The organism is Streptomyces tamarix, assembly GCF_032423885.1.
Classification (GTDB): domain Bacteria; phylum Actinomycetota; class Actinomycetes; order Streptomycetales; family Streptomycetaceae; genus Streptomyces; species Streptomyces tamarix.
In genome coordinates this window covers 57,672-288,357 of the sequence record NZ_JAWCTQ010000001.1, presented here as the reverse complement: position 1 = coordinate 288,357, position 230,686 = coordinate 57,672, and the positions used below count along the sequence as shown (strand labels likewise).

The window sequence follows — 230,686 nt, the reverse complement described above, 5'->3', positions numbered from 1 at the left end:
GATGCCGCTGCGGGGCGTGACCGCCGCCAGAGCGGCCCGCTCGACGCGCCGCAGCAGCACGTGGACCCGGGCCACCAGCTCCCGCATCGAGAACGGCTTGGTCATGTAGTCGTCGGCGCCGACGCCGAGCCCGACGAGCATGTCCGTCTCGTCGTCCCGCGCGGTGAGCATCAGGACCGGCACCGGCCGCTGCGCCTGGACGCGGCGGCAGACCTCCAGCCCGTCGAAGCCCGGCAGCATGACGTCCAGGACCATCAGGTCCGGCTGCCACGCCTCCGCGGCGTCGACCGCCGCGGGTCCGTCCGACGCGGTCTGCACGAGGAACCCCTCGGCCCGCAGGCGCGCGGAGACGGCCTCCACGATGGTCGTGTCGTCCTCGACGACCAGGACCCGGCGCTGGGTACCCGGCGTGACCGCGTTGCCGGTGTGGCTGGTGTGTGCGTGCTCCATGCCCCGCCCCTGTCGCGTCCTGCGCGAGCTGTAGTTCCGTGCGTTTCCGCCAACAACATAAAGGCAGGAACGGGGTCGCGGCTACGCGGGGCGAACCCCGAGGTGGACCACGTCCGGTACGCCCCGGGCAACGGGGACCTCTTCCGACCGTACCCCGCTGAATCCGGCATTCCGCAAGGTCTCTTCGAAATCGGCGGACGGCCGGGCCGACCAAACGGCCAGTACGCCACCGGGGTTGAGGCGGCGCGCGCAGGCCGCCAGGCCGGACGGCGAGTACAGGCCGTCGTTGCCTTCCGTGACCGTCCAGTCCGGTCCGTTGTCGATGTCGAGGCAGAGCGCGTCGTACGTGTCGGTGACGTCCGGGTCGTGGACGTACGCGACGAGGTCGGCGTGGACCAGGGCGGTGCGCGGGTCGGCGAGGGCGGGGCCGGAGAGGGCGGCGAGGGGGCCCTCGCGGTGCCAGTCGATGATGGCCCGCTCGCGTTCGACGACGGCGATGCGGCCCCAGGCGGGGTCGGCCGCGGCGTGGGCGAGCGAGAAGCCGACGCCGAGCCCGCCGATGAGGACGGAGGGGCGGGCGGGCCGGGTGTCCCCGAGGGCGCGCAGGGCGGCGTCGACGAGGAGCCGCTCGGAGCGGCCGTCGGAGGTGTCCATGAGGAAGGTGCCGTTGGCGATGATCTCGAAGTGGTCGTCGCGCCGCCGCAGCACGACTTCACCGTACGGGCCTTCACGTCGGTCGAGCGTCACGGGCATGCGCCCCACCTTATGCAAGGCGGGTGCGGGGCGGCGCCGTTCGGGACCTGACGGTCAGTCGGCGCCGTCCGTTCCGCCGTCGCGCACGACCCCGGTGAGCGGGCCCTGGTACCGCCACCCCAGCGACGTGTAGAGGGCGCGTCCCTGGACGGTGGCGCCCAGGACGCCGGTGGTGGCCCCGGCCTCGGCGGCGGCGTTGTGGAGGAGGCGCATGACGGTGCCGCCGAGGCCGCGCCGCCGGTGGGCCTCGTACGTCTCGATCTGGTCGAACACGGCCGTGCGGCCCGTGGGGGCCACCTGGCCGCGCGCGGCGAGCGAGCCGTCCCCGGCGAGGACGCGCAGGAGGTGGACGCCCTCGTGGACCTCGGTGTGCAGGGCGTACCCGGCGGGCAGCGCCGGGGCGGGGGCGGGGCGCAGGTCGGTGTACATCATGAAGCCCGGGTCGTCGGGGACGGTCCAGCCGGGGGTGATCCAGCCCTCGACGTCCTCGGGCTCGGCGAGGACCTTCAGCCAGGCGTACGGCTGCGTCACGGTCTCGCAGAGCTTGCGGACGGTCGGCTCGTCGGGCTCGGGCACGACGTGCCGGAAGACGTGGCGGCCCAGGCCCACGTCGATGCGGTAGCCCCACGGCTCCTCGGCGGGCGGCGGGGTGCCGCGGGAGACGGCCCAGCCCCGGACCCACGCCGCTGTAATATCTGCATTGCGCATGGGGCCATTACACACGAACGGGTGGGGCGACGCCACGGTGTAACAAATGGTGCGACTCGGGTGACTCTCTGTTTCGGTGGCGAGGGGGGCGTACGAAGGGAGAACCCGATCATGAGAAACCCCACAACCGGTGGCGGCCCGTCGCGCCGCGTGGCCGCGTCCGCGGCGGTCGGCGCGCTGGGCCTCGGCCTGGCCGTGCCCCTCGCCCTGGCCGCACCGGCCGCCGCCGCGGCCAAGGGCGGCACGGCCGCCCGCCTCGGCGGCATCGTCGTCTACGACGCGAACCCCGGGGTCGAGAACGACGTGACCGTCGGCGTCCTCCTCGGCGAGCTGGCGATCCAGGACGAGACCGGGGTCGCGGCGGGGCCCGGGTGCCTCCGGCGCAGCGACGTCCTCGTCACCTGCGGGCCGGCCGCCGGGGTCGCCCGGGTCGTCGTCCAGACGCGGGACCTGGACGACCGGGTGTACGTCGCGGCGCCGTTCGACGCGGCCGTCGACCCCGGGGCCGGCGCCGACGACGTCACCACGCACGGCGGCGGCGACCGGATCACCCTCAGCGACGGCGCGCCCGGCGACCGCGTCGCCTCCTGCGGTACGGGCGCGGACGCCGTCGAGGCGGACGCGGGCGACACGGTCCCGGCGAGCTGCGAGGAGCGGCTCAGTCCAGCCACATGAGCACGGCGTCCCCGTCGCGGGCGGCGGCGCCGAAGAACGGGACCAGCGCCTCGTAGTAGGCCGTCACGTACTCCAGGGACTCCCCCCGCTCCCAGACGACCACCGGGTACACGTCCGCCCGCGCCAGGTCCTCGGGCCCGACCCCCTCGACGAGTCGCTCGACGGGGGTGCCCCGCAGCGCCTCGGCGGCGGCCCGGACCCGCTCGGGCGTCAGGTAGCGCGGCGGGGTGTACCCCCAGTCCTCGGCGTCCGGTATCGCGTCCTCCCCGAAGACGACGTCGACGGGGAAGCCGATCCGCGACAGCAGGAAGTCCAGCGCGTGCCACGCCTTGTCGGTGTCGAGGCACCGGGCCTCCGCGTCACCGCCCCCGCCGCCCAGCTCGGCCTCGACCAGCTCGTCCACCCGCTCCTGCGCCCACTGCGGATCCCCCAGCGCCCGCTCGAACTCGTCGGCGGTCAGCCTCACGTACTCTCCGATCATGCTCATGAGCGGATCGTAGGCGCCGCCACTGACAGCGCCGCCGGGTGCGAAGGGCCCCGGCCGCCCGGCGATCACTCCGGGCGGAGCCGTTTCCCCGGAGGACCCGGCGGGGGCCGGGCGCCGGGCGGGTCGGCGCCGGGGGCCCGGCGCACGGGCCGCCGCGGGGGTCAGGGCCGCGCGCGGTCCATCAACCGGGCGAGGGGAGTCGCAGGAGCCGCTCCAGGCGCGAGCCGCCGCCGGTCGCCGGGCACGTGCCGCGCGCCCGCGGGGGCGCGCGGACCGGCCACGGCTCCACGGTGGGGGTGACCAGGACCCCCGCTCCGGCCAGGTGGTGCCCGCCGCGGCGGCGAAGGGCGTCGACGTCACGGAGAACGGGTACGCGGCCGGGGCGGCGGGGGAGGCAGGTCGGCGGTGCCGGCAGCCCGCCGAGGACCCGCCCCGGGACGGTCCCGGCCGACAGGGTGACCGCGCACCTGCCGAGGGCGCGGGCCCGGGCCGCCCCGGTGAAGCCGAGCCGGATGCCGGTGAGTACCTGAGGCACCATCAGCGCGGCGCCCGCGTCCCGCACCGCGCGGGCCAGGATCGGCACCGGCGCGTTCGGCGCGCGCCCGCACGCCGGGGAGGGGGCGGTGAACGTCAGGACGCCCAGGAGGTGGGCGCTGCGGTAGCCGCGTACGCCGCCCGGGCGCGCCCCGCGGGCAGCAGGGCGTAGTACGGGATGCGGGCGCCGACGGCCGGCTCCGTCCGCGCGTCGTCGGTGCGCAGGTCCGCCCGCAGGGCGGGGATGCCGACGTACACGGTCGCGCTGCCGACGTTCGCCGTGAGCCCGCCGGTCGGCAGCGTCAGCGGCAGGTCGCGCCGCCCGCGCGAGGACGCCCGGCCGCCCGGGGAGCGGCGTCCCCGTCCGGCCCGGCGGGCGCGCCGGTCCGGCGGACGCGCCCCGCGCGCGACGACCTCCACAGGACCGGGTTTCGCAGCAGCTCGCTCCGGGCGCGCCGCACGCGTGAGGCCACCCGCTGGACGGTGTCCTCACAGAGGTCGCGGAGCCGCGCGCCCCGCGCGCGTGAGGCCACCCGCCCGGACGTACCCGCACTTGGGGCAGTCGGGGAGGGCGTCCCGCGCGTGAGGCCGTCCGTCCGGCGCTGCTCTGGAACGTGCACGCGAACGCCACCGTGCTCCGCGTACCACCGCGACCGGCCTCGTCGACACCGCCGTTGGGGCCGTTCGCACCGGCCGTGGCGAACGCCGTGCGAGAGCACGGTACGGCGCCGCCCGCGGTCCCGCCGGTGGACGGCCGAGCGGTCGGCGGATCGTCCGGAGCCCCGCTCCCCCTGGCCGTTTCCGACCCGGAACCGCCTGCGCGCGGGCGGGCCTTCACCGCCCCGCCGCGAACTCCCGCGCGGGCGAGGGCGGTGCTCCGCGACCCGCGGGAGCCGGCCGGCGACCGGGTGTCGCTCCCGTACGGACCAGCGGGCCGGCGGGTTGACGGCCGGGTGACGGCCTGCCGGGTGACGGCCCGACAGGCCGGTGGGCCGACGGACCGGTGGGGTGGATGTGGTGGGGGCCGGTGATCGCTCAGAGCGAACAGGCGTGGGGAACACCAGAGGGCTCAGGAGCATTGAGTCGGTGTAGCTCAACTTGACTGCCGAAGGGGAGATCATGGCTTCGACGTCCGAATCGCTCACCCTGCCCGTGCTGCCGCTCGACGGCGAGGTCGTGCTGCCGGGCATGGTGGTGCCGCTGGATCTGTCCGACAACGAGGTGCGCGCCGCCGTCGAGGCCGCCCAGGCCGCCGCGCGGGACGGGAGCGGCAAGCCGCGGGTGCTGCTGGTGCCGCGGGTGGACGGGACGTACGCGGGGATCGGCGTCCTCGGCACGGTCGAGCAGGTCGGGCGGCTGTCCGACGGCGATCCCGGAGCCCTCATCCGGGGCCGGGCACGCGTGCGGATCGGGGCCGGGACGACCGGGCCGGGCGCCGCCCTGTGGGTGGAGGGCACCGTCGTCGACGAGACCGCGCCCGACCCGCTGCCCGGCGCCGTCACCGAGCTGGTCAAGGAGTACAAGGCCCTCGCCACGAGCTGGCTGCGCAAGCGCGGCGCCTGGCAGGTCGTCGACCGCGTCCAGCAGATCGACGACGTCTCCGCCCTGGCGGACAACTCCGGGTACTCCCCCTTCCTCACCACCGCCCAGAAGGTCGCCCTGCTGGAGACCGTCGAGCCCGTCGCGCGGCTGAGGCTCGCCACCGAGCAGCTCCGCGACCACCTGGCCGAGCAGGACGTGGCGGAGTCCATCGCCAAGGACGTCCAGGAGGGCGTCGACAAGCAGCAGCGCGAGTTCCTGCTGCGCCGTCAGCTCGAAGCCGTGCGCAAGGAGCTCCGCGAGCTGAACGGCGACGACCCCGACGGCGGCACGGACGACTACCGGTCCCGCGTCGAGGGCGCGGACCTGCCGGAGAAGGTCCGCGAGGCCGCCCTGAAGGAGGTCGACAAGCTGGAGCGCGCCAGCGACCAGTCCCCCGAGGGCTCCTGGATCCGCACCTGGCTGGACACGGTCCTGGAGATGCCGTGGAACGAGCGGACCGAGGACCGGTACGACATCCGCGGCGCCAAGGAGGTCCTCGACGCCGAGCACGCCGGGCTGGAGGACGTGAAGGAGCGCATCACCGAGTACCTCGCCGTCCGCAAGCGCCGCGCCGACCGGGGCCTCGGCGTCGTCGGCGGGCGGCGCGGCGGCGCCGTGCTCGCGCTGGTGGGGCCGCCCGGCGTGGGCAAGACGAGCCTCGGGGAGTCCGTCGCCCACGCGATGGGCCGCAAGTTCGTGCGCGTCGCGCTCGGCGGCGTACGGGACGAGGCGGAGATCCGCGGCCACCGGCGGACGTACGTCGGCGCCCTGCCCGGCCGGATCGTCCGCGCCGTCAAGGAGGCCGGGTCCATGAACCCCGTCGTCCTCCTCGACGAGATCGACAAGGTGGGCTCCGACTTCCGGGGCGACCCGGCCGCGGCCCTGCTGGAGGTCCTCGACCCGGCGCAGAACCACACGTTCCGCGACCATTACCTCGAAGTCGAACTCGACCTCAGCGACGTCGTCTTCCTCGCCACGGCGAACGTGCTGGAAGCCATCCCCGAGGCGCTCCGCGACCGCATGGAGCTGGTCCGGCTCGACGGCTACACGGAGGACGAGAAGATCGTCATCGCGCGCGACCACCTGCTGCCCCGCCAACTGGAGCGGGCCGGGCTCGACCGGGACGAGGTGGTGATCGAGGAGGCCGCGCTGCGCAGGCTCGCCGGCGAGTACACCCGCGAGGCCGGTGTGCGCAACCTGGAGCGGTCCGTCGCCCGGCTCCTGCGGAAGGTCGCCGCCCAGGCCGAACTGGGCGACCGGGAGCTGCCGTTCACCGTCCGCGAGGACGACCTGCGCGACCTCATCGGGCGGCCGCACCACGTGCCCGAGTCCGCCCAGGACCCGGCCGAGCGCCGTACGTCCGTCCCCGGCGTCGCGACCGGCCTGGCCGTCACCGGCGCGGGCGGCGACGTGCTGTTCGTCGAGGCGTCCCTCGCCGACGCGGAGACCGGCGCGGTGGGGCTCACCCTCACCGGGCAGCTCGGCGACGTGATGAAGGAGTCCGCGCAGATCGCGCTCTCCTTCCTCCGCTCCCACGGCGCGGAGCTCGAACTGCCCGTCACCGGCCTCAAGGACCGCGGCGTCCACATCCACTTCCCCGCGGGGGCCGTGCCGAAGGACGGGCCGAGCGCCGGGATCACCATGACGACCGCCCTCGCCTCCCTGCTCAGCGGCCGGCTGGTGCGGACGGACGTGGCCATGACCGGTGAGGTGTCGCTGACCGGGCGCGTGCTGCCGATCGGCGGCGTCAAGCAGAAGCTGCTCGCCGCCCACCGGGCGGGGATCACCACGGTCGTCATCCCGAAGCGGAACGAGGCCGACCTCGACGACGTGCCCGCCGAGGTCCTCGACAAGCTGGAGGTCCACACGGTGACGGACGTCCGGCAGGTCCTGGACATCGCCCTGGCCCCCGCGACCGCCGGCGCCGGGTCGGAAGCCGGGTCCGACGAGGCGGCTCCGGCGGCGCCCGTGGCCGCCTGATCCCCGCGTGCCGACCCGTACGGGCCCGGAGGAACCCGTACGGGTCGGCGCGGCCGGTCTGTGACGGGCCGGCCGCTCCGCCACGGGCACCGGCCGACCGCCCGGGCAACCGCCCGACGCGGGCCGGCCGCACGGGTGCGGACCTGCCGGTCGACCGGCCGCGGACTTGCCGTTCGGCCCGACGCGGGCCGGCCGCACGGGCGTGGACCTGCCGGTCGGACCGGATACGGGCCGGCCAACCGGATGCGGACCGTCCGTCCAGGCGAAGATCGGCCGCCCGGGCGCGGACCTGCCGTCCGGCCGGACGCGGACCGGTCGGCCCCGGGGCGTCGGCGCGCCGGGGCTTTTCCCGCGCCGCTGCGGCTCCGTGCCGCCGCCGCGCACGGATTCCGTCGGGGCGCGCAGCGCCTATGCTGAGGGCGCTCCAGAACGCCTGAGTGGGGTCCGGCCGTATGAACCGTTCAGCAGTGCACGTGATGATCGTCGATGACGAGGACCTGATCAGAGAGGGCCTCCGGCGGATCGTCGACGGGTTCGACGGCACGCGCGCCGTCGCGGCGTGCACGGGTTCTGAGGCGGCGGTCGCGGCGCGCGAGCACCGGCCGGACGTGGTCCTGCTCGACGTCCGCATGCCCGACCGGGACGGTCTGAGCGTCCTCGCGGACCTGCGGGCCCTGCCCGATCCGCCCGTCGTGGCGATGCTGACCACGTTCGACGCGGACGAGCACCTGTCGGCGGCGCTGCGCGGCGGGGCGGCCGGGTTCCTGCTGAAGGACACCGCGCCCGAGCAGCTCGAATACCTGATCAAGGAGCTGGCGGCGGGTGGCCGCGTCATCGCGCCGAAGGTCGCCCGGACGGTCGTCGACGGCTATCTGCGCGCGCAGGGCGGGGAGCCGGAGCACCGGCGGGCCGCGCCCGGCGACGGCCCGCGGGCCGACGAGCTGACGCCCCGGGAGCGGGAGGTCCTCGTCCTCCTCGCGGAGGGCCTGTCCAACTCCGAGATAGCGCGGCGGCTGCTCATCGGGACGACCACGGTGAAGGACCACGTCAGCACGGTGCTCGGCAAGCTGGGCGTGACGAACAGGGTGCAGGCGGCGGTACGGGCGCACCAACTGCGGCTCGTGCGGTGAGGTGGCGCCGCTCGACCGCCGAGCGGGTCCTCGTGGCCGCCGCGGTGGCCGAACTCCTCACGGTCGCCGGGGCCTTCACCGCCCTGTCCCTCGCCGTGTGCGCGGCGGCGCTGCTCTCCCTGCCGCTGCGGCGGCGCCTGCCGGTGGCCACGCTGTGCGCGACCCTGCCGTCGATGTTGACCGGGCACCTGTGGCTGCCGCCCATGGTGGCGATGTTCGAGGTGGCGTCCGGCCGGTCCCGGCGCCGGACCGCGGTGGCCTGCGCCCTGCTCTTCGCGGCGGCGGCCTGCCCCTGGCCCCTGCGCGACTTCACCGCGATGACCCGCCAGGAGATCCTCACCTCCGTCGAGGCCGCCGCCCTGATGAGCATGGGCCCCACCGCGCTGGGCCTGCTCGCCGCGACCCGCGTCGAGCTGCGCGCCCGCCTCGCGGACCTCACGGCCACCCGCGAGCGGGAGCAGCGCCTGGAGTCGGAGCGCGCCGTCGCCCGCGAACGGGCCCGGCTCGCCCGCGAGATGCACGACACGGTCGCCCACCACGTCGGCATCATCGCCGTCCAGTCGGGCGCCCTGCGGGCCGCCGAGACCGCCGACGCCTGGAAGCGGGACACCGCCGAGAACATCCGCCGCCACAGCGTGCAGGCACTGGAGGAGCTGCGCGACATGGTCGGCGTGCTGCGCGCCTCCGACCCGGACGCCGCCCGGTCCGCCGGCCGTACCGGCCTCGACGGGCTGCGGGACCTCACCGACGACAGCCTCCTGGACGTCACGGTCGACGTGACCGGCCCCCGGACGGCACCCGCCCCGGACGTGGAGTGCGCGGTGTTCCGCATCGTCCAGGAGTCCCTGAACAACGTCCGCAAGCACGCCCCCGGCGCCCGGGTGGCGGTCCGCGTCGCCCCCGCCCCGGACGGGCGCTCGCTGACGGTGGAGGTCCGCAACTCCCCGCCGCCCGATCCCGTACGGCTCCCGGCCCGGCGCCCCGCCCCGCACGCGGCCCCCGCCCCGGACACGGCCCCCGCCCCGGACACGGCCTCCCACCTGGGCGCGGCCCCCGGCCCGCACGCGGCCCCCGGCCCGCACGCGGCCCCCGCCCCGGACGCGGCCCCCGACACCGCCCCGCCCGGCGCCGGTCTGCCCGGGGGCGGGCACGGGCTCGTCGGGTTGCGGGAGCGGGCGGAACTGCTCGGCGGGTCGCTGTCGGCGGCGCGCTGCCCGGAGGGCGGGTTCACCGTACGGGCCGTCCTGCCGCTGTGACCGGCCCCCGGTCGGAGGGGGCCGGCCGGCGGTTCCGCTTCCGCGGCGTGCCCGGCAGGATGGGGCCGCCGGGCTCCGGCGGCGCGCGACCAGGCCCGCCGGACTCGAAGGGGGAGCTTCCACGGCCGTGTTCCGACGCGCCCGTGGAACGGCACCGGTCGACGAGGTTCCGGTGTCCCCGGGCACCGGGGCACCGCTGCCCGGGGACGCCGGAACCGAGGCGTAGGAGACTGGGCGGATGCGCATCCCGAGGAAAGCCGCCCGGGTCGCCGTACTCGACCGCGACGGCGCCGTGTTCATGTTCCGCTACGACAACGAGGAAGTCGGCGTCCACTGGGCGATGCCCGGCGGCGGTACCGAGCCGGGCGAGACGCCCGCCGAGGGCGCCCTGCGCGAGCTGCGCGAGGAGACCGGCTGGACCGACATCGCGGTCGGTTCCCTGCTGTGCCTGTGGGAACACGACTTCACCCGCGCCGGCGTCCCCGTCCGCCAGCACGAGCACGTCTTCCTCGCCGCCGCCCCGGCCCCCCGCCGCGACCCGTCCGGCGACCTCGCCGCCGCCCGTGCCGAGGACCGGATCCTGCGCTGGCGGTGGTGGACGCCGGACGAGCTGGCCGCCGCCGACGAGCCGCTGTGGCCGCCGCGGCTCCCGGAGCTCCTCGCCGCCGTCCGCCGGGACGGCCCGCCGGCCCACCCCGCCGACCTGCGCTGACGGTTCGCCCCCTGCGGAATACTTGCCGTGCCGCGGGACACGCCGCGGTGCGGTGGTCAGGGTGCGCGAGGGGTGCGGACATGCGGGAAAGCGGTACGGACGGCGAACCGGGGCGCGACGGACACAGCGGACACAGCGGACACGGCGGGCGCGGCACCGACAGCGGGCGCGACGGACGCGGAACCGACGGCGGACAGGGCGGGCGCGGCACCGACGGCGGCGCGGACCAGGCGTACCTCGCCCTCGAACGCGAACTCGCCGTCTTCCTGCGCCGCGCCCGCGCCTCCTCCGGCGAGATGGCCCGCGAGGTCCACCCCGAGCTGGAACCCGCCGCGTACGGACTGCTCGTCCGGCTCGACGAGGCGGGCGGCCAGCGGGCCACCGAACTCGCCGGGTACTTCGGCGTCGGCAAGGCCACGATGAGCCGCCAGCTACGGGCCCTGGAGGAGCTGGGCCTCATCGTCCGCGAGCCCGACCCGGCGGACGGCCGCGCCTCGCTCGTCCGCCTCACCGAGGAGGGCCGGGACCGCTTCCGCCGCGTCCGCGACGCCCGCCGCGCCCGGTACGTGCGCAAGCTCGCCGGCTGGGACCGCGCCGAGGTGGCGGAACTGGCCCGGCTGCTCCACCAGCTCAACACTCGCGCCGAGGGCCGCGACCCCGCCGGCCCGCGGCCCTAGGGGCTCACAGCTCGGCGTACACCGCCGTCGCGTCGTCGTGGCGCTTCCAGCGGCGCACCCCGCCGGCCTCCGCGTCCCGCGCCTCCAGCGCCCGGACCCGGCCGAGGAGGCCCCGCGCGCCCTCCTCCCGCAGCACGCCCAGGCAGTCCGCCCAGTCGCCCTCGCCGAACAGCTCCACCCACCGCGCCGCCCCGTCCGTCAGCGCCGCCACCGCCCGTACGGCGGACCGCGGCGTCACCCCCGTCACCGCCCGCGCCGACACCGCCGGGTCCGCGGCCGCCGTGAAGAAGCCGCCCTCCGCGTTGCGCAGCCGGTCCGTCGCCGCCAGGGAGCGCAGCACCTCGGGCGGCACGAGGTCCAGCCGGTCGTCCCGCACCGCGCGGACCTCCCCGTCGGACGACTCCAGCAGCAGCACCGAGTCGGACAGCACCAGGTGCTCCACGACCTCCGCGTCCCAACGCGCCAGGACCACCGTCGCCTGAGGCGTGCGGACGTGAGAAAGGTCACACGAGCCGGAGTGTGCGTCCGCGGTGCGCCGGATTGCCTCCGCCAGGACCTCTCCCAGGGAGAGGTCCCGTCGCGAAGCGGACAGTTCGGTCAGTGCTCCCCCGAGGCGCGCGGTGAACCAGGGCACCGGGTGCACACAACCCACGTCCACGGACGGCGGCGTCACCCCGTCCAGGACCACCAGGGCGCCACCCCGGCCGGATGCCGGGACCGCCGTGGCGGCCCAGTCCTCGTTGGGGCGTTCGGGATCACCGGGCAGGGAGGCGGTTTCCGTGTACACGCCCCTCAGTCTGCATGACTCCTTCACCCGTGCACAGACTCAGTGAAGGAACCGTACCAGCAGGTCAGCGGCGTACGGGCGGTCTCGCGTGAGGCGCCTTCGGGTGCCTGCCGCGATGTGCGGGCGCGCATATTGCCAAAGCCCGGGCGGAAGGTCCAACCCGGGGGGCCCGCTCCTCCTCCGCGCGCGGGGCCGGAAGTTGTGAGCCAACTCCGGAGTGTTGTTCACTCGTTCGGGTGGCGGAGCGGCCGAGGGGTGCCCGCTCCCCAAAAGGGCTGGAATGGTCGGAAGCCGTGCCAGGGGTGGGAGCGCTCTCCATGTGTGACCGGTCGTCACCTCTGCTTCATGGGCGAACGAGTTCAAGAATGTGAGCACCGGTGCAGAAGCGCAGTGACACTCCCGGCGATCCCCATGTTCCGGGCGGCCGCAGCGTACGGGTACGGAGCCGGCTCGTGGCCGGCGTCGCCCTCGTCGGCATCACCGTCATCGGCGCCGGAGCGCCCGGCGTGCTCACCACCTCCGCCGACCTGACGGAGTCGCAGGGACTCGTCACCTTCGCCGAGCTGAACCGGCAGGCGGTCACCCTCGCCCACTCCCTCGCCGACGAACGCGACGAGGTCACCGCGTACATCGCAGCCGGCCGCGGCACCGCCACGGAGGACGGCGCGGGCACGGAGAACGGCACGGGCGGCGCCGGCCAGGAGGGCGGCCGTGCGAAGCCCGCCCCGTCGAACACCCACAGCGCCCGCGTCGACCGCCAGATCGAGGAGATCCGCGCCGCCGCCCCGGACGACGTGCGCCGCGCCCTCGCCGACGTGCCCTCCCTCCGCCGCACCGCCCTCACCGGAGACGGCACCGCGCTGACCGCCCACCGCGCGTACACCGAGGTCATCGACAAGCTGCGGGCCCTCGCCGCCCAGCTCGCCGACCGCACCCCCGCCCGCGCCGCCGACGGCCCCGGCCGCGCCCCCGCCGAGCTCGGCCAGGCCGTCGAACAGGCTTCCGCCACGCGTGGTCTGCTCCTCGCCGCCCTCGCCGTGCCCAGCCCCGGCGGCACCGGGCGCACCGTGTACGACCCCGTCAGCGGTCGCTACGTCACCGAGGAGGACCCGGGCGCCGAGGCCGCCGCGCGGGCCCGCGACGAGCTGAGCGCCGCCGCCCACCGGGCCCGCGTGCGCGAGCAGGTCTCCCTCGCGGACTTCGAGAGCACCGCCGACGCGGCCACCCGCGATTCGCTCGCCGCGACCGTCACCGGACCCGAGGTCAAGGCCGCCGAGGACCACCTCGGCAAGCTCGCCGACGGCCCCCAGCTGTCCCGCGCCGAGCGGAGGACCGACCCCGAGCGGCTGTCCGACGCGCTCACCGCCCGGATCGAGCGGATGCGCGGGGTCGAGTCGGCCCTCGCCACCCGCCAGGTCGAGCGCATGGAGCGGCTCCGCGACGACGACGTCACCGCCCTGGAGCTGCGGATCGCCCTGCTGGGCGGCTGCCTGCTCGTCGCGATCGGCGTCTCCACGGCCGTCGCCCGTACGGTCACCCGCCCGCTCGCCGTGCTGCGCCTCGGCGCCGCCCGGGTCGCCGCCGCGCCGGAGAGCGAGGAGCCGGTCCGGTTCACCGGGCGCAACGACGAGTTCGCCCAGGTCGTCCGGTCCCTCAACACGCTGCACGGCAAGCTCCTGGAGCTCGGCGCCCGCGCCGCGCGGGGCGAGGAGCGGGAGGCCGCCGCCGCCGAGCTGGCCGCCCGCCACGCCGAGCTGCGCGAGGAGACCGAACGGCTGACCGCCGAGCTGGAGCGGCTGCGGCACAGCGTCCACCACACGTTCGTCAACCTGTCCCTGCGCACGCTCGGCCTCGTCGAACGGCAGCTGACCGTCATCGAGAAGCTGGAGGAGCGCGAGCAGGACCCGGAGCGGCTGTCCACGCTGTTCAAGCTGGACCACATGGCCACGGTCATGCGCCGCCACAGCGAGAACCTGCTGATCCTCGCCGGCCACGAGCACAGCCACGCCCACCAGGGGCCGGTCCCGCTGGTCGACGTGCTGCGCGCCGCGGTCAGCGAGATCGAGCGGTACGAGCGGGTCGCCATCCAGTCCCTGCCGCAGCACGCGTACGTGGCCGGGTTCGCCGCCGACGACATCAGCCACCTGCTGGCCGAGCTGCTGGAGAACGCCACGTCGTTCTCGCCGCCGGACGCGCGGGTGCAGCTCTCCGGCTGGCTGCTGGACGGCGGCGACGTGATGCTGTCCGTGCGGGACAAGGGCATCGGGATCGCCCCGGCGCGGCTCGCGGACCTCAACGCCCGTCTCGCGGACCCGGCGCTCGCCGAGGCCGCGGCGGCTCCGTCGCGGGGCGGGGCCGGGGACGGGGAGGGTGCCGCCGAGGGCGCGGGCCTCGGGCTGCGGGTGGCCGCGCTGCTGGCGGCGCGCCACGGCGTACGGGTCGAGCTGAGGGCGGAGCAGGACGGCGGGGTGGCGGCCGTGGCCGTCCTCCCGCAGGCCCTCCTGCCGGACGCGCCGCCGACGGCGGTACCCCCGGCGGTGGCCCTCGCGGAGGGGTTGCCGACGGTGTCCCTGCCGGGGTCGGTGGCGGAGGCCAACTCCAACGCGCTGCCGGCACGCAGGACGGCGGACGCGGAGGCCCCGGCCGAGGCGGCGGCCCCACCGGAGGCCGGGACCGAGGCGGGCACCGCGCCCGAGGACACCCCGTCCGAGGACATCCCGTCCGAGGGCGTTGGCCCCCAGGGCGCCGGGCCGGACGCGGACGCCGCCCCGGCGGACCCGCCGGCCGGGCAGGACGAGTCGGCCGAACGGGACGGGTCGGCCGAGCAGGCCGAGCGGAACAAGCAAACTGAGCAGGCCGAACAGAACGAGCAGGCCGGAGCGGCCGGGCAGCACGAGCCGGCCGAGCACCACGCCACCGCCGGCGACGACGCGGACGCTGCCGCCGACGCCGCCGGACCCGCCGCGCACGAGGCCACCCTCCAGGTGCGGTTGCCCGCGCCCGGCGGGGCGGGGGAGCACGCGCGGACCGCGGACGACGGGCCCGTGTGGGAGCGGGTCACCGACAAGGGCCTGCCGAAGCGGACGCCCCGGATCGTGGACGCCGGGGCCCCCCGCGCCGAGCGCACCGGCGGGGTGAACGCCGAGGAGCTGCGCCGCCGGCTCGGCGGCTTCCACCGGGGCGCCCAGGAAGGCCGGCGCGACGCTGAGGCCGAGGTCGCGGGGGTAGAAGAAGCGTCACCAGGAACGGGGGACACAGTCGAGGAGGCACACAGTTGAGTCCGACGACCGGCACCGGCACCCAAGGACTGAGCAGCGAGGCGCGCAACCTGCACTGGCTGCTGGGCAATCTCGTGGAGGAGGTGCCTGGCGTCCGGTCGGTCGCCGTGGTCTCGTCGGACGGCCTGCTCCTGCTGTCGTCCGACCCCGACGCGACGCACGCGGACACCGGCGGTGACGCCGCCGGCCGCGCGGACCGGCCGCGCGGCCCCCGCGGCTCCAGCGCCGACCTCGCCACCATCGTCTCCGGCATCGCCAGCCTCACCGTGGGCGCCGCCCGCCTCATGGACGGCGGCGCCGTCAAGCAGACGATGGTCGCCATGGAGGAGGGCAGCGTCTTCGTCATGTCGATCAGCGACGGCTCGCTCCTCGGCGTGCACGCCGCGCCCGACTGCGACATGAGCGTCGTCGCGTACCACATGGCCCTCTTCGTGGGCCGCGCCGGGCACGTGCTCACCCCCGAGCTCCGCAGCGAGCTGCGCAAGACGATGGAGGGCGGCCGATGACGGCGCTCTCCGCCAAGCTGCCCGTGCGCGGCGAGGACCGCCGGCCCGCCCGCGTCCGCCCGTACTCGCTGACCGGCGGGCGGACCCGCTTCGGGCACGTCCTGCTCGTCGAGACGTTCGTGGCCGCGCCCGAGGCGCCCGAGGCCGCCGAGGGGCGGCCCGCCAGGCCCGGCGGGCGGCTCATGCCGGAGATGCGGGCCATCGTCCAGGTGTGCCGCCGGATGCGGACGGTCGCCGAGGTCTCCGCGCTGCTGCGGATGCCGCTGGGGGTCGTACGGGTGCTGATCAGCGACCTGGCCGACCAGGGAAAGATCCGTGTGTACGGGACCGGGCACGGCTCCGGTCAGCCCGACCGCGCGCTGCTGGAAAGGGTGCTGAGTGGACTTCGCCGTCTCTGACCTGCCGGACGAGGAGGTACCGGCACCCTGGCAGCTCGACCCGGAACGGGCCCCGATCGCGACGAAGGTCGTCGTCGCGGGCGGTTTCGGCGTGGGGAAGACGACGTTCGTCGGGTCGGTCTCCGAGATCACCCCGCTGCGCACCGAGGCCCTGATGACCCAGGCCAGCGCGGACACCGACGACCTCTCCGCGACGCCCGACAAGGTCACCACCACCGTCGCGATGGACTTCGGGCGGGTCACCCTCGACGACGACCTCGTCCTGTACCTCTTCGGCACGCCGGGCCAGCAGCGCTTCTGGTTCATGTGGGACGACCTGGTGCGGGGCGCGATCGGCGCCGTCGTCATGGCCGACACGAGGCGGCTCACCGACTGCTTCGCCGCGCTCGACTACTTCGAGAGCTGCGGCCTGCCCTACGTGGTGGCCGTCAACCACTTCGAGGGCACGCGGCGGTTCGAGGTGGAGGACGTGCGCGACGCGCTGACCGTCCCGGACGACGTACCGATCGTGATCATGGATGCGCGGGAACGTTTCACCGTCGTCGAGTCGCTGCTCGCGCTCGTCGTGCGCGCGTTGGAGAAGACCCCCGTCTAGCGCACCCCGCGCCGCCCCCGCCCACCACGCCGACCACGGCCCACCACAAGGAAAGAGACCCCCTCCCGATGCGGAAGATACTCATCGTCGGAGCCGGCCAGTCCGGGCTCCAGCTCGCCCTCGGTCTCCAGGCGCAGGGGTACGAGGTCACCCTGATGTCGAACCGCACGGCCGACGAGATCCGCTACGGGCGCGTCATGTCCACCCAGTGCATGTTCCACACGGCCCTCCAGCACGAGCGGGACCTCGGCCTCAACTTCTGGGAGCCCCAGGCCCCGCGCATCGAGGGCCTCGGCATCTCGGTCGCCGGCCCCGACGGCACCCGCGCCGTCGACTGGGTGGGCCGGCTCGACGGCCACGCCCAGTCCGTCGACCAGCGCGTGAAGATGGCCGGCTGGATGGACACGTTCGCCCAGCGCGGCGGCCAGCTCGTCATCCACGGCGCGGCCGTGTCCGACCTGGACTACTTCTCCCGCACGTACGACCTCGTCCTCGTCGCCGCCGGCAAGGGCGAACTGGTGTCGATGTTCGAACGGGACGCCGCCCGCTCCCCGTTCACCGAGCCGCAGCGCGCGCTCGCCGTGGCGTACGTCCACGGCCTCGGCCCGCGCCCCGAGCACCCCGAGTTCGACGCGGTCCGCTGCAACCTCGTCCCGGGGGTCGGCGAGCTGTTCGTGATGCCGACCCTCACCACCGGCGGACGCGCGGACATCCTCTTCTGGGAGGGCATCCCCGGCGGCCCGCTCGACGTGTTCCGGGGCGTCAAGGACCCGGCCGAGCACCTGGCGCTCACCCTGGAGCTGATGGAGCGCTTCACGCCCTGGGAGTACGCCCGCGCCACCAAGGTCGAGCTGACCGACGGGGGCGGCACCCTCGCCGGCCGGTACGCGCCGACCGTCCGCAAGCCCGTCGGGCGCCTCCCCGGCGGCGGCCTCGTCCTGGGCGTCGCGGACGTCGTCGTCGCCAACGACCCCATCACCGGGCAGGGCTCCAACTCCGCCGCCAAGTGCGCCGCCAGCTACCTCGCGTCGATCGTCGAGCACGGCGACCGGCCGTTCGACGAGGCGTGGATGCAGGCCGCGTTCGACCGCTACTGGGAGACCGCCCAGCACGTCACCAAGTGGACCAACGCGATGCTGGGCGTCCCGCCGGAGCACGTGCTCCAGCTGATCGGCGCGGGCGAGAAGCTCCCCGCGGTCGCCCACCGCTTCGCGAACGGCTTCAACGACCCGGCCGACTTCGAGAACTTCCTGTACGAGCCGGAGAAGACCGCCGCCTTCCTGGAGTCCGCCGCCTCGGCGTGACCCTCACGCCCCGCCGCCCCCCAGGGCCGGCGGGGCGTACGTCCTCAGGGACGGGGCGCCGGCGTCGGGCCGCACGGCGCCCAGCACCGGGTGCGCGGCGAGCGGCGACACGGCGACGGCGGCACCGGGCCGGGGCGCGTGCACGACCCGGCCGCCGCCCACGTACAGCGCCACGTGCGTGGCCTCCGGGAAGTAGACGACCAGGTCGCCGGGGCGCAGCGACCGCAGCGGGACCTTCGGCAGCGTCCGCCACTGCTCCGGGCCGGTGCGCGGCAGCGGCCGGCCCGCCGCCGCCCACGCCCGCGCGGTCAGCCCCGAGTCGTCGAAGGCCGCGGGGCCCGTCGCGCCCGCCGCGTACGGCTTGCCGAGCTGGTCGGCCGCGTACGCGACGGCCTCGGCGCCCTGCGCGGAGGGGGCGCCCTCCTCGTCCAGCGCCCCGGCGTCCAGCAGTTCGCGCTGCGCCCGGGCCGTCCGCTCGCGCTCCAGCGCGGCCAGCTCCGCGAGCCGCTCCGGCTCCAGCCCGACCAGCGCCTCCTCCACCTCCCGCAGCTTCGCCAGCGCGCCGTCCCGGGCCCGCTGCCGCGCGGCGGCCAGCGCCCGCGTGCGGTCCAGCGCCCGGCGCGCCGCCGCGGCGGCCGAGGCCACCCGCTCCTCGCCGCCCTCCAGCCGGTTCACCGTCGCCGCCTGCTCCCGGGCCAGGCGCCGCAGCACGAGAGCCTGGTCCAGGATGTGGTCCGGGTCGCCGGCGAACAGCAGCCGTAGCGCCGGGGAGAGGTCGCCGCGGCCCTGGTACTGGGCGCGGGCCAGCCGCCCGGCCGCGTCCCGCGCCTTCGCCAGCGCGTCACGGGCACGCGTCAGGTCCCCGCCGAGCCGGCGCGCCTCGGCGGTCTGCGCGGCCAGCTCCTCACCGGCGGCGTTGTACGTCTCCCCGGCCGCCTCGGCGTCCCGGTAGAGCCGCTGGAGGCGGGTCAGCAACTCGGACACGGACTCGCTCTCGGCACCCGCCGGCGGCGGCACGGGCGCGCCGAGCACCAGCGACGAGGCGAGCGCGAGCACGGCCGCGCCCCTGCGGAACGTCATGCCACCACCTCCGGTCGACGGGGTGATGATGGATCATCAGACAAGGGGAAGAAACGACGAAGGGGCGAATCGGCCCAACACGGTCACCGAATCGGGGGACCGGGGCCGGGGGAGGGAGCCGGGGGCGCGGACCCGGACCGGGGGAGCAGGGCCGCGAGACGGGAACGGGATCGGGATCGGGGAGGAGCTGGGGGACCGGGGCCGGGCCCGGGCCGGGGAGCAGGAGCGGGGTGGCGGGGCCGGGGGACGGGTCCGGGAGGTCGGGTCCGGAGGACGAGGCCGGGAGACGGGACCGGGGGCAAGGGGCGGGGCATCGGGACCGGAGGGCGGGGCGGGACCGGGGGAGCAGGGGCGCCCGGCGGGTCCCGGACCGGCTACGCGGGCCGGGCCACACGGACCGGCCACGCGGGCCGGCTACGCGGGCCGGTCCGGCGCGTCCCGCCCCCTGTCCGGCCTGGACCAGGGCCACTTGAGCGCGCGCCGGTCGCGGCCGGCCGGCTCGTACGCGTACTTCCAGCCGCGCTGCAGCCCGAGCCGCCTCGTGTACCCGGCGGGCACGCGGCGGTACGCGTAGACCGTGGGCGGGCCGCCGTCCTCGGCGGGGACGGGGACCTCGTACCACTTCGGCGGATGCCCCGTGGGCCCGGTCAGCACCGGCAGGACGCGGCCGTCGAGGGGGCCGCCGGAGAAGGGGGTGTTCTCGGTTCGCACCCCGCCAGTCTCACAGCAGGTGCGCGGCCCCGCCCACCACGGGCGCCACCCGGCGCACCAGCGTCCCCACGGGGCCGTCCGCCTCCTCCAGCGCCAACATGCCCTCCACCACCCGCGCGGTCTGCGGGTCCGTCGCGGCGGTGGCGGCCAGCAGGGCCACGAGGTGGTCGACGAGCCAGCCGCGCAGCTCCTCCAGGGGCGGGCGCTTGTCCTCGTCGAGCCAGATCAGCGACGCCGCCTCGACGGACGCGATCCAGGTCCGCACCATCAGCCGGAGCCGGGGCCCGGGCTCCGGCACGCCGAGGTGGAGGAGGATCTGCTCGGCGGCGGCCCGCCGCACCTCGTCCACGATCGCCGTCGTCCGGGACGTCTCCGCGACGCTGCCGCCCTGGAGCAGGGCGGCGAACCCGGCGTCGTGCCCGTCGACGAACGCCAGGTACCGGTCCAGGACCCGGGTGAGCCGCTCGGTGGGCGGCCCCTCGGGCGGCTCGGCGAAGCACAGCTCCAGCCGGTCGGCGGCCGACCGCAGCGCGGCCTCGTACAACTGCTGCTTGCCGCCGGGGAAGTACCGGTACACGAGCGGCCGGGAGACCCCCGCCGCCTCCGCGACGTCGTCCAGCGACACGTCCTCGGGCGCCCGGTGCGCGAACAGCGACAGCGCGGCGGCGAGGAGCTGGGCCCGCCGCTCCTCGACACTGAGCCGGCGGTACGCGGGCGTGGCGGCACTGGTCATGTCCGCAGGGTAACCCCGTCGGGCGTACGGGGATCAGCGCCCCCCGTCGCGACCGCCGCCCCGCCGCCGGGTCCTGTGCCCCGTCGCGACCCGCGCGGCCCCGTCTCCCGGGGCCGTGCGCCTACGCCAGCAGGCCCGAGCTCCTCCACAGGCGGCGGCCCGCGCCCCGCAGCACGCCGATGTCGTCGAGGAAGTCCGTCAGGCGCTTGGCCCCCGTCTGCATGACCTCCCTGCGGTGGCCGCTCGCCCGCACCTGGGCGACGGCCTCGCGGCGGTCGAGGCCGACGTTCTCGTACACCCGCGGGTTGACGAAGCAGACCGAGAAGACGCGGGCCGCCTCGCCGCAGCTCAGCCGGGTCAGCTCCTGCTCCCAGCGCGGCGCCGTGACCATCTGGCGGCGCAGCTCCTCGCGCGCGTAGCGGACGTGCCGGGCCTCCTCCACCACGTGGATGCGGGTCACGCCGCGCACCAGGGTCTGGATGCGCTCGTCCGGGAAGGTGAGCCGCTGCATCCAGTCGAGGATCTCCTCGCCCAGCAGCGTCGCCGCGAACGAACCCGGCGTCGTGGACACGGTCTTCAGGACCCGCGCCATGTTGTGGTAGACGCGGGGCACCGGGTAGGCCGGGGCGCCGCCCTTCTCGATGAGCCGGGCGAACATCATGGAGTGGCGGCACTCGTCGGCTATCTCCGTGAGCGCGTACCGGACGTGATTGCTGGTCACCGACTTGTCGAAGATGTGCCGGACCAGGAGCTGCATCAGGATGATCTCGAACCAGATGCCCAGCGACGCGAGCGACGCCGCCTCGTGCCGGGCGAGGTCCATCCGCTGCTCCTCGGACATCTTCCGCCACAGCGGCGTGTCGTAGAGGGAGACCAGCTCCGGCGGCCAGAACCACTTGCCGTCCTCGAACGGCGCGTCCCAGTCGAGCTCAGTATCGGGGTCGAAGGAGTGCTTGGCGGAGGATTCCAGCAGCCGCGCGGCGACCTGCTCGCGGTCCCGGAGCGGGCCCAGCGCGTCGCGCAGCAGGCGCAGATCGGGTTCGGACACGGTCGTCATGGTCTCGGCCACCTCGCAGTCGGCTTCGGGGTCTGCGGTCGCACCCTTATGAGACTGCCTGTCAGTAAACCCGTCAATCCCTTCGGCGCGACTTGTTGACCCGGCGTCTAGCAGGATGGAACCTGCCCCTCGAAGGACCCCTACCCGCAACGACGCGAAGGAGCCCGTCCGTGTCGACGCTCGACCTGTACGCCAGCGATCCGGGAGCCGCGCGCTGGCAGGTCCCCGCCTCGGGAGCCGCCCGCTTCTCCTGGGAGTACGACGAGGGGCGCGACCGCCTCCTCGCCCTCTACCAGAAGGGCAAGGACAAGCAGTGGGACGGTGCCCGGCGCATCGACTGGGACCTGGAGGTCGACCCGTACGACCCCCTCGGCACCCCCGACGAGGCCATGACCGTCCACGGCACCCGCCACTGGGCGAAGATGACGGAGAAGGACCGGGGCGACCTGCGCCGCCACTACGCGGCCTGGCAGTTCAGCCAGTTCCTCCACGGCGAGCAGGGCGCCATGATCTGCGCGGCCCGCATCATCGAGGCCGTCCCCGACATGGACGCCAAGTTCTACTCCGCCACCCAGGCGATGGACGAGGCCCGGCACGCCGAGATCTACACCCGCTTCCTCCACGAGAAGATCGGGATGCTCTACCCGATCAACGACGACCTCCGGTCGCTGCTCGGCGACACCCTCCGCGACTCCCGCTGGGACATGCCGTACCTCGGCATGCAGGTCCTCATCGAGGGCCTGGCCCTCGCCGCCTTCGGCATGATCCGCGACACGACGGACAAGCCGCTGCCCCGGCAGATCCTCGCGTACGTGATGCAGGACGAGGCGCGGCACGTGGCGTTCGGCCGGATGGCCCTGCGCGACTACTACCGGCAGTTGACCGACGCCGAACTGCGCGAGCGCGAGGAGTTCGTCATCGAGGGCTGCCACCTGATGCGCGACCGGCTGCGGGGCGTCGAGGTGCTGGAGAACTTCGGCATCCCCAAGCGGGAGGCCGAGGAGATGTCGGAGCGCTCGGAGTTCCTCCAGCTCTTCCGCAAGCTGCTGTTCAGCCGGATCGTGCCGTGCGTCAAGGACATCGGCCTGTGGGGCGAACGGTTGCAGAGGGCCTACCTCGACATGGGCGTCTTCGACCTGGGCGACTCCAACCTCGACCTGCTGATGGCCCAGGACGAGGAGGTCGCCGAGCGGCTGGACGCCGAGCGGTTCGCCGCGGAGGAGGCACGGCGCGTCGCCGAGGTCGCGGACGCCGTCGCGGAGGGCGCGGCGGAGGGGTGAGCGCCGGGGCGGCCCGCGCCGGCGTCAGCCCGCCCGCTCCAGCGCCAGCGCCGACTCCATCACGGCGCGGGCGATCGGGGCCGCGCTCCCGCCGCCGCTGATCTCCTCGCGCCGCGCCGCCGCGTCCTCCACGACCACCGCCACCGCGACGGCCGGGCGGGCCGCGTCGGCCGCGCGGGCCCAGCCGATGAACCACGCGTACGGCGTGCCCCCGTTGCCCACGCCGTGCTGCGCGGTGCCGGTCTTGCCGCCGACCTCCGCGCCCTCGATGCCCGCGTTGCCGCCCGAGCCCCGCTCGACCACGTCGACCATCAGCTCCCGCAGCGTCCGTGCCGTCGACGGCGTCATCGCCCGGGAGTACGTGTGCCGGGGCGTCCGCTCGACGAGTCCGCCGGAGGCCGTGGTCGTCGACTCGACCAGGTGGGGGCGGGCCAGCTCCCCGCCGTTCGCGACCGCCGCCGCGACCATCGCCATCTGCAGCGGCGTCGCCCGCGTGTCGTACTGGCCGATCGCCGACAGCGCCAGCCGGTCCGGGGACATGTCCGTGTCGATGTTGGACCGCGCCACGCGCGACGGGATGCGCAGGTCCGGGTCGTTGAAGCCGAACGCGCGGGCCGTCTCCACCATCCGGGACGGGCCGACCTCGACGCCGAGCCGGGCCAGCACCGTGTTGCACGACCAGCGGATCGCGTACGCCAGGGAGGCGTCGGCGCAGCCGTTCGCCCCGTTCGGCAGCAGCGTGCGCGTGCCGGGCAGCGGGTACGGGTCGGGGGTGCCGGTCGGCGCGTGCACGTCCGTGACGACACGGGCGTCCAGCGCCGCCGCCGCGGTCACGATCTTGAAGGTGGAGCCGGGCGGGTACGTCTCCCGCAGCGCCCGGTTCAGCATCGGCCGGTCCGGCGCCGTGTTGAGCCGCGCCCACGCCGTGGCCGCCTCGCTGCCCGTGCCGGACAGCACGCCGGGGTCGTACGACGGGCTGGACACCAGGGCCAGGACGCGTCCGCTGGACGGCTCCAGCGCGACGACCGCGCCGCGCCGCCCCGCCAGGCCCCGGTACGCGGCCTGCTGGAGGGCGGACCTGACGGTCGTGGCGACGTGGCCGCCGGGCCGGCGGCCGGGGCCGAGGCCGCTCCACGGGGGGAGCGGGGAGAGGCGCGGGCTGGTGCCGGCCAGGACGGCGTCCTCGGCGTCCTCCAGGAACGTCGTGCCGTACGTCTGCGAGGCGTGGCCGGTGACCGGCGCGTACAGGGGGCCGTCGGTGTACGTGCGCTCGTACCGCAGGAACTGGCCGGTGTCCTTCGAGCCGGTGACCGGACGGCCCTCGACGAGGATGTCGCCGCGCGGCTCGGCGTACCGGGACAGCACGGTGCGGCGGTTGGCCGGGTTGCCGTCGAGCCGGTCCGCCTGGAAGACCTGGACGCGCGCCGCGTTGACCAGCAGGGCCACGAGGAGGACCAGACACAGGGCCGCGGCGCGGCGGATGTACGTCGTCACCGGGCGCCCTCCCGCGCGGGCCGCGCCGGCGCGGCGGCCGCGCCCGGTCCGCCGTCGGGGTCGGGGTCGCCGCCGGGGTCGGGGGCGCGGGCGGAGTCGCTGACGCGGACCAGCAGCGCCACCATGATCCAGTTGGTGACGACGGACGAGCCGCCCTGCGCGAGGAACGGCATCGCCATCCCGGTCAGCGGGATCAGCCCCATCACCCCGCCCGCGATGACGAAGACCTGGAGCGCCAGGATCGACGCCAGCCCGGTCGCCAGCAGCCGGCCGAACGGGTCGCGCAGCGCGAGCCCGGAGCGGTAGCCGCGCGCGACGAGCAGCGCGTACAGCAGGAACAGCGCGGTCAGGCCGGTGAGGCCCAGCTCCTCACCGGCCGTGGCGAGGATGAAGTCCGACTTGGCGGCGAAGCCGATGAGCACCGAGTGGCCGAGGCCCAGGCCGACGCCGAACAGCCCGCCCGCCGCGAACGCGAACAGCGACTGCGCCAACTGCCCCGGCCCCCGGCCCGCCTCGATCGACGCGAACGGGCGCAGCCAGTCCTCCACCCGCCCGTGGACGTGCGGTTCGAACGCGCCCACGGCGAAGGCCCCCACCCCGGCCAGCAGCAGCCCGACCACGATCCAGCCGGTCCGCCCCGTCGCCACGTACAGCAGGATCACGAACAGGCCGAAGAACAGCAGCGACGTGCCGAGGTCCCGCTCCAGGACCAGTACGCCCACGCTGATCAGCCACACCGCGGCGATCGGCCCCAGCACCCGGCCGGCCGGCAGCCGCACGCGCCACAGCGTGCGGCCCGTGTGCGCGAGCGCGGCGCGGTTCGCCGCCAGGTACGCGGCGAAGAACACCGCGAGCAGGATCTTGGCGAACTCGCCCGGTTGGAAGGACAGCCCGCCGGCCCGGATCCAGATCCGCGCCCCGTTCACGGCGGGGAAGAAGATCGGCACGATCAGCAGGACGAGCGCGACGGCCACCGACAGGTACGCGTACCGCTGGAGCAGCCGGTGGTCGCGCAGGGACACGACCACGGCCGCGAACAGCGCCACGCCGAGCGCCGACCACACGAGCTGCGTGGGGGCCGCCCGGTCGGCGGGGGTCTCCAGGTCGAGGCGGTAGATGAGGACGAGGCCGAGGCCGTTCAGCAGGACCGCGATGGGCAGCAGCAGCGGATCGGCGCACGGGGCGCAGAACCGCACCGCCAGGTGGCCCGTCAGCGCCAGCAGGCCGAGACCGGCCCCGTACCCGGCGACGTCGTGCGGCACGGCGCCGCTGTGGCCGAGGCCCACGCCGGCGTAGCCGTACACGGAGCACAGCACGGCGCAGCACAGCAGCGAGAACTCCACCCCGCGCCGCCGGGGGAGACGCACCCGGGGCGGCAGGGGGTCCGTCATCGCTGCGGTCATGCCCCGCAACGTAGCAAGCCATGAGTGATATGTCCCTTATGTCACACTGCGCGCGCCGTCACGCGGGTTCCTCGCCGCCCTCCGCCGTGAGGTCCGCGTACTCCGGGAGCGTGAGCCGGGCCTCCGCGCCGCCGTCCGGCGCGTTCGCGAAGACCAGCTCGGCGCCGACCGCCGACGCCTGGCCGCGCGCGATGGTCAGCCCCAGCCCGTGCCCCTTGCTCCCGCCCTCCGTGCGGAACCGCTGCGGCCCGTGCTCCAGCAGGTACGCCGGATACCCCTCGCCGTGGTCGCGGACCGTCACCACCGGCCCGTCGACGGTCAGTTCGACCGGCGGCCGGCCGTGCCCGTGCGCGTTGGCCAGGAGGTTGCCGAGGACCCGCTCCAGACGCCGCCTGTCGGTCTCGACCCGCGCGTCGCGGACGATCCGCACCCGGGCGGGGGCACCCGACGCGAGCACCACCCGCTCGGCCAGCGGCCCCAGCGCGTACACGTCCAGGTCCACCCGCTCGCCGCCCGTGTCGAGGCGCGAGATCTCCAGCAGGTCCTCCGTCAGCGCCCGCAGGGCCCGCACCCGGTCCCGCACCAGCTCCGACGGCCGGCCCGGCGGCAGCAGGTCGGCCGCCGCCGACAGCCCCGTCAGCGGCGTCCGCAGCTCGTGCGCCACGTCCGCCGTGAACCGCCGCTCGCTCAGCAGCTTGCCCTGGAGCGAGGACGCCATCGTGTCCAGCGCGCCCGACACCGCGGCGACCTCGTCCTGCGGCCGCGAGGGGTCCTTCGTACGGGGGTCGTCGACCCGCGCGTCCAGGTCGCCCGCGCTGATCCGCCGCGCCACCCGCGCCGTCAGGTGCAGCCGCCGCGTCACCCGCGTCACCGCGAACGACCCGACCAGCAGCGTCGCCCCGATCGCCAGCACCGACGACCCGAGGATCGCCCGGTCCAGGCCGCTGATGGTGCGCGCGCCCAGCGAGTAGTCCACGCGGACGGCCAGCGCCCGCCCGTCCGCCGGGCCCGCCGCCCACATCGTCGGCCGCCCCTCGTGGTCGGCGACCACCGTGCCCCGGCTGCCGCGCGCCGCCAGGTCCCGCAGCGGGGGCGGCAGGCCGACCGGGTCGACACCGGCGGACGGCGGCAGCGGCTCCCCCGCCTCGTACGCGCGCGTCACGTCCGCCAGCCGGGCCAGCGCCTTCTCCCGGGACGCGTCCACGGTCTGCCGCGTCACCGACACGTGCACCAGCACGCCCAGCAGCGCCGCCAGCGCACAGCACATGAGCGTGATGAAGACGGCCGCCTTCCACGTCAGCGTCGCCGTCCACGCGGGGCGGCGCGGCACGCCCCGCGCCCGCCGCCGGCCCGGGCGCGCGCGGACGGCGCTCACCGGGCCGCCGTCCCCGGCGCCGTCCCGGCACCCGCCCCGGGACCGGCGCCCGCGTCCGGCTCGGCGCCCGCGTCCGTCCCGGTGTCCGCCTCCGGCCCGGCATCGGCGCCCGCGTCCGACCTCCGTCCCGTCTCCGGCGCCGGCGCCGGGAGCGGTCCCGGGCGGGGCGGCGTCGGCTTGACCCGTACGATCTCGTCCCGCGCCGGCAGCATCGTCCGCTGCTGCGCGTCCCACGACCACGCCGTGCGGTACTCGTAGCCCGGAATGCCCGCCGAGACCGCCCGCAGGACCAGGTCCCGGCCCGCCAGCTCCACGCTGACCAACTGCTCGACCGTCGACATGACCCGGGTCAGCCCGCCGTTCTCCGGCAGGTAGCAGCGCACCGCCACCCGCCCGTCCGCCGTCCGGATCCCGACGATCAGCTCCTCCTCGCCGTCCCCCGTCAGATCCCGGTGGTACGGGGTGAGGACCGGGCACGCCTCCGGCTCCGCACCGCACCGCTCCACGGCCCGCGCGGTCGCGTCGTCCACGCCGTCCGCACCGCCGTACCGGTCGGGGCCCGCCGCCAGCTCGGCGCGCACCACCGCCACCGGGTCGACCCGGCGCACGCCGCCGGCCGGCACCCGGACACCCGGCACCCGCCGCGTCTCGCCCTCCCCGTGGTCGGCCGGCGGCGCCGTCACCGGCGGCAGGTCCGGCCACAGCCGGACCGGGCCCACGGCGGTCGGGGTGGCGCCCGCGCTCCGCAGTTCCCCCGCGTTCCCGCACGCCGCCAGCGGGAGGAGCAGCGCGGCGGCCGCGACGGGCGGCACCAGGCGGGCCGCGCGGCGCACGGCGAGGCGGTGGCGGTGCGGGGACACGGTCTTCGGTGCTCCTGGGGTCGGTGGCGCTGCGCAGGCCCTACGACGTCCAGGACGCCCGCCCCGGACGGGCCGCCGCCACCCTAGGAGGCGCGCGTTGCGGCGACCCCTCGATGGTGTAACAGCCGGCCCACACCCGGCACGCGGCGGGCCCGCGGCACCGGAACCCGGGTCACTCCGCCGGGACGCCCAGGGCGCGGCGGCAGAGGGAGAGCAGCCGCTCGTCCTCGTGGACGTCGTGGTCGCCGGTCACCCCGGCCGACACGTTGTGCCGCCGCGTACGGGCGAGTTCGCCGCGCAGTAACGGCGCGGCCTCCGGCGCCAGCCGGCCCACCGGGCCCAGTTCGGCGAGGCACTCCGCGATCTCCACGCGCGTGTGCCGGTTCTCCCGCCACGCCGCCAGCAGCACCGGCAGTGCCTCCCCGGGGTCGCCGGACACCCGGCACAGCGCCGTCCCCGCGTCGACGCGCAGCCACACGTCCGGCGCCGTCAGGCACGCCCGCAGCTCCGGCGCCGCCGCCCCGGCCGACCCGCCGAACGCGCCGACCGCCCACGCCGCCGACCGCCGCCCGTGCGCGTCGGGCGCCCGCAGCAGCGCCCGCAGCCTCGGCAGGACCGCTCCGGCGTCGCCCTCCACCGCCCACAGCGCCCGCGCCGCCGCCGTCACCGTCCCGGCGGAGGCGTCGTCCAGCAGGACCCGCACGTCCGCCGCCGCCTCCCGCGCGGCCGGGCCGAACGCCGCGACCGCCCGCAGCGCCGACTCCAGCACCCACTCGCGGCGGAACGCCGGCGCCCCGCGCAGCACCCGCAGCACCTCCGGCAGCGCCTCCACCGCCCGCAGCTTCGCCAGCGCCAGCAGCAGCGGCCCCGCCTGCTCGCCCAGCTCGTCGTCGAGCGGCAGCGCGCCCAACCGGCGGCGCAGCAGCGGCACCAGCGGACCGCCCGCCTCCGCCAGGCACGGGATCGCGTACAGCAGCCTGCCGTCCGGCTCCGGCTGTTCCAGCGCCCGGGCCAGCGCCGGCACCGCCCGCGCGTCCCCCGCCCGGGTCAGCGCCAGCAGCGCGCTCGCCGTGCCGGGCCGGCCGCCCACCCACTCGGGCGCCCACGGCGCCGGGTCCGCGGCCACCCGCGCCGCCAGGTCGTCCGCGGCGGGCGCCGCCAGTGAGAACAGCCCCTCCAGCCAGCTCGCGGCAGCCGCCCGCAGCCTCGGCTCCGGGTCGCGCAGCTGTGCCCCGACGAGCCGCACCACTCCCTCGTACGCACCGCGCCACGTGCGCACGAGGCTGCCGCACATCCACACCGCGTCGGTCCGCTGGGCGCTGTCGGGGCTGCGCAACTGGGCGGTGATCAGGGCGATGCGGTCGTCGACCCGGTCGTCGAGGGCGCCGTGCAGCGTGCGGAGCAGGTCGTCCGCCCACGCCGCGCCGCACCCCGCCCGCTGCTCCTCGCGCGCCTCCCGCACCGGGCCGACGAGCGTCGGGGCGGCGGGCCGCGACTCGGCCGGCTCCACCGGTGGCACGGAGTGCACGGGATTCGCCGGCGCCTGCGCCTCCCGCATCCCCGGCCCGGTCCAGGAGTTGGCCGAATCCCACAGGGTCGAAGGGGCGTTGGAGCCCCCGGGCCCCGCGCCGCCACCCGTTCCCGACCCCCCGCCGGGGCCGCCGCCGGGCGCGCGGCCGGGCCGGCGCAGCTCCGCCAGCAGACCGGTCACGGTCGGCACGACGTCACGGGGCAGCCGTCCCGGCGCGCACCGGGCGAGCTGCGCCAGCGCGGCCAGCCGCAGCGCGGGGTCCTGGGCGGCGCCGGACAGCCAGGACAGCCAGGCCGCGGTCTCCTCGCGCAGGGACTCGTACCGCAGGGCGATCCTGCCGACCGCCTCGACCAGCGCGAGCCGCACCTCCGTGTCCTGCTCGACGGTGAGCCGCTCCCGCAGCAGGTCCAGCACGCGCACCGGGTCGCCGTGCAGGGAGGCCAGTGCCCCGGGGACCGCGAGCCGCACCTCCCGGTCCTCGTCGCCGACCAGCGCCAGGAACACGTCCGCGCCGGCGGCCACGGCCGCGGCGGCCATGGCGTAGTTGGCGGCGTCCTCGAACTCCTCGTCCTCCGGGTCGAGCTCCTGCAGCTCGTCGTCGCCGGACAGGTCGATGCCGCCGATGCTGGCGAGCAGCTCCACGACGCAGCCCCGGTCCTGGACGTCCGGGCGGGCCACGAGCTCCAGCAGGAACGGGATGCACGCCAGCGTCGAGTCGTAGACGTCGCCCTGGTGGTGCACCGTTCCGTACATCCCGTCCAGCGCCCGCTCGCGCTCCGCCGGGTCGTCGGACGCCAGCCCGTGCAGCAGCGCGGGCACGTCGTCGGCCGGGCCGTAGGCATGACCCAGCGAGGCCCAGTCGACCTCGTCGATCCCCGTGAACATGCCTTCCCTCCCCGTGAACCCTGCACTTGGGGGCAATAGTGCACCACACCGTGGACGCCGATGCCCCGGCAATCGGACACACCACGGACACGCCTCGGACATGTCTTCGCGCCCCCGTTCCCCGTTCCCCGCCCGGTTCCCGCCCGCCCGGCCCCCGGCCGTTCCCGCGGGTTTCGGGGCGGGCGGCGCGCGTGGCGCGGGCCGTGCGGACCGGCCCGCCGAGGAGCACGGGGGCACGGGCCGTAGGGGTGGTACGGGCGTACGGGCGTACGGGGATCGAGTCCCGGGTCGCGCCGCGGGCGGGGCGGCGCGCCGGACGGCCGGACCACCGGGCCGCCGGGCCGCCGGACCGGCGCGGGGCGGGACGGGGCGGCGGAACCTGCACGCCGTGCCACTCCCGGACCGGGAGGCGGCGGACCCGGGCCGCCGGTCCGGCGGCGACCCCGGGGAGCGGCGCCCGAGCGGCCCGGGCCGCCCCGCGGGGCCCGCACCGACGCGGGCGGCGGCCGTCAGCGCGCGGCGGGAGGCGGTGGCGTGCCCCGGCCGACCCGGACGCGTCCGCCCTCGTACTCGGGAACCAGCTCCACCTGCACCTGATGGGTGGTCTGACGGTCCACCTGGCCGCCCAGTTCGGCCGTCACCACGCCGATGCGCACCCCGCCGCGGCCCGAACCGGAGCGGTGCACCTGCACCGTGAACTCCAGGTTCACCTTCTCCACGGTGAATCCCAGAGCGCGGCCCTCCGCGTCGTCCCGGGCCTTCTCCAACTCCCCGCGGATCTGCCGCACCACCTCGGCCAGCCCCACGAAGCCCTGTTCGTCCGCCATCGCGCAACCCCCGCGGTCGTCGGTTCGCCGATCGCCAAGTATGGGGCAGAAGGGGCCTCGCGCGTATAGTTCCGGACCATGGTGGCCGACGGGGGTATCAGCGCCGATCCTTCTTCGAAGACCCCGCCGTGGGCGGTCCGCGTCCGGTGGGGGAACGGCGAGATCGCGGGCGCCGGCGTCCTGCTGAGCCCCGACCGGGTCCTCACCTGCGCCCACGTGGTCACCCCCGGCGCGCACGTCACCGCCGAGTTCGTCGGCGCGCCCGGCCTCCACGTCCCCGCCGTCACCGCCTGGGTCGACGAGGACGCGTACGTCCCCGAGACCCGCGACGCGGACGGCGACCCCAGCGGCGACGTGGCCCTCCTCCGGCTCGAACACCCCAGGCCCGCCCACGAGCCGGTCTTCCTCCACCGGCTCTCCGCGCCGAACCGCGCGGTCCGCATGTACGGCTTCCCGTACGAGCACAACGGCGGCATCTGGTTCCGCGCCACCATCATCGGCGGCTGCGGACGCGACGGGCAGGTCCAGCTCGGCCCGCAGACCCCCGGCGAACTGGCCAGCCCCGGCTGCAGCGGCGCCGGCGTCGTCGACGACCTGACCGGCGAGGTCATCGGCATCGTCCTCACCGGCATGCGCGACCGGCACGGCAACTCGTTCTCGTTCATGAGCCCCGCCGAGACCATCGTCCGGCACCTGCCGCAGGTCGCCGCGTGGACCCGCGGCCGCACCGCCGTCGACGACCGGCTCCGCTCCCGCACCGGCGGCGAGCCGCCCGTACCGGCCCTCGACGAGCCGTTCGCGCAGCGCCTCGCCGCCTGGCTCCGGGGCGACGGGGAGCAGGTGAAGATCAGCCTCGTACGCCCCGGGGACCACGCCCGCGCCGCGACCCTGCGCCGCGCCATCACCCTCGCCGACCGCGAGTTACGCACCACCGCGTCCGTCGACCGGGCCTCCCTGGACCCGCCCGGCACCGTCCCGTCCGCGGGCGGCCACGACCTGGCCCTCGACGCCACCGGCAGCACCGCCGCCGAGACGGCCGAGCGCGTCGCGGAGCGCATGGGCCTCTGGCAGCACCCCGCCGACCCCGCCGTCGAGCGGATCAGGGCCGGCGGCGTCGCCCTCACCCTCGTCGTCGTCGGCGTCGACCGGGCCGTCGACCCGCCCGCCCTCCTCGACCTCCTCGCCGTCCTCCGGGAGCGCGGCAGCCGCCTCCTCCTCGTCTTCCGGGAGGCCGGCGCCTGCTACGAACGGGCCCGGGCCGACCTGGTCGTCCGGCCCGCCCAGGAGCGCCGCGCCCACCTCGTCGCCCGGCTCCGGGAGATCACCGGGCCGCTCGCCGCGTCCCTCGGCGACGCCATGGCCACCGTGCGGGCCGACGACCCCGAAGCCGTCCACGACGCCCTCTACCGGGCCGGCGGCGCCCTGCACATCCTCACCGGCGCCGAGCGGCCCGCCGCGCTCGACGGGGCACCCGACCTGGCCGTGTTCGAACGGCTCACCGACCGGCTGAGCGCCCGCCTCCACGCCGCCGCCCGCCGCCTCGACGCCCTGTGCCGCCGCCGCGGCGAACTCGCCGGCCGCCTCGACGGCTACCACGCCCTCCACCAGAGCCTCACCGAAGGCGCCGAGGACCTGGAGGCCGACACCCTCCGCCGGCGCGCCCACCAACTGCTGCGCGCCCGGCCCTGCGACGTGCGCGCCGCCGAGGAGGCCGTCGACGCGTACGTCCGCCTCGTCGAGCGCGCCGACCGCGCCGGACACGAGCGGAACCGGCGGGAGCGGGGAGGTGCCGCGCCGTCATGACGCCACCCGCCCCCACCCCCTGCGCCCGGGCCGGCTGCACCGGCACGCTCATGGCCACCGGCTTCTGCGACACCTGCCACCGTCTGCCCCCGGCCCCGGCCCCTTCCCCGACCGTCCTGACCGTCCCCGACCCGGCCGTCCCGGGGCCCACCGATCCCGCCCCCGCCGCCCCGGGGCCCGCAGCCCCGCGCCCGGCGGCCACCGGGCCGGCCCCGCTCGACCGGGACGGCCTCGTCCTCCTCCCGCACATCGAGGCCCCCGACCCCGGCGTCGCCGCCACCACCACCGCCCGCCCGCCCACCGGCGGCCGCCGCTGCGGCTTCGAGAACTGCGCCGGCACCATCGGCATCGGCTACGACGGCGGCCCCGCCCCCGACCACGGCTTCTGCCCCGAGTGCGGCCGGCCGTACTCGTTCGAGCCCCGCCTGCGCCCCGGTGACACCGTCGGCGGCCACTACCGCGTCCTGGGCTACCTCGCGGCCGGCGGCCTCGGCTGGGTCTACCTCGCCGAGGACACCGAGGTCCCCGACCACCTCGTCGTCCTCAAGGGCCTCATCAACACCAGGGACGCCGTCGCCCGCCGCTCCGCCGTCGAGGAGCGCCGCTCCCTCACCACGCTCCACCACCGGGACATCGTCCGGATCATCACGTACGTCCAGCACCAGGCGCCCGGCGACGACGAGCCGACCGGCTACATCGTCATGGAGTACATCGCCGGCCGCTCCCTCGCCTGGATCCGCTACGCCTCCGACGAGGAGCTGACGGAGGTCTTCGGCCGGCCCTTCGGGATCGACCACGTCCTCACGTACGGCTGCAAGATCCTCGGGGCGCTGGAGTACCTCCACGAGCAGGGCCTGCTGTACTGCGACATGAAGCCCGACAACGTCATCCACTACGGCCGCGACATCAAGGTCATCGACCTCGGCGCCATCCGCCGCGTCGACGACCGCGCCTCCGGCCTCGTCTACACCCGTGACTACGCGCCGCCGAAGCGGGAGCGCGACCGGCGCGGCTTCCACGTCGACACCGACCTGTACACCGTCGGCCGCACCCTCCAGGCGCTCGCCACCCGCGCCGCCCCCGCCTCCGGGCTCGCCGCCCGCTCCTTCGAGGCGCTCGTCCGCCGCGCCACCCACCCCGAGCCGGCCGCCCGGTTCGCCTCGGCCGCCGAGATGTCCCGCCAGCTCTGGGAGGTGCTGCGCGAACACCAGGCCCTGACCTGGCACGAGCCGTACCCCGAGCGCTCCACCCGGTTCGCGCCCACCGGGGCGCTGTTCGGCGCCGCCCTCGGCACGGTCCCGGACCTCGGCCACTGGGCCGGCGCTGCCCCGGACGGCCCCCGCCCCCTCCCCGTACGGGCGCCGGACCCGCAGGAGGCCGCGCGGGGCCTGCCCGTCCCGATCCCCGACCCGGACGACCCGGCCGCCGTCCTCCTCGGCGGGCTCGCCGCCCGCAGCCCCGGGCGCGTCGCCGAACAGGCCGCGCACGACCCGGCGTTCGGCACCGTCGAGACCGCGCTGTGGCTGTGCCGCGCGTACGCGGACCGGGGCGCGCACGGCGAGGCCGAGCGGTGGCTGGGCGCCGCCGGGCGGTTGGGCGCGGGCGAGTACGACTGGCGGCTCTCCTGGCACCGCGGGCTGCTGCGCCTGGCGGAGGGCCAGGTGCGGGCGGCGGAGGAGGAGTTCGCCGCCGTGTACGCGTCGCTGCCCGGCGAGTGGGCGCCCAAGCTGGCGCTCGGCTACTGCGCCGAGTACCTCGACGCCGACGAGCGGCGGACGCGGGACTACTACGAGGCGGTCTGGCAGCGCGACCGCACACAGGGCAGCGCGGCGTTCGGGCTGGTACGGGTCCACCTGCGGCGCGGCGACCGGCGGGGGGCCGTCGCCGTCCTGGACGGGGTGCCCACCACCTCCCGCCACCACGACGCGGCCCGCGTCGCCGCCGTCCGCGTGCTCGCCGGCCGGCTGCCGGGCGGCGGCCCCACCGCGGCGGACCTGCGCGAGGCCGCCGCGCGGCTCGCGGACCCGGCCCGTACCGGCGAGGACGGCGCGGCCCGGGACCGCCTCGTCACCGAGGTGCGGGAGGCCGCGCTCGCCTGCAGGCCGCCCGGCGGGTGGGGGGACGGCTTCCCCGCGGGAGAGGTGCTCGGCCCGGAGGACAGCGTCCCGGCGCTGAGCGGCCTGCTCTCCCGCTCCCTGCGGGCCCTGGCCGACCAGGCGCGCGACGGCGACCTGCGCGGCGACCTGCTGGACCGGTCGTACGCGGTCCTCCCGCCGCCGCGCCTGCGGCTCGTACCGGCGGGGCGGCGGGAGGAGCGGAGGAGGGGACGGGGCTGAGGGACGGGTCCGGGAGCACGACGCGACGGGGGAGACGGGCACGGGGAGCCGGCGGGCCCGGGACGCGCACGGGCGCGAGGAGCCGGCGAGCGCGGCGGGGACGGACGGCCGCGAGAGGCGAACGCACGCGACGAGGGGGACGCGAGGGACATGACGCCGACAAGCACCGCGGGCGGCGCGGCGGGGACGACGGCCGGCCTGGAGATCAGCCAGTGGAAGTACCTGTCCGCGGAGGCCCGTGACCAGGAGATGCACGTCGTGCTGACCGTCCGGGTCGACGGCACGGGCGGCGCGGCGGGAGGCGCGGGAGACGGGCCGGGGGGCGGTGCGGCGGGCGGGCCGGGCGGCGGCCCGCTCCTCGCCGAAGTGCTGGTCGTCGACTGCTCCAGCTCGATGACCTGGCCGCAGGAGAAGTTCCGCGCCGCCCGCCAGGCCGCCGCCGCCGCGATCCGGATGCTGCCGGCCGGCACCCCGTTCGCCGTCGTCCAGGGCACCGAGGGCGCCGCCATGGCCTACCCGGCGGCGGAGCGCATGGCCGCCGCGTCCCCCGGGCACCGCCGCGGCGCCGAGTCCGCCGTCCACGGACTGGTGGCCGGCGGCGGCACCTGCATCGGCGCCTGGCTCGACCTGGCCGGCCGCCTCCTCACCGAGCAGGACGCGCCCATCGGGCACGTCCTGCTCCTGACGGACGGCAAGAACCAGCACGACAGCGAGATGCCGCTCGACGCCGTGCTCGACACGTGGGAAGGCCGGTTCGTCTGCGACGCCTGGGGCATCGGCGACGGCTGGGACGCCCGCGAGCTGCTGCGGATCGCCCGCCGCCTGCACGGCAGCGTCGGCGCCGTACGCGAGGAGTCCGAGCTCCCCGGCGCGTACGAGAAGCTGACCGCCCGGCTGCTCACCAAGACCGTCCCCGAGCTGACCATCGAGGTCGCGCCCGTGCCGGGCACCACGGTCCGCTACCTCAAGCAGGTGTTCCCCACGGAGGTCGACCTGGAGCCCGCCGGCCGGCCGGACCCCGGCGCCCCGCACCGCTTCACCACCCGCGCCTGGGGCGACGAGACCCGCCGGTACCACCTGTGCCTCTCCGCCGACCCCACCGGGCGCCCCCGCCGCGAGGACCTGCAACTGGCCGTCGTCTCGCTCGTGCCGCCCGCCGTCGCCGGCGGCCTGCGCCCGCCGCCCCCGCGCCCCTGCGTCGTCCACTGGACGGAGGACCCGGCGCTCTCCCGGCACACCGACACCCAGGTCGCCCACTTCCAGTTGTACGGGCAGCTCGGCCAGGCCGTCGCCGCCGCGGCCGACGCCTACCGCAGGGGCGACCGCGAGGGCGCCGAGCACCACCTCGGCCGTGGCGTCCGGCTCGCCCACACCGTCGGCGCGGCCCGGCCGCTCGCCGACTTCGCACGGCTGGTGGAGATCGTGGACGCCGCCACCGGCCGGGTCCGGATCCGCCCCGACCTGGCCCCCGTCGACTTCGAACACCTGATCACCGCCAGCAGCCACAGCACGTACGGCCCCGAGGGGGACGGGGACGCGCCCGAAGGCCCCGGCGCCCCGGGCACCGGCACCGGCCCGGGCGCCGCCACCGTCCCGTGCCCGGCGTGCGGCGGGCGGGCACCGGTCGACGCCCGGTTCTGCCCCCGCTGCGGCCACCGCCTCCGGGAGCGGCCGTGAGCACCACCGCGCGGGACCTCCGCGCCCGGCTGTCGCTGCTGCTCGTCCTCGGCCTGACCACGACGCTCGTCCTGTTCGGCGCCTTCCGCGCCGTCCACGACGACGCCGACCGGCTCGCCTCGTCCAGCGCGCCCGGCGTCCTCGCCGTCGACACCGCGAGGTCCGCCCTGGCCTCGGCCCGCGACGCGGCGGCCGAGGCCGGTCTGGAGGGCGCGGGGACGAGCGCGTTCCACACCCGCGTCTCCGTCGCCCACCAGGCCCTCGCCCTGGCCGCCTCCGAGAACGTCACCGGCCTGGACGGCCGCCGCACCCTGCAGACCGTCACCGGGCTGATCGCCGTCTACTCCGGCTGGGTCGAGCAGGCGGGCCGCGAACCCGGCGGCTCCCCGCTGCGCACCGCCTACCTGCACTACGCGGGCCGCGTCCTCGACGCGCCCGACACGGAGGAGGACATCATGGGCCGCCTCGCCCAACTGCGCGAGCAGCAGCTCGACGTGGCCGAGGAGCAGGCCGCGTTCGGGTGGCCGCTGGTCCTCGCCTGGGGGGCCGCCGCCGTGCTGTTCACCGCCCTGTGCGCGGCCCTGGGGGAGGCCCAGCGGTTCGTCCGGCGCCGCTTCCGCCGCCTGGCCGACCCGCCGCTGCTGGCCGCGACGGCGCTGTGGGCGGCCGGCGCGGCGACCCTGGCGTGGCTCACCCTCCGCACGCGCACCGGCGCGGCGGACGCGCTGCGCGAGCTGAGGGGCGCGCCGACCGGCGACGGCATCGCGACGGCCGGGGCGCGCGTCGCGCGGCACCTGGCCGAAGCGGACGCACGGGCGGCGGCGTCCGACTGGATCCTGGTGGGAGGGGTGGCCCTGGTGGCACTGACCGCGAGCGGCCTGCTGCCGCGCATCGCCGAGTACCGCGTCGGGAAGCGCCGATGACCGGCCGCCGGAGCACGTACGCCGTCGTGGCGCTCTGCCTGGCGCTGCTCGTCACCGGCGCGGTGGCGGGCGCGGAGTGGTGGGCGGGGCGCTGGAAGGGCTCCGTCACGGTGCTGGGCAACTGGACCGGCGAGGACGAGGAACGCTTCCGCCGCGACGTGCTGGGCCCGTTCGAGCGGAAGCACCGCATCCGGGTCGTGTACCAGGGCAGCTCCGCCGAGAGCCAGGTGCTCGCCGCCGACGTGGCGTCCGGCACGCCCCCCGACGTGGTCATCATGCCGGGCCCGGGCGAGCTCGCGGCGTACGCGGCCCAGGGCCGGCTCAAGCCCCTGGACGGCCTGTTCGACCCGGACCACTACGACCCGGTGTGGGCGCCCGCGCTGAAGGGCGGCGTCCACTGGGTGCCGGTGAAGGTCGACCTGAAGAGCATGGTGTGGCACCCGGGCGCCCTCACCGAGGCGGAGGCCGCCCGCATCGCCCGGGACCCGGGGGAGTGGTGCCTCGCCATGGAGTCCGGCGCCACGTCCGGCTGGCCGGGCACCGACTGGGTGGAGGACGTCCTGCTCCAGCAGGCCGGCTGGGAGACGTACCAGAAGTGGGCGACGGGCCGGTTGCCCTGGACGGACCCGGCCGTGCGCAGGGCGTGGACGACGTGGGGCGACCTCGTCGGCGCGGGCGACCGGCGGCGCGTCGAGCGGGCGCTCCTCGCCCCCTACCAGGACCCGTGGGGCGGCGGGCGCCCCGCCTGCGTGAACGAGCGGCTGGAGCACCAGGCGGCGTTCGTCCGCGCCGGCGCGCACTGGACGGAGGCCCGCGGCCGGTACGTCCACTCCAAGGCCGTGATCCCCGGTGCCCGCCCGGACCTGACGGCGTGGGAGGTCTCCGGCGACCTCGCGGCCATGCTGCGCGACACCCCCGGGGCGCGGGCGCTGATCCGCCACCTCGCCGACCCCGGCACGGCCCGACTGGGCTTCACCGCCAACCGGTCGGTCCCGTCGGGCGTGTACGACGCGGACCCGATGGCCGCCCGCATCGACGCGACCCTGCGCGGCCGGGGCACGATGCGCTGCTGGGACGCCTCCGACGCGATGCCCCCGGCGATGCGCGACGCCTTCCACCAGGCGGTGCTGCGGTTCCTGGCCGACCCGCGGGAGCTGCCGGCGCGGCTGGCGGTGCTGGAGGAGGTCCGCGAGCGGCACGGGAAGGCGGAGTGGCTGCCGTCGGCGTGCGGCAGCGGCTGAGCCCGGCCCGCCTCGGCCGTCCCGGCTGCCCCGTCTGCCCGCCCCGGCCGCTCCGGTCACCTTGGCCGTCCCGCTCGTCCCGCTCGTCCCGGCCGCCCTGGTTGTCGTGGCCGTCCCGGCTGTCCCGGTCGACCCTTCCGGCCCTTCCGGCCCCTTCGGGCCGTCCGGCCTCAGCGCATCCCGAGGGCCCGCCGCAGCGCCGCCCCCGCGAGGTCGACGGCCGCGTCGTGCGTGGCCCGGGCGAGCATGGCCGTGTGGATGGGCCCGCCCTGCGCGAGGTGTCGGTCGTACGGCAGCGTCAGCACGGTCACGCCCGGCTCCCGCAGGTGCGCGACGGCCGTCTTCTGGTCGAGGGTCATGTCGGGGGCGCCCGACGTCAGGACGACGACGGTGCTGTCGATCGCCCGGCGGTGCGGCAGCCCGCCCAGCCAGTCCAGCACGACGCGCGTGCCGTTGACGCCCTCCGCGGTGCGCGGCGCGACGATCACCCGGGCGTGCGCGGTGTCCATCGCCGTACGGGCGACCTCGCCGGGCAGCGTCTCGCAGTCGACGACGGTCACCGCGAAGTGGCGACGCAGCGCCAGCGACACCGTCCGGTACGTCGGCACGTCCAGCGGCGGCCCGACGCGGCCCTGGCTCGCCGGGAGCAGCCAGCCGCCACCGGGGACGGGGACGAGGTACCCGGTGATGTCGTTCAGGTCCATGCGGGGGGTCAGGATCCGCGCCAGCTCGGGACAGGACCACCGTACGGACGGGGCGCCCATCCGCACGGCGAGCGTGCCCAGCGCGGCGTCGGCCTCCAGGGTCAGCACCGGGTCGGGCCGGTGCCGGGTGAACGTGCGCCCCAGGAGCGCGGCGACCGTCGACTTGCCGACCCCGCCGCGGATGGACGTCACGGCGATGACCCGCCCGCTGGGGACGGGCAGCCGCACCTCCCGCCCGCCGCGATCGTGTTCCGCGCCCTCCTTGGCGACGGAGGCGGCCAGCCCGCGCAGCGACTGTCCGACGCGCCGCACCGCCGAGTCGCCGTGCTGGGGCCGTCCGAGGGCGGAGGCGAGCCGCTGGTCGACGGCGGGCACGGGTTCGGGCGCGGGCAGGGGCACGTACGGCCTGCGCATCAGGTGGTCGCCGTGAGTCATGCCGTACTCCTAAGCGGGGGTGCCGGGGACACCGGTGGCGAGCGGGAACAGCGCGGGGGAGCCCGCCGCTTCGAGCGGTTCGCCGGCCTTCCGCGACCGCGCGCGCGACCCGGCGCCCGGGGCGCGGAGGAGCACGGCCGGCGGCGCGGCGGCCGGGACGCCCCCCACGGGCGGCGGCGGGACGGGCCCGCCGTGCGCGGCGCGCACGTCCGGGATCCGCGGCGGAGCGGTCCCGGCGGCAGCCGGCCCGGCGGCCTCCCGCGTACGCAGCCCCCGCCCGGCTTCCGTCTCCGCGCACGCCGCGGTGGCCCCCACTGCACTCACGCGTTCGAACCTACCATCGGCCCGGGCCCTCCAACGGGCCGGAAAACCGTGGGTCCGGGCCCTCCAACGGGCCGGGAAACCATCGGTCCGGGCCCTCCAGCGGGCCGGAGAACCGTAGGCATCGGGCCCTCCCACGGACCGGAAAAAGCCGCCGCCGGACGACTCCGGCGGCGGCGAAAACACCCGGGGGAGGGGGCCGGGCGCCCCCGCGCACGGCGGCGCCCGGCCCCCCGTCCCGGGTGTCAGGCACCCGCGGCGCCGGCCTCCGCCTCCCGCACCTGCCGCTCCAACTCGTCCTTGTTCATCGTCGACCGCCCCTCGATGCCCAGCTTCCGGGCCTTCGCGTACAACTCGTCCCGCGTCGGCCCGCCTTCGCTCCGGCCTCCGCCGGAGGCGCCACCGCCTCCGTCACCGTCCCCGCCGCCCCCGCGGACGGCCTTCCCGGCCAGCTCTTCGGACCGCTGCCCGGCGAACTCCAGCCCGAGGCGGTGCAGTTGCTCGGCGTCCAGGGCCTCACCGAGCGCGGTGAGCAGCTCCTGCTCCTCCTCCTCGACGTGGTGGCGCACGGCGCCGATCCACTTCTCCAGGCCCTCCTCGAACTCGGTGCTCTCCCAGTCGAGTTCCAGCAGCCGCCTGCCCAGGTCCTCGGCCTCGTGGTGCTCCTCGGTCGCGTGCTGGACCTCTTCCCCCTCCCCGACCTTCTCGGTGAGCACCGGGTAGACGTACTCCTCCTCGGCCCGGCTGTGTGCCTCCAGCATCGCCACGGCCAGAGGCAGCGCCAGCGGCCGCGAACCCTTGTCCTTCCTCATCATCTCGAAGAGGCGATCCAGCTCACGGTGGTCATTCCTGATCATCGCGATGACGTCATCGGCCATGGCGGAACCTTTCGCGTTCGACGACCCAACGTGCCGACCCGCGTGTTTCCCCGGAACGCGAAAAGATGCCCGGCTTCCGGCCGACCGCCGGTGCGCGGGAGGAGCCCGTCCGGCGCCGGAACGGTTCCTCCCCGCTCCACGGCACGGTCCCCGAGGGAAGGCGCCGCGCCGGCCGGGTCCGCGCCGCGTGCCGGGGATCGGTGCCCGAAGGAGGCTCCGTAGGGCCTTTCGGTGCCCTGGCGGCCGTCTCCTCGGCTGTTTCGGTGTTCTCCGTGGTTCTCCGTGCGGGCGTTCCGCCGGGGCCCGCCGTGCCATTCCGGTATTCGCGGACGGGGGGGAGGTGGCGCCCGCGAAGACCCCCGGCGGAACCGCCGCGGATGTCGCGACGAGCCGCGCGAGCCGAAATGCGGGAGGGGCGATGGACGGCGGTGGATAAGGAACAGGAAATTCCACCGCTCCGGTTCAGCGATCCGCTTTCCCGAGGGGTGACGGGGCTCGGCGGACGGCGTGCGGTCTCGGCAACCGCACGGGCGAGGTGAACGCGCCGTCCGGCCCCGGCGGCGTCCCGGGGCTCGCCGGAGCCGGTGACGAGGCGGTGCGCGAACACCACGGCCTCGGGCCGCCCCGGCGGGGCCGACGGCCTGGCCCGCCTGAGCCGCGTCGGTCGGTGCCGGGCCGCGTCCGGCCGGGCCGGGGGCGCCTCCGCCGCGTCCGGGCCGTCCGCGCGGCGGTTCGCGCCTGCGTCCGCGCGACGGCCCACGGCGCGGCGGGCCTCGCCCGCGTCCGCACCGCGTGTGTGGAGCGGCGACGCCCCGGGTGGCCGTGTGACCGTGGCCTCGCCCGTGTCCGCACCGCCGGAGCCGCCCGTCCGCGCGACGGCCACGGCCCGGCCGTGACGGATGGGGTGAGGAGCGTGCCATCCCCTTCCGAGCCCCGGGCCACGGCCCCCTCGTACCCCGGGCCACGGCCCCCTCGTACCCCGGGTCACGTCCTCTTCGCGCCCCGGGCACGTCCCCTTCCGCGTCCCGGGCCCCTCGGCGGCGGGGTGACCGCCGCCCCTCTCCGCGCCCGCGCCCCCTCCGGCCCCGGCCCCCGGTCCCCGGTAGGTTCTCGCACGCCCGCACGCCCGCACGCCCGCACGCCCGCACGCCCGCACGCCCGCACGCCCGCACGCCCGCACGCCCGCACGCCCGCACGCCCGCACGCCCGCACGCCCGTGCGCCCTCTGGCCCCCGGCAGGCTCTCGCCCATCGGCAGGCCCCGTCCGGGCCCCGCCCGCAGGGGCATGGCCGATGCTCTCACCCTCACCCGTCCCATTCGAGCCATCCCCGCCCCCACCGGGCCCTCACCCCGGCCGTCCGCCCGGGCGACCTCGCAGTCGGCACTCTGCGTAACCGACCCGTCGGTATGTGACATGACATCCGGCTTGGAACCGGACGCGCCCGTGGTGCTCCAGAGCCCCGCTCCGGTGGTTTCCGGCCGAGAAATGCCGACGAATGCGCACTTCGTGGACCGTGGGTTGCCGATTTCCAGCCAATCGATCCTTGATATCGATTCTGCAACGTCAATCGCGTAGGTTTTACGCCGAAAATGTTCAAGTAGTGCGCAGCCTGTCATGTTCAAGGGGGAACCATGCACGTCGGCCAGCGATACAGGGCGGCCCCGGGTGGCGAGAACCCGTCCATCGGACCCGGTGAATTGGAGGCGTGGGTGGCCGAACTCGGCGACTCCGTCTTCGCCCCCCTGGGCAGACGTGACCAGCGCCTCCAGGCCGAGCGGTACACGCGCGGGCTGCTGACCGCCACGGGGCGCAAGACGCTGCGGAACATCGCGGACCAGGTCGGCGGGGAGGCCGCGCGGCAGAGCACCCACCACTTCATCAGCGGGTCGCCGTGGGAGTGGACGGAGGTGCGGCGCGCCCTCGCCGCCGCGGTCGAGCGGCTGACCGGGCCGCGGACCCTGGTGGTGCTGCCGACCGTGGTCCCGCGGGTCGGCACGCTCTCGGTGGGGGTGGAGAAGCAGTTCGTCCCGCACCTGGGGCAGACCGTCGTCGGCCAGCAGGCGTACGGGGCGTGGCTGGCGTCGGCCGACGCGGCGGTGCCGGTGAACTGGCGGCTGGTGCTGCCCCCGAGCTGGTCGAAGGACACGTTGCGCCGGCGGATGGCGAGCATCCCCGAGGAGATCGGACCGGAGACCCCGGAGGAGTGCGCGAGCGCGGTCGCCCTGGAGCCGGTCCGCGACTGGGGCGTGTCCTGCGGGCTCGTGGTCCTCGACAGCGAGGGGCTGGACATCGGGGGGTGCCTCCGGCACTTCGACCGGGCCGGGATGCCGCTGGTGATGAGGGTGAGCCCCTCGACCCCGTTGCGGATCGACTGCAAGACCCTCCAGGGCTACGGCGACCGCGAGATACAGGCCGAGCAGCTCGTCGAGTCGATGAAGCGGATGCGCAGGCCCCTCGAATGCCAGGACCCGTGGGGCAGGCCGGTACAGGACGCCGTGGCGGCGGTCATCCCGGTCGTACCGGCGCAGACGCCCGTGCCCCGGCGCGACCCCGACCGGCCGCTGCTGCTGGTGGCGCACTGGCCGGGCCGCGAGCGCCGGCCCGCCAAGCTGTGGCTCACCACCGCGAGCGACCTCCCGCTGGCCACGGTGGTGGAGCTGACCGAGCTCGCGGACGTGGTCACCCGCGACTTCCTGCCGATCGCCGAGAACGTGGGCCTGCGGGACTTCGGGGGCCGCTCGTTCCAGGGCTGGCACCGGCACATCACGATGGCGTCCGTGGCCCACCTCGCGGCCGTGCTGGCCGGCCCCGAGAACTTCCCGGCGACCCGCACCGCCGGGCCCGCCGCGGCGCGGACCGGCTGACCCCGGAGGGTTCCGGCGCGTCGCCGGCCGGTGGCGCGCCGGACCTCACCGGGTCGGGGCCCCACCGGGCTGGGCCCCCACCGGGGCCGGCCCGGGCCGGCCGCGCGTACCGCTGGATCCCCCCTCGACCACCCGTCGAGCCCCGGCGCCGACTCTAGTCACCGTCAAACTCGCTTCGAGTAAACGGTGTTACGGAGGAACGATGGCCGAGCGTCAGCAGCGGGTGGCAGTGGTGACCGGGGCGACCAGCGGGATCGGCCTGGCCGTGGCCGCGCACCTGGCCCGCGGCGGTGCCCGCGTCTTCGTGTGCGGACGGGACGCGGACCGGCTCGCCGGGACCGTCAAGTCCCTGCGCGACGAGGGCCTGGAGGTCGACGGCGTCCCGTGCGATGTCACCGACAAGGAGGACGTCCAGCGCTTCGTCCGCGCCGCGGTGGAGCGCTACGGCGCCATCGACGTCCTGGTCAACAACGCCGGGCGCAACGGCGGCGGGGCCATCGCGGAGATGACCGACGAGCTCTGGTACGACGTCATCAACACCAACCTCAACAGCGTCTTCCTGGTGACCCGCGAGGTCCTGTCCGCCGGCGGCATGCTCGGCAAGGACTGGGGCCGGATCATCAACATCGCCTCCACGGCCGGCAAGCAGGGCGCGGTCACCGCGGCCCCGTACTCCGCGTCGAAGCACGGCGTGGTCGGCTTCACCAAGGCGCTGGGCCTGGACCTGGCCAAGACCGGCATCACCGTCAACGCGGTCTGCCCCGGCTTCGTCGAGACCCCGATGGCCGAGCGGGTCCGCCGCCACTACGCGGACATGTGGGACATCACCGAGGAAGAGGCCGCCGAGAAGGTCACCACCCGCGTGCCGATCGGCCGCTACGTGGACGTCGAGGAGGTCGCGGCGATGGTGGACTACCTCGTCGCCGACGCCGCCGGGGCCGTCACCGCGCAGGCCATGAACGTCTGCGGCGCCCTCGGCACCTACTGATCCGCGCCCCTCCCCGTACCCCAGGAGCACCCGTGAGTGAGACGACGGCAGGCACGGCCGCGGCGGCGGGCGGAGCCGGGCCCGCGCGTACGGCCGCGGTGATCGGCACCGGCACCATCGGCCTCGGCTGGATCGCCCTGTTCGCCGCGGCGGGCATGGCGGTCCGCGTCAACAGCCGCCGCCCCGACGCGGAACGCCACGTGCGCGCGGCCCTCGGCCGGTACGCGGCCACCCTCCCCGGCGGCCCGAGGGACCCGGAGGAGCTGGCGGAGCGGCTGCGGTTCGAGCCGGACGTCGCCCGCGTGGTCGAGGGCGCGGACATCGTGCAGGAGAACGCCCCCGAGGACCTGGCGCTCAAGCGGGACCTCTTCGCGCGCGCCGGCGCCGCGGCCGGTCCCCGCACCCTGCTGCTGTCCTCGACGTCCACGCTGCTGCCCGACGACCTCGGCTCGGCGATGGACGACCCGTCCCGGCTGCTCGTGGCCCACCCCTTCAACCCGCCGCACATCGTGCCGCTGGTCGAGGTGGTCGCGGGGGAGCGGACCGACCCGGCGGCCGTGGACGACGCGGTCGCGTTCTACCGGGGCCTGGGGAAGACGCCGACCGTGCTGCGCAGGCCCGTCCCCGGGTTCGTCGCCAACCGGCTCCAGTCGGCCCTGCTCCGGGAGAGCATCCACCTGGTCCGCGAGGGGGTCGTGTCGGTCGCGGAGCTGGACGAGATCGTGACCGCGTCCATCGGGCCGCGCTGGGCGGCCGTCGGCCCCTTCCGGGCCTTCCACCTCGGCGGCGGGCCGGGCGGACTGCGCCACTGGTTCCAGCACCTCGGCGTCGGCCTGGAGCGCAGTTGGGCGGGGCTGGGCGAACCGCCGGTCGACGAGGCCACGGTCGGCACGGTGATCGCCCAGGCCGACGAGGCGTTCGGCGCCCACTCCTACGAGCGGCTCGCGGCGGACCGCGACACGGTCCAGAACGCCGTCATCGCCGCCGTCGCCCGCGCCCGGGCCACCGGGCCGGGCGCCGCCGGGCCGGACACCGCCGGGCCGGACGCCATCGGGCCGGGCGCCGCCGGGCCGGGCGCCACCGAGGACTGAGCGGACGCCACGGCGCCGGGGCCGCTCGAAGTCTGCTCGAAGACCGCTCGAAGGCCACTCGAAGATCACTTGAAAGTCGCTCGAAGACCGCTCGAAGACCGCTTGGGCCCAACTCCGGCCTCCACGAGCCCGGTTGACCTCAACTGTGGCTGAGGTTGCACGATGGGGTCACGGGCTCGCCGGGGAACCCCGGCGGACCCGTGACCCATACGTGCGAGGAAGGAATCGCCCATGCTGGCAGCAGCCATCCGTACCTTCGGCGGCCCCGAGGTGCTCGAGGTGACGGAGCTCGACACGCCCCGTCCGTCCCCCGGCGAGGTGCGGGTGAGGGTGAAGGCGGCCGGAGCCCAGGCGTACGACTGCGCCGTCCGCGCCGGCTGGAACCCGCCCGGCATGACCCTGGCCTTCCCCCAGGTCCTCGGCAACGACTTCGCCGGCGTCGTCGACGAACTCGGTGAAGGCGTCACCGGGTTCTCCGTGGGCGACGAGGTCCTCGGCTGGGCCGTGCTCTCCTGCTACGCCCAGTACCTCGTGGTCCCGGCCGACCAGGTCGTGCCCAAGCCCGCGAACATGCCGTGGGAGGAGGCCGGCGCGTTCTCCGCCTCCGCGCAGACCGCCCACACCGCCCTCAAGGCCCTGGAGGTCGGCCCCGGCGACACCCTGCTCGTGCACGCCGCCGCCGGCGGCGTCGGCACGATCACCGCCCAGCTCGCCAAGGAGTGGGGCGCCACGGTCATCGGCACCGCCAGCGAGCGCAACCACGACTACCTCCGCTCCCTCGGCGCGATCCCCGTCACCTACGGCGAGGGGCTCGCCGACCGGGTCCGCGCCCTGGCCCCCGAGGGGGTGACCGCCGCCCTCGACTGCATCGGCGGCGAGGCCCTCGACGTCTCCGTCGAACTCGTCAAGGACCGCGCCCGCATCGGCACCCTCGTCGACTTCGCCCGCGTCGAGGAGCTCGGCGTCCGGGCCATCTTCAGCCAGCGGTCCGCCGAGCGCCTGCGCGAACTCACCGAGCTGTACGACCGGAACCGGCTGCGCGTCGAGATCTCCCGGGTCTTCCCCCTGGAAGCCGCCGCCGACGCCCACCGCGAGGTCGAGACCGGGCACGTGCGCGGCAAGGTCGTCCTGTCGATCGACTGACCACCGCGAGCGCCCCCGCCCAACGGCCACCGAGGAGACCCCTGTGAAGATCGAGATTTTCTCCGACATCCTCTGCCCCTGGTGCTACATCGGCAAGCGCCGCATCCACGACGCCCTGGAGCGGTTCGGCCACCGGGACGGGGTCGAGGTCGTCTGGCGCAGCTACGAACTCGGCCCCGAGGCCGAGCGCGAGCCCGGGCCGACGGCCGCGAAGGTCATGGAACAGTGGATGGACCCGGCCGCCGTCCCGGCCCGCGTCGCCCTGATCAAGGGGCACGGCCGCAGGGAGGGCCTGGAGATCAACATGCACCTCTCCACCCCGGTCAACTCCTTCGACGCCCATCGGCTCACCCACCTGGCGGCCGCGCGCGGCGTCACCGGGGAGCTGATGGAACGGCTCTTCCGCGCGTACCACACCGAGGCGCTGAACATCGCCGACCACGACGTGCTGGTGCGCCTGGCCGAGGAGGCGGGCCTCGACGCCGCCGAGGCGCGCGAGGTGCTCGCCGGGGACGCGTACGCCGCCCCCGTCCGCGCCGACGAGCAGCGGGCCCGTGACCTCGGCGTCACCGGTGTGCCGTCCGTCGTGGTCGACGGGCTGCCCCCGGTCTCCGGGGTGATGGACCCCGCCGCACTCGTGGACCACCTCGAACGCGCCAGTTCCCGCGCCGCCGCGCGCGCCGCGACCTCCGCCGGGTAGGGGCGCCGGGCCTGGATGAACTCTCGATCGCGACTCCAGCCGGGGCGGCCAGATTAGGCCAGGCGCGCCCGGAGCGTCCAGGCGCGAAGAACAGGGGAACACAGTGCAGACGAACTGGAAGAAGGCCGCCTCCCTCCTCGCCTCGGTGGGTGTGGCCGTCACGGGGGTCCTGGTGACGAGCGGCTCCGCCACGGCGGCGACGAACGGCACCAAGACCACGACCACGCAGCCGTACGTGTGTCAGACCCGGGTGTCGGGCGGGTGGATCCCGGTCGAGTACTCCCGCGACTTCACCGTGACGGCGCCGGCCACCGTCGCCCCGTACAAGGCGTTCAAGGTCACGTTCGACTCGACGCCGATCAACGCGGTCGCCGCGTACAACAAGACGCTGACCGACGTGAAGATCGCGTACCAGGTGCCGGCGGGCGCCACGGTGGTGGGCTACTGGCTGAGCGGCGGCAGCGCCAACCTCAACGGCAGCCAGTGGGTCGAGCGGAACGGCAACACCCTGGTCGTGCGGGCCGACGGCATGTTCGAGGGCGGGGTGGCGTACGACCTGCCGAACCTGGAGGTCGTCCTGCGCGCCCCCGGATCCGGCACGCTGACCACCACCGCCGGCGGCACCAGCTTCGACGACCCGTCCTTCTACTGGTACCGCCTCCAGCCCACCACCAACGAGTGGGACCCCTTCCAGTGCTACGCCGACCCGGCCAAGCCGGTGGTCTTCTCCACCACCAAGGTCCAGCCCTGACGGGCAGGAACGGACGGTTCCGCACGGCCGCCGGAGCACCGCTCCGGCGGCCGTTGCCGGATGTCCGGACACCCACCGGCGACACCGACCACACCGACCACCCCGACCACGGCAGGTAGGACATGGGCACCGCGACGGAACCCGCCGCCCCGCGCACGATCGCCGTCATCGGGGCCGGCACCATCGGACTGGCCTGGACCACCCTCTTCCTGGCCCACGGACTGCGCGTCCGCGTCCACAGCCGGCGCGCCGGGGCGGACCGGATCGTCGCCGAGGCCCTGGAGGTCCTCGCCCCCGGACTGCCGGGCGGCGGACGCGACCCGCGGGAGCTCGCCCGCCGGCTGGAGGTCGAGCCCGTCCTCGAACGGGCCGTACGGGACGTCGACGTGGTCCAGGAGAACCTGCCCGACGACCTGGAACTCAAGCAGGACCTCTTCCGCCGCGTCGGCGCGGCCGCGCCCCCGACGGCCCTGCTGCTCTCCTCCACCTCCCGGCTGCTGCCCGACGCCATGGGCGCCACGATGGCCGACCCCGGGCGGCTGCTCGTCGGGCACCCCCTCAACCCGCCCCACCTCATCCCCCTCGTGGAGGTCGTCGGCGGCAGCCGGACCGATCCGGCGGCGGTCGAGGCGTGCGTCGCCTTCTACCGGTCGGTGGGCCGGGTCCCGGTCGTGCTGCGCAAGCCGGTGCGGCGGTTCGTCGCCAACCGGCTCCAGGCCGCGATCCTCCGGGAGGGCGTCCACCTCGTCCAGGAGGGCGTCGTCACCATGGCCGAGCTCGACACGGTGGTGACCCAGGGCCTCGGGGTGCGCTGGGCGGCGGTCGGCCTCTTCCAGGCGTTCCACCTCGGCGGCGGCGAGGGTGGCCTGCGCCGCTGGCTGGCGGCGGCCGGGCCCGGCATGGACGACGCCTGGCGGGACCTCGGCCGCCCCCGGATGACGGCGGAGACCATCGACCGGCTCGCCGACCTCGCCGAGGAGACCTACGGGCGGGACGGTTACGCGCGCCGCGTGGCGGACCGCGACGCCCGGCAGAACGCCGTCCTGGAGGCGCTGGCCCGCGTCGGCGCCCCCGACGGGACCGGCGGGGCCGACGGGGCCGGCGTCTCCCACGGGACCGGCGGGGCCGACGGCAGCGAGGACGCGCACGGCGGCGGTGACGACGTACACGACGAGGCCGAAGACGCGCACGCCGGCGGCGAAGACGTACACGACGGCACCGACGGCGTGCGCGACGGACACGACGGCCACAACGGATAGACGGAAACAGGAACAGAGGGAGCCCATGAACACCACCGAGACCGGCGGAACCCGCCACGCGCCCGACACCGGCACCGACACCGTCGACTTCTGGTTCGACCCGCTCTGCCCCTGGGCGTGGATCACCTCGCGCTGGATCACCGAGGTCGCCGAGCACCGCCCGCTCACCGTGCGCTGGCACGAGATGAGCCTCGCCCTGCTCAACAGCGGCTCGGAGATGTCCGAGCAGCGGCGCAGGATGCTGGACGCGTACTGGGGTCCCGTACGCGTGGTGGCGGCGGCGCGGCACGCGCACGGCGACGACGTCGTCGGCCCCCTCTACACCGCCCTGGGCAGCCGCCTGCACGCCCCGGACGGCATCTTCGCCCCCGTGCGCGACGCCACCGAGGACACCTGGCAGCAGGTGATGACCGAGGCGATGAGCGGAACCGGAGCCGTCGTCGAGGCCGCGCTCCGCGACGTCGGCCTCCCCGCCGACCTGGCCGGGGAGGCGGGCTCCGAGCGGTGGGACGAGGCGCTGCGGGCCTCCCACGCCCGGGTGCCGTCCGACGGCCTCGGGCAGGAGCTCATCGGCGTCCCCACCCTCTCCGTCAACGGCCGCGCCGCGCAGTTCGGGCCGGTCCTCAGCGAGATCCCGACCGGCGAGCGCGCCCTGCGCCTGTGGGACGCGCTGCGCACCCTGGCGACCGACCCCGGTTTCTTCGAACTCAAGCAGTGCACGGGCCGCCCGGAGCCCCGCACCGTGCGCTGACCGGACCTCCGGGCCCCGGGTCTTCGGGCCCGGGGTCTTCGAGCCTCCGGGTCTTCGGGCCCCCGGCCCCCGGCCCCCGGGCCCCCCGACCTCTCGGGTATCCGGGTCTTCGGCTCCCCGACCTCTCCGGGCCTCCGCGCGCCCCTCGATCCGTCCCCGAGCTGTCTCCGAGCCGTGCTCAAGCCCGGCTCGCGAGGCTGGTCCCGGCGACGACGACCGGAGGAAATGATGCGCACCATCCGTATCCACGCGTTCGGGGCCCCGGAGGTCATGCGGGTCGAGGAGACACCTGTGCCGAGCCCCGGCCCGGGACAGGTGCTCATCGCCGTGGAGGCGGTGAGCGTGGGGTTCGCCCAGACCCAGATGCGGCGCGACATCTTCCCCGCCCCCATGTGGAAGCCGACGTTCCCCATCGTGCTGGGCGGCGATGTCGTCGGCACGGTCGCCGCCCTGGGCGAGGGGGTGACCGGGATCCGCGAAGGCGACCGCGTGGGCGCCTTCACCCTGCACGGCGCGTACGCCGAATACGTCGCGGTGGACGCGGACACCGTCCTGCCGGTCCCGGCCGACATGGACGCGGCACAGGCCACCGCCCTGCCCGGCTCCGGGCCCATCGCCATGGGCACCCTGGCCACCGCGTCGCTGCGGCAGGGCGAGACCGTCCTGGTGCACGCCGCCTCCGGCGGCATCGGCCACCTCGCCGTCCAGGCGGCCAGGGCGGCCGGCGCCGGCCGGATCATCGCCACCGCCGGCTCCGCCCGCAAGCTCGACTTCGTACGGGAACTGGGCGCCGACGTCCTCGTGGACTACTCCCGCGACGACTGGCCGGACCGGGTGCGGGAGGCCACCGGCGGCCAGGGCGTCGACGTCATCCTCGACAGCGTCGGCGGAGAGGTGCTGCGCACCGGAGTGGGGCTCCTCGCCCCGTTCGGCCGGCTCGTGTTCTACGGCTCCTCCGCCGGCGGCCGTGCCGTCCCCGGCATCTCGCCCATGGAGCTCATCGGCATGCGGTCCCTCACCTGCTTCGCCCTGGGGCAGTGGCGGACGAGCCGCCGCCAGGAGTACCTGGACCACCACGAGAAGCTGGTCCGGTACCTCACCGACGGGACGGTCCGGCACGCGATCCACAGCGCGCTGCCCCTCGAAGAGGCCGCCAAGGCCCACGGGCTCGTCGAGACCCGCGCCCACACCGGCCGCGTGGTCCTGCTGACGGGGCGGGCCGGCTGAGCGGCTCCGCCCGCCGCCCCGCGCCCCTCCCCGCCCCGCACCCCCGCACCCCCGCACGCCCGCGCCCCTCGCCCCCTCGCCTCCGGGACCGGTTCCCCACCTCACGCTAGGAGCACCCATGCCGACCGCCACGCCCACCCGCCTGGCCGTCATCGTCGGCAGCACCCGCGAGGGCCGCTTCGGCCCCGTGGTCGCCGACTGGTTCGTCCGCCGGGCCCGCGCCCGCGGCGATCTCGACGTCGACGTCGTCGACATCGCCGGGGCCCGGCTCCCCGCGGTCCTGGGGGAGGTCGGCGAGGACGGCCGGTACGCCTCGCCCGAAGTGCGCGCCTACGCCGAGCGCATCGCCGGGGCCGACGTCTTCGTCGTCGTCACCCCCGAGTACAACCGCGGCTACCCCGCCGCCCTCAAGCACGCCGTCGACTGCCTCTACGCCGAGTGGCAGGCCAAGCCGGTGGGCTTCGTCGGATACGCCGGCGGCATGTCCGGCGGCATCCGCGCCATCGAGCAGCTCCGGCCGGTCTTCACCGAACTGCACGCGGTGCCGCTGCGCGACAGCGTGAACTTCCCGCACGTGCACACCCGGTTCGGCGACGACGGCGAGCCGCTGGACGCCCAGGAGGTCAACGCGGCGGCGAAGAAGCTGCTCGACCAGCTCATGTGGTGGGCGCAGGCGCTCCGCGAGGCCCGGGCACGGCGGCCGTACGTCGCCTGACCGCGCCACCCGCACCGGCCCCGGGCGCGGTGATCCGGTTTCGAGTCGTGTTCGAGCCCCTGTCCGCAGGGTGAGGAGAGCCGGCGGCGGTGCCCCCACGGGAGTGGCCGGGCGGACCCGCCGGGCAAGACGAAAGGAAAGAGACGCGATGTTCTGCTGCAAGCACGGTGGTCCCCGGGCGGCCGGCAGCGCGGGGAGCCCCCGATGAGCCGCCGCGTGGTGATCACCGGAATCGGGATCCGCGCTCCCGGGGGGTCCGGCGCGAAGGCGTTCTGGGACCTGCTCACCGCCGGGCGCACCGCCACCCGGCGCATCTCCTTCTTCGACGCGGCCCCGTTCCGGTCCCAGGTCGCCGGCGAGGTCGACTTCCGCCCCGAGGACGAGGGACTGACCCCGCGCGAGATCCGCCGCATGGACCGGGCCACCCAGTTCGCGGTCGCCTGCGCCCGGGAGGCGGTCGCCGACAGCGGACTGGAGTTCGGCGGCGTGGATCCGCACCGGATCGGCGTCAGCCTCGGCAGTGCGGTCGCCTCCGCGACCAGCCTGGAGAACGAGTACCTGGTGATGTCCGACCGGGGGCGCGAGTGGCGGGTCGACCCCGGCTACCTGTCGCCGCACATGTTCGACTACCTCAGCCCCGGGGTCATGCCCGCCGAAATCGCGTGGGTGGCCGGCGCCGAGGGCCCGGTGACCATGGTGTCCGACGGCTGCACCTCCGGCCTCGACGCCGTCGGCCACGCGGTGCAGCTCATCCGCGAGGGCGGCGCCGACGTCATGGTCGCCGGTGCCGCCGACACCCCCATCTCCCCGATCGTGGTGGCCTGCTTCGACGCCATCAAGGCCACCACCACCCGCAACGACGACCCCGAGCACGCCTCCCGCCCGTTCGACGCCTCCCGCGACGGCTTCGTCCTCGCCGAGGGCGCCGCCGTGTTCGTCCTGGAGGAGTACGCGACCGCCCGGGCCCGGGGCGCGCAGATCTACGCCGAGATCACCGGTTACGCCACGCGCTGCAACGCGTACCACATGACCGGCCTGAAGCGGGACGGCCGCGAGATGGCCGAGGCGATCCGGGCCGCCCTCGACGAGTCCCGCATCGACCCGACGGTCGTCGACTACGTCAACGCCCACGGCTCCGGCACCAAGCAGAACGACCGGCACGAGACCGCCGCGTTCAAGCGCAGCCTCGGCGACCACGCGTACCGCGTGCCGATCAGCTCCATCAAGTCGATGGTCGGGCACTCCCTCGGCGCGATCGGCTCCCTGGAGATCGCGGCCTGCGCCCTCGCCATCCGGCACAACGTCGTGCCCCCCACGGCCAACCTGCACGTCCCCGACGCCGAGTGCGACCTGGACTACGTGCCGCTGACCGCGCGCGAACAGCGGGTGGACACCGTCCTGACCGTCGGCAGCGGCTTCGGCGGCTTCCAGAGCGCGATGGTCCTGCGCACCCCGGAAGGAGCCGCCGCATGACCGCCAGGACGGTGATCACCGGAATCGGCGTCACGGCCCCCAACGGCCTGGGCACCGAGACCTACTGGAAGTCGGTCCTGTCCGGCCACAGCGGCATCGGCAGGGTCACCCGCTTCGACGTCTCCGGCTACCCGGCCACCCTCGCCGGGCAGATCGACGACTTCGACCCCGCCGAGCACCTGCCGAGCCGACTGCTCCCGCAGACCGACCACTCCACCCAGCTCGCGCTCACCGCCGCGGCCTGGGCCCTCACCGACGCCGCCGTCTCCCCCGGCGACCTGCCCGACTACGACATGGGCGTCATCACCTCCAACGCCCTCGGCGGCTTCGACTTCACCCACCGGGAGTTCGCCAAGCTCTGGAGCAAGGGACCCGAGTTCGTCAGCGTCTACGAGTCCTTCGCCTGGTTCTACGCCGTCAACACCGGCCAGATCTCCATCCGGCACGGCATGCGCGGCCCCAGCGCCGCCCTCGTCGGCGAGCAGGCCGGCGGACTCGACGCCCTCGGCTACGCCCGCCGCGGCATCCGCCGCGGCACCCCCCTGATGATCGCCGGAGGCGTCGACTCCGCCCTCGACCCGTGGGGGTACGTCTCCCAGCTCGCCGACGGCCGCGTCACCCGCGAGACCGACCCCGCCCGGGCCTACCTGCCCTTCGACAGCCTCGCCTCCGGCCACGTGCCCGGCGAGGGCGGCGCGATGCTCGTCCTGGAGGACGAGGACCGCGCCCGCGCCCGCGGAGCCGAGCGGCTGCACGCCGCGCTGACCGGGTACAGCGCCACGTTCGACCCCGCGCCCGGCTCGGGCCGCCCGCCGGGGCTGCGGCGCGCCGCCGAGAACGCGATCGCCGACGCCGGGCTGGGCCCCGCCGACATCGACGCGGTCTTCGCCGACGGCGCCGGGATCCCCGAGCTCGACGCCGCCGAGGCCCGGGCCCTCAGCGGCCTGTTCGGCGCGGGCGGCGTCCCCGTCACCGCGCCCAAGGCGCTCACCGGGCGCCTGTACGCGGGCGGCGGCCCGCTCGACGTGGTCACCGCGGCCCTGTCCATCCGCGACGGCGTCGTACCGCCCACCCCCGGGCTCGGCGGCGTACCCGACGCCTACGGCATCGACGTCGTCCGCGGCGAGCCCCGGGAGCGGCGCGTCCGTCACGTCCTCGTCCTCGCCCGGGGGCGCTGGGGCTTCAACGCGGCCGTGGTGGTCAGCGCCGTCGACGAGCCGTAGACGGCACCGCACCCCCGGCCCCCCTCACCGCACGAACCAAGGAGAGAGAACCCATGGCACAGATCACCGTCGACGACGTCCGCCGCATTCTCGTCGCGTGCGCGGGCGACATGGAAGGCGTCGGCCCCGACACCGACATCACCCACCTCACCTTCGAGGACCTCGGGTACGACTCCCTCGCCCTCATGGAGAGCGCCGCGCAGATCAAGCAGGAGTTCGGCGTGGTCGTGCCGGACGACGAGATCACGAAGGTCACGACGCCCCAGGAACTCGCCAACCTGGTCAACGGCCTCGTGGCCCGCGCCGCCTGACCCGCCCATCCGCCCATCCGCCCGCCCGTCCCTGCCCCGCCCGCCCCGCACGAGGAGCACGCCCGCATGACACCGCGACGGCACCGCACCGAGCACACCCTGGACGTGTCCGCCCGCCCCGAGGTGCTGTACGACCTGGTGGCCGACGTGGCCGCCTGGCCGGCCGTCTTCGGGCCGACCGTGCACGTACAGCACCTGGAGCGCGGCGAGCGCGCCGAACGGTTCCGGATCTGGGCGACCGTGAACGGCGGGGTCTCCGACTGGACCTCGCGGCGCACTCTGGACCCGGAGGGCCTGCGCATCACCTTCCGGCAGGAGCGCAGCCGCCCCCCGATCGCCTCCATGGGCGGCGAGTGGCGCTTCGAGGCCCTGCCCCACGGCGGCACCCGCCTCGTGCTGCTGCACGACTTCGCCGCCGAGGGCGACGACCCGGAGACGGTGAAGTGGATCAACGAGGCGCTGGACCGCAACAGCGCCGAGGAACTGCGGGCCCTGGCACGGGTGGCCGAACTCGGCCACCCCGTGCGGGACATGGTCCTCACCTTCACCGACACCCTCGAATTCCGGGGGGCGGCCCTCGACGCGTACGCCTTCGTGCACCGCGCGGACCTGTGGGCGCAGCGCCTGCCGCACGTCAGCCGCGTCCGCCTGGTCGAGGAGCCGCCCGGCATCCAGGACCTGGAGATGGACACCGTCACGGCGGACGGCTCCGCGCACACGACCCGCTCGGTGCGCGTGTGCGAGGAGCCGTCGTGGATCGCCTACAAGCAGCGGGTCACCCCGCGGCTGTTGCTCGGCCACAGCGGCCTGTGGGAGTTCGCGTCCGGCGAGGGCGGCACCACCGTCGCCACCGCCCGGCACACCGTGGTGCTCGACCCGGCCGCGGTGCCGGAGGTCCTCGGCGCGGACCGCACCCTCGCCGACGCCCGCGCCCACGTCCGTGACGCGCTCGGCCGCAACAGCCTTGCCACCATGCGGCACGCCGCCGCGTTCGCCGAGGCCGGGACCGGCGCCTCGGCCTGACGGCCCCCTACCCGAGGAGACCCCCTTGAGCGTCACCGCCGACCTTTCCTCCCTCACCGAACTCCACTCCCTGGTGCAGCACTTCTACGCCCACCAGATGCACCACCTGGACAACCGCAGGTTCGAGGAGTACGCCGCCACGTTCACCGAGGACGGCGAGTTCCAGCACTCCCCGGGGGTCGAGCCCGCCCGGGGCCGGGCCGGGATCGTCCGCGAACTCGTCGACTTCCACAAGAAGTTCGACGGCGACCCGGTGCGCCGTCGGCACTGGTTCAACCAGATCGCCCTGGACCCGCGCCCCGACGGCACCGTCCACTCCACCGTGTACGCCCTGGTCGTGACCGTACGGCCGGGCGGCAAGCCGGAGATCAGCCCCAGCTGCACGGTCCACGACGTGCTGGTCATCGACGGGGGGAGGCCGGCGCTCAAGTCCCGGACCATCAGCCATGACCAGGTCTTCTGACGCGTCCGGGACGGAGCCGGCCGGTCGGGCGGCCCGGGGGCCCGGGTCGGCCGCCCCCGGCGGGCCGCGCGACGGCGGCCGGTACGGGGCCTAGCCCGCCGGCGCGGCGGCGCGGGCCCACGGGCCGCCGCACCACGGGCCCGGGTCGGCCGCCCCCCGGTGGCACAGGCCGCCCCCGGCGGTACCGGCCGCCCTCGGCGGTACCGGCCGCCCTCGGCGGTACCGGCCGCCCCCGGCCCGGCCGGACGACCCGCCCGACGCGGCGGCCCCGCCACCGCGCGGGCTGCTTGCCGGGCCTCGCCCCTCCGGCCCGGGTCTGCGGGTCCGCACCGGCCGTCCCGACGGCCGGTCGGCCCGCCGGGGCGCGGTGGCCGTGCTGCCGTGCGGGGCAGCCTGCCGGGCCCCATCCCTCGGGCCCGGGCCCACGGGCCGGGGCGGTGGTCGTGCCGGTGTGCGCGGCCGTCCGCCGGGCCCTCTCCCCGGCCCCGCGCCCGCGCCCCCGGCTCACGGCCCCCGGCCCACGGCGCCTGTGCCCCCCCGCGCCCCCGGCCCCGCGCCCCGACCCCCGTACCCGAACGACCCGCACCCCAGGGAGCTGCCCGTGACCCCCCGCCACCCCGCCACCCCGACCCCCCGGCTGCAGGAGGTCGCGGAGGACGTCTTCGCCTACGTGCAGCCCGACGGCGGATGGTGCCTCAACAACGCCGGACTCGTCGTCTCGGACGGCTGCTCGGCGCTGGTCGACACCGCCGCCACCCAAGCCCGGGCGCAGGCCCTCAAGGAGGCCGTCGCCCGGGTGTCGCCGCAGCCGCCGCGCCTGGTGGTCAACACCCACTCGCACGGCGACCACACCTTCGGCAACCACCTGTTCGCCGACGACGCCGTGATCGTCGCCCACGAGGGCGCCCGCGCCGAGATGGAGGCGACCGGCCTCCACCTGACCGGGCTGTGGCCCGACGTCCCGTGGGGCGAGATCACCGTGACCCTCCCGGACCTCACCTTCCGGGACCGGCTCACCCTGCACGTCGGCCGGGTCCGCGCCGAGCTCGTCCACCTGGGCCCGGCGCACACCGCGAGCGACACCGTCGTGTGGCTCCCCGACCGGCGCGTGCTGTACGCCGGGGACCTCGTCATGTCCGGGGCCACCCCGTTCTGCCTGATGGGCTCCGTCGCGGGCACCATCGAGGTGATGGAGCGGCTCCGGGCGTTCGGCGCCGAGACCATCGTGCCCGGGCACGGGCCCGTGGGCGGCCCCGAGCTGCTCGACGTCACCGAGGGCTACCTGCGCCGGGTCCAGGAACTGGCGGCCGAGGGCATCGCGGCCGGGGTCACCCCGCTGGAGGCGGCGCGCGACGCCGACCTCGGAGCGTACGCCGACCTGCTCGACTCCGAGCGGCTCGTCCCCAACCTGCACCGGGCCTACGCCGAGGCGCGGGGCGCGGCACCGGGCGAACCGATGGACGTCGGCCTGCTGTTCTCCGAGATGGTCGCGCACCACGGCGGGCTTCCCGCCTGCCGTGCCTGACCGCGTGGACCGCCGTTCGAGCCCCCTTTTAGCGGCACTCTTCAGCCTTCAGGGGACGGGGCCCGGCATCGCTCCGGTGCGGCAGGGGCCGAACTCCTCTCGGAAAGGGCACGCGTGAGCATCGTCGACGACACCCCACAGACCGACCGGACGGAGCCGGCACCGCCCCGCAGGGCCGCCGCCCGCCCGCCGCGGCCCGCGCCGCCGGAGCCCGGCCCGGCGGGTGACCTGCGGTCGCGCGTGGAGGAGCTGCGGGAGCTGCGCGACCGCGTCCTGGCCGGACCGGGCGACAAGGCCACCGCGGCCCAGCACGCCCGGGGCAAGCTGACGGTCCGCGAGCGCCTGGAGCTCCTCTTCGACAAGGGCACCTTCGTGGAGACCGAGGCGCTGCGCCGCCACCGCGCCACCGGCTTCGGCCTGGAGGACCGCCGGCCGCACACGGACGGCGTCGTCACCGGGTGGGGCGAGGTCGACGGGCGCACGGTCTTCGTGTACGCGCACGACTTCCGGATCTTCGGCGGCGCCCTCGGCGAGGCCCACGCCCAGAAGATCCACAAGATCATGGACCTGGCGCTGGCCGCGGGCGCGCCCGTCGTCGGACTGTGCGACGGGGCGGGCGCCCGCATCCAGGAGGGCGTCACCGCGCTGGCCGGCTACGGCGGCATCTTCCAGCGCAACGTGCGCGGGTCGGGGGTCATCCCCCAGATCAGCGTCATCATGGGCCCGTGCGCGGGCGGCGCGGCGTACTCCCCGGCCCTGACCGACTTCGTCTTCATGGTGCGCGGCACCTCGCAGATGTTCATCACGGGCCCCGACGTCGTCCAGGCCGTCACCGGCGAGCAGATCGGCCACGACGCGCTGGGCGGCGCCGACGTGCACGCGCGGACCTCGGGCGTCGCGGCGTTCGCGTACGACGACGAGGAGAGCTGCCTGGAGGACGTACGGCACCTGCTGGCGTACCTGCCCGCCAACAACCGGGAACTGCCGCCCGCCGAACCCGTCCACGACCCCGTGGACCGGCGCTGCGAAGCGCTGGCGGACCTGGTGCCCGCCGATCCCCAGCGCGCCTACGACATGCGCCACGTCATCGCCGAAATCGCCGACGACGGCGAGTACTTCGAGGTCCACGAGCTGTGGGCGGCCAACGTGGTCTGCGCCCTGGCACGGTTGGGCGGCCAGACCGTGGGCTTCGTGGCCAACCAGCCGCTGGTGACGGCCGGGGTCCTGGACATCGAGGCGTCCGAGAAGGCGGCGCGCTTCGTCCAGTTCTGCGACGCCTTCAACATCCCCCTGGTCACCCTGGTCGACGTGCCCGGCTTCCTGCCCGGCGTCGACCAGGAGCACGGGGGCGTCATCCGGCACGGCGCCAAGCTGCTGTACGCGTACTGCAACGCGACGGTGCCGAGGGTGCAGGTGATCCTGCGCAAGGCGTACGGCGGCGCGTACATCGTCATGGACTCGCGCTCCATCGGCTGCGACGTCTCGCTCGCCTGGCCGACCAACGAGATCGCCGTCATGGGCGCGGAGGGCGCCGCCAACGTCGTCTTCCGCCGCGAGATCGCCGCCTCGCCGGACCCCGAGGAGACCCGGCGCGCCCGCATCGAGGAGTACCGCAGGGAGCTGATGCACCCGTACTACGCGGCCGAGCGCGGGCTCGTCGACGACGTCATCGATCCGGCCGACACGAGGACGGAACTGATCCGCGCCCTGGACATGCTGCGGCACAAGCACGCGCAGCTGCCCGGCCGCAAGCACGGGAACCAGCCCCAGTGAGCGGGACGTGGCGCATCACGCGCGGGTCCCCGGCCCCGGAGGAGACGGCCGCGGTGACCGTGGTGCTGGCAGCGGTCCTGGCCTCCGCCGCGGCGGCGGAGGAGGAGGCGGCGGCGCGGGTACGGCGGACGGGGCGCGCCGGGCGGGCGGGGTGGCCGTCCGCCGCGTCCGCGCACGGGGCGGCGCGCTCCTGGACCACCGCCCCCGGCCCCGGCTGGAAGAATGCGGGATAGGCCGGAGAACGGCCGGATTTCGCACCCCCTGACTCTTTTCACACCCCTTGCCGGAGGGACATGACATTTCCCTCCTGTGAAACCTCGGCTTCGCGCCCGTTGATCTACTGTGGAGTTGTTGGCCAGATAGCTGAAGGGCAAGTCGACTGAACGACACCATGGGGGTGCTCCAATGCGATTCAATCTGATCGGGCCATTCGAAATCATCACGGAAGACGGCCGTTCCCGCCTACCGAGCACGCCGAAAGTGTGCCAGTCGCTGGCACTGCTCCTCACCAGGCCCAACGAGACCGTGAGCTCGGATTCACTGATCCGGGAACTCTGGGGCGAAGCCCCGCCGAAGAGCGCGCTGACGACCCTTCAGACCTACATTTATCACGCGCGTAAACTTTTTGTAAGCGAAGGGATCGTGGCACCCGAACGTACCCTTCTCGTAACCCGCGCGCCTGGATATGTTATTCAGGTGGAGGACGACGAGGTCGACGTCAAGATATTCGAGAACCTCATCGCACGCGGCCAGAAAGCGCTTCAGGACGACGAGCCGGAACGCGCCCTCGGCCTCCTGCGCCGGGCCCTCGCCCTGTGGCGGGGCCCCGCCCTGTCCAACATCCCCGCCGGGGACGTGCTCACCGGCCGCATCGTCCACCTGGAGGAGCTGCGCATCCGGGGCCTCCAACTGCGCATCGAGGCGGAGATCCGGCTCGGCCGGCAGCGCGACGCCATCCCGGAGCTGTCCGAGCTGGTCAACGAGTACCCGCTCAACGAGTGGTTCCACGGCCAGTTGATCTCCGCCCTCAACCACTCGGGCCGCCGCGCCGAGGCGCTCCAGGCCTACCGCACCCTGCACCGCATCCTCGACCGGGAACTGGGCCTGGAACCCTCGCCGGAACTCCAGCGGCTCCAACTGGCGGTGCTGAACCCGCCGTCGTCCCCCCACTCCCCGGTGCGCCGGTTCCCCGTCCAGCGGGACCACCGCACCGCCACCGCCGTGTGAGGAACACCACCGACCCGGCCCCGTGCGCACCGACGGCCACGGCCGGCCCCACACGGGGCCGGCCGTGGCCGTCGGCACGGGGCCGGACCCCTCAGCGGCCCGGCGCCCCGACCAGCCGCGCGTAGGCGCTCGCCGCCGGTGCCCACTGGAGCCCGCTGTGCCCCGCGCCGCAGTTCACGTCGCGCCAGTGCCGCTGCAGCGCCTCCGCCTCGGCCTGGCCCCGGGTGCCGGCGGTGCGCAGCAGCCCGTCCACCACCGCGGCCAGCCGCTCCGCCGCCAGCGCGCAGTCGCGGGCGTTCCTGGCCGTCTCCACCGCGGTGACCCCGCCCCGGTCGACGACCCGGGCCGCCCGGCCGAGCAACAGCTCCACCGCGTCGAGCTCTCCCTCCGCCCGCGCGAGCACCTGCTCGTACGGGCCGGGGTCGGGCCCGCCGGAGATCGCCCCGCCCGGAGCCGCCAGCTTCGCCCCGGTCAGCTCCCGCCACCGCCGCAGCGCGCCGCGGGCCGCGCCCAGGAGGGGCGCCGCCAGCGTCAGCCCGTTGCCGGCCTTCAGCGGCACCCGGTGGCAGGGCGCGGACCCCTCGGACGCCTCGCCCCGGAGCACCACTTCCAGCGGCACCGACCGCTCGTCCGGCACGACGACGTCGTCCAGCACCACCGTGTGGCTGCCGGTGCCCCGCATACCGATCACGAACCACGAATCGACGACGGCGTGGTCGGCGCGGGGCACCGCGAGCACCCGTACGGCCGTCCGCCCCGCCTCCTCCGTCCGTGCCGCGACCAGCGTCCAGTCGGCGAAGTCGACCCCGCTGACGTACGCCCACTCGCCCCGGACCCGCCAGCCGCCCGGGACCCGCTGTGCCGTCCCCGCCGGCATCAGCCCGGCGACCACCACCGTGCCGGCGCCCTTCTCCCAGACGGCCGCCCGGCCCTCCGCGGGCAGGTGCGCCGTCATCCGGCCCGCGCTCGCGGTGACCGAGGCGACCCACGCCGCCGACGCGCACTCCTCGCCGAGCACGGCGACGGCCTCCAGCAGCCCGGTGAACGTGCCGGGGGAGCGGCCCGGCAGGTCCGGGGCGAAGTGGTGCGGGAAGCCGGCGGCGATCAACGCCTCCGCCACCGCGGGGTGCAGCCGGCGCCGCTCCTCGGCGGTCGCGGCGTGCGCGGCGGCGAGCGGCGCCACGTCGCGGGCCGCCGAGGCCAGGGACGACTGGTGTGCGTGGGGCATGGTGAACCTTCCTGCCGCGTCGCCGCGGCCCGGCACGGACGTCAGGAGTTCTTCACCGCGTAGTCGCGGACGGACTCGGCGATGTAGCGGACCATCTCCTCGGTCAGGCCCGGGTAGACCCCGACCCAGAAGGTGTGCCCGGCGACGATGTCGCTGTTGGCGAGCGAACCGCTGATGCGGTGCGGCCGGTCGAGGTACGCCGGGTGACGGGTGAGGTTCCCGGCGAAGAAACGACGGGTGCCGATCTTCCGGCCCTCCAGGAAGGCCACGAGCCCCTCGCGGGTGTAGCCGGCGTCGGGCTTGACGGTCAGCGCGAAGCCGAACCAGCTCGGATCGCTGTCCTCGGTGGCGCGCGGCAGGATCAGCCCCGGCACGCCGTCCAGCGCCTCCCGCAGGAACCGCCAGTTGGCGCGGCGGGCCGCCCCGAACGCGTCGAGCTTGCCGAGCTGGCTCAGCCCCAGGGCGGCCTGGAGGTCGGTGGACTTCAGGTTGTAACCGACGTGCGAGAAGATGTACTTGTGGTCGTAGCCGTGCGGCAGCGTGCCCATCTGGTAGTCGAACCGCTTGAAGCAGCGGTTGTCCTCGCCCGGCTCGCACCAGCAGTCCCGGCCCCAGTCGCGCATCGACTCCACGATCCGCGCCAGGACCAGGTTGTCCGTCAGCACGCAGCCGCCCTCGCCCATCGCGATGTGGTGGGCCGGGTAGAAGCTCGTGGTCGCGATGTCGCCGAAGGTGCCGGTGAGCCGGCCGCGGTAGGTCGAGCCCACCGCGTCGCAGTTGTCCTCGATGAGGAACAGGTCGTGCTCCTCGGCGATCCGGGCGACCTCCTCGACGGCGAACGGATTGCCGAGCGCGTGCGCGACCATGATCGCCCTGGTGCGGGGCCCGACGGCCTCCGCGATCCGTTCGGCCGTGGCGTTGTAGGTGCCCAGCTCCACGTCGACGAAGACCGGCACCAGGCCGTTCTGGATGATGGGGTTGACGGTGGTCGGGAAGCCGGCCGCGACCGTGATCACCTCGTCGCCGGGCCGCAGCCTGCGGTCCTCCAACTGCGGCGAGGTGAACGCCGACAGCGCCAACAGGTTGGCCGAGGAACCGGAGTTGGCCAGGTGCGCCTTGCGCAGCCGGAAGTAGCGGGCGAACTCCCGCTCGAACCGCCGCGAACTGACGCCGGCCGCGATCCGCATGTCCAGCGCGGCCTCCACCAGCGCGACCCGGTCCTCCGCGTCGAACACCGCGCCCGAGGGCCACACCGCGGTCCGGCCCGGCTCGAACTCCTTCTCGTCCGAGCCGTGGTACTCGCGCACCTGCTCCAGGATGCGGGCCTTGGCGTCCTTCATCGGTCCTCGCCTTCCACGGCGTCTCGCGCCGGTCGTGGAGCCGGCCGCACGCCGCGGGTCCCGCTCCGATGGACATCTGCGATCAGCTCCGCCTGCCGGACGATCGCCTCACCGGCCGTGCCGGCTCCCGCCGCGACGGCCCGTACGAAGGCGTCGAGGGTGCCCGCGCACTGGTCGAACGGCTCCAGCTCCAGCCGCTCCGTGCCGTCGCTCCGCTCCACCACCAGCACGGGCCGGTGGTCCGCCGGCGGGGTGAAGGCCCGGTCCACGGTGAGCCGCCCGGCGCTGCCCACCACCTCGTACCGGGACGTGTAGTGGTGCTCCATGCCGAAGTACACCTGTGCGGTCACCCCGCCGGGCCCGGCCAGCAGGGCGGTGCCGGACACGTCCACCCCCCGGTCCCCGTCGGTCCGCAGGGTCGCGCCGACGACCTCCAGCCCGTCCCCGAGCAGGAACCGGGCGGCGTGCAGCGGGTACGACCCGACGTCGAAGAGGGCGCCGCCCCCGAGCTCCGGCCGGTAGCGGATGTCGTGTGCCGGCCGGGGCGGGATCGCGAACGCCGCGACCACGGTCCGGACCTCCCCGATGGCGCCCTCCCGGAGCAGCCGCCGCGCGTGGTGGTGCTGGGGGTGGTGGACGAACATGACGTTCTCCCTCAGCACCAGCCCCGCCGCGCGGGCCGCGCCGACGAGCCGCGCCGTGTCCGCCACGCACGTCGTCAGCGGCTTCTCCGCCAGCACGTGCTTGCCGGCCGCCAGTGCCTTCTCCACCCACGGGGCGTGCAGCGCGGCCGGCAGCGGGACGTACACGGCGTCGACGTCCGGGCGGGCGAGCAGCGCGTCGTACCCCTCCAGGGGGTCACCGCCGAACCGGTCGGTGACCTGCGCTGCCCGGGCACCGCTCCGGCTGGCCACCGCCGCCAGGGTCACCCCCGGCACGGTGGCCAGGGCCGGCAGCACCCGCCGGACCGCGATGTCGGCGCACCCCAGCACCCCCAGGCGCACCGGCCGGCCGGCCACGGGTGTCGCGCTCACCGCAGGTACCTCAGGCACGTCAGCAGGTTCCGGGCCTCGACGTTCACGTAGCCGCTGTGCCGCACCAGGGCGCCGAGCTGCTCGGGCGTCATCCAGACGAAGTCGTCGCCCGGGTCGAGGGGGACGTCGTCCCCCGCCTCCACGACCAGGTAGCGGTTCTCGGCGTGGTGGAACCGGCCGCCCTCCTCGGAGTGGACGACGTCCAGCGTGACGCGGGACGGCGCGGCCCCCAGCACCTCGTCGAGGAAGCGCGGCCGCAGCTCGGCGGGGAGGTGCCGGTAGTTCTCCGGGGCGCACTGCACGGTCGGGCCGATCTCCAGCACGTCGCGGGAGCCGGCTTCCGTCCGGGCCTGGACCAGCACGTGCGGCACGCCGTCCACGGCGCGGGTGAGGAACGCGACCACGCCGCGGGAGGCGGGGGCGAGCATCGGCTGCGACCAGCGGCTCACCTCGCGCCCCTCCGCCTCCACGTCCACGCCGACCACCGAGAAGTAGAGGCCCTCCTCGTGCTCCACGCGCTCGCCGCCCACGGACCAGCCCTCGACCTTGGACAGGGGCACGCGGCGCCGCTCCAGTCGGCGCCCGACCTTCGCCTCGGTGAACCAACTGAGCAGCTCCGCCATCCGGTGCAGCCCGCGGTCCTCGGCCCCGCCGCCGCCGAACCTCCCCCCGTACGTCCCGGGGAGGCCGGACAGCACGGTCCGGGTGTCCATGTTGACCAGGTTCTCCACGCTCAGCAGGTCGCCGATCTGCTCCAGCGTCAGCCAGCAGAAGTCGTCCCGGAGCGGTACGTCCTCCGTCGTCTCGACGACCATGTTGCGGTTCCGCTTCCCCAGGAACCACGAGCCCTGCTCGGACTGGAGGGAGTCGAAGACGACACGGCCGCGGCGCGGTGCGAGGAAGTGGTCCAGGTACGGGACGGCGCCGCCGCGGTGCACCCGGGTGAAGTTGCTCCGGGTCGCCTGCACGGTCGGCGAGAGCTGGAGCAGGTTGATGTTCCCCGGCTCCATCTTGGCCTGGAGCAGGAAGTGGGGGACGCCCCCGAACTCCTTGACCAGGATGCCCAGGATGCCGGACTCCGGCTGCACGATGATCGGCTGCTGCCAGGAGTCGACCTCCCGGTGGTCGGTGTCCACCTGGAGCCCCTCGACGGTGAAGAACCGTCCGCTGGCGTGCCGGAGGTCGCCCGTGGCCGGGTCGAAGGACCAGCCGTCGAGCCGGTCCAGCGGCGTGAGGGTGACCACGTGCCGCTGGGCCCGCCGGCGTTCGGCGTACCAGCCGTGGACTTCGGACGTGTGCCGGAACACGGCGGCCTCCTCGTAGGTGGGGTGCGTTCTCGTGGAGGGGAGGCCGGACGGCGGCTCGCGGTGGTCCCCTCGGTCCCGCCCAGCGTTCGCCACGCCCTTCGAGAACCGCTCGAAGGTCCGTGAGTCCGGACCGCGCGCCCCCGTGGGGGAGCGCCTTCGAGCGAGGCTCGAAGGGCGGACCCGACGATGCGGCCATGAAGATTCTTTTCGTGGGGGGAAACGGTGCCGGGACGATCTTCCCGGACATCCCGCTGGCCCAGGCGGCCCGGAACGCGGGCCATGAAGTGATCATGACGGGCCCCGAGGTGACCATGTCGGCCATCCTCGGCTCGGGCATTCCCGCGGTCTCCGTCACCGAGCGCACGATCCAGGACTGCCGGGTGAACCGGGAGGGCGTCCTCGTGCCGACACCGGCCCGCGGCCCGGAGCGCAACATCGCCATCGGGCGCATGTTCGGGCGGCTCGCGGCGCACTCGTTCGACGCCCTGATCGACCTGGTGGAGCAGTGGCGCCCCGACCTGGTGGTCAGCAACGTCCTCGCGTACGCCGGTCCGCTCGTCGCCCACCACGCCGGCGTCCCCTGGGTGCGGTTCGCCACCGACATCGCCGAGCCCCTCGACATCGACCTCGCGGCCGCCGCCGAACTGGCTCCCGAGATGGAGCGCCTCGGCCTGCACGGGACGCCGCCGCCCGCGTTCTCCGTCACCCTCATGCCGGAGAGCGTGCGTCCCCCCACCGCCCCCGTGGCCCTGCCGCTGCGCCACATCCCGTGCAGCACGCAGAGCGCCCTCGAACCCTGGATGTACACCAAGGGGGACCGGCCCCGCGTCCTGGTGAGCGCGGGCAGCAGGGTCACCCCCGACGACGACTTCGACCTGCTCAACGGCCTGGTCGAGAAGGTGGCGCCGCTCGACATCGAGCTGCTGATCGCCACCCCCGACGACGTCGCGGCCCGGCTGGAGCTCCCCGAGGGCGCGCGGGCCGGCTGGCTGCCCGTGGACGTCCTCGCCCCCACCTGCGACGTGATGGTCCACCACGCGGGCGGCAACATCACCCTCACCTGCCTGGCCAACGGAGTGCCGCAGGTGTTCGTCCCGTACCTGCCGGGCCTGGAGGAGCACAGCGCGCGCATCGCCGACCAGGGCGCCGCGCGGCTGATCGACCCCGACGACGACAGCGCGGCCAACATCGCCGGCGCCGTCCGCGACCTGCTGGAGGACCCGTCGTACCGGACCGCGGCCCTGCGGCTGCGCGACGAGGTGGAGCGGATGCCCGTCCCCGCCCAGGTGGTGCGCGACCTGGAGCGGGTGGTCGCCGCCCACCGGGAATCCACGGCCGCGAAGTGAGGTGGCCCCATCGTGCGAGTTGCGGAGACGGCCGTTCCGGGAGCCTACGTCATCACCCCGGAGCAACTGGCCGACGACCGGGGGACGTTCTACGAGTCGCTGCGGACCGACCTGCTGGAAGAGGCGATCGGCCGGCCGTTCCGGCCCCGGCAGATCAACTTCTCGGTCTCGCGCCGGAACGTCCTGCGCGGACTGCACGGGGTCGCCGTCCCGCCCGGCCAGGCCAAGTACGTCTCCTGCGTGCGCGGCGCGCTGCGGGACGTCATCGTCGACCTGCGGACCGGCTCGCCCACCTTCGGCACCCACGCGGTCACGGAGCTGGACGCCGACTCCGGCCGCTGCCTCTTCATCCCCGAGGGCGTGGCCCACGGCTTCCTCAGCCTCGCGGACGACACCTGCATCTGCTACGTCGTGTCCACCACGTACGTCCCGGGGACGCAGATCAACATCGATCCCCTCGATCCCGACCTGGACCTGCCGTGGGGCTTCACCGAGCCGCCGCTGATCTCCGACCGGGACGCCGGCGCGGCGTCCCTGAAGGAGACGCTCGCCGCGGGCGTCCTGGCCGAGTGGCGGGGGTGAGCCGATGACGGGCACCTCGGTCGTCGTCCTGGGGGCCACCGGCTTCCTCGGACGCCACCTCTGCGACGCGTTCCGGTCCGCGGGGGCGCGGGTGACGGGGGTCTCCCGGGGCCACCCCGGCAGCTTTGCCCCGCCGTCCGTACGGCGCTGGGAACATCTCGACCCCCTGCGGGAACCGCCGGCCCGGCTCGCCCGGCTCCTCGACGAGGTGGCGGCCGACACCGTCGTGAACGCCGCCGGGCAGGTCTGGGGCGTCACCCCCGAGCAGCAGGAGGCCGCCAACGCGGACCTCGTGGGCCGGCTCCTGGACGCTGTCGCCGCCGCACCGCGGCGCCCGCGGCTCGTCCAGCTCGGCACGGTCCACGAGTACGGGCCGGGGACCGCCGGCCGGCCGTTCGCGGAGGACCACCCGACGGCCCCCGACACCGCGTACGGGCGGACCAAGCTGCGCGCCACCCGGGCCGTGCTGGACGCCGCCGGCACGTCCGGCGTGGACGGGGTGGTCCTGCGGATCTCCAACGTCTGCGGCGCCGGCGCGCCCACCGGGAGCCTGCTCGGCTCCCTCGCCGCCCGGCTCGCCGCGCACCGCGGGCCCGGCCCGATGGAGTGGGACCTGGCACCGGCGACCGCCCGGCGGGACTTCGTCGACGCCGGGGACGTCGCCGACGCGGTCGTCGCCTGCGCCCGGGCCCCCCGCGCGCGCGTGGCCGGACGCGTCGTCAACGTGGGCAGCGGGCGGGCCGTCGTCGTGCAGGACGTGGTGGACCGCCTGGTGGAGCTGAGCGGCGTCCCGGTCCGCAGGTCGGCCGCCGCGCGGCCGGAGCCGGGCGCGGGGCCCGGCGGCTCCGCCAGTTCCGCGGCGGCCTGGCAGGCCCTGGACATCACCCTCGCCCGCCGGGCCCTGGAGTGGCGGCCCCGCCGCGACCTGGACGACTCGCTGCGCGCCCTGCTCGCCGCGGTCTGAGCGGCGCGGTCCGGGCGATGCCGGTCCGGGCGGCGCGGCTTCGAGTGGCGCGGTCTGAGCGTCACGGTCCGAGTACGCGGTTGAGCGCCGCGGTCCGCCCGGCGCCGTCCGAGTGGCGCGGAAAGGCCCGGGACGGCACCAGCCGTCCCGGGCCTCCCCGCGTCCGGACCCCGCGCCTGTGCCCGTGTCCGGACCCCGCCGTCAGACGGTCACGCCGCACCGGCGGGCCGCCGTCAGGAACACCTCGGCGGTCTCCGGCAGCTTCGCGATCGCGTCACGGTAGTCGGCCCGGGCCGCGGCGAGCCGGTCCCGCGTACCGGGGTCGTACAGCACGGCCTCCAACCCGGTCACCACCGACTCCTCGTCGAACAGCTCGGTGCGCAGTGCGGTCGTGGTCAGCGGGTTGTCCTCCAGCAGGCGGCTCACGACCGCGTTCCACTGGAGCGGCCACATGTGGAACGGCGGCACCGGCCCGGGGAACCCGGCCAGCCAGGAGCGGACGGCGGGGGAGAGACCGCCGAAGGCGTCGGCCAGCCGCTGCAGCCCCGGCCCGCCGTCGATGTCGAAGGTGTTGACGGTGAACAGGCCCGGCACGTCGACCAGGACCGCCCGCTCCAGCGCGAAGGAGGGGAGGAACAGGCCGAGCACCGCGTCGGACGCGGCGAGCAGCGAGGCGTACCGCCCCGCGGTGTACGACTCCTCGACGTGCAGTCGGTCCTCCGGCAGCGCGAAGCCGTCGAGGTACGGCCCGACCGCCAGGAACCGCGTGCGCGACGGCAGCCGCCGCAGGTACTGCCCGACCAGGCGCGGCACCCGGACGGCCAGTTCGCGGGTGCGCGGCCCGGCCTGGGTCTGCATGATCCGCTGCCACGGCAGGGTGGGGAGCATCAGCAACCGCTCCCCGTCGCGGACCCCCAGCGACCGGCGCAGCTCCTTCCGGGCGGTGGGGGTGGGCGGCGCCGGCGTCCGGTCGGCGCGGTACGGGAGCCCCCGCCCGCCGGTGGCGTCCGGCCGGTTCGCGGGCACCGGCAGCAGGTGGGCGGGCGCGGTCAGGATGCGGTCGCTGACCTGGGTGGGCCGGCCGAGGAGTTCCAGTTCGAGGTTGGTGTTCTCCAGGTTCACCGAGTCGATGGGGATGACGGGCAGCCCGAAGTCGTCGACGAACCACGGGTCGATCCCGTAGTTGACGACGTGCGTGAGCCAGTGGGCCATGTAGTCGCTGAGGACGATCGCGTCCGGCCGCGACTCCCGCACGGCGCGGGCGACGACGTCGCGCACGCCCGCCCCCATGGAGGTGTCCACGAGGGTGTACGGGTGGCCGGCGGCGGCCAACTGGCCCTCGTTGTACCGGTCGACGACGAAGTGGGCGCCGATCCCGGCGTCCTTCAACTGCGCGGCCAGGTCGAGCCCGAGGGTGACCTCGTGCAGGGTCTGTCCGAGCGTGGCCATGAACAGCAGGCGCATGTCCCTCTCCCGTTCCCTTCTTCCCGGGCCGCTCAGAGGGCGCCGGCGGCCCGGCCGCGGTCCGCCACGGCCTCGCGCAGCCGCCGGGCGACCGTACGGACGTCGTCGTCGCTCAGCCCGTGGTGCAGGGGCAGGCACAGGGTCTCGCCCGCCGCCCGGTCGGTGGCGGGCAGCACCCGGTCGGAGCCGTAGGTGGGGACCTTGTGCAGCGGTGCGTACCGGAACGTGGTGTAGATGTCGGCGGCGAGCAGGTCGGCGGCGACGCCGTCGCGGATCGCGGCGTCCATCTGCACCCAGTAGAAGTAGTGCGAGGACGTGTGGTGGTCCGGCAGCGGCGGGGGCAGTCGCAGCCCCGCCACGTCGGCCAGCTCGTGGTCGTACCGCTTGACGATCTCCCGGCGGCGGGCGACGAACTCCGGCAGCCGGCGCAACTGCACCGTGCCGATCGCGGCGGTCAGGTCGTTGCCGATGACGCGGCGCCCGATCTCCGGCACCTCCAGCTCCCACCACCGGTGGGACACCTTGGCGTAGCCGAAGCCGGTGGCCTGCGTCAGGCCGTGGTAGGCCAGGCGCCGCATCCGGGCGGCCTGTTCGGCGTCGCGGACGTACAGCAGGCCCCCGTCGCCCGTGGTCAGGATCTTCGCCGCGTCCAGGGACCACATGGCCAGGTCCCCGAAGGTGCCCACGGCCCGGCCGTCCACCGTCGAGGCGATCGAGCAGGCCGAGTCCTCGATCAGGGTCAGGCCGCGCTCGCGGCAGCGCTCGGCGATCTCGGCCACGTGCCCGGGCTGGCCGCCGTAGTGCAGCAGCAGCACGGCCCGGGTGCGGGGCGTGAGGGCCGCCTCGACGTCCTCCCAGCGCGGGTTCATCGTCCGCGGGTCGACGTCGCAGAAGACGGGCCGGGCGCCGGACGCCAGGACGGCGTTGGCCGCGGCGAGGAAACTCATCGACGGCATGACCACCTCGTCGCCCTCGGCGAGGCCCAGGGACTCGACGATGAGGAAGAGACCGGCCGTGCCGGAGGCCAGGAAGACGACCCGGTCCGGTTCGACGCCGAGGTGCTCGGCGAACGCCGCCTCGAACGCCTTGGTCCGCGGGCCGTGGCCGAGCCACTTGTCGCGGAACACGTCGGCGACGGCGGAGAGCTCCTCGTCACCGACCGCGGGCTGGAACAGATTGATCACGTGAATACCCTTCTCGCCCCTCTTGCGCCTTGAAGTCGTGGCTCCGGCCCGGCCGGAACGTCAGTGCCCGCGGGCCGCCAGCCGTTCGATCGCCGTCACGGCCTCGGCCGCCCCGGGCAGCCCGGCCACCTCGTCGGCCAGCGCCCGCGCCCGCTCCCGGTAGGAGGGCGTGGCGAGCATCTCCGCACAGACGCGTGCGACGGTCTCGGCGGAGTCGTCCGCGGGGTCGATCATCCGCGCCGCGCCGTAGTCGCTCAGCCGCCGGCTGTAGTCGACGCAGTAGGGCAGGTACGGGATGAGGACCTGCGGCACGCCGTAGGAGACGTAACCCATGGTGGTGTTGCCGCCCGCGTGGTGGACCACGAGGTCACAGGTGGGGGCCGCCAGGTGCAGCGGGATCCACCCGGCCCGCACGTGCCCGGGCAGCGGGCGCAGCTTCTCCGCCACGGACTCGGGGGTCGCGATGAGCAGCTCCACGTCCAGCTTCCCGACCTTGTCCACCAGCCCGCTCAGGATGTCGAAGTCCGACTCGGGGGTCACGCGGCTGCCGGCCGACACCAGGACGCGGGGCCGGTCCCCCTTGGCGTACATCCACGGCTCGACCCGCTTCTGCGTGGCGTAGGGCACGTAGCGCATCATCTGCGCGGGCGGCGCGTCCCCCGGGCGGAGGCTGGGCGGGCAGATGTCGACGAACAGGTCGGCGCGCGGCATGTCGTACAGGCCGAGCCGCTCCAGCTCGGGGCCGAGTTCGGCGGCCGCCCCCAGGTCGATGGTGCGCGGCTCGCCCATGTCGATGGCCTGCTTGACGTAGGGCACGCCGGCGTGGGCGGCGACGAGCGGCGCGGCGAAGGCCAGCGCCCCGCCCACCACCACGTCGGGCCGCCACCGGTCGGCCAGGTCCAGCAGCCCGTCCAGGCAGGAGGCCGCGTACCGGCCGAAGGTGCGGCCGTTGAAGATGTACCGCTCGTGCAGGTCCTCCGGGATGGGGACCCGGACGCCCCGGCGGTCGACGAGCGCGTCGTGCATGACCTTCGACGAGACGGCGACGCCGGGGACGCCCGCCTGGGTGATGGTGGGCATCACGTTCTCCGGGGCGGCCATGAAGACCTCGTGTCCGGCGTTGCGGGCGGCCTGGGCCAGCGGGACGATGCCGAAGATGACCCCGGAGGTGCCGCCCGCCACAAAGAGAATCCTCATGCGCAGATCGTCCGGAACGGGCCTCGAACCCCGCTCGACACCCACTGGACGCCGCTTCCCCCCGGCCGGAGCCGGTTCAGGAGACCGGCTTGCGCGCGGTCGTGATGACGTACCCGAGGAGGTCGCGTTCGAGCTCCGAGATCTTGCCGATCATGGCCTTGAACTCCTCCGCGAACTCCCGCCCGCCCTTCTCCACGACCTTCGGGTAGTTGTCGGCGACGAGCTGGTCGATGCGGGCGGCCGACCGGCGCAGGTGCGGCGTGGCGTCCTCGTGGCGCACGATCTCCAGACCCGCGGCGCCGATCATCCCGGTGTACGCGTCGGCCGTCGGCAGCGAGTCGACGGTGAAGCCCTCGGTGAGGACGGCCCGCCACTCCTCGGTCAGGGGCCCGCTCTCGGTGTAGTCGGCGAGGACGAACACCCCGCCCGGGACCAGGACGCGGGCGATCTCCCGCAGCGCGGCCTGCCGGTCGGACAGGTACATCAGCGTCTCGACCGCCCACACGGCGTCGAACGACCCGTCCTCGTAGGGGAGCTTCATGGCGTCGACCCGCTCGAACCGGACCCGGTCGGCGACGCCGGCCTCCCGCGCGAGCCGGGTGCCCGTCTCGACCTGGTCCGCGCTCACGGTGATGCCGAGCGCGTCGCAGCCGGTGGCCTGCGCGAGCCGGATCGCCGGCCGCCCCTGGCCGCAGCCGACGTCCAGCAGCCGCTGCCCCGGGCCGAGCGCCACCTGCTCCACGAGCACGTCGGTCAGCCGGTCCTTGGGGTCGACGTCCGGATCGACGCCGTCCCAGTAACCGATGTGCAGGTTCTGCCCCATGAAGATTTCCCAGAGCCACCCCCGGTCGTCGTAGAACTCGCCGACCTCGTCGGGGGTCAGGGCACTCTCCGCCATCGACTCAGCTCCTTGTCGTCCGATGCGTGACGCCCCGGACGGTGTCAGGCGGAGTTCGACGGTGGCTCGAACCGGAGTCGAGCGTGGGACCGGAGGTTGTCCCTGACCGTATCTCCGTTCGAGAACCGCTGGGAAGCCCATGAAAGCGCTCGTACTGTCCGGAGGAGAGGGGACGCGTTTGCGTCCCTTCACGTACTCGATGGCGAAACAACTGGTCCCCGTGGCCAACAAGCCCGTTCTGGTGCACTGCCTGGAGAACCTGCGGAACATCGGTGTGAAGGAGACCGGCATCGTCGTCGGGGGCCACGGCGCGCAGATCGAGGAGGCGATCGGCGACGGCTCCCGCTTCGGCATGCGGATCACCTACCTCCGGCAGGAGGCGCCGCTGGGCCTGGCGCACTGCGTGACGCTCGCCGCCGAATTCCTCGGCGACGACGAGTTCGTCATGTACCTGGGCGACAACATCCTCGCCGAGGGCATCGCGGACGCGGCGGCGGAGTTCCGCCGGCGGCGCCCCGCCGCGCAGCTCCTCGTCACCAAGGTCGCCGACCCCCGGCAGTACGGTGTGGCGGAGGTGGACGCGGACGGCGTGGTGCGCGCCCTGGTGGAGAAGCCGACCGAACCGCGGGGCGACCTGGCGGTCATCGGCGCGTACTTCTTCACGTCGGCGGTCCACGAGGCCACCCGGGCCATCAGGCCCAGCGCCCGCGGCGAACTGGAGATCACCGACGCCCTCCAGTACCTGATCGAGGGCGGCTGGGCGGTCACCGCCCAGGAGTACGACGGCTACTGGAAGGACACCGGGAAGATCGACGACCTGCTGGAGTGCAACCGGGTGCTCCTGGAGCGGCTGGGCACCGACGGCGCCGGCACCGCCGACCCGATGGCCGCCGGCGAGATCGACGCCACGACGGTGGTGGAGGGCCGGGTGGTCGTCGAGCCCGGCGCCCGCGTCACCGGATCGCACCTCACCGGCCCCGTGGTGATCGGGGCGGGCAGCGTCGTCCGGGACTGCCGGATCGGCCCGAACGTGGCCGTCGGACGGGACTGCGTCCTGGAGTCGGCGGGCATCGAGAACTCCATCGTCCTGGAGGGCGCCTCCATCACCGACGTCCCCGAGCTGAGCGGCTGCGTGATCGGCCGCTGGGCCCGGGTCAGCGCCCAGGACGGCGGCTCGCACAACCGATTGATCATCGGAGACCACACACAAGCGGAGGTGCCGGTATGAGGATCCTCGTCACGGGCGGTGCCGGATTCATCGGCTCCCACTACGTGCGCACCCTGCTCGCGGGCGGGTACGCGGGCTACGAGGACGCCCGGGTCACGGTCGTCGACAAGCTCACCTACGCGGGCAACACCGAGAACCTGCCGATGGACCACGACCGGCTGACCTTCGTCCGCGGCGACGTGTGCGACCACGAGCTGATGCGGCGCGTGCTGCCCGGCCACGACGCCGTCGTGCACTTCGCCGCCGAGTCCCACGTGGACCGGTCCGTCGACGGCTCGATCGCCTTCGTCCACAGCAACGTGCTGGGCACGCAGAGCGTCCTCGACGCGTGCCTGCACACCGGGGTGCCCACCGTCGTCCACGTCTCCACCGACGAGGTGTACGGGTCGATCACCGAGGGCGCCTGGACCGAGGAGTCGCCCCTGCTGCCCAACTCGCCGTACTCCGCCTCCAAGGCGGGCAGCGACCTGCTGGCCCGCGCCTACCACCGCACGCACGGCCTCGACGTGCGCGTCACCCGCTGCTCAAACAACTACGGCACCCACCAGCACGTGGAGAAACTGATCCCGCTGTTCGTCACGAACCTCCTGCGCGGCATCCCCGTCCCGCTGTACGGCGACGGCGGCAACGTGCGGGAGTGGCTGCACGTCGACGACCACTGCCGGGCGATCCAGCTCGTCCTGGACGCGGGCCGGGCCGGCGAGACGTACAACATCGGCGGCGCCACCAGCCTCACCAACCGCGAGATGACGGACCGGCTGCTCGAACTGTGCGGCGCGGACTGGTCGATGGTCCGCCACGTCGAGGACCGCAAGGGCCACGACCTGCGGTACGCCATCGACGACGGCAAGATCCGCGCCGAGCTGGGCTACGCCCCGCGCCGGACGCTGGACGAGGGGCTGAGGAGCGTCGTCGCCTGGTACCGCGACAACCCGGGCTGGTGGAAGCCCCTGCTGGACGCCTGAGCGGACCGGACGAGGGCCGCTGGAGCGCTGCTCGAACCCCCTGCGCGACCACCACCCGCGCGGTTGACCTGAACCGTGCTCGAGGTTGCACGATGCGATCACGACGACGCCGAGTCGCCCCAGCACCTTCGTTCCGAGGAGCCCCGCCATGGCCTTACCCGACCCCACCGCCCGACCCGCCCCGCGCGCTCCCCACCGGGCCATGCTGCTCGTCCTGCTGCTCGCCTCCACCCTCACGCTGATGGCCGGCGCCGTCATCGCCCCCGTCGTCGGCGTCATCCGCGGCGAACTCGGGGTCAGCGGGACCGGCGCCGGCCTCATCCTCACCGCGCACGGCCTCTCACTCGCCCTCGTCAGCCCCTTCGTGGGCTGGGCCATCGACCGCTTCGGCCTGCGCACCCCGCTCGTCGGCGGACTCCTGCTGTACGGCGTCGCCGGCGGCACCGGCCTGGTCACGGAGTCGTACACCGCCCTGATCATCAGCCGGTTCGTCTTCGGCGTCGGCGCGGCGGCGGTGTTCGTCGGGACCACCGTCGCCCTCCTCGCGCTCTTCCAGGGCGAGCAGCGCGACCGGGTCGCCGGCTGGCGCTCCACCGCCCTCAGCCTCGGCGGCATCATCTGGCCGCTGATCGGCGGCGCGCTCGGCGGCCTGTCCTGGCACGCCCCGTTCGCGGTCTACCTCCTCGGCATCCCGGTCGGCCTCCTGACGCTCCTCGTGATGCCCGCCCTCCCCGCGGAGGGCCGCGCCAAGGGCGGCGGCGTCGTGACCCTGCTGCGCCGCCGGCCCGGCCTCCTGGTCTTCTACGCCTTCTCCTTCTTCGCCTCGTTCCTCCTCTACGTGCTGGCGGTCTTCCTGCCGCAGCGCCTCACCGAGGTCGACGTCGAGGAACCGTTCCTGATCGCGCTCATCACCACCAGCACCTCCGTCGGCGGCAGCCTCATCGGCCTGGTCTACGCCCGGATGAAGGCCCGCCTCGGCTACGTGAACCTGCTCCGCGTCGCCACCGTGGCCTGGGCGCTGTCGTTCCTGCTGATCGGCCTGAACGGCCAGTGGGTCTTCCTCACCCTGGCCGCCTTCGTCTTCGGCCTCGGCAGCGGCGTCGTCGTACCGGCCCTCGCGATGATGATCGGCGAATCCGCGCCCGCGGCCCAGCGCGGCCAGGCGATGTCCCTGTCCGGGACGGCCAACTTCACGGGCCAGTTCGTCGCCCCCCTCATCCTGGGCCCGGTCATCGGCGCCACCTCCATCGGCACCGGCTTCCTCGTCGGCTCCGCCCTGGCCGCCCTGGTCCTCCTGGCCCTCCTGACCTTCCCCGTCCCGTCCCCGAAACCCCCCGAGGCAACCCCCGACCCCGACAAGCCCTCCCCCGACACGGCCCCCGTGTGAAACCCCCCACCCACCCCAAGGCCCAGGCCTCCCGGCCTGGGCCTCCGTGCTTCCCCACCCCATGCGGACGCACCGCGCCCCAGCCCCGACCAGACACCTGCCCCGCGGCACCGCCGACAGGACCCAAACCCGCACAAGGCTCCGGAGGTCGTATGCAGGTTACGGATCCTTACTGGTCAGATGCTTATGACCGCTCTTAGGTCATGCGCCCGTCCACGCATAGGCCGCAGCGCCTCGTCTGAGTCTGGATGGGCAACACAAGCCTCTTGAGCGCCACCCGCCCAGTCACCCTGTGAGGCATCGGCAGTGAGTTAGATTAGTCCTCATCGTCTACCGCGTCAGGCTCCTCAGGGATCTCGCCTGCTTCGCCAATCTCAGGTTCGACGTCGATAACCTGCTCCCCGCGATAGTATCGCCACGCACTCGGATAGGTTCGTCGATTATCGGGGTACATGATAACCCGGCCTGGAAGTACAGTGATCTGCCATTCTTCCGGCAAATTCCCCGAGATAAGACCGAACAGTTGATCAACCGTCAGTTCCGTTTCAGGAATCTGTATCTCTCTCTTATAAGCTGAGCCCATCTTCTTCTTCTCATAGCGGAAGATGTAGGGTGCCACCTTGCTCACGTGGGCCAACAGCTTGGCGAGCGCAGTCGTTCCGGGCTTTATTCTGGGGATCGTCCGGTCCAAGTCGATGGGGAAAAGCGCATCGAAGTGATTTTCTTTTACAACAGTCTCGTCTCGGCGTTTCCCCGGATCGTTATTGCCGAAGCCATTGCTGTTCCAAGGGATTTCCCCTCGCTTCTTATAATTCTTGATCAGTAGTTTCTCGGGCGCGAGTGCTGAGAAATCTTCGGCGACGTAGAGGCAGGTAAAAGTCATCTCGGAGAGGGAGATACCCTGGCGTCCCGATACCTTCCTCAGGTGCTTCAGGATCCGAGTCGGTAGCGATTTATCCGCCTTGCCTACATAGACGAACTCCTCATTTCGGTACAGCTGGTAGACGCCGGGGCGATCTTCCAGTTCGGCCAAGTTGGGCTCTGTCAGGGGGGCAGGGGTCAGACCGTCCAGGGCATCGGCCAGTTGATCACCGAGCGCCTGTGTGATGCTGAGTCTGAAGTCACCATGATTCGCGCCGCCCTGTCCCGCCGTGTCCGGCATCGCCGTCTCCCCTCCTGGCTTGATGATCAAGGGAACTCTAGAGCGTGACATGGTTCGCCGCAGGCATGTTCGGACTAACGCGTCTCAAGATCGCCAACTCCGCGGTATGGTTTGCTCATGGTTGACCTGCCAGGAGACATGAAGAAGCCCCGCACCAGCGTCGAACTGTTCGCCGGCGGGGGTGGCCTCGCCATGGCGGTGCACCGTGCTGGCTTCCGGCCTCTCCTGCTGAACGAGTTCAACGCGCGGGCGTGCGAGACCCTTGAGGCTAACGCGAGCAGGACGCTCGGCGTCGACGGGGTCAAGCGTATGGAGTCGCGGAGCCCCGTACCGCCGGCCGAGGGTGAGCCTGCGCCCCTCTTCCCGTTGGACGTCAGTCATCTGGACCTGAGCGCCTTCGAGGGACAGGTGGATGTGTTGGCTGGCGGGCCTCCATGTCAGCCCTTCAGCGCTGGAGGCGTGGCGAAGGGGGATGAGGACAAGCGAAATATGTTCCCCGCCATGTTCAAGGCCATTCGCGAGATGCGTCCGAAGGCTGTTATTTGTGAGAATGTTCGGGGTCTTCTGAGGCCTTCCTTCCGGGAGTACTTCACTTATATTCAGCGCGAACTTGCTTTGCCGTTTGAGTCCCGGAACCCCGATGACTTGTGGCAGGATCACAACCGCAAGCTGGCTAGCATTTTGGGCGAAACGGTCGACCTTCCTGACGAAGATGACAACGCGGAGCACTATCGGGTCAAGGTGTTCCCAGTCAACGCGGCCGATTTCGGCGTGCCTCAAGTACGCAATCGGGTTGTGATGGTTGCCTTCCGGGCTGATCTTCCCGTCGATATTGAGAAATTTCACGAGGTCTATTCTGCGCGAAAGTACTCCGAAGAAGCTCTCTACTTGTCATTGCTCGACGACAACAGTGAGTACTGGATGCGACATGGCTACGTCGAGCCGCACGTACGGGAGCGAGTTCGGGCGCGTATTCCAAAGGATATCCAGCCTAAGTTGGGAGAAGAGGACCTTCCTCCCTGGCGAACCCTCCGCGATGCAATCCAGGGATACGGTACTGGTGAAAGGCTGCCAGCGCTTCCGAATGTCGACCTCGAGATGCTGGACAAGAAGACTAATCAAGCTGACCACCTTGGGATCTCTGATCATGTCGGCTGGCCTGATGCGCGGATCTACAAGGGCCATACCCCTAACGAACTAGACAGGCCGGCAAAGACCGTTAAGGCGGGGGTACACGGGGTTCCGGGCGGTGAATCGGTGGTCCTACTTGATGAATTGGCACCCGGCTCCGTGTCTGGAGCTGGCGCGACCTATCGGCATCGCTACATGACTGTCAGGGAGACCGCCCGAGTCATGACGTTTCCTGACGACTGGGAGGGTAGCGGCCCCAGAGGCGAAAAAATGCGTCAGCTTGGAAACGCCGTGCCAGTACTTCTTGGGGAGCACTTTGCGCGGGCGGTAGCAGAAACCCTCGACGATGCAGGGCAGTGACTCCTTGATGGATTCGGTAGGTCGGCACTGGAAGGAAGAGGTCCCGCCAGAGCGTGCGTACAAGCGGCGGGTTGGAGCCGCGCCGCCTACTGTCGAACAGGATAAGGCTGCTGGCGGAAGGCATCGCCGCTGGGTGGCGCTAGGAGATAATCGATACGCACGAGCCTCTATTAGTTTGCGTCTCTACCGTCGAACGCGAAGAATTCGTGCATACCTTCGCTGGTCGAAGGACGGGGAGACGCAGGAGCGGTACGTCTGCGAGGTCTCACAGGATTGGCGAGGAGCCAACCTGGCCGAAGCGTGGCGATACGCGTGGGAGCAGGGTTTCGTAACGGAGAGGCCTCTTCCAACGAATTCCAAGGCCTCTTCCATAGCGGTTCGCGTCAACATGCAAGCGAATCGCGCCCGTGATACTGGACCGGAGCTGGCTCTGCGTTCGCTCCTTTACGCGTCTGGGTTGCGATACCGAGTGGACATCCGCCCTATCCCTGAGATCCGGCGGCGTGCAGACGTGGTGTTCCCTAAGGAACGTGTTGCAGTTTTCGTCGACGGCTGCTTCTGGCACGGGTGCCCTCTGCACAGCCGTCCGGCCAAAAAAAATTCAGAGCTATGGTCGGCCAAAATTAAAGGCAATATGGAACGCGATGTGGAGACGAATGCCCTTCTCGTCGCCGCCGGCTGGACTGTCCTTCGTGTATGGGAGCACGATGATGTCCGTGCGGCTGCGGAAGCCGTGGCGACGGCTGTAACCAGGGCTCGGCAGGATCTGTGAACCCCCGATGATGAATTCTGCCAACTAGGTGTCACAGCAGAAGCGGGTCAATGTGGGAAGGCTCGACGTTGGTTTAGTGCGACGGCCCCCGGATGCCATCCGGGGGCCGTCGTGTCAGTGGTTCAGCCAGTCTTCAAATCTGGAAGAAGTTAAAGAGTGGCTCCAGATGATTGGCGGCTCTCTTTGTAGCCAGAATTGCAGTACGGGTGAGTCATCTGTCCATTATTCACAGCTCCATCACCCCCATCCTCCTTTCGGATCTTGTGGTCGAACGTCATTGACCTCAAATGCAGCCGCGCATTGCAGATTTGGCAGACCGGAGATGATTCCAGCGTCGCCTTCAGGACAATGGCGTTCTTGGTTTCGCTGGAGAAGTTACGCCCATGTTTTCTATCGTCCTCCGTGATGATTTTGACAGGTAGGCGCGGATTGGAGTTTGCGCGCATTCGCTCAATTGTAGCCTCATCGTCAAGCCCTTCGGCCAATGAATCTAGAAGAATCTTATACATTTCCAGTATCGGTGGCACCGACCTCTGAAGGCTTCCATAGGATTGAACGATCTGATTCAGGAAGTGCTTGTATTTGACCAGGAAGTCCTCGAACTTGACCCGGAGCTCGGTGTATTTCACGAGGCGTCGATTTTCCACCAGTTCCTGCGTGAAGGCCACTGCGGCGAGGAAGGCAGCTGGCTGGAATCTTCCAGTCGCGCTATAGAAGTAGACGGCCGGGTGAAGTCCGAGGGATGCTGGTGAATTTCCAGCTATCTTCGAGGCGGCCTTTTTGGTGGCTCGCATAAATTCGAGCGTGGCTGTGCCATCTAGGTCGTCTGCGAGAGTGCTCATGTCGCTCTGATGTGCGGAGGTTCGCTTTCGCCCGCTCTTCTCCGGCTGCCACATTTCTGGACGTAGCCTGTTTACGAAATTGACGAGTTCGAACACCATCTTCAAACTGTCCGCTGAGTACCCCCGCCCAGCAACTGGCAGGTCGGTGGACCTGATGGACATGTCAAGAGTTGGTCTGAAAATCAGATCGTAGACGTCCTTCGCTAGCGACTCGATTTCCATCTGAATTGGATCGTCAAAAGAGGACCAGTATTTATGTCCGGTGCCCGCCCGAATGAATGCGCGTGCCGCGAGAGCATTAGGCTTGCGGCGTGCTTTGATCATATCGAGTTCGGTAGGGTCGATAGGTGTGGCTTGTTGATTAATTCGAAAGAAGGAGCTTTCCGCCTTCTCGGCTTCGCCGTTTACCCATTGTAGCTGGAGCGCAAAAGCGCTGAGGTTTCTGGCTAGGCGCAATTTTTCGCCAGACGTTGTGTCGGGATTTTGTAGGGCTGTCTTGAGCTCGCTGAAGGATCCTACGCTATCCTGGATCAACTTCCTTGTCGTTTCGGCAGCCTTTTGTTGTTCGGAGGGTATCACGCCGTCGAAGAATCGCAGCGAGCGATGCTTGTCGCCATAGTCGTCGTGAACCCAAGCGATCAATGCGCTGAGTCTGTGGGCTCCGTCAATTGCGAAGATGTTCCCGCTTTTCGGGGAGCGCCAGAGGATAATGGTAGGGATTAGGTCTCCTTCCAGAAAGCTCCGCACTAGTGCGGCAACTTTGTCTGGAGTCCAGTTTGCGGTTTCCCTCTGAAAGTCAGGCTTGCGGAGAACGTTGTACATGAAGCTTTCGGGCCCCAGTTCGGCTACGCCGAGGTTTGCCATTAGTCCCGATGGCTGCGTAAGTGCTTCAGGGCTTGCCGCCTCGAAGTCTTCGCGCGGGATGAGAGCATCGAGATTTACCATGTGTTTCGCCATGTATTCCTCCCCTTGAGCGCTCTAGCTCCTGGCTCGCTACCTTAGCGGCTGAGGTTTGTCTGGGAGCCACTTCCACGAGAGTGCTTCGCTGGTTACGCAGAAGGGTAGTGGGTTCATTCACTTAGGCAGACGACCGTAGCCCCGGTCTGCCAGAGCCCGAGTGCATCCCACTGCAGTGGCGCAACGGCGCCGCACCGTCGGAGGAGTCGTGTGTGCCGGCTACTGACCGGATGATGGGGCCCGCGACTGGGGTGTGTGACGCACGAGGTCGGTGGAGCTGCTTTGGGGTGAGTGATCATGGCCCCAAAGTGGCTGCCTAAAGTCGTGGAGCCGACCGGCCTCAGCCACAGAGGGTTTTCTCTGCTCTGCCCGCCGCACGCAGCGCGCCGCCGGGGCGAAGACAGGAGGCGGGCCGCGCCGTAGAGGCGGCGCGCCCGTGCCGTGCGCGGGCCTTGAACCCGTAGAGAAAGTTGTAACTCAGTCTGCTGGGTAGGGCTGGAAGCTCTGGGCGCAGGTTGGGAGTTCGGTGTTCTGCCGGTGTGCGAGGGGTAGGAAGAGCACCGGCCGGATTGTCCATGTGATGCGGGTGCCGGCCTGTGTGATGGTGAGGGTGCGGGGTTCGGAGCGTATGAGGGCCTGGACGGTGTTGGTTCGTTCTTCGTACAGCCAGGTCCACACCTGCTTCGATGCATCGGCGTCGAGCGCCGGTGAGATGGTGTGGAGGGCGATGGCTACCCATCGGCTCGCCTGGGGGGCCGAGTGGGCGTCGAAGGACGCCAGGAGTATCGGCGCCTCGGTGGTGGTGAGGTCCTGGGTCCGGCATTCGCACCAGTAGCCACGGGTGAGCCTGTTCACGGCATCGCTCCTGTCGGGTGAGCCACGAGCACGTAGCGGGTGTTCTCGTCGTGGAAGGTGAGCTGGTAGCCGGTGCCTGCGGTCAGGTAGGCGAGGGCGCGTTCGTGCTCGGCCTCGTCGCTCAACCAGCACAAGGCCGAGTGAGCGTGTGAGGCATCGAGCTGGTCCGCGACGTGCCGCGTGCGCTCCTGTAACCAGCGCAGTGCCAGGCGTGGGCTCGCGGCGTCGTGTGCTCCCAGGGGGATGGCGCGGACCTCATGCAGGGGGTAGGCGGCGGCTCTGCATCGGTAGGGGAGGAACGGGCGGCGCACGTCCGCTGCCCGATGGCGTGGGGGCCTCAGCATGGGTGCTCCTCTGGGGAGCCGACCGTGGTGAGGAGTTCCGCGGTGACCGTGTAGCCGCCGTGGTGGTCGCGGACGACGACCCGGTGGGCGAGTGCGTTGACCATGCTCAGGCCCCGGCCGTGTTCGGTCCGCTCGCCTTGTTGCCGGGCCTTCGGGACCGTACTGGCGCCGCCCTCGTCCGTCACTGACAGGGCTACCACCCGCGGGGAGACGGCGACCGCCAGGTGGAAGCTGCCGGACTGCGTGCCGCTGGCCGTGTAGAGGACGGCGTTCGCGCTCAGTTCGCTCACGATCAGCTCGGCGTCGTCGACCAGGGGAGATCCGCGCAGGATGTCCCGGGTCCAGCGGCGGGCTCGGCTGACCTCTTCGGGGAAACCTGGGCAAGACAGTCCCCAGACCCGGGCCGTACTCGTATACTCGTGCATACAAGTTCCTTCATGCTGGTAGGCCGCCATGTGCAGCGGGTTCGGGCTAGACGAGTTTCACTCCGTCGTGGGCGCGGACGGCCGGCGGGGATATCGCGTCGAGTGCGTCCAGAACGCGGATCGCGTACGCCTCGTCGGCGAGTTCGGTGACTTCCTCACGGGTGGCCCAGCGCAGCGCGCGGGTCTCCTCGCCCGTGGTGGGCGTGCCGTCGGCGGCCTCGCAGCGGAAGACCAGGGAGACGATCAGGCCCGTCATGTTCTTGTAGACGCCGGTCAGGGTCGCGGGAAGCGCGATCTTGATACCGGTCTCTTCGAGAACTTCGCGCTGGAGGGCTTCGGGAATGGTCTCCTCGCGTTCGAGGACTCCGCCCGGAGGTTCCCAGTGGCCGTTGTCGCGGCGCTTGATCAACAGGGCCCGACCTTGGTTGTCGACGATGACTCCGGCGACGCTCACGGAATGCGGACGGTCGGTACTCACGGTCCTCGGCCCTCTCGGCTGGCTAGGCTCTCCACCGTAGCAACAACACTCGCCCACTCGTCTAGGCACCTAAAGGAGTACGCGTGCCCCCTCTCTCCTCCGGCCTGCTCGGCGCCCTCGACCCCACGAGCGATCGTGCGGTCTTCCGGCAGATCGCCGACCAACTGCGCGAAGCCATCGACCGCGGCCGCTTCAAGGAGGGCGAGAAGCTGCCCTCCGAAGCCGAACTCGTGGAGCACTACGGGGTGTCCCGGATGACCGTCCGCAACTCCTTCTCCATCCTCCAAGGAGAAGGGCTCGTACACGCCGAACACGGCAAGGGCGTCTTCGTACGACCACGGCCGCCCGTGCGACGACTCGCCTCCGACCGGTTCGCCCGGCGCCACCGGGAGCAAGGCAAGTCCGCGTTCATCGTGGAAGCCGACGCAGCCGGCAGCCACCCCCAGGTCGACAGCCTGGAGGTCAAGGAGGAGAAGGCCAGCCAGGACGTCTCCACCCGGCTCGGGTCCGTGCGCCGCGTGCTCGCCCGCCGCAGGCGCTACCTGCTGGACGGCCGCCCGGTGGAGTTCGCCACCTCGTACCTGCCGCTCGACATCGCGCGCGGTACGCCGATCGCCGAACCCAACCCGGGGCCCGGCGGCATCTACGCCCGCCTTGAGGAACTGGGCCACCACCTGGACCACTTCGACGAGGAGATCCGCGCCCGCATGCCCTCGCCCACCGAGGTCAAGACACTCCACCTGGCCTCCGGCGTGCCCGTGATCCACCTGATCCGCACCGCGTACGACACGGAGGGGCGAGCCGTGGAGGTCTGCGACACGGTCATGGCGGCGGACGCCTACGTCCTGTCGTACCAGCTCCCGGCGACCTGATCGCGTGAGCAGTGGCGGTGCGCGGGGACGCTTCTCCGAACTCGTACACCCCAACAGGCATACTCGTATAGATGACCGGGTGAGTGGTATGGCGCGGCGGTCGTCGGTCTCGGAGAGCGGTGTTTCCGAGCGGCTGGTTCTCGGTTCGCCGGTCTCGCTGCCGGGACTGGTGGCCCGCCCGTAGGAGGGCGTTTTCAACGGGCAGCAGCGGCACGGCGTCGCTTTCCGCGCCGCCCGCGCCGACGAAGAGTTCGAGACGCTCGGCACCGCCGAGGGTAGACGGCTGTTCACCAACGGGTGCGGGGGAGTGGTCAATCCCTCGGTGTACCAACGCCTGGTGCGAAGCCCCTGTGCCGGTGTCCCCGCCGGCCGTGGTCGCCTCCCCGCTCGTGGCCCGACCGCATGACCGCCGGCACTCGGCGCTGTCGACCTGGCCCAACTCCCGGGTGGGCCCGGCGTGGAGGTCGCCAAGCGTGTGAGCAACAGCGTCGAGGTCCTGCTGAGCCGTTATGCCGAGGGTGTCGACGGCCGGCGGAAGGTCGCCGATCGCAAGGGCGAGGAGCTGTTGCGCGAGTACGCGTGAGGCTGGGTGACGCGCTCCTGCGACGGCTGTCGGCTCCCTACCGAGCTTTTGAGCGCGCTTCTCGGGTCTGACGGAAGTCGACGTACGACAGTGCTACGACCAGCAGCGGAACGAGGAACCACAACAGGAGGAAGCGGACCCGGCCGTCTGCCAAGGTGACGACCAGGGTCACTACGACAGTGCTGGCGACGAAGCCGAAGAACTGTCGGTAGGAGCGGAAGCCACCCGTGGGCGACGCGTTCACAGCATCGGGATCGTCCTCCTCGGCGAACGCGGCGCGCACGGGATGGCTGTCGCCCTCGCGCCGGGCCTGTTGCCACGCGAAGAACCAACGGCCGAGTACATAGAGGGCGATCACACCCAGGAAGATCCACCACTCAGTGGCATCGTCGGGTAAGGAGCGAGCCAGTGTCATGGGCACCGCGTGCCCTGATCTTGAGGGAGTAGGCGGTTCCGTATACACGCCGGGGCTGACGCCTGCTCTTGCCCCGGTGGAGTGGGCGTTCGACCAAGGCGGACGCTTCAAGAGCCTGTCCGCGCCTTGTCCACGGACCCCGGCGTACGCCCGCTCCGGGTCGCACGCGCCTGCGCATACGCGAAGACCCCGTACCGAGCGTTTCCGCTGGTGACGGGGTCTTTGGGCACCTCATGCAGGGTGCCCCCGGCAGGATTCGAACCTGCGCACACGGCTCCGGAGGCCGTTGCTCTATCCCCTGAGCTACGGGGGCGTCCGCCGTGTTTCGCGGCGACGGGTAGAACCCTACCAGCTCCTGGAGGGTGCCCGTGAACAGGTATTTCCGGGGGGCGGGGCGAAGGGTCCCCTGCGGGGGGTGGAAGTGGCGAAAACCCGGACGCGGGGGCCGGGCGGGACCTACTCTCGAGTTGTGTCAGGCGTCTCCGGGCGGGTGCTGGTTGTGGACGACAACCGGGTCATCCGGCAGCTGATCAGGGTCAACCTCGAGCTGGAGGGCTTCGAGGTGGTGACCGCGGCCGACGGTGCCGAGTGTCTGGAAGTCGTCCATCGGTTCCAACCCGATCTGGTCACCCTCGACGTGGTCATGCCGCGTCTGGACGGGCTGCGCACCGCCGCCCTGCTCCGCGCCGACGCGCGGACCCGGCACTTGCCGGTCGCGATCATCAGCGCGTGCGACGAGGGGGAGGTGGCGAGCGGGCTGGAGGCCGGGGTGGACGCCTTCCTCGCCAAGCCCTTCGAGCCGGCCGACCTCGTCCAACTGGTGCGCGGGCTCCTCCTGCCCCCGGCGGACGACCGGCGCGACACGGGCTGGGCGGGTACGGCCCAGGGATAAGGGACAGCGGGCGGATACGAGCGGGTACGCCCTGGGGCAGGGCAGGGCAGGCTCGGGGACGTGAGGGAACCGGGCGGGGGTGTTCGGGGCGGCGCTTCGGGAGTGGCATTTCGGGGCGGTACGCGGGGGCGGCGCTTCGGGAGCGGTGGCGGTGCGGCGTCTCGGGCCCGTGGCCGGGCCCCGCCCCGCCCCGCCCCGCCCCGCCCCGCCCACCGGGCGTTCCCCACCCCCGCCCCCCACCCCGCCCCACCCCACCCCGCCAGGGCCCTGCCGATGCCGGCCCCGGCGCAGCCGGGGTGCGGTTTCCGGCCGGGCGGCGGTGCCCTCCTGTCCCGTATCTGCCCGTATACCGAAACCGGTTCGCCTTCCCTCCCCCCTCCTCGCCTACGCTTGTCCCGTGACCCCCGCTGATCTCTCGCTCACCGTGTTGCGCGCCGTGCGGCGTGCCGTCGGTGACGGGGTCCTGGCCGTGCGCGAGGTGCCCCCGCGGGTCGTCGTCGAGCGGCCGCGCGCCGGGGGGTGCGGGGACTGGGCGACGAACGCCGCGCTCCAGCTCGCCGGGCCCGCCGCGCTCCCGCCCCGGCAGGTCGCCGAGGTGCTGCGTGAGCGGCTCCTGGACGCGCCCGGCATCGAGCGGGTCGACATCACCGGTCCCGGGTTCCTCAACCTCACGCTCCGCCCCGGCACCCGCGCCGAGGCCGGCCGGCTCCTCGTCCGGCGGGTCCGCGAGGAAGGGCGGCGGTACGGGTACGGGGACGCGCTCGGCCGGCTCCCCGAGCACGAGGTCCGCTTCCTGGTCCCGGACGGCGCCGACCTCCGCCTCCGGGCCCTCACGCGCGCCGTCGTCGCCCTGCTCCGCTCGCAGGGCGCCCCCGCCCGGGCGACCGGCGGCCAGGCGTCCGGCGGCCAGGCGACCAGCGCCCAGGCGACCAGCGATCAGGCGCCCGCCGGACAGGTGACCGGCGCCCAGGTGACCGGCGCCCGGGCGACCGGCGATCAGGCGACCGGCGGCCGGGCGGCCCGCCGTCTCCGTGCCGTCCCCCCGCACTACGACGTCGCCGCCGCCCTCGGGCCCGACGCCCGCCAGTGGGCGCTGCTGCGGCCCGCCGCGCACGACCGGGTCCTCGACGCCGCGCCGCTGCTCCGCCTGACCGAGGCGGACAACCCCCTCTTCACCGTCCAGTACGCGCACGCCCGCTCCCGCGCCCTCCTCCGCAACGCCGCCGACCTCGGCTTCACCGGCGCGTACGAGGAGGAGGTCGACGCCCCGGAGCTGCTCGCCGCGCTCGCCGACCACCCCGCCGTGCTCCTCGCGGCCGCCCGGCGGCACGCCCCGGACCGGCTCGCCCGGCACCTGGAGGCCACCGCGGACGCGTTCCTCGGGTTCCAGCACACCGTGCTGCCCCGCGGCGACGAGAAACCCTCGGCCGCCCACCGCTCCCGGCTCGCCCTCGCCGAAGCCGCCGGGACGGTGCTGGCCGGCGGCCTGTCCCTGCTCGGCGTCAGCGCCCCCGACCACCTGTGACAGCTGTGAGAGAGACATGAGCCGTTCCGCACACCCCGCCGGTCCCCGCCACGCCGACGTCCTCCCCGAGGGCCACTACAGCGCGCCGCCCGCCGACCTCAACCACCTCGACGGCAAGGTGTGGGCCCGCACCGTGCGGCGCGGCGACGACGGGGTCCTGACCGTGGGGGGCATCCCCGTCACGTCCCTCGCCGAGGAGTTCGGGACGCCCGCGTACATCCTCGACGAGACCGACTTCCGCGCCCGCTGCCGCGCCTGGGCCGACGCCTTCGGCAAGGACGCCGACGTGTTCTACGCCGGCAAGGCGTTCCTCTCCCGCGCCGTCGTGCGGTGGCTGCACGAGGAGGGGCTGAACCTCGACGTGTGCTCCGGCGGCGAACTCGCCACCGCGCTCTCCGCGGGCATGCCCGCCGAGCGCATCGCCTTCCACGGCAACAACAAGAGCACGGAGGAGATCCGGCGGGCCGTCGAGGCGGGGGTCGGGCGGATCGTGCTCGACTCCTTCCAGGAGATCGTGCGCGTCGCCCACGCCGCCCAGGCCCTCGGCAGGCGGCAGCGCGTGCAGATCCGCGTGACGGTCGGAGTCGAGGCGCACACCCACGAGTTCATCGCCACCGCGCACGAGGACCAGAAGTTCGGCATCGCCCTCGCCGGCGGGCAGGCCGCCGAGGCCGTGCGCCGCGCCCTCCAGCTCGACGGGCTCGAACTGGTCGGCATCCACTCCCACATCGGGTCGCAGATCTTCGACATGGCCGGCTTCGAGGTCGCCGCCCGCCGCGTCGTCTCCCTCCTCGCCGAGGTGCGCGACGAGCACGGCGTCGAGCTGCCCGAGATCGACCTCGGCGGCGGGCTCGGCATCGCGTACACGTCGGAGGACGACCCGCGCGAGCCGCACGAGATCGCCAAGGCGCTCGGCGAGATCGTCACCCGGGAGTGCGAGGCCGCCGGGCTCGCCACCCCGCGGATCTCCGTCGAGCCCGGCCGCGCCATCGCCGGCCCGGCCGCGTTCACCGTGTACGAGGTCGGCACCGTCAAGCCGCTGGAGGGGCTGCGCACGTACGTCTCCGTCGACGGCGGCATGTCGGACAACATCCGCACCGCGCTGTACGACGCCGAGTACAGCGTCGCGCTGGTCTCCCGCTCCTCCGAGGCCGAGCCGATGCTCTGCCGGGTCGTCGGCAAGCACTGCGAGAGCGGCGACATCGTCGTGCGGGACGCGTTCCTGCCCGCCGACCTCGCGCCGGGCGACCTGATCGCCGTACCCGCGACCGGCGCGTACTGCCGTTCCATGGCCAGCAACTACAACCACGCGCTCCGCCCGCCCGTCGTCGCCGTCGCCGACGGCGCGGCGCGGGTGATCGTCCGACGGGAGACGGAGGAAGATCTCCTGCGTCTCGATGTCGGTTGATGAAATAGATGTCTCAGGATCCGGACGGAGGATAGAAACTCCCGTCCGGTGGGTGAGACTGGACCACTGTAGAAATGCGCAGAAGGACAGGAAACGAGGTCGGATGATGCGTACGCGTCCGCTGAAGGTGGCGCTGCTGGGCTGTGGAGTGGTCGGCTCAGAGGTGGCGCGCATCATGACGACGCACGCCGCCGACCTCGCCGCGCGCATCGGCGCCCCGGTCGAGCTCGCCGGCGTCGCCGTCCGCCGGCCCTCCAAGGTCCGCGAGGGCATCGACCCCGAGCTGATCACCACCGACGCCACGGCCCTCGTCAAACGTGGCGACATCGACGTGGTCGTCGAGGTCATCGGAGGGGTCGAGCCCGCCCGCACGCTGATCACCACCGCCTTCGAGCACGGCGCGTCCGTCGTCTCCGCCAACAAGGCGCTCCTCGCCCAGGACGGCGCCGCGCTGCACGCCGCCGCCGAGGAGCACGGCCGGGACCTCTACTACGAGGCCGCCGTCGCGGGCGCGATCCCGCTCATCCGGCCCCTGCGCGAGTCCCTCGCCGGCGACAAGGTCAACCGCGTCCTCGGCATCGTCAACGGGACGACGAACTTCATCCTCGACAAGATGGACACGTCCGGCGCCGGCTACTCCGAGGCGCTCGACGAGGCCACCGCCCTCGGGTACGCGGAGGCCGACCCGACCGCCGACGTGGAGGGCTTCGACGCCGCCGCGAAGGCCGCCATCCTCGCCGGCATCGCCTTCCACACGCGCGTGCGCCTCGACGACGTGTACCGCGAGGGGATGACCGAGGTCACCGCCGCCGACTTCGCCTCCGCCAAACGCATGGGGTGCACCATCAAGCTGCTCGCCATCTGCGAGCGGGCCGCCGACGGCGGGTCCGTCACCGCGCGCGTGCACCCCGCGATGATCCCGCTCAGCCACCCCCTGGCCTCCGTGCGCGGCGCCTACAACGCCGTGTTCGTCGAGTCCGAGGCGGCCGGGCAGCTCATGTTCTACGGTCCGGGCGCCGGCGGTTCGCCGACCGCGTCCGCCGTACTCGGCGACCTGGTCGCCGTCTGCCGCAACCGCCTCAACGACGCGACGGGCCCCGGCGACTCCGCGTACACCCAACTGCCCGTGAGCTCCATGGGCGAGGTCGTCACGCGGTACCACATCAGTCTCGACGTGGCCGACAAGCCGGGCGTGCTCGCCCAGGTGGCGGCGGTCTTCGCCGAGCACGGCGTGTCGATCGACACCGTCCGCCAGCAGGGCAAGGACGGGGAGGCGAGCCTCGTCGTCGTCACCCACCGCGCGCCCGACGCCGCCCTCAGCGGGACGGTCGCGGCGCTGCGCAAGCTCGACACCGTGCGCGGTGTCGCCAGCATCATGCGTGTTGAAGGGGAGTAGAGGACCCATGACCAGCAAGGGCACCCACCAGTGGCGCGGCATCATCGAGGAGTACCGGGACCGCCTCCCGGTGACGGACAAGACGCCGGTCGTCACGCTCCGTGAGGGTGGTACGCCGCTCGTCCCGGCGCAGGTCCTCTCCGAGCGCACCGGGTGCGAGGTGCACCTGAAGGTCGAGGGCGCCAACCCCACCGGGTCGTTCAAGGACCGCGGCATGACCATGGCGATCACGCGGGCCAAGGAGGAGGGCGCCAAGGCGGTCATCTGCGCCTCCACCGGCAACACCTCGGCCTCCGCCGCCGCCTACGCGGTGCGCGCCGGCATGGTCTGTGCCGTCCTCGTCCCGCGGGGCAAGATCGCCCTCGGCAAGATGGGCCAGGCGCTGGTCCACGGCGCGAAGATCCTCCAGGTCGACGGCAACTTCGACGACTGCCTGACGCTGGCCCGCGCGCTCTCCGACAACTACCCGGTCGCGCTCGTCAACTCCGTCAACCCGGTGCGCATCGAGGGCCAGAAGACCGCCGCGTTCGAGATCGTCGACATGCTCGGCGACGCCCCCGACATCCACGTGCTGCCCGTCGGCAACGCCGGCAACATCACCGCGTACTGGAAGGGGTACACCGAGTACGCGGGGGACGGGGTCGCCTCGCGCACCCCGCGCATGTGGGGCTTCCAGGCGTCCGGCTCCGCGCCGATCGTGCGCGGCGAGGTCGTCAAGGACCCGTCGACCATCGCCACCGCGATCCGCATCGGCAACCCGGCCTCCTGGCAGTACGCGCTCGCCGCCCGCGACGAGTCCGGCGGCTTCATCGACGAGGTGACGGACCGTGAGATCCTGCGCGCCTACCGCCTGTTGGCCGCGCAGGAGGGCGTCTTCGTCGAGCCCGCGTCCGCCGCGTCCGTCGCCGGCCTGCTGAAGGCCGCCGAGCACGGCAAGGTGGACCCGGGCCAGACCATCGTCTGCACGGTCACCGGCAACGGCCTCAAGGACCCCGACTGGGCGGTCGCCGGGGCCCCGCAGCCCGTCACCGTCCCGGTCGACGCCGTCGCCGCGGCCGAGCGCCTCGGCCTGGCCTGATCCCTCCGGCGCCGCCCGCCCGCGGGCCCGGCCGTCCGGCCGGGCCCGCGGGACGGCACCCCCGCCGCCGAGGAGCACGGACAGGCTCGCGACACGCATCGTGCGCCTCCCGTGCGCCCTATGTCGCGGCAGAACCTTCCTTCGATAGGCTGTACCGAACCCACCCCGCCGCATATGCCGCGGGTGACGACGCCGTTGGTGACCGCCGAAACGGCCCCGGGTCCCCGTACGTTCTGATGGAAGCCCTCGCAGTCCCCCGCCCATCCCCACCCCGCAGGTCACCCCCGCAGGTCCAGATCAAGGAGAGTCAACGAGCGATGGCCGGTCCCGCGTTCCGCGCCGCCGCCGTACGGGTGCGCGTCCCCGCCACCAGCGCCAACCTCGGCCCGGGCTTCGACGCCCTCGGCCTCGCGCTGGGGCTGTACGACGACGTCGTCGTCCGGGTCGCCGACTCCGGGCTGCACGTCGACATCGCCGGGGAGGGCGCCGACACGCTCCCGCGCGACGAGAGCCACCTCCTCGTACGCTCCCTGCGCACCGCGTTCGACCTGCTCGGCGGGCAGCCCCGCGGTCTCGAGGTCGTCTGCGCCAACCGCATCCCGCACGGCCGCGGCCTCGGCTCCTCCTCCGCCGCCATCTGCGCGGGCATCGTCGCCGCCCGCGCCGTGACCATAGGCGGCGACAGCCGGCTCGACGACGCCGCGCTGCTGGAGCTCGCCACCGAGATCGAGGGCCACCCCGACAACGTCGCCGCCTGCCTGCTCGGCGGCTTCACCGTGGCGTGGACCGAGGGCGGAGCGGCCCGCGCCATCAGGATGGACCCCGAGGATTCCATCGTTCCGGTGGTTTTCGTCCCCGCGAGCCCGGTCCTCACCGAGACGGCCCGCGGCCTGCTGCCCCGCGCCGTCCCCCATGTGGACGCCGCCGCCAACGCCGGCCGCGCCGCGCTGCTCGTCGAGGCCCTGACCAGGCGCCCCGAGCTGCTGCTGGCCGCCACCGAGGACCGGCTCCACCAGGAGTACCGGGCCCCCGCGATGCCGGAGAGCATCGCCCTTGTGAACCGGCTGCGGGCGGACGGCATCCCCGCGGTCATCTCCGGCGCGGGCCCCACGGTGCTCGCGCTGGCCGAGGACGGCGCGGCGGACAAGGTCGCGCTGCTGGCGGGAGAGGGCTGGGCGGCCAACCGGCTCGCCCTCGACTCCGCCGGTGCGAGCGTGCTGCCGCTCGCGCCGTAGCCCCGCCGGGCGGGACCCGCCGCGGCGAGGATCGCCGGATACACGGATTGCCGGTGTGTGAGAGGGGGAATGTTTGTTGGAGCCGGTAGTGTTAACCTCAAGTCTGCACCCGACGTCTTTGTGGCGCGGTGCTGCGTGTCCCCAGCAGGGACCACCCTTCTTCCGGGAGCCTCCCCAACTGCCTGAGCAGCCTGCCTGAGCAGTTTCGAGCACGCTCCGGAACCGGCGCGCGTCCCCCCTCGCTTCTCCCAGGAGAGGGCCGAGCAGGGGCCTCGGGCCGGACCCACGCACGTTATTTCTTCTGCCGCCGTATCCCGGCGGAACCACCGCCCCGGCACGGTCCCCACATCAGGGCCGAGGCCGGACAGCACAACCGGTCGCCGAGCCAGAAGGCCGACGTCCGCTCCAGGGAAGGACCCTTCGTGAGCGACACCACCGATCTGATGGGCGTGACTGCCGACAAGACTGTCGACACGACCGCGCCCGCCGCAGGTGCTGCCACTGGCACCACCTCACGGCGCCGCCGCTCCGGCACCGGCCTCGAGGGCATGGTCCTGGCCGAGCTGCAGCAGGTCGCGTCCGGCCTCGGCATCAGGGGCACCGCGCGCATGCGCAAGAGCCAGCTGATCGAGGTCATCAAGGAAGCACAGGCGGGCAACGGCGCGGCCGCGCCGAAGGGCGCCGAGTCCGGTGCCGCCGAAGCCAAGCCCAAGCGCCGCACCACCTCCCGCACCCGTACGGGCGAGGAGACCGGCGGCAAGGCCGGGGACACGGCCGAGGCGGCCGGCGCCGGTTCCGCGAAGGCGGAGAAGGCCGACAAGGGCGACGCGCCCGCCCGGGGCGAGAAGGCCGTCGCCCAGCAGCAGATCGAGATCCCCGGCCAGCCGTCGCCGAAGCTCGCCACGTCGCTGGAGCAGGGCGACGAGGCCGGCGGCGAGCGCCGCCGGCGCCGCGCCACCGCACCGGCCGGCAGCCCCGCCGCCGAGGCCGAGGGCCGCGCCGAGGCCCGTACCGACGTCCGCACGGAGACCCGTCCCGAGGGCCAGGAGGCCCGTACGGCCGAGTCCGCCGCCGACACCGCCGAAGCCGGCCGCCGCGACCGCCGCGACCGCCGTGACCGCGGTGAGCGGGGCGAGCGCGGTGAGCGGGGCGACCGCCAGCGGGACCGCCGCGACCGCGGCAAGGGCGACGACCAGCAGGGCGGCGGCCAGCGCCAGCAGCGCCAGGGCGCGCCGCAGGGCCAGGCCGGACCGCAGGACGACGGCTACGACGACGAGGCGGGCGGTCGCCGCGGTCGCCGCGGACGCTACCGCGACCGCCGCGGGCGTCGTGGCCGCGAGGACTTCGCCGGTGAGCCGCAGCTCTCCGAGGACGACGTCCTGATCCCCGTCGCGGGCATCCTGGACATCCTCGACAACTACGCGTTCATCCGGACCTCGGGCTACCTGCCCGGCCCGAACGACGTGTACGTGTCGCTCGCCCAGGTCCGCAAGTACGGCCTGCGCAAGGGCGACCACCTCACGGGCGCCGTGCGCCAGCCGAAGGAGGGCGAGCGCCGCGAGAAGTTCAACGCGCTGGTCCGCCTCGACTCGGCCAACGGCATGGCCGCCGACTCCGGCCGGGGCCGTCCCGAGTTCAACAAGCTGACCCCGCTCTACCCGCAGGACCGGCTCCGCCTGGAGACCGACCCGGGCGTGCTGACCACCCGCATCATCGACCTCGTGTCGCCGATCGGCAAGGGCCAGCGCGGTCTGATCGTGGCCCCGCCGAAGACCGGCAAGACCATGATCATGCAGGCGATCGCCAACGCGATCACCCACAACAACCCCGAGTGCCACCTGATGGTCGTCCTCGTCGACGAGCGTCCGGAAGAGGTCACCGACATGCAGCGGTCGGTGAAGGGCGAGGTCATCTCCTCGACCTTCGACCGCCCCGCCGAGGACCACACCACCGTCGCCGAGCTGGCCATCGAGCGCGCCAAGCGCCTCGTGGAGCTGGGTCACGACGTGGTCGTCCTGCTCGACTCGATCACCCGTCTGGGCCGCGCGTACAACCTCGCGGCGCCCGCCTCCGGCCGCATCCTGTCCGGTGGTGTCGACTCGACCGCGCTGTACCCGCCGAAGCGCTTCTTCGGTGCCGCGCGGAACATCGAGGACGGCGGCTCGCTGACCATCCTCGCCACCGCGCTGGTCGACACCGGCTCGCGCATGGACGAGGTGATCTTCGAGGAGTTCAAGGGCACCGGCAACATGGAGCTCAAGCTCGACCGGAAGCTCGCCGACAAGCGCATCTTCCCCGCGGTGGACGTCGACGCGTCCGGCACCCGCAAGGAGGAGATCCTGCTCGGCGGCGAGGAGCTCGCCATCGTCTGGAAGCTGCGCCGGGTGCTGCACGCGCTCGACCAGCAGCAGGCGATCGAGCTGCTGCTCGACAAGATGAAGCAGACCAAGTCGAACGCCGAGTTCCTGCTCCAGATCCAGAAGACGACGCCGTCGTCCGGAAACGGCAACGACTGACGTCGTCCGCCGTAGGCACCGCCACAGAAGTCCGCCCCGTCACCCGAGTGACGGGGCGGACTTCTGCCTTGTAGTATCAGCGGACCAAGGTGGGGGGGAACACGCGTTCGCATGCCTGCCGTGTGCCGCGAGGCGCTCTTCGCGCTGCCCGCTCATGACAACGGCCTGACTCTTCTTCTCTCCCTTGTGTGTTTCTGCAGCGCGCCACGGCTTCCGATGCCGTCGCGCGTCCCATCAACAGGGGGTATGAGTGTCATCTCCTCGGCAGAGGACCCGAATCGTCCTCCCCGCGGTCCTCGCCGCGCTCGCGGTGGGGGGCGCCACACTGGCCGCGTCCCCCGCGTCCGCGACCGACGGACCGCAGCTGTCCGAAACGCGGCAGACCCCGGACGTCGCCTCGGAGGCCGAACTCTCCGCCAAGGCCCGCGCCTTCTTCGAGGCTGAGGCGAAGTCCGGCAGCGCGGACCGGCCCAACGCGATGCGGTCCGGTGACGCGGCGTCCGCGCCGAAGGCGGACCCGAAGATCATCGGCGGTGTCAACGCCCCCTTCGGGGAAGCGCCGTGGATGACGCAGCTCTACGGCACCGACCCGGTCACCGGTGAGGGATTCTTCTGCGGCGGTGCCCTCATCGCCCCGGCCAAGGTCCTCACCGCGGCGCACTGCGTCGACGGCGCCGACTGGACCGAGTACGGCCTCGTCGTCGCCGGTGCCACGACGCTGGCGGAGCTGGACGAGAAGGGCGATCTCGTCACCCACGGAGGCCAGGCGGCCCGCGTGAGCCGGCAGTGGGTCCACCCGTCGTACGACGGCGACATCCGCAACGACATCGCCGTCCTGACGCTGGACCGTCCGCTCCGGGTCAAGACCCTGCAGACGGTCACGTCATCCGACACGGCGTCGTACGCGCCGGGCACGACGGGCACCGTCTACGGCTGGGGGCGCACCAGCGGCACCCCCGGCTCGGACATCTCGCAGTACCTGAAGAAGGCCAGCGTGCCGATCCAGGGCGACGCGAAGTGCACCAGCTTCCCGGCCGGTGCCGAGTACTTCGTCGCCGGCGAGATGTTCTGCGCCGGCAAGCCCGCCGGCGGCACGGACGCGACCACGATCAGCCCGTGCAACGGCGACTCCGGCGGTCCGCTGATCGTGAACGGCCGGATCGCCGGCGTCGTCTCGTGGGGGGTGGCCGACTGCATCGAGAAGGGCGCCCACAGCGTCTTCGCGAAGGTCTCCACTTACGCGGGCAAGGTCAACCAGATCGTCGCGGACGCCAATCTCACGGACGACAACAAGGCCGACCTGTTCGCCCGTCGCAAGGACAACGCCGACGGCTTCGTCTTCCCGTCGCGCGGCACGAGCCTCGGCTCGCCCCGGTTCAGGGACAACTTCAGCGGCATCAACCTGGTGCGCCAGACCGACCTGGACCGGGACTCCACCCAGGACATCGTGTACCGCACGTCCAACGGCGACCTGCGCTGGAACCGGATCGAGTTCCGGGCGTCCGAGGGGATGTTCGAGGGGGTCGACACCCGCATCGGCACCGGCTGGAGCAAGGTGAAGTCCATCACCTTCCCGGGCGACGTCACGGGTGACGGCCTGGCCGACATGCTCACCGTGGACTACGCGGGCATCCTGTGGACCTACCCCGGCAAGGGCAACGGCACCTGGGGCACCCGCCTCAAGGGCGGCTCCGGCTGGGCGAGCTACGTGGTCGTCGGCAACGGCGACTACAGCGGCGACGGCAAGGCCGACATGCTGGTCCGCGACACCTCCGCGCGGCTGTGGATGTACCTGGGCCGCGGCGTGGCCAACGCCCCGTTCAGCAACCAGCGGGTGCAGGTCGGCACCGGCTGGAACTTCACCGCCTACGTCGCCCCCGGCGACGTGACCGGTGACGGCGCCGCCGACCTGGTCGTCCGCGACAAGGCCGGCGCGCTGCACCTCTACCCGAGCCGCAACTCGCCCACCGTGCCGTTCAAGTCGCGGTACACGATCGGCAGCGGCTGGAACTCGTACGACATCATCAGCTAGTCACCAGGCGGGGTCGTGCGGCAGCCCGCCGCGCGACGCCCGCCGCCCGACGGGTCCCGGCCCCGCGCCGGGACCCGGACGCGATCCGTACGCGTTCCGCGGAACCACCCCGTGCCCGCCGTGCCCCGCACGGCGGGCACGGGCCGTTCCCGGGACCGTGCGGAAACCCGTGCAACCCTTTCCCGCGGTCCGCCGTCTGATCGGGTACCGACGGGGGCATCCGGAGCGTACGCGGGCCGACGGGATCGAGGAGACCATGGGCGAGCAGGACAAGGGCGGCATATCCGCCGCCGGGGGCCGCGGGGGGAAGCCGGCGGCCGCCCGACGCGGCCTGGTCGCCGCCGCCTGGGCGGTGGCGGCCCTGGCCGTCCTGGCCGGGGGCGGCGCCGGGTTCGCGTACATGAGGCTCGACGCCAACATCAAGAGCGTCGACATCGACGCCCAGCTCGGCGACGACCGCCCGCGGAACGCCGACGACGGCTCCCTCGACATCCTCGTCCTGGGCTCCGACTCCCGCTCCGGCGCCAACGGAGCGTACGGCCGCGACGAGGGCGCCGCCCGCTCCGACACCGCGATGGTCGTCCACGTCCACGAGGGCCGCGAGAAGGCCAGCGTCGTGTCCGTCCCGCGCGACACGCTGATCACCCGCCCCGAGTGCGCCCGCCGCGACGGCGGCAGCGAGCCCGCCGCGTACCGGGTCATGTTCAACACCGCGTACGAGGTCGGCGGCCCCGCCTGCGCCGTGAAGACCGTCGAGCAGATGTCCGGCATCCGCATGGACCACTACATCGAGGTCGACTTCACCGGCTTCAAGGAGCTCATCGACGAGCTGGGCGGCGTCCGGATCACCACCACGCGGGCCATCGAGGACGCGAGCAGCCACCTCGACCTCGCCGCCGGCACCCACACCCTCGACGGTGAGCAGGCCCTCGGCCTCGTCCGCACCCGCAAGGGCGTCGGCGACCAGAGCGACCTGGGCCGCATCCAGCTCCAGCAGTCCTTCGTCAAGGCCCTCATCGACCAGGTCGAGCGGGTCGGCGTCCTCACCAGCCCGCAGAAGCTCTGGGGCCTCGCCGACACCGCCACCCGGGCGATCACCCCGGACTCCGGGCTGGACGGCGTCAAGGAGCTCGCCGACCTCGCCGGCGGCCTGTCCGGCCTCGGCGCCGACGACATCCACATGATCACGATGCCGGTCCGGTACGACGCGACCGACCCCAACCGCGTCGTCCCCCTCGACGTCCAGGCCCAGCAGGTGTGGCAGGCCCTGCGCCAGGACCTGCCCGTCCCGGCCTCCGCCACCCGCGGCACCGCCACCGGAAAGGCCGGCGGCGTCGTCCGCTGAGGGCGGGGGAATACCCGCGGCCCCACCCCGGTTTTGGGAGATACGGCCGGTCCTGGCAGACTGGTACGTCGGCCCCGGTTCACGCATCCGCATCCCGCGGGGGCGACCCGGAGCCCTCCCGAAACTAGGAGACACCTTGAAGCGCGACATCCACCCCGAGTACGTCGAGACCCAGGTCAGCTGCACCTGCGGCGCGTCGTTCACCACCCGTAGCACGATCGAGGGCGGCACCATCCGTGCCGAGGTCTGCTCCGAGTGCCACCCGTTCTACACGGGCAAGCAGAAGATCCTCGACACCGGTGGCCGTGTGGCCCGCTTCGAGGCCCGCTTCGGCAAGGCTGCCGGCTCCAAGAAGTAGCGAGCCGTATCGCCGGTCTCCGGCCGTCCCTCGGACGGCCGGGGCCGGCTTTTTGGTCGGGGTCCGGGTCGCCCCCGACCACGCCGTCGCCCGCAGCCCCTTTCGCACACCCACTCCAGGAGCCCCCGATGTTCGAGGCGGTCGAGGAACTGGTCGGCGAGCACGCCGACCTCGAGAAGAAGCTCGCCGACCCTTCGGTCCACGCCGACCAGGCCAACGCGCGCAAGCTCAACAAGCGCTACGCCGAGCTGACCCCGATCGTCGCCGCGTACCGCTCCTGGAAGCAGACCGGTGACGACATCGAGACCGCCCGCGAGTTCGCCGCCGACGACCCCGACTTCATCGCCGAGGTCAAGGAGCTGGAGAAGCGGCGCGAGGAGCTCACCGACAGGCTGCGGCTGCTGCTCGTCCCGCGCGACCCGAGCGACGACAAGGACGTCATCCTGGAGATCAAGGCGGGCGCGGGCGGCGACGAGTCCGCCCTCTTCGCCGGCGACCTCCTGCGGATGTACCTGCGGTACGCCGAGCGCGTCGGCTGGAAGACCGAGATCATCGACGCCACCGAGTCCGAGCTGGGCGGGTACAAGGACGTCCAGGTCGCCGTGAAGACCAAGGGCGGCAACGGCGCGACCGAGCCCGGCCAGGGCGTCTGGGCGCGGCTGAAGTACGAGGGCGGGGTGCACCGCGTGCAGCGCGTGCCCGCCACCGAGTCGCAGGGCCGCATCCACACCTCCGCCGCCGGCGTCCTCGTCACGCCCGAGGCCGAGGAGGTCGAGGTGGAGATCAACCCCAACGACCTGCGGATCGACGTCTACCGGTCCTCCGGCCCCGGCGGCCAGTCCGTCAACACCACCGACTCGGCCGTCCGCATCACGCACCTGCCGACCGGCGTCGTCGCCTCCTGCCAGAACGAGAAGAGCCAGCTCCAGAACAAGGAGCAGGCCCTGCGCATCCTCCGTTCCCGGCTGCTCGCGAAGGCCCAGGAGGAGGCCGAGCGCAACGCCGCGGACGCCCGCCGCAGCCAGGTCCGCACGGTCGACCGGTCGGAGAAGATCCGCACGTACAACTACCCCGAGAACCGCATCTCGGACCACCGCGTCGGCTTCAAGGCCTACAACCTGGACCAGGTGCTCGACGGGGACCTGGACGCCGTGATCCAGGCGTGCGTCGACGCCGACGCGGCCGCGAAGCTCTCCGCCGCGTGAGCCCGTCCCCGTAATCCCGCCCTCGTACGACCCAGCAGCCCGGAGGACCAGCGTGCAGCAGAATTTCGGGGGGAGGACCCCGAGCCCCCGCAGCCTGCTGCTGTCGGAGGTCGCCCAGGCCACCCAGCGCCTGGCCGACGCCGGTGTGCCGTCACCGCGCTTCGACGCGGAGGAGCTCGCCGCGTTCGTCCACGGCGTCAAGCGCGGCGAGCTGCACCGCGTCGAGGACGCCGACTTCGACGCCCGCTACTGGGAGGCCGTGGCGCGCCGCGAGGCCCGCGAGCCGCTCCAGCACATCACCGGCCGGGCGTTCTTCCGCTACCTGGAGCTCCAGGTGGGCCCCGGCGTCTTCGTGCCGCGCCCGGAGACGGAGTCGGTCGTCGGATGGGCCATAGACGCCGTACGGGCCATGGACGTCGTCGAGCCGCTGATCGTCGACCTGTGCTCCGGCTCCGGCGCGATCGCCCTCGCCATGGCCCAGGAGGTGCCGCGCTCCCGCGTGCACGCCGTGGAGCTGTCCGAGGACGCCCTCGTGTGGACCCGGCGCAACGCCGAGGGGTCCAGGGTCACCGTCCACCACGGCGACGCCCTGACGGCCCTCCCGGAGCTGGACGGCCAGGTCGACCTGGTCATCTCCAACCCGCCGTACATCCCGCTCACCGAGTGGGAGTACGTGGCGCCCGAGGCCCGTGACCACGATCCCGAGATGGCGCTGTTCTCCGGCGAGGACGGCCTCGACGTGATCCGCGGCATCGAGCGCACCGCGCACCGGCTGCTCCGCCCCGGCGGCCTCGTCGTCGTCGAGCACGCCGACACGCAGGGCGGCCAGGTGCCGTGGATCTTCAACGAGGAGGCCGGCTGGACGGACGCCGCCGACCACCCCGACCTGAACAACCGGCCCCGCTTCGCGTCGGCGCGCAAGGCGACGCCATGACGCCGGTGCCGGTGCCGACGACGGAACCGAAGACGTGCGGCGCCCCGCGGGGCCGCCGCGAGGCGCCCGCGACGGGTGGACCGGAGGGGCGCGGCGCCGCCGCGGGGGAGCGGACGCGCCCCCGGACCCCGTCCGGGGACGCGCGCGGGGCGCGAGGGACGGGCGACCGGGCACGGTCGGCCGTCGGCGGGGCCTTGAGCGCCCCGGAGGTGAACCGAGTGACCGAAATTTGGAGGGCCCGCTGATGGCACGGCGATACGACTGCAACGACGCGACCGACCGCTCGACGGGCCTGCGCGAGGCCGCGTCCGCCGTCCGCCGCGGCGAGCTCGTCGTGCTGCCGACGGACACTGTCTACGGCATCGGCGCGGACGCCTTCAGCCCGGAGGCCGTCGCCGACCTGCTGGAGGCCAAGGGCCGCGGCCGGAACATGCCCACGCCCGTCCTCATCGGGTCGCCGAACACCCTGCACGGCCTGGTCACGGACTTCTCCGAGCAGGCGTGGGAGCTCGTCGACGCGTTCTGGCCGGGCGCGCTCACGCTCGTCGCCAGGCACCAGCCGTCCCTCCAGTGGGACCTGGGCGACACCCGCGGCACCGTCGCGATCCGCATGCCGCTGCACCCCGTGGCGATCGAGCTGCTCACCGACGTCGGCCCGATGGCCGTGTCGTCCGCCAACCTGACGGGACACCCGGCGCCGGAGGACTGCGACGCCGCCCAGGGCATGCTCGGCGACTCCGTGTCGGTGTACCTGGACGGCGGCCCGACACCGGGCATCGTGCCGTCGTCGATCGTCGACGTCACCCGTGACGTGCCGGTGCTGCTGCGCGCGGGCGCGCTCTCTGCGGACGAGCTGCGCAAGGTCGTACCCGACCTCGAGGTGGCCAGTTGACGACCCCTGAGGGGCGTGGCATAGGCACGGCGAGCACGTTCCGCATCCTCCACGTCAGCACCGGCAACGTCTGCCGCTCGCCGATCACCGAGCGGCTGACCCGCCACGCCCTGCGCGACCGCATCGGCGACCCGGCGGGCTGCGGCCTGATCGTGGAGAGCGCCGGCACGTGGGGGCACGAGGGTGCGCCGATGGAGGCCAACGCCGAGACGGTCCTCGCGGACTTCGGCGCGGACGCGAGCGGGTTCGTCGGCCGGGAGCTGATCGACGAGCACGTCGTCCGCGCCGACCTGGTGCTCACGGCCACCCGTGACCACCGTGCCCAGGTCATCTCGATGGGCCACAGCGCGGGCCTGCGCACGTTCACCCTGAAGGAGTTCACCCGGCTCGTACGGGCGATAGACCCGACGACGCTGCCCGACCCGGAGGCCGACGGCGTGGTGGCCCGGGCACACGCGCTGGTGCAGGCGGCGGCCGCGCTGCGGGGCTGGCTGCTGGCGCCGACCGCGGAGGCGGACGAGGTGAACGACCCGTACGGCGCGCCCATCACGTTCTTCCGCTCGGTGGGCGACGAGATCAACCAGGCCCTGGAGCCGGTGGTGACCGCCCTGACGGGGGTCCCCGCACACCGCTGAGCCGCCGGACGGGCGAGCCGCGGGAGCCGGACCTACAGTGGAGGGACCGGGGGGACCCGTCCACGCCTGGAGCGCCTGGAGCCACTGATGCCGCTCACCGCTGGAGCCGAGGAGGCGCTGGACGGCGCCTACGGGCCGGACGCCGACGCGCTGCGCCGGCAGGACCCCGAGATCGCCGACGTCCTGGACGGGGAGGCGCGGCGGCAGGAGGACGGCCTCCAACTGATCGCCGCGGAGAACTTCACGTCGCCCGCCGTGCTCGCCGCGCTCGGCTCGCGCCTCGCCAACAAGTACGCCGAGGGCTATCCGGGCCGCCGCCACCACGGCGGCTGCGAGTACGCGGACGCGGCGGAGCGGCTCGCCGTGCAGCGGGCGCGCGCCCTGTTCGGCGCCGAGCACGCGAACGTGCAGGCACACTCGGGCTCCTCCGCCGTGCTGGCGGCGTACGCGGCGCTGCTGCGCCCCGGGGACACCGTCCTGGCCATGGGCCTGGCCCACGGGGGCCACCTCACGCACGGGTCGCCGGCGAACTTCTCGGGGCGCTGGTTCGACTTCGTCCCGTACGGCGTCGACGCGGAGAGCGGGCTCGTCGACCACGAGCAGGTGCGCGCCCTGGCACGCCGGCACCGGCCGAAGGCGGTCGTGTGCGGTTCGATCTCGTACCCCCGGCACCTCGACTACGCCGAGTTCCGCGACATCGCGGACGAGGTCGGGGCGGCTCTGATCGTCGACGCGGCGCACCCGATCGGCCTGGTCGCCGGGGGAGCGGCGCCGAACCCCGTCCCGTACGCGGACGTGGTCTGCGCGACGACGCACAAGGTGCTGCGGGGGCCGCGCGGCGGCATGGTGCTGTGCGGGGCGGAGCTGGCGGAGCGGATCGACCGGGCGGTGTTCCCGTTCACGCAGGGCGGCGCCCAGATGCACACCGTGGCCGCCAAGGCCGTCGCCTTCGGGGAGGCCGCGACGCCGGCGTTCCGGGAGTACGCCCACCGGGCCGTCGCCAACGCGCGCCTGCTCGCCGAGCGGCTGGCCGCGCTGGGCTTCGCGGTGACGACCGGCGGCACGGACACCCACCTCATCACCGCCGACCCGGCCCCGCTCGGCGTCGACGGCCGCGGCGCGCGCGCCCGCCTGACGGCCGCCGGACTGGTCGTGGACACCTGCGCCCTGCCGTACGGGGACGGCCGCGGCATCCGCTTCGGCACGGCCGCGGTGACCACGCAGGGCATGGGCGCCGCGGAGATGGAACGCGTCGCGCAGCTGTTCGCCGCGGCCCTCGCCGCGGACGCGGACACGGCCTCCGTACGGGCCGAGGCACGGGCGCTGGCCGGGTGTTTTCCCCCGTATCGGGGGGAGAAGCACGGTTGAGCGCAACCATGCGCCGCTCCGGTGTGTCCTCCAGGGAGGAGCGGCGCGACTAGGGTGTGGGGCTGAGATGGCCAGCGATTCCTGTGGGGCAGCCCGTGCGTGATTACCTGCTGACGCTCTGCATCACGGCCGCGGTGACCTATCTGCTCACCGGGCCGGTGCGGAAGTTCGCCATCGCGGTCGGCGCGATGCCCGAGATCCGCGCGCGCGACGTGCACCGCGAGCCGACGCCCCGGCTCGGCGGCATCGCCATGTTCTTCGGGCTCTGCGCGGGCCTGCTCGTCGCGGACCACCTGGACCGCCTCAACAGCGTCTTCGCGCTCTCCAACGAGCCCCGCGCGCTGCTCTCCGGCGCCGCCCTGATCTGGCTGATCGGCGTCCTCGACGACAAGTTCGAGATCGACGCGCTGATCAAGCTGGGCGGGCAGATGATCGCGGCGGGCGTCATGGTCATGCAGGGCCTGACGATCCTGTGGCTGCCGATCCCCGGCATCGGCACGGTCGGCCTCACCCAGTGGCAGGGCACGCTCCTGACCGTCGCGCTGGTCGTCCTCACCATCAACGCCGTGAACTTCGTCGACGGCCTCGACGGCCTCGCCGCCGGCATGGTGTGCCTCGCCGCCGCCGCGTTCTTCCTGTACGCGTACCGGATCTGGTTCGGGTACGGCATCGAGGCGGCCGCCCCGGCCACGCTGTTCGCCGCCGTGCTGATGGGCATGTGCCTGGGCTTCCTGCCGCACAACATGCACCCGGCGCGGATCTTCATGGGCGACTCGGGCTCGATGTTGATCGGCCTGGTGCTCGCAGCGTCGGCGATCTCCATCACGGGGCAGGTCGACCCGGACGCGCTGAAGATCTTCGAGGGTTCGACGCGGCGGGCGACGCACGCCGCGCTGCCGGTCTTCATCCCGCTGCTGCTGCCGCTGACGATCATCGCGATCCCCATGGCCGACCTGGTCCTGGCGATCGTGCGGCGCACCTGGAACGGCCAGTCGCCGTTCGCCGCCGACCGCGGCCACCTGCACCACCGGCTGCTGGAGATCGGCCACTCGCACAGCCGTGCCGTGCTGATCATGTACTTCTGGTCGGCGCTGATCGCGTTCGGCACGCTGACCTACTCGGTCCACTCCGCGTCCATGTGGATCATGCTGCCGATCGTGGCGCTGAGCGCGGTGGGGCTGGTGCTGCTGCTCCTGCCCCGGTTCCGGCCGCGCGCGCCGCGCTGGGCGGAGTCGTTCGTACCGCCCCGGTACCGGCGCCGGAAGGTCGCCCCGCAGGCCGCTGAGGAGGCCCTGACGGCCGTCGGCGCCGGTGCCGGGACGGACGCGGGGCCGGCGGCGGAGGGCGGTGACGCGGGGGAGTGGCCGCGCGTCCCGGCGGGGGTCAACGGCGCGACAGCGATCGGCGCCCGTTCTCACCTCCCCGAACGACGGAAGGCCGGAACGCCGAATTGACGAGGGGCGCAACCGGGGGCACTACCAGACAAAGCAGCCCTTTGTCGTGCACACACGCGCGAGGTCACTCTCATGTGTGAGAGTCGGCACACCATCGGGTAAAGACCTCTTCAAATAGTTTGTGATACCGTTCACGAGACCCGGCGACAGTGCCGAAGGGCCGCAGTGCGACGGCCCGTTGGCGCCGAGATCTGACTCGGACCGGGCCTACGCTCGTCCATGACGACACCACTGCCCCCACCAGCAAGCGGAGATGCCGCCATGCCGTCCAACGACATCCGCACCGTCCTGCCCGCCGCCGTACCCACGCTTGCTGTCGGCGCCGTCGGCACCGCGGTGAGCGCGGTGGTCGCCGGCGGGAAGGGTGCCATCGGTGGCGTCGTCGGAACGCTCGTCGTCGTCCTGTTCATGGGGATCGGGCTGGTGGTGCTCCAGCGCACGGCCAAGTCCCTGCCGCAGCTGTTCCAGGCCATGGGGCTGATGCTCTACGTGGCCCAGCTGCTTCTTCTCTTCCTGTTCTTGACCATGTTCAAGGACACGACGCTGTTCGATTTCAAGGCCTTCGCCTTCACGTTGCTCGCGGCCACCGTCACGTGGATCACCGCTCAGGCGCGGAGCTGGATGAAGGCCAAGATCCTCTACGTCGACCCGGCCGCAGGGCAGGGCGGAAACCCCGCCAAGAGCGGGTCCTCGGCGTGAGAGGTAGGGCCGGGATAAAGAGCGGTTCGCGATGCTGCTATCGTCCGATGCCAACTGCGGCACTGCGGGCGTGGCCATCCGAGCTGACGCCTGTCCCAGCGCGACGCTCGACGCCGAACCGCCGCCCCCTTATCCGTAAGACCAGTCCAGTGCCGAACCGCGGCTGCGTGCCGCGCCGACACAACGAGGTTGCCGTACCTATGCGCCACGCTGAAGGAGCCCGCGGTGAGTGCTGACCAGACGCTTGCCTTCGACCCGAGCTGTCACCTCTTCATCGAGGGATGCGGCTTCCCGGCACCGGGCCTCCACTCGTTCATCTACGAGCCCATCGCCACGGTCGCGGGCTTCGAGTTCACCAAGCCGATGCTGCTGGCGCTCCTCGGCTCCGTGCTGATCGTCGCCTTCTTCTGGGCCGCGTTCGCCAAGCCGAAGCTGGTTCCCGGAAAGGTCCAGATGGTCGGCGAGGCCGGGTACGACTTCGTCCGCCGCGGCATCGTCTACGAGATCATCGGCAAGAAGGACGGCGAGAAGTACGTCCCGCTGATGGTGTCCCTCTTCTTCTTCGTCTGGATCCTGAACCTCTGGTCGATCGTTCCGCTCGCCCAGTTCCCGGTCACCTCGCTGATCGCCTTCCCGGCGGCGCTCGCGCTGATCGTCTACGTGATCTGGGTGGGGCTGACCTTCAAGAAGCACGGCTTCGCGGGCGGCTGGAAGAACATCCTCGGCTACGACAAGAGCCTCGGCGCCATCCTCCCGCTGGTCATGGCCCTGGAGTTCCTCTCCAACCTGATCATCCGGCCCTTCACGCACGCGGTCCGACTCTTCGCGAACATGTTCGCCGGTCACATGCTCCTGGTGATGTTCTCCCTGGCGAGCTGGTACCTGCTGAACGGCATCGGCATCGTCTACGCCGGCGCCTCGTTCGTCATGGTCATCGTGATGACCGCCTTCGAGCTCTTCATCCAGGCCGTCCAGGCGTACGTCTTCGTGCTCCTGGCCTGCAGCTACATTCAGGGCGCGCTCGCCGAGCACCACTGAGCCAGGCCCGTCCCCCGAAACCGCAGTCGTCCGGTGGCCAACCCCCACCGGGTCATTGAAAGAGAAGGAAGATCCGGCATGTCCGTTCTCCAGACCCTCGCCGCCGAGAACACCGTCTCCGGCAACGTCAACGCCGTCGGTTACGGCCTCGCCGCCATCGGCCCCGGCGTCGGCGTCGGCATCATCTTCGGTAACGGCACCCAGGCCCTCGCCCGCCAGCCCGAGGCGGCCGGTCTGATCCGCACCAACCAGATCATGGGTTTCGCCTTCTGTGAGGCGCTCGCCCTCATCGGCATCGTCATGGGCTTCGTCTTCCAGTAAGCCGGATTCGACAGCCCCACACCTTTCACGGAAGGCACTGATGTGAACGCTCTGTTCCTTGCGGCGGCGGAGGAGCCCCAGCCTCCGATCATCCCGCATCTCGACGAGCTCGTCGTCGGTCTGATCGCCTTCGCCATCGTCTTCGGCTTCCTCGCCAAGAAGCTCCTCCCGAACATCAACAAGGTTCTGGAAGAGCGCCGTGAGGCCATCGAGGGCGGGATCGAGAAGGCCGAGTCGGCCCAGCTCGAGGCCCAGAGTGTGCTTGAGCAGTACAAGGCTCAGCTCGCCGAGGCCCGCCACGAGGCCGCGCGTCTGCGCCAGGAGGCACAGGAGCAGGGCGCCGCGATCATCGCCGAGATGAGGGCGGAAGGTCAGCGTCAGCGCGAGGAGATCGTCGCCGCCGGCCACGCGCAGATCGAGGCCGACCGCAAGGCGGCCGCCGCCGCCCTGCGTCAGGACGTCGGCAAGCTCGCCACCGACCTGGCCGGCAAGCTGGTCGGCGAGTCCCTCGAGGACGTCGCCCGCCAGAGCCGCACCATCGACCGCTTCCTCGACGAGCTCGAGGAGAAGGCCGAGGCCGCCCGATGAACGGAGCGAGCCGCGAGGCACTGGCTGCCGCGCGTGAGCGTCTCGACGCGCTGACCGACAACACGTCGGTCGACGCGGCGAAGCTCGCCGAGGAGCTGGCCGCCGTCACCGCGCTGCTCGACCGCGAGGTGTCGCTGCGTCGGGTCCTCACCGACCCGGCGCAGGCCGGAGAGGCCAAGGCCGACCTGGCCACGCGACTGCTGAGCGGTCAGGTGGGCGGCGAGACCGTCGACCTGGTCTCCGGCATGGTCCGCTCCCGCTGGTCCCAGTCGCGCGACCTGGTCGACGCGGTCGAGGAGCTGGCGGACACCGCGGACCTCACCGCGGCCCAGAAGGCCGGCGCGCTCGACGACGTCGAGGACGAGCTGTTCCGGTTCGGCCGGATCGTGACCTCCAGCCCCGCGCTGCGGGCCGCGCTGACCGACCGGGCCGCCACGGCCACCGCCAAGGGCGAGCTGCTGCGCAGCCTCCTCGGCGGCCGGGCCAACGCGGCGACCGAGCGGCTGATCGTCCGCCTGGTCACCCAGCCGCGGGGACGTAGCCTGGAGGGGGGACTGGAGTCCCTGTCCAAGCTCGCCGCGGCGCGCCGGGACCGGATGGTCGCGGTCGTCACGTCGGCGGTACCGCTCACCGACCAGCAGAAGGAGCGCCTCGGCGCGGTGCTGGCGAGGACGTACGGCCGGACGATGCACCTCAACCTCGACGTGGACCCCGCGGTCCTCGGCGGGATCTCGGTGCGGATCGGCGACGAGGTCGTCAACGGCACGATCGCCTCCCGCCTCGACGAGGCGACGAGGCGACTGGCCGGCTGACCAGGTCACCACACCCAACAAGCGTTACCTACGGCCCGGTTGGGCCGTGCACAGGATGCAGAAGTTCTGGGGGGAGCCCCCAGATCCCCCAAAGAGACTTCGGGCCCAACAAGGAGAGCAGGGAACCCAGATGGCGGAGCTCACGATCCGGCCGGAGGAGATCCGGGACGCGCTGGAGAACTTTGTCCAGTCGTACAAGCCGGACGCGGCCTCGCGCGAGGAGGTCGGTACGGTCAGCCTTGCCGGCGACGGCATCGCGAAGGTCGAGGGTCTGCCCTCGACCATGGCCAACGAACTGCTGAAGTTCGAGGACGGCACCCTCGGCCTCGCCCTCAACCTCGAGGAGCGCGAGATCGGTGCCATTGTCCTCGGTGAGTTCAGCGGCATCGAGGAGGGCCAGTCGGTCCAGCGCACCGGCGAGGTCCTGTCCGTCGCCGTCGGCGAGGGCTACCTGGGTCGCGTCGTCGACCCGCTCGGCAACCCGATCGACGGCCTCGGCGAGATCGAGACGTCCGGCCGCCGCGCCCTCGAGCTGCAGGCCCCCACGGTCATGCAGCGCAAGTCGGTGCACGAGCCGATGGAGACGGGCTACAAGGCCGTCGACGCGATGACCCCGATCGGCCGTGGTCAGCGTCAGCTGATCATCGGCGACCGCCAGACCGGCAAGACCGCCCTGGCCGTCGACACGATCATCAACCAGCGTGACAACTGGCGCACCGGCGACCCGAAGAAGCAGGTCCGCTGCATCTACGTCGCCATCGGCCAGAAGGGCTCCACCATCGCGTCCGTCCGCGGTGCGCTGGAGGAGGCCGGTGCCCTGGAGTACACGACCATCGTCGCCGCCCCGGCGTCCGACCCGGCCGGCTTCAAGTACCTGGCGCCCTACACCGGCTCCGCCATCGGCCAGCACTGGATGTACGAGGGCAAGCACGTCCTCATCGTCTTCGACGACCTGTCGAAGCAGGCCGACGCCTACCGCGCCGTGTCGCTGCTGCTGCGCCGCCCGCCGGGCCGCGAGGCCTACCCGGGCGACGTCTTCTACCTGCACTCCCGCCTGCTGGAGCGCTGCGCCAAGCTCTCCGACGAGATGGGCGCCGGTTCCATGACCGGTCTCCCGATCGTCGAGACCAAGGCCAACGACGTCTCGGCGTTCATCCCGACCAACGTCATCTCCATCACCGACGGCCAGTGCTTCCTGGAGTCCGACCTGTTCAACGCCGGTCAGCGCCCGGCCCTGAACGTCGGTATCTCCGTGTCGCGAGTCGGTGGCTCGGCCCAGCACAAGGCCATGAAGCAGGTCTCCGGCCGGCTCCGCGTCGACCTGGCCCAGTTCCGCGAGCTGGAGGCGTTCGCCGCCTTCGGTTCCGACCTGGACGCCGCGTCGAAGGCCGCCCTGGAGCGCGGCAAGCGCATGGTCGAGCTGCTGAAGCAGCCGCAGTACCAGCCGATGGCGACCGAGAACCAGGTCGTCTCCGTCTGGGCCGGCACCACCGGCAAGATGGACGACGTCCCGGTCCAGGACATCCGCCGCTTCGAGACGGAGCTGCTGGACTTCCTGCACCGCGAGCACAAGTCGCTCATGACCTCGATCCGCGAGGGCGGCAAGATGTCCGACGAGACCCTCGACAAGGTCGCGGAGTGCATCACCGACTTCAAGAAGCAGTTCGAGACCTTCGACGGCAAGCTGCTCGGCGAGGACGCCCCGGCCACCGTCAACGTCTCCAAGTGACGACGGAAGGGACCTGATCCATGGGAGCGCAGCTCCGGGTCTACAAGCGTCGCATCCGGTCCGTCACCGCGACGAAGAAGATCACCAAGGCGATGGAGATGATCGCCGCCTCGCGCATCGTCAAGGCGCAGCGCAAGGTGGCGGCCTCCACGCCGTACGCGACCGAGCTCACCCGCGCGGTCACGGCGGTGGCGACCGGGTCGAACACCAACCACCCCCTCACCACGGAGGCGGAGTCCCCGACCCGTGCCGCGGTCCTGCTCATCACGAGCGACCGCGGTCTGGCCGGCGGCTACTCCTCCAACGCCATCAAGCAGGCCGACCGGCTCACCGAGCGGCTGCGCGGCGAGGGCAAGGAGGTCGACACGTACATCGTCGGCCGCAAGGGTGTCGCCTACTACGGCTTCCGCGAGCGCAAGGTCGCGGACGCCTGGACCGGCTTCTCCGACAACCCGTCCTACGCGGACGCCAAGCAGGTGGCCGCTCCGCTGATCGCGGCCGTCCAGCAGGACACCGCGGACGGCGGTGTCGACGAGCTGCACATCGTCTTCACGGAGTTCGTGTCGATGATGACGCAGACGCCGGTGGACAACCGGATGCTGCCGCTCAGCCTCGCGAAGGCCGCGGAGGAGACGGGGGCCAAGGGCGAGATCCTTCCCCTGTTCGACTTCGAGCCGTCGGCGGAGGACGTCCTCGACGCCCTCCTGCCGCGCTACGTCGAGAGCCGCGTCTACAACGCCCTGCTGCAGGCCGCCGCCTCCGAGCACGCGGCCCGCCGCCGGGCGATGAAGTCGGCGACCGACAACGCGGGAGATCTGATCAACTCGCTCTCGCGCCTTGCCAACGCGGCCCGCCAGGCCGAAATCACCCAGGAAATCAGCGAGATCGTCGGTGGCGCGAGCGCCCTGGCCGACGCGACCGCGGGGAGTGACAAGTAATGACGACCACTGTTGAGACGGCCGCCGCCACGGGCCGCGTCGCCCGGGTCATCGGCCCGGTCGTCGACGTGGAGTTCCCCGTCGACGCGATGCCGGAGATCTACAACGCGCTGCACGTCGAGGTGGCCGACCCGGCCCAGGACGGCGCGAAGAAGACGCTGACCCTGGAGGTCGCCCAGCACCTGGGTGACGGCCTGGTCCGCACCATCTCGATGCAGCCCACCGACGGCCTGGTCCGCCAGGCCGTGGTGACCGACACGGGCGCGGGCATCTCCGTCCCGGTCGGCGACTTCACCAAGGGCAAGGTGTTCAACACCCTCGGTGAGGTGCTGAACCACCCCGAGGAGAACGCCAACGTCGGCGAGCGCTGGCCGATCCACCGCAAGGCCCCCGACTTCGACCAGCTCGAGTCGAAGACCGAGATGTTCGAGACGGGCCTGAAGGTCGTCGACCTCCTCACCCCGTACGTCAAGGGTGGAAAGATCGGTCTGTTCGGTGGCGCCGGTGTCGGCAAGACCGTTCTGATCCAGGAAATGATCATGCGTGTCGCCAACCTCCACGAGGGCGTTTCCGTCTTCGCTGGTGTCGGTGAGCGCACCCGCGAGGGCAACGACCTCATCGCGGAGATGGAGGAGTCCGGCGTTCTGGACAAGACCGCCCTGGTCTTCGGCCAGATGGACGAGCCCCCGGGCACCCGTCTGCGCGTCGCCCTGGCCGGTCTGACGATGGCGGAGTACTTCCGCGACGTCCAGAAGCAGGACGTGCTCTTCTTCATCGACAACATCTTCCGGTTCACCCAGGCCGGTTCCGAGGTGTCCACCCTGCTCGGCCGCATGCCGTCCGCGGTGGGTTACCAGCCGAACCTGGCCGACGAGATGGGTCTCCTCCAGGAGCGCATCACGTCGACCCGCGGTCACTCGATCACCTCGATGCAGGCGATCTACGTCCCCGCCGACGACCTGACCGACCCGGCGCCGGCCACCACCTTCGCCCACCTCGACGCGACGACGGTTCTCTCCCGTCCGATCTCCGAGAAGGGCATCTACCCGGCCGTGGACCCGCTGGACTCCACGTCCCGGATCCTGGACCCGCGCTACATCGCGCAGGACCACTACGACGCCGCCATGCGCGTCAAGGGCATCCTGCAGAAGTACAAGGACCTCCAGGACATCATCGCGATCCTCGGTATCGACGAGCTGGGCGAAGAGGACAAGCTGGTCGTCCACCGCGCCCGTCGCGTCGAGCGCTTCCTGTCCCAGAACACCCACGCGGCGAAGCAGTTCACCGGTGTGGACGGTTCGGACGTTCCGCTCGACGAGTCGATCGCCGCGTTCAACGCGATCTGCGACGGCGAGTACGACCACTTCCCGGAGCAGGCCTTCTTCATGTGCGGTGGTCTCGAGGACCTCAAGAAGAACGCCAAGGAACTCGGCGTTTCCTAAGGTCCCGTGACGGGTGAGGGGGCGGGCGCGTCCCGCCCCCTCACGCTGCACCCCCCTCCGGGGCCACGGCCCCGGACCCCGGCCGCCCCCGCGGCCGTCCCCCGGCCGCGCTGGCCGGCGCGGGTCCTCGGCGCTCCGGCGCCGACGGCCCTACTAGACTTATGACCCAACACCCGGCAAGACCCGCCGGGTGGTGACCCGAGGAGCCACCCTTGGCCGCTGAGCTGCACGTCGAGCTGGTCGCCGCGGACCGGAGTGTCTGGTCCGGCGAGGCCACCCTGGTCATCGCGCGCACCACCTCCGGCGACATCGGCGTCATGCCCGGCCACCAGCCGCTGCTCGGTGTGCTGGAGTCGGGCCCGGTGACCATTCGTACGAGCGAGGGGGGCACGGTCGTCGCCGCTGTGCACGGCGGTTTCCTCTCGTTCGCGGACAACAAGCTGTCGCTGCTCGCGGAGATCGCCGAGCTGGCGGATGAGATCGACCCCCAGCGCGCCGAGCGCGCGCTGGAGCGTGCGAAGGCGGAGTCGGACGCCGCGGCCGAGCGGCGCGCCGACATCCGGCTGCGCGCGGTGGCGGCGCGCTAACGCACCGCCACTGATCCACCTCGCCGGGTGCCCTTCACGGGGCGGCCCGGCCCCTCAGCCGCGGCTCGGCCTGGACTCCCCAGACCGGCCGCGGCTGAGGCGATGCAGATGCAGGTCGTATTCGGTTACAGGACGAAGCGGGGAGGTCGGTGGAGATGTTCCTCGCCTTGCTGGTGAGCGCGCTGGTCGTCGCACTGGTGGTGATCGGGCTCTTCGTCTTCGGCCTGCGCCGGCGGCTGATCCAGCGGTCGGGCGGCACGTTCGACTGCAGCCTCCGCTGGAACGTCCCCGAGGAGGGCGACACCTCCGGCAAGGGATGGGTGTACGGGGTCGCCCGGTACAGCGGCGACCGGATCGCCTGGTTCCGGGTCTTCTCGTACGCGCCCCGCCCGCGCCGCATCCTGGAGCGGGCCTCCATCGAGGTCCTGGACCGCCGCATGCCGGAGGGCGAGGAGGAGCTGGCGCTCCTGTCGGACTCCGTCGTGCTGGGTTGCCTGCACCGGGAGACGCGCCTGGAGCTCGCCATGAGCGAGGACGCCCTCACCGGTTTCCTCGCCTGGCTGGAGGCGGCGCCCCCCGGACAGCGGGTGAACGTGGCGTAGCCGCCGCGTCCCGCCGCCGCGCACGGCGCGGAGCGCGCCTTCGCCCCCTCGCGTACGGGCGCGGACCGCGGTCCCGGGCCCCGCGTACTCGGATCGAGCCGCACCGTTTCCGGTGCGGCTCGATCGTTGTGCGGGGTGTGCCGGAGGGGCCGGTGGTCGCCGGGGGCCGGAGTGGACGGCCGTGGGCGGCCGTGGCCGGCTCACCGCGGGCGGTGTCGCCGCCGGCTGCTGGGGGAAGCGGAGCGCGCGTCCGGCCCCGCGTACGGCGTGGGTCGCGTGTTCCGGGTCCTGCGTACGGCGTGGGTCGCGTGTCCCGCCGCCGCGTACGGCGGTGGAGCGTGCGTTCCGGGTCCGGCATGCGGCGTGGGCCGCGAGCCTTGGGGCCCGCGTACGGCGCGTGGGCCGCGTGCCCCGGGTCCTGCGTACGGCGTGGGCCGCGGGCCCCGGGGCCGGTGGCGGACATGGATCGAGCCGCACCGTTTCCGGTGCGGCTCGATCGTTGTGCGGGGTGTGCCGGAGGGATCAGTGGTTACTGGAGGCCGGAGTGGACGGCCGTGGCCAGCTCACCGTTGGCGGTGTCACCGCTGAACTCCCAGTAGAAGGCACCGCCCAGGCCCTGGCCCTTGGCCCAGGCCATCTTGGACTGGACCGTCGCCGGGGTGTCGTAGCTCCACCAGTTGGTGCCGCAGTGGGCGTAGGCCGTGCCGGCCACGGTGCCGTTGGCCGGGCAGGTGTTCTTCAGGACCTTGTAGTCCTCGATGCCCTGCTCGTACGTGCCGCCCGCCGGGCCCGTCGCGGTGCCGCCCGGCTCCTTCTGGGTGACGCCGGTCCAGCCGCGCCCGTAGAAGCCGATGCCGAGCAGCAGCTTCTTGGCGGGCACGCCCTTCGCCTTGAGCTTGGCGATCGCCTCGGCGGAGGTGAAGCCGGACTGCGGGATGCCCGGGTAGGTGGTCAGCGGGGAGTGCGGGGCCGTCGGACCCTTCGCCGCCCAGGCGCCGAAGAAGTCGTACGTCATCACGTTGTACCAGTCGACGTACTGCGACGCCGGGCCGTACTCAGCGGCGTCGATCTTGCCGCCGGCCGAGGCGTCCGCGGTGATGGCCGCGGTGACCAGGTTGTTCGCGCCGAACTTGGCACGCATGGCCTGCATCATCTTGGTGAAGGCGGCCGGGCCGCTCGTGTCGCAGGTCAGACCACAGGCGTTCGGGTACTCCCAGTCCAGGTCGATGCCGTCGAAGACATCGGCCCAGCGCGGGTCCTCCACCAGGTCGTAGCAGGACTGGGCGAAGGCGGCCGGGTTCTGCACGGCCTGGCCGAAGCCGCCGGACCAGGTCCAGCCGCCGAACGACCACAGCACCTTGATGTGCGGGTACTGGGCCTTCAGCTTGCGCAGCTGGTTGAAGTTGCCGCGCAGCGGCTGGTCCCAGGTGTCGGCCTTGCCGTCGACGGACTGGTCGGCGGTGTACGCCTTGTCGTAGTCGGCGTAGGCGTCACCGATGGTGCACTTGCCGCCCTGGACGTTGCCGAACGCGTAGTTGATGTGGGTGATCTTGTTGGCCGTACCGGACGTCACGAGGTTCTTGACGTGGTAGTTGCGGCCGTAGACGCCCCAGTTGGTGAAGTAGCCCATCTTGACGGTGGACGACGGGCCGGGGCCTTCGCCGCCGCCGCCACCGGTGGTGCGGACCGCGACGGAGCCGCTGGCCGGGCCGGTCTGGTCGGCGGTGTCCCGCGCCTGGACGCTGTAGGAGTAGTCGGTGCCGGGGGTCAGGCCGGTGTCCGTGTACGTCAGGCCGGTGACGGTCGCGACCTTGGCGCCGCCGCGCAGCACGTCGTAGTTCTTGACGCCCTTGTCGTCGGTGGCCGCGGTCCAGCTGATCTTCACCGACGTGTCGGTGATGCCGGAGGCGGTGGGCGTGCCGGGGGCGGACGGCGCGCTGTCGCCGGGCTGGCCCGGTCCGCCGTCACAGGACTCGCCGTTCAGCTTGCAGCCGGAGGGGGCGCCGGTGCCGGTGCCGTTGAAGCCGAAGGTGACGGACGCCCCGGGGGCGAGGGTGCCGTTCCAGCCGAGGTTCTTGGCGGTCCAGTGGTTGCCGCTGTTGGTGACGGTGGCGTCCCAGGCGGAGGTGACGGACGTGCCGGAGGGGAAGTCCCACTCGACGGTCCAGGAGGAGAGGGCGGTGGTGCCGGTGTTCTTCACCGTCCACTTGCCCTCGAAGCCGCCGCCCCAGTCGGAGGCCTTGGCGTAGGTGGCGGTCGCGGAGGTGGCGGCCTGGGCGGGGGTGGCGAGGCCGACCATCGCGGCCAGCGGGAGCAGCAGCGCGGTGGCTCCGGCCGTGGCCCTGGCCAGGAGGCGCGCTCTGCGCGGTGGTGCTTGAGTGCTCGTGCTCAACGGTGCTCCTCAAGATGTGGACGGACATGGTGGGGGTCACGTGTGTCCGTGAAAGGTGCGCGCCGTGAGCGTAGGAAGGTCTGGACCAATCGTCAATAGGTCCAGACCACCTGAGAAGTGCCCCCGCGTCAGATCCCCAATTCTCGGGCCAGCACCGCGGCTTGCACCCGGCTGCGCAGGCCGAGCTTGCCCAAGAGCCTGCTGACGTGCGTCTTCACCGTCGCCTCCGCCATGTCGAGGCGCACCGCGACCTCCGCGTTCGACAACCCCTCGCCGAGGCACGACAGCACCTCGCGCTCCCGCCGCGTCAACGGGTCGAGCACGCTCCGGTCCGGCACGGCCCCCGCCGCCCGGCCGTCCGGCGCACGGCCCCGCCGCGGCGCCGCGAACTCCGCGATCAGCCGCCGGGTGACCGCCGGGGCGATCAGGCCCTCGCCGCGCGCCACCGTCCGCACCGCCTCGACCAGGTCCCGCGCCTCGGTGTTCTTCAGCAGGAACCCGGCGGCACCGGCCCGCAGCGCCCCGAAGACGTACTCGTCCAGGTCGAAGGTGGTCAGCACCAGGACGTCCGCGAGCCCCTCGTCCACCACCCGGCGCGTCGCCTCCATCCCGTCCAGCAACGGCATCTGAACGTCCATCAACACCAGGTCGGGACGCAGTTCGCGGGCGAGCCGCACCGCCGCCTCGCCGTCCCCGGCCTCGCCGACCACCTCGATGCCGGGGGCGCTGCGCAGGATGAGGACGAGCCCCGCCCGTACGGCCTTCTGGTCCTCGGCGACCAGGACGCGGATCGTGCCCCTCGCCGTTCCCGTGTTCATACCGCCGGCTCCCTGTCGTCCTCCGCCACGGGCAGCACCGCCCGTACCCGCCACGTCCTGTGCCCCGCCCCCTCCACCGGGCCCGCCTCGAACTCCCCGCCCAGCAGCGCCACCCGCTCCCGCATCCCGACCAGCCCGGCCCCCGACCCGGGCGCGCGCGGCCCCGCCGCGGGACGGTCGAACGGGCTGGTCACCCCGACCACCAGGGCGTGGCCGGTGCGCTCCACCACGACGGCCACCCCGCCCGCGTCGGCGTGCTTCAGCGCGTTCGTCAGCGACTCCTGCACGATGCGGTACGCCGCGAGCTCCACCGGAGCGGGCAGGTCCTCGTCCGGTGGCGGGGCGGTCAGCGTGAACGTCAGCCCGCTCGCCGTGCCGTGCGCCGCCGCCTGCCGTACGAGGGCGGCGATCCCGGCCAGGGTCGGCGCGGGCGCGGGCTCGCCGTCGGCACCGCTGTCCCGGAGCAGCGAGATCAGCCGGCGCATCTCGGCCAGGCCCTCGACGCTGTTCTCCCGGATCACGCCGAGCGCCTCCCGGCTGGTGTCCGGGTCGTCGAGGGAGAGCGCGGCGGTCGAGTGGATGGCGATCGCGGAGAGGTTCCCCGCGACCATGTCGTGCAGTTCCCGCGCCATCCTGGCCCGCTCCGCGACCACCGCCTCCCGCCGGTCCATCTCCGCCAGCAGCGCCGTCTGCTCGGCACGCAGCCGGGCCGCGTCGGCGGCCTGCCGGTGGTTGCGGACGACCGCGCCGGTGGTGGCGGGGACGAACGACACCATGCCGGTGAGGATGCCGAGCAGCAGCGCCCACGGCTCCCGGTACCACGCCAGCGACGCGATCGAGACACCGACGGTGATGAGCCCCGTCGTGACCGGCAGCCGGCGGGCGAGGGCGGGGGAGCCGTACACCACGGCCGCGTACACCAGGTCCGTGAACATCAGGATCGTCGCGATGCTGCCGCGCGTGAGCTGGTCCGCGACGACCGCGACCGTCCCGACCAGCAGCGCCGTGCGGGGCCTGCTGCGCCGGACGAACTCCAGCGCCGTCATCACGGACAGCGGCAGCAGGACGGCCCAGCGCGCGTCGACCACGCTGTGCCGCGCGCCCTGGCTGAACACCCCGAGCGACCACAGCAGGAGGCCGCCGGCCAGGCCGGTCGCGGCCAGGAAGACGTCGTCGCGGTGGGGGCGGGGCGGTGTCACGTCCCCATCCAACACGGCCCCGGGCCCCCGCCGCCTCCCCGCGCGGGGTGAGCCGCGACTACATCGAAGGGTGCAGCGCGGATTCCTCATCGGCGACGACGCCCGGGGCGCGCGGCGACGGCAGGCTGGGAGGCATGGTCGTCACATTGATCGTGGTCTGCGAAGTCGGCTTCTGGGTGCTGCTGGCGGCGGGGCTCGCCGCGCGGTACGTGCTGAGGATGCCGCGGACGGGCGCGGCGCTGCTGCTGTGCGAGCCGCTGCTGGAGGTCGTCCTGCTGGTCGCGACCGCCGCCGACCTGCGCGGCGGCGCCGAACCGCGCTGGACGCACGGGCTGGCGGCGCTGTACATCGGCTACACGGTCGGCCACGGGCACCGCACCGTGAAATGGCTGGACGGCCACGCCGCCCACCGCTTCGGCGGCGCGCCCCGCCCGGCGGGCCCGCCCCGCCACGGCATGGCCCGCGCCCGCCACGAGGGCCGCGTGTGGCTCGGCACCCTCGTCGGCGCGGTCGTCGCGACCGTCCTGCTCCAGGCCGCCGTCTGGTACGTGGACGACCCGGCCCGGGTCGGCCCGCTCCAGAGCTGGATGGGCGGGGCGTGGCGGGCGGCGGGCATCCACGGACTGATCGCCCTGTCGTACGCGATCTGGCCGAAAAAGGCCCCCGAGAAGGAGAAGGAGCCCGCCGGCACGGACGCCTGACGCCCGACACCCGCCGCCCGGTGGCCTCAGCGCTCCCCGCCGGGCACCCACAGGATGTCGCCGAGCTCCTTGTTCGCCGTCCGGGCCAGGATGAACAGCAGGTCGGACAGGCGGTTGAGGTAGGTGGCCGTCAGGGCGTTCATCGTCTCGCCGTGCACCTCCAGCGCCGCCCACGTCGAGCGCTCCGCGCGGCGGACCACCGTGCACGCCTGGTGCAGGAGCGCCGCGCCCGGCGTGCCGCCCGGCAGGATGAAGGAGCGCAGCTTCTCCAGGCCCTCCAGGAACCGGTCGCAGTCCGCCTCCAACTTGTCGACGTACGACTGCTCCACCCGCAGCGGCGGGTACTCCGGGTTCTCGACCACCGGGGTGGACAGGTCCGCGCCCACGTCGAACAGGTCGTTCTGCACCCGTACGAGGACCTTGACGACCTCCTCCGGCAGCCCGCCGAGGGCGATGGCGGTCCCGATGACGGCGTTCGCCTCGTTGGCGTCGGCGTACGCCGCGATCCGGAGGTCCGTCTTGGCGGTGCGGCTCATGTCCCCCAGCGCCGTCGTGCCCTTGTCGCCGGTGCGGGTGTAGATGCGCGTCAGATTGACCATGCGGCCAGCCTAGTGACGCGCCGGCCCTCCGGGGCCCCGTGTGCCGACCGTCACGGCCGGCGCCACGCGGACGGCGGCGCCGGGCCCCGTACCGCGTGCCCGCGCCCGTGCGGTCCCGTCCCCGGCGCACGCGGACCGCACCGCGCCGGCCGGGCACCGGCGCCGTACGGGGGCCGCGCGGTCCCGCCGGGACCCCCTCCCGCGCGGCCGGCCTCGGCGAGGGGCACGCCGACGCCCCGCGCGCCGCCCCGAAGGCGCCCGCCCCCCCGCCTCCGGCGGATCCGGCGAAGCGCCCCCGAGGAACCGGAACGCGTCCTGCGCGCCGGGCCGGAGCCCCGACGACGCCCCGCACCCACCCCGGCCGCCGGAGGACCCGACCGGCCGCACACCGCCCCCACGGACGGGGTCCCCGCCGGGACGGCGACGCGCCGCGACCCCCTCCACGAGGTCTCCCGCGCCCCCCGCGGGGCCCGCGCCCGCCCCGCCCGGGACGGAGGCCGTCCCGGGCGGACGGGGCCCCGCTCACGCGGTGCGGCTCACCTGGCGGAGCCCTCCGGTGTGATGTCCGTCATCTGAGACGTGACGCGCATCTCTTCACCGCCACAGCGACCCTCCCGGGCAGTAACCTCCCGCCGGAGAACCGAAAAGCGGACGCGTGTGAAGGGGATTGAACGTGGCCAGGAAGCTCGCCGTCATCGGTGCCGGACTCATGGGGTCCGGCATCGCGCAGGTCTCGGCCCAGGCGGGCTGGGACGTCGTGCTGCGCGACGTCACGGACGCCGCCCTCACCCGCGGTACGGACGGCATCAAGGCGTCGTACGACAAGTTCGTCGCCAAGGGCAGGCTCGACGCCGCCGACGCCGAGGCCGCCCTGGCCCGCATCACCACGACCACCGACCTCGACGCGGCCGCCGACGCCGACGTCGTCGTCGAGGCCGTGTTCGAGAAGCTGGAGGTCAAGCACGAGATCTTCCGCGCCCTCGACGCGCTCGTCCGGGACGACGCGGTCCTCGCCTCCAACACCTCCGCCATCCCGATCACCAAGATCGCGGCGGTCACCGGGCGCCCCGAGCGGGTCGTCGGCACGCACTTCTTCTCGCCCGTCCCGATGATGCAGCTGTGCGAGCTCGTCCGCGGCCACAAGACCAGCGACGAAACCCTCGCCACCGCACGCGAGTTCGCCGAGTCGGTCGGCAAGACCTGCATCGTCGTCAACCGCGACGTCGCCGGCTTCGTCACCACGCGCCTCATCTCCGCCCTCGTCGTCGAGGCCGCCAAGCTCTACGAGTCCGGCGTGGCCTCCGCCGAGGACATCGACATCGCGTGCAAGCTGGGCTTCGGCCACGCGATGGGCCCGCTCGCCACCGCCGACCTCACCGGCGTCGACATCCTCCTCCACGCCACCAGCAACATCTACACGGAGTCCCAGGACGAGAAGTTCGCCCCGCCGGAGCTGATGCGCCGGATGGTGGACGCGGGTGACATCGGCCGCAAGAGCGGGCAGGGCTTCTACAAGCACTGACCGCCCCGCGCCAAACCACATTCCCCCTCCGGGGTGAATTTGGTATCGGTTTGCTTACGAGGCGCAACTGCTCAGGTGACGCGAGTAGTCACTTGTTGCAACAGAAAGACGTGACGGAACAAGAACAGCACTCTCGGGGAGCGCATATGCACATCAGGGGCGACCACACCGAGCTGGTCGTCGGGGGCCGCCTCGATGTCCGCAGCGCGGCGGACGCCCGTACGGTCCTGCACTCGGCCGTCGACGACGGAGCCGGCGACCTCGTGCTCGACCTGACCGACCTCGACTCCTGGGACGCCACCGGCCTCGGGGTCATCATGGGTGCCCACCGCCGCGCCGGCCGCTGTGGCCGCCGCCTCGTCCTGCGCGGCGTACCGCCCCAGATGCAGCGCCTCCTCGTGGCGACGAAGCTCCACCGCATCCTCGCCATCGAGGGCGGCCTCGCCGCGGAGTCCCTCCCGCGTGTCTGAACCGCGGTCAGGGCCGCGCCCCCGGCGGGCACGCGGTGCGGGCCTCCCCCCGCGCGTCCCCGCCGTACGGGCCGGCGGGCGTCCGGACACGCCCGGCCCCGCCGGAGGGACACGCGGGCGGGCCGCGCACGGGGGAGCAAAACGTCCCAGGCGGCTCCAGCCGCCCATACTCACAAGACCGTGACGTCTGGGGCGGCCGGCACCCCGGATGTTTCCCACGGCCCGGCGAACGTCTAGGGTCTTGGACGTCTGCCCATCGACGGACCCACACGGCGGGCACCGGACCAGAAGCGACACCGTGCGTGCAGATCGGCCGGGAGGGGCTTCGCCGCACCACGCTTTTGAGGGGCTTTCACCATGGACCCGATGAACCCGCGGCCGGACGACCACGGCCACGACACCACCGACGGCGCCGCCCGCCGAAACGGCGACGCCGGCCGCCCGCGCGCCTCCCGCGACGATCCGCCCGCCCCGCTCGGCACCGGCAAGGCCCCCGCCCCCGCCCGTACCGCCCAGCTCGTCGCCGGCGACCTCCTCCTCACCGTCAACCCGGTCGACGGCAGCGAGATCGAGCCCTGCCCGCCCGGCCGCCAGCCCGAACCCCCCGCCCACCGCACCCCCGAGCAGCGCGCCGAACGCGACCGCGCCGCCGCCCCGCCCGTCCCCACCGGGCCCGCCGCCCTGCTCCCGCCGCTCCTGGACCGCGGCGAACAGCGCGAACGGCTCGTACAGCTCCTCTCCCGCGGCCGCTCCGCCCGCCTCACCGGCCCCGCCGGCTCCGGCCGCACCCGGCTCCTCGACGCCGTCGCCGCCGACTGCGCCGGCCTCGCGCCCGACGGCGTCATCCGCCTCTCCGGCCACCGCCACACCGCCGACGACATCCTGTACGACCTCTTCGCGGCCGCCCACCACGCCCCGGGCCACCGCCCCGACCGGGCCGGGCTGCTCGCCCTCGTCCGCGAGATCGGTGCCGTGGTCCTCCTCGACGACCTGGAGTTCGGCGGCGCGGCCCTCGACGAACTCCTCGACGCCGCCCCCGAGTGCGCGTTCCTCTTCGCGGCCACCCCGGACACGCCCGCGCCCTCCCCGGACGCGCCCCTCGACGAGGTGGTCCTCCCCGGCCTCGACCGGTCCACCACCCTCGAACTCCTCGAGCACGCCGTCGACCGGCCCCTCACCGACGAGGAGGCCAACTGGGCGGGCGACCTCTGGTTCGAGTCCGAGGGCCTGCCCCTCCGCTTCGTCCAGGCCGGCGCCCTGCTGCGGCAGCGCGACGTCCTGCGCGCCCCCGCCCCGGCGGGCGGCGACGGGGACCCGGACGGCAGCGTCTTCACCGACGTCCGCGACGCGCCCCTGCCGAGCCTCGGCGAAGCCGCCGCGCCCGCCGCGCTGCTCGCCTCCCGGCTCTCCGAGGCCGCCCGCGAGACCCTCCGCTTCGCCGTCGCCCTCGGCGGGGAGGTCCCCCACCAGGCGCACCTCCCCGCCCTCGTCGGGGACACCCACGCCGACGCCGCGCTCGGCGAACTCGTCCGCTGCGGACTGCTCACCCCCGTCGGCCCGCGCCACCGCCTGGCCCCCGGCATCACCGAGCAGCTCGTCGAACACGGCTACGACCAGGGCGCCCCGGCCCGTGCCCACACCGCCGCCCAGCACTACGCCTGGTGGGTGGGCCACCCGTCCGTCGCCCCCGAGCGGGTGGCCACCGAGGCCGACGCCGTACTCGCCGCGCTCCACGCCCTCGCGTCCAGCCAGGAGGCCGGACACGCCAGTACCGCCGTCCTCCTCGCCCGCAGCGCGGCGCCCGCCCTCGCGGCCGGTCTGCGCTGGGGCGCCTGGGAACGCGCGCTGCGCTCCGGCCAGGCCGCCGCGCGGCTCGCCGGCGAGGTCGCCGAGGAGGCGTACTTCCACCACGAGCTGGGCGTCCTCGCCCTGTGCAAGGGCAACCTCGACCGGGCGCGCGCCGAGCTGGAGGCGTCCATCGCGCTGCGCGGCGCCCTCGCGGACAAGCGCGGCACGGTCGCCGGCCGTCGCGCCCTCGCCCTGGTCGCCGACCGCGAACGCGGCACGCCGGCGTACGAGGAGCCGGCCGCGCCGCCGCCGGGCGGCCTCCGTGCGGCCACGCCGCCCGGCGCGGGCCGCACCGGCCCGGGCACGGGCCCCGGCACCCCGGCCGGTCCGGGCGCCGCACCCGGCGGGACCGGTGCGTCCGGACGCGCGGGCTCCGGCGCGGGGCCGGGCGCGGGTGCCGCCGTCGGCGCGGGCGCCGGGACGGGGACGGACGCGTACGGCCCGGGCGGCGCGTACGGCTCCCCGGCCGGGTCCGGTGGTCGCGGCGGCTTCGGGACGGGCACCGCCGCGGGGCTCGGCGCGGACCCCGCTTCCGCTTCCGGTTCCGTTTCTGCTTCCGCTTCCGCTTCCGTCTACGGCCGCGGCTCCGCGGGGGCGGACTTCGACGCCGCGTACGGCGCCTTCGGCGCGGGCACGGACGGCGCGGCGCACGCGTACCCCCGCCAGGAGCGGCCCGCGCGGAAGGGGCTGCGGACCCTGCTGCTCAACGGCACCCGGCGCAACCTCGTCGCGGCCGGCGCGGGCGCCGTCCTCGCGGCGGTGCTCGGTACGGTCGTCACCCTCGGCGCGTCCTCCGGCGAGGGCGGCGACGACGGCGGTTCCACCGGCGACAAGGTCGTCACCGAGCACTCGTCGGGCGCCGGCGGCGGCGACGGCACCGGCGGCGGCTTCGACGACGAGACCTCCGACGGCGGCAGCGGCGGCGGCGGTGGCACCACCGGGGCGTCCGGCGGCGGTACGGGCGGCTCCGCCACCGAACCGGCGGGCGACGGGCCCGGCTCCTCCGAGCGGCCCGGCCCGGCGGGTTCCCCCGGCGGCGACCCGTCCGACCCGGCGACCGACCCGTCGACGCCGGACGGGGACGCGACGTCCGGCGGCACGGGCGGCGCTTCCGGCACCGGGGGCACGGGCACCGGAGGCACGGGCGGCGGCGGCACGTCCGGCGGCACGGGCGGCGGCGGCACGTCCGGCGGCGGTACGGGCGGCTCCACCACCTCCCCGAGCACCACGGGCTCCCCGACCACGGGCGGCGGCTCCTCCACCACCGGCCCCGGCCCCTCCGGGTCCACGACCACCGACCCGACGCCCTCGGACACGCCGCCCGCGCCGCCCACGGAGACCCCCGACCCGGGCGGCGCCGCGGGCGGCACCACCGGCGACAGCGGCGGCGGCGAGAGCGGCGGCGGCATGGCGTCCCACACGAGCGGCGCCGCCACGCCCTCCGGCGGGCCGGGCCCCAGCGGCTCGGCCGCCTGAGCCGGGCGCGACCCCCGCGGCGCGCACCCGCGCCCGCACAGCACGACGGCCCCGGGCGGCACCACCGCCCGGGGCCGCACGCGTACGCCCCAGTGGAATTGACGGATCGTCAGAAGAGGCGCAGCTTGTCGTCCTCGATGCCGCGCAGCGCGTCGTAGTCCAGCACCACGCAGCCGATGCCCCGGTCCGTCGCCAGCACGCGCGCCTGCGGCTTGATCTCCTGCGCGGCGAACACGCCCTTCACCGGCGCCAGGTGCGGGTCCCGGTTCAGCAGCTCCAGGTAGCGGGTCAGCTGCTCCACGCCGTCGATCTCCCCGCGCCGCTTGATCTCGACGGCGACCGTGCCGCCGTCGGCGTCCCGGCAGAGGATGTCGACCGGGCCGATCGCCGTGGGGTACTCGCGGCGGATCAGCGTGTACCCGGCGCCCAGTGTCTCGATCCGGTCGGCGAGCAGCTCCTGGAGGTGCGCCTCCACGCCGTCCTTGATGAGGCCCGGGTCGACGCCCAACTCGTGGGACGAGTCGTGGAGGATCTCCTCCATTGTGATGATCAGTTTCTCGCCCGCCTTGTTGACGACCGTCCAGACACCGGCGGAGTCGCCTTCGCCCTCCTTGAGGGTGCACGGCGGGGACATCCAGTTGAGGGGCTTGTAGGCCCGGTCGTCGGCGTGGATCGAGACGCTGCCGTCCGCCTTGACCAGGATCAGGCGGGGGGCGGAGGGCAGGTGGGCGGTGAGCCGGCCCGCGTAGTCCACGGAGCAGCGGGCGATGACGAGACGCATGGTCGGCAACGCTACTCGACACATGCGCTTTCGCGCGATTCGGTGCCAAACGGCCGTGAATCCCTGGCCTGTTGTAGGCCAATCTCCTGGTGCGGCCCGGACGGCACCCCTACCGTGGAAGCGGGAGGTCGCCGCTCGTGCACGCAGCGTGTGCGTACGGGGGCTCCTCCTTCCCTGCCCGTAAGACCCCGCTCCCCGCGGGGTCGCGAGAGGAGAACCCCATGTCGCTCGACGTCTCACCGGCTCTGTTGGACCAGGCCGAGCGAGGCGAGGTCGACGAAGCGGCTTTCGTCGACTGCGTCCGGACCTCCCTGCCCTTCGCATGGGAGATGATCAGTTCCCTGGTGGCCCGGCTGAGAGTCGACGGGGGTGCCTTCGCCGACAACCAGACGCCTCCGCCGGACGAGCAGGCGCGCGGGCAACTGCTGCGCGCGCTGGCGAGCGACGCGATACGGGGGTCGCTGGAGCGCCACTTCGGCGTCCGGCTGGCCTTCCAGAACTGCCACCGTGTCGCGGTGTTCCCCCTGGACCCGGCGGTCGACGAGCGGCTGGCCCGCTTCACCTCCGTACGGGCCCAACTGCTGAACCAGTCGTCCGGGCTGCGCGACTGCTGACGCCGCGCACCCGTTGCCGCTCCGCGTCGCCCTGGGGCACGCCGGGTGCGGGGGCGGCGGCCAGCCGGACGGACCCCGGCCACGGCGCCGCGTCCGCACCGCCCGGCCGGCGCGCGTGCGGCTCACCGCAGCAGCGGCAGGACCTCGGCGCCCAGCCGGCGCACGTTCTCCTCCGTCGCCGCGAGCTGGCCCGACCCCTCCGCCAGCAGCGCGAACCGCCGGATGCCCGTCCGCTCCGACGTGGCGGCCAGCCGGTCCGCCGCCAGACGGGGCGTGCCGACCGGATGCAGCCCGCACAGCAGCTCCGTGTACGCGTGCGGGTCCCGCATCGACCGGTGCCGCCCGTCCACGGTCACATGGGCGCCGAGCCCCTGGCGCAGCCAGCCCGGCATCGCCTTCAGCAGCGTCTCCACCGCGTCCGCCGCGTGGTCGGCGATCTGCACGACGCCAGCCGACACGTGCCGCTCGGCGATCCGCGCCACCTCCTCCGGGGCGTGCCCGGCGGCGAGGGCCTCGCGGCGCCACAGGGCGGTGATCTCCGCCTTGTCCTCGTCCCCGCAGTGCATCCCCAGCAGCATCGGCAGACCGCGCTCCGCGGCGAGCCGGACGCTCTTCGGCGACGTGCAGGCGAGGACCGTCTCCGGCGCGGACGCCCCGTCGATCAGCTCGTCCGGCCGGGGCACGACCGCGACCTCCCGGAAGCGGTGCCGCTCGCCGTCCGCCCCGACGCGGTCCTGGCGCAGCCAGCGCAGCAGCACGTCCAGCGACTCCGGGAAGTGCCGCTCGTACGCCTCCAGACCGGCGGCGAACACCTCCAGGTCGACCCACGGCCCGCCGCGCCCCACCCCGAGCGTGAACCGCCCGCCCGACGCGATGTGCAGCAGCGCCGCCTGCTCGCCCAGCGCCACCGGATGGGCGGTCGGCAGCACGCTCACCGCCGTGCCGACCCGGATGCGGCGCGTCCGGCCCAGCAGCAGCGCGGCCAGGGTGACGGCCGAGGGGCACACCCCGTACGGCACGAAGTGGTGCTCCGCGAGCCACACCGAGTCCAGCCCGGCCTCCTCGGCGACCTCCGCCGAGCGCACCGCGCGGTGCAGCGCCTCGCTGTGCCCCTGGCCGGGGAACTGCGCCGCCAGTACGAAAGTCCCCACGCGCATCGCCTTGTGCCTCCTCGACGGCCGACGCCACTCCCCTCACCGCCGACAACGCCCGACACGTGCCGGGGGCAACGGCCGATGGCCGGGTTCTTGCGATTTTCGGCTAACCACCCCTGGACGGGCGGCCGGTCGCACACGCGTCGGGGCCGGCGGGGCCGTGCCGGGGGCCGTCGCGGGGCGCTTACGCTGGACGGGACGTTCGTCCCGCCCGCCCTGTGAGGTGTTCCGTGTCCCCGCGCCGCAACCGGCCCCAGAAGAGGGGCGCAGAGACGTCCCCCGAGACCGGCGGGGGCGGCGGCGACCGCTACGGCGGGTTCCAGCGGACGGAGGACTGGCAGGGCGAGGAGTGGTCCGTGCGGACCGTGGCGGGCGCGAGCACGGCGGGGAAGCGGTACCGCTGCCCCGGCTGCGACCAGGAGATCCCCTCCGGCGTCCCGCACGTGGTGGCCTGGCCCGAGTACGGCGGCGTGGACGACCGGCGGCACTGGCACAAGGCGTGCTGGAACGCGAAGGACCGCCGCACCACCCGGGTGCAGCGGTCCCGCAACGCCCCGCGCCACTAGGACGCGGACCGGCTCACGCGTCCCGCCGGTCGAACGCCGCGTACGCCCCGCCCAGCGCCGCGGCGGTCACGCCCATGATGATCCACAGCGACTCCCAGCCGGACGGCATCGGCACGTCGCCGGTGGCGCCGCCCGTGTAGAGGGCGCCCAGCAGGGCCGGGATGGAGTACTCGATGAGCGCGGTGCGCAGCCCGCTCAGCTCCGGGGTGTACAGGCCGATCGCGAGCACGTACGGCAGCAGCACCAGGCCGATCATCGTCGTGATCGACCCGGCCGAGTGCCGCAGCAGGGCGCCCACGGCCAGGGACAGCAGCCCCAGGCAGGCCATGAAGAGGCCCACGCCGACCGTCACGCGGAGCCACTGCCCGGCGCTCGCCCCGCCCGTCGTCCCGAGGATCGCGGACTGCGCGGCCGCGGTGACCGCCGACACGAGCGTCGTCGTCACGAAGACCAGCCCGAAGAAGACGATCGCCTTGGCGGCCAGCACCCGGCCCCGGCTCGGGCACGCCGTCAGCGTCGTACGGATCATGCCCGTGCCGAACTCCGAGGTGATCGTCAGCACGCCCAGCGTGATCACGCACACCGTGGCGAGCAGCATCCCGAGCAGGCCCAGGTCGAGGACGCTGTCGCTGCTCTCGACCCCGTCCGAGGGGACCTCGCCGACCGCGAAGGCCAGCAGCATCCCGAGTCCGGCGACGAGCGCGACCATCACGCCCAGCGTCCAGACCGTCGACCGCAGGGAGCGCATCTTGGTCCACTCGGAGGCGATGGCGTCCCCGAGGTGGGCGCGACGCACGGGGATGGGGGAGGTGTACGGGGTGGTGGTCATCGGGCGTCCTCGGTGCTGCTCTCGTGCGTACGGCTCTGCCGCGGGTCGTCCCCGCCGGCGCGGGCCCCGTGCGCCGGGGCGCCGGGCGCGGGGGCCGGGGCGGGCGGCGGGGGTGCGTACCAGCCCTCCAGCGGCACGTCGGGGACGGCGGGCGGCTCCTCGGGCACCGGCCCCAGCTCCGCGAGCCGGTCGTCCGTGGAGCGGTAGTCCACGGCCGTCTGCGTCAACCGCATGTAGGCCTCCTCCAGCGACGCCTGGTGCGGGGACAGCTCCCACAGCCGGACCCCGGCGCCGTGCGCCAGGTCGCTGACGCGGGGGAGGGGCAGCCCGGTCACGCGCAGGGCCCCGTCGGGCTCCGACAGGACGAAGCCGCCCGCCCCGGTCAGGACGGCGACCAGCTTCTCGCGCTGCTCCGGTTCCCCCGCCGGCGTCCGCACGCGCGCGAAGCCGGCGGAGTTGGCGGCGATGAAGTCGCGGACGCTCATGTCGGCGAGCAGTCGCCCCCGACCGATGACGACGAGGTGGTCGGCGGTGAGGGCCATCTCGCTCATCAGGTGCGAGGAGACGAAGACCGTACGGCCCTCGGCGGCCAGCGCCCGCATCAGGTTCCGCACCCAGAGGATGCCCTCCGGGTCCAGGCCGTTGACCGGCTCGTCGAAGAGGAGCACCTGCGGGTCGCCCAGGAGCGCCGCCGCGATGCCGAGCCGCTGGCCCATGCCGAGCGAGAACCCGCTGGACCGCCTGCGCGCCACGTCCTGGAGGCCGACGACGCCCAGCACCTCGTCCACGCGCCGCGCGGGGATGCCGGCGAGCTGGGCGAGGGCAAGGAGGTGGTTGCGGGCCGTGCGTCCGCCGTGCACCGCCCGCGCGTCGAGCAGGGCGCCGACCTGGCGGGGGGCGTTCGGCAGCTCCCGGAAGGGGTGGCCGCCGATCGTGACGTGCCCGGAGGTGGGCCGGTCCAGCCCGAGGATCATGCGCATCGTGGTCGACTTGCCGGAGCCGTTGGGCCCCAGGAACCCGGTGACGACACCGGGCCGCACCTGGAACGACAGGTCGTCCACGGCGGTCTTGGCGCCGTAGCGCTTGGTCAGGCGGACTGCCTCGATCATTCTCCAGCCCCACACAGCTCGGTCCGACAGCGGGCGGCGCCACGCACCCGCACGCCGGAGGGCCACCCGTAGGAGGTAAGAGGGGAGCGGGGCCGCGGCGGTTCCCTCCCCCCTCCCGAAAACCTACGCGTCGCGGCGCTTGAGCACCACGTAGCCCCCGGCGAGGGCCGCCACCACCCACAGGAGCATGATGCCGAGCCCGCCCCACGGCCCGTACGGGGCCGGGTCCTGGCCCATCGCGTTCGGCACCACCTGCATGATCTTGGAGCCGGCCTGGTCGGGGAAGTACCGGGCCACGTCCTTGGCGCCGGGGACGGCCGACAGGATCTGCGACACGAGGAAGAAGAACGGCACGAGGATGCCGAGCGACAGCGTCGAGGAGCGCAGCATCGCCGCCACGCCCATCGAGAAGACCGCGATCAGGCCCATGTAGAGGCCGCCGCCGATCACCGCGCGCAGCACGTCGTCCTCGCCGATCGACGTCCGGTGCTCCCCGAGCAGCGCCTGGCCGACGAAGAACGACAGGAAGCTGGTGACGAGGCCCACGACCAGCGCCAGCAGCCCCGCCACCGCGATCTTGCCGAAGAGGAACGTCGCCCGCTGCGGGACCGCCGCCAGCGACGTGCGGATCATGCCGGAGCTGTACTCCGTGCCGACCACGAGGACGCCGAAGACGACCATCGCCAGCTGCCCCAGCATCATGCCGGAAAAGCTGATCATGGTCGGGTCGAAGGTCGCCCGCTCGAACTCGGGGAGGTTGTCGAACTGCGCGCGCATCAGGGCGCTGAGCCCCGCGCCCACCGCGACCGTCACGAACAGGGCGCTGGCCAGCGTCCACACCGTGGACGCGACCGTACGGATCTTGGTCCACTCCGACTGGAGGACCGCCGGTACCGATGCCATCGTTCAGGCCCCCTTCACGTCCGCGCCCCACTGGGGTGCGGCGCCGTCGTGTGCGTGGTATTCGACCGCGCCCGCGGTCATCCGCATGAACGCCTCCTCCAGCGAGGCCCGCTGGGCGCTCAGCTCGTGGAGGACGACGCGGTGCTCCGCGAGGAGCTCGCCGACCCGTTCCGTCGACTCCCCGTCGATCTCCAGGGCCCCGTCCCCGGCGTCCACCGCCGTCAGGCCGGCCGCGGCCAGGGCGTCCTTGGCCTGCTCCCGCTGCGGGGTGCGCAGGCGTACGTAACTGCGGGAGTTCCGCTGGATGAAATCGGCCATCGACATGTCCGCGAGCAGCTTTCCCTGCCCGATGACGATCAAGTGATCGGCCGTCAGTGCCATTTCGCTCATGAGGTGGCTCGAAACGAAGATCGTTCGCCCCTCCGACGCGAGGTGTTTCATCAGATTGCGGATCCAGTGAATTCCCTCGGGATCCAGGCCGTTCACGGGTTCGTCGAACATCAGAATCCGGGGATCGCCCAGGAGTGCGGCAGCGATTCCCAGCCGCTGCCCCATCCCCATCGAAAAATTCTTCGATTTCTTGCGCGCCACCGCCGAGAGGCCGACCAGGTCGAGGACCTCCCCGACCCGCCGCTCCGGAATGCGGTTCGACTGCGCCAGGCACAGCAGGTTGTGGTACGCGGTGCGTCCGCCGTGCATCGCCTTGGCGTCCAGCAGGGCGCCGATGTACTTCAGCGGCTCGTCCAGCTCGCGGTAGTGCCGGCCGTCGATCCGGACCGTGCCGCTCGTCGGGGCGTCCAGGTCCAGCATCATGCGCATGGTCGTCGACTTGCCCGCGCCGTTGGGCCCGAGGAACCCGGTCACCATTCCGGGACGGACCGTGAAGGAGAGGCGGTCGACGGCCGTCTTCGTACCGAAACGTTTGGTCAGGCCCTCTAGTTCGATCATGCGCCCACGCTACGGAAGCGCGTGGCCCCCCGCCACCGGAATGGCGGGGGGCCACGCGGAGCACACGACTCCGGCCCTCACGGGGGAACAGGACCGGCGCGCGAACCGGCCGTGCGCAACGGCCCGGCGCGGCCCGTACGCCGACGACTCAGCGGGACTGCTGCGCCGGAACGCCGCGGCTGGTCGGCTCGTCGTCCGGCACGTTCGTCGCCGCGACCGCGGCACCGGTCAGCGTGGCCAGCATCTCGCGGACGTTGGTCAGCTGGGCGTTGATCGAGTCCCGACGGTTCGTCAGCGCCGCCAGCTCCCGCTCCGATTCGCTGCGGATGCGGTCCGCCTTCGCGTTCGCGTCGGCCACGATGTCCTCGGCCTGGCGCTGCGCCGTCTCCACCGTCTGGCGGGCCCGGCGCTCCGCGTCCGTCCGCAGCTTCTCCGCCTCCAGGCGGAGCTGCTCCGCGCGGTGCTCGATCTCCGCGAGCCGCTTCTCCGCCTTCGCCTGACGCGAGGCCAGGTCCCGCTCCGACTGCTCGCGCCGCTTGGCGAGGTTCGTCTCGAAGTCGGCGGCGGCCTGGGCGGCCTTGGCGCGCGTCTCCTCGAACAGCGCGTCGGCCTCCTCGCGCTTGGACTGCGCGTCCTTCTGCGCCTCGGCGCGCAGCGTGCTCGCCTCGGACTGCGCCTTCTCGACGATGCGGACGCCCTCGTCCTCGGCCTTCGCCTTGCGCTCCGCCGCGTACGCCTCCGCGTCGTTGCGCACCTGCTGGGCCGCCGACTCGGCCAGCTCGCGGTGCTGCTCGGCGGCGCGACGGGCCTCCTCGCGCAGCTCCTTGGCCTCCTCCTCGGCGAGGCGGAGGATCTTCTCGACGCGGGCGCCCAGACCGGCGTAGGACGGCTCGGCGTCGCTCACCTGGGCCTGGGCGTTCTGGGTTTCGAGGTGGAGCTCCTCGATGCGCTTTTCCAGAGCAGTGATTCGGGCCAGAGCACTGTCACGGTCGGCGACGAGCTTGGTAATGCGGTCGTCCACCTGACCGCGGTCGTAACCACGCCGCACGAGCTCGAAGCCGAAGGGGGAGGAAGTGTCGCTCATGGGGTTCCTGTCGAATGAGACCGGTGAGGTGTTAGAGGGAATCCTAGGGGCCCGAGCGGCGTGTCATCGAGCGGATGACCGTTTGATTGGGAGAATGTCCAGCCTTTTGAGTGGCTCAGTCGGCGTTTGACTTGCCACTCGAACGGGTACCGACCGTCGCGCTCGCCTTGACGCCGCCGTCCTTGCTCCCGCCGGGCGGCGCCTCGAAGGACTCCAACGCCTCCAGCACGGCCTGGACACGGGCGATCTCGCCCTTGATGTCCTTCTGCCGGCGCACCAGCACCTCCAGCTCCCGCCGGCCGTCCGCCGTCAGGCGCTCGGCCTCCGCCTCCGCGTCCTCCTTGATCTTCTGGGCCTCGCGGGTCACGTCGGCCTTCTTCTGGTTGGCCTCCTTCAGCAGGACCTCGGCCTTCTTCACCGCGGCGATGCGGACCTTGCTCGCCTCCGAACTGGCGTCCGACAGCAGCTTCTCGGCCTTCGCCTCCGCCTCGGCCAACTGCTGCTCCGCCGTCCGCACCAGCTTGTCGGCCCGCTCCCCGGCGATCCGCGTCTGCTCGGCGCTCTCCCGGCGGGCCCGCTCGTGCAGCTCCTCGATCTCCGCCTCGGTCCGCGCGCGCAGCTCCTCCATGCGCTCCCTTATGGCGTTGGCGTCGCTGCGGGCGCCGACCAGCAACTCGTCCGCGTCCGTACGGGCCCTCTCCACCAGGGTGTTGCCCTCGATGGTCGCCTCGGACACGATCCGCTCGGCCTCCTTGCGGGCCGCGCCGACCATCGTGTCCGCCTGCGCCTCGGCCTCCGTCGTGGCGCGCAGCGCCTCCTCCTGCGCCTTCGCCACCAACTGGTCGGCCTGCTCGGCGGCGTCCGCCCGGCGCTTGGCCGCGGCCTCCCGCGCCTGGTCCAGCAGTCGGTCCGCCTCCGCGCGGGCCTCCGCGCGCAGCCGCTCCGCCGCCTCCTCGGTCTCCTTGAGGTGCCGCCCGGCCTCCTCGCGGATCCGCGCGGCGGCCTGCTGCGCCGCACCGACCGTCTCCGACGCCTCGGCACGCAGCCGCTCCGCCTCGCCGGTGGCCTTCGCGACGAGCTGGTCGGCCTGCTCCGCCGCGTCGGCGCGCCGCTTGTCGGCGGCCTTGCGCGCCTCGTCGCGCAGCCGGTCCGCCTCGGCCTGCGCCTCGTCGAGGACCTCGACCGCCTCGGCCGCCAGCCGGTCGGCCTCCCGGGACGCCAGGGCCGTGACGCGCTCCGCCTCGCCGGTCGCGTCGCCGACGATCTGCTCGGCCCTCGCCGTGGCGTCGCCGACCAGCTTCTCCGCCTCGGCCGACGCCTCCGTGACGAGCCGGTCCGCCTGCGAGGCCGCCTCGGAACGGATCCGGTTGGCGTCGCCGCGGGCCTCCGCGCGCGTACGCGCCGCGTCCTGCTCGGCCGACGCGAGCGAGTCCGACGCCTCCGTCCGCACCCGCTGCGCGTACTCGGCGCTGTCCGCCTTGAGCCGCTCGGCCTCCGCCAGCGCCTCCTTGACGGCCCGCTCGGCCAGCGACTTCGCCGCCTCGGTCTCCTCCTGCGCGCGCGTCCGGACCCGCGCCGCGTCCTCGGCGGCCCGCTCCCGCTCCTGGTAGGCGTCGGCCCGAACCCGGTCCGCCTCCTCCTGCGCCTCCGTGCGGGTCCGCTCCGCGGCGTGCTCGGCCGCCGAGCGCAGCCCGGCGATCTCCTCCTCGGCCGCCTCCTGGAGGCCGGCCACCGACTCCCGCACCTGCTGCGCGGTCTGCTCGGCCGCGGACACGAGCTCCACGGCCCGCTGGTCCGCCTCCTCGACCAGCCGCTGCGCCTCCGCCTGGGCCTCCTCGACCCGCTTGCGGGCCGACGCCAACAGTTCCTCGCTCTGCTCCCGGGCGCGGGCGCGCTCCTGGTCCGCCTCGGCGCGCGCGGCGCCCAGCGTCTCCTCGGCCTCCCGGCGGCGCCGGTTGGCCTCCTCCTGCGCGGCCGCCAGCTCCTCGGCGGCCTCCGCCTTGAGCCGCTCCGCCGCGGCGGCGGCCTCGGCGCGCATGCGGTCGGCGGTCTCCTGCGCCTCCGTCCTGAGCCGCTCCGCCTCGGCGGCGGCCTCCGCCCGGAGCCGTACGGCGGTGTTCTCCGCCTCGGCGCGCGAACTCGACGCGTCCGCCGCGGCCTCGGTGCGCAGCCGCTCGGCCTCCTGCTCGGCCTGCTCCTGGAGCGCGCGCCGCCGCTCGGCGGCCTCGGTGCGCAGCCGCTCCGTCTCCTCGGCGGCCTCCCGGCGCAGCCGCTCCGACTCGGCGTGGGCGTCGGCGAGGGCCTGCTCGGCGGCGGCGAGCCGGGCCTCGGCCTCCTGGTGGAGCCGCGCCAGCTCCTCGGCGGCCTCCGCCCGCCGGGCCGCGACGCCCCGCTCGGCCTCCTCGCGCAGGGCCGCGGCGGCGGCCTCGGCGGCCGCCCGCACCGACTCGGCCTGCTCGTCGGCGTCCGCGCGCAGCTCCTCGGCCTCCGCGCGCGTGCGCTCCAGGGTCTCCTGGGCCTGGGCGCGCAGGGCGGTCGCCCGCTCGGCCGCCTCGGCGCGGACCCGCTCGCTCTCGGCGGTCGCCGCCGTGCGCAGCTCGTCGGCGTCCGCCTTCGCCTTGGTCAGCAGCTCCTCGGCGGTCTTGGCCGCCTCCTCGATCTGCTGGACGGACTCGCGCCGGGCCTCGGCGCGGATCCGCTCGCCCTCCGCGATCGCCTCGGACCGAAGCTGCTCGGCCTCCCCGCGCAGCCGCCGCGCCTCCTCCTGGAGTTCGACGGTCTTGGCGCGGTACTCCTTCGTGTCGTCCTTCGCGGCACCGCGCAGCTGCTCGGCCGTGTCGGCGGCCTCGCCGACCAGCCGGTCGGCCTCGGCCTCGGCCTCGCGGCGGATCCGCTCGGCCTCCTCGGCCGCCTTGCGGGTGGTGGCCTGGGCGTCCTCGGACGCCTTGCCGAGCATCTCCTCGGCGGCGCGGGCGGCGTTGGCGAGCTGGGCGGCGGAGTCCTCGGCGGCCTTCGTACGGGCCTTCTCGGCGGCCTCCGCGAGCAGCTTCTCGGCCTCGGCGCGGGCGTCCGCCAGCGCCTGCTCGGCGTCCGCGCGGAGGGTCTCGGCCTCCTTGGTGGCCTCGCCGACCAGCCGGGCGATCTCGGTCTTCGCGGTACGGGTGCGCTGCTCGTTGGCCGACTCGGCGGCGGCGACGCGCTTGGCGGCGTCCTCGGCGGCGGTGGCGACGACCTTGTCGGCCTCGGCGCGGGCCAGCCGCAGCCGCTCCTCCGCCTCCTGCATCCGCTGCTCGGCGGCCCGGCTGAGCTCCGCGGCCTGCTGGCGGGCCTGCTCGGCCTCGGCGGCGGTGGCCGTACGGAGCCGCTCGGCGTGGCCGGTGGCCTCCTGGGCCTGCGCGGAGGCGGCGTTGAGGAGCCGCTCGGCGTCCTTCCGGGCGCGCAGCAGGAGGGACTCGGCCTCGATGCGGGCGGCCTCCGACTCGGCGGCCAGCCGCTGGCGGGCCTCCTCCGCGACGCGGGCGGCCTCGGCGCGGGCGGCGGCCAGGGCCTGCTCGGCCTCGGCGCGGGACTCCTCCATCAGGCGCCGCGCCTGGGCCTCCGTACGGGCGCGCAGCTGCTCCGCCCAGGCCACGTTCTCGTTGACGTGCGCCTCGACGGTCCGGCGGCGTTCGGCGAGCTCCTGGTCGAGCTGCTGGCGCCGCTGCACCGCCTCGTTGTGCAACTCGGCCTGGAGGCGGGCCTGGTGCTCGGCGTGCTCCTGGAGGATGCGCTGGGTCTGGGCGCGGGCCTCGCGCAGCTCGCGCTCCGCGTCGGAGCGCATCTGCTCGGCCTGCATCTGGGCGTTGCGCAGCATCTGCTCGGCCTGGTAGCCGACGTCGGCGCTGTCGTAGGCAGGCCGGGACGCGATGGCGCGCCGCGCCTCGTGGAGCTTGGCGCGCAACACCTCGACCTGGTAACCGAGGTCCTCGGCGTGCTGGACGGCCTTCTCCCGCTCGGTCTTCAGCCGGTCCATCTCGGCCTCGAACCGCGAAAGGTGGTCGTCGTCAGCCCGGTGGCTCTCCTGGCGTTCGTAGCCCCGCACTGCGCGGTCCCATCCGTCCCCTGGTCGCGAACTCTCTTCGTACGGGCACCGTCCGCCGGCGAACGGCCCCCCGGGGAATGGTGTCAGATCGACGCTTCCGACGACGACGCCGCAGGGCGGCTCCGACCCGGCCCCGGCCCGGAGCCGCCCACTCTACCGGGCCGGGATGCGTCGGTTCAGTGCTCGGCTGAGGAGGGCTCAGCCGACGTGACCAGTTCGGTGAGCACGCCGTGGCAGTCCTTGGGGTGCAGGAACGTGATGCGGGACCCCATCGAGCCGCGCCGGGGCTCGTCGTAGAGGACCCGGACGCCCTTGCCGCGGATGTCGGCGGCGTCGCCGTCCACGTCGGCCGTGCCGAAGGCGATGTGGTGGACGCCCTCGCCGTTCTTCGCCAGCCACTTGGCGACGGTGGAGTCCTCGCGGACGGGTTCCAGCAACTGGAGGTAGGAGGCGCCGCCGTCGGAGGTCCCGTTGATCCTGAGCATGGCCTCGCGGACCCCCTGCTCCTCGTTGACCTCGGTGTGGAAGACCTCGAAGCCGTACGTCGAACGGTAGAACTCGACGGTCTTGTCGAGGTCGAAGCAGGCGATCCCGATGTGGTCGATTCTCGTGAGCATGCGAACAGTGCAGCGCTCCACCGGCCGGTTACGCAACGTGCGCGCCGTCACACCGACCGCCCGGTGACCGGGGCTGGTACCGCTCAGTACATTGGCGGTAAACCCTCGTTCACTCCGCAGCCCCTCCGGGCTGAAAGGGGATCGTCCTCATGTCTGGAACGACCGGTACCACCTCCGTCATCGTCGCGGGTGCCCGTACGCCCATGGGCCGGCTGCTCGGCTCGCTCAAGTCCTTCTCCGGTGTCGACCTCGGCGCCTTCGCCATCAAGGCCGCGCTGGAGCGGGCGGGCATCGGCGGCGACCAGGTGCAGTACGTGATCATGGGCCAGGTGCTCCAGGCGGGCGCCGGGCAGATCCCCGCCCGGCAGGCCGCCGTCAAGGCCGGCATCCCGATGAACGTCCCGGCGCTGACGATCAACAAGGTCTGCCTCTCCGGCCTCGACGCCATCGCCCTGGCCGACCAGCTGATCCGCGCCGGCGAGTTCGACGTGATCGTCGCCGGCGGCCAGGAGTCCATGACCAACGCCCCGCACCTGCTCCCCAAGTCCCGCGAGGGCTACAAGTACGGCGCGATCGAGATGCTCGACGCGGCGGCGCACGACGGCCTCACCGACCCGTTCGACGGCATCGCCATGGGCGCGTCGACCGAGCGGCACAACACCCGCCTGGGCATCGGCCGCGCCGAGCAGGACGAGATCTCCGCCCTGTCGCACCAGCGCGCGGCGGCCGCCCAGAAGAACGGCCTGTTCGAGGCCGAGATCACCCCGGTCGAGATCCCGCAGCGCAAGGGCGACCCGGTGGTCTTCGCCAAGGACGAGGGTATCCGCCCGGAGACGACCGTCGAGACGCTCGCCAAGCTCCGCCCGGCGTTCGACAAGGACGGCACGATCACGGCCGGCTCGTCCTCGCAGATCTCCGACGGCGCCGCGGCCGTCGTGGTGATGAGCCGGGCCAAGGCCGAGGAGCTGGGCCTGGAGTGGATCGCCGAGATCGGCGCGCACGGCAACGTCGCGGGCCCGGACAACAGTCTGCAGTCCCAGCCGTCCAACGCGATCCTGCACGCCCTGAAGAAGGAGGGCCTCGGCGTCGACGACCTCGACCTGATTGAGATCAACGAGGCGTTCGCGTCCGTCTCGGTGCAGTCAATGAAGGACCTCGGGGTGACCCCCGAAAAGGTGAACGTCAACGGTGGCGCGATCGCCCTGGGCCACCCCATCGGCATGTCCGGCGCCCGTATCGTGCTGCACCTGGCGCTGGAGCTCAGGCGGCGCGGCGGCGGCATCGGCGCGGCGGGCCTGTGCGGCGGCACCGGCCAGGGCGACGCGCTGATCCTGCGTGTCCCGAGCGCTTCGACGAAGTAAGGAGCTCTGTACGTGATGGTGGACGTCCCCGCACTGGTCGCCCAGGCACGGGAGGGCCGGCCGCGGGCCGTGGCCCGGCTGATCTCGCTCGTGGAGGGGGCGTCCCCGCAGCTCCGTGAGGTGATGGCGGCGCTGGCCCCGCTGTCGGGCGGCGCGTACGTGGTGGGTCTGACGGGCTCGCCCGGCGTCGGCAAGTCCACGTCGACGTCGGCGCTGGTCTCCGCGTACCGCAGGGCCGGCAAGCGGGTCGGCGTCCTCGCGGTCGACCCGTCGTCGCCGTTCTCCGGCGGAGCCCTGCTGGGCGACCGGGTCCGGATGGCCGACCACGCGTCGGACCCGGGCGTCTACATCCGCTCCATGGCCACCCGCGGGCACCTGGGCGGCCTGGCGTGGGCGGCGCCGCAGGCGATCCGCGTGCTGGACGCGGCGGGCTGCGACGTGGTGCTGGTGGAGACGGTCGGCGTCGGACAGTCCGAGGTGGAGATCGCCTCGCAGGCCGACACGTCCGTGGTGCTGCTGGCGCCGGGCATGGGCGACGGGATCCAGGCGGCGAAGGCCGGCATCCTGGAGATCGGCGACGTGTACGTGGTGAACAAGGCGGACCGGGACGGCGCGGACGCCACGGCCCGCGAGCTCAACCACATGCTGGGCCTCGGGGAGTCCCGGGCGCCGGGTGACTGGCGACCGCCGATCGTCAAGACGGTCGCCGCGCGCGGGGAGGGCGCCGACGAGGTCGTGGAGGCCCTGGAGAAGCACCGCGCGTGGATGGAGGAGCACGGCGTCCTCGCGCAGCGCCGCCGGGCCCGCGCGGCCCACGAGGTGGAGACCATCGCGGTCACCGCGCTGCGCGAGCGGATCGGCGACCTGCACGGCGACCGGCGCCTGGGCGCGCTCGCCGAGCGGATCGTGGCGGGCGAGCTCGACCCGTACGCGGCCGCCGACGAACTGGTGGCGGGCCTGACGGGCCGCTGAGGCCCCCGTGTGCGGACGGCCCCGCCCCCCATGCCTGGGGGCGGGGCCGTCCGCACACGGGGCCTGTCCCGGGGTGGAGGGTCCGTCGGCGTGGCCCTCACCGGGGGAGGCGCCCCGCGGGGTGGCGCGCGGGTGCGCGCGACCGCGTCAGGGCCTGCCGCGCAGCCCGCGCAGGTGCTCCGAGATGGGCCTCAGGGAGGCGTGGAGGCCGGCCAGCGCCTCGGGGGCGAGCTGGTCGATGAAGTGCCTGCGCACCGACTCGACGTGGTGCGGCGCCACCTTCCGCATCGTCTCCATGCCCTGGTCGGTGAGGACCGCGTACAGCCCGCGCCGGTCCGACTCGCAGTTCTCGCGGCGGACCAGCCCGGAGTTCTCCATGCGGGTGATCTGGTGCGAGAGCCGGCTCTTGGACTGGAGGGTGGCGGCGGCGAGGTCGCTCATCCGCATGCGCCGGTCCGGGGACTCCGAGAGGTTCACGAGGATCTCGTAGTCGTTGTAGGTCAGGCCGAACGGCTGGAGGTCCCTCTCCAGCTGGTACGTCAGGAGTCGGTTGACGTCCAGGTAGGTGCGCCAGGCGCACTGTTCGGTGTCGGTGAGCCACGGGATGGCCGTCTCGGTCTCCATGTATGGATTCTACCTAAGAAGTTGAAAGTTGGACGAAGTGAAGTGACGCCGCTTCGCTTCCCCGTCCCCCGTCCTCGACGTCCCCGCAAGGGCGCAGACGTTCGAGCGCGTCACCCTCCGCAGACTACCGCTCACAGCCCGAAGCGGCGCTGGAGGTCCCCCAGCTGGCCGGGAAGGCGCGGTACCGACCCGTGGGAGCCCTGGCCGGAACCGTGCCCCGCCTGCGGCGCCCCGCCCCCGGGGACGCCGGGCTCGTGCGGGACGGTCCCGGTGCCCCGCTCCGGCATCAGCGTCTCCGACGACTGGAGCAGGACCGTCCCGGCCCCGACGAACTCGAACTGGTGCTCCTCGCCCGACGCCCCGCCGACCCCCGTCAGCGCCCGCAGTCCGCCCAGCACCCCGCTCATGTACGCGTGGTCGTAGTGGTGGCACGGCGACGGGCAGTCCGCCCAGCCCACCAGCGCCTGCGGGTCGACCCGGATCGGCGGCTCCATGAACACCACCGGCCCGTTGGACGCCGCCACGAACGTGCCCGTCCCGATCAGCGTCAGGAAGCCCGGCACGATCGACTGCTTCAGCGCCAGCGACGGCTCGAAGGCCAGCAGGTTCCCGGCCCGGATCGTCAGGTTGCCCTCGTCGAGGTCGTAGGAGTTCACGTCGAACGCCCGGTCCGCGAGCAGCATCTTCCCGCTGCCCTCCGCCACCACCCAGTCGCCGGCGTGCACCGGCGAGTGGAAGCTCGTCCGCACCAGCCGGTCCAGCGCGCCGTGCCCGACGCCGTTGAAGGCGATGTCCCCGTAGTAGGCGATCATCTTGCCCTTCTGCAGGAACCACCGGGACCCCTTGAGGTCCACGCAGAAGGTGTACGGGTTGACGTTGTCGCCGCTCGGCAGGGACGACGGGTCGAACACCACGGACGCGTTCACAGCTTCTCCTCCGACGCCTGGACGTACACCGCACCACTGCCGCTCAGCTCCAGCTGGAACGCCTCGCCCGAGCCGCGCCCCACCATGTCGCGCCAGCCGAGCGCGGTGGAGAGCCTGTTGCGCACGTCGCCGTGGTGCGCCACGTACGCCTGCGGGTCCACGTGGACCGGCCGCCCCGGGGTGACGGGCAGTTCCAGGACCCCGCCGTGCGCCATGACGGCGACGGCGCCGTGCCCCTTGAGGGTCGTGGTGAACAGGCCCTGCCCCGTCACCTGGCCGCGCACCATGCCCATGACGCCGCCCTGCGCCCCCATGAACATCGTCCCCTGCTCCAGGGTCCCGTCGAACGCCAGCAGCCGGTCCGCCTCGACGTACAGCGTGTCCCCGGTGAGCCGGACCACCTGCACGTGGTGGCCGCCGTGCCCGAACAGCACCGTGCCGTCGCCCTCGACCGTCATCAGCGGCGCCGCCTCGCCGGCCGCGCGCCGGCCCAGCATCGCCATGACCCCGCCCTGGCCGCCGGCGGTGTTCGGCGTGAAAGTGACCTCCCCCCGGTACGCGAGCATCGCCCCGCGCTGGCTGAACATCCGCTGCCCCGGTGCGACCGTGGCCTCGACCACCTTGGAGTTGATCTCCCGGAACGGCATCAGACGTCGCCTCCCACGGTGTTGCGCTCGCTCGGCTGCACGTACACCAGCCCGTCCCCCTCGAACCTGATCTGGAACGCCTCGCCGCCCCCCTCGCCCAGGAGCGTGCGGAACGTCACGCCGGACTGGAGGTTCTGCCGGAGGTCCCCCTGGTGCGCCACGTACGCCCCGGGGTCCACCGACAGCGGGTACTGCGGCGTCACGCGCAGCACCACGGCCGGCCCGTCCGACACGATCGCCACCTGCCCGGAGCCCTCGACCGTCGTGGTGAACAGGCCGGTGCCGGTGGCGCCGCCGCGCAGCCCGGTGAACGTCGTCCCGGTGCGCAGCCCGCCGTCGGCGCAGAGCAGGTTGCTCGCCTCGACCCACAGCCTGTCGCCGTGGAGCGCCAGTACGGTGACGTCGGAGGCCCGGTCCGCGAAGTAGCAGGTGCCCTGCCCCTTCACCTCCATGACCTCCATCTGCTCGCCGGTGAGCCGCCGGGTGACCATGCCGCGGAGGCCCTCGCCGCCGCCGCTCGTCTTCTTGAAGGCCATCTGGCCCTCGTACGCGACCATCGAGCCGTTCTTCGCCCTGACCGCGTCGCCGGTCAGGTCGACGGCCAGGACCTTGCTGCCTTGGAGTCGGAAGGTTGCCACGCGCCGACCGTAACCGGCCGGGTCGCGACGAGGACAGCACCGGCGGGACGATCCGGACCCACGGCGCGTCCCGCAGCGGCCACCTGACAGAATGAGCGGACGCTTGTGCATCCGTTCACAAGATCGACCCTCATGCAGAAGGTGCCTGTTCCCGTGGACATCAAGACCGCATCCGCCCTCCACCGCCTCCGGCTCGTCTCCGGTCCCGAGGCGGTCTCCTTCCTCGTGCTGCTCGTCTGCTCGGTCCTCAAGCGCACGACGGAGTTCAACGCCGTCCCCTTCATGGGCGCCGTCCACGGCTTCCTCTTCCTGCTGTACGTGGTCTTCTGGCTGGACGCCTGGAAGAACGCGAAGTGGGACGTGAAGACCGGCGTGCTGTACTTCGTCCTCTCCGTCGTCCCCTTCGGCGGCTTCTACGCCGACCGGAGGCTGAAGCGCGCCGCCGACGCCGCCGTGATCGCGTCCCGCGCCCGGCGCGAGGGGAAGGTGGACGCGTGATCGTCGCGTTCTCCGTCACGCCGCTGGGCGTCGGCGAGGAGGTCGGCGAGTACGTCGCCGAGGCCGTGCGCGTCGTCCGCGAGTCGGGGCTGCCGAACCGCACCGACGCGATGTTCACCTCCGTCGAGGGGGAGTGGGACGAGGTCATGGACGTCGTCCGGCGCGCCGTCGCGGCCGTGGAGGCCCGCGCCCCGCGCGTCTCCCTGGTCCTGAAGGCCGACATCCGCCCCGGCGTGACCGACGGCCTCACCGCCAAGGTCGCCACGGTCGAACGCCACCTGGCCTGACCCCGGCGGCCCGTCCGCCCCCGAGGCCCCCGACCCGCCGAGCCGTACGCCCGGTCGGGGGCCTTCGGATCGACACGCGCCGGCCTGTCCCCTTTCGTTGGGGTAAGCGATCCCGCTCGACAGGCTGGAGGCACCCGTGCTGAGGTCGGAGGGCTGCGACACCGGCGACAGCGACGGCACCGGGACGGCCACCAGCGGCGGTTACGACTACGACGCGTACAGCCGCCTCGCCGGCCCCCTGACGGACCCTGGCCCGGCGGCGTACACCGTCGAGTACCGCAGCCTGCTCGGCCGCGAGCCGCACCGCGTGCGGGCCGTGCTGCTCATGACCCTCGCCCCGGCGCTCTCCGCGGCCCTCCTCGCCTACCTGGTCTGGCCCACCCACTGGACCCGCCGGGAGGGCGGCGACCGGTGGCTGGTCGCGTTCGACGCGGTGATGCTCGTGTCGATCGGGCTCATCTGCCTGTTCATGCTGGTCAACGTCGTCTCGATCGCCCACGCCACCCTCGTCGCCCGCGACCCGGTCCCCGTCCCGCCCGAGCCGGGCACCCGCGTGGCCTTCCTGACCACCTACGTCCCCGGCAAGGAACCGCTCTCCATGGTCCGCGCCACCCTGGAGGGCGCCGTCCGCGTCCGCCACCAGGGCGTCCTCGACGTGTGGCTGCTCGACGAGGGCGACGACGAGCAGGCCAGGGCCCTGTGCGCCGAACTCGGCGTCCGGCACTTCACCCGCAGGGGCGTCCCCGAGTGGAACCGCCCCTCGGGCCCCCACCGGGCGAAGACCAAGCACGGCAACTACAACGCGTGGATCGCCCTCCACGGCGACGCGTACGACTTCTTCGCGTCCGTCGACACCGACCACGTCCCGCTGCCGAACTTCCTGGAGCGGATGCTCGGCTACTTCCGCGACCCCGACGTCGCCTTCGTCGTCGGCCCGCAGGTGTACGGCAACTACGTCTCCGCCGTCACCAAGGCCGCCGAGTCCCAGCAGTTCCTCTTCCACGCCCTCGTCCAGCGCGCCGGCAACCGCTACCGCGCCCCCATGTTCGTCGGCACCAACAACGTCGTGCGGATGAGCGCCCTCCTCCAGGTCGGCGGCCTGTACGACTCCGTCACGGAGGACATGGCCACCGGCTTCGAGCTGCACCGCCGCCGCAACCCCCGCACCGGCCGGTACTGGCGGTCCGTGTACACGCCCGACGTGCTCGCCGTCGGCGAGGGCCCCGCCTCCTGGACCGACTTCTTCACCCAGCAGCTCCGCTGGTCCCGCGGCACGTACGAGACGCTCCTCAAGCAGTACGGGAAGGCGCTCTTCCGCGTCCCGCCGGGACGGTTCCTCCACTACACCCTGATGCTCGTCTACTACCCGATGACCGCCGTCAACTGGTTCCTCGGCGTCCTCAGCTGCACCCTCTACCTCTGGCTCGGCGCCTCCGGCACCCAGGTCTCCTCCTCCGTCTGGCTGATGCTCTACAGCGACGCCGCCGCCCTCCAGATCGGCCTCTACCTGTGGAACCGCCGCCACAACGTCTCCCCCCACGAACCCGAGGGCTCCGGCGGCGTCGCCGGCATGGCCATGTCCGCCCTCTCCGCCCCCGTCTACCTCCACTCCCTCGCCTCCGCCGTCCTGCGCACCGACGGCCGGTTCGTCGTCACCCCCAAGGGCGGCGAGGCCAGCCCCGACCGGCTGTCCACCTTCCGCCTCCACCTGGGCTGGGCCGCGGTCCTCGCCGCCGCGCTCCTCGCGTCCGTCCACTTCGACCACACCCACGCGGCCATGCGCACCTGGGCGGTCCTCGCCCTGGCCGTCGCCCTCGCCCCCGTCGCGGTCTGGGCCCGATCCGCCCTCCGCGAGCGCCGTGCCGCCGCCGTCCGGCGGGCCGGGCGCGGCGAGGAGGCCGAGGCCGCGCTCGCCCCCACCCCGGGAGGGAACTGAACCATGGCCTACCGGCCCTCCAGGAAGTTTAAGAAGACCCTGCTCGGCGGCGGTGCCGTCGTCGTCCTCGCCGGCCTCAACGCCCCGGCCGCGCTCTCCTTCGCCGAGGAGAAGTACCACGCCTACAAGATCTCCCAGCCCGGCTACAAGGCGAAGTACGGCTCCTGGGAGGAGGTCCGCGTCCCCGGCGAGCACCGCCTCAACGCCATCCACGCCGCCCTGCTGCGCACCGGCAAGGTCCTCCTCGTCGCCGGGTCCGGCAACAACCAGAAGAACTTCGACGCCGGCACCTTCAAGACCATCCTGTGGGACCCCGCCGCCCACACCTTCCAGGCCGTCGACACCCCCGAGGACTTCTTCTGCGCCGGCCACAGCCAGCTCCCCGACGGCCGCCTCCTCGTCGCCGGCGGCACGGCCCGCTACGAGGTCCTCGACGGCGAGGTGAAGCGCGCCGGCGGCGCCATGCGCGTCAAGAACGAGAGCCCCGACAAGGCGGTCACCCTCAAGAAGGGCACCGTCTTCCGCTCCCCGAGCGGCGTCGAGTACGTCTCCACGCAGGCCGTCACCGTCCCCAGGGCCAAGCGCGAGTTCAAGGTCACGTACTTCAAGACCGGCCGGATGAAGCCCTGGGAGACCAAGGTCACCGCCGCCGAGGCCCGGGTCTTCGTCGAGGCCCGCGAGGAGGGACCCAAGGGGCTCACCACCCAGGCCGCCCAGTACCGGATCCTCGGCCTCAAGGGCGAGGACGCCCGGAACGTCTACGGCATCGCCCAGAAGCTCACCACCGCGAAGCAGGACTTCCAGGGCATCAAGTCCGCCTACGAGTTCGATCCCGTAGCCGAGCGGTACGTGCCCGTCGCCCCGATGAAGGAGGCCCGCTGGTACCCCACCCTCGTCACCCTCCAGGACGGCAGGGTCCTCGCCGTCTCCGGCCTCAACGACGTGGGCGACGTCGTCCCCGGCGACAACGAGGTCTACGACCCGAGGACGAAGAAGTGGACCCCGGGCCCCTCCCGCTACTTCCCCACCTACCCGGCCCTCTTCCTCACCCAGGGCGGCAAGCTGTTCTACACCGGCTCCAACGCCGGCTACGGCCCCGCCGACAAGGGCCGCGTCCCCGGCCTGTGGGACCTGCGGAAGAACGTCTTCCAGGAGATCCGCGGCATCGACGACCCCGACCAGTTGGAGACCTCCGCCTCCCTCCTCCTCCCGCCGGCCCAGGAGCAGAAGCTGATGGTCCTCGGCGGCGGCGGGGTCGGCGAGTCGGCCCTGTCGACGCCCCGCACGGCCGTCATCGACCTCAAGGAGGAGAGCCCCGTCTTCCGCGCCGGGCCCGCCCTCCCGCAGGGCACCCGCTACCTCAGCAGCGTCCTGCTGCCCGACGACACCGTCTTCACCACCGGCGGCTCCCGCGACTACCGGGGCCGCGGCGCCAGCGACATCCTCAAGGCACAGTTCTACGAGCCCCGCTCCCACCGCTTCCGCCCGGCCGCCGAGCCGACCGTCGGCCGCAACTACCACTCCGAGGCCCTGCTGCTGCCGGACGGCCGCGTGGCGACCTTCGGCTCCGACCCCCTCTTCGGCGACAAGGACAACACCAAGCTCGGCACGTTCGAGCAGCGCGTCGAGGTCTTCACCCCGCCCTACCTCCAGGGCGACGCCGGGCGCCGCCGCCCGGTCCTCGGCGACGGGCCGCGCGCGTTCGACCGGAACGGCCGCGCCACCTTCCGCACCGAGGACGCCCCCCGCATCACCAAGGCCCGGCTGATGCGGCCCAGCGCCGTCACCCACACCACCGACGTGGAGCAGCGGTCCGTCGAGCTGGGGCTCACCCGCACCGAGGACTCCGTCACCGTCGAGGCGCCGCTCGACCCGACCCTGGTGCCGCCCGGCTGGTACATGCTGTTCGCCCTCGACGCCGAGGGCCGCCCGTCCGTCGCCAAGTGGATCCAGGTCGAGCCGCGGGGGGCGCGCGGCTAGGCCGCCGCCCGGCGCGCCAGGCCCAGGGCGTACTCCGGCCACCACGTGCCCGCCGCCGGGCCGCCCCGGCAGGTGCCGTCCGACTCGCCGGGCCGCTTCACCCACAGGTACGCGTCGATCAGCCGGTCGCCGGTCCGCAGGGTGGGCGGCGTGCCCAGCGCCCGGCCCGGCGGGTTGCACCACGCCTCCTCGCCGCCGCCGGGCAGCGGCCCCGCGCCGTTGCGGCTCGTGTCCACCGTGAAGTGGGCCCCGCCCAGCAGCGCCGACAGCTCCGTCCCGAACGCCCCGACCACCTCGTTCGTCTCGAAGTTCGCCACGTTCAGCGCGAAGCCGTCCGCCCGCTCGACCCCGGCCCGCCGCAGCGGCTCCACCAGCTTGCCCGGGTCGCCGATCCACGCCGGGTTGCCCGCGTCCAGGTACACCTTGGTGTGGGGCTGCCGCTTCAACCGGTCCACCGCCTCCGCCAGCAGCCGGTAGCGCTCCTGCGCCTTCGTCCCGGTCGCGCAGCCGTCCACCAGGTGCGGCACGGCGTCCGGCTCCAGGACGACGACGGCCGGGGCGTCCCCGAGGGCGCCCGCGAACGCGTCGAGCCACCGCCGGTACGTCTCCCCGTCCGCCGCCCCGCCCGCCGAGTACCGGCCGCAGTCGCGGTGCGGGATGTTGTACGCGACGAGGACGGCCGTCCGCCCCTCGCCGGTGGCGCCGCGCACCGCCCGTGCCACGTCCCGCACGGGGTCGTCGCCGGACGGCCAGACCGCGGCGGGGCGCTCGGAGATCCGCCGCAGGAGCCGCGCCTCCTCGGTGCGGCCGGCCGCCTCGTACTCCTTCACCTGCCGTGCCGCCGCGCTGTCCGGGTCGACCCAGAACGGGGAGCCGGAGGAGGGCGCGGCGGCCTCGCCCCGCCCGGCCGACGCGGGGGAGGGCGGCTCCCCGGCGGTGCCGCGGCCCGGGCCGGACGAGCAGCCGGAGGCGAGGAGGACGGCGGTGAGCGCCAGGGAGAGCAGAGCGCGGGACGACGGTCGGTTGCCGGACATCAACATCCCTCGGATCGCTGCGGGCAGACCCGCCCATCGTGACACAGCGGTCACTCTGCGTGGCGGCGCGACACCGGCCGGGCGACCGGGGCGCCGGGGCGGTTTGGCGACCAAAGCGTGAGACCGGGCTGACCGGCATGTGACCACTCGGTAAGGTCGTGGCGTGCCGAAGCCGCTCAGCCTCCCCTTCGACCCCATCGCCCGCGCCGACGAGCTCTGGCGGCAGCGCTGGGGCCCGGTCCCCTCGATGGCCGCGATCACCTCGATCATGCGCGCCCACCAGATCCTGCTGGCCGAGGTCGACGCCGTGGTCAAGCCGTACGGGCTGACGTTCGCGCGGTACGAGGCGCTGGTGCTGCTCACCTTCTCCAAGGAGGGGGAGCTGCCCATGTCGAAGATCGGCGAGCGGCTCATGGTCCACCCCACGTCCGTGACGAACACCGTCGACCGGCTGGTCCGCTCCGGCCTCGTCGACAAGCGCCCCAACCCCAACGACGGCCGGGGCACGCTCGCCTCCATCACCGACAAGGGCCGCGAGGTGGTCGAGGCGGCCACGGCGGACCTGATGGCGATGGACTTCGGCCTCGGGGCGTACGACGCGGAGGAGTGCGCGGAGATCTTCGCGATGCTCCGCCCGCTGCGGGTGGCCGCGGGGGACTTCGCGGAGAAGTAGGGGCGCGCGTAGATCGCCCGGAACGGGTGGTTACGCTCGATGCCATGAAATCCAGCGTGCTGACCCGCTACCGGGTGATGGCCTACGTCACGGCCGTCATGCTCCTCGTGCTCTGTGCGTGCATGGTCGCCAAGTACGGCTTCGGCGTGGGCGAGGACCTCACCTTCATGGTGTCCCAGACCCACGGTGTGTTGTACATCGTCTACCTGGTCTTCGCCTTCGACCTGGGCTCCAAGGCCCGCTGGCCGTTCGGCAAGCTCCTGTGGATCCTGCTCTCCGGCACGATCCCGACCGCCGCCTTCTTCGTCGAGCGCAAGGTCGCCCGCGAGGTCCAGCCGCTGATCGCCGGCTCCGCGCCGGCCGCCGCCAAGGCGTAACCGCACGGCCCCGGCCGCCGGGCGCGCGCCGCGCCCGGCGGTGGGCCATCGACATTTACTAGGACGTCCTAGTAAATTCGAAGGTATGGACGCTGACGCCATCGAGGAAGGCCGCCGACGCTGGCAGGCCCGTTACGACGCCGCCAGGAAGCGCGACGCCGACTTCACCACGCTCTCCGGCGACCCCGTGGAGCCCGTGTACGGGCCGCGGCCCGGCGACACGTACGACGGCTTCGAGCGGATCGGCTGGCCCGGTGAGTACCCCTTCACCCGCGGCCTGTACCCGACCGGCTACCGCGGCCGGACCTGGACCATCCGCCAGTTCGCCGGCTTCGGCAACGCCGAGCAGACGAACGAGCGGTACAAGATGATCCTGGCCGCGGGCGGCGGCGGCCTCTCCGTCGCCTTCGACATGCCGACGCTCATGGGCCGCGACTCCGACGACCCCCGCTCCCTGGGCGAGGTCGGCCACTGCGGCGTCGCGATCGACTCCGCCGTCGACATGGAGGTCCTCTTCAAGGACATCCCGCTCGGCGACGTCACCACCTCGATGACCATCAGCGGCCCCGCCGTCCCCGTCTTCTGCATGTACCTCGTCGCCGCCGAGCGCCAGGGCGTCGACCCGTCCGTCCTCAACGGCACGCTCCAGACGGACATCTTCAAGGAGTACATCGCCCAGAAGGAGTGGCTGTTCGAGCCCGAGCCCCACCTTCGGCTCATCGGCGACCTGATGGAGCACTGCGCCCGGCACATCCCCGCGTACAAGCCGCTCTCCGTCTCCGGCTACCACATCCGCGAGGCCGGCTCGACGGCCGCGCAGGAGCTCGCGTACACCCTCGCGGACGGCTTCGGCTACGTCGAGCTCGGCCTCTCCCGCGGCCTGGACGTCGACGTCTTCGCCCCCGGCCTCTCCTTCTTCTTCGACGCGCACGTCGACTTCTTCGAGGAGATCGCCAAGTTCCGCGCCGCCCGCCGCATCTGGGCCCGCTGGATGAAGGAGGTCTACGGCGCCAGGACCGACAAGGCGCAGTGGCTCCGCTTCCACACCCAGACCGCCGGTGTCTCCCTCACCGCGCAGCAGCCGTACAACAACGTCGTGCGCACCGCCGTCGAGGCGCTCGCCGCGGTGCTCGGCGGCACCAACTCGCTGCACACGAACGCCCTCGACGAGACCCTCGCCCTCCCCTCCGAGCAGGCCGCCGAGATCGCCCTGCGCACCCAGCAGGTGCTGATGGAGGAGACCGGCGTCGCCAACGTCGCGGACCCGCTGGGCGGCTCCTGGTACGTGGAGCAGCTCACCGACCGGATCGAGGCCGACGCCGAGAAGATCTTCGACCAGATCAAGGAGCGCGGCCTGCGCGCCCACCCGGACGGGCGGCACCCGATCGGGCCGATCACCTCCGGCATCCTGCGCGGGATCGAGGACGGCTGGTTCACCGGCGAGATCGCCGAGTCCGCCTTCCGCTACCAGCAGTCCCTGGAGAAGGGCGACAAGAAGGTCGTCGGCGTCAACTGCCACACCGGCTCCGTCACCGGCGACCTGGAGATCCTCCGGGTCAGCCACGAGGTGGAGCGCGAGCAGGTGAGGATCCTCGCCGACCGCAAGGCCCGCCGCGACGACGCGCGGGTGCGCGCCGCGCTCGACGCGATGCTGGCCGCCGCCCGCGACGGCGCCAACATGATCGGGCCGATGCTCGACGCCGTACGGGCCGAGGCCACGCTCGGGGAGATCTGCGACGCCCTGCGCGACGAGTGGGGCACGTACACCGAGCCGGCCGGGTTCTGAGCCGGCCGGGTTCCGGGCGGCCCCGCCGCCCGGAAAACCCCTCGCCCCTCGGGGATCCCGGCGTGCATGCTGGCCGCGTGCACGTCGAGATCCGAGAGGCCACCGCCGGCGACTGGCCGGCCATCTGGCCCTTCTTCCACCAGATCGTCGCCGCGGGCGAGACCTTCACCTACCCCGAGGACCTCGGTGCCGAGGAGGCGCGCGGCTGGTGGCTGCTGAAGCCCCCGGACCGCACGGTCGTCGCCGTCGACGCGACCGGCACGGTCGTCGGCACCGCCAAGATGAACCGCAACCAGGCGGGCAACGGCGCGCACGTCGCCGGCGCCAGCTACATGGTCGACCCGGCGCACACCGGGCGCGGCGTCGGCCGGGCGCTCGTCGAGGAGAGCCTCCGGTGGGCGGCGGAGGCCGGCTTCCGGGGCATGCAGTTCAACGCGGTCGTCCAGACGAACACCCACGCGGTACGGCTCTACGAGGACCTGGGCTTCCGGATCGTCGGCACCGTCCCGGGCGCCTTTCGCCATCCGACGCACGGCTACACGGGACTGCACGTCATGTACCGGCCGCTCTGATCCCCGCGCCGGGCCCGTACGGGCCCCGGTCCGTCCGCTCAGCCGTGCGCGGCGGCGCCGAGGCCGCCGAGCAGCAGCGCCGTGAACCGCCGGATCCACTCCCCGTCGACGGGCTGCCCGCTGACCAGGGCCCGGTGGACCACGGTGCCCGCGATGACGTCGAAGACCAGGTCGTCGGCCGCGCCCGCAGCGCCGGAGCGGTCGTCCGCCGTCACGGGCAGCTCGCCGCGGGCCTGGGCGCGGGCCCGGCCCTCCACGACCAGCCGCTTCTGCCGGTCGACGATGGAGGCGCGGATCCGCTCGCGCAGCGGTTCGTCGCGGGTCGACTCGGCGACGACGGCCATCAGCGCCGTCTTGGCCTCGGGCCGTTCGAGTAGCGCGGCGAACTGGCGCACCACCCCCTCGACGTCCGCGGCGAGGCTGCCGCGGTCGGGCAGCTCCAGTTCGTCGAAGAGGACCGCGACGGCGTCCACGACGAGTTCGCTCTTGCCCGCCCAGCGCCGGTACAGGGTGGTCTTGGCGACACCGGCGCGGGTGGCCACGTCGCCCATCGACAGCTTGGACCAGCCCAGCTCGACCAGGGCGGCGCGGGTGGCCTCCAGGATGGCGGTGTCCGCCGCGGCGCTGCGCGGACGCCCGGGGCGCCCGGACCGTCCGGCGGCACCGGGGGGAAGGGGGTGGCGGCGGCACATGACGGCGACCATACCGGTGGGTAGGCGCGGTGCCCCGGTACCGCGCGTGTGAGCCAGTTCACCCGCCCGCGCGGTCCGCGCCCCCGGCGGCACAGTTACGCTACGACGCGTAGCGAAAGGCCGGCGCGGCCCGCAGCGACGACCACAGGTGCCGGGTGGGGACCCGGCGCCGCCACGACCGGTGCCCTGACGTACCGGTTACGCGCGCGGAAGGGGGAGGATGTACCCATGCAGCCTAGGAACATGTCCATGAGCGGCGTCGTCGACCTCGCCGCGGTGAAGGCGGCCGGAGAGGCCAAGGCGAAGGCGGAGCAGGCGCGCGCGCAAGCGGCCCGGCAGGGCGGCACCGGCGCCGTGCCCCCGTCCGCGCTGGTGATCGATGTCGACGAGGCCGGTTTCGAGCGCGACGTCGTCCAGCGCTCCGCCGAGGTGCCGGTCGTCATCGACTTCTGGGCCGAGTGGTGCCAGCCGTGCAAGCAGCTCGGGCCCCTGCTGGAGCGGCTGGCCGTCGAGTACAACGGCCGGTTCGTCCTGGCGAAGATCGACGTCGACGCCAACCAGATGCTGATGCAGCAGTTCGGGATCCAGGGCATCCCGGCGGTGTTCGCGGTGGTGGCCGGCCAGGCCCTGCCGCTCTTCCAGGGCGCGGCGCCGGAGCCGCAGATCCGCGAGACGCTGGACCAGCTCGTCCAGGTCGCCGAACAGCGCTTCGGCCTGACGGGGCTGACCGTGGACGCGGACGGGGAGGCCCCCGGCGCGGACGCCGCGGCCAGGACGGTGCCGGCCGGCCCGTACGACGCGCTGCTGGAGGCGGCGGTCCGGGCGCTGGACTCCAACGACATCCCGGGCGCGATCCAGGCGTACAAGAACGTGCTGGTCGACGACCCGGGCAACAGCGAGGCCAAGCTGGGCCTCGCCCAGGCCGAACTCCTCGGCCGGGTGCAGGGGGCGGACCCGCAGCAGGTCCGCAAGAACGCCGCCGACGACCCGGCGGACGTGCCGGCGCAGTTGGCCGCCGCCGACCTCGACCTGGTGGGCGGCCATGTGGAGGACGCCTTCGGGCGGCTCGTCGACACCGTGCGCCGTACGGCCGGGGACGACCGGGAAGCGGCGCGGGTGCGGCTGCTGGAACTGTTCGAGGTCATCGGCCCGGACGACCCGCGGGTGATCAAGGCCCGCGGCGACCTGGCGCGCGTGCTGTTCTGATCCGTTCCCCGGGTGACGGCTCCGCCGCTGGGGCGGCAGGGCCGCGCCCGGGGCTCCACGCGGTCGCGCTTTACCAAAACTTGGTAAACGCGACCGCTGTTACTTCCAGTAAGTCAACACCCTCTTGATGTCCGGCTATCAGCGCTGAAATCCCCTTTCGCCCGACCGGTCGGTAGCACCGTGAGTGCCCGCGCGACGGCGCGCGGTCGCGTCCGGTTTATCTAGTCGTTACTAGCGGGTAACGAGCCCCCTTGTGCCCTGGGCCCGAATGGACCACGATCGGCCACGCTCGGTCCGACACCGCACCAGCCCGGCAACCAGCCGCGCCGCGGGGTCGGGTCCCCACCGGGTGGGCCGGGGCTCCTGCGCCGGCCGTGGACAGGGGGGTTCCTGCTCATCCGGCAGGGCCTGTCCGAACGGGCCGCGCGGACGCCTGCGCCGAGCGGCCAGTGGTTGTCGCTCGGGGGTGATCGCCGGTGATCCGGACGCGGCTCGCGCCCGATCCGCGGGCGTTCCCCTCCCCGAGGACGTAGCACTTCTCCCATCCCAGGACGGGCCTGACGGGTCCGGCCCGGAGATGTACGTCCGAGAAGGAGGAATCTATGAAGTCCCAGGTTCGCGGTGGGACCAGATGGAAGCGGTTCGCCGTCGTCATGGTGCCCAGCGTGGCCGCGACGGCCGCGATAGGCGTCGGCCTGGCCCAGGGGGCCCTCGCGGCCTCGTTCGCCGTCTCCGGCCAGGAGTTCAAGGTCACGGCCGACCACCTGTACGGCGAGGGCTTCGCCCAGTACGGCGGCGTCGACATGGGCTACGCCCAGGTGAAGGAAGGCGATCAGCTCGTTCCGCGCCCGGTCGCGATCTCGACGTTCAAGTACGCCGAGATCACGAAGATGTGCCAGTCGGTGGTCACGCCGGACGTCCCGGTGTTCGGCAAGATCACGCTGAAGCTGACGGCCGGTCCGGGGCCGGACGACGACAAGAAGGTCGTCGCGTCGAACCTGTACCTCGACGTCACCGACCTCGACGCCAACGCCGAGTTCAAGAACATCGACATCGGCGTGGCGGCCAAGGACACCGACGGTACCAAGGACGGGAAGCGCGGCAAGGGCCCGGCGGTCAAGGACCACGGCATCAACCAGAACGGCTTCGCCCAGCAGGCGGAGACGGCGACGCTCACCGACGTGAAGCAGAAGGCGTGGGCCACCACGGCCGGCACGTTCAAGCTGAGCGGCCTGAGCATGCGCCTGCACAAGGGCGACGGTCCCAAGGTCGAGTGCTACTGACCGGTGATCCGTACGGGCGGGCGCGGGACCCGCGAGGCGACCGTGCCCGCCCGTCCGCCTCCTCACACAGCAACACCAGTTCCAGGGAGCTTCCATGAGCGCCGAGTCGCCGGAGCAGAACGAGCACTACATCCGCGTCCTCAAGCGGCGGTTCCGAGACTGGCGGGGCACCCGGCCGTTCTGGGCGGGCCTGTTCACCCTGCTGGGCGGAATCCCGATCGCCTACCTCCCGTACGCGACCCTCCAGCTCGGGCAGATGACCCTGTCGATGGCGACGACCGCGGGCTCCGGGTCGCTGATCATCGGCGTCCTGCTGGTCACCCTGGGCCTGACCATGTGGTTCCAGCAGGCCGTACGCATCTTCGCCGGTATCGCGGCCATCCTGCTCGCCCTGGTGTCCCTCCCCGTGGCCAACATGGGCGGCTTCTTCATCGGCTTCCTCCTGGCCCTGATCGGTGGAGCGCTCTCCGTCTCGTGGGCGCCCGGGCAGCCGGAGACCGAGCCGGAGCCGGCACCCCTCGCGGACGACCCGATGGAACCGGTCGCCGCGCCCACGTACGACACCGAGACGACTGTCGACGCCAACGGCGGGAGGAACAGTGCGGGGTGACGAGACACAGCCGGCGGCGGTCGACGACGGGGCCGCGCGCGGCAGGAGGGGACCGCGCCACGCGGCCCCCCGCAAGTCGCTGCTGACCAGGCTTCAGGCACCGGCCGGCAAGGCGCTGGCGCTGGCCGCGATGCCCACGGCCGTCCTCGTGGGCATGAGCCTCACGCCGCGGCCCGCCCTGGCGGACGAGAAGGACATCCCCTTCGCGCCGGGCCCGTGCGTGACGCAGTCGGACGAGCCGGCGGAGCCGGAGGGGCCGAAGGAGCCGGAGCCGAGCCGGACCCCCTCGGCGTCGCCCTCCGCGACCCCGTCGCCGAGCGGCGGAACGGAGGGGCCGACGCCGACGCCGACGGCCGACCCCCCGGCGGGCGGGACGGCCGGGACGGACGGGCCGGTGGCGGACCCGGCGAAGGAACCGCGGGAGGGCACGTCCCCGGCCGCGACCCCGACTCCCTCCGCGGCCCCGGCCCCCGCACCCGGCGCGACGCGCAACCCCCTGGACCCGCTGGGGGTCACGGAGGCCGTCAAGGACCTCGTCGGCGGGCTGACGGGCCGGCCGGAGCCGACCGGGTCCGCCCCGCCGGCGCCGGAGCCGACGCCCACGGCCCCGACGGCGGAGAAGCCGGCGGAGAAGCCGGGGGAGGGGCCGGCGGAGGAGGGCGACGGGAAGCCGGCCGGGAAGCCCGGCTCCCCGGAGGAGCCGGCCGACGAGGCGCGGGACCGGACCAAGGAGGCCATCAAGGACGCCGCCGACCAGGTGGGCGCCGAGGTCGAGGAGCTGCCCGAGGACGCCAAGGGCCTGGACCCGAAGAAGGACGAGGACGTCCCCGACGACGCCAAGCCCCGCTTCCCGTGCCCGACCCCGGACCCGCAGGCCCTCGCGGACGCCGAGCCGGAGCCCGGCATCCCGCACGTGGCGGACGACCCGTGGCGGCTGGAGAGCACCAAGCTCACGCTGCGGGGGCTGAAGTACCACGGCATCGTCGAGGTGCGGACGGGCAGCGGCACGCTCAAGAAGGCCCTGAAGTTCACCGCGTCCGAGGTGGACATCAAGGACCTGCACCAGCTCACCGTCCACAGCGAGGGCCGCACGGGCCACGTCACCTCCCGCCCGGGGTCGACGTCCACGATCCGCGGCGGCACGGTGACGATGTACACGGAGGAGCTGAAGGGCAACCTCTTCGGCCTCGTACCGATCACGTTCAGCCCCGCGACCCCGCCCCCGCTGGACGTCCCCTTCGCCTTCTTCACCGATGTGGAGGTCACCCAGGCGGCCCAGTTCGGCGGCACCCTGACCGTCCCGGGCCTGCACAATCACATCGAGGGCTGACCCGGAGCAGGAACGAGGGCGGCACCCGGACCACCGGGTGCCGCCCTCGGCCGTTCCGGGGGCGTCGTCAGGCGTTCTCGCCGCTGCCCAGGTGGTGGACGCGGACCATGTTCGTAGTGCCGGGGACGCCGGGCGGGGAGCCGGCGGTGATGACCATGACGTCGCCCGGGTTGTAGCGCTGGAGCTTCAGCAGCTCCGCGTCGACCAGGTCGACCATCGCGTCGGTGTTGTCGACGTGCGGGACGACGAAGGACTCGACGCCCCAGCTCAGCGCCAGCTGGTTGCGGGTCGCCACGTCCGTCGTGAACGCCAGGATCGGCTGCGCCGCGCGGTAGCGGGACAGGCGGCGGGCCGTGTCGCCGGACTTGGTGAAGGCGATCAGCGCCTTGCCGTGCAGGAAGTCCGCGATCTCCGCGGCCGCGCGGGCCACCGAACCGCCCTGCGTGCGCGGCTTCTTGCCGGGGACGAGGGGCTGGAGGCCCTTGGAGAGCAGCTCCTCCTCCGCCGCCGTGACGATCTTCGACATCGTCTTGACCGTCTCGATCGGGTACGCGCCCACGGACGACTCCGCGGAGAGCATGACCGCGTCGGCGCCGTCCAGGATCGCGTTCGCGACGTCGGACGCCTCGGCGCGCGTCGGCCGCGAGTTGGTGATCATCGACTCCATCATCTGGGTCGCGACGATCACCGGCTTGGCGTTGCGGCGGCACAGCTCGATGAGCCGCTTCTGCACCATCGGGACCTTTTCGAGCGGGTACTCGACGGCCAGGTCGCCGCGCGCCACCATCACGCCGTCGAACGCCATCACGACGTCCTGCATGTTGGCGACGGCCTGGGGCTTCTCCACCTTCGCGATGACCGGGACCCGGCGGCCCACCTCGTCCATCACGCGGTGGACGTCCTTGACGTCGTTGGCGTCCCGGACGAAGGACAGCGCGACCATGTCGCAGCCCATCCGCAGCGCGAAGCGCAGGTCCTCGATGTCCTTCTCGGAGAGCGCCGGCACGTTCACCGCCGCACCCGGCAGGTTGATGCCCTTGTGGTCGGAGACGACACCGCCCTCGATGACGATCGAGCGCACCCGGGAGCCGTCGACCTCCAGGACCTTCAGCTCGACGTTGCCGTCGTTGATCAGGATCTGGTCGCCCTTGGCGACGTCGCCGGGGAGGCCCTTGTACGTGGTGCCGCAGATGGACTTGTCGCCGGGGACGTCCTCGGTGGTGATCGTGAACTCGTCTCCGCGGACCAGCTCCACCGGGCCCTCGGCGAAGGTCTCCAGACGGATCTTCGGGCCCTGGAGGTCGGCGAGCACGCCGACGGCGTGGCCCGTGTCCTCGGCCGCCTTGCGAAGGCGGTGGTACCGCTCCTCGTGCTCAGCGTGGGTGCCGTGGCTCATGTTGAAACGGGCCACGTTCATGCCGGCCTCGATGAGCGCTTTCAGCTGCTCGTAGGAGTCGACGGCGGGGCCCAGTGTGCAGACGATTTTGGAACGGCGCATAAGGCGGATCCTATCGGTTTGTTTCTGTGCGGAATATTCCGGTAGGCGGAACGTACAAATGGGCGGACTGCCGCTCAGTCGAGTTCTTCGAAGTGAGTTGTTGTTTCCCGATTTCAGTTGTTTACCAGCGAGTAAGTCTGCTGGGCGATCTCCAGTTCCTCGTCGGTCGGGACCACCGCGACCGCCACCCGCGCGTCCGCGGGCGAGATCAGGCGGGGCTCCCCGGACCGCACGGCGTTGAGCTCGGCGTCCACCGCCAGGCCCAGTTGCTCCAGGCCCTCCACGGCGGCCTCCCGCACCGGGGCCGCGTTCTCGCCGACCCCCGCCGTGAACGCCACCGCGTCCACCCGGCCGAGCACCGCGTAGTACGCCCCGATGTACTTCTTCAGGCGGTGGACGTAAATGTCGAACGCGAGCCGGGCCCGCTCGTCGCCCTCGTCGATTCGGCGGCGGATCTCCCGCATGTCGTTGTCCCCGCACAGCCCCACGAGGCCGCTCCTCTTGTTCAGCAGTTCGTCGACCTCGTCGACCGACATCCCCGCCACCCGCCGCAGGTGGAAGGTGACCGCCGGGTCGATGTCGCCGGAGCGCGTACCCATCACCAGGCCCTCCAGCGGCGTCAGGCCCATCGAGGTGTCCACGCACCGGCCGCCCGCCACCGCCGAGGCGGACGCGCCGTTGCCCAGGTGCAGCACGATCACGTTCGCCTCGGAGGGGTCCTTGCCCAGCAGCCGGGCCGTCTCGCGGGAGACGTACGCGTGGGAGGTGCCGTGGAAGCCGTAGCGGCGGATGCGGTGCGCGTCGGCGGTCTCCGTGTCGATCGCGTACCGGGCGGCGTACTCCGGCATCGTCGTGTGGAACGCCGTGTCGAAGACCGCCACCTGCGGCAGGTCCGGGCGCAGCGCCCGCGCCGTACGGATGCCGACGATGTTCGCCGGGTTGTGCAGAGGGGCGACCGGGACCAGCCGTTCCACCTCCGCCAGCACCTCGTCCGTGATCACCGTGGGCGCGGTGAACCGCAGGCCGCCGTGGACCACGCGGTGGCCGATCGCCGCCAGGTCGGGGGAGTCCAGGCCGAGGCCGTCGGCGGCCAGCTCCGCCGCGACCGCCCTCAGCGCCGCCTCGTGGCCGGCCATCGGGGCGGAGCGCTCGCGCCGCTCGCCGCCCGCCGGCGTGTGCACCAGGCGCGAGGTGCCCTCACCGATCCGCTCCACGAGACCGACGGCGAGGCGGGAGCCGTCCCGCATGTCGAGCAACTGGTACTTCACCGACGAGGAGCCGGAGTTGAGGACGAGGACACGAGTCGCGCTGGTCACGGGTGCGGTGCTTTCTGTCGGTGGGGCGGAGGAGGTGGGAAGGGCGAGAGGGGGGAGAGGGACGGGAAGGGCGGCGCGAGGGGGAGCGGCGGCGCGGTGTCACGCGGGGCCGCTCCGGGCGGCCTGCGCCTGGATGGCGGTGATGGCCACCGTGTTCACGATGTCGCTGACGAGCGCGCCGCGCGACAGGTCGTTCACCGGCTTGCGCAGCCCCTGGAGCACCGGGCCCACGGCCACGGCGCCCGCCGAGCGCTGCACGGCCTTGTACGTGTTGTTCCCCGTGTTCAGGTCCGGGAAGATCAGCACGGTGGCCCGGCCCGCGACCTCCGAACCGGGCAGCTTCGTCGCCGCGACGGACGGCTCCACGGCGGCGTCGTACTGGATCGGGCCCTCGATCCTCAGCTCCGGGTGCGCCGCGCGGACCAGCTTCGTCGCCTCGCGCACCTTGTCCACGTCCGCGCCCGTCCCCGAGGTGCCGGTCGAGTACGACAGCATCGCGATCCGCGGCTCGACGCCGAACCGGGCGGCGGTGGCCGCCGACTGGACGGCGATGTCGGCGAGCTGCTCGGCGTTCGGGTCCGGGTTGACCGCGCAGTCGCCGTACACGAGCACCTCGTCCGCCAGGCACATGAAGAACACCGACGACACGATCGACGCGTCCGGCTTCGTCTTGATGATCTCGAACGCCGGGCGGATCGTCGCCGCCGTGGAGTGCACCGACCCCGACACCATGCCGTCCGCGAGGCCCTCCTCGACCATCAGCGTGCCGAAGTAGTTGACGTCCGACACCACGTCGTACGCCAGCTCCACCGAGACGCCCTTGTGCGCGCGCAGCGCCGCGTACCGCTCCGCGAAGCGCTGCCGCAGCTCGGAGGCAGCCGGGTCGATGAGCTGTGCGCCGGACAGGTCGATGCTCAGGTCGGCGGCCTTCTTGCGGATCGCGTCCGGGTCACCGAGCAGCGTCAGGTCGCACACGTCGCGGCGGATCAGCACGTCGGCGGCGCGCAGCACCCGCTCCTCCACGCCCTCCGGCAGGACGACCCGCCGCCGGTCGGTGCGGGCCTGCTCCAGCAGCTCGTGCTCGAACATCATCGGGGTGACGCGTCCGCTGCGCGCCACGGAGATCCGCTTCAGCAGGTCGCCCGTGTCGACGTGCCGCTCGAAGAGGCCCAGCGCGGTCTCCGCCTTGCGCGGGGTGGCCGCGGTCATCTTGCCCTCCAGCGAGAACAGCTCCTGCGCGGTGGGGAAGCTGTTGCCGCTGACCGCGATCACCGGAGTGCCGGGGGCGAGGCGGGCGGCCAGGGTGAGGATCTCCTCGCTGGGCTGCTCGTTCAGGGTGAGCAGGACGCCCGCGATCGGCGGCGTGCCGGCCGAGTGCGCGGCCAGCGCGCCCACCACCAGGTCGGCGCGGTCGCCGGGGGTGACGACCAGGCAGCCGGGGGTCAGGGCGTTGAGGAAGTTCGGCAGCATCGCGCCGCCGAAGACGAAGTCCAGGGCGTCGCGCGCCAGCCCCGAGTCGTCGCCGAGCACGACGCGGGCGCCCAGCGCGTGGGTGATCTGCGCGACCGTCGGGGCGGAGAGCGCCGGCTGGTCGGGCAGGACGTAGCAGGGGACGGGCAGGCGGGCCGCGAGCCGTTCGGCTATCGCCTCCCGGTCCTCGGCGGCGACCCGGTTCACGACCATCGCCAGGACGTCGCAGCCGAGCCCGTCGTACGCGCGGAACGCGTTGCGCGCCTCGGCCCGCACCGCGTCGGCCGGGCGGCTCTTGCCGCCGACGACCGGGATGACGGAGGCGCCGAACTCGTTGGCCAGGCGCGCGTTGAGCGCCAGCTCGTCGGGGAGCTGCGTCGCGGCGAAGTCCGTGCCGAGGACGAGGACGACCTCGTAGTCGCGCGCCACCGCGTGGAACCGCTCCACCAGGCGGGACGCGAGCGCGTCGGTGCCCTGCTCGGCCTGGAGCGCCGCCGCCTCCCGGTAGTCCATGCCGTACACCGTCGCCGGGTCCTGCGACAGCCGGTAGCGGGCCCGCAGCAGCTCGAAGAGGCGGTCCGGCCCGTCGTGGACCAGCGGGCGGAACACCCCCACCCGGTCCACCTGGCGGGTGAGGAGTTCCATCACTCCCAGCTCCACGACCTGGCGGCCGTCCCCGCGCTCGATCCCGGTCACGTACACGCTGCGCGCCACGCCGTGGTCTCCTGTCCGTCAAGCGAGTGTGCGTCCAGATCTCCGTATGGGCGAAAACACCTCAGGAGAGGTGGCCATACCCTCTTGACAATACCTCCGCGAGTGGGTAGTGCGCTTGCCGGGTGCGTGGGGCCCGGCAGGCCCGGAGGGTCCCTCCTTCGAGTGCCCGGCGGGGCCGGGGACACACGGCCCGTGGGACAATTCGGATGCCCCGTACGGCACGACGGCCCCTCTACCGAGCAGGAGACACAGCACGATGCGCATCGGAGTTCTCACCGCAGGCGGCGACTGCCCCGGCCTGAACGCCGTGATCCGCTCGGTCGTGCACCGCGCGCTCACCGGTCACGGAGACGAAGTCATCGGCTTCGAGGACGGGTTCAAGGGCCTCCTCGACGGCCACTACCGGCCCCTCGACCTGAACGCCGTCAGCGGCATCCTCGCCCGCGGCGGCACGATCCTCGGATCGGCCCGGCTGGAGCGGGCCCGGTTGCGGGAGGCCGCCGAGAACTGCGACGACCTGCAGCGCCGGTACGGCATCGACGTCCTCATCCCGATCGGCGGCGAGGGCACGCTGACGGCGGCCCGCATGCTCTCCGACGCGGGCATGCCGGTGGTCGGCGTCCCCAAGACCATCGACAACGACATCTCGTCGACGGACCGCACCTTCGGCTTCGACACGGCCGTGATGGTCGCCACCGAGGCCATAGACCGCCTGAAGACCACCGCCGAGTCGCACCAGCGCGTGATGGTCGTCGAGGTGATGGGGCGCCACGCGGGGTGGATCGCCCTGGAGTCCGGCATGGCCGGCGGCGCCCACGGCATCTGCCTGCCGGAGCGGCCCTTCCAGGTGGACGACCTGGTCAAGATGGTCCAGGAGCGGTTCGCGCGCGGCAAGAAGTTCGCGGTGATCTGCGTCGCGGAGGGCGCGCACCCGGCGGAGGGTTCCATGGAGTACCGCAAGGGCGAGATCGACCAGTACGGGCACGAGCGCTTCCAGGGCATCGGCACGCGGCTCGCCAAGGAACTGGAGAGGCGCCTGGGCAAGGAGGCCCGCCCCGTGATCCTCGGCCACGTCCAGCGGGGCGGCACGCCGACCGCGTACGACCGGGTGCTGGCGACCCGCTTCGGCTGGCACGCGGTGGAGGCGGCGCACCGGGGCGACTTCGGCATGATGACGGCGCTGCGGGGGACGACCATCACGATGGCGCCGCTCGCGGACGCGACGACCCGGCTGAAGACGGTGCCGGAGAGCCGGATGGTGGAGGCGGAGTCCGTCTTCTGACCGGCCCGCCGGCCCGCCGCCACGGAGCGGCCTTGATCGTCCCCCCGCGACGATCAAGGCCGCTTTTCCGTGGCCCCGCGGTCCCCGTGGTCCCCGCGGCCTCCGTGGTCCCCGTGGCCGAATCCCACTCTTGAGGGCCATCGCCGTTTCAACAAGGCTTGGGGCTTGTCCCGGACACGTCCCAACCCTGTCCGGGGCGGCAAGGGAAGGGATCACCGATGACCGACGGGGAGAGGGCTCCCGAGCCATGGGACGTCCATGACCCCGCCGGGTTCGTCGCCCGGTTGCAGGCGCTCAAGGACTGGTCCGGGCTGACGTACCGGGAACTGACGGCCCGTGCGGAGGCGGCCGGCGACAGCCTGCCGCGGTCGACGGTCGCGAACATGCTGATGCGCGGGACGCTGCCGCGGGAGGAACTGCTCGCCGCCTTCGTCCGCGCGTGCGGGGCGGGGCCGCGGGAGACGGAGCTCTGGCTGTCCGCCCGCAAGCGCCTGGCCACCCGCCGGGGCTCCCACCCGGTGCCGGTCCCGTGCGCCTGCGCCCCCGGCTCCTGCTCGTGCGCCCCGCACGACCCCGGGCCGGGCGCGGGCCCCGGCGTCCCGGGCAGCGGCCCCGCCCCTGGCGTGGGCCCGGGCCCGGGCACGCCCGCCGCGGCGGCGGGCCCCCCGGGCGGCGCCCCCGGGCCGGGCGCGTCCGGCCACGGCCGCCCGCCGGACGGCGCGCCGGCGCACGCCGGTGCCGACCGGGCCGCCGAGGAGGGGCGGCCCGGCACCGGGCGGGGCACGGGGGAGGAGCGGACCCGGAGGTTACGGTCGTGGGCCGGGCGGGCCCTGGTGCCGGTCGTGGGCGGGATCGCGCTCGTCGTGGCGCTGGTCTCCGTCGTCTCGCACCTCGACGGCGACGAGGACCGCCACGAGCCGTCCGCCGCGGCCCCGCCCGCCGCGGGGGGCGTCGACATCCGCGCCCTCCACTCCGGGCTGTGCCTCAACGAGCGGCGCGGGCAGCAGAACGGGCAGGTGTACCAGGTCTACTGCGCCGGCGCCGCCGTCCCCCGCTACTCCCTCGCCCGCCTGGACGGCGGCCTGTGGCGGATCGCCTCGGACCACCCCGACTACGGTCCCGGCTGCTCCGGCGTCCCCGCCGACGTCCCCCGGGAGGACGGCGCGCCGCTCGTGGACCAGGAGTGCGGCAAGCGCGGCCCGCGCGAGGCGTTCCGGATCGAGCCCCTGGACGGCGACCCCGCGCGGGGCCACCGCATCCGCAACGCCGCGTCCGGCCTGTGCGTCACCGTGCCCGGCGCGTCCCGCGAGGAGTGGACGGCCGTCGTGCAGAAGCCGTGCGCGCCGGACGGCGCCGGCCAGCTCTTCGGTTTCGACCGCCGCCCGGCGGGAGGCTAGGACCGCGACGGTCCCCGCGCCGCGCGCACCGAGCCGGTCCCCCGGCCCGGCGCGCGGGGCGGAGGGGGAGCGCGGCCCGCCCGGGGCCGCCGGTGGCCCCGGGGACGGTCCCGGGCCGCCGTCCGGCATGACGACGATCGCCCGGGCCGCCGGTGGCCCCGGGAAACGGGCCCTACAGCCGCGCCAGCGCCCAGAAGTGGTCGACGATCCGCTCCAGGTACGCGCGGCCCGCCTCCCCGCCGCCGTCGCCCGGGTCGTCCCGGCCGTACGTGGCGGCCGTCCGCGCCCGGTAGCCGGCGTGCAGCCGCTGGAGCACGTCCTCCAGGTGGTCGCGGTGCATCGGCAGCAGCTTCGCGGCCGGGCGGACGTACGCCTGCCAGCGCGTGGCGACCACCGCGTTCCGCAGGACCTCCGCCAGCTCGGCGTCCCGCCCGGTGGCGTCCAGCAGTTCGCGCGGGCCCAGGCCGAGGACCCGCGCGAGCGCGGCGGTCTGCCGCTCGTTGCCGCGCCAGCGGCCGGAGTCCTCCATCCGCAGGTACGCCTTGGGGTCCAGCCCGATCCACCGGGCCAGGTCCTCGGGCTCCATGCCCCGCGCCACGCGGTGCTCCCGCAGGGTCGTCGCGGCGGCGAGCAGGTCACCGGGCGAGCACCACAGCACTCCGGCGAGCGCGGTGAGCTCGCGGGCGTCGGGGCGGCCGACGCCGCGCTCCCAGGCGGTGACGGTCTCGGGAGGGACGTCCAGTCCGTACTGCGCGCGCAGGCCGTACGCGACGTGGCCGGGCGTCATGCCCAGGCCCTCGCGGAGGCGGCGCGCGGCCGGGGCGTCGAAGGGGGGCGCGGGGGCGGGGGGAGGCGGGTGCACGCGCACAAGCTAGGTGCGGGCCGTCGCCCCTGGCTACGGTTCGTTCGAACAACGGCCGATGTTGGAGGAAGGTCCAGAAGGGTCCTACTCATCGGTAATGGGAGGTATGCCCCTCGGCGGGGCCGCCCGCGTTCAGCGGCCCCCCGTCCCCGGCAGCCAGCGGTACTGGAGCTCCGGCCGCCCGATCTGCCCGTACTGCGGGCTGCGCTCCGCCCGCCCGGCGGCCACCAGGTGCTCCAGGTACCGGCGCGCGGTGATCCGCGAGATGCCCACGGCGGCGCCGGCCTCGGCCGCGGTCAGCCCGCCGTCCGCCGCGCGCAGGACGCCGGTCACGGCGGCGAGGGTCGGCGCGCTCAGCCCCTTGGGCGGCGCGGCGGGCTGCGGCGTGCGGAGCGCGGCGAGCGCCCGGTCGACCTCGTCCTGCCCGGACGCCTCGCCCACGGCCGCGCGGAACTCGGCGTACCGCGCGAGCCGGTCCCGCAGGGTGGCGAACGTGAAGGGCTTCAACACGTACTGCACGACGCCGAGCGACACGCCCTCGCGCACGACCGCCAGGTCCCGCGCGGAGGTCACGGCGATGACGTCGGCGGAGTGGCCCGCGGCCCGCAGGGAGCGCAGGAGCCGCAGGCCGTGGCCGTCCGGCAGGTACAGGTCGAGGAGGATCAGGTCGACGGGCGTGCGCTCCAGCAGCCGTACGGCGGCGGCGCGCGAGTGGGCGACGCCGACGACGCCGAAGCCGGGCACCCGCCCGGCGTACAGGGCGTGCGCGTCGGCGGCGACGGGGTCGTCCTCGACGACCAGCACCCTGATCCCGTCCGCGCTCACCTCCGCACCTCGGCCCCGGCGCCCTCGCCCGCCGTCCCCGTACCGTCCGCCGCGCCCGCCGCCGCCGTGTCCGTGCCCACCGCCGCGCCCGCGTCGTCCGCCGTGTCCGTGCCCGCCGCCGTGCCCGCGTCCGTCACCGTCGTATCCACGTCGCCCGCCGCGCCCCTGCCGTCCGCCGTGCCCGTCGTCCTGTCCGTGCGGTCCGTGCGGTCCGCCGTCCCCGCGCCCGCCGCCGTGCCCCTGCCGTCCGCCGGGCCCGGTGGTGACGGTGCCCGCGCGCCGCCCAGCGGCAGCCGCACCGTGAACTCCGCGCCGCCCTCCGGGGCCCCGCCCACCTCCACACGCCCGCCCGCGCGGTGGGCGGCCTGGCGCACCAGGGGGAGGCCGATGCCGCGGCCCGGGCCGCGGGTGGACCAGCCGGGGGCGAAGACCGCCTCCGCGTCACCGGGCGGCACGCCCGGGCCCGTGTCCGCGACGCGCAGCAGCAGTTCGCCGTCGGCCGCGCCGAGCGCCACCGTGACGCGGGAGCCCGCCGAGCCCTGCGCCGCCTCGACGGCGTTGTCGATCAGGTTGCCGAGGATCGTGACGAGGTCCCGTGCCGCGAGGCCCGGCGGCAGGACGCCGTCGTCGACGCGGCTGTCGTCCGTCAGGACCAGCTCCACGCCCTGCTCGCCGGCCTGCGCCGACTTGCCCAGCAGCAGCGCGGCCAGCACCGGCTCGCCGACCGCGTCGACCACCCGGTCCGTCAGCGCCTGCGCCAGCTCCAGCTCCGCCGTGGCGAAGTCGACCGCCTCCTCCACGCGGCCCAGCTCGATCAGCGACACGACCGTGTGCAGCCGGTTCGCCGCCTCGTGCGCCTGCGCGCGCAGCGCCCGGGTGAAGCCGCGCTCCGAGTCCAGCTCCCCGGAGAGCGCCTGGAGCTCGGTGCGGTCCCGCAGGGTCACGACCGTGCCGCGCCGCTCCCCGCCGACCACCGGCCGGGTGGACACGACCAGCACCCGGTCCGCCGTCAGGTGCGGCTCGTCCTCGCGCGGCTCGGCCGCCAGCAGCGCGCCCGTCAGCGACGGGGGCAGCCCCAGCGCGGCGACCGGGGTGCCGACGGCGTCCTCCCGCAGGCCCAGCAGCTCCCGCGCCCCGTCGTTGACCAGCGCGATCCGGCGCTGCCCGTCCAGCATCAGCAGCCCCTCGCGCACCGCGTGGAGGGCGGCCTGGTGGTAGTCGTGCATCCGGCTCAGCTCGGTGGCGTTCATGCCGTGGGTGTGCCGCCGCAGGCGGGCGTTGACCACGTACGTGCCGACCGCGCCCAGCGCCAGCGCCCCGCCCGCGAAGCCGAGCAGCGCGGCCACCTGGTGCCGCAATTGCTCGGTGATCCGGTCGACGGCGATGCCCGCGCTGACCAGGGCGACGACGCGGTCCCGGTCCCACACGGGCGTGACCGTCCGCACGGAGCGCCCGAGCGTCCCCTCGTACGTCTCCGTCAGCGTCGCGCCGCGCCGCGCCGCGTCGATGTGGCCGAGATACGTCCCCCCTATCCGGTCCGGATCCGGGTGGGTCCAGCGCGTCCCGTCCGGCGCCATGACGACCACGAAGGTCACCCCGTGCACGCCGGTGAGGGCGTCCGCGTAGGGCTGGAGGACGGCCGTCGGATTGTCCGAGCGGGCGGCGGTGACCACCGACGGCGCCCTGGCCACCGCCTTCGCGGTGGCGGTCACCTGCCGGCGCGCGGTCTCCTCCGCCTGGGCGCGGTCGGTGGCGTACGCGAAGACCGCGCACCCGGCCACGACGGCCGCCATCAGCACGGCCTGCATCGCGAACAACTGGCCGGCGAGGCTGCGGGGACGGGTCAGGCGCATGCCGCAAGTCTGCCTGTCCGAAAACGCGTGAACGAAACGAACGCAACGGTGACCGGGGTCACAGGCGTGGTGGATAGTCGCGGGGATCCACCGGGACGTGGAGCGAACTCTTCGAGGGAGGACCCCGTGGCCGCACGACGGGAACGGACCCACTATCTCTACCTGGCCGTCATCGCGGCGGTCGTGCTCGGCGTCGCCGTGGGCTTCGCCGCGCCGGGGGTCGCGCAGGAGCTCAAGCCGCTCGGCACCGGTTTCGTGAACCTCATCAAGATGATGATCTCGCCGGTGATCTTCTGCACGATCGTGCTGGGCGTGGGTTCCGTGCGCAAGGCCGCGAAGGTGGGTGCCGTCGGCGGTCTGGCCCTCGGCTACTTCATGGTCATGTCGACCGTCGCGCTGGCCATCGGCCTCGTCGTCGGCAACCTGCTGGAGCCCGGCGCCGGGCTGCACCTCACCGACGAGACCCGGGCCGCCGGTGAGCAGCAGGCCGAGGGGGCGAGCGAGGGCACCGTCGACTTCCTCCTGGGGATCATCCCCCAGACCCTGGTGTCGGCGTTCACCGAGGGCGAGGTCCTCCAGACGCTGCTCGTCGCGCTGCTCGCGGGCTTCGCGCTGCAGGCGATGGGCAGGGCGGGCGAGCCGGTGCTGCGCGGCATCGGCCACGTCCAGCGGCTCGTCTTCCGCATCCTGGCGATGATCATGTGGGCGGCGCCGGTCGGCGCGTTCGGCGCGATCGCCGCGGTGGTCGGCTCGACGGGCGTGGACGCGCTGAAGTCGCTCGCCGTCATCATGCTCGGCTTCTACGCCACCTGCGTCGTCTTCGTCTTCGCCGTGCTCGGCACGCTGCTGCGGCTGGTCGCCGGGGTCAGCGTCGTGGCGCTGTTCAAGTACCTGGCACGGGAGTTCCTGCTGATCCTGTCCACCTCGTCGTCCGAGTCGGCGCTGCCGCGGCTGATCGCCAAGATGGAGCACCTGGGCGTGAGCAAGCCCGTCGTCGGCATCACCGTGCCGACCGGCTACTCCTTCAACCTGGACGGCACCGCGATCTACCTGACGATGGCCGCGCTGTTCGTCGCCGAGGCGATGGGGCAGCCGCTGGCGGTCGGCGAGCAGATCTCGCTCCTCGTCTTCATGGTCATCGCGTCGAAGGGCGCGGCGGGCGTCACCGGCGCCGGGCTCGCGACGCTCGCGGGCGGCCTGCAGTCGCACAAGCCGGGGCTCGTCGACGGCGTCGGCCTGATCGTGGGCATCGACCGGTTCATGAGCGAGGCGCGCGCCCTGACCAACTTCGCGGGCAACGCCGTCGCGACCGTGCTGATCGGCACGTGGACGAAGGAGATCGACAAGGACCGGGTGGCGGAGGTGCTCGCCGGCCGGATGCCGTTCGACGAGACGACGCTGCTGGACGACGGGCACGGCGCGGACACCCCCGCCGACGGTGCCGCGACCGACGCCCCGGCCGGCGCCGCCCCGGGCGCGCCGGAGCGGTCCGCCGGTCCGGGGAGGCCCGCCGGGGCCTGACCCCGCCGGTGGCGGGCGCGGGCGCGGGAGCCGGAACAGGGCCGGTTCCCGCGCCGTTCCGCGGGGGTCCCGAAGGGCGTACCGCCGGTAACATGACGTTCCGAGCATGACATGCACACGTCCTCGACCCGACGACGACCGCCACCCGCACCGGTGCGAAGGGATGGTCCCCCATGTCACGTCTGGCCCGTACGACCGCCGCGCTCGCCCTCGCCCTGTCGCTCGCCGCCGGCCTCCCGGCCGCTGCCGCCGGGCCGAAGGGCCCCGCGGCGCCCGCCGCCGGACCGCTCCGGGACGTGGTCCTGGTCGGCAACAGCGCGGACGGCACGGTGAGCTTCCTCGACGCCCACACGTACCGGAACCTCGGCACCCTCGACGTCGTCCCGGACCTGGAGGAGGTCCTCGGCGGCATGGACCTGGTCCGCCGCGCCGCGTACGAGGTGGTCAAGCAGCAGGCGGGCGGCGACAAGTTCGTGGACGACGCCCACCTGTCGCCGGACGGCCGCACCCTGTACGTCTCGCGCGGCAACCTCGGCGACGCCACCGCGTTCGACGTGGCGACGGGCCGCCGGCTGTGGCGGACGCACCTCGACGGGTTCAAGGCCGACCACGCGGCGCTCTCCGCGGACGGCCGGTCGTTCGTCGTGTCCGCGATCACCGCGGCCAAGGCGCAGGTCCTCGACACGGCGACCGGCCGCGTCACCGGCGAGTTCCCCACGGGCACGTACCCGCACGAGAACATCTACTCCGCGGACGGCTCCCTCATCTACAACATGTCCATCGGGGTGACGTCCCTGCCGAAGGCCCTCGACTTCCTCAAGGGCAGCAAGCAGGTGACCGTCGTCGACGCGGCGACGCTGAAGGTGGTCCGCACGTACGCCTTCGACAAGGGGATCCGCCCCGCCGTCGTCACCCCGGACGGCAGGACGATGTACGCCCAACTGTCGTACCTGAACGGCTTCGTCGAGTACGACCTTCAGGCCGGGCGCACGGTCCGCACCGTGGAGATGCCCTTCAGCGAGGCGGGCGCGGCGCTCGAACCGGACGACTACCCGCAGAACTCCGCCCACCACGGCATGGCCATGAACGCGGCGCGGGACAAGCTGTGCGTGGCCGGGACCATCGACGACTACACGGCCGTCGTCTCCCGCCCCGCCCTCACCACGGACGGCTTCGTCCACTACCCGCAGGGCTCCCTCCCGTACTGGTCCGTGACGGGCGCGGACGGCGGGACGTGCTGGGTGACGCTCTCCCACCGGGACGAGGTGTCGGTCGTCGACTACGCGACGGCGAAGGAGGTCGCACGGGTGAAGGTGGGCGACTTCCCGCAGCGCGAGCGGACGGGGCGCGCGGCGCCCGAGGCGCTGGCGGGCCTCACGCCCCAGGGGTGACGGCGCGGCGGCGCTTGCCTTGACGCCGACGTCAAGCCGTACGTTCGGGGCATGCGAATCGGCGAACTGGCCCGGCGCGCCGGGGTCACCACCCGCACCCTGCGCTACTACGAGGCGCGCGGGCTGCTCCCGGCGCGCCGCGGCGACAACGGGTACCGGACCTACGGCGAGGACGACCTGCGGCTGCTGCGGCAGATCCGCGTCCTCCAGGACTTCGGCTTCGGCCTGGAGGAGACCCGGCCGTTCGTCGAGTGCCTGCGCGCCGGGCACCCGGCGGGCGACGCCTGCCCGGCCTCGCTCGCCGTGTACCGGCGGAAGCTGACCGAACTGGACGCGCTGATCGGCCAGCTCGGCTCCGTCCGCGCGCAGGTCGCCGCACACCTGGCCGCCGCCGAGGCGGCCCGGTACGAAGCACCCGAACCCCGCTGCCAATTCGGAGGGACCACCCCATGAGGACCACCACCGTGAGGGCCACCACCGTGAGGACCGTCACCGACGCCGACTTCGCCACCGAGGTCCTGTCCGCGGACCGCCCGGTCCTGGTCGAGTTCACCGCGAAGTGGTGCGGTCCCTGCCGCCAGCTCGCCCCGGTCCTGGACCGGGTGGCCGAGAAGTACGCCGACCGCCTGGACGTCGTCGCCCTCGACGTCGACGCGAACCCGGAGGCGGTGGCCCGCTACGCGGTGCTGTCGACGCCGACGCTGCTGCTGTTCGAGGGCGGCGAGCCGGTGAGGTCCGTGACGGGCGCGCTCCCCGAGCGCCGCCTCGTGGAGGCCCTGGCGCTCACCGCTCCCTGACCGGCGGCCCGGCCCCGACCCCGCCCCGCCCCGCCCCGGCGCGACCCACGGCCCTGACCCCGACCCCGGCGGCCCGCGGCCCGGCGCACGGCCGGACAACGAAGAAACCCCCTCCGGATTGACCGGCGGGGGCGGGCGACGCGTATAGTGGACGATTCCGCGTGCGGGCACAGCAAAACCCCGCGCAGAATCGACTGGCACAACATATCGCGTCGGGAGTGGAATTGTCAATCGGGGAGACCGAGGCGCTGCGGGACGAGCAGCGGTTCGTCAGCGGGCTCTACGCCCGGCTCGACGCCCTGCGGGAGCGGGCCGAGGCGGCCGTGCGCGACGCGCTCAGGAGCGACGCGGGCAGCCGGCAGGCGCGGGTGGAGCGCGACGTGGCCGTCGCCGAGCAGTCCGGGCTGCTCGCCGCGTACGACGCGGGCGACCAGGGGCTGTGCTTCGGGCGGCTGGTGTTCCGCGACGGGCGCGACCACCACATCGGGCGGATCGGCATCCGGGAGGACGACGCCGAGCGCACCCCCCTCGTCATCGACTGGCGCGCCGAGGTCGCCCGCCCCTTCTACCTCGCGACCGGCCACACCCCCATGGGCCTCAGCCGGCGCCGCCACCTCACCACCCGGGGCCGCGAGGTCACCGCCCTGCACGACGAGATCCTCGACCTGCGCGACACCGCGCGCAGCGGGCACGAGGGCCGCGACGCCGACGCCGTGCTGCTCGCCGCGCTCGACGCCGCCCGCACCGGCCGGATGACCGACATCGTGCGGACCGTCCAGGCCGAGCAGGACCGCGTGATCCGCGCCCCGCACGAGGGCGTCCTCGTCGTCGAGGGCGGGCCCGGCACGGGCAAGACCGCCGTCGCCCTGCACCGCGCCGCCTACCTGCTGTACGCGCAGCGGGAGCTGCTGGCCCGCCGCGCCGTGCTCGTCGTCGGGCCCAACGCCGCGTTCCTGCGGTACATCGGGGACGTGCTGCCCAGCCTCGGCGAGACCGGCGTGCTGCTCGCCACCGTCGGCGAGCTGTTCCCCGGCGTCCGCGCGACCGGCGCCGACAGCCCGGAGGCCGCCGAGATCAAGGGCCGCGCCGCCATGGCGGACGTCCTCGCCCGGTTCGTCCGCGACCAGCAGACCGTGCCGCCCACCCGGGAGCCCCTGGAGATCGACCACGAGGACTACGGCACGCTCCTCCTCGACCGCGACACGGCCGAGGACGCCCGCTGGGACGCCCGCGGCACCGGCCTGCCGCACAACCTGGCCCGCCCCCGCTTCGCCACCCGGATCGTCGACGCGCTCACCGCCCGGCTCGCCGACCGCCTGGGCGCCGACCCCTACGGCGGGCCCAACCTCCTCGACGCCTCCGACATCGCCCAACTGGGCAAGGAGATCGCCGCCAGCGACGAGGTGCACGCCGCGATCGACCGGCTGTGGCCCGTCCTCACCCCGCAGCGGCTCGTCGAGCGGTTCCTCGACGCCCCGTACGGCTACCTCCCCGACGGCGAGGCCGAGTTCGTGCGCCGCGAGCCCGGCGCCCCCTGGACCCCCGCCGACGTGCCGCTCCTGGACGAGGCGGCCGAACTGCTCGGCGAGGACGACTCCGCCGCCCGCGCCGCCGCCGCCCGCGAGCGCGCCCGGCGCGTCGCCTACGCGCAGGGCGTCCTCGACGTGTCGTACGCCTCGCGGACCTACGAGTTCGAGGACGAGGAGTCCGAGGTGCTCGGCGCGCACGACGTCATCGACGCCGAGCGGTTCGCGGAGCGCCACGAGGAGGACGACCACCGCACCGCCGCCGAACGCGCCGCCGCCGACCGGACCTGGGCGTTCGGGCACATCGTCGTGGACGAGGCGCAGGAGCTGTCCGCGATGGCCTGGCGACTGCTGATGCGCCGCATCCCCACCCGCTCCATGACCCTGGTCGGGGACCCCGCCCAGACCGGCGACGCGGCGGGCTGCGGCTCCTGGCGGGAGATCCTCGCCCCGTACGTGGGGGACCGCTACGAGCACGTCACGCTCGGCGTCAACTACCGCACCCCCGCCGAGATCATGGAGGTCGCCGCCCGGGAGCGGCGCGCCGAGGAGCCGGACTTCCGGCCGCCCCGCTCGGTGCGCTCCACCGGCACACGGCCCTGGGAGGTCGTGGTGGACGACCTGCCCGCCGCCGTCGCGGAGGCGGTCGCCCGCGAGGCCCGCGAGGAGGGGCGGCTCGCCGTCATCGCGCCCGCCGCCCACCACCCCGCCCTCGCCGCCGCGCTCCCCGGCGCGGCGCACGGCCCCCACCCGGACCTGACCCGGCCCGTCGTCCTCCTCGACCCGCGGCAGGCGAAGGGCCTGGAGTTCGACACGGTGGTCGTCGCCGACCCGGACGCGATCCGCGCCGCCGGGCCGCACGGCGTCAACGACCTGTACGTGGCGTTGACCCGCGCGACCCAGCGCCTGGGCACCGTCCGGCTCAGGCCGGCCTGAGCCAGACCGTCGCCAGCGGCGGCAGCGTCATGCGGATGCCGTCCGGCTCGCGCTTCAGCGGGCCGGCGTTCCGCACGCCGCCGCCGCCGTACCGCGCGTCGTCCGTGTTGAGGACCTCCTCCCAGGCGGGCACGGCCTCCGGCGTCCACAGCCGGTAGCCGTCGCGCACGACCGGCGAGAAGTTGCTCACCGCCAGCAGCGGGCCGCCCTGCGCGTCGTACCGCACGAACGCGAGGACGTTATCCTCGGCGGCGTCGCCCAGCGCCCACTGGAACCCCTCCGGGACCGTGTCCCGCTCCCACAGCGCGGGGGTCGCCGCGTACACGGCGTTCAGGTCGCGCACGAGGTCCTGCACGCCCCGGTGGTCGCCCGCCGAATGGTAGTCGTCGGCCAACAGCCACCACTCCGGCCCGTGCGCCTCCGACCATTCCGCGCCCTGCGCGAACTCCTGCCCCATGAACAGCAGTTGCTTGCCGGGGTGGGCCCACATGAAGCCCAGGTACGCGCGGTGGTTGGCGCGCCGCTGCCACCAGTCGCCCGGCATCTTCGACACGAGCGCCTGCTTGCCGTGCACCACCTCGTCGTGCGAGATCGGCAGGACGTAGTTCTCGCTGTACGCGTACACCATCGAGAACGTCATCTCGTTGTGGTGGTACTTGCGGTGCACCGGCTCCTTGGAGACGTACACCAGCGAGTCGTGCATCCAGCCCATGTTCCACTTCAGCCCGAAGCCGAGCCCGCCGTGGTCGGTGGGGCGGGTCACGCCCTCCCAGGCCGTGGACTCCTCGGCGACGGTGACCACGCCGGGGCAGCGGCGGTAGACGGTCGCGTTCATCTCCTGGAGGAAGCGGACGGCGTCGAAGTTCTCCCGGCCGCCGTACTCGTTGGGCACCCACTCGCCGTACTCCCGGGAGTAGTCGAGGTACAGCATCGAGGCGACGGCGTCGACGCGCAGGCCGTCGATGTGGAACTCCTCGCACCAGTACACGGCGTTCGCCACGAGGAAGTTCCGCACCTCCGTCCGCCCGTAGTCGAACACCAGCGTCCCCCAGTCGGGGTGCTCGGCGCGGCGCGGGTCCGGGTGCTCGTACAGCGGCGTCCCGTCGAAGCGGGCCAGCGCCCAGTCGTCCTTCGGGAAGTGCGCCGGCACCCAGTCGACGAGGACGCCGATCCCCTCCTGGTGCAGCCGGTCCACGAGGTGCTTGAAGTCGTCCGGCGTGCCCAGCCGGGCCGTCGGCGCGTAGTACGAGGTGACCTGGTAGCCCCAGGACGGGCTGTACGGGTGCTCGGCGACCGGCATCAGTTCCACGTGCGTGAACCCGAGGTCCTTCACGTACGCCGGGAGCACCTCGGCCAGCTCCCGGTACGACAGCCCCGGCCGCCACGACGGCAGGTGCACCTCGTACACGGAGAACGGCGACGCGTGCACCGGGCGCTCGCCGCGGCGGGCCATCCACGCGGCGTCCCGCCACTCGTGGTGCGAGGCGGTGACGACGGAGGCCGTCTCCGGCGGGCACTGGGTGCGGCGCGCCATCGGGTCCGCGCGCAGCGAGTGGCGCCCGTCCGGGCCGACCACCTCGAACTTGTACAGCGTGCCCTCGCCGACGCCGGGCACGAACAGCTCCCACACCCCGCTGGCGCCCAGCGACCGCATCGGCAGGCCCGTGCCGTCCCAGAACGTCCAGTCCCCGGCGACCCGCACCCCGCGCGCGTTCGGCGCCCACACGGTGAAGCGCGTCCCCGCCACGCCCTGGTGGGTCATCACGTGCGCGCCGAGCGCCGTCCACAGCTCCTCGTGGCGGCCCTCCCGGATCAGGTGCAGGTCCAGCTCGCCCAGCGCGGGCAGGAACCGGTACGGGTCGTGGACCTCCAGCTCGGCCGTGTCGTACGAGACGAGCAGCCGGTGGTCGGCCGGGACCTCCGGCAGCGGCAGGACGCGGGAGAACAGGCCGTCGCCGTCGTCGTGCAGCGGGTGCCGCTCCCCGTCGGGGAGGACGACGGCGACCGCCCGGGCGTGCGGGCGCAGCGCCCGGAACACCACCCCGTCCGGCACCGGGTGGGCGCCCAGCAGCCCGTGCGGGTCGTGGTGCTCGCCGGCGAGGAGGCGCGCCCGGTCGGCGCCTTCCAGGGGGGACGCCGGCACCCCGTCGGCCCCGTCCCGGGGGCGGGGCGGCCTGCCGGCCGCGGCGGGCGCCCCCGGGGCGTCCGGGGTGCCGGGCGCGGCCGGCGCGGGGGCGTCCGGGGCCGGTGTCTGCGGCGCGGACGCCCCCAGGGTGGTGACGACCGGCTGCGCGGTGCTCGTCGTGGGCGGTTTGCGGGTCGGACGACGGGGGGTCACGGGAGAGGTCCTCCTCGGCGAGGTGAGTGAGGCGGGATGGGGTGGGGGGACGGGCGGGGGCGGGTCAGGTCAGCCGGTCGGGGGAGAACCGCGGGCGCCCGGAGAGCGCCCGCCCGGAGCCCGGCGGGAGGGGGCCCGCGCCCGGGGACGAGGCCAGGCGGCGGACGGCGGCCATCGGCACGCGCAGCCAGTCGGGGCGGTGCCGAGCCTCGTAGACGACCTCGTACACCGCCTTGTCCGTCTCGTACGCGCGCAGCAGCGCCTGCTCCGCGCGCGGGTCGCGGCCGGACGCCTCGGCGTAGCCGGAGCAGTACGCGTCGCGGCAGCGTTCCGCCCACTCCGGGTGCCACGGGTGGTGCGAGTGGGCCGCGTAGTCGAAGGAGCGGAGTATCCCGGCGACGTCCCGCACCGGCGGCTGCGGGCGGCGGCGCTCGGCGAGCGGCTTCGAGGGCTCCCCCTCGAAGTCGATCACCGACCACTCGCCGTCCGGGGTGCGCAGCGCCTGCCCGAGGTGCAGGTCGCCGTGGACCCGCTGGGCGCGCCAGGTGCTGCCGTTCTCGGCGAGCGCGGCGACCGCCTCGAAGGCGGCGCGCAACCCGGGGACGTACGGCACGAGCGCGGGCACCGCCTGGGTGGCGGCGTCCAGGCGGCGGCTCATCGTGACGGCCAGGTCCCGCGCCTGGCGCCGGGCGAGCACCACCGTGGGCAGCGCGTCCGCCAGGGCGGTGTGCACCTCGGCGGTGGCCCGGCCCAGGGCGTGCGCCTCCGGGACGAAGTCGCGGCCCGCGGCCAGCGCGTCGAGGGCGAGCTGCCAGCCGTCCTGCGAACCGCGCAGGTACGGCTGGAGCACGCCCAGCGTCGCGCCGTCCGGCCCGGCCCCCGCCTCGTACCAGGCGACGGGCGCCGGCACCCGGGCGCAGCCGGCGCGGGCGAGGGCGAGCGGCAGCTCCAGGTCCGGGTTGGCGCCCGGGTGGATCCGCCGGAAGATCTTCAGGATGTACGCGTCGCCGTAGACGAGCGACGTGTTCGACTGCTCGGCGTCCAGCACGCGCGGGGGCAGTCCGTCGGGGATGGTCGCCGTCCGGTGGAAGCTCAGCGGGCCGATCGCGCCGGGTGCCCGCAGCCGCTCCAGGAGCAGCGTGGCGAGCCGCGGGTCCTGGAGCGCCTCGTACACGGTGCGCCCCGCCAGGGCCCCCTGGGTGACGCGCCCGATCAGGGCGGGGGCGAGCCGGGGCGGGAGCGTGTCGCACACGCCCAGCAGCAACTGGTAGCAGTCGCCGGACGAGGGCGAGGAGGCGGCGGGGCCGGATTGCTGGACGCGGACGAGCAGGTGCAGGAGCCCGGGTCCGGCGGCGCCGAGCGAGAGCAGTTCGGTGGCCGACACGAGGGCGAAGCCGGTGACCGGCTTCCCCTTCCCGGCGAACCACCTTCTGCGCGGCAGCCATTCGTGGAGCAGCGGCGCCAGCGACGGCAGCAGGGCGACGGGTGCCCGGGCGGTGGATGCGGTCTCCGACATGGCAGCGCGTCCTTTCCCCGGGTACTACAGAATGCACGGAATGTGCAGAGTGTCCCGGAATGCGGCATGGGCTGTCCGGCTGTGCGGGACGTGTCGGGCGGGGATGGTCCTTATAGACCCGAATCGACGTATGAGGGGGACAGTGCCCAGGGCGGAGCGAAGGAAACGCCCCGCCCCGACATCCGGGGCCGCGGGGGACGAAGACGCGCCGTCAGTGGCGCGCCGGTGCCGCGTCCGCGGGTGCGGCGGTGCCCCCGGCGGCGCGCTCCGCGGCCTTCCCGGCGGCCTTCCCGGCGGCGCGCCCGGCGGACTTGGCGCCCTTCGCGGGGAGCACCGCGTCCTTGCGCAGCCGGAACCAGTAGAAGCCGTGCCCGGCGAGGGTCAGCAGGTAGGGCCACTCGCCGATGGCGGGGAAGCGGACCCCGCCGATCAGCTCCACCGGGTGGTGCCCGTTGAACTGCCGCAGGTCCAGCTCGGTCGGCTGCGGGAAGCGCGAGAAGTTGTGCACGCACATCACCAGGTCGTCGCCGTACTCGCGGAGGAAGGCGAGGACGGCCGGATTCGACGACGGCAGCTCGGTGTACGAACCGAGCCCGAAGGCCGGGTTCTGCTTGCGGATCTCGATCATCCGGCGCGTCCAGTGCAGCAGCGACGACGGGGACGCCATCGACGCCTCCACGTTCGTCACCTGGTAGCCGTAGACCGGGTCCATGATGGTCGGCAGGTACAGCCGGCCCGGGTCGCAGGAGGAGAAGCCCGCGTTGCGGTCGGGCGTCCACTGCATGGGGGTGCGGACGCCGTCGCGGTCGCCCAGCCAGATGTTGTCGCCCATCCCGATCTCGTCGCCGTAGTACAGGATCGGCGACCCGGGCAGGGACAGCAGCAGGGCGGTGAACAGCTCGATCTGGTTGCGGTCGTTGTCGAGCAGCGGGGCGAGCCGCCGGCGGATGCCGATGTTGGCGCGCATCCGCGGGTCCTTGGCGTACTCCGCGTACATGTAGTCGCGCTCCTCGTCGGTGACCATCTCCAGGGTCAGCTCGTCGTGGTTGCGCAGGAAGATGCCCCACTGGCAGCCCGCCGGGATCGCCGGGGTCTTGGCCAGGACCTCGGAGACGGGGTAGCGGGACTCGCGGCGCACCGCCATGAAGATCCGCGGCATCACCGGGAAGTGGAACGCCATGTGGCACTCGTCGCCGCCGCCGGCGAAGTCGCCGAAGTAGTCGACGACGTCCTCCGGCCACTGGTTCGCCTCGGCGAGCAGCACCGTGTCCGGGTAGGCGGCGTCGATCTCCTTGCGGATCCGCTTGAGGAAGGCGTGGGTCGCCGGGAGGTTCTCGCAGTTGGTGCCCTCCTCCTGGTAGAGGTACGGCACGGCGTCGAGGCGGAAGCCGTCGATGCCCAGGTCCAGCCAGAACCGCAGCGCGGAGAGGATCTCCTGCTGGACGGCCGGGTTCTCGTAGTTGAGGTCCGGCTGGTGCGAGAAGAACCGGTGCCAGTAGTACTGCTTGCGCACCGGGTCGAAGGTCCAGTTGGACGTCTCGGTGTCGACGAAGATGATCCGGGCGTCCTGGAACTGCTTGTCGTCGTCGGCCCAGACGTAGTAGTCGCCGTAGGGGCCGTCCGGGTTGGCGCGGGACTCCTGGAACCACGGGTGCTGGTCGCTGGTGTGGTTCATCACGAAGTCGATGATCACCCGCATGCCGCGCTGGTGCGCGGCGTCCACGAACTCGACGAAGTCCGCCAGGTCACCAAAGTCCGGCAGCACCGACGTGTAGTCGGACACGTCGTAACCGCCGTCGCGGAGCGGGGACTTGAAGAAGGGCGGCAGCCAGAGGCAGTCGACCCCCAGCCACTGCAGGTAGTCCAGCTTGGCCGTGAGCCCCCTCAGGTCGCCGATGCCGTCGCCGTTGCTGTCCTGGAAGGAGCGGACCAGCACCTCGTAGAACACGGCCCGCTTGAACCAGTCGGGGTCCCGGTCCTTGGCGGGGGTGTCCTCGAACGTGTCGTGGACGGGCTCGTTCACGGTCATGATGTGGGTGACCCTCCGATCGGGGGAGACGGTCGCAGGACGGAACTGTGCTGATCCGGGGGACAGCCCCCGGATCCCCGGCACACCACCAGCACGTGCGCGGGTGTGACACCCGGCTCCAGGCGCACATAGTTGGTCCTGCCCCAGTGATATGTCTCGCCGGTGAGCTCGTCGCGCACCGGTACGGTCTCGTGCCAGTCGAGGCCGAGATCCGGCATGTTCAACGAAACCGTCGCCTCCTGGGTGTGGTGGGGGTCGAGGTTCACGACCACCAGAACCACGTTCGAGCCCTGCCGCTTGCTGTACGCGATGACCGCGTCGTTGTCGGCGTGGTGGAAGCGGAGGTTCCGCAGTCGCCGCAGCGCCGGGTGGCGGCGCCGCAGGCGGTTGAGCGCGGTGACGAGCGGGGCGATGCTGCGGCCCTCCCGCTCGGCCGCCGCCCAGTCACGGGGCCGCAGCTGGTACTTCTCCGAGTCGAGGTACTCCTCGCTGCCCTCCCGCAGCGGGGTGTTCTCGCACAGCTCGTACCCGGCGTACATCCCCCACGTCGGCGACAGCGTCGCCGCGAGCACCGCCCGCGCCTCGAACGCCGGCCGCCCGCCGTGCTGGAGGTAGGCGTGCAGGATGTCGGGGGTGTTCACGAACAGGTTCGGCCGCATGTAGGCGGCCGTCTCCGTGGACAGCTCCGTCAGGTACTCGGTCAGCTCCTGCTTGGTGTTCCGCCAGGTGAAGTACGTGTACGACTGCTGGAAGCCGATCGCGCCGAGCGTCCGCATCATCGCCGGCCGGGTGAACGCCTCCGCCAGGAAGATCACGTCCGGGTCGGTGCGGTTGACGGCGGCGATGACCTTCTGCCAGAACACCACCGGCTTCGTGTGCGGGTTGTCGACGCGGAAGATCCGCACGCCGTGCGCCATCCAGTGCCGCAGCACCCGCACCGTCTCGCGGACGATGCCGCGCATGTCCTCGTCGAACGCGATCGGGTAGATGTCCTGGTACTTCTTCGGCGGGTTCTCGGCGTACGCGATGGTGCCGTCCGCCCGGTGCCGGAACCACGCCGGCCGCTTGCGCACCCACGGGTGGTCCGGGGAGCACTGGAGCGCGAAGTCCAGCGCCACCTCCAGCCGCAGCTCCCGCGCCCGCGCCACGAACGCGTCGAAGTCCTCCAGCGTGCCCAGGTCGGGGTGGACCGCGTCGTGCCCCCCGGCGGGCGAGCCGATCGCCCACGGCACGCCCGGGTCGTCGGGGCCGGCCGTCAGCGCGTTGTTCGGGCCCTTGCGGTGCGTCGTGCCGATCGGGTGGATCGGCGGCAGGTACACCACGTCGAACCCCATCGCGGCGATCGCCGGCAGCCGCTCGGCCGCCGTGCGGAACGTCCCCGACACGAGCCGGCCGTCCTCGTCGCGGTACGCGCCCTCCGAGCGCGGGAACATCTCGTACCACGAGCCGTACAGCGCCCGCTCCCGCTCCACCAGCAGCGGCAGCGGCCGGGACGCGGTGACCAGCTCGCGCAGCGGGTGGCGGTCCAGCACCTCCCGCACCTGCCCGGCGAGCGCGGCGGCGAGCCGGTCGGCGGGGGAGCGGCGCGCGTCCCGCAGCGCGTCCACCGCCGCCAGGACGGCCTCCCGGCCCTCCTCCTTCGGGACCCCGCCCGCGGCCCGCTCGTGCAGGGCGGCGCCCTCGGCCAGGACCAGCTCCGTGTCGATGCCCGCGGGCACCTTGATCCCGGCCTCGTGGCGCCAGGTGGCGACCGGGTCGCTCCACGCCTCCACGTGGTACGTCCACAGGCCCTCGCGGGTCGGGGTGACGTCGGCGCCCCAGCGGTCCGTGCCGGGCGCCAGCTCCCGCATCGGGGTGAACGGGCCGGGCCGCCCCGACGGGTCGGTGAGCACGACGTCGGCGGCCACCGCGTCGTGGCCCTCCCGGAAGACCGTGGCCGACACCTGGAAGGTCTCACCGGCCACCGCCTTCGCGGGCCTTCTGCCGCAGTCGACGACGGGGGAGACGTCCAGAACGGGGATACGACCGATCATCGCGTTCACAGCATCACCTGAGGATTGTGTACGAGGTATCGCTCTTTGTAACCGCTCTGTTGCGGCATGGCGCGGCGCGGGCATCACCGCTCCTCTCCGGGTTCACTCGGGTGGGCGGGTACCGGGTGAGCCTTCCCACACCCCTCGGGTGGGCAATCCGGGGGTTTCCCGCCGATCGGCCCGCGGGGGCGTCGGGCCAGACAGCCGAGGACCGGCCCCGTTCGGAGGAAATCCGGGGCCGGACGGCGGCCGGGTGTGTCACCTCTCCCCCGGGGCCGTTCCCCCTCCGGGGCGCCCGCGGGCCCCGGCGCCCGCGGGCCCCGGCGCCCGCGCACCCCGGCTCCAGGGGCCCTGCGCCCGGCGCCCCGGCCTCGCGGGCGGGCGGTGGCGCCGCCCCGGGAACCGGCCGTCCCCACCCCGGCGACGAGCGTCGGAAAGTGAGCGGACATGTGGCTGAAAGGCCTTTCGATAGGGTGTCCCCGCTGCCGGGGGAGGCGCCTTTCAGGCCGGCGGCGACAGCTTTGGCCGATCAATTGACAAACCGGGGCGGGGGTTGAGGGATCGTCCATGGACATCGTGCGGAACGACAGCGACGACCTCCTGAGCGAGTTGCTGAGGCCGCTCCGGCTCACCGGGGTCTTCGACAGCCGCTGGCGCGTACGGGCCCCCTGGGCCATCGAGGGCGACGCGGAGCGCAGCGTCGCCGTCCTCCACTACGTCGTCGAGGGCGTCTGCTGGATCAGCGGGACCGACCAGCCCGCCCAGCGGCTCCTCGCCGGCGACCTGGCCGTCTTCCCGACCGGCGCGGCCCACCGCCTCTCCGACCACCCCGAGCGGCAGGGCGTCCCCCTCAGGGCCGTGCTGCCCGAGCGGCAGCCCGGCACGTCCGGCGAGATCGACATCGACGGCGAGGGCCCCGAGAGCCGGCTGCTCTGCGCGGGGCTGCACTACGACTCCAGCGCCGCCACCGACCTCTACCGGGCCCTGCCCTGGGTGCTCGTCCTCGACCGCTCCCAGGTCGACCGGGAGCCGCTGCTCCGCGACACGCTGCGGCTGCTCGCCTCCCCCGACCGGCCCACCGGCCCCGGCGACCGGCTCATCACCCTGCGCGCCTTCGAGATGGCCCTCGTCCTCGCGCTGCGCCCGCTGCTGCGCGACTTCACCGAGAACCCCGCCGTCCTGCCCGTGCTGCGCCACCCCGGCATCAGCCGCGCCATGGTCACGATCGCCACCCGGTTCGCGGAGCCGTGGACGATCGAGTCCCTCGCCCGCGAGGTCGGCATGTCCCGCTCGGCGTTCACGGCCGCCTTCCGCGAACTCGTCGGGGAGGCGCCCGCCCGCCACCTGACGGGCCGCCGCATGCAGGAGGCGGCCCGGCTGCTGTGCGAGACGACCCTGCCGCAGTCCGCCGTGCCGCAGCGCGTCGGCTACCAGAGCGCGGTCGGCTTCCACCTCGCCTTCCGCAAGTGGTTCGGCAAGACGCCCGGCGAGTACCGGTCCCACGCGGCGACCCTCGCGTGAGCCCCGCCCGGCGTACGGGGCATTCCGGTCGCAACGGCGCGCAACGGCTGGCCGGTTCTTAAGGACCGCTGGACGGACGTTCATTGCCCCGGGCGGCCGTGGGGGGTCAGGCTCTGCACGGCACAGCCGTTCCCCGGAGGAGACATGGTGACCAGGTCCGGTCAGGAGTACGCGCGGTCGCCGCGCGACGGCCGCGCGGCACGGCCCGGCGGCGAGCGGGTCGAGGACGTGACCGGACGCCCCGCCTCCCCGGCCCCCCGCCCGTACGGCTGCCGCCTCGCCGAGGCGCCGTACGGACGGACCGGCCGCCCGGCCCGCGAGGCCCTCGCCCGCGCGTGCCCCGGTGGGTACGGCCCGGGCGGCGCCGCCCGGGACCCCCGGTGACCCGCCCGGCCGGCCCGAGCACGGCGCGCCGGCCGCGCCCGCCCGCCCCCCGGCCGGCGCCCCGGCGCCAGGACGGGGTGGGCGCCCCGCGGTGACCGCCCGGCGGCCCGGTGCGGACCCCCGGCGGCCCCCGCCGCCCGGGCCCGTCCCGCCCCGCCGGAGCGGACCGCGTCACACCTCATCCACACATGCCCGAGAGGGGCCTGCGTTGATCCAGTACGACCTGGTCGAGCCCGGACTCGCCACCTGCGCCGAACCGCGTTGCCGCACAGCCGGGGCACGCGCCGCCGCCCCGGCCGCGCCCACCGCCGCCCCGCCGCGCTCCGGCCCGGCCCCGGACCCCGTCCCGGCCCCGGTCCGCGGCGACGGGTCCCCCGTCCGCCGCGCCGCGGTCCCGCCGCGCACCCCGGCCGCGTGAGGGGACCACGGGACATGACTCCGGACCACACCGCCCGGGACACCGCCCCGCCCGCACCCGACGACCCCGCCCGCCCGGCCCCGGACGCCGTCCCGGGCGCCGCGTTCGGTACGGGGCCTGTCGCCGCTTCGGACGCCCCTGCGGTCGCCGCTCCCGGCGCCGTTCGGGACGCCGCCTCCGGCGCGGGCTCCGATGCCGTCTCGGGCGCCCCTTCCCGCACGGACCCTGACGCCGCCCCGGTCGCCGCTTCCGGTACGGCCTGCGGCGCCGCCCCGGACGCCGCCCCCGTCCCGGGCGCCGTCTCCGGCGCGGGCCCCGGCATCGCTCGCGAGGCCGCCCGTGCCACCTGCGCGCGGCAGGAGGCCGCCGAGTGCGGCGGGGCCGCCGCGGCCCGTTCGCTGGAGCCCGACGTCCTCGTCGCCGGCGGCGGGGTCGCCGGGCTCACCACGGCCCTCGCCCTGTACGCCGCCGGCTTCGTCCGCGTGACCGTCGTCGAGGCGGCCTCCGGGACGCGCCCCGCGGACGCCGGGCTGACCCTCATGCCCGACGCCGCACGCGAACTCGACGCGCTCGGCCTGCTCGGCCGGCTGGAGGCCGACGCCGTCCGCACCCGCGAACTGCGCTACTACCACCGCTGCGGCGCCCTCGTCGCCCGCGAGGAGCGCGGCCTGCGCGCCGGCTACCGCTGGCCGCAGCTGTCCGTGCGCCGCGCCCACCTCCAGCGGGTCCTCGCCGACGCCGTGCGCGAACGCCTCGGCGCGGGCGCCCTCGTCACCGGCGTCCGCGTCACCGGCGTGGAGCGACCGCCCGGCGGCGCGCGGCCCCGCGTGCGGATCGAGCACCGCTCCGGAGGCGGCGTCCGCAGCCTCTCCTGCCTCGAACCGGACCTGCTGATCGGTGCCGACGGCGTCCGCTCGACGGTGCGCTCCGCGCTCCACCCCGACGAGGACGAACCCCCGGGGAGCGGGATGCTCGTGTGGCGCGGCGTGTCCCGGATGGACGCCCGCCGCACCCCGCCGTTCACGCTCGTCGCCGGGGACGACCGGCAGAAGGCCGTCGTCCACCCGTTGACCGCGCCGTCCCCGCACCGTCCCGAGGTCCTCGTCGGCTGGACGCTCGCCCTGCCGGCGGACACCGCCGGCGAGCGGCCCCCCGGGGACGGGGACCGCCCCGTACCGGTCGAGCGGCTCCTCGGCCGCTACGCGGGTTGGGAGTTCGACGGGGTCAGCCTCCCGGAGGTACTGCGCGCGGCCGACGGCGCGTACGCACACCCGGTGGCGGACCGCGCGCCCCTCGCCCGCTGGAGCCACGGCCGCACGACCCTCGTCGGCGACGCCGCCCACGCCGCGTACCCCGTCGAGTGCGGCGGCGCGACCCGCTCCGTCATCGACGCCCGCGCCCTCGCCCACGCCCTGGCCGTCCACCCGGACCCGGTGGAGGCCCTCGCCGCGTACGAGGCCGAGCGCCGCCCCGCCACGGCCGGGCCCCGGCACGCCGGCCGGAGCCCCGGCCCGCAGGCCCGCGCCCACCCGGCCCACGAACGGGCCCCCGGCGGTCCCACCGGCATCGACGACCTCGTCCCGCCGGAGGAGCGCCACGCCCTCACCGCCCGGTGCGCGGCCGTCGGGGTGCCCGACCGCGAGGCGGTCAACCAGGGCTCCCCGTACGACATCCCGGCCCCCGTCCCCCTTCCCCCCGGCGCGCCCGCCGGCGGCACCCCGCTCCTCGGCGCGCCGGGGCGCACCCCGTTCGCCCACGACGCCCCGGTGCACGGCCTCCCCGCGCCCGGCGCGCCCGGCCGGGGAGTCCCGTTCCGCGCCGCGCCGTCCTACGCCGCGCCCACGTACGGCTTATCCGCGCGCGCCGCACCGCTCCACGACACGCCCGGTACACACGTGCGCCCCTGAACGCGCCCCCCGTGCCACGTGCGCCGCGCGCCATGGCCGCGCGCGGTGCCGTGGCACTACCGTCTGGGCAGGAAGGCGGACGCATACCGTGGTGTGTCCGCCACTGTACGTATCTCCCCTGCGAAGGTGGAACACGTGAAGGCCATCCGTCGATTCACCGTCCGCCCCGTCCTGCCCGACCCCCTGCGACCCCTCAGCGACCTCGCGCGCAACCTGCGCTGGTCCTGGCACGCCGAGACCCGTGAGCTGTTCCAGGCCGTCGACCCCGAGGGGTGGCGCGCGGCCGGCGGCGACCCCGTCCGGCTCCTCGGCACCGTGTCCGCCGCGCGGCTCGGCGAACTGGCCAGGGACCGGAGGTTCCTGCGCCGCCTGACCGCCGCCGCCGACGACCTCGACGACTACCTGCGGGGCCGCCGCTGGTACCAGAACCGGACCGCCGGGGAGGGCGACGACGCCGACCTGCCCGACGCCGTCGCGTACTTCTCGCCCGAGTTCGGCGTCACCGCCGCCCTGCCGCAGTACTCCGGCGGCCTCGGCATCCTCGCCGGCGACCACCTCAAGGCCGCCAGCGACCTCGGCGTCCCGCTCGTCGGCGTCGGCCTGCTCTACCGGCACGGCTACTTCCGCCAGTCGCTCTCCCGCGACGGCTGGCAGCAGGAGCACTACCCGCTCCTCGACCCCAACGAGATGCCCCTGACCCTGCTGCGCCGCCCCGACGGCGGCCCCGTCCGCGTCTCCCTCGCCCTGCCCGGCGGACGTTCCCTCCACGCGCACGTGTGGGTGGCGCAGGTCGGCCGGGTCCCGCTGCTCATGCTCGACTCGGACGTCGAGGAGAACGGGCCGGGCGAACGGAACGTCACCGACCGGCTCTACGGCGGCGGCAGCGAACACCGGCTGCTCCAGGAGATGCTCCTGGGGATAGGAGGTGTCCGGGCCGTACGGGCGTACTGCGCCCTCGCCGGCCACCCCGCGCCCGAGGTGTTCCACACGAACGAGGGCCACGCCGGCTTCCTGGGGCTGGAACGCATCCGGGAGCTGACCGACCGGGGCACCGACTTCGACGCCGCCCTGGAGGCCGTCCGGGCCGGGACGGTCTTCACCACCCACACGCCCGTCCCCGCCGGCATCGACCGCTTCGACCGCGATCTCGTCGCCCGCCACTTCGGGCCCGGCGCCGAACTGCCCGGCGTGGACGTCGGCCGCGTCCTCCAGCTCGGCCGCGAGACGTACCCGGGCGGCGACCCGAACGTCTTCAACATGGCCGTCATGGGGCTGCGCCTCGCCCAACGGGCCAACGGCGTCTCCACCCTGCACGGCGCCGTCAGCCGCTCGATGTTCGCCGGCCTGTGGCCCGGCTTCGACCCGGAGGAGGTGCCGATCACCTCCATCACCAACGGCGTCCACGCCCCCACCTGGGTGGCGCCCGAGGTGGTTCGGCTCGGCGCCCGGCAGATCGGCGTGCAGCGCGCCGAGGACGCCCTCAGCGTGGGCGGCTCGGAGCGCTGGGACGCCGTCGCGGAGATCGACGACGCCGCGCTCTGGGAGCTCCGCCGCGACCTGCGGGAGCAACTGGTCCACGAGGTGCGGGCCCGGCTCCGCGCCTCCTGGCGGGAGCGCGGCGCCGGCTCGGCCGAGCTGGGCTGGATCGACGGGGTCCTCGACCCGGACATCCTCACCATCGGCTTCGCGCGCCGCGTCCCCTCCTACAAGCGGCTGACGCTGATGCTCCGCGACCGCGACCGGCTGCGCGAGATGCTGCTGCACCCGACGCGGCCCGTGCAGATCGTCGTCGCGGGGAAGGCCCACCCGGCGGACGACGGCGGGAAGCGGCTGGTGCGGGAGATGGTCCGGTTCGCCGACGACCCGCGCGTGCGCCACCGCATCGTCTTCCTGCCCGACTACGGCATGGGGATGGCGAAGACGCTGTACCCGGGGTGCGACGTGTGGCTGAACAACCCGCTGCGCCCCCTGGAGGCGTGCGGGACGAGCGGCATGAAGGCCGCGCTCAACGGGTGCCTCAACCTGTCCGTACGGGACGGCTGGTGGGACGAGTGGTACGACCCGGACTTCGGCTGGGCCATCCCCACCGCCGACGGCCCCACCACCGACGAGGACCGGCGCGACGACCTGGAGGCGCACGCCCTGTACGAGCTGATCGAGCAGCGGGTCGCGCCGCGCTTCTACGACCGGGGCGCCAACGGGCTGCCCGAGCGGTGGATCGAGATGGTCCGCCGCACCCTCACCTCCCTGGGCCCGAAGGTGCTGGCGGGACGCATGGTGCGGGAGTACGTGGAGCGGCTGTACGCCCCGGCCGCGCGGGCGCACCGCGCCATGGACCCGGACGCGGCGCGGGAGCTGGCCGAGTGGAAGTCCCGGGTGCGGGCGGCCTGGTCGCGCGTCGCCGTCGACCACGTCGAGGTGGACGAGACCAGCGAGGTCGCGGAGCTGGGCTCCACGCTGGCCCTGCGGGTCCGGGTCGCCCTCGGCGACCTGTCCCCGGAGGACGTGGAGGTCCAGGCGGTCGCCGGCCGGGTGGACACCCGTGACGCGCTGGCCGACGCCCGGACGTTCCCGCTGAAGCCGGCGGGCGGCGGCAGCGGCCCGGACCAGCAGGGCCGCTGGGTGTACGAGGGCCCGCTGACGCTGGACCGGACGGGTCCGTTCGGCTACACGGTCCGCGTCCTGCCGGCGCACCGGCTCCTCGCGTCCGGCGCCGACCTGGGGCTGGTGGCGCTGCCGGCCGAGTCGGCGGCGGAGGGCGCGGGCGTCCTGCTGCGCTGACCGGGGCCCGGAGCCCGGGGCCGTCGCCCCCTCCCCGCGCGGGGGGCGACGGCCCCGGTCCCAGCCTGCCGTCCCGCACGGGGTCCGGGCGTCCTCCCGCGGTCCCGGTCCCCCTCGGCCTCCGGACGGACCCGCCCCGGTACCGGAGGACGAGACGGTTCCTGGTGCAACCGTTCGACCGTCCCGGGGGTCGTACCCGGCTGTACGGGCCCGTCCGCGGCACGTGGTCGCGGACGGGCCGTCGGCTCAGCGCTCCCCGGCGGGAGCGCACCGATCCCGAGGTGTTCCATGAAACGTGCACGTGCCCTGTCCCTCGCGGTGGCGGGCGCCGCCCTGGCGCCCGCGGTGCTGTTCGCGGCCCCGGCCGCCCAGGCGTCCGGGACGCAGGACCTCCCCCGGGAGGTCCTCCCCTGCCCGCGGGACGAGAACAACCGGGACCCGGAGAACAAGGTGGCCGTGGCGGTGGAGGGGGTGCCCGACCGGATCGTCGCGGGCGACGGCTGGCACGAGGTCACCCTCCGGCTGACCAACACCTCGGACGCGCCGATCGAGGACGTCGGCTGGCGGCTCGGCGCCGACAACGGCGAGGGGATGTCGCAGGACTGGCTCGGCACCTACACGGACACGCAGCTCAAGGTGGCCGACGGCTGGCGGCCGGGCGCGCACGGCATGCACGCCGACGAGACGGACCTGGCCGCCCGGCAGACGGTGGACGTGCGGCTCCGGGTGAGCGTGAACGCCCAGGCGCCGACCGGCAGGGGCTGGCTGTTCGCCAGCGCCTGGTACCTGAACGCCGAGAAGAACTGCAACCACGGCTTCGACACGTACGACCAGTACGACTTCCAGGTGCTGCCCCCGGCCCAGGGCGGCGGGCAGCAGCCGTCCCCGACCGCGAGCGCGACGCCGTCCCCGACGGCATCCGCGTCCCCGACGGCGACCGCGAAGCCGTCGCCGTCCGCGTCCGCCACCGGGACGCCGTCCGCGTCCGCCTCCCCGTCGCCCACCGCGACCGCGAGCGCGACGGCGTCCGCCACCGCGGCGCCCGCGCCCCAGCCGCACGGCGGGACCCCGGCGGGCGGCGCGCTCGCGGACACGGGCCCGTCGTCGGCGCTGGGCGCTGCCGGGCTCGCGGGCGGCGCGGCGCTCGCGGCGGGCGGGGGCCTCGTCCTGGCGGTGAGGCGCCGCGCGCGGGGCGGTGCGGCCGGCGCGTAGGCGGTCCGGGTACGCGTGAGGCCGCCGCCCCCCGGGGGCGGCGGCCTCCTCGCGGCCCGGTGGGGCCTCCCGGCCTACGGGAAGGTCAGCTTGAAGCCGTTGATGTAGCCGGTGTCGTAGCGGGCCGTGTCCTGGGCGCGGAGCTGCCAGGTGCCGTTGGCGACCTCGCTGGACGCGTCGACCGTGTACGTCTCCTGGACGTTGTCGGCGGAGTCGTTGCTGCTGGAGTTCTTCAGCCGGTACGCCGTGCCGTCCGGGGCGACGAGGTCGACGACGAGGTCGCCGCGCCAGGTGTGGACGATGTCCACGCCGACCTTCAGCGCGGCGGGCGCGTTGCCGGTGATGCCGGTGACGGCGACGGACGAGGAGACGGCCGCCCCGGCGTCGGGGATGTTCACGTCCGCGGCGTTCTCGAAGACCTTGCCGACGGGCGGCTCGCCGCCGCCGGGACGGGCACCGACGTTGACGCCGGCCCAGGCGTTCTCGACGGCCTTCACCTCGGCGCTGCCCGCGCCGTACAGCTCGGTGGCGACGGCGACCGTGCCGGTGCGGGCGCCCGCGTAGTTGGTGGTGCTGGTGAACTTGGTGGTGAGCGCCTTGAACCAGATCAGCGCGGCCTTGTCGCGGCCGATGCCCGTGACGGGCAGCCCGTCCGAGGTCGGCGAGTCGTAGGTGACGCCGTTGACGGTCTTGGCGCCGCTGCCCTCGGACAGCAGGTAGAACCAGTGGTTCGCCGGGCCCGACGAGTAGTGCACGTCGACGCTGCCGATGCCCGAGTACCAGTAGTCCTTGGACGAGCCGTCCTTGCTCGGCTTGTCCATGTAGCGCAGCGGGGTGCCGTTGCCGCGGATGTCGACCTTCTCGCCGACCAGGTAGTCGCCGACGTCCTTGGGGTTGTTGGCGTAGAACTCGACGGCGGCGGCGAAGATGTCGGACGTCGCCTCGTTCAGGCCGCCGGACTCGCCGCTGTAGACGAGCTTCGCGGTCACGGAGGTCAGGCCGTGGGTCATCTCGTGCGCGGCCACGTCGATGGAGGTGAGCGGCTTGGCGTTGCCGGAGCCGTCGCCGTACGTCATGCAGAAGCAGCTGTCCTGCCAGAACGCGTTGACGTAGTTGTTGCCGTAGTGGACCCGCGAGTACGCGCCGACGCCGTCGCCCCGGATGCCGGAACGGCCGTGCACGTTCTTGTAGTAGTCCCAGGTGAGCGCGGCGCCGTAGTGGGCGTCGGCGCCCGCGGTCTCCAGGTTGGTCGGGGTGCCGTCGCCCCAGACGTCGTCGGCGCCGGAGAACAGCGTCCCGGTGCCGGACGAACCGCGGTTGAGGTTGTACGTCTTGTGGCTGCCGCGCGCGCTGTCGGTCAGCGTGTACGAGCTGCCGGACTGGGCGGTGCCCAGGGTGACCTGGCCGCTGTACTGGGTGTTGCCGGTGCCGTTGTGGACGGCCTGCCACTCGTACAGCTTGGCGCCCGTGGCGGCGTCGGTGACGACGTGCAGCTCGTTGGGGGTGCCGTCGTGCTGGAGGCCGCCGACGACGGTCTCGTACGCGAGGACGGGCTTCCCCTGCGCGAGCCACACGACCTTGCGGGGCGCCCGCTCCGGCTCCGACGCCTTCGAGCCCTCCGCGCGGGCGGCGGTGAGCGCCTGCCGCTCGGCCGCGGCCGGGGCGACGTCGGCGGTCGTGTCGACGTTCTTCAGCTCCGCGCGGGACGCCTTGGCGACGCTCTCCGTGCGCCCGGACCCGTTCTCGGTGACCAGGAGGTCGCCGCCGAGGACCGGCAGTCCGGCGTAGGTCCGCTCGTAGCGCGTGTGGGTGGTGCCGTCGCGGTCCTGGACCACGTCGCGGACGACGAGCTTCTCCTGGGCGCCGAGGCCCAGCTCCTTCGCCTTCGCGGCCTTGCCGGCGTCGGCCGCGCGGATGAGCGCGGTGCGCTGCGCGGGGGAGAGGTCGGCGGGGAGCGCGCCCGGGTCGGCCTGGGCCGCGGTCTGGCCCTTCGGCGCCGCGGCGGTCCGGGAGCCGTCGGCGGTGGCCGACCCGGTCTGGACGCCCACGACGAGCATGGCGGCGGCGGCTATCAGGGCGCCGGTGGCGGTCGCGCGACGGGATGGCGTGGATCTCACGCGGGACTCCTTTGCGAGGGGGGTACCGGGGGCGGGGTGGGCCCACGGGCGGTGCAAACAGAGCTGGCGGAGCGAGGTGCGAAGAACGGGGGAAGACTGGCATCGCACAACCGTTTGTGTCAGGAGCGCGTCAAAAGATTGGCCGGAACTCGTCCGTTGCCCGAAAAGCCGAGTCCGTTAACCGGACGTCAAGACGGTGTTACGCGAGCGAGGTCACGGCGGACGGCGGGTGCGGCCGGCGCTCCGGGCCGGCCGCCCGGGGCGTGGCGCGGACGGATCGGCCCTCGCCCGGGGGCCCGTGCCGGTGCCCGCGGCGCGTCTCCCGCCCGGTGGCCCGGTGGCCCGGTGGCCCGGTGGCCCGGTGGCCCGGAGCCGGGCCCGCGACCGCGCCCGGCGTGCGACCGCGGCCGGTGCCGCGCCCGGCGGCCGTGCCCGGGGTGCCTCCGCGTCAGGTGGCGCGGAGGCCCCGGTTCATCCCGCCAGGCTCTCCCGCCACGCGCGGTGCAGGCCGGCGAAGCGACCGTCCCCGGCGATCAGCCGCCCGGGCGGCCCGTCCTCCACGATCCGGCCGCGCTCCATCACCAGCACCCGGTCCGCGATCTCCACCGTGGACAGCCGGTGCGCGATCACCACCGCCGTACGCCCGTGCAGCACCGTGTCCATCGCCCGCTGCACCGCCCGCTCCCCGGGGACGTCCAGCGAACTGGTCGCCTCGTCCAGGATCAGCACCCCCGGGTCCGCGAGGAGCGCGCGGGCGAAGGCCACCAACTGCCGCTGGCCCGCCGAGATGCGCCCGCCGCGCTTGCGCACGTCCGTGTCGTACCCGTCCGGCAGCGCCGCGATGAAGTCGTGCGCGCCGATCGCCTTCGCGGCGTGCTCGATCTCCTCCCGCGTCGCGTCCGGACGGCCCACCGCGATGTTCTCCGCGACCGTCCCGGAGAACAGGAACGCCTCCTGCGTCACCATCACCACCCCGCGCCGCAGCTCCGGGGCGGCCAGCTCCCGCAGGTCGACGCCGTCGAGGAGGATCCGGCCCTCGGACGGGTCGTAGAAGCGGGCCAGCAGCTTCGCCAGCGTCGACTTGCCCGCGCCCGTCGAACCGACCACCGCCACCGTCTGCCCCGCCGGGACCGTCAGGTCGAACCGCGGCAGCACCTCGCCGCCCGTCCGGTACGCGAAGCGGACGCCCTCGAAGACGACCTCCCGGCCGGGCGCGCCGGACGGCCGCGGCGGCAGCTCCCGCGGCACGGCGGGCTCCGGCACGGTCGGCCGCTGCGCCAGCAGGCCGGCGATCTTCTCCAGGGACGCGGCGGCCGACTCGTACGCGTTGAGGAACATGCCCAGCCGGTCGATCGGGTCGTACAGCCGCCGCATGTACAGCACGGCCGCCGCCAGCACGCCGAGCGCCAGCGTGCCGTCCGCCACCCGGTAGGCGCCCCACAGCACCATGCCGGCGACGGCGGTGTTCGCCACCAGCCGGGAGCCGATCACGTAGCGGGCCATCTCCAGGATCGCGTCGCCGTTGCGCCGCTCGTGGCGGTGGTTCAGCGCGGCGAACACCTCGTCGTTGGTGCGCTCCCGGCGGAACGCCCGGACCGGCCGGATGCCGTTCATCGTCTCCGCGAACTTCACGATGACCGCGGCGATCGCCGTGGACCGCGCGCCGAACGCCGCCGACGCCCGCCGCCGGTACACCCGCACCAACAGGTACAGCGGCACGAACGACGCCACCGCGACCGCGCCGATGCCCCGGTCCAACCACAGCAGGACCAGCGAGATGGTGGCGAACGACAGCACCACGTTGACCAGCTCCTGGAGCCCCTCGCTCAGCAGCTCCCGCAGCGACTCCACGTCGGTCGTCGACCGCGAGATGAGCCGCCCCGAGGTGTACCGCTCGTGGAAGTCCACGCTCAGCGCCTGGGCGTGCCGGAAGATCCGGCCCCGCAGGTCGAGCAGCACGTCCTGGTTGACCCGCGCCGACACCCCGATGAAGCCGTACTGGAGCAGCCCGGCGCCCAGCGCGCACAGCCCGTACCCGGCGGCCACCGCGACCACCGGCCCGTGGTCGCCCTGGCGCAGCGCCGGCACGGCCCGGTCGATGGCGTACGCGACGAGCAGCGGCCCGGCCTGCACGGCCGCCTGCTGGAGGAGGAGCAGCAGCGCCGCCAGCGCCACCCGCGCCCGTCGGGGCGCGAGCAACGACCGCAGCAGCGCCCCCGTCGCGCCCTTCGGCGCGGGCAGCGCGTCCCGGTCGAAGGGGTCCCGCCCGTCCGGCCCCGGCGCCCCGTCCGCTCCCCCTCCGGTGTCCTTCCGCTTCCGCGGGGCCCGGTCCTGAACCGTCATCGCTTCCCGTCCTCCGCCCCCGACATCAGCCACGCGTACTCGGCGCTGGTCCGCAGCAGCTCCTGGTGCGTCCCGACCGCCGCGATCCTGCCCTCCGACAGCAGCGCCACCCGGTCGGCCAGCAGCACCGTCGACGGGCGGTGCGCCACCACGAGCGCCGTCGTGTCCCGCAGCACCTCCCGCAGGGCGGCCTCCACCAGCGCCTCGGTGTGCACGTCCAGCGCGGACAGCGGATCGTCCAGGACGAGGAACCGGGGCCTGCCGACGACGGCGCGCGCCAGCGCCAACCGCTGCCGCTGCCCGCCGGACAGGCTCAGGCCCTGCTCGCCCACCTCGGTCGCCGCGCCCTGCGGCAGGTCCGCCACGAAACCGGCCTGCGCCACCTCCAGCGCCCGCCGCAGCTCCGCGTCGCCCGCCCCCGGGCCGGCGCCCATCAGCACGTTCTCCCGGACGCTCGCCGAGAAGAGCGTCGGCTCCTCGAACGCCACGGCCACCAGCGACCGCAGCCGCTCCCTCGGCATCTCCGCGATGTCCTCGCCGTCGAGCAGGACGCGGCCCGACGTCAGCTCGTACAGCCGCGGCACCAGCGCCGTCAGCGTCGTCTTCCCGGAGCCGGTCGCGCCCACCAGCGCCAGGGTCTCGCCCGGCCGGATCCGCAGGTCCACCCCGCGCAGCACCGGCGGGGAGTCCTCCGGCGCGTCCGGGTAGCGGAAGGTCACGTCCTCGAACACCACCCCGCCCGGCGCTCCCCGCCCCGGCGCCGCCGCAGCGGGAACCCGGTCCGCGACCTCCTCCGCCTGGTCCATCACCTCGAAGTACCGCTCCGTCGCCGTCGCCGCCTCCTGGCTCATCGCCAACAGGAAGCCGATGGACTCCACCGGCCACCGCAGCGCCAGCGCCGTCGAGAGGAACGCCACCAGCGTCCCCGCCGACAGCGTCCCGTCCGCCACCTGCACCGTGCCCAGCACCAGCGCGGCGCCGATCGCCAGCTCCGGGACGGTCGTGATGAACGCCCAGATCCCCGCCAGCAGCCGGGCCTTGTGCAGCTCCGTCCCGCGCAGCCGCTCCGCCAGCACCCGGAACGCGCGCTCCTGGCTGCGGTGCCGGCCGAAGCCCTTCACGACGCGGATGCCGAGCACGCTCTCCTCGACCAGCGTCGTCAGGTCACCCACCTGGTCCTGCGCCCGCCGCGCCGCCTTCGAGTACCGCGTCTCGAACAGCGAGCAGCCCACCACCAGCGGCACCACCGGCAACAGCAGCACCAGCCCCAGCGACCAGTCCTGCGCCAGCAGCACCACGAAGCCGGCGAGCACCGTCACCCCGTTGACGAACAGGAACGTCAGCGGGAAGACCAGGAACATCCGCAGCAGCGACAGGTCCGTCGTCCCGCGGGAGAGCAGCTGGCCCGACGCCCACCGGTCGTGGAACGCCACCGGCAGCCGCTGCAACCGCCGGTACAGGTCGGCGCGCAGGGCCGCCTCCACCCGCGTCGAGGGCCGCGCCACCAGCCAGCGCCGCAGGCCGAACAGCAGCGCTTCGGCCACCCCGAGCCCCAGTACGGCGAACGCCCCCCACCACACCCCGTCCGGGTCGCGGTCGGCGACGGGGCCGTCCACCATCCACTTCAGGACCAGCGGGATGACCAGGCTCAGGCAGGACGCCACGACCGCGACGAGCGCCGCCGCGAGGAACCGCCCCCGCACCGGCCGCAGGTAGGGCCACAGCCGCAGCAGGGAGCGCACGGCGGAACGCTTGGGGGCGACGGGACGCGGGGCGGCGAAGGGCGAGGCAGGCATCAGGACCGAGCCTAGGGTTCACCACTGACATCGCTCACGCGGTTTTCCGCCGAACGCCCGTCCCTTCACCCGCCGGACGCCCCACCCGCCGAGGGCCTCCGCCCGTCGATCGCCCGCCCGCCGTTCGCCCGCCGGACGCCTCACCCGCCGCCCCCGCCGAGCGCCCCCGTCGGACGCCCTCCGCCCGCCGGACACCGTCCGCCGCTCACGAGACCACCCGCCACAGCAGCGCGGACCTCGCCGGCACCGTCACCTCCTCCCCGCCCCGGCACACCGTGCCCGGTGCCTCCGCCTGCTCCTCCCGGGAGGTGTCGACGACCAGTTCGTACTCCTCCGCCCAGGGCGGCCCCGGCAGCCGGTGCCCGACCGGTCCGTCACCCGCGTGGAGGACCACCAGGAAGCTGTCGTCCACGACCGCCCGGCCGCGCTCGTCGCGCCCCGGGATGTCCCGCCCCGACAGGTAGAAGGTGATCGCCCGGGCCGGCGCGTACCAGTCGCCCTCGGTCATCTCCGTCCCCGCCGCCGTGAACCACGCCAGGTCCCGCAGCCCGTCGGCGCCCTGCGGGCGGCCGGAGAAGAACGCCCGGCGCCGCAGCACCGGGTGCGCGTGGCGCAGCGCCAGCAGGCGCCGGGCCAGCGCGAGCAGCTCCCGCGCCCACGGCTCGTCGAGCAGCGACCAGTCGACCCAGCCGATCTCGTTGTCCTGGCAGTAGGCGTTGTTGTTGCCGCCCTGCGTGCGCCCCATCTCGTCCCCGGCGACCAGCATCGGCACCCCCGTGGACAGCAGCAGGGTGGTCAGCAGGTTGCGGATCTGGCGGCGGCGCAGCGCGGTCACGGCCTCGTCGCCGGTCTCGCCCTCGGCGCCGCAGTTCCACGAGCGGTTGTCGTTCGTGCCGTCCCGGTTGTCCTCGCCGTTCGCCTCGTTGTGCTTCCGCTCGTACGACACGAGGTCCCGCAGCGTGAACCCGTCGTGCGCGGTGACGAAGTTGACCGACGCGTACGGGCGGCGCCCGCCCCAGGCGTACAGGTCGCTCGACCCCGACAGCCGGTAGCCGAGGTCCCGGACGTCGGGCAGGGCGCCCCGCCAGAAGTCCCGCACCGCGTCCCGGTACCGGTCGTTCCACTCCGTCCACAGCGGCGGGAAGGCGCCCACCTGGTAGCCGCCGCTGCCCACGTCCCACGGCTCGGCGATCAGCTTCACCCGCCGCAGCACCGGGTCCTGCGCGATCACCGCGAGGAACGGCGACAGCATGTCGACGTCGTGCATCGACCGGGCCAGCGCCGCCGCCAGGTCGAAGCGGAAGCCGTCCACGCCCATCTCCGTGACCCAGTAGCGCAGCGAGTCGGTGATGAGCCGCAGCACCTGCGGCTGGACGACGTGCAGCGTGTTGCCGCAGCCCGTGTAGTCCGCGTACCGGCGGGCGTCCGGCTGGAGGCGGTAGTAGCCCCGGTTGTCGATGCCGCGCAGCGACAGCATCGGGCCCAGCTCGCCGGCCTCCGCCGTGTGGTTGTAGACCACGTCGAGGATCACCTCGATGCCGGCCTCGTGCAGTGCCCGCACCATCCGCCGGAACTCCCCGACCTGCTGCCCGCCCGTCCCGGTCGCGGCGTACGCGGCGTGCGGCGCGAAGTAGCCGATCGAGTTGTAGCCCCAGTGGTTGCGCAGCCCGCGCCGCAGCAGGTGGTCCTCGTGGGCGAACTGGTGCACCGGCAGGAGCTCCACCGCCGTCACCCCGAGGCGCACGAGGTGGTCGATCGCCGCCGGGTGCGCCAGCCCCGCGTACGTGCCGCGCAGCTCCTCCGGGACGCCGGGGTGCCGCTTGGTGAAGCCCCGCACGTGGAGCTCGTAGATGACGGAGTCCGCCCACGGGGTCTTGGGCCTGCGGTCGTCGGCCCACTCGTCGCCGGCCGCGTCGTCGTGCACCACGACGCCCTTCGGCACGTACGGCGCCGAGTCGCGGTCGTCGCGCACGGTGTCCGCGACGTGCTGGTCCGGCCAGTCCCGCACGTGCCCGTACACCTCCGGCGGCAGCGCGCCGAAGTCGCCGTCCACCGCGCGCGCGTACGGGTCGAGGAGCAGTTTCGCCGGGTTCCAGCGGGCGCCGGTCCACGGGTCCCACCGGCCGTGCACCCGGTACCCGTACCGCTGGCCCGGTCGCACGCCCGGCACGAAGCCGTGCCAGATCCCGTGCGTCAGCTCCGCCAGCGGCACCCGGGTCTCCGTGCCGTCCGGTGCGAACAGGCACACCTCGACGGCCTCGGCGCCGCCCGACCACAGCGCGAAGTTGGTGCCGGCCACCCCGTCGGGTCCGGCGCGGAAGCGGGCGCCCAGCGGCGTCGGCGCCCCCGGCCAGGCGGGGGGCGGCGCCGGCGCGGCCCCGGCCGGGCCCACACCGGCCCCGGGGCCGGTGTGGGTGACCGCCCGCGCCGCGCGGCGTAACCCGTTCGGCCCGGCGCGGCGCGCCTCGAAGGGTGTGTCCGGCGCCCCCGGAACCGCCCCCTGAACTGGCCTCTGTTCGGCTGCGCTCGACACTTGCCGGCCTCCCGCGGCTCGTCCGCGACCGGGCCGGGGCACCCGACAGCCCCGCTCCGGTCCTCCCCGTGTTCTGCCCGGACTCTCCCGCTCCCAACATGGGCCGCTCCGAACACGACCCGTACAGACGTTTCCCCCGCCGGGGGCCAGTCGTTGGGCAAACCGTGAGAAACGTATGGAAACGGACAGGGCTCGGTGTCGCCGCGGCGATGGCCTGGGCAGCAGTGGCGGCCGGGCTGGCCGGGTGCGCGACGGGCGGCGAGGGGACCTTCGGGAGCGGCGGGAAGGGCGGGGCCGCCCGCGGGGGCGACACCATCCGGGTGAGCCCGGACGACGGGGCGCGGGGCGTGCCGCCGGACGGCCGGCTGGAGGTGCGGGTGCCCAGCGGCCGGCTGGAGAGCGTCCGGGTCCGCCGGGTCGAGGACGCGGAGCCGTCCGACGTGCCCGGCGCGGTGACGCCCGACGGGCTGCGCTGGCGGCCGAAGCCCGGGACGCGGCTGGCGCTCGCCGCCAAGTACGCGGTCGACGCCGTCGCCCTGGACGGGCACGGCCGCCGCTCCGCCCGGCACACCACGTTCACCACGCTGGTCCCCGGGCGCCGCTTCATCGGCTACTTCGCGCCGGAGGACCGCGCCACGGTCGGCACCGGCATGATCGTCTCCTTCCGCTTCAACCGCCCGGTGCGCAACCGCGCCGCCGTGGAGCGGGCGATCCGCGTCACCTCCGACCCGCCCGTCGAGGTCGCAGGCCACTGGTTCGGTGCCGACCGGCTCGACCTGCGCCCCGAGCGGTACTGGCGGACCGGCACGCGGGTCACCGTCGACCTGCGGCTGCGGGACGTGGAGGCGGCGCCCGGCGTGTACGGCGTCCAGCGCCGGACCGTGCGGTTCACGGTCGGCCGCTCGCAGGTCTCCCGCGTCGACGCCGCGGCCCACACGATGGAGGTGCGCCGCGACGGCCGCCTCCTCGCGAGGCTGCCCGTCACCGCCGGGGCGTCGAAGACCACCACGTACAACGGGAAGATGGTGGTGACCGAACTGTTCGAGGTGACCCGGATGAACGGTGCCACGGTCGGCTTCACGGACGCCCGGGGCAAGGGCGAGTACGACATCAAGGACGTCCCGCACGCGATGCGGCTGACCGACTCGGGCACCTTCCTGCACGGCAACTACTGGGCGGAGCCGTCGGTGTTCGGCTCGGCCAACGTCAGCCACGGCTGCGTCGGGCTGCGCGACGTCAAGGGCGGCAGCGCCGCGTCCCCGGCGGGCTGGTTCTTCGACCGGACCCTCGTCGGCGACGTCGTCGAGGTGGTCAACTCGCGTGACCGGACGGTCGCTCCCGACAACGGGCTGGGCGGCTGGAACATGGGCTGGAAGCGGTGGAAGGCCGGCTCCGCCCTGCGCTGACCCGCGCCCCGTCCGCCCCGCCGGGCGCGCCCCGGGCACACCCCGGACCGGAAAAGCCGTCATGTGAACGGGCTGGGACCGAACAGTGACAATCCGGTGTGCTCGGCGGTGCTCGCGGTGTGATTATCTAACGCGGTGCGCGCGGGTGCAGCGCGCGGGGGTGCAGGCCACGGCGGTGCCGGGGCCGTGCGAGGGGAGAGTTCATCGTGAAGGGGCAGCCGATATCGGGGGCATCGGCCGGGGCCGTGTCGCGGGGCCGGCGCGGTCGGGGCAGGGGGTCGCTGGCCGTCGTTGCCGGAACGTTGCTGCTGCTCGTCACCGCGTGCGGTGGCGAGGGCCCGGCGGACGGCGCGAAGGGCGGCGCGCCGGACAAGAACGGCTCGGGACAGGTGGAGAACGCCGCCTCGCAGGCGGTCGTCACCGTCGCGCCGAAGGACGGCGCCGACGCGGTCGCGACCAGCGGGGCCCTGAAGGTCACCGCGGAGGGCGGCAAGCTGACCACGGTCAACGTCACCGACTCCAAGGGCCGGCCCGTGGAGGGCGCCCTGTCCGCGGACGCCACCAGCTGGCAGCCGGTCAGGCACCTGGCGGCGGCCACCAGGTACAAGGTGCACGCGGTCGCCAAGGACGCGGCGGGCCGCGAGTCCGCCAAGGACACGACGTTCACGACGCTCGTCCCGAAGAACACGTTCATCGGCCACTACACGCCCGAGGACGGCCAGACGGTCGGCGTCGGCATGCCGGTGTCCATCAACTTCTCCCGCGGCATCACCGACCCGGAGGCCGTCGAGGCCGGCATCAAGGTGACCGCCGTGCCGGCCGTGCCGATCGAGGGCCACTGGTTCGGCAACGACCGGCTCGACTTCCGCCCGGAGAAGTACTGGGCGCCCGGCACCAAGGTGACCGTCGAGCTGAACCTGGACGGCGTCGAGGGCCGCCCCGGCGTCTACGGCAAGCAGGCCAAGAAGTTCGGCTTCACCATCGGCCGCAGCCAGGTCTCCACCGTCGACGCGAGCGCCAAGACCATGACGGTCGTCCGCGACGGGAAGACGATCAAGACCCTCCCGATCACCGCGGGCGCCCCGTCCACCACCACGTACAACGGCCAGATGGTCATCAGCGAGAAGTACGAGGTGACCCGGATGAACGGCGCGACCGTCGGCTTCGGCGGCGAGTACGACATCAAGGACGTGCCGCACGCGATGCGCCTGTCCACCTCGGGCACCTTCGTCCACGGCAACTACTGGGCGTCGCCGGGCACCTTCGGCTCGGCCAACGTCAGCCACGGCTGTGTCGGCCTGCGCGACGTGCGCGGTGCGTACGACGGCTCGATGCCCGCCGCCTGGTTCTTCGACAACTCGCTCGTCGGTGACGTGGTCGTCGTGAAGAACTCCAAGGACAAGCAGATCCAGCCGGACAACGGCCTCAACGGCTGGAACATGCCGTGGTCGGAGTGGACCAAGTAGTCGAACGGCGAATTCCGCCCGTGGGGACCGGTGCTGTGACGAACCGCACCGGTCCCCACGGCGTTAACGGCGGCTAACCTGCCCCGTATGACAGTGACTCTCGAAGTTTCCGCGGGCGTCGGCACCCTCCGCCTGGACCGCCCCCCGATGAACGCGCTGGACATCGCCACGCAGGACCGGCTCAAGGAACTCGCCGAGGAGGCCGCGGGCCGCGACGACGTCCGCGCCGTCGTCGTCTACGGCGGCGAGAAGGTGTTCGCCGCCGGCGCGGACATCAAGGAGATGCAGGTCATGGACCACACGGCCATGGTGCTGCGCGGCAAGGCCCTCCAGGACTCCTTCACCGCCGTCGCCCGCATCCCCAAGCCCGTCGTCGCCGCCGTCACCGGCTACGCGCTGGGCGGCGGCTGCGAGCTCGCGCTGTGCGCCGACTTCCGCGTCGCCGCCGACAACGCGAAGCTGGGCCAGCCCGAGATCCTGCTCGGCCTCATCCCCGGCGCGGGCGGCACCCAGCGGCTCGCCCGGCTCATCGGCCCCTCCAAGGCCAAGGACCTCATCTTCACCGGCCGTCACGTCAAGGCCGACGAGGCCCTGGCGATCGGCCTGGTCGACCGGGTCGTCCCCGCCGCCGAGGTGTACGAGCAGGCACATGCCTGGGCCGCGAAGCTCGCCCAGGGCCCGGCGCTCGCGCTGCGCGCCGCCAAGGAGTCCGTGGACGCCGGCCTGGAGACGGACCTGGAGACGGGTCTGGCCGTCGAACGCAACTGGTTCGCCGGCCTGTTCGCCACCGAGGACCGGGAGCGCGGCATGCGCAGCTTCGTGGAGGAGGGCCCGGGCAAGGCCAAGTTCCTCTGACCGAGGCCCCGTTGGGGGCGAAGCCGGCCGGACGGTGGCTCGGCGGGGGAGGGTCCGCCCACCGGGAATTCCACCGTCCGGGTGGTTTAAGGTCTTCTGAGGGAACCGTTGGGACGCCCTGACTCGGCCATCTCCGCGCCTGCGGCGGCGCACCGCGTCACCGCAGGTCAGCGGGGGTGTGGGGGGTCCTCCTTGCCCTTGTCATATGCCTTCGGCGGACCGCGGGGACGCCGGTTTCGCGAAGGCCGTTCCCGCGGAACCGCCCCGCGGACCCCGCCGGACGGCCATGATGGTGGGCATGGCGGGGCTGGATGGTGTGGAGCAACCGTGGCAGCACGGCGGTGTCACCGCGGCGAGACGGGTGCCCTCCGCGGATGACGAACAGGCCCTCAAGGCCCTTGAACTGTACGGCGATCCGACCGTGGAAGAGGTGCGGCTGCCGTCCCGCCCCGAGTCCGCCGCGATCGCCCGCCGGCTCGCCCGGTGCGCCGTCCTGCGCACCTGGTCGCTGGGCCCGCAGATCGCCGAGGACGTCGTCCTCCTCGTCTCCGAACTCGTCGGCAACGCCGTGCGGCACACGGGCGCGCGCGCGTTCGGGCTGCGCATGCACCGCCGCCGGGGTGGCCGGATCCGAGTGGAGGTGCGCGACCCGTCGCGCGGCCTGCCCTGCCTGCTGCCCGTGCGGGGCCTGGACGTCAACGGACGCGGGCTGACCGTCGTCGACAAGCTCTCCGACCGCTGGGGCGTCGACCTCCTGCCGCGCGGCAAGAACACCTGGTTCGAGATGCGGGTCACCGACCGCTGAACGCACAGAAGCCCCCCTGCGCGCCGTCGTGGGGCGCCGCGGGGGGCTTCTGGGTGGGGCGCCGCGGACGGGGAGGGGTGTGTCCGGCGGCGCCGTCGACGACCTGGCCCGGGTCAAGGGGGTCGTGTGCCTTGACTATGGCAGACGGGGGGCCTTGCCACCAAAACCCCAAAGGGGAATATGAGCATACAATTCAGACAATTGCTCGATGATTCCAAGGTGAGATCGGCCACTCACCTGCAAAACCATGAATAAATATTGAATCGATTGAGTACTTCCCGCCCTCGGGGCTTCCGCTTCCGTTCCCCTGCCCGACGTGCGGAAGGCATGGGGTGCGTCAATCATCATCTTTTGCCGCACACCGCCCTTAAATGGTCGCGTGACCGTGCTCCCGCGCAGACGCTCCCTCGGCCTCGCCGCGGCCGCCCTGCTGGCCGCCCTCGCCGGCTGCTCCGGCGGGCCCGCCGCGACGGAGGCCGCCGCACCGCGCCGGACCGCACCGGTGAGCACGGCCCCCGCCGGGCCGGCCGCCCTGCCCGGGATGCCGCCCCCGCTCGACCCCCGCGACGTCTACGCGGCCGACCGCCCCAACCGGCTCTCCCCGGTGGTCAGGGACTTCCCCTCCCGCGTGTACGTCCCCAACACCCTCTCCGACACGGTCTCCGTCATCGACCCCGAGACGTACCGGGTCGTCGACACGATCCCGGTCGGCAAGCACCCCCAGCACGTCGTCCCCTCCTGGGACCTCAAGACCCTCTGGGTCAACAACAACCAGGGCCACACCCTCACCCCCATCGACCCCCGCACGGGGAAGCGCGGCAAGGACGTCGAGGTCCACGACCCGTACAACCTCTACTTCACGCCCAACGGCAGGTACGCCGTCGTCATGGCCTCCCTCGACCGGGAGCTCGTCTTCCGCGACCCGCACACGATGGAGCGCCGCCACACCGAACCCGTCCCCTGCTACGGGGTCAACCACGCCGACTTCTCCGCCGACGGCCGCTACTTCATCGTCTCCTGCGAGTTCTCCGGCGAACTGCTGAAGGTCGACACCGAGAGGATGAAGGTCGTCGCCCGGCGAAAGCTCCCCTTCGACGGGGCCATGCCGCAGGACGTGAAGCTCTCACCGGACGGGAAGACCTTCTACGTCGCCGACATGACGGCCCACGGCATGTGGGCCCTCGACGGCGACGCCTTCACCGCCCCCCGCCTCCTGCCCACCGGCAAGGGCTGCCACGGCCTGTACGTCTCCCGCGACTCCAAGGAGATGTACATCCCCAACCGCGGCGAGGGCTCCGTCTCCGTCTTCGACTTCGCCCGGAACCGGCTGACGAAGAAGTGGTGGCTCCCGGGCGGCGGCTCCCCGGACATGGGCGGCGTCTCGGCCGACGGCAAGGTCCTGTGGCTGTCCGGGCGGTACGACTCCGAGGTGTACGCCATCGACACGACCACCGGCAGGCAGCTCGCCCGCATCCCCGTCGGCGGCGGCCCCCACGGCCTGGCGGTCTACCCCCAGCCCGGCCGCTACTCCCTGGGCCACACCGGCGTGTTCCGGTGACCTCCGGGTCCGTTCCGGCCCCCGGGGCGCCTCAGCCCGCGACGAGCAGGGCCTCCGCGCACACCGGACGGTAGCCGGCCGCCTGGAACGTCCGTACGCTGCGGGCGTTGCCCGGCGACTGCTGCGCCCACACGTGGCCGGCCGGCACCAGGTGGCGCGCCGCCAGGGCCAGGTGCGCGCCCAGGCCCCGCCCCCGCGCCTCCTCGTCCAGTTCGACGGCCGCCTCCCACCGGCCCGCGACGGAGCGCCCCAGGACGAGGAGCCCGCCGTCCGTCCGCCACACCCGCACGTCGTCGCGGTACTTCCGGGCCCGCACCACCCGCGGGTGCTCCGGGTCCTCGATCTCCCGCAGCGGCACGGGCGGCCCGCCCGGGAGCGCCGGCGCCACGGTCAGCAGGTCGACCGTGCCCATCGACCGGCCCGTGCGGCGGATCAGCGACGCCAGGAACAGCGGGTTCATCGACGCGGCCAGCGGGTCGTCGCCGGCGGCGGCCAGCTCGGCGCGGATCCACTCCGGGTCCTCGTCGAGGAAGACCACCGAATGCGCCGTGAAGGCCAGCACCCCCGCGTCGCGCCGGCTCGGCTGCGGGACGATCACCGTCGAACCGTCCGGCGGCGGGAACCCGCCGTGCGCCGCAGCCTCCAGGATCCGTGCCACCTCGCCGCTCATGCCCCCATCGTCACCCATGGCCCACCGCGTCCGGCGATCACCCCTGCCGATACCCTTGCGGCCGTAGTACAGAGAGACGAAGGGGTGGAGCGATGGCGGACATCGAGTCTGCGCGCAAGGCTTTCGACCGTTACGACGTGAACGGCGACGGGTTCATCACGGCCGCGGAGTACAAGAGCGTCATGGCGCAGCTGGGGGACTTCCACGTCACCGAGCCGGTCGCCCAGGCGGTCATCAACGCCCAGGACGGCAACGCCGACGGCCTGCTGAGCTGGGACGAGTTCTGGGCGCACCTCAACAGGGCCTGAGCCGCCCGCACACGCCCGAGGGGGCGTCACCCGCGACCCGCGGCGGTGACGCCCCCTCGGCGTGTCCTCGAAGGAACCCGATCCCCCGTGCGCCCTCGCAGCGCCCCCGGCGCGTGCCGGTGCGGGTGCTCAGCACTCGATGATGTTCACCGCGAGCCCGCCGCGCGCGGTCTCCTTGTACTTGACCGACATGTCCGCGCCGGTCTCCTTCATCGTCTTGATGACCTTGTCGAGGGAGACCTTGTGGCTGCCGTCGCCGCGCATCGCCATCCGCGCCGCCGTCACGGCCTTCACGGCGGCCATGCCGTTGCGCTCGATGCACGGGATCTGCACGAGCCCGCCGACCGGGTCGCAGGTCAGGCCCAGGTTGTGCTCCATGCCGATCTCGGCGGCGTTCTCCACCTGCTCGGGGGAGCCGCCCAGGACCTCGGCGAGCGCGCCCGCCGCCATCGAGCAGGCCGAACCGACCTCGCCCTGGCAGCCGACCTCGGCGCCGGAGATCGACGCGTTCTCCTTGAACAGCATGCCGACCGCGCCCGCCGCGAGGAGGAACCGCACGACGCCGTCCTCGTCGGCGCCCGGCACGAAGTTCACGTAGTAGTGCAGCACCGCCGGGATGATGCCCGCCGCGCCGTTCGTCGGGGCGGTGACGACCCGGCCGCCGGCGGCGTTCTCCTCGTTGACCGCCATCGCGTACAGGGTGATCCACTCCATGGCGAGGGCCTGCGGGTCGCCCTCGGAGCGCAGCTTGCGGGCCGTGGTCGCGGCGCGGCGGCGGACCTTCAGGCCGCCCGGCAGGATGCCCTCGCGGGACATGCCGCGGTCGACGCACTCCCGCATGACCCGCCAGATCTCCAGCAGCCCGGCGCGGATCTCCTCCTCCGTGCGCCACGCCTTCTCGTTCTCCAGCATCAGCGCGGAGATCGACAGGCCGGTCTCGCGGGTGAGGCGCAGCAGCTCGTCGCCCGTGCGGAACGGGTACTTCAGGACCGTGTCGTCGAGCTTGATCCGGTCCGCGCCGACCGCGTCCTCGTCGACGACGAACCCGCCGCCCACCGAGTAGTACGTCTTCTCCAGCAGCGTCGCGCCCTCGGCGTCGTACGCCCACAGGGTCATGCCGTTGGCGTGGTAGGGGAGCGCCTTGCGGCGGTGCAGGACCAGGTCCTCGTCGAAGTCGAAGCCGATCCCGTGGGTGCCGAGCAGGTCGATCCGCCCGCTCGCCTTGATCCGCTCGACCCGGTCGTCGGCGGTCTCCACGTCGACCGTGCGGGGCGAGTCCCCCTCCAGGCCCAGCAGGACGGCCTTGGGCGTGCCGTGGCCGTGGCCGGTCGCGCCCAGCGAGCCGTACAGCTCGCACCGCACCGAGGCCGTGGAGGCGAGCAGCCCCTCGTTCTTCAGGCGGCGCGCGAACATCCGGGCCGCCCGCATGGGGCCGACCGTGTGGGAGCTGGACGGCCCGATGCCGATCGAGAACAGGTCGAAGACCGAGATGGCCACGGGAGGACTCCTTGGTGGTAGACGCCGCTGTCTGCCGGTGGGTGGTGCAGGGAGGGGCTGGGGTGGTGCGGTGGACATGGGACGGGGCACCGCACCCACTCGTCTCCAGTGTGCGCGGTGCCCCGCAATGTGGTCTGTAACGTACCTAACGCCGACAGGGCGCCGGGTATGCCTACAGGCCGGGGTAAAGCGGGTGCTTGGCCGCGAGGGCCGTGACCCGGGCCTTCAGCGCCTCCGCGTCGTACGACGGCTTCAGCGCCTCGGCGATGATGTCGGCGACCTCGGTGAAGTCCTCGGTCCCGAAGCCCCGCGTGGCCAGCGCCGGGGTGCCGATGCGCAGGCCCGAGGTGACCATCGGGGGCCGCGGGTCGTTCGGGATGGCGTTCCGGTTGACCGTGATGCCGATCCCGTGGAGGCGGTCCTCGGCCTGCTGGCCGTCGAGCTCGCTGTTGCGCAGGTCGACCAGGACGAGGTGCACGTCCGTGCCGCCGGACAGGACGGAGACGCCCGCCTCGGCGACGTCGGCGCGGACCAGGCGCTCCGCGAGGATCTTCGCGCCCTCCAGGGTGCGCTGCTGGCGCTCCTTGAACTCCTCGCTGGCCGCGACCTTGAAGGAGACCGCCTTCGCCGCGATGACGTGCTCCAGCGGGCCGCCCTGCTGACCGGGGAAGACCGCGGAGTTGATCTTCTTGGCGAGCTCGGCGGTCGACAGGATGACGCCGCCGCGCGGGCCGCCCAGCGTCTTGTGGGTGGTCGTGGTGACCACGTGGGCGTGCGGCACCGGGTTCGGGTGGAGCCCGGCCGCGACGAGGCCCGCGAAGTGGGCCATGTCGACCATCAGGTAGGCGCCGACCTCGTCGGCGATCCGGCGGAACGCCGCGAAGTCGAGCTGGCGCGGGTACGCGGACCAGCCGGCGACGATCAGCTTCGGCTTGGACTCCTTGGCGAGGCGCTCGACCTCGGCCATGTCGACCTGGCCCGTCGCGTCGTCGACGTGGTACGCGACGACGTTGTAGAGCTTGCCGGAGAAGTTGATCTTCATGCCGTGGGTCAGGTGCCCGCCGTGGGCGAGGTTCAGACCCATGATCGTGTCACCCGGCTGCAGCAGGGCGAACATCGCCGCGGCGTTGGCCTGCGCGCCGGAGTGCGGCTGCACGTTGGCGTGCTCGGCACCGAACAGCGCCTTGATGCGGTCGATGGCGATCTGCTCGACCACGTCGACGTGCTCGCAGCCGCCGTAGTACCGGCGGCCGGGGTAGCCCTCGGCGTACTTGTTGGTGAGGACGGAGCCCTGGGCCTCCATGACCGCGACCGGAGCGAAGTTCTCCGAGGCGATCATCTCCAGGGTGTTCTGCTGGCGGCGGAGCTCGGCGTCGACGGCGGCGGCGACGTCCGGGTCCAGCTCGTGGAGGGGGGTGTTCAGAAGCGACATCACGCGGTCCCTACGGGTGTGGGTGTCGGGCTGGTCAGCCGGCGAACTCGGTGTACTCGTCGGCGGAGAGCAGGTCCTCCGGCTCCTGGGCGACGCGCACCTTGAACAGCCAGCCGTCCTCGAACGGCGCGCTGTTCACCAGGGAGGGGTCGTCCACGACCGCCTGGTTCGCCTCGACGACCTCGCCGGTGACCGGCGAGTACAGGTCGCTGACGGACTTGGTGGACTCCAGCTCGCCGCAGGTCTCGCCCGCGGTGACGGTGGCGCCGACCTCCGGAAGCTGGACGTACACGACGTCGCCCAGGGCGTTCGCCGCGTGCTCCGTGATGCCGACCGTCGCGACGCCGTCCTCGGCGGGCGACAGCCACTCGTGCTCCTTGCTGTAGCGCAGCTGCTGGGGGTTGCTCATGGTCTGAATTCTCCTGTACGGGCGTGCGTGGTGGTGAACGGGGGAGGGGTGTGCGGGATCACGTCCGGCGCCGCGGGCGGACCGCTCGCGAGCGTGTCACTTCCGACGCTTGTAGAACGGCAGCGCCACGACTTCGTACGGCTCGTGGGTGCCGCGGATGTCGACGCCCACGCCGGGCGTGCCCGGCGCGGCGTGCTCCGCGTTTACGTACGCCATGGCGATCGGCTTGCCCAGGGTCGGCGACGGGGCGCCCGAGGTGACCTCGCCGACCACCCGGCCGTCGGCGACCACGGCCATCCCGGCGCGCGGCACGCGGCGCCCCTCGGCGACCAGGCCGACCAGCTTGCGCGGCGGCGCGGTCGCGGCGCGCGCGGCGGCCTCCTCCAGCGCGGCGCGGCCCACGAAGTCGCCGGCCTTCTCGAACTTCACGACCCGGCCCAGACCCGCGTCGAAGGGGGTCAGCCCGGTCGTCAGCTCGTGCCCGTACAGCGGCATGCCCGCCTCCAGGCGCAGCGTGTCCCGGCAGGACAGGCCGCACGGGATCAGCCCGACGCCCTCGCCCGCCCCGGTCAGCGCCTTCCACAGCCCCTCGGCGTGCTCGGGCGCCACGAACAGCTCGAAGCCGTCCTCGCCGGTGTAGCCGGTCCGGGCGATCAGCGCCGGGACGCCGGCGACCGTGCCGGGCAGGCCCGCGTAGTACTTCAGGCCGTCCAGGTCCGCGTCGGTGAGCGACTTCAGGACGCCGGGGGACTCCGGGCCCTGGACGGCGATCAGCGCGTACGCGTCGCGGTCGTCGCGGACCTCGGCGTCGAAGCCGGCCGCGCGCCCGGTCAGCGCGTCCAGCACCACCTGGGCGTTGGAGGCGTTGGCGACGACCATGTACGTGTGCTCCTGGAGCCGGTACACGATCAGGTCGTCGAGGATGCCGCCGTCCTCCCGGCAGATCATCGTGTAGCGGGCGCGGCCCACGCCGACACCGCCGATGTCGCCGACCAGGGCGTAGTCGAGGAGGTCCGCCGCCTGCGCGCCGGTGACGGTGATCTCACCCATGTGGGAGAGGTCGAACAGACCGGCCCGGGTGCGGACGGCGGTGTGCTCGTCGCGCTCGCTGCCGTACCGCAGCGGCATGTCCCAGCCGGCGAAGTCGGTCATGGTGGCGCCCAGCGCGCGATGCAGCGCGTCGAGGGCCGTGCGGCGGGGGGAAGTGCTCATGGAAGGGCTCCCAGGTCCGGGGCATGGGTGGCGAGGACGGTCCTCCCCATCTGTCATCGGAACCTGAGAGGTTCGCCGTGACCCCTTCCGGGGGCGCGGCTTGCACCTTGGGTGGAGCCCGCCCCGGCGGTGCGGGGAGCGGCTCGCTTTTCAGATCTGCCTCATCCGTGCGGTGCGGGGCCTGAGAGATTCAAGGGAGGGACTTGCTCCTTCGGCGCCCGGGCCGTCGCCGGCCCGGGACTCTCCCGCACGGATTCGAGCGGCCTGTATGCGGTTGTCGGCGCGCACATCATTGCACGGGGGCCCGGAGAGGAAAACCTCGGCTTGTCGGCAAATCGCTTGTGTCCCATTACTGTTTCTTTACACTTCTTGGGCAGGCTGGGGGGAGCCGAGCTCGGGAGGGGCCATGATGTCGCAGCGGTCCGGCGCGTACGCCACGACCGCGGGGGTGCCGGCGCCGCCGGCGCTGCCCGCCCGCACGGCCGCGCTCCCGGTCCTGCGCGACCTCCGCGCCCGCGGCGGGCGGGTCCCGCGCGAGCTGGCCTTCGCCGAGGCCGACGTGGTCGTCGTCTCCGGTCTGCCCGGCAGCGGCAAGTCCACTCTCATCCGGCGGATCGCCCCCGGCCGCGCCGTCGACTCCCAGGACACCCGCGAGCGCTGGGAGGGCCGCGTGCCGCGCCTCCTGCCGTACGCCCTCTACCGGCCCCTCGTCCGCGCCGCCCACTACGCCGGCCTGCGGGCCCGGTTGCGCTCCGGCCACGGCGTCGTCGTCCACGACTGCGGCACGCAGTCCTGGGTGCGCCGCTGGCTCGCCCGCGAGGCCCGCCGCCGGGGCGGCACGCTGCACCTGCTGCTCCTCGACGTCGACCCCGACACCGCCCGCGAGGGCCAGCGGGAGCGGGGGAGGGGCGTCTCCGCGTACGCCTTCGCCCGGCACCGCAGAGCCGTCGGCCGGCTCGTCCGCGACGCCGAGCGGGGCGTCCTGCCCGGCGGCTGCGGCTCCGCCGTCCTCCTCGACCGCGCGGCGGCCACGGCCCTGGCCCGCATCCGCTTCCTCTGATCCGCCGGCGCCGGCCCGTCCCCCGCCCGCGCTAGGGTGCTGCGGCACGCACCGGAAGAACCGGGGAAGGACGCAGGGGACACCGTGGACACCGCACCCGCCGCAGTCGACACCGCATGGCCCTCCAACGAACTGGAGGAGGTCCTGTCCGCCTCCCTCGGCCAGGGCGCCTCCGGCGCCCGCATCGTCGAGGTCCTCGGCCGCAGCCTCGTCTGGGTGCCCCTGCCCAGGGGCGGCTCCCCGGACGGCGCCGGCCCCGGCGCCCCCGGCCTCGACCTGCCCACGCTGGAGCTCGACGGCCTGCCGTACGTCCCGGTGTTCACCTCCGAGAGCCAGTTCCGCGCCTGCGCCGGCGGCCACATGGCGTACGCCGTCGCCCCCGCCGTCGAGTTCGCCCGCGGCCTGCCGCCGCAGCTCGGCCTCGCCCTCAACCCCGGCGGCACCGTCGGCGCGCCCCTCCCGCCGCCCGCCGTCGCCGAGCTGTGCCGCACCGGTCGCGGCCCCCTCGAAGGGCCGGCCTCCGGCGCCCGCGTCCGGCTGTTCGAGCCGGACTGGCAGGACGACCCCGTCGACTTCCTCTCCGCCGCGAGCGCCGAGTTCGGGGCGACCGGGGTGGTCCTCACCGCCCGGCGCGCCCTGGCCAGCATCGAGGGCGAGCCGCCCACCCTCTTCGTCGGCGTCCAGCTCTCCTCCTGGGAGGACGCCGACCGCGCCGCCCCCATGGACGCCCTCGGCCGGGCCCTGGGCGCCGTCCCCGTGCCGTGGCCGGTCAACCTGGTCCTCCTCGACGTCGCCCGGGACCCCGTCGGCGACTGGATGCTCGAGAAGGTGCGCCCCTTCTACCGCCGCGAACACGGCTCCTGACCGGGCGCGCCCTTAAGCTGGACCGGAAGTCTGCGAACGAGGGGCGGGATCAGGTGAGCGCGTCAGGCACCGCGGCGGGCAGTGGGGCGTCCCCTGGTGGAGCGCAGCCGGGACCTCGGGGAGAGGTCGAGCACATGCTGCGGCAGGTCTCCCCCGGGCGCTACGACGCCTACGAGGCGCTGCTCCACGCCCTCGCCGGGAGCCAGGTGTGGATGCTGCTCTGGCACGGCCAGGCCGGCTCCCCCGACGCCCAGTACGGGAACATGGAGGTCGACGGCCTCGGCTACGCCCCGTGCGTCACCTCCGCCCAGGAGCTCGCCGCCTCCGGCTGGAACCGCGCCCACGAGGTCGTCGCCGTCCGCGACGTGGCCCGCGCCCTCTACCCCGACCGGTGGGGCATCTGGCTCAACCCGCACGCCCCCGGCGGCGGCGTCGGCATCCCCTGGCCCGACCTGCGCCGGATCGCCACCGGCCTGGACCGCATGCCCGCCGGCCCGCTCCGGCTCTCCGAGCCCGCCATCGAGCTGCCGCAGTTCTACGCCCTGCTCACCCAGAACGCCCACCGCACCCCCGCCGTCCGCTCCCTGCGCCGCGCCTGGGTGCAGCCGGCCCTCGGCACGCCGTACCTCGCCATCGGCCTCGACCTCTACGACACGGGCCAGGCGTCCGTCGACGCGGTCCGCGCGATGATGCAGCAGTCCGTCGCGGCCGTCCCGGACGGGCTGCCCGTGTCGACGGTCGCCATGTCCGACGGGTACGACCCGGTCGCGATGTGGCTGCGCGCCAACGCCCGCCCCTTCTACGACCGCGAGGCCCACCTCCCCCCGCCGCGGCGCGGGACCGCCGCCTACGGCTACCCGCAGCAGGGCTGAGCTGCCGTCCGGCGGCTCCCGCCGAACTCCCCCGTGTGACGGGGGTGTTAACTCCGACAGGGGGCTTGTCCGGGATGGGGACGGTTTGGTGACTGTCCGGGTCTCGACTAGGTATCACCGCTATCCGGACTGTTCTCCGGGATGCCGCCCGTGGGTAGTGTTCGGCCGGTCAAGACCTCATTCACTAGGCCAGACCAGGGGTGGCCCATGCGCATACTCAAGTCCCGTGCGGTCCGGGCGGTCACCGCGGCGCTCGCCGTCGGAATGATCGCGACGGGCTGCGCCAGCGAACGCGGCAAGGACGGCGACAAGGGCGGCGACAAGGACACGTTCGTGTTCGCCGGCGCCGGTGACCCGGGGTCGCTCGACCCGGCCCTCGCCAGCGACGGCGAAACGTTCCGCGTGACCCGCCAGGCCTTCGAGGCGCTGCTGGAGCACGAGTCGGGCGGCACCAAGCTCGTCGGCGGCCTCGCCGAGTCGTGGTCCGGCAACGACGCCGGCACGGTGTGGACGTTCAACCTCCGCAAGGGGGTGAAGTTCCACGACGGCGAGCCGTTCAACGCGGCCGCCGTCTGTGCCAACTACGACCACTGGTTCAACTGGAAGGGCACCTACCAGACCAGCGCGGTCTCGTACTACTGGCAGAAGATCATGGGCGGCTTCGCCAAGAACGAGGACAAGGAAACCCCCAAGGCCAACTACAAGTCCTGCACCGCCAAGGACGAGAACACGGCCGTCATCGAGGTCCACGAGCCCTCCGCCAACCTGCCGGGCGGCTTCTCCCTCCAGGCGCTGGCGATCCACTCGCCGAAGGCGATCAAGGAGTACGCGAAGCAGGCCGTGAGCGGCAAGGGCGACGCCATCACGTACCCCAAGTACAGCCAGGAGGCCGGCACGGTCGCCGGCACCGGCCCGTACAAGATCGTGAAGTGGAACAAGGGCAACAAGGAAGTCACCCTTGAGCGCTTCGACGACTACTGGGGCGAGAAGGCCAAGGTGAAGAACCTGGTCTTCCGCACGATCGCCACCGAGGAGGGCCGCCGCCAGGCCCTGCAGGCCGGCGACGTCCACGGCTACGACTTCGTGTCGCCCGCGGACGTGAAGACCCTGGAGCAGGGCGGCTTCCAGGTGCCGACGCGTGACGTCTTCAACCTCTTCTACGTGGGCATGACCCAGGAGAAGAACCCGGCGCTGAAGAAGCTCGAGGTCCGCCAGGCCATCGCGCACGCCATCGACCGGGAGAACCTGGTCAAGACCCAGCTGCCCGAGGGCGGCAAGGTCGCCACGCAGTTCATGCCCGACACGGTCGCCGGCTGGTCCGACAAGGTGAAGACGTACCCGCACGACACCAACAAGGCCAAGCAGCTGCTGGCCGCCGCCGGCGAGTCCAAGCTGAAGGTCGAGTTCTGCTACCCGACCGAGGTCACCCGGCCCTACATGCCGGCCCCGCAGGACATGTTCGAGCTGATGAAGGCCGACCTGGAGAAGGCCGGCATCACCGTCACCCCGAAGCCCCTGAAGTGGGCCCCGGACTACGTGGACGCCACCGAGGCGGGCGCCTGCGCCCTGCACATGCTCGGCTGGACCGGTGACTTCAACGACGGCTACAACTTCATCGGCACCTGGTTCGCCAAGTACGACAAGCAGTGGGGCTTCAAGGAGGCCAGGGTCTTCGACGCGGTGAACGCGGGCTCCAAGGTGGGCGACCCGGCCCAGCGCGTCGGGGCGTACAAGAAGGCCAACGAGGCGATCATGGAGTACCTGCCGGGCCTCCCGATCTCCTCCTCCCCGCCGGCGATCGCGTTCGCCAAGGACGTCAACCCGCCGAAGGTCTCCCCGCTGACGCAGGAGTACTTCTCCGAGGTCTCCTTCAAGTAACCGCATCCGCACGCGGGGTCCGCCCGGCCACAGCACTGCGTGGCCGGGCGGACCCGCTTCTGACGTACACGCAAGAAAGGGGCATGCGGGGTGCTGCGACTCGTCGTACGAAGACTGCTACAGCTGATACCCACCCTGCTCGGCCTGTCGGTTCTCCTCTTCCTCTGGCTGAACCGGCTGCCCGGCGGACCCGCCTCGGCGATCCTGGGCGAACGGGCGACACCCACCGAAGTGGCGCGGATCAACCGGGCCCTGGGCCTCGACCAGCCGGTCTGGGTGCAGTACGGCCGCTTCCTCAAGCGTGTCGTCCAGCTCGACCTGGGGACCTCGACCAAGACCGGCCAGCCGGTGTGGGACGAGTTCGCCCTGCGCTTCCCGGCCACCGTGGAGCTGAGCCTCGCGGCGATGCTCATCGCCGTCGTCGTCGGCATCCCGCTCGGTTACCTCGCGGCCAGGCGCCGCGGCGGCTGGCTGGACGTGGCCTCCGTCTCCGGCTCGCTGGTCGGCATCTGCGTCCCGGTCTTCTTCCTCGCCCTCATCCTGAAGGGGATCTTCGCCGTCAACCTCGGCCTCTTCCCCAGCTACGGGAGGCTGTCGACCGGTCTCGACGCCACCGAGGTCACCGGCTTCGCCGTCCTCGACGGCCTCCTCACCGGCGAGTTCGACGCGACGTGGGACGCGCTGGTCCACCTGACGCTGCCGGCCGTCACCCTCGCCTCCATCCCGCTCGCCGTCATCGTCCGGATGACCCGCGCCAGCGTCCTGGAGGTCCTCGGCGAGGACTACGTCCGCACCGCCGAGTCCAAGGGCCTGGAGAAGAACACCGTCCGCGTCCGCCACGTGCTGCGCAACGCGCTGCTGCCGGTGGTGACCGCGGTCGGCCTGCTCACCGGCTCCCTCCTGTCGGGCGCGGTCCTCACCGAGTCCGTCTTCGCCTTCGGCGGCATCGGCTCCTTCATCAAGGACGCGATCGACGCCCGCGACTACCCGGTGCTCGTCGGCTTCATCATGTTCATCGCGATGGTGTACGTCGTCATCAACCTGCTGGTGGACCTGGCGTACAGCCTCATCGACCCGAGAGTGCGGGTGAACTGACGTGTCCACCAAGACGGACAAGATCGACCGCCTCGCGGAACTCACCCAGGCGAACGAGACGACGACCGGCGCCAGCCTGTGGCGCGAGGCGTTCCGCCGCCTCAAGTCCAGCAAGATGGCCGTCATCGGCGCCGCGATCATCGCCCTCTTCGTCGTCGTCGCCGTCGTGGGCCCGTGGCTCGCGCCGCACGCCCCGACCGCGCAGTCCTGGCGCGGGGAGGTCTTCCCCAACCAGGGCAGGTTCGTCGGAGCCCGCGGGGAGAACTGGTTCGGCCTGGACCACCTGGGCCGCGACATCTTCTCCCGGATGCTCGTCGGCGCCCGCCAGACGCTCCTCGTCGGTGTCGTGTCGATGCTCATCGGCCTGGTCGTCGGCGCCCTGATCGGCATGCTGTCCGGTGCCGCCGCCACCCTCGGCGGCAAGGCGGGCCGCCGGGTCGACACGGTCGTCATGCGCTTCATCGACATCCTGCTGTCGCTGCCGTCGCTGCTGCTCGCCGTCTCCGTCGCGGCCGTCATGGGCCAGTCCCTGACCACCGTGATGATCGCCGTCGGCGTCGTCCAGATCCCGGTCTTCGCCCGGCTGCTGCGCGGCTCGATGCTCGCCCAGGGCGGCTCCGACTACGTCCTGGCGGCCAAGGCCCTCGGCGTGCGCCGGAAGCGGATCGTCCTCACGCAGATCCTGCCGAACTCGCTCAGCCCCGTGATCGTCCAGGCGACCCTCAGCCTCGCCACCGCGATCATCGAGGCCGCCGCCCTGTCCTACCTGGGCCTCGGCAACCCCGACCCGGCCGTCCCCGAGTGGGGCGTGATGCTCTCCCAGGCGCAGCGGTTCTTCGACAACGCGCCGATGATGGCCGTCTACCCGGCGGTCGGGATCATCATCACCGCCCTCGGCTTCACCCTGCTCGGCGAGGCCATGCGCGAAGCCCTCGACCCGAAGCTGCGAGGCTGATCTGCCATGCCACTGCTCTCTGTGGACGAACTCACCGTCACCTTCGGCGGACGCGGACGCACCCCCTCCCGGGCGGTCGACGGGGTCTCCTTCACCGTCGACCAGGGCCAGGTGGTCGGCCTGGTCGGCGAGTCCGGCTGCGGCAAGTCCGTGACCTCCCTCGCCCTGATGGGCCTCCTCCCGCGCAAGGGCGTCACCGTCGGCGGGCGCGCCGTGTTCGACGGCGAGGACCTGCTCGCCATGGGCCCGAAGAAGATCCGGGACATGCGCGGCAGCAAGCTCGCGATGATCTTCCAGGACCCGCTGTCCTCGCTGAACCCGGTCATCCCGATCGGCGTGCAGGTCACCGAGATCCTCCAGCGGCACCGGGGCCTGAAGGGCGAGGCCGCCCGCAAGGAGGCCGCGCACCTGCTCGACCGGGTCGGCATCCCCGATCCGCGGCGGCGGCTCAAGGAGTACCCGCACCAGCTCTCCGGCGGCATGCGGCAGCGCGCCCTCATCGCCATGGCCGTGGCGTGCGCTCCCCGGCTGCTGATCGCCGACGAGCCGACGACCGCGCTCGACGTGACGATCCAGGCGCAGATCCTGGAGCTGCTGAAGGAACTCGTGGACGAGGAGGGCACCGCCCTGCTGATGATCACCCACGACCTGGGGGTCGTCGCCGGGCTGTGCGACCAGGTGAACGTGTTGTACGCGGGGAAGGCGGTGGAGTCGGCGGGCCGTCGCGAGCTGTTCGCCCACCCGACGCACCCGTACGCGCACGGGCTCCTCGGCTCCATCCCGCGCCTGGACGCCCCCCGGGGGGAGCCGCTCAACCCGATCCGCGGCTCCATCAACGACAAGATCGCCTGGGCGGACGGCTGCGCGTTCGCGCCGCGCTGCGACTTCTACACCCTGGAGTGCCTCACCGGCACGCCCCTGCTGACCGAGCCGCGCGCCGAGGGCCACCGGGTGCGCTGCGTCAACCCCGTCCTGCCCGACGCACCGGCCGAGGAGGTACCGGCATGAGCCTGCTCGAACTGGACGGTGTGAAGGTCCACTTCCCCGTCAAGAAGGGCCTCCTCTTCGACCGCACGGTCGGCCACGTGTACGCCGTCGACGGCGTCTCGCTGAAGGTCGAGGCAGGGCAGACGTACGGCCTGGTCGGCGAGTCCGGCTGCGGCAAGACGACGCTGGGCCGGGCGGTCCTGCGGCTGGTCGACGTCACGGACGGCGAGGTCGTCTTCGACGGCACCGACCTGGCGAAGCTGCCCGAGGAGGAGATGCGGAAGTTCCGCCGCCGCCTCCAGATGGTCTTCCAGGACCCGCTGGGCAGCCTGAACCCGCGTCAGAACATCGAGTCGATCCTCTCCGAGGGCATGCTCGCGCACGGCATCGGGGCGAACCAGGAGGAGCGCCGCGAGAAGATCAAGGCGATCCTGCAGCGGGTCGGCCTCCCGGCGAACGCCCTGTCGCGGTACCCGCACGAGTTCTCCGGCGGCCAACGCCAGCGCATCGGCATCGCCCGGGCGCTGGTGCTGGAGCCGGACGTCATCATCTGCGACGAGCCGGTGTCGGCCCTGGACGTGTCGATCCAGGCCCAGGTCATCAACCTGCTGGAGGAGCTCCAGGAGCAGTTGGGCCTCACCTACCTGGTGATCGCCCACGACCTGGCCGTCGTCCGGCACATCTCGGACGTCATCGGCGTCATGTACCTGGGCTCCCTGGTGGAGGAGGCGCCGAGCGACGCGCTGTACGCGGCGCCGAAGCACCCGTACACCAAGGCCCTGATGTCGGCCGTCCCTGTGCCGGACCCGGAGGTGGAGGACCGCCGCGAGCGCATCCTCCTCCACGGCGACCTGCCGTCCCCCGCCAACCCGCCGACGGGCTGCCGCTTCCACACCCGCTGCCCCTGGGCCCGGCCCCGGTGCGGGGAGGAGCGCCCCGTGCTGGCGGACGTGGGCGGCGGCCACAAGGTGGCCTGCCACTTCGCCGCGGAGATCGAGTCCGGCGACCTGCCCCTGACCCGGCCCACGGGCGTGGAGGCGGTCGTGGGCGCGGCCCCGTCCCCGGCGGAGCCGCCGGAGGGCGTCGCGAAGGCGCCGTAGCCCGCCGCGGACGGCCCCGTACCGGACCCCGCGACGGACGGCCCCGTACTGGACCTCGCGACGGACGGCCCGTACCGGACCTCGCGACGGACGGCCCCGTACCGGACCTCGCCGCGGACCGGGACCGGTACGGGCCGGGGCCGGTACGGGGCCGGTGGCGTACCGCGCGGGGCGGTTCACCGCCGGTGGGGCGCGCGGGGTAGAACAGTGCGGTGCTCCAGGACCTGTTCACGCCCTCCGTCCTCCACGCCCTCGAACTGGCGGGCATCTTCGTCTTCGCCATCTCCGGCGCGCTCCTCGCCGTGCGGAAGAACTTCGACGTCTTCGGCATGGCCGTCCTCGCCGAGGTCACCGCGCTGGGCGGCGGGCTCTTCCGCGACCTGGTCATCGGAGCGGTGCCCCCCGCCGCCTTCACCGACCTCGGGTACTTCGTCATGCCGCTGGTCGCCACGGTGCTGGTCTTCTTCCTCCACCCCGTCGTCGAGCGCACCCAGGCGGCGGTGAACGTCTTCGACGCCGCCGGGCTGGGGCTGTTCTGCGTGGCCGGGACGACCAAGGCGTACGAGTACGGGCTCGGCCTGACGCAGTCGGCCGTCCTGGGCATGGCGACCGCCGTCGGCGGCGGCGTCCTGCGCGACGTCCTGGCGAACGAGGCCCCCTCGCTGCTGCGCTGGGACCGCGACCTGTACGCCGTCCCGGCCATCGTCGGCTCGACCATGGTCGTGCTGTTCATCCGCTTCGAGGCGCTGAACCCCTTCACCAGCGGCATCGCCGCGCTCGCCGCGTTCGCCCTGCGCCTGCTCGCGCTGCGCTACCGCTGGCGGGCGCCGCGCGCCTGGAACCGGCGCTCCACGGCGGTCGAGGAACCCGCACACAAAGCTACCGCTTAGTATTTTGCTGTTGTACCGTTCTGGCCATGGACAGCAGCCAGTTCGACCGCGACACCGCGGTGACCCTCCGCGCGCCGGGCGTCTACGACACGGACCTCTCCGCCGACTGGACGATCTTCGGTGTCGTCAACGGCGGCTACCTGCTCGCCCTGCTGGGCCGCGCCCTCGGCGACGCCCTGCCGCACCCGCACCCCTTCTCGGTGTCGGCCCACTACCTGGCGCCCTCGCTCCCCGGCCCCGCCGTGATCCGCACCGAGACCGTCCGCGCCGGACGCACCCTCTCGACGGGCCAGGCGTCCCTCTTCCAGTACGCGCAGGACGGCACCGAGACCGAGCGGATCCGCGTCCTCGCCACCTACGGCGACCTCGACGCCCTCCCCGACGACGTGCGCACCGGCGCCAAGCCGCCCGCCATCCCGCCGTACGAGCACTGCTTCGGCCCGGCGGACGCGCCGACGCCGCTGCCCGGCTCCGCCGAGATCACGCGGCTCCTCGACGTCAAGCTCGACCCGGAGACCATCGGCTGGGCGGTCGGCGCCCCCTCCGGCAAGGGCGAGGTCCGCGCCTGGTTCGGCCTCGCGGACGGCCGCGACCCCGACCCGCTGTCCCTCCTCCTGACCGTCGACGCGCTCCCGCCGACCGCCTTCGACCTGGGCCTCAAGGGCTGGACGCCGACCGTCGAACTCACCGTGCACGTCCGCTGCCGTCCCGCGCCGGGGCCGCTGCGCGTCTCGATCACCACGCGCAACCTCGCCGGCGGCTTCCTGGAGGAGGACGCCGAGGTGTGGGACAGCGCCGACCGCCTGGTCGCCCAGTCCCGCCAACTCGCCCGCGCCCCGCGCGGGTCCTGACCCCGGACGCGGCGCCCCGGGGGTGTGGCGCCCGGGAGAGGGCGGCCGGTCAGTCCAGCCAGTGGCGGCTGCCCAGCGCCACCAGCCGCAGCCGCCGCCGCGCCTCCCCCTCCACCCGCTCCCTGGCGGCCGCGTCCGGCCCGGCCGCCAGGAGCGCGGACGCGGTCGTCACCATGAGGTCGACGTACAGCCGCGCCAGCATCAGCAGGTCGTCCCGCCGCCACTGCGACGCCTCCGGGAGCCGGGCCAACTCGGCCGCCGCCTCCACGGCGAACCGGTCGAGTTCGCCGCCGATGGCGTCCCGCACCGGCCGTACCCCGCCGTGCCGCTCCCGCGCCAGGAACCGGACGTACGCCGGGTGCTCCCGCACCAGCCGGGCGACCAACTCCACCGCCCCCGCGATCCGCTGCTCGCTGTCCACGGTCGCCGCGAGGTTCGCCCGGACCGTCGTGTGCAGGCTGCCCAGCGACTCCTCCACGAGCGCGACGCCCAGATCCGCCATGTCGCGGAAGTGCCGGTAGAACGCGGTCGGCGCGATCCCCGCCGCGCGGGTCACCTCCCGCAGCCCCAGACTGCTCAGGCTCTGTTCCTCCAGCAGGACCAGCGCCGCGTCCAGCAGCGACTGGCGGGTCCTCTGCTTGCGCGCCTGCCGGACGCCCGTGCCCCCGATGGTGTGACTCATGCCATGCAGTAAACAGCCGTTCGTCGGGCGCCTCCAGGGGTACGCGTACCTGGACTGACCAGTCAGTGCACAAGTGTCAGCTCCACGAGAGGCAACACGATGCTCTTCCTCGTCGCCGCCCTGCTCCTGTTGGGCACGCTCATGGGCACGGCCGCGTTCGTCCCCCCGTCCGTCACGGCCGCCGGCGCCGCCGCCATCGCCGTGTGGCTGCTCGTCTTCGCCGCCCGCGAGCGCTCCGCCCGCCGGCGCCGGTACTGAAGGGGGGCGCGCGATGGGCGCGGGGGACGCGGAAGGCGTGAGGGGTGCAAGGGGGCTGAAGGGCGTGGGGGGTGCAAGGGGTGTGAGGGACGTAAAGGACACCGCCGTGCCAGGGCATCGGGACACCGCCGCGTCGCCGCACCGGGACGCCGCCGTGCCAAGGCATCGGGACGCCGCCGTGTCGCAGCGCCGGGACGCCGACGGCATGGCCGTCGCCTCCTTCGTCCTCGGTCTCGTCGGCCTCCTCTTCCTCAACCTCCTCCTCGGCCCCACGGCCGTCTGCCTCGCCCTCCTCGCCCTGCGGCGCGGCACCGGGCGCCGCCGCCGCGCCCTGCTCGGCCTGGCCCTCGGAATCGCCGACCTCGCCGTCCTCGCCGCCCTCGTCACCGTGAACGGCACCGTCTCCTGGAACCTCGGCTGACGGCCCGCCGGAGGCGTCGGGAACGACCGGCCGGGCACGCCGCCGCCGGGCGCCCGTCCCGGGCTCGTAGAATCGGGGCACCATGGCTTACCTCGACCACGCCGCGACCACTCCGATGCTCCCGGAGGCGATCGAGGCGATGACCGCCCAGCTCGCCGCCACGGGCAACGCCTCGTCCCTGCACGCCGCCGGGCGCCGGGCCCGCCGCACCGTCGAGGAGGCCCGCGAAACGCTCGCCGAGGCGCTCGGGGCACGCCCCAGCGAGGTCGTCCTCACCTCCGGCGGCACGGAGGCCGACAACCTCGCCGTCAAGGGCCTCTACTGGTCCCGCCGGGCCGCCGACCCGCGCCGCGTCCGCGTCCTCACCAGCCCCGTGGAGCACCACGCCGTGCTCGACGCCGTCCACTGGCTCGGCGAGCACGAGGGCGCCACCGTCGAGTACCTGCCCGTCGACGCGTACGGGCGCGTGCACCCCGACGCGCTGCGCGAGGCCGTCGCCCGCGACCCCGGCAGCGTCGCCCTCGCCACCGTCATGTGGGCCAACAACGAGATCGGCACGATCATGCCGATCGACGAACTGGCCGCCGTGGCGAGCGAGTTCGACGTCCCGCTGCACTCCGACGCGGTCCAGGCCGTCGGCCAGGTCCCGGTCGCCTTCGCCGAATCGGGGCTCGCCGCCATGACCCTCTCCGGCCACAAGATCGGTGGCCCGTACGGCATCGGCGCGCTGCTCCTCGGCCGCGCCCACAACCCCGTCCCCGTCCTCCACGGCGGCGGCCAGGAACGCCACGTCCGCTCCGGCACCCTCGACGTCCCCGCCGTCGCCGCCTTCGCCGTCGCCGCGCGGATCGCCACCGAGCGCCGCGAGCGGTTCGCCCGCGACGTCGGAGCCCTGCGCGACGAACTCGTCGACGCCGTCCGCGCGGCCGTCCCGGACGCCGTCCTCGGCGGCGACCCCCACGACCGGCTCCCCGCCAACGCCCACTTCAGCTTCCCCGGCTGCGAGGGCGACTCGCTGCTGCTCCTCCTCGACGCGCAGGGCATCGAGTGCTCCACCGGCTCCGCCTGCACCGCCGGGGTCGCCCAGCCCAGCCACGTCCTCCTGGCCACCGGCACCGACCCGGACCTGGCCCGCGGCACGCTCCGCTTCACCCTCGGGCACACCTCCACCCGCGCCGACGTCGAGGCCCTCGCCAAGGCGATCGGCCCCGCCGTGGAACGCGCCCGCACGGCCGGCCTCAGCTAGGCCCCTCCCACCGACCCGCCCCCGGCCCCCTCCCGCCGGCCCGCCCGCGCCGCGCCCGCCGTGGGCGACGCGGACGGGGCCGGCGACGGGTTCGCCGCGGCCCGCCGGACCAGCTCCATGTACCGGTCCCAGTCCCAGTGTGGCCCCGGGTCGGTGTGGTCCGTGCCCTCCACCTCGACGTGGCCGATGATGTGCTCCCGGTCCACCGGTATGCCGTACCGGGCGCATATGCCCGCCGTCAGCCGCGCCGACGACGCGTACATCGCCGCCGTGAAGTCCTGCGGGCGGTCCACGAACCCCTCGTGCTCGATGCCGATGCTCCGCTCGTTCATCGCGCGGTTCCCCGCGTGGAACGCCACGTCCAGCTCGCGGATCATCTGTGCGACCCGCCCGTCCTTGCCCACCACGTAGTGCGTCGCCGCGCCGTGCCCCGGGTTCTTGAACACGCGCAGCGCCGTCGCGTAGCTGCCCTGCACCACGTGGATCACCACCCGGTCGATGCCGAAGTCGTCCGGTCGGTCCGCCCGCCGCCAGTTCGCCCGCGCCGCCGCCGTCCACTCCGCGCCCGCGTGGTCCAGCTCGCCCTCCACGCGCCTCTTCTCCGTGCCGGGCAGCCGCCACCACAGGTGCCGCAGCTCGTCCCAGCCCAGTACGGCCGCGCCCGCCGCCGCGGCGCCGCCGCCGATCAGCACGGCGCGCCGCCCCACCCGCCGGTTCTCTTCCCCGCCCATGTGTCTGCCCATGTGACGGAGAACGCTTACTCCCGCGACGACGGTTCCCGCGGCCCCGTACCCTGGTAGGGCTATGACTGAGACCTCCCAGCGCCCCCTCCGCGTCCTCGCCGCCATGTCCGGCGGCGTGGACTCCGCCGTCGCCGCCGCCCGCGCCGCCGAGGCGGGCCACGACGTGACGGGGGTGCACCTGGCGCTCTCCGCCAACCCCCAGTCCTTCCGCACCGGCGCCCGCGGCTGCTGCACCGTCGAGGACTCGCGCGACGCCCGCCGCGCCGCCGACGTGATCGGCATCCCCTTCTACGTCTGGGACCTGGCGGAGCGTTTCCGCGAGGACGTCGTGGAGGACTTCATCGCCGAGTACGAGGCGGGCCGCACGCCCAACCCGTGCCTGCGCTGCAACGAGAAGATCAAGTTCGCGGCGCTCCTCGACAAGGCCCTCGCCCTGGGCTTCGACGCCGTCTGCACGGGCCACTACGCCAAGGTCGTCACCCTCGCCGACGGCACCCGCGAGCTCCACCGCGCCTCCGACGCGGCCAAGGACCAGTCGTACGTCCTCGGCGTCCTCGACGAGCGCCAGCTCGCCCACGCCATGTTCCCGCTGGGCGACACGGTCACCACCAAGGACGAGATCCGCGCCGAGGCCGAGCGGCGTGGCCTGGCCGTCGCGAAGAAGCCCGACAGCCACGACATCTGCTTCATCGCCGACGGCGACACGCAGGGCTTCCTCGCCTCCCGGCTCGGCAGGGCCGAGGGCGACATCGTCGACGAGTCCGGCAACCGGCTCGGCAGCCACGACGGCGCGTACGGCTTCACCATCGGCCAGCGCAAGGGCCTGCGCATCGGCCACCCGGCGCCGGACGGCAAGCCCCGCTACGTCCTCGACATCTCGCCGGTGGACAACACCGTCACCGTCGGCCCCGCCGAGGCGCTGGACGTCACCGCGCTCACGGCGGTCAAGCCCCGCTGGTGCGGCCGTGCCCCCGAGGGCCCCGGCACGTACACGGCGCAGCTCCGCGCCCACGGCGGCGAGACGGAGGTGACGGCCGAACTCGTCGAGGGCGAGCTGCGCGTCTCCTTCACCGAGCCGGTCCGCGGCGTCGCGCCGGGCCAGGCGGTCGTCCTGTACGACGGCACCCGTGTCGTCGGCTCGGCCACCATCGCCACGACCACCCGCCGCACGACCGCCGCCGCCCTCTGAGGCCCGTCGGGCGCCTCCGGGGCGCCCGACGGAAACCGACCGCGACGGCCCCGGCGGCGCCGCGCGCCCCGCCGCTCGTACGCGAACGGCGTGCCGTCCACCGGCGCCACCCGCCCCACGACGGACGCGGCCGGCACCCTGGCCGTCAGGCCCTCCGCACGGGAGCGGCCCCGCGAGCCGCCCGCAACTCACCCCCTCGGGAGAGTCCGCGGAGGATCGCCCTTCGAGGTACTGGAGGGGCGGGCCCGTCAGCCCCACGGTCCACGTGTGCCGGGGGCGGCTCCGGGCTGGGCTAAGGTCTGTCCGTGCCCTTGTGCCTGCGTGCGCGGCACACCTTCACGCGGACGGCGAGACCGGGGGGATGGTTTCGATGGAGTACTCGCAGCGCTGGCAGCAGATGTTCGGCCTTCCGCCCGACGACGGCGCGGACGCCCGTCTGGAGCTCGCCTCCGCGGCGGCGGACGGAGGCGGCGGGGGAACCAGCGGACAGGGTAGGTTGAAGCACACCGACGGGCCCTGGGGGAGGGCGTCCGGCACCGCCGCCGAGCTGAGCACCAGCACGGAGAAGAGCCGCAGCGCACTCGGCCCGGGGCACGACGGCATCAGCACCGGCGCCGCCGGGCTGGCTTCCGTGGCGTCGCTCAAGAGCGTGCTGAAGTCCTGGGAGGACCGCCTCGCCGCCGTCCGCGACGAATGCGACCACCTGGAGGGGGCGCTGCGGAAGGTCGCCGTGGAGATGGGCGAGACGGACGTCGCGGTGAAGGACACCATCGCACCGGTGAAGGCGGGCGGTGCCGCGAAGTGAGCAGCACGCTGACCTGGCAGCAGCTACGGGATCTGAAGCGGTCCGCGTTCGAGGACGCCGGCGACAAGTGGCACGAGGTCTCCCACAGGGCCGCCACGGACCGTACGCGTGTCGACCAGGCCATGACCAAGCAGCTTCGCGAGACGCAGGAGAGCGAGTCGGCGGAGAAGGCCGTCGAGCGGCTGCGGCGCCTCAGTCGGAACTTCCAGTACGTCCACTCCGAGTGCGGCCTCGTCCGCACGGCACTGAACGGCCTCGCGGCGGACCTGGCCGGACCCCAGCGCCTCCTCGAGGACGCCCTCGCGGACGCCGCCAGCATGAACCTGACGGTGAACGAGGACGGCTCGGTCGGCTACCCGGCCGCCGAGGTCGAGAACATCGCGGGCGACAAGCGGCAGGTGCCGGGCGGCACCGCCCTGGGCAGCGCCCGGCTCCCGCTGGACCCGTACCCGCTGGGCCAGGGCCCCAAGGCGCCGTACTTCAACGGACCGGGCCTCCTGCCGGCCAATCCGAACGCGTCCAAGGCGCAGGACGTGGCCGACCGGATCGCCCGTGCGGTCCGGGCCGCGCAGGAGGTGGACGCCCGGTACGCCAGGACCCTGAACGGACTCAGGGCGGCCAGGGGGCTCGACGTCACGTCCGCGATGATGAAGGACGTCGCCGCCGACACCGCCGCCGTGCGCGGTGCCGCCGCCTCCTACCTGGAGAAGGTCCCGGAGAGCCAGTCCCCGGCGGAGCGCAAGGCGTGGTGGGACGGCCTGACCGAGGAGCAGCGCCAGGAGTACCTGAAGATCGCGCCGGACCTGATCGGCGGCCTGGACGGCCTCCCGGCCACCGTCCGCGACGAGGCCAACCGGAACTACCTGCCGGTGCTGATGGACGAACTGGCCAAGGACGGCGGCGAGGACGCGCGGACCAAGCTCAACGCGCTCCGGCTGATCCAGGACAAGCTGAGCGAACCCAGCAGGCCGCCCATGTTCCTGCTCGGCATCGGCGACGAGGGCAACGGCCGGGCGATCGTCTCGTACGGCAACCCGGACACCTCCAGGAACGTGTCGGCGTACGTGCCGGGACTGGGGACGAAGCTCGACGACGGGTTCGTCAAGGACACGATGAAGCGTGCCCAGGACACGGCGCTCGGCGCCCGGGAGAACGACCCGTCCAGCGCCTCGATCGTCTGGCTCGGCTACGACGCCCCGCAGCACGTGGACGTGATGGGCACGGGGGACGCCGAACGCGGCGCGCCCTCCTACAACAGGTTCATGGACGGCCTCCAGGTCGCCAACCAGCACGACGACCCGCACCTGACGGCCATCGGGCACTCGTACGGCTCCCTCACCGTGGGAACGGCGGCGAAGCAGTCCGGTGGCATACCGGGCGTCGACGACATCATCCTGCTCGGCAGCCCGGGCGTCGGCGTGGACAAGGCGGAGGACCTCGGTGTCGGCAAGCAGCACGTCTTCGTCGGTTCCGCGGACAACGACCCGGTCA

Annotated in this window: 201 protein-coding genes, 1 tRNA gene, 1 pseudogene and 1 riboswitch (2 of these 204 only partly in view); of the genes and pseudogenes, 127 read left to right on the top strand and 76 right to left on the bottom strand. The window is 73.6% G+C overall.

The window, feature by feature from the left end; genetic code table 11:
• From RND61_RS01250 to RND61_RS01240, 3 genes are all read right to left on the bottom strand, one after another.
• Positions 1-450 carry the 5' portion of a response regulator transcription factor gene (locus tag RND61_RS01250; RefSeq protein ID WP_315875712.1) on the bottom strand. The gene continues 288 nt to the left of window position 1, outside the view, so the window shows 450 of its 738 coding nt (coding positions 1-450); it begins with the start codon at positions 448-450; its stop codon lies off the left edge, out of view.
• An 81-nt stretch (positions 451-531) separates the two neighbouring features.
• Complete coding sequence (locus tag RND61_RS01245) at positions 532-1,203, bottom strand: spermidine synthase (protein ID WP_315875711.1); 672 nt, start codon at positions 1,201-1,203, stop codon at positions 532-534.
• Positions 1,204-1,257: 54 nt separating this feature from the next.
• Positions 1,258-1,911 carry a GNAT family N-acetyltransferase gene (locus tag RND61_RS01240; protein WP_315875710.1) on the bottom strand — a complete coding sequence of 218 codons (654 nt, stop codon included), beginning with the start codon at positions 1,909-1,911 and terminating at the stop codon, positions 1,258-1,260.
• A 111-nt stretch (positions 1,912-2,022) separates the two neighbouring features.
• Here RND61_RS01240 and RND61_RS01235 point away from each other — a divergent pair, with 111 nt between their 5' ends.
• Positions 2,023-2,586, top strand: coding sequence for a hypothetical protein (locus tag RND61_RS01235; protein ID WP_315875709.1), 564 nt, complete (start codon positions 2,023-2,025; stop codon positions 2,584-2,586).
• On the opposite strand, the gene RND61_RS01230 is transcribed toward RND61_RS01235, so the two are convergent.
• From RND61_RS01230 to RND61_RS01220, 3 genes are all read right to left on the bottom strand, one after another.
• Positions 2,570-3,073 (bottom strand): YfbM family protein, encoded by a 504-nt coding sequence (locus RND61_RS01230; RefSeq protein WP_315875708.1) that lies wholly within the window; start codon positions 3,071-3,073, stop codon positions 2,570-2,572. The two genes, RND61_RS01235 and RND61_RS01230, sit on opposite strands and share 17 nt — an antisense overlap.
• 181 nt (positions 3,074-3,254) lie before the next feature.
• Positions 3,255-3,656 (bottom strand): hypothetical protein, encoded by a 402-nt coding sequence (locus tag RND61_RS01225; RefSeq protein WP_315875707.1) that lies wholly within the window; start codon positions 3,654-3,656, stop codon positions 3,255-3,257.
• Positions 3,657-3,703: 47 nt separating this feature from the next.
• The gene (locus tag RND61_RS01220; RefSeq protein WP_315875706.1) at positions 3,704-4,027 is read right to left on the bottom strand and encodes a hypothetical protein; all 324 of its coding nucleotides are present in this window, start codon (positions 4,025-4,027) and stop codon (positions 3,704-3,706) included.
• Between the two features lie 699 nt (positions 4,028-4,726).
• Between RND61_RS01220 and lon the strand changes: the two genes are divergently transcribed.
• From lon to RND61_RS01195, 5 genes are all read left to right on the top strand, one after another.
• A complete protein-coding gene (gene lon, locus RND61_RS01215; protein ID WP_315875705.1) occupies positions 4,727-7,168 on the top strand; it encodes an endopeptidase La in 2,442 nt (813 codons plus the stop codon).
• 452 nt (positions 7,169-7,620) lie between these two features.
• The gene (locus RND61_RS01210) at positions 7,621-8,298 is read left to right on the top strand and encodes a response regulator transcription factor (RefSeq protein WP_315875704.1); all 678 of its coding nucleotides are present in this window, start codon (positions 7,621-7,623) and stop codon (positions 8,296-8,298) included.
• Positions 8,295-9,554, top strand: coding sequence for a sensor histidine kinase (locus tag RND61_RS01205; protein WP_315875703.1), 1,260 nt, complete (start codon positions 8,295-8,297; stop codon positions 9,552-9,554). The genes RND61_RS01210 and RND61_RS01205 overlap by 4 nt, the downstream gene beginning before the upstream one ends.
• 238 nt (positions 9,555-9,792) lie before the next feature.
• Positions 9,793-10,266: an NUDIX hydrolase gene (locus RND61_RS01200; RefSeq protein WP_315875702.1), complete on the top strand. Its 474-nt coding sequence runs from the start codon at positions 9,793-9,795 to the stop codon at positions 10,264-10,266.
• Positions 10,267-10,346: 80 nt separating this feature from the next.
• Positions 10,347-10,943 (top strand): MarR family winged helix-turn-helix transcriptional regulator, encoded by a 597-nt coding sequence (locus RND61_RS01195; protein ID WP_315875701.1) that lies wholly within the window; start codon positions 10,347-10,349, stop codon positions 10,941-10,943.
• A gap of 4 nt (positions 10,944-10,947) precedes the next feature.
• On the opposite strand, the gene RND61_RS01190 is transcribed toward RND61_RS01195, so the two are convergent.
• Positions 10,948-11,730, bottom strand: coding sequence for a protein phosphatase 2C domain-containing protein (locus tag RND61_RS01190; RefSeq protein WP_315875700.1), 783 nt, complete (start codon positions 11,728-11,730; stop codon positions 10,948-10,950).
• Positions 11,731-12,182: 452 nt separating this feature from the next.
• On the opposite strand from RND61_RS01190, the gene RND61_RS01185 reads away from it, so the two are divergent.
• The 5 genes from RND61_RS01185 (at position 12,183) to RND61_RS01165 (ending at position 17,811) form a co-directional block, all read left to right on the top strand.
• Entirely contained in the window at positions 12,183-15,008 is a 2,826-nt protein-coding gene (locus tag RND61_RS01185) for a sensor histidine kinase (protein ID WP_315875699.1), read from the top strand.
• Positions 15,005-15,514, top strand: a complete 510-nt coding sequence (locus RND61_RS01180; protein ID WP_315875698.1) for a roadblock/LC7 domain-containing protein — start codon at positions 15,005-15,007, stop codon at positions 15,512-15,514. Before RND61_RS01185 ends, RND61_RS01180 begins: the two co-directional genes overlap by 4 nt.
• Positions 15,511-15,912 (top strand): DUF742 domain-containing protein, encoded by a 402-nt coding sequence (locus RND61_RS01175; protein WP_315875697.1) that lies wholly within the window; start codon positions 15,511-15,513, stop codon positions 15,910-15,912. The genes RND61_RS01180 and RND61_RS01175 overlap by 4 nt, the downstream gene beginning before the upstream one ends.
• On the top strand, positions 15,893-16,507 hold the full coding sequence (locus RND61_RS01170; RefSeq protein WP_315875696.1) for a GTP-binding protein: 615 nt from the start codon (positions 15,893-15,895) through the stop codon (positions 16,505-16,507). Before RND61_RS01175 ends, RND61_RS01170 begins: the two co-directional genes overlap by 20 nt.
• Positions 16,508-16,575: 68 nt before the next feature.
• Positions 16,576-17,811, top strand: coding sequence for a styrene monooxygenase/indole monooxygenase family protein (locus tag RND61_RS01165; RefSeq protein WP_315875695.1), 1,236 nt, complete (start codon positions 16,576-16,578; stop codon positions 17,809-17,811).
• A gap of 3 nt (positions 17,812-17,814) precedes the next feature.
• Here the strand turns inward: RND61_RS01165 and RND61_RS01160 are convergent, their stop codons facing one another.
• From RND61_RS01160 to RND61_RS01145, 4 genes are all read right to left on the bottom strand, one after another.
• Positions 17,815-18,891, bottom strand: coding sequence for a C40 family peptidase (locus tag RND61_RS01160; protein WP_315875694.1), 1,077 nt, complete (start codon positions 18,889-18,891; stop codon positions 17,815-17,817).
• A 414-nt stretch (positions 18,892-19,305) separates the two neighbouring features.
• On the bottom strand, positions 19,306-19,602 hold the full coding sequence (locus tag RND61_RS01155) for a hypothetical protein (protein WP_315875693.1): 297 nt from the start codon (positions 19,600-19,602) through the stop codon (positions 19,306-19,308).
• 10 nt (positions 19,603-19,612) lie between these two features.
• Entirely contained in the window at positions 19,613-20,335 is a 723-nt protein-coding gene (locus RND61_RS01150; protein ID WP_315875692.1) for a TetR/AcrR family transcriptional regulator, read from the bottom strand.
• Between the two features lie 121 nt (positions 20,336-20,456).
• Entirely contained in the window at positions 20,457-21,392 is a 936-nt protein-coding gene (locus RND61_RS01145; protein ID WP_315875691.1) for an AurF N-oxygenase family protein, read from the bottom strand.
• Positions 21,393-21,562: 170 nt separating this feature from the next.
• Here RND61_RS01145 and RND61_RS01140 point away from each other — a divergent pair, with 170 nt between their 5' ends.
• Positions 21,563-22,672: a ferritin-like domain-containing protein gene (locus RND61_RS01140; RefSeq protein ID WP_315875690.1), complete on the top strand. Its 1,110-nt coding sequence runs from the start codon at positions 21,563-21,565 to the stop codon at positions 22,670-22,672.
• Positions 22,673-22,696: 24 nt separating this feature from the next.
• On the opposite strand, the gene RND61_RS01135 is transcribed toward RND61_RS01140, so the two are convergent.
• From RND61_RS01135 to RND61_RS01110, 6 genes are all read right to left on the bottom strand, one after another.
• Entirely contained in the window at positions 22,697-24,166 is a 1,470-nt protein-coding gene (locus RND61_RS01135) for a penicillin-binding transpeptidase domain-containing protein (protein WP_315875689.1), read from the bottom strand.
• On the bottom strand, positions 24,163-25,569 hold the full coding sequence (locus tag RND61_RS01130) for an FtsW/RodA/SpoVE family cell cycle protein (RefSeq protein ID WP_315875688.1): 1,407 nt from the start codon (positions 25,567-25,569) through the stop codon (positions 24,163-24,165). Before RND61_RS01130 ends, RND61_RS01135 begins: the two co-directional genes overlap by 4 nt.
• A 58-nt stretch (positions 25,570-25,627) precedes the next feature.
• Positions 25,628-26,944 (bottom strand): HAMP domain-containing sensor histidine kinase, encoded by a 1,317-nt coding sequence (locus RND61_RS01125; protein ID WP_315875687.1) that lies wholly within the window; start codon positions 26,942-26,944, stop codon positions 25,628-25,630.
• On the bottom strand, positions 26,941-27,804 hold the full coding sequence (locus RND61_RS01120; RefSeq protein ID WP_315875686.1) for a hypothetical protein: 864 nt from the start codon (positions 27,802-27,804) through the stop codon (positions 26,941-26,943). The genes RND61_RS01125 and RND61_RS01120 overlap by 4 nt, the downstream gene beginning before the upstream one ends.
• 172 nt (positions 27,805-27,976) lie before the next feature.
• Positions 27,977-30,220 carry a HEAT repeat domain-containing protein gene (locus tag RND61_RS01115; RefSeq protein WP_315875685.1) on the bottom strand — a complete coding sequence of 748 codons (2,244 nt, stop codon included), beginning with the start codon at positions 30,218-30,220 and terminating at the stop codon, positions 27,977-27,979.
• 509 nt (positions 30,221-30,729) lie between these two features.
• Positions 30,730-31,047, bottom strand: coding sequence for a trypco2 family protein (locus RND61_RS01110; protein ID WP_315875684.1), 318 nt, complete (start codon positions 31,045-31,047; stop codon positions 30,730-30,732).
• A 78-nt stretch (positions 31,048-31,125) separates the two neighbouring features.
• Here RND61_RS01110 and RND61_RS01105 point away from each other — a divergent pair, with 78 nt between their 5' ends.
• The 5 genes from RND61_RS01105 to RND61_RS01085 all read left to right on the top strand — a co-directional run bounded on the left by RND61_RS01105 (position 31,126) and on the right by RND61_RS01085 (position 39,027).
• A complete protein-coding gene (locus RND61_RS01105; protein WP_315875683.1) occupies positions 31,126-32,850 on the top strand; it encodes a serine protease in 1,725 nt (574 codons plus the stop codon).
• On the top strand, positions 32,847-35,186 hold the full coding sequence (locus RND61_RS01100; protein ID WP_315875682.1) for a serine/threonine-protein kinase: 2,340 nt from the start codon (positions 32,847-32,849) through the stop codon (positions 35,184-35,186). Before RND61_RS01105 ends, RND61_RS01100 begins: the two co-directional genes overlap by 4 nt.
• Before the next feature lie 150 nt (positions 35,187-35,336).
• Positions 35,337-36,863, top strand: a complete 1,527-nt coding sequence (locus tag RND61_RS01095; protein ID WP_315875681.1) for a VWA domain-containing protein — start codon at positions 35,337-35,339, stop codon at positions 36,861-36,863.
• The gene (locus RND61_RS01090) at positions 36,860-37,786 is read left to right on the top strand and encodes a hypothetical protein (RefSeq protein WP_315875680.1); all 927 of its coding nucleotides are present in this window, start codon (positions 36,860-36,862) and stop codon (positions 37,784-37,786) included. Before RND61_RS01095 ends, RND61_RS01090 begins: the two co-directional genes overlap by 4 nt.
• Positions 37,783-39,027, top strand: coding sequence for an ABC transporter substrate-binding protein (locus RND61_RS01085; protein WP_315875679.1), 1,245 nt, complete (start codon positions 37,783-37,785; stop codon positions 39,025-39,027). Before RND61_RS01090 ends, RND61_RS01085 begins: the two co-directional genes overlap by 4 nt.
• A gap of 170 nt (positions 39,028-39,197) precedes the next feature.
• On the opposite strand, the gene RND61_RS01080 is transcribed toward RND61_RS01085, so the two are convergent.
• The 3 genes from RND61_RS01080 to RND61_RS01070 all read right to left on the bottom strand — a co-directional run bounded on the left by RND61_RS01080 (position 39,198) and on the right by RND61_RS01070 (position 41,365).
• On the bottom strand, positions 39,198-40,166 hold the full coding sequence (locus tag RND61_RS01080) for a type VII secretion protein (RefSeq protein WP_315875678.1): 969 nt from the start codon (positions 40,164-40,166) through the stop codon (positions 39,198-39,200).
• Between the two features lie 9 nt (positions 40,167-40,175).
• On the bottom strand, positions 40,176-40,490 hold the full coding sequence (locus RND61_RS01075) for a hypothetical protein (protein ID WP_315875677.1): 315 nt from the start codon (positions 40,488-40,490) through the stop codon (positions 40,176-40,178).
• A 242-nt stretch (positions 40,491-40,732) separates the two neighbouring features.
• Entirely contained in the window at positions 40,733-41,365 is a 633-nt protein-coding gene (locus RND61_RS01070) for a hemerythrin domain-containing protein (RefSeq protein ID WP_315875676.1), read from the bottom strand.
• Positions 41,366-42,997: 1,632 nt separating this feature from the next.
• Here RND61_RS01070 and RND61_RS01065 point away from each other — a divergent pair.
• The 20 genes and pseudogenes from RND61_RS01065 (at position 42,998) to RND61_RS00970 (ending at position 61,873) form a co-directional block, all read left to right on the top strand.
• On the top strand, positions 42,998-44,230 hold the full coding sequence (locus tag RND61_RS01065) for an IS701 family transposase (RefSeq protein ID WP_315875675.1): 1,233 nt from the start codon (positions 42,998-43,000) through the stop codon (positions 44,228-44,230).
• A gap of 202 nt (positions 44,231-44,432) precedes the next feature.
• Positions 44,433-45,218: a 3-oxoacyl-ACP reductase FabG gene (gene fabG / locus RND61_RS01060; RefSeq protein WP_315875674.1), complete on the top strand. Its 786-nt coding sequence runs from the start codon at positions 44,433-44,435 to the stop codon at positions 45,216-45,218.
• A 32-nt stretch (positions 45,219-45,250) separates the two neighbouring features.
• Positions 45,251-46,309: a 3-hydroxyacyl-CoA dehydrogenase NAD-binding domain-containing protein gene (locus tag RND61_RS01055; RefSeq protein ID WP_315875673.1), complete on the top strand. Its 1,059-nt coding sequence runs from the start codon at positions 45,251-45,253 to the stop codon at positions 46,307-46,309.
• Between the two features lie 231 nt (positions 46,310-46,540).
• The gene (locus RND61_RS01050; RefSeq protein ID WP_315875672.1) at positions 46,541-47,452 is read left to right on the top strand and encodes an NADP-dependent oxidoreductase; all 912 of its coding nucleotides are present in this window, start codon (positions 46,541-46,543) and stop codon (positions 47,450-47,452) included.
• A 43-nt stretch (positions 47,453-47,495) separates the two neighbouring features.
• Positions 47,496-48,152 carry a DsbA family oxidoreductase gene (locus RND61_RS01045; RefSeq protein WP_315875671.1) on the top strand — a complete coding sequence of 219 codons (657 nt, stop codon included), beginning with the start codon at positions 47,496-47,498 and terminating at the stop codon, positions 48,150-48,152.
• A 103-nt stretch (positions 48,153-48,255) separates the two neighbouring features.
• On the top strand, positions 48,256-48,903 hold the full coding sequence (locus tag RND61_RS01040) for a hypothetical protein (RefSeq protein WP_315875670.1): 648 nt from the start codon (positions 48,256-48,258) through the stop codon (positions 48,901-48,903).
• Between the two features lie 122 nt (positions 48,904-49,025).
• On the top strand, positions 49,026-50,162 hold the full coding sequence (locus tag RND61_RS01035) for a 3-hydroxyacyl-CoA dehydrogenase NAD-binding domain-containing protein (RefSeq protein ID WP_315875669.1): 1,137 nt from the start codon (positions 49,026-49,028) through the stop codon (positions 50,160-50,162).
• Between the two features lie 25 nt (positions 50,163-50,187).
• Positions 50,188-50,913 (top strand): DsbA family oxidoreductase, encoded by a 726-nt coding sequence (locus tag RND61_RS01030; RefSeq protein ID WP_315875668.1) that lies wholly within the window; start codon positions 50,188-50,190, stop codon positions 50,911-50,913.
• 228 nt (positions 50,914-51,141) lie between these two features.
• Positions 51,142-52,140: a quinone oxidoreductase family protein gene (locus RND61_RS01025; RefSeq protein ID WP_315875667.1), complete on the top strand. Its 999-nt coding sequence runs from the start codon at positions 51,142-51,144 to the stop codon at positions 52,138-52,140.
• A 118-nt stretch (positions 52,141-52,258) separates the two neighbouring features.
• Positions 52,259-52,855 carry an NADPH-dependent FMN reductase gene (locus RND61_RS01020; protein ID WP_315875666.1) on the top strand — a complete coding sequence of 199 codons (597 nt, stop codon included), beginning with the start codon at positions 52,259-52,261 and terminating at the stop codon, positions 52,853-52,855.
• A gap of 204 nt (positions 52,856-53,059) precedes the next feature.
• Positions 53,060-54,328 (top strand): beta-ketoacyl-[acyl-carrier-protein] synthase family protein, encoded by a 1,269-nt coding sequence (locus tag RND61_RS01015; protein WP_315875665.1) that lies wholly within the window; start codon positions 53,060-53,062, stop codon positions 54,326-54,328.
• On the top strand, positions 54,325-55,551 hold the full coding sequence (locus RND61_RS01010) for a ketosynthase chain-length factor (protein WP_315875664.1): 1,227 nt from the start codon (positions 54,325-54,327) through the stop codon (positions 55,549-55,551). Before RND61_RS01015 ends, RND61_RS01010 begins: the two co-directional genes overlap by 4 nt.
• Positions 55,552-55,604: 53 nt before the next feature.
• Complete coding sequence (locus RND61_RS01005) at positions 55,605-55,862, top strand: acyl carrier protein (RefSeq protein WP_315875663.1); 258 nt, start codon at positions 55,605-55,607, stop codon at positions 55,860-55,862.
• Positions 55,863-55,928: 66 nt separating this feature from the next.
• Positions 55,929-56,885 carry an aromatase/cyclase gene (locus RND61_RS01000; protein WP_315875662.1) on the top strand — a complete coding sequence of 319 codons (957 nt, stop codon included), beginning with the start codon at positions 55,929-55,931 and terminating at the stop codon, positions 56,883-56,885.
• A gap of 25 nt (positions 56,886-56,910) precedes the next feature.
• Positions 56,911-57,348, top strand: coding sequence for a nuclear transport factor 2 family protein (locus tag RND61_RS00995; protein WP_315875661.1), 438 nt, complete (start codon positions 56,911-56,913; stop codon positions 57,346-57,348).
• Between the two features lie 601 nt (positions 57,349-57,949).
• The gene (locus tag RND61_RS00990; RefSeq protein WP_315875660.1) at positions 57,950-58,873 is read left to right on the top strand and encodes an MBL fold metallo-hydrolase; all 924 of its coding nucleotides are present in this window, start codon (positions 57,950-57,952) and stop codon (positions 58,871-58,873) included.
• 114 nt (positions 58,874-58,987) lie between these two features.
• Complete coding sequence (locus RND61_RS00985; protein WP_391652621.1) at positions 58,988-60,646, top strand: acyl-CoA carboxylase subunit beta; 1,659 nt, start codon at positions 58,988-58,990, stop codon at positions 60,644-60,646.
• A gap of 53 nt (positions 60,647-60,699) precedes the next feature.
• Positions 60,700-60,879 (top strand): hypothetical protein, encoded by a 180-nt coding sequence (locus RND61_RS00980; protein ID WP_315875659.1) that lies wholly within the window; start codon positions 60,700-60,702, stop codon positions 60,877-60,879.
• A gap of 172 nt (positions 60,880-61,051) precedes the next feature.
• Positions 61,052-61,276, top strand: a pseudogene (locus tag RND61_RS00975) (AfsR/SARP family transcriptional regulator); the annotation flags it as partial.
• 66 nt (positions 61,277-61,342) lie between these two features.
• Complete coding sequence (locus RND61_RS00970) at positions 61,343-61,873, top strand: AfsR/SARP family transcriptional regulator (RefSeq protein ID WP_315875874.1); 531 nt, start codon at positions 61,343-61,345, stop codon at positions 61,871-61,873.
• A 91-nt stretch (positions 61,874-61,964) separates the two neighbouring features.
• Here RND61_RS00970 and RND61_RS00965 read toward each other — a convergent pair whose 3' ends face one another.
• Genes RND61_RS00965 through RND61_RS00950 form a run of 4 tightly spaced genes read right to left on the bottom strand, consistent with a single transcriptional unit; the run spans position 61,965 to position 66,782 of the window.
• Complete coding sequence (locus RND61_RS00965; protein ID WP_315875658.1) at positions 61,965-63,101, bottom strand: hydrolase; 1,137 nt, start codon at positions 63,099-63,101, stop codon at positions 61,965-61,967.
• Between the two features lie 41 nt (positions 63,102-63,142).
• The gene (gene rfbH / locus RND61_RS00960) at positions 63,143-64,441 is read right to left on the bottom strand and encodes a lipopolysaccharide biosynthesis protein RfbH (RefSeq protein ID WP_315875657.1); all 1,299 of its coding nucleotides are present in this window, start codon (positions 64,439-64,441) and stop codon (positions 63,143-63,145) included.
• Positions 64,438-65,475: a Gfo/Idh/MocA family protein gene (locus RND61_RS00955; RefSeq protein ID WP_315875656.1), complete on the bottom strand. Its 1,038-nt coding sequence runs from the start codon at positions 65,473-65,475 to the stop codon at positions 64,438-64,440. The genes rfbH and RND61_RS00955 overlap by 4 nt, the downstream gene beginning before the upstream one ends.
• The gene (locus tag RND61_RS00950; protein ID WP_315875655.1) at positions 65,472-66,782 is read right to left on the bottom strand and encodes an NDP-hexose 2,3-dehydratase family protein; all 1,311 of its coding nucleotides are present in this window, start codon (positions 66,780-66,782) and stop codon (positions 65,472-65,474) included. The genes RND61_RS00955 and RND61_RS00950 overlap by 4 nt, the downstream gene beginning before the upstream one ends.
• Positions 66,783-66,976: 194 nt before the next feature.
• On the opposite strand from RND61_RS00950, the gene RND61_RS00945 reads away from it, so the two are divergent.
• The 3 genes from RND61_RS00945 to RND61_RS00935 are packed head-to-tail and all read left to right on the top strand — an operon-like array spanning position 66,977 to position 69,674.
• Positions 66,977-68,128 (top strand): nucleotide disphospho-sugar-binding domain-containing protein, encoded by a 1,152-nt coding sequence (locus RND61_RS00945; RefSeq protein ID WP_315875654.1) that lies wholly within the window; start codon positions 66,977-66,979, stop codon positions 68,126-68,128.
• A 12-nt stretch (positions 68,129-68,140) separates the two neighbouring features.
• The gene (locus tag RND61_RS00940; protein ID WP_315875653.1) at positions 68,141-68,710 is read left to right on the top strand and encodes a dTDP-4-dehydrorhamnose 3,5-epimerase family protein; all 570 of its coding nucleotides are present in this window, start codon (positions 68,141-68,143) and stop codon (positions 68,708-68,710) included.
• Positions 68,711-68,714: 4 nt separating this feature from the next.
• Positions 68,715-69,674: an NAD-dependent epimerase/dehydratase family protein gene (locus tag RND61_RS00935; protein ID WP_315875652.1), complete on the top strand. Its 960-nt coding sequence runs from the start codon at positions 68,715-68,717 to the stop codon at positions 69,672-69,674.
• A gap of 201 nt (positions 69,675-69,875) precedes the next feature.
• On the opposite strand, the gene RND61_RS00930 is transcribed toward RND61_RS00935, so the two are convergent.
• The 4 genes from RND61_RS00930 to RND61_RS00915 all read right to left on the bottom strand — a co-directional run bounded on the left by RND61_RS00930 (position 69,876) and on the right by RND61_RS00915 (position 74,417).
• Complete coding sequence (locus RND61_RS00930; protein ID WP_315875651.1) at positions 69,876-71,138, bottom strand: DUF6365 family protein; 1,263 nt, start codon at positions 71,136-71,138, stop codon at positions 69,876-69,878.
• Between the two features lie 32 nt (positions 71,139-71,170).
• Positions 71,171-72,322 (bottom strand): DegT/DnrJ/EryC1/StrS family aminotransferase, encoded by a 1,152-nt coding sequence (locus tag RND61_RS00925; RefSeq protein WP_315875650.1) that lies wholly within the window; start codon positions 72,320-72,322, stop codon positions 71,171-71,173.
• Between the two features lie 60 nt (positions 72,323-72,382).
• Entirely contained in the window at positions 72,383-73,519 is a 1,137-nt protein-coding gene (locus RND61_RS00920) for a nucleotide disphospho-sugar-binding domain-containing protein (RefSeq protein ID WP_315875649.1), read from the bottom strand.
• A 76-nt stretch (positions 73,520-73,595) separates the two neighbouring features.
• Entirely contained in the window at positions 73,596-74,417 is an 822-nt protein-coding gene (locus tag RND61_RS00915) for a methyltransferase domain-containing protein (RefSeq protein ID WP_315875648.1), read from the bottom strand.
• Positions 74,418-74,556: 139 nt separating this feature from the next.
• Here RND61_RS00915 and RND61_RS00910 point away from each other — a divergent pair, with 139 nt between their 5' ends.
• The 3 genes from RND61_RS00910 to RND61_RS00900 all read left to right on the top strand — a co-directional run bounded on the left by RND61_RS00910 (position 74,557) and on the right by RND61_RS00900 (position 77,997).
• Positions 74,557-75,645 carry a glucose-1-phosphate thymidylyltransferase gene (locus tag RND61_RS00910; RefSeq protein WP_315875647.1) on the top strand — a complete coding sequence of 363 codons (1,089 nt, stop codon included), beginning with the start codon at positions 74,557-74,559 and terminating at the stop codon, positions 75,643-75,645.
• Positions 75,642-76,610, top strand: coding sequence for a dTDP-glucose 4,6-dehydratase (gene rfbB, locus RND61_RS00905; RefSeq protein WP_315875646.1), 969 nt, complete (start codon positions 75,642-75,644; stop codon positions 76,608-76,610). Before RND61_RS00910 ends, rfbB begins: the two co-directional genes overlap by 4 nt.
• A gap of 148 nt (positions 76,611-76,758) precedes the next feature.
• Complete coding sequence (locus RND61_RS00900; protein WP_315875645.1) at positions 76,759-77,997, top strand: MFS transporter; 1,239 nt, start codon at positions 76,759-76,761, stop codon at positions 77,995-77,997.
• A gap of 316 nt (positions 77,998-78,313) precedes the next feature.
• Here the strand turns inward: RND61_RS00900 and RND61_RS00895 are convergent, their stop codons facing one another.
• Complete coding sequence (locus tag RND61_RS00895; RefSeq protein ID WP_315875644.1) at positions 78,314-79,189, bottom strand: Eco29kI family restriction endonuclease; 876 nt, start codon at positions 79,187-79,189, stop codon at positions 78,314-78,316.
• 87 nt (positions 79,190-79,276) lie between these two features.
• Here RND61_RS00895 and RND61_RS00890 point away from each other — a divergent pair, with 87 nt between their 5' ends.
• Positions 79,277-80,650: a DNA cytosine methyltransferase gene (locus RND61_RS00890; RefSeq protein WP_315875643.1), complete on the top strand. Its 1,374-nt coding sequence runs from the start codon at positions 79,277-79,279 to the stop codon at positions 80,648-80,650.
• A complete protein-coding gene (locus RND61_RS00885; protein ID WP_315875642.1) occupies positions 80,637-81,422 on the top strand; it encodes a very short patch repair endonuclease in 786 nt (261 codons plus the stop codon). The genes RND61_RS00890 and RND61_RS00885 overlap by 14 nt, the downstream gene beginning before the upstream one ends.
• A gap of 149 nt (positions 81,423-81,571) precedes the next feature.
• On the opposite strand, the gene RND61_RS00880 is transcribed toward RND61_RS00885, so the two are convergent.
• From RND61_RS00880 to RND61_RS00860, 5 genes are all read right to left on the bottom strand, one after another.
• Positions 81,572-83,221, bottom strand: coding sequence for an HNH endonuclease family protein (locus tag RND61_RS00880; RefSeq protein ID WP_315875641.1), 1,650 nt, complete (start codon positions 83,219-83,221; stop codon positions 81,572-81,574).
• Between the two features lie 477 nt (positions 83,222-83,698).
• Entirely contained in the window at positions 83,699-84,076 is a 378-nt protein-coding gene (locus RND61_RS00875) for a hypothetical protein (protein ID WP_315875640.1), read from the bottom strand.
• Positions 84,073-84,201, bottom strand: a complete 129-nt coding sequence (locus RND61_RS00870) for a hypothetical protein (protein ID WP_315875639.1) — start codon at positions 84,199-84,201, stop codon at positions 84,073-84,075. Before RND61_RS00870 ends, RND61_RS00875 begins: the two co-directional genes overlap by 4 nt.
• 212 nt (positions 84,202-84,413) lie before the next feature.
• Positions 84,414-84,845, bottom strand: a complete 432-nt coding sequence (locus RND61_RS00865; protein ID WP_315875638.1) for an ATP-binding protein — start codon at positions 84,843-84,845, stop codon at positions 84,414-84,416.
• 46 nt (positions 84,846-84,891) lie between these two features.
• Entirely contained in the window at positions 84,892-85,299 is a 408-nt protein-coding gene (locus RND61_RS00860; protein ID WP_315875637.1) for an NUDIX hydrolase, read from the bottom strand.
• Positions 85,300-85,406: 107 nt separating this feature from the next.
• Here RND61_RS00860 and RND61_RS00855 point away from each other — a divergent pair, with 107 nt between their 5' ends.
• Positions 85,407-86,195 carry a GntR family transcriptional regulator gene (locus RND61_RS00855; protein WP_315875636.1) on the top strand — a complete coding sequence of 263 codons (789 nt, stop codon included), beginning with the start codon at positions 85,407-85,409 and terminating at the stop codon, positions 86,193-86,195.
• Positions 86,196-86,815: 620 nt separating this feature from the next.
• Here the strand turns inward: RND61_RS00855 and RND61_RS00850 are convergent.
• Both RND61_RS00850 and RND61_RS00845 read right to left on the bottom strand, forming a co-directional pair.
• Complete coding sequence (locus RND61_RS00850; protein WP_315875635.1) at positions 86,816-87,136, bottom strand: hypothetical protein; 321 nt, start codon at positions 87,134-87,136, stop codon at positions 86,816-86,818.
• A 298-nt stretch (positions 87,137-87,434) separates the two neighbouring features.
• Positions 87,435-87,506 (bottom strand) — tRNA-Arg (locus tag RND61_RS00845).
• A gap of 102 nt (positions 87,507-87,608) precedes the next feature.
• Between RND61_RS00845 and RND61_RS00840 the strand changes: the two genes are divergently transcribed.
• The 26 genes from RND61_RS00840 to RND61_RS00715 all read left to right on the top strand — a co-directional run bounded on the left by RND61_RS00840 (position 87,609) and on the right by RND61_RS00715 (position 116,222).
• The gene (locus tag RND61_RS00840) at positions 87,609-88,085 is read left to right on the top strand and encodes a response regulator (RefSeq protein WP_315875634.1); all 477 of its coding nucleotides are present in this window, start codon (positions 87,609-87,611) and stop codon (positions 88,083-88,085) included.
• 397 nt (positions 88,086-88,482) lie between these two features.
• A complete protein-coding gene (nrtL, locus tag RND61_RS00835; RefSeq protein WP_315875633.1) occupies positions 88,483-89,610 on the top strand; it encodes an ArgS-related anticodon-binding protein NrtL in 1,128 nt (375 codons plus the stop codon).
• A gap of 16 nt (positions 89,611-89,626) precedes the next feature.
• The gene (gene lysA / locus RND61_RS00830; protein ID WP_315875632.1) at positions 89,627-91,018 is read left to right on the top strand and encodes a diaminopimelate decarboxylase; all 1,392 of its coding nucleotides are present in this window, start codon (positions 89,627-89,629) and stop codon (positions 91,016-91,018) included.
• A 103-nt stretch (positions 91,019-91,121) separates the two neighbouring features.
• Positions 91,122-92,414 (top strand): homoserine dehydrogenase, encoded by a 1,293-nt coding sequence (locus tag RND61_RS00825; protein WP_315875631.1) that lies wholly within the window; start codon positions 91,122-91,124, stop codon positions 92,412-92,414.
• 7 nt (positions 92,415-92,421) lie between these two features.
• Complete coding sequence (thrC, locus tag RND61_RS00820) at positions 92,422-93,492, top strand: threonine synthase (RefSeq protein WP_315875630.1); 1,071 nt, start codon at positions 92,422-92,424, stop codon at positions 93,490-93,492.
• A gap of 317 nt (positions 93,493-93,809) precedes the next feature.
• Entirely contained in the window at positions 93,810-94,727 is a 918-nt protein-coding gene (gene thrB / locus RND61_RS00815; protein ID WP_315875629.1) for a homoserine kinase, read from the top strand.
• 422 nt (positions 94,728-95,149) lie between these two features.
• Positions 95,150-97,243 (top strand): transcription termination factor Rho, encoded by a 2,094-nt coding sequence (rho, locus tag RND61_RS00810; protein ID WP_315875628.1) that lies wholly within the window; start codon positions 95,150-95,152, stop codon positions 97,241-97,243.
• 250 nt (positions 97,244-97,493) lie between these two features.
• Positions 97,494-99,275, top strand: a complete 1,782-nt coding sequence (locus RND61_RS00805) for a trypsin-like serine protease (protein ID WP_315875627.1) — start codon at positions 97,494-97,496, stop codon at positions 99,273-99,275.
• Between the two features lie 256 nt (positions 99,276-99,531).
• Complete coding sequence (locus RND61_RS00800; RefSeq protein ID WP_315875626.1) at positions 99,532-100,620, top strand: LCP family protein; 1,089 nt, start codon at positions 99,532-99,534, stop codon at positions 100,618-100,620.
• A 136-nt stretch (positions 100,621-100,756) separates the two neighbouring features.
• A complete protein-coding gene (gene rpmE, locus RND61_RS00795) occupies positions 100,757-100,978 on the top strand; it encodes a 50S ribosomal protein L31 (protein WP_023586542.1) in 222 nt (73 codons plus the stop codon).
• Positions 100,979-101,106: 128 nt separating this feature from the next.
• Positions 101,107-102,183, top strand: coding sequence for a peptide chain release factor 1 (prfA, locus tag RND61_RS00790; protein WP_315875625.1), 1,077 nt, complete (start codon positions 101,107-101,109; stop codon positions 102,181-102,183).
• 52 nt (positions 102,184-102,235) lie between these two features.
• Complete coding sequence (prmC, locus tag RND61_RS00785) at positions 102,236-103,117, top strand: peptide chain release factor N(5)-glutamine methyltransferase (protein ID WP_315875624.1); 882 nt, start codon at positions 102,236-102,238, stop codon at positions 103,115-103,117.
• Between the two features lie 244 nt (positions 103,118-103,361).
• On the top strand, positions 103,362-104,009 hold the full coding sequence (locus RND61_RS00780; RefSeq protein WP_315875623.1) for an L-threonylcarbamoyladenylate synthase: 648 nt from the start codon (positions 103,362-103,364) through the stop codon (positions 104,007-104,009).
• A complete protein-coding gene (locus RND61_RS00775; protein ID WP_315875622.1) occupies positions 104,006-104,644 on the top strand; it encodes an arsenate reductase/protein-tyrosine-phosphatase family protein in 639 nt (212 codons plus the stop codon). The genes RND61_RS00780 and RND61_RS00775 overlap by 4 nt, the downstream gene beginning before the upstream one ends.
• An 87-nt stretch (positions 104,645-104,731) precedes the next feature.
• The gene (locus RND61_RS00770; RefSeq protein ID WP_315875621.1) at positions 104,732-106,012 is read left to right on the top strand and encodes a serine hydroxymethyltransferase; all 1,281 of its coding nucleotides are present in this window, start codon (positions 104,732-104,734) and stop codon (positions 106,010-106,012) included.
• A 95-nt stretch (positions 106,013-106,107) separates the two neighbouring features.
• Complete coding sequence (locus RND61_RS00765; RefSeq protein ID WP_315875620.1) at positions 106,108-107,466, top strand: MraY family glycosyltransferase; 1,359 nt, start codon at positions 106,108-106,110, stop codon at positions 107,464-107,466.
• 261 nt (positions 107,467-107,727) lie between these two features.
• A complete protein-coding gene (locus RND61_RS00760; RefSeq protein ID WP_315875619.1) occupies positions 107,728-108,165 on the top strand; it encodes a hypothetical protein in 438 nt (145 codons plus the stop codon).
• Between the two features lie 225 nt (positions 108,166-108,390).
• Entirely contained in the window at positions 108,391-109,203 is an 813-nt protein-coding gene (atpB, locus tag RND61_RS00755; RefSeq protein WP_315875618.1) for a F0F1 ATP synthase subunit A, read from the top strand.
• 78 nt (positions 109,204-109,281) lie between these two features.
• Complete coding sequence (atpE, locus tag RND61_RS00750; protein ID WP_023586533.1) at positions 109,282-109,524, top strand: ATP synthase F0 subunit C; 243 nt, start codon at positions 109,282-109,284, stop codon at positions 109,522-109,524.
• A 42-nt stretch (positions 109,525-109,566) separates the two neighbouring features.
• Positions 109,567-110,112, top strand: coding sequence for a F0F1 ATP synthase subunit B (locus RND61_RS00745; RefSeq protein WP_315875617.1), 546 nt, complete (start codon positions 109,567-109,569; stop codon positions 110,110-110,112).
• On the top strand, positions 110,109-110,924 hold the full coding sequence (locus tag RND61_RS00740; RefSeq protein ID WP_315875616.1) for a F0F1 ATP synthase subunit delta: 816 nt from the start codon (positions 110,109-110,111) through the stop codon (positions 110,922-110,924). Before RND61_RS00745 ends, RND61_RS00740 begins: the two co-directional genes overlap by 4 nt.
• 130 nt (positions 110,925-111,054) lie before the next feature.
• Entirely contained in the window at positions 111,055-112,653 is a 1,599-nt protein-coding gene (gene atpA / locus RND61_RS00735) for a F0F1 ATP synthase subunit alpha (protein ID WP_315875615.1), read from the top strand.
• A gap of 20 nt (positions 112,654-112,673) precedes the next feature.
• On the top strand, positions 112,674-113,591 hold the full coding sequence (locus RND61_RS00730; protein WP_315875614.1) for a F0F1 ATP synthase subunit gamma: 918 nt from the start codon (positions 112,674-112,676) through the stop codon (positions 113,589-113,591).
• Positions 113,591-115,033, top strand: coding sequence for a F0F1 ATP synthase subunit beta (atpD, locus tag RND61_RS00725; RefSeq protein WP_315875613.1), 1,443 nt, complete (start codon positions 113,591-113,593; stop codon positions 115,031-115,033). Before RND61_RS00730 ends, atpD begins: the two co-directional genes overlap by 1 nt.
• A gap of 212 nt (positions 115,034-115,245) precedes the next feature.
• Complete coding sequence (locus tag RND61_RS00720) at positions 115,246-115,620, top strand: F0F1 ATP synthase subunit epsilon (protein ID WP_315875612.1); 375 nt, start codon at positions 115,246-115,248, stop codon at positions 115,618-115,620.
• Positions 115,621-115,775: 155 nt separating this feature from the next.
• Positions 115,776-116,222, top strand: coding sequence for a DUF2550 domain-containing protein (locus tag RND61_RS00715; RefSeq protein WP_315875611.1), 447 nt, complete (start codon positions 115,776-115,778; stop codon positions 116,220-116,222).
• A 529-nt stretch (positions 116,223-116,751) separates the two neighbouring features.
• On the opposite strand, the gene RND61_RS00710 is transcribed toward RND61_RS00715, so the two are convergent.
• The 3 genes from RND61_RS00710 to RND61_RS00700 form a co-directional block, all read right to left on the bottom strand.
• Entirely contained in the window at positions 116,752-118,521 is a 1,770-nt protein-coding gene (locus RND61_RS00710; RefSeq protein WP_315875873.1) for a glycoside hydrolase family 18 chitinase, read from the bottom strand.
• 221 nt (positions 118,522-118,742) lie between these two features.
• On the bottom strand, positions 118,743-119,432 hold the full coding sequence (locus tag RND61_RS00705) for a response regulator transcription factor (protein WP_315875610.1): 690 nt from the start codon (positions 119,430-119,432) through the stop codon (positions 118,743-118,745).
• Positions 119,429-120,631, bottom strand: a complete 1,203-nt coding sequence (locus tag RND61_RS00700) for a sensor histidine kinase (RefSeq protein ID WP_315875609.1) — start codon at positions 120,629-120,631, stop codon at positions 119,429-119,431. Before RND61_RS00700 ends, RND61_RS00705 begins: the two co-directional genes overlap by 4 nt.
• Positions 120,632-120,765: 134 nt before the next feature.
• On the opposite strand from RND61_RS00700, the gene RND61_RS00695 reads away from it, so the two are divergent.
• On the top strand, positions 120,766-121,332 hold the full coding sequence (locus RND61_RS00695; RefSeq protein WP_315875608.1) for a hypothetical protein: 567 nt from the start codon (positions 120,766-120,768) through the stop codon (positions 121,330-121,332).
• A 26-nt stretch (positions 121,333-121,358) separates the two neighbouring features.
• Here RND61_RS00695 and RND61_RS00690 read toward each other — a convergent pair whose 3' ends face one another.
• Positions 121,359-121,931, bottom strand: a complete 573-nt coding sequence (locus RND61_RS00690) for a cob(I)yrinic acid a,c-diamide adenosyltransferase (RefSeq protein ID WP_315875607.1) — start codon at positions 121,929-121,931, stop codon at positions 121,359-121,361.
• A gap of 673 nt (positions 121,932-122,604) precedes the next feature.
• On the opposite strand from RND61_RS00690, the gene RND61_RS00685 reads away from it, so the two are divergent.
• From RND61_RS00685 to RND61_RS00675, 3 genes are all read left to right on the top strand, one after another.
• The gene (locus RND61_RS00685; protein ID WP_315875606.1) at positions 122,605-123,453 is read left to right on the top strand and encodes a 3-hydroxyacyl-CoA dehydrogenase family protein; all 849 of its coding nucleotides are present in this window, start codon (positions 122,605-122,607) and stop codon (positions 123,451-123,453) included.
• A 146-nt stretch (positions 123,454-123,599) separates the two neighbouring features.
• On the top strand, positions 123,600-123,923 hold the full coding sequence (locus tag RND61_RS00680; protein ID WP_315875605.1) for an STAS domain-containing protein: 324 nt from the start codon (positions 123,600-123,602) through the stop codon (positions 123,921-123,923).
• A gap of 357 nt (positions 123,924-124,280) precedes the next feature.
• Positions 124,281-127,247, top strand: coding sequence for an ATP-binding protein (locus RND61_RS00675; protein ID WP_315875604.1), 2,967 nt, complete (start codon positions 124,281-124,283; stop codon positions 127,245-127,247).
• A gap of 109 nt (positions 127,248-127,356) precedes the next feature.
• On the opposite strand, the gene nucS is transcribed toward RND61_RS00675, so the two are convergent.
• The gene (gene nucS, locus RND61_RS00670) at positions 127,357-128,028 is read right to left on the bottom strand and encodes an endonuclease NucS (protein ID WP_315875603.1); all 672 of its coding nucleotides are present in this window, start codon (positions 128,026-128,028) and stop codon (positions 127,357-127,359) included.
• A gap of 221 nt (positions 128,029-128,249) precedes the next feature.
• On the opposite strand from nucS, the gene RND61_RS00665 reads away from it, so the two are divergent.
• Entirely contained in the window at positions 128,250-128,642 is a 393-nt protein-coding gene (locus RND61_RS00665) for an SCO5389 family protein (RefSeq protein ID WP_315875602.1), read from the top strand.
• Between the two features lie 122 nt (positions 128,643-128,764).
• On the opposite strand, the gene RND61_RS00660 is transcribed toward RND61_RS00665, so the two are convergent.
• Positions 128,765-129,799, bottom strand: a complete 1,035-nt coding sequence (locus tag RND61_RS00660; protein ID WP_315875601.1) for an LLM class flavin-dependent oxidoreductase — start codon at positions 129,797-129,799, stop codon at positions 128,765-128,767.
• Positions 129,800-130,026: 227 nt separating this feature from the next.
• Here RND61_RS00660 and RND61_RS00655 point away from each other — a divergent pair, with 227 nt between their 5' ends.
• Positions 130,027-130,362, top strand: a complete 336-nt coding sequence (locus RND61_RS00655) for an ATP/GTP-binding protein (protein WP_315875600.1) — start codon at positions 130,027-130,029, stop codon at positions 130,360-130,362.
• 13 nt (positions 130,363-130,375) lie between these two features.
• Here the strand turns inward: RND61_RS00655 and RND61_RS00650 are convergent, their stop codons facing one another.
• From RND61_RS00650 to mce, 7 genes are all read right to left on the bottom strand, one after another.
• Positions 130,376-131,191 carry an ABC transporter permease gene (locus RND61_RS00650; protein WP_315875599.1) on the bottom strand — a complete coding sequence of 272 codons (816 nt, stop codon included), beginning with the start codon at positions 131,189-131,191 and terminating at the stop codon, positions 130,376-130,378.
• Positions 131,188-132,300 carry an ABC transporter ATP-binding protein gene (locus tag RND61_RS00645; RefSeq protein WP_315875598.1) on the bottom strand — a complete coding sequence of 371 codons (1,113 nt, stop codon included), beginning with the start codon at positions 132,298-132,300 and terminating at the stop codon, positions 131,188-131,190. Before RND61_RS00645 ends, RND61_RS00650 begins: the two co-directional genes overlap by 4 nt.
• A gap of 123 nt (positions 132,301-132,423) precedes the next feature.
• Complete coding sequence (locus tag RND61_RS00640) at positions 132,424-133,203, bottom strand: ABC transporter permease subunit (RefSeq protein ID WP_315875597.1); 780 nt, start codon at positions 133,201-133,203, stop codon at positions 132,424-132,426.
• Positions 133,204-133,206: 3 nt separating this feature from the next.
• Entirely contained in the window at positions 133,207-134,151 is a 945-nt protein-coding gene (locus tag RND61_RS00635; RefSeq protein ID WP_315875596.1) for an ATP-binding cassette domain-containing protein, read from the bottom strand.
• Between the two features lie 148 nt (positions 134,152-134,299).
• On the bottom strand, positions 134,300-135,235 hold the full coding sequence (locus tag RND61_RS00630) for a cellulose-binding protein (RefSeq protein ID WP_315875595.1): 936 nt from the start codon (positions 135,233-135,235) through the stop codon (positions 134,300-134,302).
• Positions 135,236-135,350: 115 nt separating this feature from the next.
• Positions 135,351-139,316, bottom strand: coding sequence for a polarized growth protein Scy (gene scy, locus RND61_RS00625; RefSeq protein WP_315875594.1), 3,966 nt, complete (start codon positions 139,314-139,316; stop codon positions 135,351-135,353).
• Positions 139,317-139,492: 176 nt separating this feature from the next.
• A complete protein-coding gene (gene mce / locus RND61_RS00620) occupies positions 139,493-139,933 on the bottom strand; it encodes a methylmalonyl-CoA epimerase (protein WP_315875593.1) in 441 nt (146 codons plus the stop codon).
• 149 nt (positions 139,934-140,082) lie between these two features.
• Between mce and RND61_RS00615 the strand changes: the two genes are divergently transcribed.
• Together RND61_RS00615 and meaB are read left to right on the top strand one after the other, a co-directional pair.
• On the top strand, positions 140,083-141,294 hold the full coding sequence (locus RND61_RS00615; RefSeq protein WP_315875592.1) for an acetyl-CoA C-acetyltransferase: 1,212 nt from the start codon (positions 140,083-140,085) through the stop codon (positions 141,292-141,294).
• Positions 141,295-141,309: 15 nt separating this feature from the next.
• Positions 141,310-142,266 carry a methylmalonyl Co-A mutase-associated GTPase MeaB gene (gene meaB, locus RND61_RS00610; RefSeq protein WP_315875591.1) on the top strand — a complete coding sequence of 319 codons (957 nt, stop codon included), beginning with the start codon at positions 141,310-141,312 and terminating at the stop codon, positions 142,264-142,266.
• A 147-nt stretch (positions 142,267-142,413) separates the two neighbouring features.
• Here the strand turns inward: meaB and RND61_RS00605 are convergent, their stop codons facing one another.
• From RND61_RS00605 to RND61_RS00590, 4 genes are all read right to left on the bottom strand, one after another.
• Positions 142,414-142,890 carry a MarR family winged helix-turn-helix transcriptional regulator gene (locus RND61_RS00605; protein WP_315875590.1) on the bottom strand — a complete coding sequence of 159 codons (477 nt, stop codon included), beginning with the start codon at positions 142,888-142,890 and terminating at the stop codon, positions 142,414-142,416.
• A gap of 131 nt (positions 142,891-143,021) precedes the next feature.
• A complete protein-coding gene (locus RND61_RS00600) occupies positions 143,022-143,816 on the bottom strand; it encodes an AIM24 family protein (RefSeq protein ID WP_315875589.1) in 795 nt (264 codons plus the stop codon).
• The gene (locus RND61_RS00595) at positions 143,813-144,463 is read right to left on the bottom strand and encodes an AIM24 family protein (RefSeq protein ID WP_315875588.1); all 651 of its coding nucleotides are present in this window, start codon (positions 144,461-144,463) and stop codon (positions 143,813-143,815) included. Before RND61_RS00595 ends, RND61_RS00600 begins: the two co-directional genes overlap by 4 nt.
• Positions 144,463-145,101, bottom strand: a complete 639-nt coding sequence (locus RND61_RS00590; RefSeq protein ID WP_315875587.1) for an AIM24 family protein — start codon at positions 145,099-145,101, stop codon at positions 144,463-144,465. The genes RND61_RS00595 and RND61_RS00590 overlap by 1 nt, the downstream gene beginning before the upstream one ends.
• A gap of 153 nt (positions 145,102-145,254) precedes the next feature.
• Here RND61_RS00590 and RND61_RS00585 point away from each other — a divergent pair, with 153 nt between their 5' ends.
• From RND61_RS00585 to RND61_RS00570, 4 genes are all read left to right on the top strand, one after another.
• Positions 145,255-145,599 (top strand): DUF3817 domain-containing protein, encoded by a 345-nt coding sequence (locus tag RND61_RS00585; RefSeq protein ID WP_315875586.1) that lies wholly within the window; start codon positions 145,255-145,257, stop codon positions 145,597-145,599.
• Positions 145,596-145,886, top strand: coding sequence for an MTH1187 family thiamine-binding protein (locus tag RND61_RS00580; protein ID WP_189529173.1), 291 nt, complete (start codon positions 145,596-145,598; stop codon positions 145,884-145,886). Before RND61_RS00585 ends, RND61_RS00580 begins: the two co-directional genes overlap by 4 nt.
• 136 nt (positions 145,887-146,022) lie before the next feature.
• The gene (locus tag RND61_RS00575) at positions 146,023-147,822 is read left to right on the top strand and encodes a glycosyltransferase family 2 protein (RefSeq protein WP_315875585.1); all 1,800 of its coding nucleotides are present in this window, start codon (positions 146,023-146,025) and stop codon (positions 147,820-147,822) included.
• 3 nt (positions 147,823-147,825) lie between these two features.
• On the top strand, positions 147,826-149,802 hold the full coding sequence (locus RND61_RS00570; RefSeq protein WP_315875584.1) for a kelch motif-containing protein: 1,977 nt from the start codon (positions 147,826-147,828) through the stop codon (positions 149,800-149,802).
• Here RND61_RS00570 and RND61_RS00565 read toward each other — a convergent pair.
• On the bottom strand, positions 149,799-150,836 hold the full coding sequence (locus RND61_RS00565; protein ID WP_315875583.1) for a glycoside hydrolase family 6 protein: 1,038 nt from the start codon (positions 150,834-150,836) through the stop codon (positions 149,799-149,801). The two genes, RND61_RS00570 and RND61_RS00565, sit on opposite strands and share 4 nt — an antisense overlap.
• 163 nt (positions 150,837-150,999) lie before the next feature.
• On the opposite strand from RND61_RS00565, the gene RND61_RS00560 reads away from it, so the two are divergent.
• The 4 genes from RND61_RS00560 to RND61_RS00545 all read left to right on the top strand — a co-directional run bounded on the left by RND61_RS00560 (position 151,000) and on the right by RND61_RS00545 (position 154,244).
• Positions 151,000-151,509, top strand: coding sequence for a MarR family winged helix-turn-helix transcriptional regulator (locus RND61_RS00560; RefSeq protein ID WP_315875582.1), 510 nt, complete (start codon positions 151,000-151,002; stop codon positions 151,507-151,509).
• Positions 151,510-151,553: 44 nt separating this feature from the next.
• On the top strand, positions 151,554-151,886 hold the full coding sequence (locus tag RND61_RS00555) for a DUF3817 domain-containing protein (RefSeq protein WP_315875581.1): 333 nt from the start codon (positions 151,554-151,556) through the stop codon (positions 151,884-151,886).
• Between the two features lie 85 nt (positions 151,887-151,971).
• Complete coding sequence (locus tag RND61_RS00550; protein ID WP_315875580.1) at positions 151,972-153,672, top strand: acyl-CoA mutase large subunit family protein; 1,701 nt, start codon at positions 151,972-151,974, stop codon at positions 153,670-153,672.
• Positions 153,673-153,749: 77 nt separating this feature from the next.
• Positions 153,750-154,244, top strand: a complete 495-nt coding sequence (locus RND61_RS00545; RefSeq protein ID WP_315875579.1) for a GNAT family N-acetyltransferase — start codon at positions 153,750-153,752, stop codon at positions 154,242-154,244.
• Positions 154,245-154,282: 38 nt separating this feature from the next.
• Here the strand turns inward: RND61_RS00545 and RND61_RS00540 are convergent, their stop codons facing one another.
• Entirely contained in the window at positions 154,283-154,936 is a 654-nt protein-coding gene (locus RND61_RS00540; RefSeq protein WP_315875578.1) for a TetR/AcrR family transcriptional regulator, read from the bottom strand.
• Positions 154,937-155,164: 228 nt separating this feature from the next.
• Here RND61_RS00540 and RND61_RS00535 point away from each other — a divergent pair, with 228 nt between their 5' ends.
• The 4 genes from RND61_RS00535 to RND61_RS00520 all read left to right on the top strand — a co-directional run bounded on the left by RND61_RS00535 (position 155,165) and on the right by RND61_RS00520 (position 159,365).
• Entirely contained in the window at positions 155,165-156,142 is a 978-nt protein-coding gene (locus tag RND61_RS00535; RefSeq protein ID WP_315875577.1) for a tetratricopeptide repeat protein, read from the top strand.
• 602 nt (positions 156,143-156,744) lie between these two features.
• Positions 156,745-157,425, top strand: a complete 681-nt coding sequence (locus RND61_RS00530) for a DUF6230 family protein (protein ID WP_315875576.1) — start codon at positions 156,745-156,747, stop codon at positions 157,423-157,425.
• A gap of 94 nt (positions 157,426-157,519) precedes the next feature.
• Entirely contained in the window at positions 157,520-158,035 is a 516-nt protein-coding gene (locus tag RND61_RS00525; RefSeq protein WP_315875575.1) for a DUF6114 domain-containing protein, read from the top strand.
• The gene (locus tag RND61_RS00520; RefSeq protein WP_315875574.1) at positions 158,025-159,365 is read left to right on the top strand and encodes a hypothetical protein; all 1,341 of its coding nucleotides are present in this window, start codon (positions 158,025-158,027) and stop codon (positions 159,363-159,365) included. Before RND61_RS00525 ends, RND61_RS00520 begins: the two co-directional genes overlap by 11 nt.
• A 67-nt stretch (positions 159,366-159,432) precedes the next feature.
• Here RND61_RS00520 and pyk read toward each other — a convergent pair whose 3' ends face one another.
• From pyk to pta, 3 genes are all read right to left on the bottom strand, one after another.
• Positions 159,433-160,863 (bottom strand): pyruvate kinase, encoded by a 1,431-nt coding sequence (gene pyk, locus RND61_RS00515; protein ID WP_315875573.1) that lies wholly within the window; start codon positions 160,861-160,863, stop codon positions 159,433-159,435.
• Between the two features lie 113 nt (positions 160,864-160,976).
• Positions 160,977-162,179, bottom strand: a complete 1,203-nt coding sequence (locus tag RND61_RS00510; protein ID WP_315875572.1) for an acetate kinase — start codon at positions 162,177-162,179, stop codon at positions 160,977-160,979.
• Positions 162,180-162,278: 99 nt separating this feature from the next.
• The gene (pta, locus tag RND61_RS00505; protein ID WP_315875571.1) at positions 162,279-164,363 is read right to left on the bottom strand and encodes a phosphate acetyltransferase; all 2,085 of its coding nucleotides are present in this window, start codon (positions 164,361-164,363) and stop codon (positions 162,279-162,281) included.
• 256 nt (positions 164,364-164,619) lie between these two features.
• Here pta and RND61_RS00500 point away from each other — a divergent pair, with 256 nt between their 5' ends.
• Both RND61_RS00500 and RND61_RS00495 read left to right on the top strand, forming a co-directional pair.
• Entirely contained in the window at positions 164,620-165,645 is a 1,026-nt protein-coding gene (locus tag RND61_RS00500) for an ATP-dependent 6-phosphofructokinase (protein ID WP_315875570.1), read from the top strand.
• A gap of 218 nt (positions 165,646-165,863) precedes the next feature.
• On the top strand, positions 165,864-167,042 hold the full coding sequence (locus RND61_RS00495) for a hypothetical protein (protein WP_315875569.1): 1,179 nt from the start codon (positions 165,864-165,866) through the stop codon (positions 167,040-167,042).
• A gap of 172 nt (positions 167,043-167,214) precedes the next feature.
• On the opposite strand, the gene RND61_RS00490 is transcribed toward RND61_RS00495, so the two are convergent.
• The 3 genes from RND61_RS00490 to RND61_RS00480 all read right to left on the bottom strand — a co-directional run bounded on the left by RND61_RS00490 (position 167,215) and on the right by RND61_RS00480 (position 170,582).
• Positions 167,215-167,910, bottom strand: coding sequence for a helix-turn-helix domain-containing protein (locus tag RND61_RS00490; RefSeq protein WP_449343271.1), 696 nt, complete (start codon positions 167,908-167,910; stop codon positions 167,215-167,217).
• A gap of 126 nt (positions 167,911-168,036) precedes the next feature.
• Positions 168,037-168,729, bottom strand: coding sequence for a response regulator (locus RND61_RS00485; protein ID WP_315875568.1), 693 nt, complete (start codon positions 168,727-168,729; stop codon positions 168,037-168,039).
• Positions 168,726-170,582, bottom strand: a complete 1,857-nt coding sequence (locus RND61_RS00480; protein WP_315875567.1) for a sensor histidine kinase — start codon at positions 170,580-170,582, stop codon at positions 168,726-168,728. The genes RND61_RS00485 and RND61_RS00480 overlap by 4 nt, the downstream gene beginning before the upstream one ends.
• Positions 170,583-170,708: 126 nt before the next feature.
• On the opposite strand from RND61_RS00480, the gene RND61_RS00475 reads away from it, so the two are divergent.
• The 5 genes from RND61_RS00475 (at position 170,709) to RND61_RS00455 (ending at position 176,753) form a co-directional block, all read left to right on the top strand.
• The gene (locus RND61_RS00475) at positions 170,709-172,103 is read left to right on the top strand and encodes a cation:dicarboxylate symporter family transporter (RefSeq protein ID WP_315875566.1); all 1,395 of its coding nucleotides are present in this window, start codon (positions 170,709-170,711) and stop codon (positions 172,101-172,103) included.
• 173 nt (positions 172,104-172,276) lie between these two features.
• Positions 172,277-173,494, top strand: coding sequence for a YncE family protein (locus tag RND61_RS00470; protein WP_315875565.1), 1,218 nt, complete (start codon positions 172,277-172,279; stop codon positions 173,492-173,494).
• Between the two features lie 51 nt (positions 173,495-173,545).
• Positions 173,546-173,947, top strand: coding sequence for a MerR family transcriptional regulator (locus RND61_RS00465; RefSeq protein ID WP_315875564.1), 402 nt, complete (start codon positions 173,546-173,548; stop codon positions 173,945-173,947).
• Positions 173,944-174,291 carry a thioredoxin gene (gene trxA, locus RND61_RS00460; protein ID WP_315875563.1) on the top strand — a complete coding sequence of 116 codons (348 nt, stop codon included), beginning with the start codon at positions 173,944-173,946 and terminating at the stop codon, positions 174,289-174,291. The genes RND61_RS00465 and trxA overlap by 4 nt, the downstream gene beginning before the upstream one ends.
• Before the next feature lie 218 nt (positions 174,292-174,509).
• Positions 174,510-176,753, top strand: a complete 2,244-nt coding sequence (locus tag RND61_RS00455) for a HelD family protein (protein ID WP_315875562.1) — start codon at positions 174,510-174,512, stop codon at positions 176,751-176,753.
• Here RND61_RS00455 and glgB read toward each other — a convergent pair.
• From glgB to RND61_RS00435, 4 genes are all read right to left on the bottom strand, one after another.
• Positions 176,740-179,091 carry a 1,4-alpha-glucan branching enzyme gene (gene glgB, locus RND61_RS00450; RefSeq protein WP_315875561.1) on the bottom strand — a complete coding sequence of 784 codons (2,352 nt, stop codon included), beginning with the start codon at positions 179,089-179,091 and terminating at the stop codon, positions 176,740-176,742. The genes RND61_RS00455 and glgB overlap by 14 nt on opposite strands.
• Before the next feature lie 64 nt (positions 179,092-179,155).
• The gene (locus tag RND61_RS00445) at positions 179,156-180,607 is read right to left on the bottom strand and encodes a maltokinase N-terminal cap-like domain-containing protein (RefSeq protein ID WP_315875560.1); all 1,452 of its coding nucleotides are present in this window, start codon (positions 180,605-180,607) and stop codon (positions 179,156-179,158) included.
• Between the two features lie 211 nt (positions 180,608-180,818).
• The gene (treS, locus tag RND61_RS00440; protein WP_315875559.1) at positions 180,819-182,636 is read right to left on the bottom strand and encodes a maltose alpha-D-glucosyltransferase; all 1,818 of its coding nucleotides are present in this window, start codon (positions 182,634-182,636) and stop codon (positions 180,819-180,821) included.
• Positions 182,633-184,669 carry an alpha-1,4-glucan--maltose-1-phosphate maltosyltransferase gene (locus RND61_RS00435; RefSeq protein WP_315875558.1) on the bottom strand — a complete coding sequence of 679 codons (2,037 nt, stop codon included), beginning with the start codon at positions 184,667-184,669 and terminating at the stop codon, positions 182,633-182,635. Before RND61_RS00435 ends, treS begins: the two co-directional genes overlap by 4 nt.
• Before the next feature lie 567 nt (positions 184,670-185,236).
• On the opposite strand from RND61_RS00435, the gene RND61_RS00430 reads away from it, so the two are divergent.
• The 6 genes from RND61_RS00430 to RND61_RS00405 all read left to right on the top strand — a co-directional run bounded on the left by RND61_RS00430 (position 185,237) and on the right by RND61_RS00405 (position 192,892).
• Positions 185,237-186,190, top strand: a complete 954-nt coding sequence (locus RND61_RS00430) for an AraC family transcriptional regulator (RefSeq protein WP_315875557.1) — start codon at positions 185,237-185,239, stop codon at positions 186,188-186,190.
• Between the two features lie 144 nt (positions 186,191-186,334).
• Entirely contained in the window at positions 186,335-186,574 is a 240-nt protein-coding gene (locus RND61_RS00425; protein ID WP_315875556.1) for a hypothetical protein, read from the top strand.
• A gap of 208 nt (positions 186,575-186,782) precedes the next feature.
• Positions 186,783-186,992: a hypothetical protein gene (locus RND61_RS00420; protein ID WP_315875555.1), complete on the top strand. Its 210-nt coding sequence runs from the start codon at positions 186,783-186,785 to the stop codon at positions 186,990-186,992.
• Between the two features lie 14 nt (positions 186,993-187,006).
• On the top strand, positions 187,007-188,899 hold the full coding sequence (locus RND61_RS00415; protein ID WP_315875554.1) for an FAD-dependent monooxygenase: 1,893 nt from the start codon (positions 187,007-187,009) through the stop codon (positions 188,897-188,899).
• Positions 188,900-189,034: 135 nt separating this feature from the next.
• On the top strand, positions 189,035-191,680 hold the full coding sequence (gene glgP / locus RND61_RS00410; RefSeq protein WP_315875553.1) for an alpha-glucan family phosphorylase: 2,646 nt from the start codon (positions 189,035-189,037) through the stop codon (positions 191,678-191,680).
• Between the two features lie 288 nt (positions 191,681-191,968).
• Positions 191,969-192,892, top strand: a complete 924-nt coding sequence (locus tag RND61_RS00405; protein WP_315875552.1) for a hypothetical protein — start codon at positions 191,969-191,971, stop codon at positions 192,890-192,892.
• A gap of 74 nt (positions 192,893-192,966) precedes the next feature.
• Here the strand turns inward: RND61_RS00405 and RND61_RS00400 are convergent, their stop codons facing one another.
• The 4 genes from RND61_RS00400 to glgX all read right to left on the bottom strand — a co-directional run bounded on the left by RND61_RS00400 (position 192,967) and on the right by glgX (position 201,681).
• Positions 192,967-195,009, bottom strand: coding sequence for a M4 family metallopeptidase (locus RND61_RS00400; RefSeq protein WP_315875551.1), 2,043 nt, complete (start codon positions 195,007-195,009; stop codon positions 192,967-192,969).
• A gap of 471 nt (positions 195,010-195,480) precedes the next feature.
• Positions 195,481-197,352, bottom strand: coding sequence for an ABC transporter ATP-binding protein (locus tag RND61_RS00395; protein WP_315875550.1), 1,872 nt, complete (start codon positions 197,350-197,352; stop codon positions 195,481-195,483).
• Positions 197,349-199,148 carry an ABC transporter ATP-binding protein gene (locus tag RND61_RS00390; protein WP_315875549.1) on the bottom strand — a complete coding sequence of 600 codons (1,800 nt, stop codon included), beginning with the start codon at positions 199,146-199,148 and terminating at the stop codon, positions 197,349-197,351. The genes RND61_RS00395 and RND61_RS00390 overlap by 4 nt, the downstream gene beginning before the upstream one ends.
• Positions 199,149-199,353: 205 nt before the next feature.
• Entirely contained in the window at positions 199,354-201,681 is a 2,328-nt protein-coding gene (glgX, locus tag RND61_RS00385; protein WP_391652587.1) for a glycogen debranching protein GlgX, read from the bottom strand.
• A gap of 209 nt (positions 201,682-201,890) precedes the next feature.
• On the opposite strand from glgX, the gene RND61_RS00380 reads away from it, so the two are divergent.
• The 5 genes from RND61_RS00380 to RND61_RS00360 all read left to right on the top strand — a co-directional run bounded on the left by RND61_RS00380 (position 201,891) and on the right by RND61_RS00360 (position 207,771).
• Complete coding sequence (locus tag RND61_RS00380; RefSeq protein ID WP_315875547.1) at positions 201,891-203,087, top strand: L,D-transpeptidase; 1,197 nt, start codon at positions 201,891-201,893, stop codon at positions 203,085-203,087.
• A 206-nt stretch (positions 203,088-203,293) separates the two neighbouring features.
• The gene (locus RND61_RS00375) at positions 203,294-204,553 is read left to right on the top strand and encodes an Ig-like domain-containing protein (RefSeq protein ID WP_315875546.1); all 1,260 of its coding nucleotides are present in this window, start codon (positions 203,294-203,296) and stop codon (positions 204,551-204,553) included.
• A gap of 87 nt (positions 204,554-204,640) precedes the next feature.
• Positions 204,641-205,408: an enoyl-CoA hydratase/isomerase family protein gene (locus RND61_RS00370; protein WP_315875545.1), complete on the top strand. Its 768-nt coding sequence runs from the start codon at positions 204,641-204,643 to the stop codon at positions 205,406-205,408.
• Positions 205,409-205,706: 298 nt separating this feature from the next.
• Complete coding sequence (locus tag RND61_RS00365; RefSeq protein WP_315875544.1) at positions 205,707-206,213, top strand: ATP-binding protein; 507 nt, start codon at positions 205,707-205,709, stop codon at positions 206,211-206,213.
• Positions 206,214-206,592: 379 nt separating this feature from the next.
• Positions 206,593-207,771: a YncE family protein gene (locus RND61_RS00360; RefSeq protein ID WP_315875543.1), complete on the top strand. Its 1,179-nt coding sequence runs from the start codon at positions 206,593-206,595 to the stop codon at positions 207,769-207,771.
• A 31-nt stretch (positions 207,772-207,802) separates the two neighbouring features.
• On the opposite strand, the gene RND61_RS00355 is transcribed toward RND61_RS00360, so the two are convergent.
• Positions 207,803-208,441 (bottom strand): GNAT family N-acetyltransferase, encoded by a 639-nt coding sequence (locus tag RND61_RS00355; protein WP_315875542.1) that lies wholly within the window; start codon positions 208,439-208,441, stop codon positions 207,803-207,805.
• A 92-nt stretch (positions 208,442-208,533) separates the two neighbouring features.
• Between RND61_RS00355 and RND61_RS00350 the strand changes: the two genes are divergently transcribed.
• The gene (locus tag RND61_RS00350) at positions 208,534-208,749 is read left to right on the top strand and encodes an EF-hand domain-containing protein (protein WP_315875541.1); all 216 of its coding nucleotides are present in this window, start codon (positions 208,534-208,536) and stop codon (positions 208,747-208,749) included.
• A 129-nt stretch (positions 208,750-208,878) separates the two neighbouring features.
• On the opposite strand, the gene RND61_RS00345 is transcribed toward RND61_RS00350, so the two are convergent.
• The 4 genes from RND61_RS00345 to gcvT all read right to left on the bottom strand — a co-directional run bounded on the left by RND61_RS00345 (position 208,879) and on the right by gcvT (position 213,299).
• The gene (locus RND61_RS00345; RefSeq protein WP_315875540.1) at positions 208,879-210,246 is read right to left on the bottom strand and encodes an L-serine ammonia-lyase; all 1,368 of its coding nucleotides are present in this window, start codon (positions 210,244-210,246) and stop codon (positions 208,879-208,881) included.
• Positions 210,247-210,418: 172 nt separating this feature from the next.
• Positions 210,419-211,678, bottom strand: coding sequence for a serine hydroxymethyltransferase (glyA, locus tag RND61_RS00340; protein ID WP_315875539.1), 1,260 nt, complete (start codon positions 211,676-211,678; stop codon positions 210,419-210,421).
• Between the two features lie 34 nt (positions 211,679-211,712).
• A complete protein-coding gene (gene gcvH, locus RND61_RS00335) occupies positions 211,713-212,087 on the bottom strand; it encodes a glycine cleavage system protein GcvH (protein ID WP_315875538.1) in 375 nt (124 codons plus the stop codon).
• A gap of 96 nt (positions 212,088-212,183) precedes the next feature.
• The gene (gcvT, locus tag RND61_RS00330) at positions 212,184-213,299 is read right to left on the bottom strand and encodes a glycine cleavage system aminomethyltransferase GcvT (RefSeq protein ID WP_315875537.1); all 1,116 of its coding nucleotides are present in this window, start codon (positions 213,297-213,299) and stop codon (positions 212,184-212,186) included.
• Positions 213,300-213,459: 160 nt separating this feature from the next.
• Positions 213,460-213,557, bottom strand: a riboswitch (glycine riboswitch).
• A 148-nt stretch (positions 213,558-213,705) separates the two neighbouring features.
• On the opposite strand from gcvT, the gene RND61_RS00325 reads away from it, so the two are divergent.
• From RND61_RS00325 to RND61_RS00280, 10 genes are all read left to right on the top strand, one after another.
• Entirely contained in the window at positions 213,706-214,359 is a 654-nt protein-coding gene (locus RND61_RS00325; RefSeq protein WP_315875536.1) for an AAA family ATPase, read from the top strand.
• A gap of 84 nt (positions 214,360-214,443) precedes the next feature.
• Entirely contained in the window at positions 214,444-215,223 is a 780-nt protein-coding gene (locus RND61_RS00320) for an enhanced serine sensitivity protein SseB (RefSeq protein ID WP_315875535.1), read from the top strand.
• A 53-nt stretch (positions 215,224-215,276) separates the two neighbouring features.
• A complete protein-coding gene (locus RND61_RS00315) occupies positions 215,277-216,095 on the top strand; it encodes an enhanced serine sensitivity protein SseB C-terminal domain-containing protein (RefSeq protein WP_391652581.1) in 819 nt (272 codons plus the stop codon).
• Between the two features lie 207 nt (positions 216,096-216,302).
• Positions 216,303-217,973 (top strand): ABC transporter substrate-binding protein, encoded by a 1,671-nt coding sequence (locus tag RND61_RS00310; protein WP_315875533.1) that lies wholly within the window; start codon positions 216,303-216,305, stop codon positions 217,971-217,973.
• A gap of 90 nt (positions 217,974-218,063) precedes the next feature.
• A complete protein-coding gene (locus tag RND61_RS00305) occupies positions 218,064-219,068 on the top strand; it encodes an ABC transporter permease (protein ID WP_315875532.1) in 1,005 nt (334 codons plus the stop codon).
• A 1-nt stretch (position 219,069) separates the two neighbouring features.
• Complete coding sequence (locus RND61_RS00300; protein WP_315875531.1) at positions 219,070-220,023, top strand: ABC transporter permease; 954 nt, start codon at positions 219,070-219,072, stop codon at positions 220,021-220,023.
• A 6-nt stretch (positions 220,024-220,029) separates the two neighbouring features.
• The gene (locus tag RND61_RS00295; protein ID WP_315875530.1) at positions 220,030-221,031 is read left to right on the top strand and encodes an ABC transporter ATP-binding protein; all 1,002 of its coding nucleotides are present in this window, start codon (positions 220,030-220,032) and stop codon (positions 221,029-221,031) included.
• Complete coding sequence (locus RND61_RS00290) at positions 221,028-222,110, top strand: ABC transporter ATP-binding protein (protein WP_315875529.1); 1,083 nt, start codon at positions 221,028-221,030, stop codon at positions 222,108-222,110. Before RND61_RS00295 ends, RND61_RS00290 begins: the two co-directional genes overlap by 4 nt.
• Positions 222,111-222,322: 212 nt before the next feature.
• On the top strand, positions 222,323-223,000 hold the full coding sequence (locus RND61_RS00285; RefSeq protein ID WP_315875528.1) for a trimeric intracellular cation channel family protein: 678 nt from the start codon (positions 222,323-222,325) through the stop codon (positions 222,998-223,000).
• 26 nt (positions 223,001-223,026) lie between these two features.
• Positions 223,027-223,851 (top strand): thioesterase family protein, encoded by an 825-nt coding sequence (locus RND61_RS00280; RefSeq protein ID WP_315875527.1) that lies wholly within the window; start codon positions 223,027-223,029, stop codon positions 223,849-223,851.
• Between the two features lie 49 nt (positions 223,852-223,900).
• On the opposite strand, the gene RND61_RS00275 is transcribed toward RND61_RS00280, so the two are convergent.
• The gene (locus RND61_RS00275; RefSeq protein ID WP_315875526.1) at positions 223,901-224,533 is read right to left on the bottom strand and encodes a TetR family transcriptional regulator; all 633 of its coding nucleotides are present in this window, start codon (positions 224,531-224,533) and stop codon (positions 223,901-223,903) included.
• A 99-nt stretch (positions 224,534-224,632) separates the two neighbouring features.
• Between RND61_RS00275 and RND61_RS00270 the strand changes: the two genes are divergently transcribed.
• From RND61_RS00270 to RND61_RS00260, 3 genes are all read left to right on the top strand, one after another.
• On the top strand, positions 224,633-224,791 hold the full coding sequence (locus tag RND61_RS00270) for a hypothetical protein (RefSeq protein ID WP_315875525.1): 159 nt from the start codon (positions 224,633-224,635) through the stop codon (positions 224,789-224,791).
• Between the two features lie 154 nt (positions 224,792-224,945).
• Positions 224,946-225,212: a DUF4190 domain-containing protein gene (locus RND61_RS00265; RefSeq protein ID WP_391652577.1), complete on the top strand. Its 267-nt coding sequence runs from the start codon at positions 224,946-224,948 to the stop codon at positions 225,210-225,212.
• An 82-nt stretch (positions 225,213-225,294) separates the two neighbouring features.
• Positions 225,295-226,458 (top strand): cysteine desulfurase family protein, encoded by a 1,164-nt coding sequence (locus tag RND61_RS00260; RefSeq protein ID WP_315875524.1) that lies wholly within the window; start codon positions 225,295-225,297, stop codon positions 226,456-226,458.
• Here the strand turns inward: RND61_RS00260 and RND61_RS00255 are convergent.
• On the bottom strand, positions 226,455-227,201 hold the full coding sequence (locus tag RND61_RS00255) for an N-acetylmuramoyl-L-alanine amidase (protein WP_315875523.1): 747 nt from the start codon (positions 227,199-227,201) through the stop codon (positions 226,455-226,457). The two genes, RND61_RS00260 and RND61_RS00255, sit on opposite strands and share 4 nt — an antisense overlap.
• Positions 227,202-227,262: 61 nt before the next feature.
• Between RND61_RS00255 and mnmA the strand changes: the two genes are divergently transcribed.
• From mnmA to RND61_RS00240, 3 genes are all read left to right on the top strand, one after another.
• Entirely contained in the window at positions 227,263-228,390 is a 1,128-nt protein-coding gene (gene mnmA, locus RND61_RS00250) for a tRNA 2-thiouridine(34) synthase MnmA (RefSeq protein WP_315875522.1), read from the top strand.
• Positions 228,391-228,760: 370 nt separating this feature from the next.
• The gene (locus RND61_RS00245; protein WP_315875521.1) at positions 228,761-229,195 is read left to right on the top strand and encodes a hypothetical protein; all 435 of its coding nucleotides are present in this window, start codon (positions 228,761-228,763) and stop codon (positions 229,193-229,195) included.
• A protein-coding gene (locus tag RND61_RS00240) for an alpha/beta hydrolase (RefSeq protein WP_315875520.1) crosses the window boundary here: on the top strand, positions 229,192-230,686 show its 5' portion. Its footprint extends 296 nt past the window's final position; the window shows 1,495 of its 1,791 coding nt (coding positions 1-1,495); the start codon lies at positions 229,192-229,194; the stop codon falls past the right edge of the window. Before RND61_RS00245 ends, RND61_RS00240 begins: the two co-directional genes overlap by 4 nt.

Coding starts and splice junctions, on each gene's coding strand:
- RND61_RS01245 (WP_315875711.1), bottom strand. CDS start 1,203: ATGCCCGTGACGCTCGACCGACGTGAAGGCCCGTACGGTGAAGTCGTG.
- RND61_RS01240 (WP_315875710.1), bottom strand. CDS start 1,911: ATGCGCAATGCAGATATTACAGCGGCGTGGGTCCGGGGCTGGGCCGTC.
- RND61_RS01235 (WP_315875709.1), top strand. CDS start 2,023: ATGAGAAACCCCACAACCGGTGGCGGCCCGTCGCGCCGCGTGGCCGCG.
- RND61_RS01230 (WP_315875708.1), bottom strand. CDS start 3,073: ATGAGCATGATCGGAGAGTACGTGAGGCTGACCGCCGACGAGTTCGAG.
- lon (WP_315875705.1), top strand. CDS start 4,727: ATGGCTTCGACGTCCGAATCGCTCACCCTGCCCGTGCTGCCGCTCGAC.
- RND61_RS01210 (WP_315875704.1), top strand. CDS start 7,621: ATGAACCGTTCAGCAGTGCACGTGATGATCGTCGATGACGAGGACCTG.
- RND61_RS01200 (WP_315875702.1), top strand. CDS start 9,793: ATGCGCATCCCGAGGAAAGCCGCCCGGGTCGCCGTACTCGACCGCGAC.
- RND61_RS01195 (WP_315875701.1), top strand. CDS start 10,347: ATGCGGGAAAGCGGTACGGACGGCGAACCGGGGCGCGACGGACACAGC.
- RND61_RS01175 (WP_315875697.1), top strand. CDS start 15,511: ATGACGGCGCTCTCCGCCAAGCTGCCCGTGCGCGGCGAGGACCGCCGG.
- RND61_RS01165 (WP_315875695.1), top strand. CDS start 16,576: ATGCGGAAGATACTCATCGTCGGAGCCGGCCAGTCCGGGCTCCAGCTC.
- RND61_RS01160 (WP_315875694.1), bottom strand. CDS start 18,891: ATGACGTTCCGCAGGGGCGCGGCCGTGCTCGCGCTCGCCTCGTCGCTG.
- RND61_RS01150 (WP_315875692.1), bottom strand. CDS start 20,335: ATGACCAGTGCCGCCACGCCCGCGTACCGCCGGCTCAGTGTCGAGGAG.
- RND61_RS01145 (WP_315875691.1), bottom strand. CDS start 21,392: ATGACGACCGTGTCCGAACCCGATCTGCGCCTGCTGCGCGACGCGCTG.
- RND61_RS01130 (WP_315875688.1), bottom strand. CDS start 25,569: ATGACCGCAGCGATGACGGACCCCCTGCCGCCCCGGGTGCGTCTCCCC.
- RND61_RS01115 (WP_315875685.1), bottom strand. CDS start 30,220: ATGTTCACGGGGATCGACGAGGTCGACTGGGCCTCGCTGGGTCATGCC.
- RND61_RS01110 (WP_315875684.1), bottom strand. CDS start 31,047: ATGGCGGACGAACAGGGCTTCGTGGGGCTGGCCGAGGTGGTGCGGCAG.
- RND61_RS01105 (WP_315875683.1), top strand. CDS start 31,126: ATGGTGGCCGACGGGGGTATCAGCGCCGATCCTTCTTCGAAGACCCCG.
- RND61_RS01100 (WP_315875682.1), top strand. CDS start 32,847: ATGACGCCACCCGCCCCCACCCCCTGCGCCCGGGCCGGCTGCACCGGC.
- RND61_RS01095 (WP_315875681.1), top strand. CDS start 35,337: ATGACGCCGACAAGCACCGCGGGCGGCGCGGCGGGGACGACGGCCGGC.
- RND61_RS01085 (WP_315875679.1), top strand. CDS start 37,783: ATGACCGGCCGCCGGAGCACGTACGCCGTCGTGGCGCTCTGCCTGGCG.
- RND61_RS01080 (WP_315875678.1), bottom strand. CDS start 40,166: ATGACTCACGGCGACCACCTGATGCGCAGGCCGTACGTGCCCCTGCCC.
- RND61_RS01070 (WP_315875676.1), bottom strand. CDS start 41,365: ATGGCCGATGACGTCATCGCGATGATCAGGAATGACCACCGTGAGCTG.
- RND61_RS01065 (WP_315875675.1), top strand. CDS start 42,998: ATGCACGTCGGCCAGCGATACAGGGCGGCCCCGGGTGGCGAGAACCCG.
- fabG (WP_315875674.1), top strand. CDS start 44,433: ATGGCCGAGCGTCAGCAGCGGGTGGCAGTGGTGACCGGGGCGACCAGC.
- RND61_RS01050 (WP_315875672.1), top strand. CDS start 46,541: ATGCTGGCAGCAGCCATCCGTACCTTCGGCGGCCCCGAGGTGCTCGAG.
- RND61_RS01035 (WP_315875669.1), top strand. CDS start 49,026: ATGGGCACCGCGACGGAACCCGCCGCCCCGCGCACGATCGCCGTCATC.
- RND61_RS01030 (WP_315875668.1), top strand. CDS start 50,188: ATGAACACCACCGAGACCGGCGGAACCCGCCACGCGCCCGACACCGGC.
- RND61_RS01025 (WP_315875667.1), top strand. CDS start 51,142: ATGCGCACCATCCGTATCCACGCGTTCGGGGCCCCGGAGGTCATGCGG.
- RND61_RS01020 (WP_315875666.1), top strand. CDS start 52,259: ATGCCGACCGCCACGCCCACCCGCCTGGCCGTCATCGTCGGCAGCACC.
- RND61_RS01015 (WP_315875665.1), top strand. CDS start 53,060: ATGAGCCGCCGCGTGGTGATCACCGGAATCGGGATCCGCGCTCCCGGG.
- RND61_RS01010 (WP_315875664.1), top strand. CDS start 54,325: ATGACCGCCAGGACGGTGATCACCGGAATCGGCGTCACGGCCCCCAAC.
- RND61_RS01005 (WP_315875663.1), top strand. CDS start 55,605: ATGGCACAGATCACCGTCGACGACGTCCGCCGCATTCTCGTCGCGTGC.
- RND61_RS01000 (WP_315875662.1), top strand. CDS start 55,929: ATGACACCGCGACGGCACCGCACCGAGCACACCCTGGACGTGTCCGCC.
- RND61_RS00965 (WP_315875658.1), bottom strand. CDS start 63,101: ATGCCCCACGCACACCAGTCGTCCCTGGCCTCGGCGGCCCGCGACGTG.
- rfbH (WP_315875657.1), bottom strand. CDS start 64,441: ATGAAGGACGCCAAGGCCCGCATCCTGGAGCAGGTGCGCGAGTACCAC.
- RND61_RS00945 (WP_315875654.1), top strand. CDS start 66,977: ATGAAGATTCTTTTCGTGGGGGGAAACGGTGCCGGGACGATCTTCCCG.
- RND61_RS00935 (WP_315875652.1), top strand. CDS start 68,715: ATGACGGGCACCTCGGTCGTCGTCCTGGGGGCCACCGGCTTCCTCGGA.
- RND61_RS00930 (WP_315875651.1), bottom strand. CDS start 71,138: ATGCGCCTGCTGTTCATGGCCACGCTCGGACAGACCCTGCACGAGGTC.
- RND61_RS00920 (WP_315875649.1), bottom strand. CDS start 73,519: ATGAGGATTCTCTTTGTGGCGGGCGGCACCTCCGGGGTCATCTTCGGC.
- RND61_RS00915 (WP_315875648.1), bottom strand. CDS start 74,417: ATGGCGGAGAGTGCCCTGACCCCCGACGAGGTCGGCGAGTTCTACGAC.
- RND61_RS00910 (WP_315875647.1), top strand. CDS start 74,557: ATGAAAGCGCTCGTACTGTCCGGAGGAGAGGGGACGCGTTTGCGTCCC.
- rfbB (WP_315875646.1), top strand. CDS start 75,642: ATGAGGATCCTCGTCACGGGCGGTGCCGGATTCATCGGCTCCCACTAC.
- RND61_RS00900 (WP_315875645.1), top strand. CDS start 76,759: ATGGCCTTACCCGACCCCACCGCCCGACCCGCCCCGCGCGCTCCCCAC.
- RND61_RS00890 (WP_315875643.1), top strand. CDS start 79,277: ATGGTTGACCTGCCAGGAGACATGAAGAAGCCCCGCACCAGCGTCGAA.
- RND61_RS00885 (WP_315875642.1), top strand. CDS start 80,637: ATGCAGGGCAGTGACTCCTTGATGGATTCGGTAGGTCGGCACTGGAAG.
- RND61_RS00880 (WP_315875641.1), bottom strand. CDS start 83,221: ATGGCGAAACACATGGTAAATCTCGATGCTCTCATCCCGCGCGAAGAC.
- RND61_RS00865 (WP_315875638.1), bottom strand. CDS start 84,845: ATGCACGAGTATACGAGTACGGCCCGGGTCTGGGGACTGTCTTGCCCA.
- lysA (WP_315875632.1), top strand. CDS start 89,627: ATGAGCCGTTCCGCACACCCCGCCGGTCCCCGCCACGCCGACGTCCTC.
- RND61_RS00825 (WP_315875631.1), top strand. CDS start 91,122: ATGATGCGTACGCGTCCGCTGAAGGTGGCGCTGCTGGGCTGTGGAGTG.
- thrC (WP_315875630.1), top strand. CDS start 92,422: ATGACCAGCAAGGGCACCCACCAGTGGCGCGGCATCATCGAGGAGTAC.
- thrB (WP_315875629.1), top strand. CDS start 93,810: ATGGCCGGTCCCGCGTTCCGCGCCGCCGCCGTACGGGTGCGCGTCCCC.
- RND61_RS00800 (WP_315875626.1), top strand. CDS start 99,532: ATGGGCGAGCAGGACAAGGGCGGCATATCCGCCGCCGGGGGCCGCGGG.
- prfA (WP_315875625.1), top strand. CDS start 101,107: ATGTTCGAGGCGGTCGAGGAACTGGTCGGCGAGCACGCCGACCTCGAG.
- RND61_RS00780 (WP_315875623.1), top strand. CDS start 103,362: ATGGCACGGCGATACGACTGCAACGACGCGACCGACCGCTCGACGGGC.
- RND61_RS00770 (WP_315875621.1), top strand. CDS start 104,732: ATGCCGCTCACCGCTGGAGCCGAGGAGGCGCTGGACGGCGCCTACGGG.
- RND61_RS00760 (WP_315875619.1), top strand. CDS start 107,728: ATGCCGTCCAACGACATCCGCACCGTCCTGCCCGCCGCCGTACCCACG.
- atpE (WP_023586533.1), top strand. CDS start 109,282: ATGTCCGTTCTCCAGACCCTCGCCGCCGAGAACACCGTCTCCGGCAAC.
- RND61_RS00740 (WP_315875616.1), top strand. CDS start 110,109: ATGAACGGAGCGAGCCGCGAGGCACTGGCTGCCGCGCGTGAGCGTCTC.
- atpA (WP_315875615.1), top strand. CDS start 111,055: ATGGCGGAGCTCACGATCCGGCCGGAGGAGATCCGGGACGCGCTGGAG.
- RND61_RS00730 (WP_315875614.1), top strand. CDS start 112,674: ATGGGAGCGCAGCTCCGGGTCTACAAGCGTCGCATCCGGTCCGTCACC.
- atpD (WP_315875613.1), top strand. CDS start 113,591: ATGACGACCACTGTTGAGACGGCCGCCGCCACGGGCCGCGTCGCCCGG.
- RND61_RS00715 (WP_315875611.1), top strand. CDS start 115,776: ATGTTCCTCGCCTTGCTGGTGAGCGCGCTGGTCGTCGCACTGGTGGTG.
- RND61_RS00710 (WP_315875873.1), bottom strand. CDS start 118,521: ATGGTCGGCCTCGCCACCCCCGCCCAGGCCGCCACCTCCGCGACCGCC.
- RND61_RS00705 (WP_315875610.1), bottom strand. CDS start 119,432: ATGAACACGGGAACGGCGAGGGGCACGATCCGCGTCCTGGTCGCCGAG.
- RND61_RS00695 (WP_315875608.1), top strand. CDS start 120,766: ATGGTCGTCACATTGATCGTGGTCTGCGAAGTCGGCTTCTGGGTGCTG.
- RND61_RS00690 (WP_315875607.1), bottom strand. CDS start 121,931: ATGGTCAATCTGACGCGCATCTACACCCGCACCGGCGACAAGGGCACG.
- RND61_RS00680 (WP_315875605.1), top strand. CDS start 123,600: ATGCACATCAGGGGCGACCACACCGAGCTGGTCGTCGGGGGCCGCCTC.
- RND61_RS00675 (WP_315875604.1), top strand. CDS start 124,281: ATGGACCCGATGAACCCGCGGCCGGACGACCACGGCCACGACACCACC.
- nucS (WP_315875603.1), bottom strand. CDS start 128,028: ATGCGTCTCGTCATCGCCCGCTGCTCCGTGGACTACGCGGGCCGGCTC.
- RND61_RS00665 (WP_315875602.1), top strand. CDS start 128,250: ATGTCGCTCGACGTCTCACCGGCTCTGTTGGACCAGGCCGAGCGAGGC.
- RND61_RS00660 (WP_315875601.1), bottom strand. CDS start 129,799: ATGCGCGTGGGGACTTTCGTACTGGCGGCGCAGTTCCCCGGCCAGGGG.
- RND61_RS00650 (WP_315875599.1), bottom strand. CDS start 131,191: ATGACCACCACCCCGTACACCTCCCCCATCCCCGTGCGTCGCGCCCAC.
- RND61_RS00645 (WP_315875598.1), bottom strand. CDS start 132,300: ATGATCGAGGCAGTCCGCCTGACCAAGCGCTACGGCGCCAAGACCGCC.
- RND61_RS00640 (WP_315875597.1), bottom strand. CDS start 133,203: ATGGCATCGGTACCGGCGGTCCTCCAGTCGGAGTGGACCAAGATCCGT.
- RND61_RS00635 (WP_315875596.1), bottom strand. CDS start 134,151: ATGATCGAACTAGAGGGCCTGACCAAACGTTTCGGTACGAAGACGGCC.
- RND61_RS00630 (WP_315875595.1), bottom strand. CDS start 135,235: ATGAGCGACACTTCCTCCCCCTTCGGCTTCGAGCTCGTGCGGCGTGGT.
- mce (WP_315875593.1), bottom strand. CDS start 139,933: ATGCTCACGAGAATCGACCACATCGGGATCGCCTGCTTCGACCTCGAC.
- RND61_RS00615 (WP_315875592.1), top strand. CDS start 140,083: ATGTCTGGAACGACCGGTACCACCTCCGTCATCGTCGCGGGTGCCCGT.
- meaB (WP_315875591.1), top strand. CDS start 141,310: ATGGTGGACGTCCCCGCACTGGTCGCCCAGGCACGGGAGGGCCGGCCG.
- RND61_RS00605 (WP_315875590.1), bottom strand. CDS start 142,890: ATGGAGACCGAGACGGCCATCCCGTGGCTCACCGACACCGAACAGTGC.
- RND61_RS00595 (WP_315875588.1), bottom strand. CDS start 144,463: ATGCCGTTCCGGGAGATCAACTCCAAGGTGGTCGAGGCCACGGTCGCA.
- RND61_RS00570 (WP_315875584.1), top strand. CDS start 147,826: ATGGCCTACCGGCCCTCCAGGAAGTTTAAGAAGACCCTGCTCGGCGGC.
- RND61_RS00565 (WP_315875583.1), bottom strand. CDS start 150,836: ATGTCCGGCAACCGACCGTCGTCCCGCGCTCTGCTCTCCCTGGCGCTC.
- RND61_RS00555 (WP_315875581.1), top strand. CDS start 151,554: ATGAAATCCAGCGTGCTGACCCGCTACCGGGTGATGGCCTACGTCACG.
- RND61_RS00550 (WP_315875580.1), top strand. CDS start 151,972: ATGGACGCTGACGCCATCGAGGAAGGCCGCCGACGCTGGCAGGCCCGT.
- RND61_RS00540 (WP_315875578.1), bottom strand. CDS start 154,936: ATGTGCCGCCGCCACCCCCTTCCCCCCGGTGCCGCCGGACGGTCCGGG.
- RND61_RS00535 (WP_315875577.1), top strand. CDS start 155,165: ATGCAGCCTAGGAACATGTCCATGAGCGGCGTCGTCGACCTCGCCGCG.
- RND61_RS00530 (WP_315875576.1), top strand. CDS start 156,745: ATGAAGTCCCAGGTTCGCGGTGGGACCAGATGGAAGCGGTTCGCCGTC.
- RND61_RS00525 (WP_315875575.1), top strand. CDS start 157,520: ATGAGCGCCGAGTCGCCGGAGCAGAACGAGCACTACATCCGCGTCCTC.
- pyk (WP_315875573.1), bottom strand. CDS start 160,863: ATGCGCCGTTCCAAAATCGTCTGCACACTGGGCCCCGCCGTCGACTCC.
- RND61_RS00500 (WP_315875570.1), top strand. CDS start 164,620: ATGCGCATCGGAGTTCTCACCGCAGGCGGCGACTGCCCCGGCCTGAAC.
- RND61_RS00495 (WP_315875569.1), top strand. CDS start 165,864: ATGACCGACGGGGAGAGGGCTCCCGAGCCATGGGACGTCCATGACCCC.
- RND61_RS00480 (WP_315875567.1), bottom strand. CDS start 170,582: ATGCGCCTGACCCGTCCCCGCAGCCTCGCCGGCCAGTTGTTCGCGATG.
- RND61_RS00470 (WP_315875565.1), top strand. CDS start 172,277: ATGTCACGTCTGGCCCGTACGACCGCCGCGCTCGCCCTCGCCCTGTCG.
- RND61_RS00465 (WP_315875564.1), top strand. CDS start 173,546: ATGCGAATCGGCGAACTGGCCCGGCGCGCCGGGGTCACCACCCGCACC.
- trxA (WP_315875563.1), top strand. CDS start 173,944: ATGAGGACCACCACCGTGAGGGCCACCACCGTGAGGACCGTCACCGAC.
- RND61_RS00445 (WP_315875560.1), bottom strand. CDS start 180,607: ATGTCGGAGACCGCATCCACCGCCCGGGCACCCGTCGCCCTGCTGCCG.
- treS (WP_315875559.1), bottom strand. CDS start 182,636: ATGACCGTGAACGAGCCCGTCCACGACACGTTCGAGGACACCCCCGCC.
- RND61_RS00435 (WP_315875558.1), bottom strand. CDS start 184,669: ATGATCGGTCGTATCCCCGTTCTGGACGTCTCCCCCGTCGTCGACTGC.
- RND61_RS00430 (WP_315875557.1), top strand. CDS start 185,237: ATGGACATCGTGCGGAACGACAGCGACGACCTCCTGAGCGAGTTGCTG.
- RND61_RS00425 (WP_315875556.1), top strand. CDS start 186,335: ATGGTGACCAGGTCCGGTCAGGAGTACGCGCGGTCGCCGCGCGACGGC.
- RND61_RS00415 (WP_315875554.1), top strand. CDS start 187,007: ATGACTCCGGACCACACCGCCCGGGACACCGCCCCGCCCGCACCCGAC.
- RND61_RS00405 (WP_315875552.1), top strand. CDS start 191,969: ATGAAACGTGCACGTGCCCTGTCCCTCGCGGTGGCGGGCGCCGCCCTG.
- RND61_RS00395 (WP_315875550.1), bottom strand. CDS start 197,352: ATGACGGTTCAGGACCGGGCCCCGCGGAAGCGGAAGGACACCGGAGGG.
- RND61_RS00390 (WP_315875549.1), bottom strand. CDS start 199,148: ATGCCTGCCTCGCCCTTCGCCGCCCCGCGTCCCGTCGCCCCCAAGCGT.
- RND61_RS00380 (WP_315875547.1), top strand. CDS start 201,891: ATGGCCTGGGCAGCAGTGGCGGCCGGGCTGGCCGGGTGCGCGACGGGC.
- RND61_RS00370 (WP_315875545.1), top strand. CDS start 204,641: ATGACAGTGACTCTCGAAGTTTCCGCGGGCGTCGGCACCCTCCGCCTG.
- RND61_RS00365 (WP_315875544.1), top strand. CDS start 205,707: ATGGCGGGGCTGGATGGTGTGGAGCAACCGTGGCAGCACGGCGGTGTC.
- RND61_RS00355 (WP_315875542.1), bottom strand. CDS start 208,441: ATGAGCGGCGAGGTGGCACGGATCCTGGAGGCTGCGGCGCACGGCGGG.
- RND61_RS00350 (WP_315875541.1), top strand. CDS start 208,534: ATGGCGGACATCGAGTCTGCGCGCAAGGCTTTCGACCGTTACGACGTG.
- glyA (WP_315875539.1), bottom strand. CDS start 211,678: ATGTCGCTTCTGAACACCCCCCTCCACGAGCTGGACCCGGACGTCGCC.
- gcvH (WP_315875538.1), bottom strand. CDS start 212,087: ATGAGCAACCCCCAGCAGCTGCGCTACAGCAAGGAGCACGAGTGGCTG.
- gcvT (WP_315875537.1), bottom strand. CDS start 213,299: ATGAGCACTTCCCCCCGCCGCACGGCCCTCGACGCGCTGCATCGCGCG.
- RND61_RS00325 (WP_315875536.1), top strand. CDS start 213,706: ATGATGTCGCAGCGGTCCGGCGCGTACGCCACGACCGCGGGGGTGCCG.
- RND61_RS00310 (WP_315875533.1), top strand. CDS start 216,303: ATGCGCATACTCAAGTCCCGTGCGGTCCGGGCGGTCACCGCGGCGCTC.
- RND61_RS00295 (WP_315875530.1), top strand. CDS start 220,030: ATGCCACTGCTCTCTGTGGACGAACTCACCGTCACCTTCGGCGGACGC.
- RND61_RS00290 (WP_315875529.1), top strand. CDS start 221,028: ATGAGCCTGCTCGAACTGGACGGTGTGAAGGTCCACTTCCCCGTCAAG.
- RND61_RS00280 (WP_315875527.1), top strand. CDS start 223,027: ATGGACAGCAGCCAGTTCGACCGCGACACCGCGGTGACCCTCCGCGCG.
- RND61_RS00275 (WP_315875526.1), bottom strand. CDS start 224,533: ATGAGTCACACCATCGGGGGCACGGGCGTCCGGCAGGCGCGCAAGCAG.
- RND61_RS00270 (WP_315875525.1), top strand. CDS start 224,633: ATGCTCTTCCTCGTCGCCGCCCTGCTCCTGTTGGGCACGCTCATGGGC.
- RND61_RS00260 (WP_315875524.1), top strand. CDS start 225,295: ATGGCTTACCTCGACCACGCCGCGACCACTCCGATGCTCCCGGAGGCG.
- RND61_RS00255 (WP_315875523.1), bottom strand. CDS start 227,201: ATGGGCAGACACATGGGCGGGGAAGAGAACCGGCGGGTGGGGCGGCGC.
- mnmA (WP_315875522.1), top strand. CDS start 227,263: ATGACTGAGACCTCCCAGCGCCCCCTCCGCGTCCTCGCCGCCATGTCC.
- RND61_RS00245 (WP_315875521.1), top strand. CDS start 228,761: ATGGAGTACTCGCAGCGCTGGCAGCAGATGTTCGGCCTTCCGCCCGAC.